Origin of the sequence: Synechococcus sp. RS9916, assembly GCF_000153825.1 — a bacterium.
In the GTDB taxonomy this organism is placed as follows: Bacteria; Cyanobacteriota; Cyanobacteriia; order PCC-6307; family Cyanobiaceae; genus Synechococcus_C.
On record NZ_DS022299.1, the window covers coordinates 567,232 to 791,246 of the forward strand.

General features: G+C 58.7%; 226 protein-coding genes, 2 tRNA genes and 1 other RNA gene (2 of these 229 only partly in view). 116 read left to right on the forward strand and 113 right to left on the reverse strand.

Translation table 11 applies throughout. The features are described 5' to 3' along the window. Window positions 1-145, forward strand: the 3' portion of a protein-coding gene (locus RS9916_RS03110; RefSeq protein WP_232199512.1) for a M15 family metallopeptidase. Its footprint begins 635 nt before the window's first position; the window shows 145 of its 780 coding nt (coding positions 636-780); its start codon lies beyond the left edge, outside the window; its stop codon occupies window positions 143-145. A 28-nt stretch (window positions 146-173) separates the two neighbouring features. On the opposite strand, the gene RS9916_RS03115 is transcribed toward RS9916_RS03110, so the two are convergent. Beyond that, entirely contained in the window at window positions 174-1,895 is a 1,722-nt protein-coding gene (locus tag RS9916_RS03115) for an NADPH-dependent assimilatory sulfite reductase hemoprotein subunit (RefSeq protein ID WP_038024103.1), read from the reverse strand. 139 nt (window positions 1,896-2,034) lie between these two features. Here RS9916_RS03115 and glyS point away from each other — a divergent pair, with 139 nt between their 5' ends. Further along, complete coding sequence (gene glyS, locus RS9916_RS03120) at window positions 2,035-4,194, forward strand: glycine--tRNA ligase subunit beta (RefSeq protein ID WP_007097774.1); 2,160 nt, start codon at window positions 2,035-2,037, stop codon at window positions 4,192-4,194. Window positions 4,195-4,251: 57 nt separating this feature from the next. Beyond that, entirely contained in the window at window positions 4,252-4,515 is a 264-nt protein-coding gene (locus RS9916_RS13735) for a hypothetical protein (RefSeq protein WP_007097775.1), read from the forward strand. On the opposite strand, the gene chlP is transcribed toward RS9916_RS13735, so the two are convergent. Continuing rightward, window positions 4,512-5,867, reverse strand: coding sequence for a geranylgeranyl reductase (gene chlP, locus RS9916_RS03125; protein ID WP_007097776.1), 1,356 nt, complete (start codon window positions 5,865-5,867; stop codon window positions 4,512-4,514). The two genes, RS9916_RS13735 and chlP, sit on opposite strands and share 4 nt — an antisense overlap. A 109-nt stretch (window positions 5,868-5,976) precedes the next feature. Here chlP and RS9916_RS03130 point away from each other — a divergent pair, with 109 nt between their 5' ends. The 9 genes from RS9916_RS03130 (at window position 5,977) to RS9916_RS03170 (ending at window position 15,644) form a co-directional block, all read left to right on the forward strand. Continuing rightward, window positions 5,977-6,720 carry a D-alanyl-D-alanine carboxypeptidase family protein gene (locus RS9916_RS03130; protein WP_038023163.1) on the forward strand — a complete coding sequence of 248 codons (744 nt, stop codon included), beginning with the start codon at window positions 5,977-5,979 and terminating at the stop codon, window positions 6,718-6,720. Then, window positions 6,717-9,284, forward strand: a complete 2,568-nt coding sequence (locus RS9916_RS03135) for a U32 family peptidase (RefSeq protein WP_007097778.1) — start codon at window positions 6,717-6,719, stop codon at window positions 9,282-9,284. Before RS9916_RS03130 ends, RS9916_RS03135 begins: the two co-directional genes overlap by 4 nt. A 77-nt stretch (window positions 9,285-9,361) precedes the next feature. Continuing rightward, window positions 9,362-11,164 carry a translational GTPase TypA gene (gene typA, locus RS9916_RS03140; RefSeq protein ID WP_007097779.1) on the forward strand — a complete coding sequence of 601 codons (1,803 nt, stop codon included), beginning with the start codon at window positions 9,362-9,364 and terminating at the stop codon, window positions 11,162-11,164. Then, window positions 11,161-11,541 carry a DUF309 domain-containing protein gene (locus tag RS9916_RS03145; RefSeq protein WP_007097780.1) on the forward strand — a complete coding sequence of 127 codons (381 nt, stop codon included), beginning with the start codon at window positions 11,161-11,163 and terminating at the stop codon, window positions 11,539-11,541. Before typA ends, RS9916_RS03145 begins: the two co-directional genes overlap by 4 nt. Then, a complete protein-coding gene (locus tag RS9916_RS03150) occupies window positions 11,538-12,095 on the forward strand; it encodes an LptA/OstA family protein (protein WP_007097781.1) in 558 nt (185 codons plus the stop codon). Before RS9916_RS03145 ends, RS9916_RS03150 begins: the two co-directional genes overlap by 4 nt. Further along, a complete protein-coding gene (lptB, locus tag RS9916_RS03155; RefSeq protein ID WP_007097782.1) occupies window positions 12,092-12,820 on the forward strand; it encodes an LPS export ABC transporter ATP-binding protein in 729 nt (242 codons plus the stop codon). Before RS9916_RS03150 ends, lptB begins: the two co-directional genes overlap by 4 nt. Next, window positions 12,817-13,986, forward strand: coding sequence for an LptF/LptG family permease (locus RS9916_RS03160; RefSeq protein ID WP_007097783.1), 1,170 nt, complete (start codon window positions 12,817-12,819; stop codon window positions 13,984-13,986). Before lptB ends, RS9916_RS03160 begins: the two co-directional genes overlap by 4 nt. 42 nt (window positions 13,987-14,028) lie before the next feature. After that, the gene (gene ccsB / locus RS9916_RS03165; RefSeq protein ID WP_038024106.1) at window positions 14,029-14,952 is read left to right on the forward strand and encodes a c-type cytochrome biogenesis protein CcsB; all 924 of its coding nucleotides are present in this window, start codon (window positions 14,029-14,031) and stop codon (window positions 14,950-14,952) included. Between the two features lie 326 nt (window positions 14,953-15,278). Continuing rightward, a complete protein-coding gene (locus tag RS9916_RS03170) occupies window positions 15,279-15,644 on the forward strand; it encodes an AbrB family transcriptional regulator (protein ID WP_007097786.1) in 366 nt (121 codons plus the stop codon). Window positions 15,645-15,715: 71 nt separating this feature from the next. Here the strand turns inward: RS9916_RS03170 and RS9916_RS03175 are convergent, their stop codons facing one another. The 3 genes from RS9916_RS03175 to RS9916_RS03190 all read right to left on the reverse strand — a co-directional run bounded on the left by RS9916_RS03175 (window position 15,716) and on the right by RS9916_RS03190 (window position 18,415). After that, window positions 15,716-15,946: a hypothetical protein gene (locus RS9916_RS03175; RefSeq protein WP_007097787.1), complete on the reverse strand. Its 231-nt coding sequence runs from the start codon at window positions 15,944-15,946 to the stop codon at window positions 15,716-15,718. A gap of 80 nt (window positions 15,947-16,026) precedes the next feature. Then, window positions 16,027-16,752 (reverse strand): hypothetical protein, encoded by a 726-nt coding sequence (locus RS9916_RS03180; protein WP_232199513.1) that lies wholly within the window; start codon window positions 16,750-16,752, stop codon window positions 16,027-16,029. A 1,135-nt stretch (window positions 16,753-17,887) separates the two neighbouring features. Next, window positions 17,888-18,415, reverse strand: coding sequence for a hypothetical protein (locus RS9916_RS03190; protein ID WP_007097789.1), 528 nt, complete (start codon window positions 18,413-18,415; stop codon window positions 17,888-17,890). Window positions 18,416-18,870: 455 nt separating this feature from the next. Between RS9916_RS03190 and RS9916_RS03195 the strand changes: the two genes are divergently transcribed. Next, window positions 18,871-19,161 carry a Nif11-like leader peptide family natural product precursor gene (locus tag RS9916_RS03195; protein ID WP_232199514.1) on the forward strand — a complete coding sequence of 97 codons (291 nt, stop codon included), beginning with the start codon at window positions 18,871-18,873 and terminating at the stop codon, window positions 19,159-19,161. Between the two features lie 1,012 nt (window positions 19,162-20,173). On the opposite strand, the gene rpe is transcribed toward RS9916_RS03195, so the two are convergent. Next, on the reverse strand, window positions 20,174-20,842 hold the full coding sequence (gene rpe, locus RS9916_RS03200; protein ID WP_007097793.1) for a ribulose-phosphate 3-epimerase: 669 nt from the start codon (window positions 20,840-20,842) through the stop codon (window positions 20,174-20,176). Window positions 20,843-21,011: 169 nt separating this feature from the next. On the opposite strand from rpe, the gene glpX reads away from it, so the two are divergent. The 7 genes from glpX (at window position 21,012) to RS9916_RS03235 (ending at window position 28,114) form a co-directional block, all read left to right on the forward strand. Further along, window positions 21,012-22,016, forward strand: coding sequence for a class II fructose-bisphosphatase (gene glpX / locus RS9916_RS03205; protein ID WP_007097794.1), 1,005 nt, complete (start codon window positions 21,012-21,014; stop codon window positions 22,014-22,016). A gap of 31 nt (window positions 22,017-22,047) precedes the next feature. Further along, window positions 22,048-23,358: a glutamyl-tRNA reductase gene (locus RS9916_RS03210; protein ID WP_007097795.1), complete on the forward strand. Its 1,311-nt coding sequence runs from the start codon at window positions 22,048-22,050 to the stop codon at window positions 23,356-23,358. Between the two features lie 135 nt (window positions 23,359-23,493). Further along, window positions 23,494-24,789, forward strand: a complete 1,296-nt coding sequence (locus RS9916_RS03215) for a glucose-1-phosphate adenylyltransferase (RefSeq protein WP_007097796.1) — start codon at window positions 23,494-23,496, stop codon at window positions 24,787-24,789. Between the two features lie 100 nt (window positions 24,790-24,889). Next, window positions 24,890-26,308, forward strand: coding sequence for an NADP-dependent phosphogluconate dehydrogenase (gene gndA / locus RS9916_RS03220; RefSeq protein WP_007097797.1), 1,419 nt, complete (start codon window positions 24,890-24,892; stop codon window positions 26,306-26,308). A gap of 9 nt (window positions 26,309-26,317) precedes the next feature. After that, a complete protein-coding gene (gene pgl / locus RS9916_RS03225; protein WP_007097798.1) occupies window positions 26,318-27,037 on the forward strand; it encodes a 6-phosphogluconolactonase in 720 nt (239 codons plus the stop codon). Window positions 27,038-27,105: 68 nt separating this feature from the next. Continuing rightward, entirely contained in the window at window positions 27,106-27,678 is a 573-nt protein-coding gene (locus RS9916_RS03230) for a CIA30 family protein (protein ID WP_038023171.1), read from the forward strand. A gap of 1 nt (window position 27,679) precedes the next feature. Continuing rightward, entirely contained in the window at window positions 27,680-28,114 is a 435-nt protein-coding gene (locus RS9916_RS03235) for a hypothetical protein (protein WP_007097801.1), read from the forward strand. 17 nt (window positions 28,115-28,131) lie between these two features. Here RS9916_RS03235 and ilvD read toward each other — a convergent pair whose 3' ends face one another. The 3 genes from ilvD to RS9916_RS03250 all read right to left on the reverse strand — a co-directional run bounded on the left by ilvD (window position 28,132) and on the right by RS9916_RS03250 (window position 30,807). Further along, the gene (gene ilvD, locus RS9916_RS03240) at window positions 28,132-29,805 is read right to left on the reverse strand and encodes a dihydroxy-acid dehydratase (RefSeq protein WP_007097802.1); all 1,674 of its coding nucleotides are present in this window, start codon (window positions 29,803-29,805) and stop codon (window positions 28,132-28,134) included. A 68-nt stretch (window positions 29,806-29,873) separates the two neighbouring features. Further along, window positions 29,874-30,161, reverse strand: a complete 288-nt coding sequence (locus tag RS9916_RS03245) for a hypothetical protein (protein WP_038023173.1) — start codon at window positions 30,159-30,161, stop codon at window positions 29,874-29,876. A gap of 19 nt (window positions 30,162-30,180) precedes the next feature. Further along, a complete protein-coding gene (locus RS9916_RS03250; protein WP_007097804.1) occupies window positions 30,181-30,807 on the reverse strand; it encodes a uracil phosphoribosyltransferase in 627 nt (208 codons plus the stop codon). Window positions 30,808-30,898: 91 nt separating this feature from the next. Here RS9916_RS03250 and RS9916_RS03255 point away from each other — a divergent pair, with 91 nt between their 5' ends. Next, window positions 30,899-31,447, forward strand: a complete 549-nt coding sequence (locus RS9916_RS03255; protein WP_038024108.1) for a pentapeptide repeat-containing protein — start codon at window positions 30,899-30,901, stop codon at window positions 31,445-31,447. Then, the gene (gene cobW, locus RS9916_RS03260) at window positions 31,447-32,508 is read left to right on the forward strand and encodes a cobalamin biosynthesis protein CobW (protein ID WP_007097806.1); all 1,062 of its coding nucleotides are present in this window, start codon (window positions 31,447-31,449) and stop codon (window positions 32,506-32,508) included. Before RS9916_RS03255 ends, cobW begins: the two co-directional genes overlap by 1 nt. Here the strand turns inward: cobW and RS9916_RS03265 are convergent. From RS9916_RS03265 to RS9916_RS03280, 4 genes are all read right to left on the reverse strand, one after another. Further along, window positions 32,486-33,847, reverse strand: coding sequence for an MFS transporter (locus RS9916_RS03265; protein ID WP_007097807.1), 1,362 nt, complete (start codon window positions 33,845-33,847; stop codon window positions 32,486-32,488). The genes cobW and RS9916_RS03265 overlap by 23 nt on opposite strands. A 1-nt stretch (window position 33,848) precedes the next feature. Beyond that, window positions 33,849-34,502, reverse strand: a complete 654-nt coding sequence (locus tag RS9916_RS03270) for a L,D-transpeptidase (protein WP_007097808.1) — start codon at window positions 34,500-34,502, stop codon at window positions 33,849-33,851. Between the two features lie 79 nt (window positions 34,503-34,581). Then, window positions 34,582-35,886: an MFS transporter gene (locus RS9916_RS03275; RefSeq protein ID WP_007097809.1), complete on the reverse strand. Its 1,305-nt coding sequence runs from the start codon at window positions 35,884-35,886 to the stop codon at window positions 34,582-34,584. Window positions 35,887-35,888: 2 nt separating this feature from the next. Continuing rightward, entirely contained in the window at window positions 35,889-36,473 is a 585-nt protein-coding gene (locus tag RS9916_RS03280) for an isoprenylcysteine carboxylmethyltransferase family protein (RefSeq protein ID WP_007097810.1), read from the reverse strand. A gap of 21 nt (window positions 36,474-36,494) precedes the next feature. Here RS9916_RS03280 and RS9916_RS03285 point away from each other — a divergent pair, with 21 nt between their 5' ends. Both RS9916_RS03285 and RS9916_RS03295 read left to right on the forward strand, forming a co-directional pair. Beyond that, window positions 36,495-37,202 carry an SDR family NAD(P)-dependent oxidoreductase gene (locus tag RS9916_RS03285; protein WP_007097811.1) on the forward strand — a complete coding sequence of 236 codons (708 nt, stop codon included), beginning with the start codon at window positions 36,495-36,497 and terminating at the stop codon, window positions 37,200-37,202. A gap of 572 nt (window positions 37,203-37,774) precedes the next feature. Beyond that, the gene (locus tag RS9916_RS03295) at window positions 37,775-38,047 is read left to right on the forward strand and encodes a hypothetical protein (RefSeq protein WP_007097814.1); all 273 of its coding nucleotides are present in this window, start codon (window positions 37,775-37,777) and stop codon (window positions 38,045-38,047) included. A gap of 152 nt (window positions 38,048-38,199) precedes the next feature. Here RS9916_RS03295 and RS9916_RS03300 read toward each other — a convergent pair whose 3' ends face one another. After that, a complete protein-coding gene (locus RS9916_RS03300; protein ID WP_156777460.1) occupies window positions 38,200-38,565 on the reverse strand; it encodes a hypothetical protein in 366 nt (121 codons plus the stop codon). Between the two features lie 92 nt (window positions 38,566-38,657). Between RS9916_RS03300 and purS the strand changes: the two genes are divergently transcribed. The 3 genes from purS to RS9916_RS03315 are packed head-to-tail and all read left to right on the forward strand — an operon-like array spanning window position 38,658 to window position 40,609. Beyond that, the gene (gene purS, locus RS9916_RS03305; RefSeq protein WP_038024114.1) at window positions 38,658-38,912 is read left to right on the forward strand and encodes a phosphoribosylformylglycinamidine synthase subunit PurS; all 255 of its coding nucleotides are present in this window, start codon (window positions 38,658-38,660) and stop codon (window positions 38,910-38,912) included. Beyond that, window positions 38,909-39,562 carry a phosphoribosylformylglycinamidine synthase subunit PurQ gene (gene purQ, locus RS9916_RS03310; protein WP_007097817.1) on the forward strand — a complete coding sequence of 218 codons (654 nt, stop codon included), beginning with the start codon at window positions 38,909-38,911 and terminating at the stop codon, window positions 39,560-39,562. Before purS ends, purQ begins: the two co-directional genes overlap by 4 nt. Before the next feature lie 39 nt (window positions 39,563-39,601). Then, a complete protein-coding gene (locus tag RS9916_RS03315; RefSeq protein ID WP_007097818.1) occupies window positions 39,602-40,609 on the forward strand; it encodes an LD-carboxypeptidase in 1,008 nt (335 codons plus the stop codon). Between the two features lie 130 nt (window positions 40,610-40,739). On the opposite strand, the gene fba is transcribed toward RS9916_RS03315, so the two are convergent. From fba to hisA, 18 genes are all read right to left on the reverse strand, one after another. Beyond that, complete coding sequence (fba, locus tag RS9916_RS03320; RefSeq protein WP_007097819.1) at window positions 40,740-41,813, reverse strand: class II fructose-bisphosphate aldolase; 1,074 nt, start codon at window positions 41,811-41,813, stop codon at window positions 40,740-40,742. Window positions 41,814-41,891: 78 nt separating this feature from the next. Further along, window positions 41,892-42,989, reverse strand: coding sequence for a Gfo/Idh/MocA family protein (locus RS9916_RS03325; RefSeq protein ID WP_007097820.1), 1,098 nt, complete (start codon window positions 42,987-42,989; stop codon window positions 41,892-41,894). A gap of 3 nt (window positions 42,990-42,992) precedes the next feature. Beyond that, window positions 42,993-43,397: a hypothetical protein gene (locus RS9916_RS03330; protein WP_007097821.1), complete on the reverse strand. Its 405-nt coding sequence runs from the start codon at window positions 43,395-43,397 to the stop codon at window positions 42,993-42,995. After that, window positions 43,397-44,275, reverse strand: coding sequence for an acetyl-CoA carboxylase, carboxyltransferase subunit beta (gene accD, locus RS9916_RS03335; RefSeq protein ID WP_007097822.1), 879 nt, complete (start codon window positions 44,273-44,275; stop codon window positions 43,397-43,399). Before accD ends, RS9916_RS03330 begins: the two co-directional genes overlap by 1 nt. 96 nt (window positions 44,276-44,371) lie before the next feature. Continuing rightward, the gene (locus tag RS9916_RS03340; protein ID WP_007097824.1) at window positions 44,372-45,178 is read right to left on the reverse strand and encodes an A24 family peptidase; all 807 of its coding nucleotides are present in this window, start codon (window positions 45,176-45,178) and stop codon (window positions 44,372-44,374) included. A gap of 345 nt (window positions 45,179-45,523) precedes the next feature. Then, window positions 45,524-46,426 (reverse strand): phosphoribulokinase, encoded by a 903-nt coding sequence (locus RS9916_RS03345; protein ID WP_007097826.1) that lies wholly within the window; start codon window positions 46,424-46,426, stop codon window positions 45,524-45,526. 82 nt (window positions 46,427-46,508) lie between these two features. Continuing rightward, window positions 46,509-47,588: a 3-isopropylmalate dehydrogenase gene (gene leuB, locus RS9916_RS03350; protein ID WP_007097827.1), complete on the reverse strand. Its 1,080-nt coding sequence runs from the start codon at window positions 47,586-47,588 to the stop codon at window positions 46,509-46,511. 34 nt (window positions 47,589-47,622) lie between these two features. Then, on the reverse strand, window positions 47,623-48,693 hold the full coding sequence (gene lpxD / locus RS9916_RS03355) for a UDP-3-O-(3-hydroxymyristoyl)glucosamine N-acyltransferase (RefSeq protein ID WP_007097828.1): 1,071 nt from the start codon (window positions 48,691-48,693) through the stop codon (window positions 47,623-47,625). Between the two features lie 3 nt (window positions 48,694-48,696). After that, window positions 48,697-49,821, reverse strand: a complete 1,125-nt coding sequence (gene proB, locus RS9916_RS03360) for a glutamate 5-kinase (RefSeq protein ID WP_007097829.1) — start codon at window positions 49,819-49,821, stop codon at window positions 48,697-48,699. Next, complete coding sequence (locus RS9916_RS03365; RefSeq protein ID WP_007097830.1) at window positions 49,818-50,327, reverse strand: YqeG family HAD IIIA-type phosphatase; 510 nt, start codon at window positions 50,325-50,327, stop codon at window positions 49,818-49,820. The genes proB and RS9916_RS03365 overlap by 4 nt, the downstream gene beginning before the upstream one ends. Next, the gene (locus tag RS9916_RS03370) at window positions 50,327-50,872 is read right to left on the reverse strand and encodes a DUF3727 domain-containing protein (RefSeq protein WP_007097831.1); all 546 of its coding nucleotides are present in this window, start codon (window positions 50,870-50,872) and stop codon (window positions 50,327-50,329) included. The genes RS9916_RS03365 and RS9916_RS03370 overlap by 1 nt, the downstream gene beginning before the upstream one ends. 25 nt (window positions 50,873-50,897) lie before the next feature. After that, window positions 50,898-51,371 (reverse strand): Holliday junction resolvase RuvX, encoded by a 474-nt coding sequence (gene ruvX, locus RS9916_RS03375; protein ID WP_007097832.1) that lies wholly within the window; start codon window positions 51,369-51,371, stop codon window positions 50,898-50,900. A 5-nt stretch (window positions 51,372-51,376) separates the two neighbouring features. Next, window positions 51,377-52,429 carry a hypothetical protein gene (locus RS9916_RS03380; protein WP_007097833.1) on the reverse strand — a complete coding sequence of 351 codons (1,053 nt, stop codon included), beginning with the start codon at window positions 52,427-52,429 and terminating at the stop codon, window positions 51,377-51,379. 47 nt (window positions 52,430-52,476) lie between these two features. Further along, entirely contained in the window at window positions 52,477-53,646 is a 1,170-nt protein-coding gene (locus RS9916_RS03385; RefSeq protein WP_007097834.1) for a hypothetical protein, read from the reverse strand. Between the two features lie 62 nt (window positions 53,647-53,708). Further along, complete coding sequence (locus tag RS9916_RS03390) at window positions 53,709-54,245, reverse strand: thylakoid membrane photosystem I accumulation factor (RefSeq protein ID WP_198003391.1); 537 nt, start codon at window positions 54,243-54,245, stop codon at window positions 53,709-53,711. A 32-nt stretch (window positions 54,246-54,277) separates the two neighbouring features. Next, complete coding sequence (locus tag RS9916_RS03395; RefSeq protein ID WP_156777461.1) at window positions 54,278-55,951, reverse strand: DUF3685 domain-containing protein; 1,674 nt, start codon at window positions 55,949-55,951, stop codon at window positions 54,278-54,280. Between the two features lie 71 nt (window positions 55,952-56,022). Continuing rightward, complete coding sequence (locus tag RS9916_RS03400) at window positions 56,023-56,388, reverse strand: Fur family transcriptional regulator (protein ID WP_232199613.1); 366 nt, start codon at window positions 56,386-56,388, stop codon at window positions 56,023-56,025. A 158-nt stretch (window positions 56,389-56,546) separates the two neighbouring features. Continuing rightward, on the reverse strand, window positions 56,547-57,311 hold the full coding sequence (gene hisA, locus RS9916_RS03405) for a 1-(5-phosphoribosyl)-5-[(5-phosphoribosylamino)methylideneamino]imidazole-4-carboxamide isomerase (RefSeq protein WP_007097838.1): 765 nt from the start codon (window positions 57,309-57,311) through the stop codon (window positions 56,547-56,549). An 82-nt stretch (window positions 57,312-57,393) separates the two neighbouring features. On the opposite strand from hisA, the gene RS9916_RS03410 reads away from it, so the two are divergent. Further along, the gene (locus RS9916_RS03410; protein ID WP_038024118.1) at window positions 57,394-58,317 is read left to right on the forward strand and encodes an NAD-dependent epimerase/dehydratase family protein; all 924 of its coding nucleotides are present in this window, start codon (window positions 57,394-57,396) and stop codon (window positions 58,315-58,317) included. Here the strand turns inward: RS9916_RS03410 and RS9916_RS03415 are convergent. Beyond that, window positions 58,283-58,831, reverse strand: coding sequence for a CDP-alcohol phosphatidyltransferase family protein (locus RS9916_RS03415; RefSeq protein WP_007097840.1), 549 nt, complete (start codon window positions 58,829-58,831; stop codon window positions 58,283-58,285). The genes RS9916_RS03410 and RS9916_RS03415 overlap by 35 nt on opposite strands. A gap of 30 nt (window positions 58,832-58,861) precedes the next feature. Here RS9916_RS03415 and RS9916_RS03420 point away from each other — a divergent pair, with 30 nt between their 5' ends. Together RS9916_RS03420 and RS9916_RS03425 are read left to right on the forward strand one after the other, a co-directional pair. Then, complete coding sequence (locus RS9916_RS03420; protein ID WP_038023180.1) at window positions 58,862-59,332, forward strand: CBS domain-containing protein; 471 nt, start codon at window positions 58,862-58,864, stop codon at window positions 59,330-59,332. A 14-nt stretch (window positions 59,333-59,346) separates the two neighbouring features. After that, entirely contained in the window at window positions 59,347-59,634 is a 288-nt protein-coding gene (locus RS9916_RS03425; RefSeq protein WP_050752294.1) for a hypothetical protein, read from the forward strand. Between the two features lie 3 nt (window positions 59,635-59,637). On the opposite strand, the gene RS9916_RS03430 is transcribed toward RS9916_RS03425, so the two are convergent. The 3 genes from RS9916_RS03430 to RS9916_RS03440 form a co-directional block, all read right to left on the reverse strand. Next, entirely contained in the window at window positions 59,638-61,152 is a 1,515-nt protein-coding gene (locus tag RS9916_RS03430; RefSeq protein ID WP_232199517.1) for a hypothetical protein, read from the reverse strand. Beyond that, entirely contained in the window at window positions 61,149-61,832 is a 684-nt protein-coding gene (pdeM, locus tag RS9916_RS03435; protein ID WP_007097844.1) for a ligase-associated DNA damage response endonuclease PdeM, read from the reverse strand. The genes RS9916_RS03430 and pdeM overlap by 4 nt, the downstream gene beginning before the upstream one ends. Before the next feature lie 303 nt (window positions 61,833-62,135). Further along, window positions 62,136-62,351 (reverse strand): CopG family transcriptional regulator, encoded by a 216-nt coding sequence (locus RS9916_RS03440; RefSeq protein ID WP_007097846.1) that lies wholly within the window; start codon window positions 62,349-62,351, stop codon window positions 62,136-62,138. A gap of 117 nt (window positions 62,352-62,468) precedes the next feature. Between RS9916_RS03440 and RS9916_RS03445 the strand changes: the two genes are divergently transcribed. Beyond that, entirely contained in the window at window positions 62,469-63,125 is a 657-nt protein-coding gene (locus tag RS9916_RS03445; RefSeq protein ID WP_007097847.1) for a PCC domain-containing protein, read from the forward strand. Continuing rightward, window positions 63,122-63,397: a DUF6737 family protein gene (locus RS9916_RS03450; RefSeq protein WP_007097848.1), complete on the forward strand. Its 276-nt coding sequence runs from the start codon at window positions 63,122-63,124 to the stop codon at window positions 63,395-63,397. Before RS9916_RS03445 ends, RS9916_RS03450 begins: the two co-directional genes overlap by 4 nt. A 29-nt stretch (window positions 63,398-63,426) precedes the next feature. On the opposite strand, the gene RS9916_RS03455 is transcribed toward RS9916_RS03450, so the two are convergent. From RS9916_RS03455 to RS9916_RS03470, 4 genes are all read right to left on the reverse strand, one after another. Next, window positions 63,427-63,624: a hypothetical protein gene (locus RS9916_RS03455; RefSeq protein WP_007097849.1), complete on the reverse strand. Its 198-nt coding sequence runs from the start codon at window positions 63,622-63,624 to the stop codon at window positions 63,427-63,429. A gap of 25 nt (window positions 63,625-63,649) precedes the next feature. Beyond that, window positions 63,650-64,447, reverse strand: coding sequence for an ABC transporter ATP-binding protein (locus RS9916_RS03460; RefSeq protein WP_038023188.1), 798 nt, complete (start codon window positions 64,445-64,447; stop codon window positions 63,650-63,652). Window positions 64,448-64,637: 190 nt separating this feature from the next. After that, complete coding sequence (locus RS9916_RS03465) at window positions 64,638-65,141, reverse strand: NUDIX domain-containing protein (protein ID WP_007097851.1); 504 nt, start codon at window positions 65,139-65,141, stop codon at window positions 64,638-64,640. After that, window positions 65,138-65,641: a DUF427 domain-containing protein gene (locus RS9916_RS03470; RefSeq protein WP_007097852.1), complete on the reverse strand. Its 504-nt coding sequence runs from the start codon at window positions 65,639-65,641 to the stop codon at window positions 65,138-65,140. The genes RS9916_RS03465 and RS9916_RS03470 overlap by 4 nt, the downstream gene beginning before the upstream one ends. A 28-nt stretch (window positions 65,642-65,669) precedes the next feature. Between RS9916_RS03470 and RS9916_RS03475 the strand changes: the two genes are divergently transcribed. From RS9916_RS03475 to RS9916_RS03490, 3 genes are all read left to right on the forward strand, one after another. After that, on the forward strand, window positions 65,670-66,371 hold the full coding sequence (locus RS9916_RS03475; RefSeq protein WP_007097853.1) for a triacylglycerol lipase: 702 nt from the start codon (window positions 65,670-65,672) through the stop codon (window positions 66,369-66,371). Window positions 66,372-66,388: 17 nt separating this feature from the next. After that, a complete protein-coding gene (locus RS9916_RS03480) occupies window positions 66,389-66,793 on the forward strand; it encodes a hypothetical protein (protein WP_038023191.1) in 405 nt (134 codons plus the stop codon). 292 nt (window positions 66,794-67,085) lie between these two features. Then, the gene (locus RS9916_RS03490; protein WP_007097856.1) at window positions 67,086-67,442 is read left to right on the forward strand and encodes a hypothetical protein; all 357 of its coding nucleotides are present in this window, start codon (window positions 67,086-67,088) and stop codon (window positions 67,440-67,442) included. An 89-nt stretch (window positions 67,443-67,531) separates the two neighbouring features. On the opposite strand, the gene RS9916_RS03495 is transcribed toward RS9916_RS03490, so the two are convergent. The 6 genes from RS9916_RS03495 to nadA all read right to left on the reverse strand — a co-directional run bounded on the left by RS9916_RS03495 (window position 67,532) and on the right by nadA (window position 74,884). Further along, a complete protein-coding gene (locus tag RS9916_RS03495; protein WP_156777462.1) occupies window positions 67,532-68,110 on the reverse strand; it encodes a DUF1543 domain-containing protein in 579 nt (192 codons plus the stop codon). Between the two features lie 251 nt (window positions 68,111-68,361). Further along, window positions 68,362-70,815, reverse strand: a complete 2,454-nt coding sequence (locus RS9916_RS03500) for a ligase-associated DNA damage response DEXH box helicase (RefSeq protein WP_007097858.1) — start codon at window positions 70,813-70,815, stop codon at window positions 68,362-68,364. Next, window positions 70,812-72,518, reverse strand: a complete 1,707-nt coding sequence (locus RS9916_RS03505) for an ATP-dependent DNA ligase (protein ID WP_007097859.1) — start codon at window positions 72,516-72,518, stop codon at window positions 70,812-70,814. Before RS9916_RS03505 ends, RS9916_RS03500 begins: the two co-directional genes overlap by 4 nt. 5 nt (window positions 72,519-72,523) lie before the next feature. Then, on the reverse strand, window positions 72,524-73,501 hold the full coding sequence (locus RS9916_RS03510) for a ligase-associated DNA damage response exonuclease (protein WP_007097860.1): 978 nt from the start codon (window positions 73,499-73,501) through the stop codon (window positions 72,524-72,526). A 12-nt stretch (window positions 73,502-73,513) separates the two neighbouring features. Beyond that, on the reverse strand, window positions 73,514-73,894 hold the full coding sequence (locus RS9916_RS03515; RefSeq protein WP_007097861.1) for a hypothetical protein: 381 nt from the start codon (window positions 73,892-73,894) through the stop codon (window positions 73,514-73,516). Window positions 73,895-73,912: 18 nt separating this feature from the next. Continuing rightward, the gene (gene nadA / locus RS9916_RS03520) at window positions 73,913-74,884 is read right to left on the reverse strand and encodes a quinolinate synthase NadA (protein WP_050752295.1); all 972 of its coding nucleotides are present in this window, start codon (window positions 74,882-74,884) and stop codon (window positions 73,913-73,915) included. Between the two features lie 38 nt (window positions 74,885-74,922). Between nadA and RS9916_RS03525 the strand changes: the two genes are divergently transcribed. The 3 genes from RS9916_RS03525 to RS9916_RS03535 all read left to right on the forward strand — a co-directional run bounded on the left by RS9916_RS03525 (window position 74,923) and on the right by RS9916_RS03535 (window position 77,936). Continuing rightward, complete coding sequence (locus RS9916_RS03525; RefSeq protein WP_007097863.1) at window positions 74,923-75,804, forward strand: TIGR04168 family protein; 882 nt, start codon at window positions 74,923-74,925, stop codon at window positions 75,802-75,804. Beyond that, entirely contained in the window at window positions 75,804-76,895 is a 1,092-nt protein-coding gene (locus RS9916_RS03530; RefSeq protein ID WP_007097864.1) for a hypothetical protein, read from the forward strand. Before RS9916_RS03525 ends, RS9916_RS03530 begins: the two co-directional genes overlap by 1 nt. A 297-nt stretch (window positions 76,896-77,192) precedes the next feature. Continuing rightward, the gene (locus tag RS9916_RS03535; protein ID WP_038024129.1) at window positions 77,193-77,936 is read left to right on the forward strand and encodes a glycoside hydrolase family 104 protein; all 744 of its coding nucleotides are present in this window, start codon (window positions 77,193-77,195) and stop codon (window positions 77,934-77,936) included. Window positions 77,937-77,938: 2 nt separating this feature from the next. On the opposite strand, the gene RS9916_RS03540 is transcribed toward RS9916_RS03535, so the two are convergent. Then, window positions 77,939-78,745 (reverse strand): TPM domain-containing protein, encoded by an 807-nt coding sequence (locus RS9916_RS03540; protein ID WP_038023196.1) that lies wholly within the window; start codon window positions 78,743-78,745, stop codon window positions 77,939-77,941. A 97-nt stretch (window positions 78,746-78,842) separates the two neighbouring features. On the opposite strand from RS9916_RS03540, the gene RS9916_RS03545 reads away from it, so the two are divergent. Further along, a complete protein-coding gene (locus RS9916_RS03545; RefSeq protein ID WP_232199519.1) occupies window positions 78,843-79,991 on the forward strand; it encodes a class I SAM-dependent methyltransferase in 1,149 nt (382 codons plus the stop codon). On the opposite strand, the gene aroB is transcribed toward RS9916_RS03545, so the two are convergent. Beyond that, a complete protein-coding gene (gene aroB / locus RS9916_RS03550) occupies window positions 79,984-81,078 on the reverse strand; it encodes a 3-dehydroquinate synthase (RefSeq protein ID WP_007097869.1) in 1,095 nt (364 codons plus the stop codon). The genes RS9916_RS03545 and aroB overlap by 8 nt on opposite strands. Window positions 81,079-81,176: 98 nt before the next feature. On the opposite strand from aroB, the gene RS9916_RS03555 reads away from it, so the two are divergent. The 3 genes from RS9916_RS03555 (at window position 81,177) to ssrS (ending at window position 83,471) form a co-directional block, all read left to right on the forward strand. Continuing rightward, a complete protein-coding gene (locus RS9916_RS03555; protein WP_007097870.1) occupies window positions 81,177-82,076 on the forward strand; it encodes a carbohydrate ABC transporter permease in 900 nt (299 codons plus the stop codon). A 25-nt stretch (window positions 82,077-82,101) separates the two neighbouring features. After that, on the forward strand, window positions 82,102-83,280 hold the full coding sequence (locus RS9916_RS03560) for a 5-(carboxyamino)imidazole ribonucleotide synthase (RefSeq protein ID WP_007097871.1): 1,179 nt from the start codon (window positions 82,102-82,104) through the stop codon (window positions 83,278-83,280). Window positions 83,281-83,287: 7 nt separating this feature from the next. Then, a non-coding RNA gene (gene ssrS / locus RS9916_RS13750) (6S RNA) lies at window positions 83,288-83,471 on the forward strand. 646 nt (window positions 83,472-84,117) lie between these two features. Here the strand turns inward: ssrS and RS9916_RS03565 are convergent. The 3 genes from RS9916_RS03565 to clpS all read right to left on the reverse strand — a co-directional run bounded on the left by RS9916_RS03565 (window position 84,118) and on the right by clpS (window position 85,759). Further along, window positions 84,118-84,426 carry a DUF2103 domain-containing protein gene (locus RS9916_RS03565; RefSeq protein ID WP_007097873.1) on the reverse strand — a complete coding sequence of 103 codons (309 nt, stop codon included), beginning with the start codon at window positions 84,424-84,426 and terminating at the stop codon, window positions 84,118-84,120. 306 nt (window positions 84,427-84,732) lie between these two features. Then, window positions 84,733-85,398: a TVP38/TMEM64 family protein gene (locus RS9916_RS03570; protein WP_050752296.1), complete on the reverse strand. Its 666-nt coding sequence runs from the start codon at window positions 85,396-85,398 to the stop codon at window positions 84,733-84,735. Window positions 85,399-85,462: 64 nt separating this feature from the next. Then, window positions 85,463-85,759: an ATP-dependent Clp protease adapter ClpS gene (gene clpS, locus RS9916_RS03575; protein WP_007097876.1), complete on the reverse strand. Its 297-nt coding sequence runs from the start codon at window positions 85,757-85,759 to the stop codon at window positions 85,463-85,465. A 69-nt stretch (window positions 85,760-85,828) separates the two neighbouring features. On the opposite strand from clpS, the gene petN reads away from it, so the two are divergent. Then, window positions 85,829-85,930, forward strand: a complete 102-nt coding sequence (gene petN, locus RS9916_RS03580; RefSeq protein WP_007097877.1) for a cytochrome b6-f complex subunit PetN — start codon at window positions 85,829-85,831, stop codon at window positions 85,928-85,930. A gap of 303 nt (window positions 85,931-86,233) precedes the next feature. Further along, the gene (locus RS9916_RS03585) at window positions 86,234-87,445 is read left to right on the forward strand and encodes a hypothetical protein (protein WP_232199520.1); all 1,212 of its coding nucleotides are present in this window, start codon (window positions 86,234-86,236) and stop codon (window positions 87,443-87,445) included. Here the strand turns inward: RS9916_RS03585 and psb29 are convergent. Continuing rightward, window positions 87,412-88,116: a photosystem II biogenesis protein Psp29 gene (gene psb29, locus RS9916_RS03590; RefSeq protein WP_007097879.1), complete on the reverse strand. Its 705-nt coding sequence runs from the start codon at window positions 88,114-88,116 to the stop codon at window positions 87,412-87,414. The two genes, RS9916_RS03585 and psb29, sit on opposite strands and share 34 nt — an antisense overlap. Before the next feature lie 83 nt (window positions 88,117-88,199). Between psb29 and clpP the strand changes: the two genes are divergently transcribed. Beyond that, window positions 88,200-88,790, forward strand: a complete 591-nt coding sequence (gene clpP, locus RS9916_RS03595) for an ATP-dependent Clp endopeptidase proteolytic subunit ClpP (RefSeq protein WP_007097880.1) — start codon at window positions 88,200-88,202, stop codon at window positions 88,788-88,790. Between the two features lie 136 nt (window positions 88,791-88,926). Here clpP and ftsH (RS9916_RS03600) read toward each other — a convergent pair whose 3' ends face one another. The 3 genes from ftsH (RS9916_RS03600) to pyk form a co-directional block, all read right to left on the reverse strand. Continuing rightward, window positions 88,927-90,843, reverse strand: coding sequence for an ATP-dependent zinc metalloprotease FtsH (gene ftsH, locus RS9916_RS03600; RefSeq protein ID WP_007097881.1), 1,917 nt, complete (start codon window positions 90,841-90,843; stop codon window positions 88,927-88,929). 83 nt (window positions 90,844-90,926) lie between these two features. Then, window positions 90,927-92,156, reverse strand: coding sequence for an ABC transporter permease (locus tag RS9916_RS03605; protein WP_007097882.1), 1,230 nt, complete (start codon window positions 92,154-92,156; stop codon window positions 90,927-90,929). 10 nt (window positions 92,157-92,166) lie between these two features. Then, complete coding sequence (gene pyk / locus RS9916_RS03610) at window positions 92,167-93,636, reverse strand: pyruvate kinase (RefSeq protein ID WP_007097883.1); 1,470 nt, start codon at window positions 93,634-93,636, stop codon at window positions 92,167-92,169. A gap of 86 nt (window positions 93,637-93,722) precedes the next feature. On the opposite strand from pyk, the gene RS9916_RS03615 reads away from it, so the two are divergent. Further along, complete coding sequence (locus tag RS9916_RS03615; RefSeq protein WP_007097884.1) at window positions 93,723-94,052, forward strand: nucleoside triphosphate pyrophosphohydrolase family protein; 330 nt, start codon at window positions 93,723-93,725, stop codon at window positions 94,050-94,052. A gap of 25 nt (window positions 94,053-94,077) precedes the next feature. Here RS9916_RS03615 and RS9916_RS03620 read toward each other — a convergent pair whose 3' ends face one another. From RS9916_RS03620 to ilvA, 3 genes are read right to left on the reverse strand one after another with little or no spacing between them, the layout of a single operon-like run. Beyond that, the gene (locus RS9916_RS03620; protein WP_007097886.1) at window positions 94,078-94,386 is read right to left on the reverse strand and encodes a YggT family protein; all 309 of its coding nucleotides are present in this window, start codon (window positions 94,384-94,386) and stop codon (window positions 94,078-94,080) included. 25 nt (window positions 94,387-94,411) lie between these two features. Further along, a complete protein-coding gene (gene scpB / locus RS9916_RS03625; protein ID WP_007097887.1) occupies window positions 94,412-94,966 on the reverse strand; it encodes an SMC-Scp complex subunit ScpB in 555 nt (184 codons plus the stop codon). Between the two features lie 44 nt (window positions 94,967-95,010). After that, window positions 95,011-96,558: a threonine ammonia-lyase, biosynthetic gene (gene ilvA, locus RS9916_RS03630; protein ID WP_007097888.1), complete on the reverse strand. Its 1,548-nt coding sequence runs from the start codon at window positions 96,556-96,558 to the stop codon at window positions 95,011-95,013. Window positions 96,559-96,626: 68 nt separating this feature from the next. On the opposite strand from ilvA, the gene dxs reads away from it, so the two are divergent. Continuing rightward, the gene (gene dxs / locus RS9916_RS03635) at window positions 96,627-98,561 is read left to right on the forward strand and encodes a 1-deoxy-D-xylulose-5-phosphate synthase (protein ID WP_007097889.1); all 1,935 of its coding nucleotides are present in this window, start codon (window positions 96,627-96,629) and stop codon (window positions 98,559-98,561) included. Between the two features lie 85 nt (window positions 98,562-98,646). Here the strand turns inward: dxs and psaK are convergent, their stop codons facing one another. From psaK to RS9916_RS03650, 3 genes are all read right to left on the reverse strand, one after another. Then, window positions 98,647-98,904, reverse strand: coding sequence for a photosystem I reaction center subunit PsaK (psaK, locus tag RS9916_RS03640; RefSeq protein ID WP_007097890.1), 258 nt, complete (start codon window positions 98,902-98,904; stop codon window positions 98,647-98,649). 64 nt (window positions 98,905-98,968) lie between these two features. Next, entirely contained in the window at window positions 98,969-99,298 is a 330-nt protein-coding gene (locus RS9916_RS03645; RefSeq protein ID WP_007097891.1) for a DUF3593 domain-containing protein, read from the reverse strand. Then, window positions 99,295-99,603 carry a DUF2499 domain-containing protein gene (locus tag RS9916_RS03650; protein ID WP_007097892.1) on the reverse strand — a complete coding sequence of 103 codons (309 nt, stop codon included), beginning with the start codon at window positions 99,601-99,603 and terminating at the stop codon, window positions 99,295-99,297. The genes RS9916_RS03645 and RS9916_RS03650 overlap by 4 nt, the downstream gene beginning before the upstream one ends. A gap of 27 nt (window positions 99,604-99,630) precedes the next feature. Here RS9916_RS03650 and csaB point away from each other — a divergent pair, with 27 nt between their 5' ends. Continuing rightward, on the forward strand, window positions 99,631-100,764 hold the full coding sequence (gene csaB, locus RS9916_RS03655; protein ID WP_007097893.1) for a polysaccharide pyruvyl transferase CsaB: 1,134 nt from the start codon (window positions 99,631-99,633) through the stop codon (window positions 100,762-100,764). Between the two features lie 11 nt (window positions 100,765-100,775). Here csaB and RS9916_RS03660 read toward each other — a convergent pair whose 3' ends face one another. The 12 genes from RS9916_RS03660 to RS9916_RS03715 all read right to left on the reverse strand — a co-directional run bounded on the left by RS9916_RS03660 (window position 100,776) and on the right by RS9916_RS03715 (window position 111,886). Beyond that, on the reverse strand, window positions 100,776-101,750 hold the full coding sequence (locus tag RS9916_RS03660; protein ID WP_007097894.1) for an ABC transporter ATP-binding protein: 975 nt from the start codon (window positions 101,748-101,750) through the stop codon (window positions 100,776-100,778). Beyond that, a complete protein-coding gene (locus RS9916_RS03665) occupies window positions 101,747-102,568 on the reverse strand; it encodes a carbohydrate ABC transporter permease (protein ID WP_038023206.1) in 822 nt (273 codons plus the stop codon). Before RS9916_RS03665 ends, RS9916_RS03660 begins: the two co-directional genes overlap by 4 nt. A 2-nt stretch (window positions 102,569-102,570) precedes the next feature. Beyond that, complete coding sequence (locus tag RS9916_RS03670) at window positions 102,571-103,431, reverse strand: carbohydrate ABC transporter permease (protein ID WP_007097896.1); 861 nt, start codon at window positions 103,429-103,431, stop codon at window positions 102,571-102,573. Next, a complete protein-coding gene (locus RS9916_RS03675; protein WP_007097897.1) occupies window positions 103,428-104,714 on the reverse strand; it encodes an ABC transporter substrate-binding protein in 1,287 nt (428 codons plus the stop codon). Before RS9916_RS03675 ends, RS9916_RS03670 begins: the two co-directional genes overlap by 4 nt. Beyond that, window positions 104,711-106,204, reverse strand: a complete 1,494-nt coding sequence (gene ggpS / locus RS9916_RS03680) for a glucosylglycerol-phosphate synthase (protein ID WP_007097898.1) — start codon at window positions 106,202-106,204, stop codon at window positions 104,711-104,713. The genes RS9916_RS03675 and ggpS overlap by 4 nt, the downstream gene beginning before the upstream one ends. 72 nt (window positions 106,205-106,276) lie before the next feature. Then, window positions 106,277-106,834 carry a peroxiredoxin gene (locus tag RS9916_RS03685; RefSeq protein ID WP_038023209.1) on the reverse strand — a complete coding sequence of 186 codons (558 nt, stop codon included), beginning with the start codon at window positions 106,832-106,834 and terminating at the stop codon, window positions 106,277-106,279. Window positions 106,835-106,879: 45 nt separating this feature from the next. Further along, the gene (rpmB, locus tag RS9916_RS03690; RefSeq protein ID WP_007097900.1) at window positions 106,880-107,116 is read right to left on the reverse strand and encodes a 50S ribosomal protein L28; all 237 of its coding nucleotides are present in this window, start codon (window positions 107,114-107,116) and stop codon (window positions 106,880-106,882) included. 61 nt (window positions 107,117-107,177) lie between these two features. Beyond that, window positions 107,178-109,088 (reverse strand): molecular chaperone HtpG, encoded by a 1,911-nt coding sequence (gene htpG / locus RS9916_RS03695; RefSeq protein ID WP_007097901.1) that lies wholly within the window; start codon window positions 109,086-109,088, stop codon window positions 107,178-107,180. A gap of 87 nt (window positions 109,089-109,175) precedes the next feature. Further along, complete coding sequence (locus RS9916_RS03700; protein WP_007097902.1) at window positions 109,176-109,400, reverse strand: ferredoxin family protein; 225 nt, start codon at window positions 109,398-109,400, stop codon at window positions 109,176-109,178. A gap of 24 nt (window positions 109,401-109,424) precedes the next feature. Then, window positions 109,425-110,603 carry an ATP phosphoribosyltransferase regulatory subunit gene (locus RS9916_RS03705; RefSeq protein WP_007097903.1) on the reverse strand — a complete coding sequence of 393 codons (1,179 nt, stop codon included), beginning with the start codon at window positions 110,601-110,603 and terminating at the stop codon, window positions 109,425-109,427. Window positions 110,604-110,624: 21 nt separating this feature from the next. After that, on the reverse strand, window positions 110,625-111,512 hold the full coding sequence (locus RS9916_RS03710; protein WP_038024135.1) for an inositol monophosphatase family protein: 888 nt from the start codon (window positions 111,510-111,512) through the stop codon (window positions 110,625-110,627). 5 nt (window positions 111,513-111,517) lie between these two features. Next, on the reverse strand, window positions 111,518-111,886 hold the full coding sequence (locus RS9916_RS03715; RefSeq protein ID WP_007097905.1) for a 2Fe-2S iron-sulfur cluster-binding protein: 369 nt from the start codon (window positions 111,884-111,886) through the stop codon (window positions 111,518-111,520). A 53-nt stretch (window positions 111,887-111,939) separates the two neighbouring features. Between RS9916_RS03715 and RS9916_RS03720 the strand changes: the two genes are divergently transcribed. Further along, window positions 111,940-112,026: transfer RNA gene (locus RS9916_RS03720), tRNA-Ser, on the forward strand. A 50-nt stretch (window positions 112,027-112,076) separates the two neighbouring features. On the opposite strand, the gene pstB is transcribed toward RS9916_RS03720, so the two are convergent. The 3 genes from pstB to pstC all read right to left on the reverse strand — a co-directional run bounded on the left by pstB (window position 112,077) and on the right by pstC (window position 114,821). Further along, the gene (pstB, locus tag RS9916_RS03725; protein WP_007097906.1) at window positions 112,077-112,844 is read right to left on the reverse strand and encodes a phosphate ABC transporter ATP-binding protein PstB; all 768 of its coding nucleotides are present in this window, start codon (window positions 112,842-112,844) and stop codon (window positions 112,077-112,079) included. A gap of 127 nt (window positions 112,845-112,971) precedes the next feature. Then, complete coding sequence (gene pstA / locus RS9916_RS03730; protein WP_007097907.1) at window positions 112,972-113,871, reverse strand: phosphate ABC transporter permease PstA; 900 nt, start codon at window positions 113,869-113,871, stop codon at window positions 112,972-112,974. After that, entirely contained in the window at window positions 113,871-114,821 is a 951-nt protein-coding gene (pstC, locus tag RS9916_RS03735; protein ID WP_007097908.1) for a phosphate ABC transporter permease subunit PstC, read from the reverse strand. Before pstC ends, pstA begins: the two co-directional genes overlap by 1 nt. A gap of 147 nt (window positions 114,822-114,968) precedes the next feature. Here pstC and dnaK point away from each other — a divergent pair, with 147 nt between their 5' ends. From dnaK to murQ, 4 genes are read left to right on the forward strand one after another with little or no spacing between them, the layout of a single operon-like run. Continuing rightward, on the forward strand, window positions 114,969-116,966 hold the full coding sequence (dnaK, locus tag RS9916_RS03740; protein ID WP_007097910.1) for a molecular chaperone DnaK: 1,998 nt from the start codon (window positions 114,969-114,971) through the stop codon (window positions 116,964-116,966). Further along, window positions 116,950-117,882: a DnaJ C-terminal domain-containing protein gene (locus tag RS9916_RS03745; protein WP_007097911.1), complete on the forward strand. Its 933-nt coding sequence runs from the start codon at window positions 116,950-116,952 to the stop codon at window positions 117,880-117,882. The genes dnaK and RS9916_RS03745 overlap by 17 nt, the downstream gene beginning before the upstream one ends. A gap of 44 nt (window positions 117,883-117,926) precedes the next feature. Continuing rightward, window positions 117,927-118,328: a DUF3110 domain-containing protein gene (locus RS9916_RS03750; RefSeq protein WP_007097912.1), complete on the forward strand. Its 402-nt coding sequence runs from the start codon at window positions 117,927-117,929 to the stop codon at window positions 118,326-118,328. Window positions 118,329-118,334: 6 nt separating this feature from the next. After that, window positions 118,335-119,294: an N-acetylmuramic acid 6-phosphate etherase gene (gene murQ / locus RS9916_RS03755; RefSeq protein WP_007097913.1), complete on the forward strand. Its 960-nt coding sequence runs from the start codon at window positions 118,335-118,337 to the stop codon at window positions 119,292-119,294. Here the strand turns inward: murQ and mtnP are convergent. Then, window positions 119,281-120,198 carry an S-methyl-5'-thioadenosine phosphorylase gene (gene mtnP / locus RS9916_RS03760; RefSeq protein ID WP_007097914.1) on the reverse strand — a complete coding sequence of 306 codons (918 nt, stop codon included), beginning with the start codon at window positions 120,196-120,198 and terminating at the stop codon, window positions 119,281-119,283. The two genes, murQ and mtnP, sit on opposite strands and share 14 nt — an antisense overlap. Window positions 120,199-120,276: 78 nt before the next feature. On the opposite strand from mtnP, the gene RS9916_RS03765 reads away from it, so the two are divergent. Beyond that, complete coding sequence (locus RS9916_RS03765; RefSeq protein WP_369791592.1) at window positions 120,277-120,702, forward strand: peptidylprolyl isomerase; 426 nt, start codon at window positions 120,277-120,279, stop codon at window positions 120,700-120,702. 14 nt (window positions 120,703-120,716) lie between these two features. On the opposite strand, the gene ribBA is transcribed toward RS9916_RS03765, so the two are convergent. Then, complete coding sequence (ribBA, locus tag RS9916_RS03770) at window positions 120,717-122,369, reverse strand: bifunctional 3,4-dihydroxy-2-butanone-4-phosphate synthase/GTP cyclohydrolase II (protein ID WP_369791601.1); 1,653 nt, start codon at window positions 122,367-122,369, stop codon at window positions 120,717-120,719. 122 nt (window positions 122,370-122,491) lie between these two features. On the opposite strand from ribBA, the gene argC reads away from it, so the two are divergent. Further along, window positions 122,492-123,598, forward strand: a complete 1,107-nt coding sequence (argC, locus tag RS9916_RS03775) for an N-acetyl-gamma-glutamyl-phosphate reductase (protein WP_007097917.1) — start codon at window positions 122,492-122,494, stop codon at window positions 123,596-123,598. Here the strand turns inward: argC and purN are convergent. Beyond that, a complete protein-coding gene (purN, locus tag RS9916_RS03780; RefSeq protein ID WP_038024137.1) occupies window positions 123,589-124,269 on the reverse strand; it encodes a phosphoribosylglycinamide formyltransferase in 681 nt (226 codons plus the stop codon). The genes argC and purN overlap by 10 nt on opposite strands. A gap of 7 nt (window positions 124,270-124,276) precedes the next feature. On the opposite strand from purN, the gene RS9916_RS03785 reads away from it, so the two are divergent. The 3 genes from RS9916_RS03785 to RS9916_RS03795 all read left to right on the forward strand — a co-directional run bounded on the left by RS9916_RS03785 (window position 124,277) and on the right by RS9916_RS03795 (window position 127,231). Beyond that, on the forward strand, window positions 124,277-124,621 hold the full coding sequence (locus RS9916_RS03785) for a hypothetical protein (protein WP_050752237.1): 345 nt from the start codon (window positions 124,277-124,279) through the stop codon (window positions 124,619-124,621). A 25-nt stretch (window positions 124,622-124,646) separates the two neighbouring features. Beyond that, window positions 124,647-126,329: a M61 family metallopeptidase gene (locus tag RS9916_RS03790; protein ID WP_007097920.1), complete on the forward strand. Its 1,683-nt coding sequence runs from the start codon at window positions 124,647-124,649 to the stop codon at window positions 126,327-126,329. A 77-nt stretch (window positions 126,330-126,406) separates the two neighbouring features. Further along, the gene (locus RS9916_RS03795) at window positions 126,407-127,231 is read left to right on the forward strand and encodes an N-acetylmuramoyl-L-alanine amidase (protein ID WP_007097921.1); all 825 of its coding nucleotides are present in this window, start codon (window positions 126,407-126,409) and stop codon (window positions 127,229-127,231) included. A 20-nt stretch (window positions 127,232-127,251) separates the two neighbouring features. Here RS9916_RS03795 and RS9916_RS03800 read toward each other — a convergent pair whose 3' ends face one another. Together RS9916_RS03800 and RS9916_RS03805 are read right to left on the reverse strand one after the other, a co-directional pair. Next, window positions 127,252-127,791, reverse strand: coding sequence for a pentapeptide repeat-containing protein (locus tag RS9916_RS03800; protein WP_007097922.1), 540 nt, complete (start codon window positions 127,789-127,791; stop codon window positions 127,252-127,254). 92 nt (window positions 127,792-127,883) lie between these two features. Further along, a complete protein-coding gene (locus RS9916_RS03805; protein WP_369791593.1) occupies window positions 127,884-128,708 on the reverse strand; it encodes a helicase DnaB in 825 nt (274 codons plus the stop codon). 89 nt (window positions 128,709-128,797) lie between these two features. On the opposite strand from RS9916_RS03805, the gene RS9916_RS03810 reads away from it, so the two are divergent. Further along, window positions 128,798-130,396, forward strand: a complete 1,599-nt coding sequence (locus tag RS9916_RS03810) for a glucose-6-phosphate isomerase (RefSeq protein WP_007097924.1) — start codon at window positions 128,798-128,800, stop codon at window positions 130,394-130,396. A gap of 22 nt (window positions 130,397-130,418) precedes the next feature. Here the strand turns inward: RS9916_RS03810 and leuS are convergent, their stop codons facing one another. Together leuS and RS9916_RS03820 are read right to left on the reverse strand one after the other, a co-directional pair. Further along, window positions 130,419-133,067: a leucine--tRNA ligase gene (gene leuS / locus RS9916_RS03815; protein ID WP_007097925.1), complete on the reverse strand. Its 2,649-nt coding sequence runs from the start codon at window positions 133,065-133,067 to the stop codon at window positions 130,419-130,421. Window positions 133,068-133,130: 63 nt separating this feature from the next. Next, window positions 133,131-133,352, reverse strand: coding sequence for a hypothetical protein (locus tag RS9916_RS03820; RefSeq protein ID WP_007097926.1), 222 nt, complete (start codon window positions 133,350-133,352; stop codon window positions 133,131-133,133). A 24-nt stretch (window positions 133,353-133,376) separates the two neighbouring features. Here RS9916_RS03820 and dapF point away from each other — a divergent pair, with 24 nt between their 5' ends. The 5 genes from dapF to dacB all read left to right on the forward strand — a co-directional run bounded on the left by dapF (window position 133,377) and on the right by dacB (window position 138,375). Beyond that, the gene (gene dapF, locus RS9916_RS03825) at window positions 133,377-134,495 is read left to right on the forward strand and encodes a diaminopimelate epimerase (RefSeq protein WP_007097927.1); all 1,119 of its coding nucleotides are present in this window, start codon (window positions 133,377-133,379) and stop codon (window positions 134,493-134,495) included. Next, window positions 134,488-135,681 carry a cysteine desulfurase family protein gene (locus tag RS9916_RS03830; protein ID WP_007097928.1) on the forward strand — a complete coding sequence of 398 codons (1,194 nt, stop codon included), beginning with the start codon at window positions 134,488-134,490 and terminating at the stop codon, window positions 135,679-135,681. Before dapF ends, RS9916_RS03830 begins: the two co-directional genes overlap by 8 nt. 67 nt (window positions 135,682-135,748) lie before the next feature. Beyond that, window positions 135,749-136,444 carry a DUF1995 family protein gene (locus RS9916_RS03835; protein ID WP_007097929.1) on the forward strand — a complete coding sequence of 232 codons (696 nt, stop codon included), beginning with the start codon at window positions 135,749-135,751 and terminating at the stop codon, window positions 136,442-136,444. Window positions 136,445-136,531: 87 nt separating this feature from the next. Continuing rightward, entirely contained in the window at window positions 136,532-137,047 is a 516-nt protein-coding gene (locus RS9916_RS03840) for a DUF4330 domain-containing protein (RefSeq protein WP_007097930.1), read from the forward strand. Next, window positions 137,047-138,375 (forward strand): D-alanyl-D-alanine carboxypeptidase/D-alanyl-D-alanine-endopeptidase, encoded by a 1,329-nt coding sequence (gene dacB, locus RS9916_RS03845; protein ID WP_007097931.1) that lies wholly within the window; start codon window positions 137,047-137,049, stop codon window positions 138,373-138,375. The genes RS9916_RS03840 and dacB overlap by 1 nt, the downstream gene beginning before the upstream one ends. On the opposite strand, the gene RS9916_RS03850 is transcribed toward dacB, so the two are convergent. Beyond that, window positions 138,350-139,297: a hypothetical protein gene (locus RS9916_RS03850; protein WP_007097932.1), complete on the reverse strand. Its 948-nt coding sequence runs from the start codon at window positions 139,295-139,297 to the stop codon at window positions 138,350-138,352. The genes dacB and RS9916_RS03850 overlap by 26 nt on opposite strands. 5 nt (window positions 139,298-139,302) lie before the next feature. Further along, a complete protein-coding gene (coaD, locus tag RS9916_RS03855) occupies window positions 139,303-139,791 on the reverse strand; it encodes a pantetheine-phosphate adenylyltransferase (RefSeq protein ID WP_007097933.1) in 489 nt (162 codons plus the stop codon). 73 nt (window positions 139,792-139,864) lie between these two features. Here coaD and RS9916_RS03860 point away from each other — a divergent pair, with 73 nt between their 5' ends. The 7 genes from RS9916_RS03860 to RS9916_RS03890 are packed head-to-tail and all read left to right on the forward strand — an operon-like array spanning window position 139,865 to window position 146,021. Next, window positions 139,865-140,347, forward strand: coding sequence for a flavin reductase family protein (locus tag RS9916_RS03860; protein WP_007097934.1), 483 nt, complete (start codon window positions 139,865-139,867; stop codon window positions 140,345-140,347). Between the two features lie 10 nt (window positions 140,348-140,357). Next, window positions 140,358-142,328 (forward strand): excinuclease ABC subunit UvrC, encoded by a 1,971-nt coding sequence (gene uvrC, locus RS9916_RS03865; protein ID WP_007097935.1) that lies wholly within the window; start codon window positions 140,358-140,360, stop codon window positions 142,326-142,328. 55 nt (window positions 142,329-142,383) lie between these two features. After that, on the forward strand, window positions 142,384-142,671 hold the full coding sequence (locus RS9916_RS03870) for a hypothetical protein (protein WP_007097936.1): 288 nt from the start codon (window positions 142,384-142,386) through the stop codon (window positions 142,669-142,671). Between the two features lie 19 nt (window positions 142,672-142,690). Further along, the gene (locus RS9916_RS03875; RefSeq protein ID WP_007097937.1) at window positions 142,691-144,178 is read left to right on the forward strand and encodes a cryptochrome/photolyase family protein; all 1,488 of its coding nucleotides are present in this window, start codon (window positions 142,691-142,693) and stop codon (window positions 144,176-144,178) included. 35 nt (window positions 144,179-144,213) lie between these two features. After that, window positions 144,214-144,786, forward strand: a complete 573-nt coding sequence (hemJ, locus tag RS9916_RS03880) for a protoporphyrinogen oxidase HemJ (RefSeq protein ID WP_007097938.1) — start codon at window positions 144,214-144,216, stop codon at window positions 144,784-144,786. Window positions 144,787-144,790: 4 nt separating this feature from the next. Next, window positions 144,791-145,447: a PHP domain-containing protein gene (locus tag RS9916_RS03885; RefSeq protein WP_038024144.1), complete on the forward strand. Its 657-nt coding sequence runs from the start codon at window positions 144,791-144,793 to the stop codon at window positions 145,445-145,447. Window positions 145,448-145,475: 28 nt separating this feature from the next. After that, entirely contained in the window at window positions 145,476-146,021 is a 546-nt protein-coding gene (locus RS9916_RS03890) for a hypothetical protein (protein ID WP_007097940.1), read from the forward strand. On the opposite strand, the gene cobN is transcribed toward RS9916_RS03890, so the two are convergent. Further along, window positions 146,011-149,784 carry a cobaltochelatase subunit CobN gene (cobN, locus tag RS9916_RS03895; protein ID WP_007097941.1) on the reverse strand — a complete coding sequence of 1,258 codons (3,774 nt, stop codon included), beginning with the start codon at window positions 149,782-149,784 and terminating at the stop codon, window positions 146,011-146,013. The two genes, RS9916_RS03890 and cobN, sit on opposite strands and share 11 nt — an antisense overlap. 66 nt (window positions 149,785-149,850) lie before the next feature. Between cobN and RS9916_RS03900 the strand changes: the two genes are divergently transcribed. The 3 genes from RS9916_RS03900 to RS9916_RS03910 are packed head-to-tail and all read left to right on the forward strand — an operon-like array spanning window position 149,851 to window position 154,744. Next, window positions 149,851-150,768 (forward strand): branched-chain amino acid transaminase, encoded by a 918-nt coding sequence (locus RS9916_RS03900; protein ID WP_007097943.1) that lies wholly within the window; start codon window positions 149,851-149,853, stop codon window positions 150,766-150,768. 37 nt (window positions 150,769-150,805) lie between these two features. Next, complete coding sequence (gene metH, locus RS9916_RS03905; protein WP_007097944.1) at window positions 150,806-154,414, forward strand: methionine synthase; 3,609 nt, start codon at window positions 150,806-150,808, stop codon at window positions 154,412-154,414. A gap of 57 nt (window positions 154,415-154,471) precedes the next feature. Further along, window positions 154,472-154,744: a DUF4090 family protein gene (locus RS9916_RS03910; protein ID WP_007097945.1), complete on the forward strand. Its 273-nt coding sequence runs from the start codon at window positions 154,472-154,474 to the stop codon at window positions 154,742-154,744. A gap of 70 nt (window positions 154,745-154,814) precedes the next feature. Here the strand turns inward: RS9916_RS03910 and RS9916_RS03915 are convergent, their stop codons facing one another. Next, window positions 154,815-155,045 carry a hypothetical protein gene (locus RS9916_RS03915; RefSeq protein ID WP_007097946.1) on the reverse strand — a complete coding sequence of 77 codons (231 nt, stop codon included), beginning with the start codon at window positions 155,043-155,045 and terminating at the stop codon, window positions 154,815-154,817. 111 nt (window positions 155,046-155,156) lie between these two features. On the opposite strand from RS9916_RS03915, the gene RS9916_RS03920 reads away from it, so the two are divergent. Continuing rightward, a complete protein-coding gene (locus RS9916_RS03920; protein WP_038023221.1) occupies window positions 155,157-155,552 on the forward strand; it encodes a DUF2237 family protein in 396 nt (131 codons plus the stop codon). Here the strand turns inward: RS9916_RS03920 and RS9916_RS03925 are convergent. Next, a complete protein-coding gene (locus RS9916_RS03925) occupies window positions 155,534-156,265 on the reverse strand; it encodes an SDR family NAD(P)-dependent oxidoreductase (protein WP_007097948.1) in 732 nt (243 codons plus the stop codon). The genes RS9916_RS03920 and RS9916_RS03925 overlap by 19 nt on opposite strands. A gap of 82 nt (window positions 156,266-156,347) precedes the next feature. On the opposite strand from RS9916_RS03925, the gene RS9916_RS03930 reads away from it, so the two are divergent. The 5 genes from RS9916_RS03930 (at window position 156,348) to RS9916_RS03955 (ending at window position 161,959) form a co-directional block, all read left to right on the forward strand. Beyond that, entirely contained in the window at window positions 156,348-157,313 is a 966-nt protein-coding gene (locus RS9916_RS03930) for a SpoIID/LytB domain-containing protein (protein ID WP_007097949.1), read from the forward strand. Next, window positions 157,303-158,190: an ATP adenylyltransferase gene (locus tag RS9916_RS03935; protein WP_007097950.1), complete on the forward strand. Its 888-nt coding sequence runs from the start codon at window positions 157,303-157,305 to the stop codon at window positions 158,188-158,190. Before RS9916_RS03930 ends, RS9916_RS03935 begins: the two co-directional genes overlap by 11 nt. Before the next feature lie 53 nt (window positions 158,191-158,243). Then, complete coding sequence (locus RS9916_RS03940) at window positions 158,244-158,906, forward strand: sigma-70 family RNA polymerase sigma factor (RefSeq protein ID WP_038023223.1); 663 nt, start codon at window positions 158,244-158,246, stop codon at window positions 158,904-158,906. A gap of 427 nt (window positions 158,907-159,333) precedes the next feature. Then, a complete protein-coding gene (locus tag RS9916_RS03950) occupies window positions 159,334-160,863 on the forward strand; it encodes a DUF3370 domain-containing protein (RefSeq protein WP_156777600.1) in 1,530 nt (509 codons plus the stop codon). 25 nt (window positions 160,864-160,888) lie between these two features. Next, the gene (locus RS9916_RS03955) at window positions 160,889-161,959 is read left to right on the forward strand and encodes a hypothetical protein (protein ID WP_007097954.1); all 1,071 of its coding nucleotides are present in this window, start codon (window positions 160,889-160,891) and stop codon (window positions 161,957-161,959) included. A gap of 896 nt (window positions 161,960-162,855) precedes the next feature. Here the strand turns inward: RS9916_RS03955 and RS9916_RS03960 are convergent. Next, entirely contained in the window at window positions 162,856-163,350 is a 495-nt protein-coding gene (locus RS9916_RS03960; protein ID WP_007097955.1) for an allophycocyanin subunit alpha-B, read from the reverse strand. A gap of 80 nt (window positions 163,351-163,430) precedes the next feature. Between RS9916_RS03960 and rlmD the strand changes: the two genes are divergently transcribed. Continuing rightward, window positions 163,431-164,807 (forward strand): 23S rRNA (uracil(1939)-C(5))-methyltransferase RlmD, encoded by a 1,377-nt coding sequence (gene rlmD, locus RS9916_RS03965; RefSeq protein ID WP_007097956.1) that lies wholly within the window; start codon window positions 163,431-163,433, stop codon window positions 164,805-164,807. Between the two features lie 4 nt (window positions 164,808-164,811). Here rlmD and pheT read toward each other — a convergent pair whose 3' ends face one another. Further along, window positions 164,812-167,283 carry a phenylalanine--tRNA ligase subunit beta gene (gene pheT / locus RS9916_RS03970; RefSeq protein WP_038023232.1) on the reverse strand — a complete coding sequence of 824 codons (2,472 nt, stop codon included), beginning with the start codon at window positions 167,281-167,283 and terminating at the stop codon, window positions 164,812-164,814. Window positions 167,284-167,424: 141 nt separating this feature from the next. Here pheT and rpmG point away from each other — a divergent pair, with 141 nt between their 5' ends. From rpmG to RS9916_RS03985, 3 genes are all read left to right on the forward strand, one after another. Then, complete coding sequence (gene rpmG / locus RS9916_RS03975) at window positions 167,425-167,619, forward strand: 50S ribosomal protein L33 (protein ID WP_006851071.1); 195 nt, start codon at window positions 167,425-167,427, stop codon at window positions 167,617-167,619. Between the two features lie 38 nt (window positions 167,620-167,657). Continuing rightward, window positions 167,658-167,879, forward strand: a complete 222-nt coding sequence (gene rpsR / locus RS9916_RS03980) for a 30S ribosomal protein S18 (RefSeq protein ID WP_007097958.1) — start codon at window positions 167,658-167,660, stop codon at window positions 167,877-167,879. A 399-nt stretch (window positions 167,880-168,278) separates the two neighbouring features. Next, window positions 168,279-169,913, forward strand: coding sequence for a ribonuclease catalytic domain-containing protein (locus RS9916_RS03985; RefSeq protein ID WP_232199522.1), 1,635 nt, complete (start codon window positions 168,279-168,281; stop codon window positions 169,911-169,913). Here RS9916_RS03985 and RS9916_RS03990 read toward each other — a convergent pair. Continuing rightward, a complete protein-coding gene (locus RS9916_RS03990) occupies window positions 169,894-171,708 on the reverse strand; it encodes an FAD-dependent oxidoreductase (protein ID WP_007097960.1) in 1,815 nt (604 codons plus the stop codon). The genes RS9916_RS03985 and RS9916_RS03990 overlap by 20 nt on opposite strands. A 127-nt stretch (window positions 171,709-171,835) precedes the next feature. On the opposite strand from RS9916_RS03990, the gene metG reads away from it, so the two are divergent. Further along, entirely contained in the window at window positions 171,836-173,380 is a 1,545-nt protein-coding gene (gene metG, locus RS9916_RS03995) for a methionine--tRNA ligase (RefSeq protein ID WP_007097961.1), read from the forward strand. 35 nt (window positions 173,381-173,415) lie between these two features. Next, a complete protein-coding gene (gene lptC, locus RS9916_RS04000) occupies window positions 173,416-174,570 on the forward strand; it encodes an LPS export ABC transporter periplasmic protein LptC (RefSeq protein ID WP_232199523.1) in 1,155 nt (384 codons plus the stop codon). On the opposite strand, the gene RS9916_RS04005 is transcribed toward lptC, so the two are convergent. Beyond that, window positions 174,506-175,201, reverse strand: a complete 696-nt coding sequence (locus RS9916_RS04005) for a cofactor assembly of complex C subunit B (RefSeq protein WP_007097963.1) — start codon at window positions 175,199-175,201, stop codon at window positions 174,506-174,508. The genes lptC and RS9916_RS04005 overlap by 65 nt on opposite strands. Window positions 175,202-175,263: 62 nt before the next feature. Here RS9916_RS04005 and RS9916_RS04010 point away from each other — a divergent pair, with 62 nt between their 5' ends. From RS9916_RS04010 to RS9916_RS04040, 7 genes are all read left to right on the forward strand, one after another. Further along, window positions 175,264-175,674: a tellurite resistance TerB family protein gene (locus tag RS9916_RS04010; RefSeq protein WP_007097964.1), complete on the forward strand. Its 411-nt coding sequence runs from the start codon at window positions 175,264-175,266 to the stop codon at window positions 175,672-175,674. Between the two features lie 41 nt (window positions 175,675-175,715). Further along, entirely contained in the window at window positions 175,716-176,378 is a 663-nt protein-coding gene (gene psb32, locus RS9916_RS04015) for a photosystem II repair protein Psb32 (protein WP_007097965.1), read from the forward strand. Window positions 176,379-176,395: 17 nt separating this feature from the next. Beyond that, complete coding sequence (gene pxcA, locus RS9916_RS04020) at window positions 176,396-177,544, forward strand: proton extrusion protein PcxA (RefSeq protein ID WP_038024149.1); 1,149 nt, start codon at window positions 176,396-176,398, stop codon at window positions 177,542-177,544. Next, window positions 177,534-178,073, forward strand: a complete 540-nt coding sequence (gene cobU / locus RS9916_RS04025) for a bifunctional adenosylcobinamide kinase/adenosylcobinamide-phosphate guanylyltransferase (RefSeq protein ID WP_007097967.1) — start codon at window positions 177,534-177,536, stop codon at window positions 178,071-178,073. The genes pxcA and cobU overlap by 11 nt, the downstream gene beginning before the upstream one ends. After that, window positions 178,070-178,546 carry a tRNA (cytidine(34)-2'-O)-methyltransferase gene (locus RS9916_RS04030; protein ID WP_007097968.1) on the forward strand — a complete coding sequence of 159 codons (477 nt, stop codon included), beginning with the start codon at window positions 178,070-178,072 and terminating at the stop codon, window positions 178,544-178,546. Before cobU ends, RS9916_RS04030 begins: the two co-directional genes overlap by 4 nt. Before the next feature lie 109 nt (window positions 178,547-178,655). Beyond that, window positions 178,656-179,672, forward strand: coding sequence for a peptidoglycan DD-metalloendopeptidase family protein (locus RS9916_RS04035; RefSeq protein ID WP_007097969.1), 1,017 nt, complete (start codon window positions 178,656-178,658; stop codon window positions 179,670-179,672). A gap of 35 nt (window positions 179,673-179,707) precedes the next feature. Beyond that, window positions 179,708-179,781 (forward strand) — tRNA-Met (locus RS9916_RS04040). 65 nt (window positions 179,782-179,846) lie between these two features. Here the strand turns inward: RS9916_RS04040 and RS9916_RS04045 are convergent. Then, window positions 179,847-180,140, reverse strand: a complete 294-nt coding sequence (locus RS9916_RS04045; protein WP_007097970.1) for a hypothetical protein — start codon at window positions 180,138-180,140, stop codon at window positions 179,847-179,849. Window positions 180,141-180,296: 156 nt separating this feature from the next. Here RS9916_RS04045 and RS9916_RS04050 point away from each other — a divergent pair, with 156 nt between their 5' ends. Further along, entirely contained in the window at window positions 180,297-180,899 is a 603-nt protein-coding gene (locus RS9916_RS04050; RefSeq protein ID WP_007097971.1) for a peroxiredoxin, read from the forward strand. A 62-nt stretch (window positions 180,900-180,961) separates the two neighbouring features. Here RS9916_RS04050 and RS9916_RS04055 read toward each other — a convergent pair whose 3' ends face one another. Both RS9916_RS04055 and ftsH (RS9916_RS04060) read right to left on the reverse strand, forming a co-directional pair. Next, window positions 180,962-183,739 carry a UPF0182 family protein gene (locus tag RS9916_RS04055; RefSeq protein ID WP_007097972.1) on the reverse strand — a complete coding sequence of 926 codons (2,778 nt, stop codon included), beginning with the start codon at window positions 183,737-183,739 and terminating at the stop codon, window positions 180,962-180,964. A gap of 47 nt (window positions 183,740-183,786) precedes the next feature. Beyond that, window positions 183,787-185,565, reverse strand: coding sequence for an ATP-dependent zinc metalloprotease FtsH (ftsH, locus tag RS9916_RS04060; RefSeq protein ID WP_198003393.1), 1,779 nt, complete (start codon window positions 185,563-185,565; stop codon window positions 183,787-183,789). A gap of 129 nt (window positions 185,566-185,694) precedes the next feature. Between ftsH (RS9916_RS04060) and rpmF the strand changes: the two genes are divergently transcribed. Next, window positions 185,695-185,868, forward strand: coding sequence for a 50S ribosomal protein L32 (gene rpmF / locus RS9916_RS04065; protein WP_007097974.1), 174 nt, complete (start codon window positions 185,695-185,697; stop codon window positions 185,866-185,868). Here the strand turns inward: rpmF and RS9916_RS04070 are convergent, their stop codons facing one another. From RS9916_RS04070 to RS9916_RS04080, 3 genes are read right to left on the reverse strand one after another with little or no spacing between them, the layout of a single operon-like run. After that, window positions 185,869-186,804: a hypothetical protein gene (locus RS9916_RS04070; protein WP_007097975.1), complete on the reverse strand. Its 936-nt coding sequence runs from the start codon at window positions 186,802-186,804 to the stop codon at window positions 185,869-185,871. Then, window positions 186,794-187,129, reverse strand: coding sequence for a DUF565 domain-containing protein (locus tag RS9916_RS04075; protein WP_007097976.1), 336 nt, complete (start codon window positions 187,127-187,129; stop codon window positions 186,794-186,796). The genes RS9916_RS04070 and RS9916_RS04075 overlap by 11 nt, the downstream gene beginning before the upstream one ends. Further along, entirely contained in the window at window positions 187,129-187,884 is a 756-nt protein-coding gene (locus tag RS9916_RS04080; RefSeq protein WP_007097977.1) for an HAD-IA family hydrolase, read from the reverse strand. Before RS9916_RS04080 ends, RS9916_RS04075 begins: the two co-directional genes overlap by 1 nt. 70 nt (window positions 187,885-187,954) lie before the next feature. Here RS9916_RS04080 and recJ point away from each other — a divergent pair, with 70 nt between their 5' ends. Together recJ and RS9916_RS04090 are read left to right on the forward strand one after the other, a co-directional pair. Further along, window positions 187,955-189,850 (forward strand): single-stranded-DNA-specific exonuclease RecJ, encoded by a 1,896-nt coding sequence (gene recJ / locus RS9916_RS04085; protein WP_007097978.1) that lies wholly within the window; start codon window positions 187,955-187,957, stop codon window positions 189,848-189,850. Further along, entirely contained in the window at window positions 189,847-191,211 is a 1,365-nt protein-coding gene (locus RS9916_RS04090) for a chloride channel protein (RefSeq protein WP_007097979.1), read from the forward strand. Before recJ ends, RS9916_RS04090 begins: the two co-directional genes overlap by 4 nt. On the opposite strand, the gene psb30 is transcribed toward RS9916_RS04090, so the two are convergent. Then, on the reverse strand, window positions 191,190-191,297 hold the full coding sequence (gene psb30 / locus RS9916_RS15380; RefSeq protein ID WP_006041509.1) for a photosystem II reaction center protein Ycf12/Psb30: 108 nt from the start codon (window positions 191,295-191,297) through the stop codon (window positions 191,190-191,192). The genes RS9916_RS04090 and psb30 overlap by 22 nt on opposite strands. Window positions 191,298-191,406: 109 nt before the next feature. Between psb30 and RS9916_RS04100 the strand changes: the two genes are divergently transcribed. The 11 genes from RS9916_RS04100 (at window position 191,407) to fmt (ending at window position 201,789) form a co-directional block, all read left to right on the forward strand. Next, the gene (locus RS9916_RS04100) at window positions 191,407-191,781 is read left to right on the forward strand and encodes a YkgJ family cysteine cluster protein (RefSeq protein WP_007097980.1); all 375 of its coding nucleotides are present in this window, start codon (window positions 191,407-191,409) and stop codon (window positions 191,779-191,781) included. Window positions 191,782-191,866: 85 nt separating this feature from the next. Next, window positions 191,867-192,148, forward strand: a complete 282-nt coding sequence (locus RS9916_RS04105) for a TMEM165/GDT1 family protein (protein WP_050752298.1) — start codon at window positions 191,867-191,869, stop codon at window positions 192,146-192,148. Window positions 192,149-192,160: 12 nt separating this feature from the next. Next, entirely contained in the window at window positions 192,161-192,469 is a 309-nt protein-coding gene (locus RS9916_RS04110) for a TMEM165/GDT1 family protein (protein WP_007097982.1), read from the forward strand. A gap of 129 nt (window positions 192,470-192,598) precedes the next feature. Beyond that, window positions 192,599-194,944: an RNB domain-containing ribonuclease gene (locus RS9916_RS04115; protein WP_007097983.1), complete on the forward strand. Its 2,346-nt coding sequence runs from the start codon at window positions 192,599-192,601 to the stop codon at window positions 194,942-194,944. A gap of 15 nt (window positions 194,945-194,959) precedes the next feature. Further along, the gene (locus RS9916_RS04120; protein WP_007097984.1) at window positions 194,960-195,598 is read left to right on the forward strand and encodes a flavin prenyltransferase UbiX; all 639 of its coding nucleotides are present in this window, start codon (window positions 194,960-194,962) and stop codon (window positions 195,596-195,598) included. Further along, entirely contained in the window at window positions 195,595-196,179 is a 585-nt protein-coding gene (locus RS9916_RS04125; RefSeq protein WP_007097985.1) for a hypothetical protein, read from the forward strand. The genes RS9916_RS04120 and RS9916_RS04125 overlap by 4 nt, the downstream gene beginning before the upstream one ends. 45 nt (window positions 196,180-196,224) lie before the next feature. Then, entirely contained in the window at window positions 196,225-196,644 is a 420-nt protein-coding gene (locus RS9916_RS04130; RefSeq protein ID WP_038024153.1) for a DUF2996 domain-containing protein, read from the forward strand. 68 nt (window positions 196,645-196,712) lie between these two features. Then, window positions 196,713-197,795, forward strand: coding sequence for a magnesium-protoporphyrin IX monomethyl ester (oxidative) cyclase (gene acsF / locus RS9916_RS04135; RefSeq protein ID WP_007097987.1), 1,083 nt, complete (start codon window positions 196,713-196,715; stop codon window positions 197,793-197,795). Window positions 197,796-197,869: 74 nt separating this feature from the next. After that, the gene (locus RS9916_RS04140; RefSeq protein ID WP_007097988.1) at window positions 197,870-199,333 is read left to right on the forward strand and encodes a TldD/PmbA family protein; all 1,464 of its coding nucleotides are present in this window, start codon (window positions 197,870-197,872) and stop codon (window positions 199,331-199,333) included. 2 nt (window positions 199,334-199,335) lie between these two features. Continuing rightward, window positions 199,336-200,724: a TldD/PmbA family protein gene (locus tag RS9916_RS04145; protein WP_007097989.1), complete on the forward strand. Its 1,389-nt coding sequence runs from the start codon at window positions 199,336-199,338 to the stop codon at window positions 200,722-200,724. A 21-nt stretch (window positions 200,725-200,745) separates the two neighbouring features. Then, window positions 200,746-201,789 (forward strand): methionyl-tRNA formyltransferase, encoded by a 1,044-nt coding sequence (gene fmt / locus RS9916_RS04150; protein WP_007097990.1) that lies wholly within the window; start codon window positions 200,746-200,748, stop codon window positions 201,787-201,789. On the opposite strand, the gene RS9916_RS04155 is transcribed toward fmt, so the two are convergent. The 6 genes from RS9916_RS04155 to RS9916_RS04180 form a co-directional block, all read right to left on the reverse strand. Next, on the reverse strand, window positions 201,775-202,608 hold the full coding sequence (locus tag RS9916_RS04155) for a J domain-containing protein (RefSeq protein WP_007097991.1): 834 nt from the start codon (window positions 202,606-202,608) through the stop codon (window positions 201,775-201,777). The genes fmt and RS9916_RS04155 overlap by 15 nt on opposite strands. A gap of 18 nt (window positions 202,609-202,626) precedes the next feature. After that, window positions 202,627-203,976: a DEAD/DEAH box helicase gene (locus RS9916_RS04160; protein WP_007097992.1), complete on the reverse strand. Its 1,350-nt coding sequence runs from the start codon at window positions 203,974-203,976 to the stop codon at window positions 202,627-202,629. Between the two features lie 55 nt (window positions 203,977-204,031). Continuing rightward, on the reverse strand, window positions 204,032-204,250 hold the full coding sequence (locus RS9916_RS14775) for a hypothetical protein (protein WP_038024155.1): 219 nt from the start codon (window positions 204,248-204,250) through the stop codon (window positions 204,032-204,034). Window positions 204,251-204,369: 119 nt separating this feature from the next. Next, window positions 204,370-204,903, reverse strand: coding sequence for a hypothetical protein (locus RS9916_RS04170; RefSeq protein ID WP_007097994.1), 534 nt, complete (start codon window positions 204,901-204,903; stop codon window positions 204,370-204,372). Continuing rightward, a complete protein-coding gene (locus tag RS9916_RS04175) occupies window positions 204,903-205,247 on the reverse strand; it encodes a DUF6464 family protein (protein ID WP_007097995.1) in 345 nt (114 codons plus the stop codon). Before RS9916_RS04175 ends, RS9916_RS04170 begins: the two co-directional genes overlap by 1 nt. A gap of 2 nt (window positions 205,248-205,249) precedes the next feature. Next, window positions 205,250-205,981, reverse strand: a complete 732-nt coding sequence (locus tag RS9916_RS04180) for a DUF475 domain-containing protein (protein ID WP_007097996.1) — start codon at window positions 205,979-205,981, stop codon at window positions 205,250-205,252. Between the two features lie 38 nt (window positions 205,982-206,019). Here RS9916_RS04180 and RS9916_RS04185 point away from each other — a divergent pair, with 38 nt between their 5' ends. Continuing rightward, entirely contained in the window at window positions 206,020-206,823 is an 804-nt protein-coding gene (locus RS9916_RS04185) for a hypothetical protein (RefSeq protein WP_007097997.1), read from the forward strand. Window positions 206,824-207,049: 226 nt separating this feature from the next. Here RS9916_RS04185 and RS9916_RS14085 read toward each other — a convergent pair whose 3' ends face one another. The 4 genes from RS9916_RS14085 to RS9916_RS04205 form a co-directional block, all read right to left on the reverse strand. Then, a complete protein-coding gene (locus tag RS9916_RS14085; RefSeq protein WP_369791602.1) occupies window positions 207,050-207,889 on the reverse strand; it encodes a calcium-binding protein in 840 nt (279 codons plus the stop codon). 778 nt (window positions 207,890-208,667) lie between these two features. Continuing rightward, window positions 208,668-208,874, reverse strand: a complete 207-nt coding sequence (locus tag RS9916_RS04195) for a hypothetical protein (RefSeq protein ID WP_007098001.1) — start codon at window positions 208,872-208,874, stop codon at window positions 208,668-208,670. Window positions 208,875-209,188: 314 nt separating this feature from the next. Then, window positions 209,189-209,539 (reverse strand): Nif11-like leader peptide family natural product precursor, encoded by a 351-nt coding sequence (locus RS9916_RS04200; protein WP_232199525.1) that lies wholly within the window; start codon window positions 209,537-209,539, stop codon window positions 209,189-209,191. A 577-nt stretch (window positions 209,540-210,116) separates the two neighbouring features. Continuing rightward, window positions 210,117-210,566 (reverse strand): hypothetical protein, encoded by a 450-nt coding sequence (locus tag RS9916_RS04205; protein ID WP_038023246.1) that lies wholly within the window; start codon window positions 210,564-210,566, stop codon window positions 210,117-210,119. A 970-nt stretch (window positions 210,567-211,536) separates the two neighbouring features. Here RS9916_RS04205 and mfd point away from each other — a divergent pair. Then, the gene (mfd, locus tag RS9916_RS04210) at window positions 211,537-215,076 is read left to right on the forward strand and encodes a transcription-repair coupling factor (protein WP_038024158.1); all 3,540 of its coding nucleotides are present in this window, start codon (window positions 211,537-211,539) and stop codon (window positions 215,074-215,076) included. Window positions 215,077-215,150: 74 nt separating this feature from the next. Further along, window positions 215,151-215,315, forward strand: coding sequence for a hypothetical protein (locus RS9916_RS14780; RefSeq protein WP_007098005.1), 165 nt, complete (start codon window positions 215,151-215,153; stop codon window positions 215,313-215,315). Window positions 215,316-215,398: 83 nt separating this feature from the next. On the opposite strand, the gene RS9916_RS04215 is transcribed toward RS9916_RS14780, so the two are convergent. From RS9916_RS04215 to RS9916_RS04230, 4 genes are read right to left on the reverse strand one after another with little or no spacing between them, the layout of a single operon-like run. Next, window positions 215,399-216,751, reverse strand: coding sequence for a S41 family peptidase (locus RS9916_RS04215; RefSeq protein ID WP_038023249.1), 1,353 nt, complete (start codon window positions 216,749-216,751; stop codon window positions 215,399-215,401). 37 nt (window positions 216,752-216,788) lie between these two features. Next, window positions 216,789-217,985 carry a (E)-4-hydroxy-3-methylbut-2-enyl-diphosphate synthase gene (gene ispG / locus RS9916_RS04220; protein WP_038024159.1) on the reverse strand — a complete coding sequence of 399 codons (1,197 nt, stop codon included), beginning with the start codon at window positions 217,983-217,985 and terminating at the stop codon, window positions 216,789-216,791. Between the two features lie 20 nt (window positions 217,986-218,005). Next, the gene (locus RS9916_RS04225; RefSeq protein ID WP_007098008.1) at window positions 218,006-218,611 is read right to left on the reverse strand and encodes a uracil-DNA glycosylase; all 606 of its coding nucleotides are present in this window, start codon (window positions 218,609-218,611) and stop codon (window positions 218,006-218,008) included. After that, a complete protein-coding gene (locus RS9916_RS04230; protein WP_007098009.1) occupies window positions 218,608-219,018 on the reverse strand; it encodes a hypothetical protein in 411 nt (136 codons plus the stop codon). Before RS9916_RS04230 ends, RS9916_RS04225 begins: the two co-directional genes overlap by 4 nt. Before the next feature lie 106 nt (window positions 219,019-219,124). Here RS9916_RS04230 and RS9916_RS04235 point away from each other — a divergent pair, with 106 nt between their 5' ends. The 5 genes in view from RS9916_RS04235 to RS9916_RS04255 are tightly spaced (at most 44 nt apart) and all read left to right on the forward strand, a layout consistent with a single transcriptional unit that may run on beyond the window. After that, the gene (locus tag RS9916_RS04235) at window positions 219,125-220,300 is read left to right on the forward strand and encodes a pyridoxal phosphate-dependent aminotransferase (protein ID WP_038024162.1); all 1,176 of its coding nucleotides are present in this window, start codon (window positions 219,125-219,127) and stop codon (window positions 220,298-220,300) included. A 44-nt stretch (window positions 220,301-220,344) separates the two neighbouring features. After that, entirely contained in the window at window positions 220,345-221,244 is a 900-nt protein-coding gene (locus RS9916_RS04240) for a putative selenate ABC transporter substrate-binding protein (protein WP_007098011.1), read from the forward strand. After that, on the forward strand, window positions 221,241-222,014 hold the full coding sequence (locus RS9916_RS04245; RefSeq protein WP_007098012.1) for a phosphonate ABC transporter ATP-binding protein: 774 nt from the start codon (window positions 221,241-221,243) through the stop codon (window positions 222,012-222,014). Before RS9916_RS04240 ends, RS9916_RS04245 begins: the two co-directional genes overlap by 4 nt. Beyond that, a complete protein-coding gene (locus tag RS9916_RS04250; protein ID WP_007098013.1) occupies window positions 222,011-223,558 on the forward strand; it encodes an ABC transporter permease in 1,548 nt (515 codons plus the stop codon). Before RS9916_RS04245 ends, RS9916_RS04250 begins: the two co-directional genes overlap by 4 nt. A 35-nt stretch (window positions 223,559-223,593) precedes the next feature. Then, window positions 223,594-224,015, forward strand: the 5' portion of a protein-coding gene (locus RS9916_RS04255) for a GDSL-type esterase/lipase family protein (RefSeq protein ID WP_007098014.1). It continues 256 nt past the right edge of the window; 422 of the gene's 678 nt are visible here — the first part of the coding sequence; the start codon lies at window positions 223,594-223,596; the stop codon falls past the right edge of the window.

Here is a 224,015-nt window from a genome sequence, read left to right on the forward strand (position 1 = left end):
CTCGTTGCTCGCCCGCGTATTGGAGTCACAAGGGTTCTGCCGCCATCCCCATGAGTGGTGGCATTTCAGCTTTGGCGATCAGCTTTGGGCCTGGCGAACTGGTTACGACCAGGCTCTTTATGGATGCTGTGATCCTGCGTGTTGAGTGCTTCTGGTCGCTTACTTCTGGTCGCTTAAACGTTGAGTAGTTCGGCGACAGCCTCATCACCGAGCTTGTGCACGTGATCGCCAAGGCTGCGTCGCCCACCCGCTTCTTTCCAGCTGACGAGCAGCGGTTCAAGCGTGGTTTCCAGCTGATCGAGAGGCATTTTTTGCAGGTATGGCTTGGCCAGTCGCTGCAAATTCCCGCTTCCTCCAAGCCAAAGCTGGTATTGCTCGACTCCACTGCCTACCAGGGCCAGTTCCGCCATGTAGGGGCGGGCACAACCATTGGGACAGCCCGTCATGCGAATCAGCACCGGCTTGGCGATCTCGAGGCGCTGCAGCTGGTGATCAAGGCGATCCAGCACTGCGGGAAGGATCCGCTCTGATTCCGTAATGGCGAGTCCGCAGGTTGGTAGTGCAGGGCAGGCGATCGCATGGCGGGCGAGTGGAGCAGGCATCTCGGGGGTTTCGACGCCCAGCTCCGCCAGGGCCGCACGGATGGACGCGCGTTGCGGTGTGCCGATGTTGCACAGCAGTAGATCCTGATTCGGCGTCAGCCGGATTTCCAGCTGATACGTCTCCACAATCTTCCTGAGCCCTGCTTTGAACTCCCCTTCCAGGCGACCGCACAGCAATGGAAGGCCCACAAACCACATCCCAGCGCGATGGCGGTGCCATCCGAGGTAGTCGTGGAGTTTGGCTTTGGGCTCGTTGCGCAGGGGTTTGAGATCCCCTTGGAAGTAAGTGCGGGTGAGTTCGTCGCGGAACCACTGAATTCCCTTGTCATGAAGCAGATACTTCATGCGGGCATGGCGCCGAAGCTTGCGGTCGCCATGGTCCCGTTGGAGGGCCAAAACGCTTTGAACCAGGTCGAGCACCTGATCGGCGGGCACGTATCCCAGAGGATCGGCAATGCGAGCAAAGGTTTCTTCCTTGTTGTGGGTGCGGCCCATTCCACCTCCCACATAGACGTTGCAACCGCGAAGTTCACCTGTGGTTTCGGTGAAGGCCACCAGACCGATGTCCTGGGTGAGGAGATCCACCGAGTTGTCGCCAGGCACGGTCACCGCCACCTTGAATTTGCGCGGCAGATAGGTGTCTCCATAGAGAGGTTCTGCCTCATCTCCAGAAAACACGCCGCCTTCCAATTGCCGGGAGCGGACTTTTTTGACCTTGCGGCTGGGCTTGATCCGGTAGCTGAGATCGCCATCGACCCAAAGATCCAGGTAGGACCCTTCAGCGGTTTCAGGGCTCAGAACATCGGCGATCTCATCCGCCAGCTGACGTGCCGCTGGATAGCCCCCTTTGTCGAACGGTGCGGCTGGAGCCATCACGTTGCGATTGATATCGCCGCAGGCGGCCAGGGTTGACCCCAGATTGCGAACGATCGTGCCGATCACCTCTTTCAGGTCGGCTTTCGGCACACCGTGCATCTGGAAAGCCTGCCGGGTGGTGGCCCGCAACGTGCCGTCGCCCAGTCGGTCGGCAAGCTCATCCATGGCCAGGTAAAGCCCGGTGGGAATCCTCCCCCCGGGGCTGCGCAGGCGCAGCATCATCTGCCAGGTCTTGTCCTTGCCTTTTTCTCGTTTATCGCGATCGTCCTGCTGGTAGCTGCCGTGAAACTTCAGCAACTGCAGTGCGTCTTCGCTGAAGTAAGGCAGCTCATTGGCGAGCTCATCCAGCAACGGCTGCTTGAGGTGGCCGCTGTCGAGCTTGCGTTGCTCCGCCTTGGGCAGTGGCTGCCCTGCCATCGCCAGTTTGCCGTTGCCGGCGCCTTTGGAGGTTGCTGCGGCGTCGACAGTCATCTGGCTCACTGGCGCATTGATCACAGTTCATCGAAGCTAGCGAAACGGCTTCCAATACAGTCAGACCCTTGTCGAGCCGACCGGTGTGGCCTCAACCTTCCTGCTCGAAATCGGTACAGAAGAGCTTCCTGCTGACTTTGCCCGTCTGGCACTCCCCCAGCTTCAGGAGCGGGTGCAGCGCGATCTTGCTGATCTGAGACTGGCCCATGGGGACGTGCGCGTGAGCAGCACCCCCCGTCGTTTAGCTGTGCAGGTCAAGGCTCTGGCGGAGGGCCAGGAGGATCTTTGTGAAGAGCGCAAGGGCCCTCCGGTGGCCCAGGCTTTCAAGGATGGCCAGCCCGGTCCCGCAGCGATCGGTTTCGCCAAACGTTGTGGTGTCGACCCCGCTGCGCTTGAGGTGCGTTCCACCCCCAAGGGTGACTGCGTGTTCGCCACCGTGCAGGTGAAGGGGCAGCCGGCTTTGTCACTGCTCCAAGACTGCATTCCCGCCTGGATCGATGCCCTTCAAGGCCGACGTTTCATGCGATGGGGCAATGGTGACCAGCGCTTCAGCCGCCCTGTTCGCTGGCTGGTGGCCCTGCTTGGAACCGAGATCGTGCCGGTGACCCTGCCGGCTAGTGAGCCTGTGGTGCATAGCGGCCGTTGTAGCCGAGGTCATCGTCTCCATCCAGGCGGCGTCGAGGTGGCCAGTGCCGATGATTACGACACGGCCCTAGCTGCGGTCGGCGTGCATGCCGATCGCCAGCAACGGGCGGCACTGATTCAGTCGAGCCTTCAGGAACGTGCTTCCTCCTTCGATGGCGCCCTGGACTGTCCGTCAGGTTTGTTTGAGGAGTTGGTCGATCTGGTCGAGGATCCCCGCATCATTCAAGGGGAGATTGCGGACCGCTATCTGGATCTGCCTCCCGAGGTGATCGTCACGGTGATGCAATCCCATCAGCGCTACGTCCCCCTCACCCGCTCCGGGGTGCAGCCGGATCCCCTCCGACTGGCCTCGCGCGATGTGCTTCGGCCTGAGTTCCTGTTGGTTGGGAACGGCCTTGCGTCCGCTGACGCTCAGATTCGTCGCGGCAACGAACGGGTTCTGAGTGCTCGCCTGGCCGATGCCGAGTTTTTCCTGAATGTCGATCGCAAGCAACCCAGTGCTGATCGGCGTGAGGCACTCTCCCGGGTCACCTTTGCCTCCGGGCTCGGCAGCCTGCTGGATCGAACCGAACGCATTGAGCTGCTTGCGGCGAGCTTGGTGACGGCGCTCCAACTGCCAGCGGCGACTGCGGACGCTGCCAAGCGGGCCGCCCATTTCTGCAAGAACGATCTGGTGAGCCAGATGGTGGGTGAATTTCCCGAGCTGCAGGGGCTGATGGGTGGCAAATACCTGCTTGAAGAGGGTGAAACCAGGGAGGTGGCTCAAGCCGTGGTTGAGCACTACTACCCCCGTGGTGCCGGCGATCATTTGCCACAGAGCGATGCGGGTGCTGTTGTGGCTCTCGCTGAGCGGCTCGAGCTGTTGCTAAGCATCTACGCCAAAGGGGAGCGCCCCACGGGTTCATCGGACCCTTACGCCCTGCGTCGTGCGGGTAACGGCATTCTCCAGATCCTCTGGGATCGGGGTTGGCGCTTGGATCTCTTTGCTCTGCTGCGTCAGTTCGCTGAGGTCTGGCAGCAACAGTTCCCTGATTTCAAGGTGGAGGCCCATTCCCTGGCTGCGGACCTCGTGCTTCTGTTGCGGCAGCGCATTCAATCTCAGCTGGAAGATGATGGCTATGAGGCCGATCTTGTTCAGGCTGTGGCCGGTGAGACTCTGAGCGATCAGCGGCTGTTGGCTGATCCTCTGGATGTGTTGGATCGCATCCGTTTGCTGGGCAGCCTCAGAGAGGGGCAACGCCTTGGTGCGCTGCAGGCCGTTGTGCAACGGGCAGCCCGTCTGGCGGAGAAGGGCGACCTGGAGGCCACGGTGCTTCAGGCTGATGCGGTGGTCGACCCGGGCAAATTCGCTTCACCCAGTGAGACTGCGATGCATGCTGCGGTGCTGCAACTGGAACCCCTTGCCGCTGCTAGGTCGTATCAACAGCTTGCTGATGCTTTGGTGGAGGCCACGCCTGCTTTGGAGGCCTTTTTCGACGGGCCAGACAGCGTGATGGTGATGGCCGATGACCTTGACTTGCGCCGCAATCGCCTCAATCTTCTGGGCGTGCTTCGCAATCAGGCGTCTGTCTTGGCCCGTTTTGATCTAATCCAGAACTAAAGCTGACAGGCCTTTGATCTCAGGCTATTGGGATGGGTGTAGCGACTTGAGGTGCCCATGGCCCACTCGAATGCTTCGTCCCCATCTTCCGCTGATCAGCCATCTCAAGCTCCTCAGCCCGTTGTCATCCGTCAGGGTGGCAACGGGTTTGCGCTGATCATTTCAGCTTTGATTGTTGCTGCAGCAGGGGTTTATGCGGTCAATCGATTGACGCAGGAGAAACAACAAAAAGCTCCGATGTCGGTGACACCGGAGCAAGTTCAACAGGGAATTGAAAAGCTGAAAGGAATCGCTGAAAGGACTCCGCTTCGGCCTAATTAGTTCACTCCTGCAGTTTCTTTGTCTTTGTCTTTCGCCTGGGCGCGGATCGCTTGGGCGGCCTCCTCGGCGAGGAAATCCCCATCGGAGCGTCCAACTGCAGAAGGCACAGGACCGTATTCAGACGGAGCCAGGGCTTCTCCACGCAGCAGGCTTCCCAAGGTGCGCAGGGTGAGCTTGATCTGCTGCCAGGGGTTCATCATCACCACCCGCTTGTACAGATAGCTGTCAAAGGTCAGCTTCTGCACATCCATGTCATCGCACATCTCCACGAAGGCCTCGCGGGCTGCATCGTTGCGATAGAAGATGCGCTGGAGGATGTCGAGGACGGCATAAGTGGCGCCGTATTTCTTGTCCCAGCGCTTGAGGTAGGTCGACTTGATCTCTTTCTCAGTGGGAATGCGCTGACCGTTGTTGGAGATTTCAACAATGGCCTCTGCGCACATCCGACCGCTCTTGGCGGCGAAATAGATGCCTTCGCCAGAGCTCTTAGTGACGTAACCAGCGGCATCTCCCACGAGTGCCATGCGACCAACGACCCTGCGGGGACGGGGATGCTCGGGGATCGGATGTGCTTCGACCTTGATCACCTCACCTTTGAAGAGGCGTTTGTTGGCGCGCTCACGGATACCTTTTTGCAGGCCTTTGATCAAGGACTGGTTCTGCTGCATCGTGCCGGTGCCGACAGCGACGTGGTCGTACTTGGGGAAAACCCAGGCGTAGAAGTCAGGGGACACATCAGTGCCCACATACATTTCGGCCAAGTCTTCGTAGTAGGTCATCTCCTCCGCGGGAAGCTTGATGCGCTCCTGGAAGGCAATCGCCACGTTGTAATCGCCAGCGTCCATGGCCTTAGCGACCCGGGAATTGGCACCGTCGGCGCCAATGATCAGATCGACTTCCAGGGACTTCTGTTCTCCGGTGGGACCGCCGCCGCTGTAATCGGCGTAATGGAGGATGTAAGGCCCCTGGCGGTTGCTGCCGGTGTCAATTTTCTGAACCAGACCATTCACCAGGGTGGTGCCGAGGTCTGCTGCGCGATTCCTGAGAAAGGCATCAAACACCTCACGGCGACACATGCCGATGTAGGCGTTGTCGTCGTAGCCGAGGGGATCAAGCTTGATGTCCACCTCACGATTGGAGGGGGAGATCATCTTCATGTTCCGCACTTTGCGGTCGATGATCTCGTCGGGCAGGTCGAATTCTTCGACCATGCACAACGGAATTGCACCACCACAGGGCTTGGCGTTGTCGAGCTTGCGCTCAAACAACCAGGTTTGAATGCCAGCTTTGGCAAGAATCTCGGCGGCGCAGGATCCACTCGGACCACCCCCGACGACGGCAACTCGCAGCATCTGAGCCCTAGTACTGGATCGTTGGCGCGACGCTATCACTGTTGGCATGCCGGGTGTGGGGCCCCCCTGGCGCCCCCCCTTACGATCGTCACAACACTGCAACATCGCTGTGGTACGTGCGGCCGCCCCCCGCCGCTCCAGTCGGGACGACATTCCGGTTGCGCGTCGTTCCCGGCCGCCTCAGCGAGTCCGTCGCAGCGGATCGGGATTGTTTTTGGCGTGTTGTTTTGTCTTCGGTGGCTCCCTCGCTGCCGTCCTGTTTGGTCCGTCGCTGGTATCCCGCTTCACCCCTTCTGTTTCAGGCGTTGAGGGCATTGCAGAGCGTCCCACCGAAGATGGCCGACTCTTGGGCCACTTCCCTTATCCAGAGGCCGATCAGAGCGCTCTGGTGGAGATTTCACCCGGTCTGATGCTGCAGGTTGACGCTGCGGAGGCCTTGCGTTCGATGCGGCGTGCCGCTGCAGCTGACGGAATCGATTTGCGCTTACTCAGCGGCTACCGCTCCCATTCCCTGCAAAAGGGAATTTTCTTTGATGTGAAATCGGCACGTAATCAGACCGCCAGCGAGCGGGCCAAGGTCAGTGCACCCCCGGGATACTCGGAACACAGCACCGGCCTGGCGGTCGACCTTGGTGATGGCGACGACCCCGGAACGAACCTGTCGCAATCGTTTGAATCCACACCCGCGTTTCGGTGGCTGCAAGACCATGCGGCCGCTTATCACTTCACTTTGTCCTTCCCGATCGGCAATATTCAAGGTGTGAGCTACGAGCCTTGGCATTGGCGTTTTGAAGGCTCGTCAGATGCCCTGCGCTTGTTTGAACCCGCCCGCCGTCTGGCCCAGACCCGTTGAGCGATTTCACCACTCCTGAATTGCTGGCTCCTGCTGGTGATTGGGCTGCTCTCAAGGCCGCCGTCGCCCAGGGTGCCGATGCGGTTTATTTCGGTGTTGAAGCGTTCAACGCCCGGCTTCGAGCCGAAAATTTTCAGCTTCAGGATCTCGGCGAGATCATGGATTGGTTGCACGCCCGGGGCGTACGCGGCTTTCTCACCTTCAACGTCCTGGTGTTCAGCGATGAACTCTCCAAGGCGGCTGAGTTGCTGGTCGCTGCCGATCAGGCATGCGTCGACGCTCTGATTGTTCAGGATTTGGGGCTCTGCCGTTTGGCGCAGCAGCTCGTTCCTGGATTGGCACTGCATGGGTCCACCCAGATGTCCATCACCAGTGCTGCTGGTGTTGCTCAGGCGGCTGACGCTGGCTGTGAGCGGGTGGTGCTGGCCCGTGAGTTGGCGCTGAAGGACCTGAGACGTCTGCAGAACCAGCTGCGCGACAGGCAGTTGGCCATGCCACTGGAAGTGTTTGTGCATGGGGCGTTGTGCGTGGCCTATTCCGGCCAGTGCCTCACCAGTGAGTCGCTCGGTCAACGCAGTGCCAACCGCGGTGAGTGCGCCCAGGCCTGCCGATTGCCTTACCAAATGGTTGTTGATGGTCAGGCGTTGGATCTTGATGATCAGCGTTATCTGCTTTCTCCTCAAGACCTCTCCGCCTGGATGCAGATTCCTGAGCTTGTGGAGCTCGGCATCGCCAGTTTCAAGATTGAAGGGCGGTTAAAGGACGCCACCTATGTCGCCGCTGCAACCCAGGCTTACCGCCAGCAACTGGATGGATTGGCTTCAGATCCAGCTGCGGTGCGTCGTCAACTGGAGATGGGGTTTTCCCGGGGGCTCTCCACGGGCTGGCTTGAGGGCATCAATCACCGACGTCTTGTGCATGGGCGTTGGAGCAAAAAGCGCGGGCCTGTGGTCGGCCAGCTGCAGCGATGGGATGACCAGGGTTGGTTGACCTTGAAGGTTCAGGAACCTCTGCAATGCGGCCAGGGTGTGGTGCTGGAGGCCCAGCCCCGCGTTGCTGCCGACCCCTTGGTTCCGCCGCCTGAGATTGGCGGTCGGATCATGCAGCTTGATGACCTTGGCCGTGGCCGCTGTCGCATTCGACTTGGTCCTGGGCGTATCAACTTGCGGGGGCTTCAATCCGGCGCTTCCGTTTGGCTGACGGGGGACCCTCAGTGGCAAACCACCTGGCAAAAGCAGGCCACCCGCAGCACCGACCCCCTTGCCCTGCCTCTCAGCTTGCGGGTGAAGGGTGTGCAGGGTGAGCCCCTGGCGCTGGATCTGGTGGATCCTGTTCCCGTTGATGTCCCCCCGCTCCGCCTTCACAGCTCTGTGGCCCTTCAGCAGGCCACGGGCCAGGGTTTAGATCGGGAGCGGCTTGAGGCGCAGTTGGGACGCCTCGGTGGCACTGGCTGGAGGCTGGGGTCGTTGGAGGTTGAGCTCGAGGAGCAGCTCTTTCTTCCTGTGGCGGAGCTCAATCGCATGCGTCGCACCCTCTTGGAGCAGATGCAGGTCTGTGGCCTAACGCCTGGCAGTGCTTTGCCAACCAAGCCCGCCCTGACACCCGAAACGGTTGCCACAGCCTTGCATCAGTGCCTCACTGCTGCCCGGGGAGCTGACCCTGAGGTGCCTGAGCCAGGGGCTCCAAAGTTGGTGGTGTTGGTGCGCAGCCTGCCCCAGCTTGAGGCCTTGATTGCCCTGGATCGTCCTGACTGGATTGCCGGAGTGGTGGCGGATCTCGAGCAGCCCAGTGAGCTCAAGCGGGCCGTGGCCCTCGGCCGTGGTCAGTGGCCTGAGGGGTTGCGCCTGGCGGGACCACGCATCACCCGCCCTGATGAGGCTTGGACTCTTGAACCGCTGGTCCGGGCTGAGCCCGATGGCTATCTGGTGCGGAATGCCGATCAGCTCGAGCGACTCACGCCTCTGGCGCCCTGCAGCGGAGATTTTTCCCTCAACACAGCCAACCCCCTCACCCTGGATTGGTATCGCCAGCGCTGGGGTCTGGATCGTCTCACGGCCAGCTACGACCTCAATCTCGACCAGTTGCTGGATTTGGCTTCAGGCACCAATCCCAATTGGCTTGAAGTCACCCTTCATCAGCACATGCCGTTATTCCACATGGAGCACTGCCTGTTCTGTGCATTCCTGTCTGATGGTCACGACCACACCGATTGCGGACGCCCCTGTGAGAAGCATGAGGTCCGTCTACGGGACCGCAGTGGTGTTGAGCATCCATTGACGGCCGACCTGGGCTGCCGCAACACTCTCTTCAACGGCCGTGCCCAGAGTGGCGTGGAGGCCCTTCCTGATCTTCTCCGCGCCGGACTCACCCGTTTCCGCCTCGAGCTCCTGGACGAAGATCCGGTCGCGACGCAGCGCCGGGTTCAGCTGTATGCCCAGGCGCTCGAAGGTTCGATTCCTTCGGCAGACGTCTGGCGGCGCGAGCAGATTGACCATCGACTCGGTGTGACGCGAGGCAGTCTTCGTTCTGTAGGTCCGGAGCGCACCAGCCGGATCCATTCCTGAGCTATCTCACGTTGAGATAGCCTTGGCAGCTACGCCCGCGGGCGTTCAACCTTCATTCACAGAACGTCACGGAGCCCATGACCGCCACCAACAAGGCGATCCGCAATATTGCGATCATCGCCCACGTCGACCACGGAAAAACCACTCTGGTCGATGCGTTGCTGGCCCAATCAGGCATCTTCCGCGACAACGAAGCGGTGCCCACCTGCGTGATGGACTCCAACGACTTGGAGCGTGAGCGCGGCATCACGATCCTGTCAAAGAACACTGCGGTTGATTACAACGACACCCGCATCAACATTGTTGATACCCCTGGCCACGCCGATTTCGGTGGCGAGGTGGAGCGTGTGCTGGGCATGGTGGATGGCTGTCTGCTGATCGTCGACGCCAACGAGGGCCCCATGCCCCAAACGCGCTTCGTGCTCAAGAAGGCGTTGGAGCAGGGCCTGCGTCCGATCGTTTTCGTCAACAAGATCGACCGTGCCCGCGTTGATCCTGAAACTGCCGTCGACAAGGTCCTCGATCTGTTCCTCGAGCTGGGTGCCGACGACGACCAGTGCGACTTCCCTTATCTCTTCGGAAGTGGTCTGGGTGGCTTCGCCAAGCCCGACATGAAGACCGAGAGCGACAACATGCGTCCGCTCTTCGATGCCATCCTGCGCCACGTTCCACCGCCGGTCGGGGACGCCGAGAAGCCCCTGCAGCTTCAGATCACCACCCTGGATTACTCCGATTTTCTTGGCAGGATCATCATTGGCCGTGTTCACAACGGCAAGATCCGTCAGGGCCAAAGCGCAGCGTTGATCAAGGACGACGGCAGTGTGAAGCGCGGTCGGATCAGCAAGCTGCTGGGCTTTGAAGGCCTGCAGCGCGTTGAGATCGAAGAGGCCGCCGCCGGCGACATGGTGGCCGTTGCCGGTTTCGATGACGTCAACATCGGCGAAACCATCGCTTGTCCCGATGAGCCCAAGGCATTGCCACTGATCAAGGTGGATGAGCCCACCCTGCAGATGACCTTCGTGGTCAACGATTCACCGTTCGCGGGTAAGGAAGGCAAATTCGTCACCAGCCGCCAGGTGCGCGATCGCCTCCAGCGCGAACTGCTCACCAACGTGGCGTTGCGGGTTGAAGACACCGATTCCCCCGACCGTTTTGCCGTCAGCGGCCGCGGTGAACTGCACCTTGGCATCCTGATCGAAACCATGCGCCGGGAGGGCTATGAGTTCCAGGTGTCTCAGCCTCAGGTGATTTTCCGCACCATCGATGGCACGCCTTGCGAGCCGGTGGAAACCCTGGTGATGGATGTTCCTGAAGCGGCTGTCGGCGCCTGCATCGAGAAACTCGGCACCCGCAAGGGCGAGATGCAAAACATGGAGACCAGCTCTGATGGCCGCACGCAGCTGGAGTTCATCGTTCCGTCCCGCGGTCTGATCGGCTTCCGCGGTGAGTTCATCCGCGCCACCCGTGGCGAGGGCATCATGAGCCATTCTTTCTTTGAATATCGCCCGATGCTGGGTGACTTCGAGACCCGCCGGAATGGTGTGTTGATTGCCTTTGAAGAAGGAACGGCCACGTTCTATGCCCTCAAGAACGCGGAAGACCGCGGTCAGTTCTTCATCTCGCCTGGCACCAAGGTGTACAAGGGCATGATCATCGGCGAGAACAACCGTCCTCAAGATCTCGAGATCAACGTCTGCAAGGCCAAGCAGCTCACCAACATGCGTTCTGCTGGCGCTGAGGAACTCGACACTCTGCAAGCACCGGTTCAGATGACCCTGGAGCGTGCCCTTGAGTACATCGGTCCCGATGAAATGCTGGAAGTGACGCCTGAATCGATTCGCCTGCGCAAGCTTCCCGCCAAGAAGATGGCCAAGCGTTGAACGCCGATCCATCCATTGATCCAATTCGGCTCGACGCCCGCTTTCAGCGTGGTGTCGAGCTTTTTAATGCTGCGTCTTGGTATGACGCGCATGACGTGCTCGAAGAGCTTTGGCATGAGACGGCTGATCCCGACCGGCGTGTACTGCAGGGACTGATTCAGGTGGCCGTCGCCCACGTTCATCTCGAGCGCGGCAACCGCAAGGGGGCCACCATTCTTCTGGGGGAAGGATTAGGTCGTTTGACTGGCAGGGCCTTACCGGATTTCGGTCTGGATCTGGATCAGCTGCGCTCTCGAGTCTCTGTGCGTCTGCAGGCGCTTCAGCAGGACGAAGATCCCGCTTGTTGTCCCGTCCCTGTGCTACTCGATCTCCCGTGAGCTCCTCGGTACATTGGCCCCAGTTGATCGCGGGATGGTCGTTGCCTGCCTTTGTGCACCCTTGGCTTCTTCGGAGCCTTCCCCGCCTAGGGCTCACGGCCCTGCTTTCGCTGCTTGCGATCGGCGTCTCTGATCGCAGTGTTGCTGCCCAGCCTCAAGATTCTGGTGTGCAGTCATCGGTTGCCGAGGCCAACGGGGCTGAAACACCAGGACCGACAGCGTCAGGCGGTCTGATCACGATTGAATCCGATACGCAAAGTGCCGACAATCTCACTGGAGTGGTGACTGCGGCCGGCAACGTCCGCATTGTCTATCCATCCCGCGGAATGGTGGCCACCGCCCGTCAAGTGCAATATTTCAGCCGTGAGGGTCGCCTTGTACTCAGCGGCGATGTGGATGTCACCCAGGAGGGTGGGAATGCACTCCGTGCTGAGCGGGTGATCTATCTGCTGGATCAGGAGCGCGCCGAAGCGGACCCCACGCCTGGTCAGCAGGTGTTCAGTCAGATGGTGATCGGCCCTGACCGCAAGGTTCCGACGCCTCTAGCGCCATGAGCCTCACCCTGGAACGGGTCGCCCTCACCCTTGGGGGACGTCCGCTGGTGAGGGATGTGTCCCTCATCCTTGAACCGGGCGAAGTGATCGGCTTGCTGGGTCCCAACGGTGCCGGCAAGACCACCACCTTCAACTTGGTCATCGGCCTTTTGCGTCCGGACACGGGGCAGGTGCTGATGGACGGCCATCCCGTCGCGGCCTTGTCCATGCCGGAGCGTGCTCGCCTCGGGATTGGCTATTTGCCTCAGGAACCGAGTGTGTTCCGCCAACTCTCGGTGCGTGAAAACCTGCAGCTCGTGTTGGCCCAAAGCGGTCTGGCCTCTGTGCAGGCCCGTGATCGCCTGCATCAGTTGATCGACGAATTTCACCTTCAGCCCTTTGTGGATCGCAAGGGCTACCAGCTTTCCGGTGGTGAGCGGCGTCGCACAGAAGTGGCGCGTGCCCTGGCTGTGGGGCTTGAAGGTCCGCGCTATCTCTTGCTGGATGAACCCTTCGCCGGGGTGGATCCCCTGGCGGTGGCCGATCTCCAGGCCTTGATTCATTCCCTGCGGGAACGCGGCATGGGAATCCTGATCACCGACCACAACGTGCGCGAAACCCTGGCCATCACTGACCGGGCTTACATCCTCACGGACGGAAGCATCCTGGCCTCCGGTCGATCTGATCAGGTGGCCCATGACCCTCTGGTGCGCCGTCACTATCTCGGGGAGGGCTTTCAACTGTGATTGACACGATTCAAGCCACGTTGTCCCGCTGGATTCGGCGGATCCCCCTGCTCGATCGCTGGCTGATCTCTGAACTGGTGGGTCCGCTGATCTTCGCGATTGCGGCCTTCACAGTGGTCTCCCTCTCGGTGGGGGTGATGTTTGAACTGGTGCGCAAGATCGTTGAATCAGGCCTGCCGGTGTTGATCGCTCTTCAGGTGCTGTTGCTGCGCCTGCCGAGCTTTCTGGTGATCTCATTCCCGATGGCCACGCTGATGGCCACGCTTCTGGCCTACAGCCGTTTGTCGGCGAACAGTGAGCTCACCGCCCTGCGCAGTGTCGGTGTCACCGCCCGGCGCATGATCGCTCCGGCTTTGGCTCTCTCCCTGGTGATGACCACGCTCACCTTTGTGTTCAACGATGTGATCGTGCCGAGGGCGAACCGCAATGCCGAGGTGACGCTTCAGCGGGCGTTGGGTAAGGCGATCGCCACAGAAAAGGGTGATGACATTGTCTATTCGCGCTTCGGACGTCTTGCTGGAGCCGATGAGGGGGACCGCACTCGTGGATTGGCGCAATTGTTCTATGCGCGTGAATTCCGCAAGGGGACGATGCAGGGCGTCACCCTGCTCGATTTCTCCCGGGTTGGTTTTACCCAAATGTTGGTGGCCGACGAAGCCAAGTGGAATGACAAAGAAGGCAAGTGGGAATTTCTCAACGGCCAGAGCGTCACGCTGACCCCTGAGGGAGGCACGATTACGGCGCAGTTTGATCGTTACCTCTATCCACTCAGTGCAGCGCCGGTGCGGATTGCCAAGCTGCCAAAAGATGCCAACAACATGACGGTGCTTGAGGCTGTTGAAGCCGAGCAGTTGCTCCGTGATGCAGGGGATCGCAAAGAAGCGCGTCGCCTGCGTGTTCGCATCCAGGAAAAATTCACCCTCCCGATGGCTTGCCTGGTGTTTGGTCTGATCGGCAGCAGCCTTGGTGCGAAGCCCAACAACCGCACCAGCCGCAGCCAGGGATTTGGTATCAGCGTGGTGCTGATTCTGGTGTACTACGTGCTGAGTTTTAGTTTCAGTTCGCTTGGGGTCAAAGGCACCCTCCCTCCACTGTTGGCGGCCTGGATGCCTGTTTTGATCTCCTTGGCTGGTGGCTGGACTTTGCTGCGCCAGGCCAGTCGCTGAGTGTTCCCTTCAGACTCTGTTCCATTGCTGACCATGTTTTCGATGCCGATTGCAGGTGACGATCCGGTGTTGCTCCTAGGGCTTTCGGCCTTTGCACTGTTACTGGTGGCTCTGCCCTGGGGCTTTTGGGCTTTGTCCAGCGGCAAAACCTCTTCGGGCGTGCGTGTTCTGATCGCCCTCGCCAACTTGGCTCTCACGGCTCAGCTGGTGTTGCGCTGGTGGCAGTCCGGCCATTTCCCGATCAGCAACCTCTACGAGTCCCTTTGTTTTCTGGCCTGGGCCTGCACCCTCACCCAGCTTTTGGTGGAGCGCAGCTGGCCGTCCCCGCTTGTGGCTGCAGCCGCCACACCCATGGGCCTGGGTTGTGTGGCTTTCGCCAGTTTTGCTCTTCCTGATCGCTTGCAAGAGGCATCCCCTCTTGTTCCAGCGCTTCGATCGAGCTGGTTGGTCATGCACGTCAGCGTGATCATGGTTAGCTATGCGGCCTTGCTGGTGGGCTCTCTGCTGTCGGTTGCTGTGCTGCTGACCGACCGTGAGAACGCTCTTGAGCTGCGCAGCAGCTCCATCGGCAGTGGCGGATTTCGCCGGGCTTCTTTGGAGGGCGGAACCGCAACGGCTGAGCTGGATTTGCAGTCGGTGGCCTTCAGTCGCACGGAACAACTCGACAACCTCAGCTATCGCACGATCACCGTGGGCTTCCTGTTGCTCACTGTGGGCATCATCAGCGGTGCAGTGTGGGCGAATGAAGCTTGGGGCAGCTGGTGGAGCTGGGACCCTAAGGAAACCTGGGCGCTGATCTGTTGGCTGGTGTATGCCGCTTATCTGCACACCCGCTTGAGCCGTGGCTGGCAGGGAAGAAAGCCGGCATTCGTGGCGGCATTGGGGTTGGTGGTGATTGTGGTTTGCTACATCGGCGTCAATCTGCTGGGCATTGGCTTGCACAGCTATGGCTGGTTCTTCGGATGACCGTTGAATCTGAGAGTCTCGCTTTTCAACCTTCAGATCGAGGCCCCTCAGGCTTGGTAATCCTTGGCTCGGATTGGCTGTGCCCTTCGTTCGCGAGAGGGTGATCGTTCTTGATCCAGATCTGAGGATCTGGCCCCACGAGGCCATCGCATTCATCTCTCAATGTTGCCTTGTCTCCCAGGCGATGGTTGATGCGCTCGGGTGATATGAGCCTTCTGTTCGATAAAGCCCTCCTGATTTCGAACGTTGCGTTACTGGAATTGGCTTTTGGGCATTGACCTGCGATAAGTACACCGCTATCAACAAAGTAATTCCTCTTTGATTCCATGCTGACCGGAAGCGAACTGCTCGCCAAAGTGAAGGATCTTGGCGATGTCTCCAAGACCGATCTTGCGACTGCCTGCGGCTATGTCTCGGAAAAGAAAGATGGTAGTCAGAGGGTGAATTTCACCGCTTTCTACGAAGCTCTGCTGAACGCCAAGGGCATCGACCTCGGAACGGGCAGTGCTGGTGTTGGTAAGGGGGGACGTAAACTCAGCTACATCGCCAAGGTTCAAGGCAACGGCAACCTTCTGATTGGCAAGGCTTACACCGCAATGCTCGATCTCCAGCCTGGTGACGAGTTCGACATCAAGCTTGGTCGCAAGCAAATCCGGTTGATCCCCGTTGGTGGCAGTGAAGAGGACGAGTGAGTTACACCATTGAATGGAAGGACCAAGGGGTGCCACCGAGCAGGCGCCCCTTTTTCTTGACTCGCCGTGTCTCAGTCAGGAGGAGGTGATATGTACGGATTGCCAATGCCCTCTGTCGGAGTCTCATCCATCGCGAAAGGGACTCCTCCCTTGTTGACGAATTTCCGTCCACTGTCATCCAATGGAATTTTCTTCTCTTCTTTGAAGTGGTGGTCGTTAGGCAAACCGGTTTCGTATCCGCCGCTGACCTCCTTCAATTCATCAAAGGAGAGCTCTTTGTCCTTGTCTGTCTCTCCAGCCATCGGGAACTCCAGGACTGCCTCAGTTCTAAGCGCTTTTCACGTCGGTAGGCCAGAGTCTTCAATCCGTTTCCACGGCTATGTCACCTGTTTATAAGCCCCCAGGCTCGTTGCACTTCGATCAGCGGCTGATCAGCAATGGTGAAGTAATCGATCGCCAATAAATCTTGCCGGCATGCGCGGCCCCTTTTCAGAGCATTAACAACCCTTTCACACATGCCAGGGGCCGAAATCTGATGAGGATGACTTCCGGTTACAACACTGTCGAATAGACCGCCTTCGTACATCGCCATCACGCCAAGGAACCATAGTGTTGCTCCAGTGACGGAGCTGCTGGCGGCGCCAAACGCTGCGTTTTCCACCTCGCCGATCATGTCGACGTCATAGTTGCCAAGCACGTGGAGCCAGTCGTGATGTGCGAGAGCCGCATTGGCACCACCGAGTTCTCCAGGCGTCGTAAAGCCATGGCGTTGATAGTGCTGCCACACCGCTGCGCCAAGCGTGTCGTCCGGGAGTTCCGCTAACGAGCGCCATTGGGCAGCGAGCTCCGGGTCGGGCTCCATGGTGAAGGTCCAGGATTGTGGGCCATGGGCCTTCAGTAGTTGATCAAAGCCTTTCTGGCGTTGATCCTCTTCTCCCATCCAAAACAGACGGTAAAAATCACTTTGCGCTTGTTGCCGCGCTTGTAATGCCACATCGCGCGCCAGCACCAAGGAACGATCGTGAACCTTGAGTTCGCTGGCCCAGTGCTCCACCGAGGCTTCCAATCGTGAAGGCACCGGATTCAGCATCATCTCCGCCAGCACCATCAGTTCGATCAGTTCCAGGCGCTGCAGTGGATCGGGAAAACTCTGTGCAGCCTCTTGAACGTTGATGCCATTGATGGCTTTGAAATCAATGTCAACGCCAATGAGCTCACGAAAAAGTAGCCCTAAGAATCGGGGCTGGAAGTCGGATCCCCAGGAATCACCAATGCGGCAAGCTCCCACTACAGCGGCCGCTACATCTGGAGCCTGAGTGATGGTGGTGTGGGCAAGAAACATGGGGTTTGGCCTCAAGGGGCAACCTGGGTAGGCCTCGCTGGGGCTTCCTCCTCTTTAGTCACCAAAGCACGAACTATTTCGCTGGTTACTAAAGCAATGGATTCGTTGCTGGCAACCGCAGGAGGGGGCAACAAAGCCTTTTTATTTTTCCCTCGGCCCAACATGAAGAACAGGACTACTTCAGGTCTAAACCCTATGTCGGATCTGATGGCCTAGCTTTATCCCTCCATTCTTTGAAACCTTGGGTGCGCCCTTCGTGGACCTCGTTTCGAATTTGTTGTTGAAGCGGAATAACTTTGATTGTTTCCCGGGGGGACATTGATGTCACGTCAAAGCGAAACAGGTCTTTCCACTACAAAAAGACGGACCAGTGACAGGATTGAAAACATCTTGGTCGTAACAGCAAGTGTGGGAGGAATCACGGCTCCTGCTCCCATAGTTGTGAAGCCGCATATCGCCAAGCGATCAAAGTGCTTAGGCCTGCTCCAAAGGTAAGAATGACTACCAAAGCTTGAGTTGTCGTCATTGAAAGGTTTTCAAGAGCCACTTTTCTAAGGCAGCGGAGCCCTCTGGCGCTCTTGTTACCAAATCAGGTGATTCAGAGCTCCGTTGCCGGCCAAAGTCAGTGGCAGAACCCTTGTGTTATTGATGCCACCATTCCCGGTCCATTGGCTGTAGTCACTTGGCTTGGTATCAGCAATCACTTGGGTTGTGGCTCCTGCTCGCTTTGGGTTGCTGAGATTTTGCTTCCCTGCACTCTTGGTATCCGAAGACTTGATGCATTTCACATGTTATATCATTTTGTTGATCAAGGCGCAGTCTTTTACTGCCTTTTGTTGTGAGCCATGCAGTTACGCTGTTGTGCTATGCAGGCAAGTACCTCATTGGTGGCTAAAATGAATCATTGCTCGATGGGTGAACGCCCGTCAACTTGAACCAGGACGCTTTCGTCCATAAACCTCACATCAAATGATTGATCTTGGTTTTCATACACTTCGCCTGGCGCTAGTCGAATCAAGTGGCACTGTATTTTGAGTTCAACCATTGCGATGTTGTTTCGATCATTTTGTTTGACAGCAACTTGTGAAATCTTGCCGGTGGGTAGTTCGCGGGCCACTCTCCACCGAAAAATTGAGGTATTACCTACGTGATCTGCCCATTGGTCAGACCCTTGGGGAGCCCTTGGTATTGGCTCAATTGACAATCCGAACTCATCGTCGTCTTGGTAAGTGGATATTCGTAACCATTGATTGTCCACATGTGCAAACAATGAAAGCAGCTGCAGCATTGGCACTGATTTGTGGTGCCAGATGAGGGCTTCGGGTGTTGAGGCTTCGTTTAGTGCCATTTCTATGGCTTGCCATTCCTCGACATTGGAATTCAGAAGCTGTTCAAAGTTAACGCGTTGAAAATGAGTCCATTCAGTCACGAATCTTGTGCGGTCTACTGGCTCAAGGTTACTCCTTTGTTTTTTGTTGTTGGCTTTGGTAGGTCATAAGTTACAGATGGGTTGATTCACATGGTTGGAAAGAGCCGTTTTGAATGATTAGCCGGGTTTGATGAAGCATCGATATTTCTCTGTTACTTCTCAGCTTTGTGGCGACATTCGTGCATTGGCATTGATCTCGTTATTCGCAAGTAGTTCGACATTGGTGAATTCCTTTATCTCTTCGATCTCAAGATCAAGTGTGGGGCGAATATTTCATCAAGCTCTTGCGTGATTTGATTGTTCCCGCAACTCGGTGCCTCTGTGTGGGGGGAGGCTCAGCCGCCAGCGCGTTGGCGAACACCACAGGAAACTCTCATCGCACTCTCTCCTTGAGATACAGCTGGCGTGAGGCCTCCAAAGCAATGCTGAATAGGTCCCAGGCAGTGCCAATCCCCATGGTCATGACAACACCTTTGGCAACAGTTGTTCATTTTGCATCTTCGGTGATGTCAGACGAGCAACTCAAAGCTTTTCTTGACAAGGCCCAAGTCGATGCACGCCTTCGGCAGAAGCTCCAATTAGCGAGCGATGCGGATGCTGTGATCGCACTTGCTGTCGAAGCGGGCTTTGCGACTTCACTTGAACAGCTCAACAGGCCTCATTCAGTCCGTACGGAGCTTCCAGATGACTTGCTGGAAGGTGTTGCTGCTGGTGTCTCACGCGATCGTTGGCAACCCGGGTTCTAGCGAGAGAGTGCACGCTAAGAAACGGCAGTGGATCCTTTCAGCAATCCCCTTTCTCTAATACCAGGGTTGACTGATGCGCGACTGGTTTGCTTCCTCTTGGCTAAGACAATGGCCTCACTGCTTCCATTGGGTTGCAGTGCCAAGCAGCTGTGAGATAGACCCATGAATGAAAGGATCCGGAGACCGCCCATGCGGGTGGTCTCTTTTATTGGAGCCTGTTTGCCAGTTGCGTAGGGCAGTCGGTCGACATCTTTCTTTCCTTGATTAGGAGTGATTCAGCAACCGCATTAGTTCCCACGCGCCGGCAATGATGGCTCCGTTCAGCAAAAGGAAGCCAACAACGACTTTGAATTGTTGATCCATGCGGAGATGCTGGCGAACCAGGCAGTCCAGCCGTGAGCTCAAATCTGCTGTGATGTGGAAGGTCTTACCTCAGGTTCAGGCCATGTGAACCCCCTCTCCGGAGCAAGGTTCTTTGGTCAGCTCGAAAGGTGGACCTTCCTATGACGATGACCATTGCCCCAGTGATGAGCGTGGGTATAAAGCGCTCGGCACAGACAAGAAGACCGCCCCCTAGGGGACGGTCGATGCCTAAGTAATCCCCATCACCCGGCCCTTGTCTGTGCCACCAAATGTGGAACATGTCCAAGAGGATACATGCGCCATCAGTTGCGTGGTGTAGGTAAAGATGCTCTTCAGGGTTGAGTGAACTTTTAGACCAAAGCTGTGACCAAATGTGGTTTAAGTGTGAAGACCCTGCATTTAGTGTTGGCCAGGTGTAGTTTGTGCTCCCCCATCACCCGGCCTGCCCTTGAGGCAGGCTTTTTTGTTGGTCAACACCATGGGTAGTGGTTTTCAGGCGTGTGTGCTGATTGCCTTGTTTTGATGCTCTGCTTCAACCAAACGTTCGTGCCGTCAAATATTCAATATCAATCTGGGCGCAGGCACAAAAAAACCACCCCCTGCAACAGGAGGTGGAAATTGGTTCAATATTGATGCGTGGGCCGAAGGATCAGCTGCGCTTGCTGTCGCGGATGCCCTGGATTGCAGCGGCATAGTCAGGCTGGTTGAACACGCCTGAACCGCTCACGATGGCGTTAGCACCGGCTTCGATCACTTTCCAGGCATTGGCGCCCTTGATGCCGCCGTCCACCTCGATCCAGGGGTCAAGCCCCTTTTCGTCGCACATACGGCGCAGATCACGAATCTTCTGCACCTGGTTCTCGATGAAGCTCTGGCCGCCGAAGCCAGGGTTCACGCTCATGATCAGCACCAGGTCGCACAGCTCAAGGCAGTACTCCAAGGTGTCAATGGGAGTGCTGGGATTCAGCACGGCACCAGCCATTTTCCCGAGGTCCTTGATCTGAGCCAGGTTGCGGTGCAGGTGGGGGCACGCTTCGACCTGAACGGAAATAATGTCGGCGCCGGCCTTGGCGAAGTCGGGGACGTATTTCTCGGGCTCAACGATCATCAGATGCACGTCGAGTGGCTTCTGCGTCACAGGACGCAGAGCTTCGACGATCAGAGGACCAATGGTGATGTTGGGCACGAAGCGGCCGTCCATCACGTCGACGTGAATCCAGTCAGCACCGGCCTGGTCCACCGCTTTAACCTCTTCTCCGAGTCGGGCGAAGTCGGCAGAGAGGATGGATGGAGAGATCACCAGTGGCTTGGTGCTCATGAATGGATCCGCGCGATTGCGGGGCGATTGTAGGAACCGCTGAAGTCGCTGATACAGTTAGCCGCGCTCTTGAGCTGGAAAGCCCTGCTGCATCGGGATCTTCGCCCGTCCCGTGCATCCGTCAGGACAGCTCTCCGTTCGTTGCACCCTTACCCACAGCCGCATTCCCGTGGATCAGACCCTCATTCAGGAAATTCTCGAGATCGTCGAGCAGGCCGCCATCGCTTCCGCTTCGCTCTCCGGCAAAGGCCTGAAAGATGAAGCGGATGCATTGGCTGTCGATGCCATGCGCAAGCGCATGAATCAAATTCAGATGCAGGGCCGCATCGTGATCGGTGAGGGGGAACGTGACGAAGCCCCCATGCTTTACATCGGAGAAGAGGTCGGCACTGGCACTGGCCCTGGCGTTGATTTCGCCGTTGACCCTTGCGAAGGCACCAACCTCTGCGCGTTCAACCAGCGCGGCTCCATGGCTGTCCTCGCCGCTTCCGACCGTGGTGGTCTGTTCAACGCCCCCGACTTCTACATGAAGAAGCTGGCTGCTCCTCCGGCCGCCAAGGGCAAGGTGGACATCCGCAAGTCGGCCACTGAGAACATCAAGATCCTCAGCGAGTGCCTGGGTCTTCCCGTCGACGAGCTGAACATCGTTGTGATGGACCGTGCTCGTCACAAGGATCTGATCGCTGAAATCCGTGCCACCGGTGCTCGCATCCAGCCCATCTCCGATGGTGATGTGCAGGCCGCCATCGCCTGCGGTTTCGCCGGCACCGGAACCCACTGCCTGATGGGCATCGGCGCCGCTCCTGAGGGTGTGATCTCCGCTGCGGCCATGCGTGCTCTTGGCGGCCACTTCCAAGGTCAGCTGGTCTACGACCCTGCCATTGCTCAGACCTCCGAATGGGCTGACATGACCAAAGAGGGCAACCTGGCGCGTCTTGCTGAGATGGGCATCGCCGATCCCGACAAGGTCTATGAAGCTGAGGAGCTGGCCTGCGGCGAGCATGTTTGTTTCGCTGGCAGCGGCATCACCGATGGCCTGCTCTTCAACGGCGTTAAGTTCGAAAAGGACTGCACCCGCACGAGCAGCCTGGTGATCAGCAACCTCGACAACACCTGCCGCTTCACCAACACCGTGCACATCAAGGACGGCGCCCAGAGCATCGCTCTGAGCTGATCGTTAATACCTGGTTGAGAGGAACGTCTCCATGCATATTGCCGTCGTCGGCCTCAGTCATCGCACGGCACCGGTTGAAGTCCGTGAAAAGCTCAGCATCCCTGAGCAATCCATGGAGACCTCTCTCCAGGCCCTCCGTGGCCATGAGCAGGTGCTAGAGGCTTCAATCCTCAGCACCTGTAATCGACTGGAGATCTACACGCTGGTGCGTCATCCCGATTTAGGGATTTCTGCCGTTCGTGATTTCCTCAGCGGTCACTCAGGTCTGGCAACAGATGATCTCTCGCCCCATCTGTTTGCTTTCCATCACCACGAGGCGGTTGATCACCTTCTGAAGGTTTCTGCCGGTCTCGACAGTCTTGTTCTTGGAGAGGGGCAAATCCTTTCCCAGGTCAAGAAGATGATGCGTATTGGGCAAGAGCACAAATCCATTGGTCCGATCCTCAACCGCTTGCTCACGCAGGCTGTGAGCACCGGCAAACGGGTGCGTTCGGAGACCAATCTGAGCACGGGTGCTGTTTCTGTCAGTTCAGCCGCAGTTGAATTGGCTCAATTGAAGCTGGGTCAGTCTCGCGGTCTCGATGAGCTGGTGTCACTGGAGTCTGAGCAGGTGGCGGTGGTTGGTGCCGGCAGGATGAGCCGATTGCTGCTTCAACATCTCCAGGCCAAAGGGTGTTCTGGCGTTGTGTTGCTGAATCGCACCCGTGAGCGGGCTCTCGGATTGGCTGCCGACTTCCCTGGACTTCCGGTGCAGTGCCGCACGCTTGAAGACCTCGATCATTGCCTGAGCACCTGCTCCTTGGTGTTCACGAGTACGGCCGCTGAAGATCCGATCATCGATGCAGCCCGTCTGAATCAACTCAATCGCCGTAGTTCTCTGCGTTTGATTGATATCGGTGTTCCGCGGAACATTGCTGCTGATGTGAAGGGGATATCCGGGGTTGAGGCCCATGATGTGGACGACCTTCAGGAAGTGGTCGCTCGCAATCAGGAAGCCCGCCAAAAGGTGGCACGCGAAGCGCAAGGGCTCCTCGACGAGGAGTCCAGACTGTTTCTGGAATGGTGGGACAGTCTTGAAGCGGTTCCGACCATCAACCGTCTACGGGCTTCTTTGGAGCAAATCCGCACAGAAGAGCTGCAGAAGGCGCTGAGCCGCATGGGCCCTGACTTTTCCGCTCGGGAACGCAAGGTCGTTGAAGCCCTCACCAAGGGCATGCTCAACAAAATCCTGCATACGCCAGTCACCCAGCTGCGGAGCCCCCAGCCCCGTCCGCAACGTCAAGAAGCACTCCGGGTCGTCGAGCGGGTGTTCCAGCTGGAAAGCGACTCCGCAGCCTCCTGAGATCGCTTCTCTTGCAAGCCTCTTGCCTTGTCTATCTCTGAGACTCGACGGTCTTGATTGATCTGGGGGCAAGCGTGGTTTTTCTGGCAAAAAGTCCGTTAGGTTTGCCCCCGTCTCCAGTCTGTAGGGACCGGCATGAAGCGCGTTCTGGCAATCATTCTTGGTGGAGGTGCGGGTACGCGCTTGTATCCACTCACCAAAATGAGGGCCAAGCCAGCTGTGCCTCTCGCTGGCAAATACCGCCTGATTGATATTCCGATTAGCAACTGCATCAACTCCAGCATCACCAAGATGTACGTGTTGACGCAGTTCAACAGCGCTTCTCTTAATCGTCACCTGTCTCAGACCTACGACCTGAGTGCGGGCTTTGGTCAAGGCTTTGTTGAAGTGCTGGCTGCGCAGCAGACTCCTGAGAGTCCTTCCTGGTTTGAAGGCACTGCTGATGCAGTCCGCAAATATCAGTGGCTTTTCCAGGAGTGGGATGTTGATGAGTACCTGATCCTTTCCGGTGACCAGCTTTACCGGATGGATTACAGCTTGTTTGTTGAGCACCACCGCAAATCAGGCGCCGATCTCACGGTCGCCGCGTTGCCTGTGGATCCTCAGCAGGCAGAGGCATTTGGTCTGATGCGCACCGATGAGCATGGAACAATCCAAGAGTTCCGTGAGAAACCCAAGGGTGATTCACTGAAAGAGATGGCGGTGGATACCTCCCGCTTTGGCCTGTCTCCCGAGTCAGCTCAGTCCAAGCCCTACCTGGCTTCGATGGGGATCTATGTGTTTAGCCGCAAGGCGCTTTTTGATCTTCTAAACGATCACCCCACTTACAAGGATTTCGGTAAAGAGGTGATCCCTGAGGCGCTCTCCAAGGGCATGAGCTTGAAGAGCTATGTCTTTGACGACTATTGGGAGGATATCGGAACGATTGGCGCTTTTTATGAGGCCAATCTGGCACTCACCCAGCAGCCCAAGCCTCCCTTCAGCTTCTACGACGAAGATTTCCCGATTTACACCCGTCCCCGTTATCTGCCGCCAAGCAAGGTTGGTGATTCTCAGATTATTGACTCCATCATTGGTGAGGGTTCAATTATCAAATCCTGCAGTGTGAATCACTGCGTGCTTGGGATTCGTAGTCGGATCGAAAACAGCGTTGTTGTGCAGGACTCCCTGGTGATGGGTTCCGACTTCTATGAATCCACGCAGGAGCGAGAGGAATTGCGTCGCAACGGCGGTATCCCTCTGGGTGTTGGTGAGGGCTCCACTGTTAAGCGAGCAATTCTCGATAAAAACACCAGGATCGGCCGCAACGTCACGATCATCAACAAGGACAACGTGGAGGAAGCCGACCGTCCAGAACTCGGTTTTTATATCCGCAATGGCATCGTTGTGGTCTGCAAGAACGCCACCATTCCTGATGGCATGGTGATCTAACCAAGGGGGCTGCGTCTCCTGTTTCTGACAGTCGGTGTTACCGGATGTCCTTTTTGGTTTGCGATGGTCACACTGAGGCCATCGCAAGCCTCCTCTGACGATGTCCAAGGCGCATTTCGGTCTGATCGGCCTCGGCGTGATGGGTGAAAATCTTGTGCTCAATGCTGAGCGCAACGGCTTTTCAAGCGTCGTCTACAACCGCACCTACGCCAAAACAGAAGAGTTCCTCGCTGGAGCCGGAGCAGGTAAAGACATTCAAGGGGCTACCGACCTTCAAGATTTCGTTAACAAGCTCCAGCATCCGCGCCGCATCTTGATGATGGTGAAGGCCGGTGCTCCTGTTGATGCGGTCATCCAGCAAATCTCCCCTTATCTGGAAAAAGGAGATCTGTTGATTGATGGCGGTAACTCTGAATACCACGACACTGAGCGGCGTGTTGCCGAGTTGGAAAGCAAGAGCTTTGGCTTCATCGGCATGGGGGTGTCGGGTGGGGCCAAAGGTGCTCTTGAAGGACCCAGCATGATGCCGGGTGGCACGAAGGCCTCCTACGACGCGATCGAAAGCTTGGTCACCAAAATGGCTGCCCAGGTGGAGGATGGTCCTTGTGTGACCTATATCGGCCCTGGTGGCTCAGGTCACTTCGTCAAGACCGTTCACAACGGCATTGAGTACGGCATCGAGCAGATCCTGGCTGAGGGTTACGACCTGATGAAACGGGTCGGTGGAATGAACGGTACGCAGATGGCCGACGTCTTCAAGCACTGGAACAGTACGGAGGAGTTGGCCTCCTATCTGGTGGAAATCACGGAAGTTTGTCTTCGCACGAAAGATCCTGAGACCGGTTCTGATTTGGTGGAACTCATCCAAGACAAAGCAGGTCAGAAAGGTACCGGGCTTTGGACCGTGGTCAGTGCGCTGCAGATGGGTGCGTCCGTTCCCACGATTTATGCCGCTCTAAATGGACGGGTGATGAGCTCGATGAAGGACCAACGCGTCAAGGCGGAGACCATCCTCAAGGGGCCAGCCATTGCACCTTTTGCGATGGGCACTCCTGCCGACGGTATGGGCCCGTTGATGGATGCCATGGTTCTGGCATGCATGGCCAGTTACGCCCAGGGTATGGAGCTGTTGCGGATCGCGTCTGCGGAGCACAATTACAACTTGCACATGCCGTCCATTGCCCAAATCTGGAAGGGGGGCTGCATCATTCGTGCGCGTCTGCTGAAGCGCATTCAGGACGCCTTTAATGCTGATCCACAGCTGCCGAATCTGTTGATCGATCCCTGGTTTGCTGACCAGGTCAACCGTCGTTTGCCTGGCCTTGCGCAGGTCGTCGCGGGTGCCGCTCAGGCCGGTATCCCTGTGCCCTGTCTCAGCAGCACGCTTGATTACATCAACAGCTATCGCACAAGTCGACTTCCCCAGAACCTGGTGCAAGCGATGCGGGACTGCTTTGGATCGCACACCTATGAGCGCATCGACAAGGACGGCATCTTCCACACCGAGTGGCTCGACTGAGGCGGATCAATGAGCACCTATCAGCTTGTGCGGGCCAAGGATTCTCAGGATCTGGCCCGCCGCGCAGCGGAAACCATTGCTACCACCATTGATCTCGCCTTGGATCAGCGTGATCGTGCCCAGATCGCCCTTTCGGGGGGGAGCACTCCCGCTCAGGCCTACTCCCTGTTGGGGCAGCAGCACCTGCCCTGGGATCGGGTTGATGTGCTCCTCGGTGATGAACGCTGGGTCGCTGCTGATGATTCCTCCAGCAATGCCCGCATGTTGCGTCACACCCTCTTCAGCGATGGATTGCCTGGAGCGCAAGCGTGCTTTCATCCGGTGCCGACAGTGGAGCTTGCCAGTGCTGAGGCCAGTGCTGAAGCTTTTTCTGACCTGGTGACACGGGTTTGCGCCGGATCACCTCCGGCGTTTGATCTCATGCTGCTGGGCCTTGGGGATGACGGACACACGGCTTCGCTGTTTCCTGGCACTGAAGCGCCGCTGGTTCAGGATCGCTGGACCACCATTGGTCGAGGCAAAGGGTTGGATCGCATCACCCTGACCGCTCCAGTGCTCTCCGCTGCTCGCCAGGTGGTGTTTCTGGTCAGTGGGGAAGGCAAACGTCAGGCCTTGCGTCGGTTGCTTGATCCGATGGAGTCCCCAGATCGCACGCCCGCCAAGTTGGTCCGTCCCAACACGCCGATTGTGGTTCTCACCGATGAGGCCGCCAGTCAGGGGCTTGCCTGAGTCGCAGTTCTGCGGTCCTCATCTTGTGCTGCCAGGCGGCAAGATGAGATGCGTTCTAGCTCTCAAGCGTGTCCTTTCCTCCCACACCGCCGCCGGAGTCGGTGCAGGTGGTTGCTTCTCCGGAGACCTTTCCGGACTGGACGAGCCTGAATGACACGATCATGGGTGGGCGTAGCCGTGCTGGTTGTCATCCCACGACCGCGGGCTTGGTTTTTGAGGGAGAGGTGGTGGCCGATGGAGGTGGTTTCGTCAGCTGCCGTTCGCCCAACTTCCGTCCTCCTCTCAATCTGAGTGGTTATCAGGGATTGCGTCTTCAGGTGGATGGAGGCGGTCGGACCCTGAAACTCGCGGTGGCCTGCAGCGATGGGGTTTTGGGGCTGACCGAATTGATCCCCGGTGGGTTGCGTTGGGTGGCCCCCATTCACACCCAAGCCGAAGGCACCACGGTGGTGGATGTTCGCTTTGCCGATCTTCGACCCGTGGTTCGGGCCAACCCCGTCACGCTGCCCGTTCGCTTCAATCCTGCTGCTGTGACCAGGCTGCAGCTGCTGTATTCCCGATTTGATGAGGGTGGTCAGGCGAATGCCGGCTTCAAGCCGGGCTCCATTCGGCTGGTGCTGCGATCGATTGAGGCCTTTTGAGATGCTCCCTGAGTTGCGTCCTGACCAAGACGATGCGTCCAATCCGGGGTTGTCTGGGCTGATTGCTGCTGCAGCTGATGTCTGCCGCAAGCCGTTGCGCCATGCCGTGGTGCTGTTGGACGCGGACCATCCTGATCAGCCGATTGGATTAGCGGACCTTTTGGACCGGGGTGATGACCTGAGGTTGCGGCTCGAGTGTCGTGATCAGGATGGGGTGCGCTGGGCTGATCAGGATCTGGAACTTGAGCTCTACCGCAGTGGTGATGATCTCAACCTGATGTTGGGCTGGTGGGATCAGCCCGACCGCCCCTTGTTGTGGCAAGGACAACACCCCGTGTGGATGGATGGCAACACAGGGAAGCGTTGTTCACCCCCGCAGGATGCTGCCCCGCTCGAAGCACTCACCCGTCGCTTGCGGGCGTTGCTTTGCGGCTAAGCCCGCGAGAGTGAGGGTTAGTCCGCGATGTCGGTGGTGGCGCCGCGGCTGGAACTTGAGACCAGGCGCGCATATTTGCCCAGGATCCCTGTGCGGTACTTCGGGGTCGCAGGCGCCCAGGCGTTACGGCGGCGTTCCAGTTCGGCTTCGTCGATGTTCAGTTGAATCAGCAGTTTGTTGGCGTCGACAGTGATGCTGTCGCCTTCATGCACTAGGCCGATGGTGCCACCGACGGCGGCTTCTGGCGCCACGTGGCCGATCACCAAGCCGTAGGAACCACCGGAGAAACGTCCGTCGGTAATCAGGGCCACTTTGTCGAGCAGGCCCTGTCCCACAATTGCGGATGTGGGGCTGAGCATTTCCCGCATGCCGGGACCACCCACCGGGCCTTCGTTGCGAACGACCACCACATCACCGGCCTTGACCTGGTTGTCGAGGATGGCGGCAAGGCAGGTTTCTTCGCTTTCGAACACCCGTGCCGGACCGGTGATCACCGGATTTTTCACACCGCTGATCTTTGCGACGGCACCTTCTGAGGCGAGGTTGCCTTTGAGGATGGCCAGGTGCCCCTTGGCGTACAAGGGATTGGACAGTGGGCGAATGACCTCCTGATCAGCAGGCGGAACCGAAGGCACATCAGCCAACAGTTCCTTCAGGCTTTTGCCTTCGATGGTGCGGCACTCGCCATGGAGTAGTCCTCCATCCAGAAGCAATTTCATCACCTGAGGAATGCCCCCAGCCTGATGAAGATCAACCGTGACAAAACGGCCACTGGGTTTGAGGTCACAGATCACCGGGACCCGCTGACGGATGCGCTCAAAATCGTCGATGCTCAGATCGACGCCGGCAGTGCGGGCAATGGCGAGCAGGTGGAGCACTGAATTGGTGGAGCCACCCACGGCCATAATCACGCTGATGGCGTTTTCAAACGCTTCCTTGGTGAGTAGATCAAGCGGGCGAATGTTGGCTTTGATGGCATCAACAAGCACCTCGGCTGAACGGGCTGCGCTATCAGCCTTCTCGGAGTCTTCCGCCGCCATGGTGGAGCTGTAGGGCAGGCTCAGACCGAGGGTTTCGATCGCAGCACTCATGGTGTTGGCGGTGAACATGCCGCCACAGCTGCCTGCACCGGGGCAGGCATTCTTTTCAATCGCCGTTAGCTGTTCTTCGTCAATCTTGCCGCTGGTGATCTGACCTACGGCCTCAAAGGCACTCACCACGGTGAGATCACAGCCGCCGAGTTTGCCGGGTTTGATGGTGCCGCCATAGACAAAAATGGACGGGATGTTCATGCGGGCCATCGCGAGCATGGCGCCGGGCATGTTTTTGTCGCAGCCACCGACAGCGAGCACCCCATCCATGCTCTGGCCATTGCAGGCCGTTTCGATCGCGTCAGCGATCACTTCCCTGCTCACCAGGGAGTACTTCATTCCTTCCGTGCCCATCGAAATGCCATCGCTGACGGTGATGGTTCCGAAGGTTTGGGGCATGCCGCCGGCCTGACGCGCTGACGCTTCAGCTCGCATCGCCAGATCGTTCAGCCCCACATTGCAGGGGGTGATGGTGCTGTAGCCGTTGGCGATGCCGATGATCGGCTTGCCGAAGTCGGCGTCACCAAAACCGACCGCACGCAACATGGCGCGGTTGGGGGAGCGGGAGATTCCCTGCGTGACGGCGTCGGAGCGGAGCATCGAAAGCAGCCGGCGGGCGGTGAGTGACGTTCCGCCAACCTACCGACGGGCGGGATTGCTCCCTGGGCTCAGTTTTTGGCGCCGAAATCCTCGAGCTGACGGCGCACATCCGCGATGGCTGCGTTGAGTTGCTCAACGCGTTGCTCCAGCTGCACCTCCTGGCCAAGGCGCTCGCTTGACTCCAAGGCTTCGCTTCCGTCTTGGATTCGCGGGGCGTAGAGCATCGACTGTTGGCGCTTGGTGCGTTGTCGACGCTCGGCTTCCGACAGCAGCCACCAGGCCAGGCCCGCAGCCCCCAGAACGGCGCCGCTGATCAGGGTGGCAAAGGTGCCGGAAGCGGATTCGCGCTGGGCCATGGTCAGCAAACTGATGCCATCAGGCTAGAGACTCTGGGCCCGTTCGGATCAGCATTCGTTCCACGGGCGCGCCGATCCCCGGGAGGACGCGACCTGCGTCATCGAGTGCTTCATCGATGCAGGCGGTGTGGAGGGTCAGATCGGGGATGGTTTCCCCCAACACTTTCAAGCCTGGGCTGGCGGCAACGGCTGTGATCACGCGCACGCGGCGCAGATCATCGACGCCTGCTGCGGCCAGGTCTTGCAGGGTTTTCAGCAGGCGCTGGCCATCGCTGACCTGATCGATGAACACCACAATTCCGGCCTGAGACTCGATCTTCTCGGGCACACCGCTCAGGCAGAGCTCAGCATTGGGAAGCACCTGACGGGCCCCTTGCCAGAGCGACAGGCCGCCGGGAAGCAAAGGAATCGCGAGCAGGGGCACTGAGCCCTCGATCACGCTTCCCTCGGTTTCCTGAAGCGGTGTTGTGACGGTTTCACGCCGGTGCGGGAGCCAATCCCGCACCGCTTCGTAGCTCAGCCAACGACCCAGTTCCTCCATGCCCGTGGCAAATAAAGCCGCGGGTGTGCCGGCGTGGCGCAGCACGGTGAGCCAGTGGGCAATCAGGGGATGTGGGGGAACCACCACCCTCAAGGTCTTGGCCATGCGCGTGGATCGGCGAACAACTGCCATAACGTGTCGGTCAAACTACGGCAGGTGCTCCGCTGCCCTGTCTGCTGCCCTGTTGGTGTTGCGCATGCCCGCTTTGTTCCGTCGTTCTGCAATGCGGCTGTTGAATCCCCGCGCGCTCTGCTCTGGCCTGCTCGCAACGCTGGTCTGCTGTGTGATCAGCGTCGCGCTGTTGCCGAGTTCGCCCGCTCAAGCGATTACGGCTCCCGAATTGCGGGGTCAGAAAGCTGTACAGGACATCAGCGCCGATATGCACGGCCGTGATTTGAAGGAAAAGGAGTTCCTGAAGGCGGATCTTCAAGGTGTCGATTTATCCGAGGCTGATCTGCGTGGAGCAGTGATCAATACCTCCCTTCTTCAGGGTTCCGACCTGCGCAGTGCTGACCTCGGCGATGTGGTGGCGTTTGCCAGCCGATTTGACGGAGCTGACCTGCGCGATGCTCGTTTTGTCAATGCGATGTTGATGCAGAGCCGCTTCACCGAAGCGAACATTGAAGGAGCCGATTTCACCAACGCCGTGATCGATCTTCCTCAGCTCAAGGCAATGTGTGCGCGTGCTGAAGGGGTTAACAGCGCCACTGGCATCAGCACCCGTGAAAGCCTGGGTTGTCGTTGATGGCCCGCCTTCCCGTCACGGTGATCACCGGTTTCCTTGGTGCCGGTAAGACCACCCTGCTTCGCCACCTTCTCAGCCAAAGCGGCCAGCGATTGGCTGTGATGGTCAACGAATTCGGCACCGTTGGTCTTGATGGTGACTTGATCCGCAGTTGTGGCTTCTGCCCTGAGGAGGATCTTGAAGGTCGCCTGGTTGAGCTCAACAACGGATGTTTGTGCTGCACCGTGCAGGACGATTTTCTGCCCACGATGCAGACCCTGCTCAAACGGGCCGACAGCCTCGACGGCATCGTGGTTGAGACCAGTGGTCTGGCCCTGCCGCGACCTCTGCTGCAGGCCTTGGAGTGGCCTGAAGTTCGTGCCCAGGTGGTGGTGAATGGTGTGATCACCGTGGTGGATGGTGAAGCCCTGGAGGGTGGCAGTCCTGTGGGCGATCCCGACGCCCTTGAACGTCAGCGGTTAGAGGACCCCAGCCTTGATCACATCGTCGCGATTGAAGAGCTGTTCGAAGATCAACTCCAGGCCGCTGACCAGGTGTTGATCAGCCGCGCTGATCGTCTTGACCCTGGCCAGCTTCAGTCGGTGCGTGATGGCCTGCTGAATCGGGTGCGCAGCGGCACGCCGCTGTTGCCCATTGAGCGGGGAGTCATTGATCCCGCCGTGGTGCTCGGCATGGTTCGACAGGCGTCTGCGGTAGAGGCGGAAGTTGACCACGATCACGATCACGATCACAGCCACGACCACGACCATCACGACCACACGCACGTGGATGCCGTGAGTGGCACGGTGCGTCTAGAGCAATCCATCACCCGCGCCGCTTTAGAGCAACTTTTGCCTGAATTCGCTGTGGCTCATGGCGTGGTGCGCCTGAAAGGGCGCGTGTGGTTGGCCGGCAAAACGTTGCCGCTGCAACTGCAGATGGTGGGCCCTCGTCTGGAAAGCTGGTTTGAAGCGGCACCGGATCACGCCTGGCAACCCAGCTCGGGCGCCGGGGTCGATCTCGTGGTGATTGGGTTCAATCCCCATGCTGCCGAACTGCTCAGTGCTCGCTTGCTGGCGTAAGTCGACGATCCCAGCCCTTCATCAACCAGAGGGCCGTCATCACCAGCAGAGCTGGAACAACCCCCATGCACAAACGAATCATCACCAGTGCGCTGTGGGGTTGTTGAGGCCCCAGAGCGGCCACGTAACCACTCCAGCTCAGGAGGAGACCGAGAGCAAACACTGAACAAGCACTGCCCAGTTTTTGGATTTGAACCATGAAGGCGGTGATCAATCCTGCTGGATGTCCTTGCTGGAGATCAACAGCATCCGGCAGAAACGCCCAGGGCAGCAGGTAGGCAGTCGAGGCCCCTAGTCCAAGCCCCAGCACGGCAGTGATCAGCAGGATCAAAGGCATGCGGTTGGCTGATGCCCAAGGGCTCAGATCGACATGAAGGCCAGGCAGCAACGTGGCCACCAGGCACAGGGTGATCCAGAGGCAGCCTCCGATCAACAGTGCTCTGAACCGGCTGCTGCGATCAGCCACCTGATTCCAGATCCACAGGCCCATCAGCGCCGCCAGTTGGAAGGGGATCAAGAGACCTGTGCTCCAGCTGTGGGGGAGGTGCATCGCATCCCTCAAATAGATGATGGCCACGGGCTGCATGAGCTGAAGGGCGCACCACAGCAGCAAATACAAGACCACCACCCTTAAAAAGAGGGGGTTGGGTAGCAGAGACCGCAATTGGGGGAGTAACCCTCTCTGATCGTGGCTTGGGCGGCGGCACTGCCGAGCAGCAGGAGCGAGACCCAAGGCACTGAGCGAGCTACCGGTGATCAGCACGACGCCTGCGAAGCAACCCAGACGCCAGTACCCCGAAGCGCCGTGGTGGGTGAGCATGGCTCCTGCCACCAGTCCGATCAAGCTCGCCAGCACAGAACCGGTGAAGCGTGCTGTGTTCAGTCGTGTCCGCAACGGGGTGTTGTTGGTCAGCTCTGTGGCCAGCGCTGCATAGGGCAAGTTCACCCCTGAATAGGTGGCTTGGAAAAGACTGGCCACCAGTACAAACCAACAAAAGCGCCAGGGATCTGCAAACGGGGGTACCCACCACATCAGGGCCATCGACAGCCCTAGGGGCACGGCACAGCCGAGTATCCAGGGAATGCGTGGACCGAGCCGGTGTTGGGTGTGGTCCCCAAGCCAACCGATCACTTGATCACTGATCACGTCCCAGATGCGCACCACCATCAGCACGGTGCCGGCCAGCCAGGCGGGAAGTCCGGCAACCGCTGTGTAAAACACAAAGAGGTAAAACCCCACCAGAGCTGCTGCCATGCCTGTGCCCGCATCGCCGATGCCGTAGGCCAGCAGGGTGCGTCTCCGCAAGCCCCCTGAGGCGTCAGCGATGTCGGCGTGCATGTCAGTTGGTCACCACCAGCTCACGAATTTTGGCCTTGTTCACTTGGCGCGCCAATTCGAGAAGATCGTTGCGCTTGATCAAGCCAATGCAGCCCAGCGTTCCGCTGTTGGCACCCAGTCCTGCGCTGGGGTCTTGGTGAATGCCCAGCACGCGTCGCCCCGTGGGGAAGGTGGGCTCGATGCCAATCCAGATGGGGCCAAGTTCGGGATAGGCCCCTGCGGCCAGTGGTTCCACTGGGCCAAGGATGTAGTGCCCTGCGGGTAGCGGAGCGCGGCTGCCGAGGCGGTCACGGTCAGCACTCTGGCGATTGGCCCTGCCGCTGACGGCATCGAACTGACGCACCGGCTGGCCTGGGATTTCCAGACGAAGACTCCAGATTGGATCGCCGGTGCTGGGCAAGCGGCGATGGGTCTTCTCCAGCACCAGAACCGACGTCCCCTCCTCCTGCAGCTTGGCGAGCAGCTCTGCCGGTGAGGCCCGGTGCTGTTGCGTGTCGCTGTGGCTTCGGGCGGCCACACTGCTGCGCGTTGTCTCGTTGGGCGTGGCCAAGCGGATGGCCAGAGCCTCGTTCAGGGTCAGGGCTTGGCCTGGGCTGGCGAACGACACTCCGGCGCTGATCAGGATCAGTAGGCGCGACAGACGGTCCGGCAGCATCGATCAGGCGAAAGGGGATGCCGAAACTACGGATTGTTTTTATCGCTCCCGAAAAGAAAAGCCAGTTTTCAGTCCGGACTTAGGTCTTTGCTGAGACGGGCGCGCCTTCTCCGGTCGTGCTGCCCTGCAGGGGGGCAAAGGCGGTTTCGCGCGTGAATCCCACGGCGGTCACCAGGGTGACCACCCCAGCACCCACTAAAAGCAAGGCGGGGCTTGTTGGATGGCCGCTGTGCATCACCAGCCAGGTGGCTGCCAGCGGAGTCAGTCCCCCGATCCAGCCTTCCGCAAGGTTGAACGCGAGTGCCAGGCCTGTGTTGCGAATCGCCTGCGGCATCAGTTCCACATTGGCTGCGTTTTTGGCTCCGGCCAGAATGGCGACGGCCATCACCAGCCCCAGCTCCCCTCGCCAGATCGTCGAGGGATCGTGGCTCTGCAGCAGATGGAGCACGGGCCAGGCTCCCAGCACAAGCCAGCCTGAGCCCAGGATGAACATCGGTTTTCGGCCGACTCGATCGCCGATCAGTGCCGAGATTGGGTAGAGGATCAACAGCAACCCCATCGCTTTGGTGTTGAGGTTGAGGGCGGTGGCTGACGCCAATTTGTCAATGCTCTCCAGGTCACTCACGACGTACACGAACAGCAGATAGAAGCTCACGCTGCTGGCAACATTCAGTAGAAGCACCCTTAGGAGTGCTGATCGATGCATCACCAGCTCTCTTAAGGGCTGATTGCTGGGTGGTTCGACCGATTGCATCGGGCGCAGATGGTTGCGCAGCAGCACCCCCACCAGGGCGATCACTGAACCCAAGGCAAAGGCGATCCGCCATCCCCAGGCGTGAAGCTGTTCCGGGCTCAATCCATGGGCCAGGCAATCGCCCAACGCCGAGGCGAGGAGCATGCCTGCAACCGATCCCCACAGTCCCCACATGGCCATCCAGCCGCGTTTGCGGGAAGGCGCCCGTTCGCAGAGATAAATGATCGACGTCGTGTATTCACCACCCGCTGAAAGTCCCTGCATGAGGCGCAAGATCACCAGCAGGATCGGCGCAAGGATGCCGACCTGGTTGTAGGTCGGCAGGGCCGCCATCAATGTGGTTGGGATCGCCATGGCCACCACGCTGATCAGCAGGGCGTGTTGACTTCCCATTCGGTCGCCAATGCGCCCGAGAACGACACCACCAAGCGGTCGAACGAGGAATCCGGCTGCAAACGTCGCGAAAGCCGCAAGCAGGGAAACACCGGGTTGTGCGTCTGGAAAAAACTCGTGGCCGATCGTGACCGCGAAGTAGCCATACAAGGAAAAGTCGTACCACTCCATCACGTTCCCGATCAGCCCTGCGCAGATCACACGGACCAAAGGCTTTTCGCTTGGCCAACGCACCATGGTCAGTCCCTCACGCGCCAGTTCAGGCCAGGAACCCCTGGCGCAAGTCCTGCGGTGTCGGCAAACACCTGGGCATAGGACGGATGCCTCTGCAGCAACCGGCGCTCTTCGCGGGTGGCCTTGCCCCGCAGCACGAAGGCCAAGGCCACCAGAAGGATTCCGTGCAGGGCGCTGAGCCGGATGAGCATCATGCCCGTCGTGCAGATCAACACGGCGAGATAGAGGGGGTGACGACAGAGTCGATAGGGCCCGTTGCTCACCAGATCGATTCCTGCTTTGGGTTCCGGCAGTGGAGACAAATTGACGCCGAGGGTGATCAACGCCTGGCTCGCAAGCAGCGCGCCTCCCCCCAGAAGAATCCATCCGAGCGTCAGACAGACCCAACGCAGCTGAAGCGGTGGCAGGACAGACCAGGCTGCCGGCCAGGCCGGCAGCAGGATGACGGCAAAGATCAACACCAGTTGGCCCATGAGCCACCACTCCCCTTGGGCGTTGTTGATCAGGCCACGCCAGCTCAGGTTCCACCCGCTGAAGGCGGCGCGGATGCGGCTGTTGTTTGCACCATCACCGGGTTGGGGTGTCTTCAATGGGCCAACACGCCAGGGGTCATGCGCACAATTCTGATCAGCGGAGCCTCGCGTGGCATCGGACGTGCGATTGCTGAACGCGCCTTGCGTGATGGCCACCGCCTGAGCCTGGGGGTGCGTAATCCAGATGGGCTCATCGGTACGGCTCTTGATCCAGCTGTGGCTGGCTCCGACAGGATCCAGCTGGTGCCTTACGACGCTGAGGATCCGGCGGCGGCAACCGCTTGGGTGCAACAAGCCTTGGAGCGTTTTGGTGGCATCGATTCCCTGATTCACAGCGCTGGGTTGTTGCTTCCGACGCCGCTTCTGTTTACGGACGCTCAATCACACGAGCCGGAACAGCTGATGCGGGTCAATCTGATGGGCCCCTGGTGGCTGACCCGTGCTGCCTGGTCATCGCTTATCGCCCATGGCGATGCCCGCATTCAGGTGTTGGTGTCGATGAGTGGTAAACGCAGCAAGGGGCGTTGGGCGGGTTACGCCAGCAGCAAGTTCGCGCTGATGGGCCTTTGTCAGACCATCCGCAATGAGGGTTGGGACCATGGCATTCGAATCACGGCCATCTGTCCTGGTTGGGTCAACACCGACATGGTCAGTGGCATCAACGCGGTGCCTCCAGAGCAGATGACGCAACCCGAGGATCTGGCGGCGTGGTCATCGCGCCTGCTGGAGTTGCCACGGTCTGCGGTGCCCTTTGAGTTTGCGTTGAGTTGCCTGCCTGAGGTGTAAGACCGAGCGAGCGACCCAGCCAGAGTCGCTTGGTCCGAGCACGATCGCGCCGAGCGAAGTTCCTTGTGATTCAAGCAAGTCTGAACGGAGCCTCATTGCAGTGCTGCTGCTGATTGCCCTCTGGTGTCCTGCACTGGTGGTGGCGTTGCAACGCACCGATGTGTCTTGATCTTTCCGGTTCATCCTGAATCGCTCAATACCGAGCATCAGATTCCGGCGTTTTCAATCGATGGGTGTACCAACTTGTGGTGTTGCTGCTGTCAATTTAAATGTGGTTGCAATTGTCTTTGCGATCAAAGACGCAGTGCGACCCACGTAATCTGCTGCCCGCCGCTGTTTGGAGGTTCATCGCTAGGGGTCTCGCTGATGGTGCCAATTGTGATCGACACCTGATCATCATTTGCTGTGCAGATAATCGAGAGCGATTCGTTGCGAGCGTCCCTCTCGAATTCCCAGGTGAAGTGATCAAGATCACAGCCATCGTTGACCCAGGTCAATGATTCGGGTGGTGATCGCGGCGATGGTGTGTGTGTCGGAGGGAGACCTCCGCTTTAACCCTCACACACAAAACCATGAATCAATCCATTGCTTGTATCGCCGCGATGCAAGATCAAGAGCTCGACTTTGACACGCTTCAGACCATCAGTGGTGGTGGTCGAGAAGCCAAAACCAAGGTAGGAAAATGGTTCGAAAAAACCTTTGGCAATGGTGATGGCACGCACACGCTCGGTGACTACGTCGATGATGTTGCAAAACTCGTGATCTTGATTGCCAAGAAAAAAAGCTCAGGCAACGTTCATCAACCACCTGGGGAAGACGATCCTGCTCCCGGTACCTGGTACTGATCCATTCTCTAGAAAAATGCCCCGCGAAGAGCGGGGCTTTGCTTGGCTTACTGAGCAGAATTGTTTTCAGGCTTCTGGATGTATCGCCAGGGTGATGCCTACGACCTGATCAACGCTTTCGCGTTCAATTCTTCTGTGGTGTAACCCAGGCCTCAGTCGAGGGGAAAGGCTCCTCGGGCGCAGATCGATCCCCAGCACAACACCTGGTTGCCCGCCCAGTTCGGTTCGACGCTGGTCCACGCAGCATGGGCTCCGGTTCGCATGCGCACATGACCGCTGCCGTCATGTTCAAAGCGAATGCGCTCGTTTCCCATCTGGATCCACCATTGGCTTCCGACCTTTTGAATCCCCATACGGCAGGGACTCCATGGGCCATTGGAACGGCTGCATTGCAGCTCGACCGCCTGTTCCGTGTCCCTTCGCGCCAGGGTTTGGTCGGCCCGAACGCTGGCCTGCTTACCAAGACACAGAATCACCAAAGCGATCAGCCAGGGCGCAGTCGACGGCGAACGAGACAAGGCAGCACCGGATCCCTGTCTTCAACGTGCAGTCGCTGGATCAGGGGCGGTGCCTCGGCCTGCCAAGATTTAACAATCCCTGCGAGGTGACCGTGCCGCGTTATCAAGCCCGCGTATTGGTGAATTTGCGCCCGTCCGTGCTCGATCCTGCTGGAGAGGCCACCCGGTCTGCGGCCTCCCGTCTTGGCGTGGATGGTGTCAGCAAGCTGCGGATTGGCAAAGCGGTGGAGCTGGAATTGGATGCCCCTGATGAACAGGAGGCCCGCCGTCGCCTGGAACTTCTCAGCGACAGGCTTCTGGCCAATCCTGTGATCGAGAACTGGACCCTGGAGCTTCAGCAGGCATGAGCGTCGGTGTTGTCGTTTTCCCCGGTTCCAACTGTGACCGGGATGTGCGCTGGGCCAGTGAGGGGTGCCTGGGGCAGCCGACCCGATATCTCTGGCACGAGGAGAGAGACCTCAGTGGCCTGGATGCTGTGGTGCTTCCCGGCGGTTTCAGCTATGGCGATTATCTGCGCTGTGGGGCCATTGCCCGCTTTGCCCCGGTGCTGGAATCCCTTGTGGAGTTCGCCGGTCGCGGCGGGCGCGTCCTCGGTATCTGCAATGGCTTTCAGGTGCTCACCGAACTGGGTTTGCTCCCCGGGGCCTTGACCCGCAATCGCAATCTTCACTTCATCTGTGAGGACGCCCAGTTAGAGGTTGCTTCAGGCCGCACGGCCTGGATGAAGGGGCATCAGTCTGGTGACCGGCTCACCCTGCCCATTGCCCATGGCGAAGGGCGTTACCAATGCAGTGATGAGACGCTCAAGCAGCTGCAAGACGACGATGCCATCGCTTTCCGCTACCTCAACAATCCGAATGGGTCGGTGGCCGATATCGCTGGCATCACCAACGCTGCTGGCAACGTGCTCGGCCTGATGCCTCACCCTGAGCGGGCCTGTGATTCCACAACGGGTGGCGTTGACGGTCGCACCTTGATGCAGGCGCTGTTGGCCTGAACCCCTCACAATGCGGTGACGTCGCGCTGAGCATCGGCTGTGGGGGAAGGGCTTCGCTTCGCACGCCTCGGTCGCCGCGACCTGTTGCGGGTTGGTCTTTCAGGGGCTGGTCTCGGGATTTTGGGACCAGCGATTGGGGCTTCTGGCCGTGCTGAGGCGCGGCCCTTGTCTGTGCTCCCTGCACCGAAGCCCTTGCGGCCCGGTGCCTGCCTTCGGGCGGTCAATCCAGGCACCTGGATGGATCCAGCCATTGACCTTCAGCGCCTGAGGCAACGTTGTGAGGCCCAGGGCTGGAAGCTCGAGGTTCCAGCGTCAGTTCTGGGGCAGTGGCGCTACTTCTCGGCCAAAGATCGTGAACGGGTGGCTGACCTGGAAGCAGCCTGGCGTGATCCCAAGGTGGATGCCGTGATCAGTCTTGGTGGTGGTTGGGGCGGTGCTCGTGTTCTGGAAGCGGGCTTTCGCTTCCCCCGCCGTGCCAAATGGGCATTGGGGTTTTCAGACAACAGCTCTCTTTTGCTGGCCCAGTGGGCTGCTGGTTTACCCGGTGCTCTGCACGGGTCGAGTGGTGGCGCCGAGGAGCAGTGGCAGCGCACCGTTGATCTGCTGACTGGATGCCCTGTGGCACCGCTCCAGGGGCGGGGAGTTCGCCCTGGTCAGAGTGAGGGCCCTCTTGTGGTGACCAACCTCACGGTGGCAACGCATCTGATTGCTACCCGCTGGATGCCTGATCTGCGTGGATCAATCCTCGTTTTCGAAGACGTTGGCGAGGCCCCTTACCGGGTGGATCGCATGCTGACCCACTGGCGTACAGCGGGTTTGCTTCAGGGATTGGCAGGCGTGGCTTGTGGGCGCTTCAGTTGGGCTGAGGATGACATCCTTCCCGGCGATTTCAGCATGGATGAAATCCTGGAGGAGCGACTGGGAGATCTGGGTATCCCCCTGGTGCTTGATCTGCCGGTGGGCCATGGGCGTCCGAATCTGGCGCTGCCGATCGGTGCGCAGGCCCGTCTCGACGGTCGCCGGGGGGTGCTCAGTGTGTTGTCTTGACCATCGCGCATGCACCCAGGCATCAGCTGCCAATGCTGAGTAGGGATCCACGTTGAACAGGCATCAACCCTGAGCAGACATAAAAAATGGGGGGCCGTAGCCCCCCATTCGCCGTATGGCAGAGCCTGAATCAGGCAGCCACTGCGGTTTTGGGATCCAGGGAACCCTTGGCATACAGACCGGCGTAGTAGTTGATGTCGCGCTGCTTGATCTTGCTGGCGTTGCCGGCGGCCCAGAACTGCTGGTAGCGGTCGAGGCAGACCTGCTTCATGTACTTACGAGCAGGCTTGTTGAAGTGGCGGGGATCGAAGTTGGCAGGATCCGCAGCGGCGGCTTCACGCACAGCAGCGGTGAAGGCCAGGCGGTTATCGGTGTCGATGTTCACCTTGCGGACACCGTTACGGATGCCTTCCTGGATCTCCTCGACGGGAACGCCGTAGGTCTCAGGAATCTGACCGCCGTACTTGTTGATCATCTCCAGCCACTCTTGGGGCACGGAGGAGGAACCGTGCATCACCAGGTGGGTGTTGGGGATGGCCTTGTGGATTTCAGCGATGCGGCTGATGGCCAGCACTTCACCGGTGGGCTTGCGGGTGAACTTGTAAGCGCCGTGGCTGGTGCCGATGGCAATCGCCAGGGCATCAACCTTGGTTTTGGCAACGAAGTCAGCAGCTTCGGCAGGATCGGTCAGCAGCTGGTCCTTGGACAGCTCGCCTTCGAAGCCGTGGCCATCTTCTGCTTCGCCCTTACCGGTCTCGAGGGAACCCAGGCAACCCAGCTCACCTTCGACGCTGACGCCGATGGCATGAGCCACGTCCACCACTTCCTTGGTGACAGCCACGTTGTACTCGTAGCTGGCAGGAGTCTTGGCGTCGGCTTCCAGGGAGCCGTCCATCATCACGGAGGTGAAACCGTTAGCAGCAGCGCCGTAGCAGGTGGAAGGGCTGTTGCCGTGGTCCTGGTGCATCACCACAGGGATGTCGGGATAGGTCTCGACAGCCGCCAGGATCAGGTGACGCAGGAAGCTTTCACCGGCGTAGGTGCGTGCACCACGGGAGGCCTGGAGGATCACGGGAGAGTCGGTCTCGTGAGCCGCCTCCATGATCGACTGGACCTGCTCAAGGTTGTTGACGTTGAACGCAGGGATGCCGTAGCCGTTTTCGGCGGCGTGGTCGAGCAGGAGCCGAAGCGGGACGAGCGCCATGGTGAAGATCCTCGGGGGGTAAACGTCGTGGAGACGGATGCGGGCGAATCTACCGGATTTGCCTCACCTCGATCACTCTCAGTGGCACCAGGAGCGATGTGAGGCCTGGGATTGGTCGCAAGCGGTCTGGCTCAGCAGGCCTTCACTCAGGCCAGGAACCATGGGTCGACCCGTGCGGATGCTGTCAGCCCACCACCCTTGAAGCCGTGCCACGGGTGCGATTCGACCATCGCTCCAAGTGGTGGGGAAGTTGAGGTCGGCATCCGGTTGGATCACCCTTGGACTGTCCCCGTCCTTGCTGAGGCAGAGACTGAACCCATGGACGTAGTCCTTCTGGTTGTCGCTTCCGAGGGTGAGGCTGCCTTCGGAGCCGTAGACCTCAATCCAGCAGCCCCGGCCGTTGCGGGCGACTGAGGCCAGGCTGATCTGGGCAGGAACCATGGTCTGCCCATCAGGGGCCTGAAGTTGGGCCTGAATGAGGGCTACATCCTCTGCATCAACAGAACGCATCTCGCCGCTGGGTGTGGGCCGTTGGCCAATGGCGGTGTGATGAAGGGCTCGCAGGTCGGTGCTGGGGCCGATCAGCCAATGGAGAGTGTCAAAAGCATGGGTTCCCAGTGCACCGATCACGCCTCCGCCTTGGGCTGCATCGGAGTACCAGCTCCAGGGGCGCTGCGCATTGGCACGACTGCTCATTAGCCAGTCGTATTTCACCAGCCACGGTGTGCCAATGGCACCCGCTTGAAGCAGTCGGGCGGCCTGCATGAACAGGGGAACGGCCCGGTATTCGAAATCCACGGCGACGCTGAGGCGCTTTTGCACGGCCAGCCTCTGAAGATCCGCGACCTGATCGGCATGGAGCGCGACCGGTTTCTCGAGCAACAGATGTTTTCCTGCTTCGAGAGCGCGTCGGGCTAGGTCATGTCTCGGCGCTGGAGGGGTGGTAACGATCACGGCGTCCACTGCAGGATCCGAGAGCACGGCATCCCATTCGGTGAAGCCCTTCAGCCCATGGCTCATGCAAGCCTGATCCAGTCGTTCCTGGCGTGGATGCCAAAGGGCGACGGGTTTGAGCCCAGGGTTGGCCTGGAGTGCTGGCAGGTGGACCGCCTCCCCGAACCCCAGGCCGGCGATGGCGACGCCGATGGGTGGTTGCTGGGAGGATTGAGAGTGCATGAGTCAGGCCAGATCAGCTCGGCAGACCGCATCGATCACACGTTCGATCAATCCGTCGCCGCCAGCAGGTTCCCACTGCGCGCCCCATCGCGGCAAACCATTCACCTGTTTGTCGCGGAACAGACGCTGATCACAATCGATCTGCATGACCACCAGGGTTCCGAGTGTGGCGACGTCTTCGTCTGTTTCGGTGGTGTAGCGGCTGAGAACGTTCACGAAGCCGTCGCGATCCCGGCGAAGGCTGCCTGCGTCCCACCATTGACGTCCTTCCGCGGTCGGTTCCACTTCCTGCCAGTCCACTGGCCCGGCGTAGACGACGCCTGCATCACGGTGCAAGTGGAGGGGCACCAGCAGCAGCAAGGGCAACACCAGAGACAGAAGCCACCTGCGCCAAGGCAAGGTGCGCATCAACCTGCCACTCCAACCGGTTGGCTGCCGTGCAGTCGCAGCAAAGTGGCGAGGGTGCTCTTGAGCTGGGTCCGGGGCACGATGGTGTCGACGAAACCTTTCTCTTGCAGGTATTCAGCTGTCTGGAAATCGTCAGGCAGTTTTTCGCGCAGGGTCTGTTCGATCACGCGGCGTCCGGCGAAGCCGATCAACGCCTTGGGTTCGGCCAGGATCAGATCCCCAAGCATGGCGAAGCTGGCAGTCACCCCTCCCGTGGTGGGGTGCGTCAACAGAGGCATATAAAGCAGTCCTTGTTCCCTGTGGCGTTCGAGGGCTCCGGAAATCTTGGCCATCTGCATCAAGCTGAGCATTCCTTCCTGCATGCGAGCACCGCCCGACGCGCAAACGATCAGCAGTGGCAGGCGCTCGTCGGTGGCTTTTTCCACCAGGCGGGTAATGCGCTCCCCCACCACGGATCCCATCGACCCTCCCATGAACCGAAAGTCCATCACCGCGAGGGCCATGGGGAGATCATTCACCCGGCATGTCCCCGTGATCACCGCATCTCTGAGACCTGTCTTGGCCTGGGTTTCCCGCAGCCGATCGGCATAGGCACGGCGATCCTTGAAACCAAGCGGATCGGTCGGTTCCAGCTCGCCATTGATGGCGGTGAAGCTGCCTGGATCAGCAATCAGGGCAATGCGCTCGGCGCTGTCGATCCTGTTGTGATGGCCGCAGTTACTGCAGACGTTGGCATTGGCAATTAAGTCCTTGCGGTAAACGACTTGGCCACATTCCGAGCATTTGCTCCACAGGCCATCTCCCTCATCCTGTTCTTGGGTGACCTTGCCGACCGACTGATCTTTGCGGCGATCAGCAAACCAGTCAAAGAGACTCATCCATTCCCCCCACGATTGGTGCACTGTAATCGCAGTGACGACAGCGGTTCAGGCCAGTCAGGGGAAGGGGTGAGCCCCCACTGATGTGTTGATCAATTACCCAAAGAGCGCAAGCCAGTGTTGCCACCACCAGTTGGGTCCCTGCAACCACACCAGCCAGATGCCGGTGGCGATGAAGGGGCCAAAGGGGAAGGGTTCCCGAGGACCGAGCCGCCCGCTAATTCGGGCGAGTGAGCCAATCACCGCCCCGCCCACAATGGCCAGGAGCATGGCGATCGCGACACCTTGCAAGCCCAGCCAGGCACCGCCCAGAGCTGCCAACTTGGCGTCTCCCAGTCCAAGTGCGGGTTGACCAAGGGCTTTTTCGGCTAAGGCACTGAGCCCCTCCAGCACCAGCAGTGCAGCGGATGCCCCCAACAGATGACTGAGCATCAGGGCGGCGCCACCGGTCATGAGGGTCGATGCGGCGATCAAGCTGGCCGTCAGGCCCGCGATCACTCCGGCGCGACAGAGCGGCTCTGGCAACCAGAGATGATCAAGATCGATCAACGTGAGCGGCAACAGCAGGCTCACCAGCAGCACACCGGCAATGAGGTTCAGCCCTGCGGATGTGGCCGGATTGAAGCCGTGGGCCCCTGCTGCAGTCCACCACAAACCTGCACTCAGCAACTCCACCAGGGGATAACGGATGGGAATCGACCAGCCGCAGTCTCGACAGCGACCGGTGAGTGCTATCCAGCCCAGGACAGGGATGTTGTCGTGCCAACGCACCCCATGGCCGCAGTTTGGACAGTGGCTTCCAGGCCACACGACCGACTCCTGTCTGGGCAGGCGCCAGACCACCACGTTGAGAAAACTTCCAATGCAGGCACCCGCGAGCAGGAGCAGGATCGACGTGCTCATGCCCGTCCTGGTCCGCGCCGAGTTGCTTTGCCACGAAGCAGCTGCGTGGAAAGAAAGTCTTCATCGGGTAGCAGGGTCGGCATCTCAAACACGACCCTGCCTTCTCCGCTTTTGGCACAGAGCACAACGCCAGTCGGTTCTGTTGAGCGTCCTGCCTCACTTAGGTAGCGAAAGTAGATCGCTCGTGCTCGAGCGATGAGCTCCTGACTGTTGACACGATCCCATCGTGGTGAGGGTGTTGAACTCACCGCCGCACCGGCGATTACAAACGATGGGGTGGAAATAGAAATGGGCCCACCTGATTGCTCAGATGGGCCCACGATAGATGTTGAAAGCAGATTTGAATCAGGCGAGCTTCTTCTTCTCTTCGATCATGCGGTGAATGATCGGGGTCAGGATCAGTTCCATGGCGAAGCCCATCTTGCCGCCGTTCACCACGATGGATGTGGGGCTGGACATGAAGGAATCGTGGATCATGTCGAGCAGATAAGTGAAGTCAATCCCCCATTTCTCACGGGCTCCCTTGCGGAAGTGAATGATCACGAAGCTTTCATCCGGAGTGGGGATGTTCCGGATCATGAATGGGTTCGAGGTGTCCACGGTGGGGACACGCTGGAAGTTGATGTCGGTCTGGCTGAATTGCGGGCAGATGTGATTGATGTAATCAGGCATCCGGCGCAGGATCGTGTCGACCGTGGCCTCGGCGGAGTAACCACGCTCGGCGTTGTCACGGGAGATCTTCTGGATCCACTCCAGGTTCACGATCGGCACCACACCCACCAGCAGGTCAGCGAGGCCGGCCACGTCATAGCCGCTGCCTTTCACACCGCCGTGTAGGCCTTCGTAGAACAGAAGATCGGTGCCGGAGGGGATGTCTTCCCAAGGGGTGAACTGGCCGGGCTCCAGGTTCACATTGAGGCGGCCGTTGTGGTGGGCAGCCTCTTCAGTGCTGTGCAGGTAATAACGCTTCTGTCCACCACCGGTTTCGCCATAGACGCGAAATAGCTCTTCGAGCTTGTCGAAGAGGTTGGCTTCAGGGCCGAAGTGGGAGAAGTTCTCCCCTTTGGCCAGAGCGTCGGCCATGGCCTGTTTCATGGCCATGCGCTCGAAGCGGTGGTAGCTGTCGCCTTCCACCACCGCAGGCGTGATGTTCTCGCGAGCGAAGATGTGCTCGAAAGCCCGTTTCACGGTGCTGGTGCCGGCTCCGGACGAACCAGTAACGGCGACAACGGGATGGCGCTTCGACATCGACGCAGGAGAACTGAACCCAGCGAGTTTGGCAGACGCCGGCCCGCCGCGCCTAATCCGGGGCCGGCGTTCTCAATGGTCGTTAGCGATCGAGGGCTTTGAGCAGGGCCTCACCCATGGCCTTGCAGCCCAGGGCGGTGCAGCCTTCGGCCATCAGATCACCGGTGCGGAACCCGTCTGCCAGCACCTGATCCACGGCGGCTTCCAAGGCGGATGCTGCTTGGGCTTCCTTCAGGCCAATGCGCAGCATCATCGCGGCTGAGAGCACCATGGCCATGGGATTGGCCTTGTCCTGCCCTGCAATGTCGGGGGCTGAGCCGTGCACCGGTTCAAACAGACCTGGCCCGTCGGATCCCAGAGATGCTGAGGGCAACATGCCGATGGAGCCAGTCAGCATCGCGGCCTCGTCGCTGAGAATATCCCCGAAGAGGTTGCCGGTGAGCAGCACGTCGAACTGACGCGGGGCCCGCACCAATTGCATGGCGGCATTGTCCACGTACATGTGGCTGACTTCAACACCGGCATAGTCCGGTGCCATCGCGTCAACCCGATCCCGCCACAGCTGGCTCACATCCAGCACATTGGCCTTGTCGACAGAACAGAGTTGACCACGGCGTTCTTTCGCTAGATCGAAGGCTACTCGGGCAATCCGATCCACCTCCGAGCTGGAGTAGGTCATGGTGTTGAATCCGCGCTCTTCGCCATCGGCCTCGACGCGCCCTTTGGGTTGGCCGAAGTAGATGCCCCCGGTGAGTTCACGGACCACCATGAGATCGACTCCCTCGATCACCTCCGGCCGCAGGGTGCTGGCATCGATCAGCGCCGGCACGATTTTTACTGGCCTCAGGTTGGCGAACAGCTCCATGCCGGCACGCAGTGCCAGTAGGCCACTCTCTGGACGTTTCTCGCGGGGCAGGCTGTCAAATCTGGGGCTGCCAATGGCTGCTAGCAAGACCGCATCAGCAGCACGGCAGGCAGCAAGTGTGCTGGCGGGCAAAGGTTCCCCAGTGGCATCGATGGCAGAACCACCGATGGGCTGGTCTTCAAAACTGAGGGTGAAGCCATGGCGTTCGCTGACCGCCTCCAGCAGCCGGCGGGCCACCGCGGTGATTTCCGGCCCGATGCCATCGCCGGGCAGCAGAACGACGCGATGCTGACGCATTGAACCTCAAAGGATGCGGGTGCAGCCTGCGAGGTTACTGAGGAGCATGGGGAGTGTCCTTGAGGGATGCAATCTCCTTCTTCAGCTCCCGGAGCTGCTTGGCCATCTCCGGCAACTTGGCGAAGGCAGCGGAGCAGCGCAGCCAAAGACGGTTGGAGATGGCGGGATAGCCGCTGACCACCTCTCCAGCAGCGATCTCCCCATGGATGCCGCTCTTCGAGCTGGCAATGGCACGGTCACCGATCTGCGCACGATTGGCGACGCCAACTTGGCCGGCAAGAATCACGCCATTGCCGAGTCGCGCTCCACCCGCGATGCCCACCTGGGAGGCCAAGGCACAGCCTCGACCGGTCTCCACCCCGTGGCCGATCTGCACGAGGTTGTCGATTTTCGTTCCTGCTCCAATGCGGGTCTCTCCCACAGAAGGACGGTCGATGGTGCTGCCGCACCCCACTTCCACCCCTTCTTCCAGCACCACAAGCCCGGTCTGGGGCATCTTTCTCCACCCTTTGGTAGTGGGAACAAAGCCAAATCCTTCAGAACCCACGACTGCGGTGGAGTGGATCACACAGCGGCGATGCAGGCGGCTGCCGGGATGTAAGACGGCGTTGGCGTGAACCACGCAATGGTCAGCGATCTCCACATCGCCGTAGATCACGACGCCGGGATAAATCACGCTGTGCGCCCCGATGCGGCTGCCATCGGCGATGCACACGTGGGCTCCGATCGAGACTCCAGCCCCCAGTTCAACGCGGTTACCGATCACCGCGCTGGGATGAATCGCGGCCACGGGCCGCGGGTCCGGATGCAGGTGTTCGAGGGTTTCGGCAAAGGCCAGGCGTGGATCACGCAGAACAGCCCAGGCCAGACCTCGTCGTTGCGCGAGCTCGCGTAAATCCGGTTGATCCGGGAGCAGCACGGCTCCCACTCCGCTGGCCTCCAGCTCACTGGTGAGGGCATTGCCTTTCTCCAGGAAGCTGATCTGGCCGGCATCCGCCTTTTCAAGGGACGCAGCACCGCTGAGTTCAGGATCCTCTCCGAGATCGTGGGCCTGCAGTCCGGCCTCTCCCTGTTGGAGGGCGGCGATCAACTGGCTGAAACGCATGGGTCAGAGCTGCTGCGGCCGGATCGTAGGCGTGGCCGTCATCACCAGCACATCCCTGTGCACCACCACTGGTGAGTTGGTCTTGTTGTCAGCGCTTTGATCAGTCGCTGCAGCAAGGGCGCGATCCAGGTCCTCACTGCTCATGGAGCTCAGGCCGCGTGCGAGTTCTTGACCATCAGGGTCCATCAGGGTCACCGGTTGGTTCGGGCCAAAGCTGCCTTCGATGGCCTGCACTCCAACAAGTAACAGTGAGGCTCCCCGCTCGCGCAGGGCCTGGCATGCGCCGGCGTCCAGGCGGAGATTGCCCATGGGTTCCAGAGCGTGCGCCAGCCAACTTTTGCGACTGCCAAGGGGTTCCGGGTGGGGGTGGAACACCGTTCCGCCCCGTCCGCCATCCAGCAGCTCTTCCAAGACGCCTGGCTGACGACCGTCGGCCAGATGCACCGTGATGCCGCTGGCCGTGGCGATTCTTGCGGCAGCCAATTTGGTGGTCATGCCACCGGTGCCCCAGCGTCCGCCATCTCCAGCGCCTTCCTCCAGTTCAGCCAGCTCGTCGGGATGGTGCACATCACTGATGGGTTTGGCTGTGGCATCCACCCGGGGATCGGCGGAATACAGCGAGTCAATATCGGTCAGCAGAATCAGCTCATCTGCCCCCACTGCTGCAGCCACAAGGGCTGACAGGGTGTCGTTGTCGCCGAATCTCAATTCGGCCGACGACACCGTGTCGTTCTCATTCACGATCGGAAGCACCTCCCAATCGAGCAGCTGGTGCAAGGTCGCTGATGCGCTGGTGTAGCTGCGGCGGTCGGCGATCTCGGAACGGGTCAGCAAGACCTGAGCTACAGCACGGCCATGGCGTGCCATGGCCTGGTCGTAGATGCCCATGAGATGCCCCTGCCCGATCGCTGCAGCGGCTTGAAGCCCAACCACTCCCTCCGGACGCCTCTCCCGTCCCAAACGCCGGCAGCCCAGACCAACCGCACCACTGCTCACCAGAACAGCTCGATCACCACGGTCAAGGCTCTCGGCCAGGGCGGTGGTCAGTTGATCGATCACGTCGGCGGTGGTCTGACCCTTCTGCCCCCTGAGCAGGCTGGTGCCCACCTTCACCACCCGCAGGGTCATTGCCGTTCAGCTCCCAACAGGCGGGCCACTTTCCGTTCAAAACGTTGCACCCGGTCATGGGGACATGGTGTGCCATCGGCCTTGAGGGGTCGCACCAGAACGGTGTAGAGACCCAGGCGATTTCCAGCCAGCACATCGGTGAACAGGCGGTCTCCCACGATCGCCAGCTCATCGGGTTGCACCTGCAGATCGCGCAGCACCTTGCGCAGTGCAGCGCGCCGAGGCTTCGCAGCACCGCTGGTGTAACTCACACCGAGTTGATCGGCCACGGCACCAATGCGATGGCGAGATGGGTTATTGCTAAACAGATGCAGGCGCAGGTGGCGTTGGGCCGACGTGGCCCATCCCATGACCGCATCCGGCAAGCGCACGTCATGGCCGGGTAGCAGGGTGCGATCCACATCCAGCAGTAACGCGGTGATGCCGCGATCGAGCAGATGCTCGAGCGGCAGTTGCACCACCGTCAGGCCAGGGTCCCAGTCAGGAAGAAGCCACTGACGCTGCATCACTCGGCCGGCTCTCGCTCTTCCAGTTCGGCTTCGATGCGCGGTTGGATGCGATCAAAATCCTCGCCCTCCACCAGAACGGCACCGGACTCTTCCATGCGAGCCACGACAAAGAAGGGGTCCAGAGGAATGTAGAGGCCGTAGTCCTGGTTGTCCGCCACAAAGCTCACCAGCAGTTCGTAGGTCTCGGAGTCATCGTCGTCTCCCTCCTCGTCTTCGAGGTCTTCCGGTTCTGGTTCATCCAGTTCACCACTCACAGTCAGGGTGACTGCGGAGCGAACGAGAGTGAGCTCATGCTCTTGGAGAACGACATCGGCGATGGACAAGATCTGCTCACTGTCGGCGATGGATTCGATTAATTCAGGGTCTCCTTCGTCTTGGAGGCGGAAGAGACACACCGGGGTGTCGACAGGTGTCAGCAGGGCGTAGTCCTTGCCATCCAGGGGAATCAGTTGTTCCAGAAAACAGAGCAGATCTCTGCCCGTGCTGTCCCTCACCAGGACGGTGGGCACTTCTCCGCTATTGCCGGGGCCGCTGGCGGTCATGAATGGGACGTCGGTCTTTTCAGGATCATGCCTTGTCGCAGCTCGCGCCATCGCCAGGGGCCGCAGGCTCGACCGGTACTGGTTCTGGTCCGTCCTGAAGCCATTGCTCCAGCAACAGGGCTGCAGCTTCGCTGTCGAGGCGCCCGCTGCGGTCCCCGTGCAGATTGCGGCTCTCGCCAGCAGCCCAACTGCTGCTGTGTTCATTCACCCAGGCCAGCGGTAACGCCAACGTCTGAGCGAGACGACGTCCGTAGCGTTCGCAGTGCTCAGCCTGCGCGGTGCGCTGTCCCTTGTCGTCCAGTGGCAGCCCCACCACAAGTGCATCCACTTGGCGTGTGGTGCACAGCGCTCGCAGGTGCTCCAAGTCTTGATCAAAACGACTGCGCCTGATGGCTGGTAACGGCCGAACACTGATGCCAAGGGGGTCACACCCAGCGAGGCCAATGCGTTTTCGCCCCACATCGAGGCTGAGGACGGAACGTGGTTTTGGGGTGCCCACGACCGTCAGCGCCTCCCCAGCACCGGCGTGGGCAGTGGAGGTTGCTGGGGCTGAAGCCGACCGAGCATCGATTCCAGCGGGCGTGTTGCCTGGAGCCTGCGGGCTTGGGCCTGACGGCGCCAGAGGCTGCGACCCAGCAGCAGTTCATCGTCGATGGAGTGCCAACCGAGCGAATTGATTTGAGCCGCCACGATGCTGTCTTCGCTGTTGCAGACGAGCGTGGCCTGGGTGCAGCGTTCTTGTAGTTGGTTCACGAGTGCCGGCAATCCAGCGTCGAGGCGCTGATCCCAGGCAGGGCCCCTCAAGAGTTCAAACACCTGCGCATCGTCCGAGCGCTGCTGGCGCACCAAGCCTGCGATGGCAACAGGGGAGCTCCGATCATTCGGCAGTTGGCCGGATGTGAGCAGGACGCCACTGCCTGCCCCCGCCTGGTCAAGGAGGTCAATCGGATGTCGATCGACAATTTGTCGTTGGTGGCTTGTGGTCGAAGCCTGATCGAGGGCCCAGAGCAGGGGAGCGCTCTGACGGTTGATGGGGACCCAGGAACAGCCCTGAGGCCAGGGGGTTGGCTGGAGGGTGGTGGTTGCAGGCTGAGGGCGCCAGCGCCGGAATGTGCGAATCGGTTGGAATCCCAGTTCCCGCAAGATGCCGATCTGCACGTTGTCGCTCGCACTGCAACGCACCACCCAGCTGCGTGAGCGGGCGTGCCCCCCCGTGAGGGCGAGTTTGAACAACGCACGGTTCAGATCCCCTTGGCTGTGTTTGCTCGGAGGGGAGAGGGTCTGCAGCTCCAAACGCCAACAGCTGGCCTGGCGGTTGTGGGGCCGTGACAGAAGGAGGGAGCGAAGATTCTGGTCCTCGCTGGCGACGAGTGCCAGAGGATGCCGGTTCAGCAGTAAACCAGGGATGAAGCTTTCAGCCTGGGCCAGCCAACCCCGCACCAACAAGGTCTGGAGCCTGGGCAGCAGCAAGGTCTGATCGGTGGCCTGAAGCCAAGACAAGTGGACCGCCTTCAGCGGCTCAACCTGCAGTGAGCTGCTGGCCGACTCCACCTCCATCTCCTCAGGCTGTCTTCACAATGTATCTCCCGAAATCTGTCAGTGCGTCAGGGATGGGGACGCACCAAGACCAAGGGAGTGCGCTCGTTGGCATTGCCTGCAGGATTTGGGCGCAGTGCCCGGTGCAACAGCGCTTCATCGCAGTCACGGCTGCTGGCCAGCACCTTGACGCGACCCAGGTCATTGACATCAACGATGGCCACGGCAACGCCCAGAGCATCGGCAGCCTCCTGACAGATCAGATCAGGATCGGCCGGTCCAAGAACAATCGTTTGGTCGTAGGGAGGGGTCGTGCCGGTGACGTCATCGATCAGGCGGGCCTGGGAACCGGCAAGCCGATAGAAACCGCCCGGGCTGCCAATGAGTTTCAGGCCAAGACCAAGGATCCAGGCCATCAGCACACGAGTGGGCCCGACCTGGTCGATCAAGGTTTGCAGTCCGCAGGCTGTGGCGAGGCTGCTGGTTGGATGGAACGCTCGGCAAAGCAAACGAGCCAGCCAGCCCGGTTCCACGGTGGCGGGATGGGCGTAACGCCCCTGAATCACCGCAACAGGTGTTTCTCCAATGGTGAGCACATCGCCTGGCTTCAGCAGCGCGCCGGCATAGGTGCGCAACACGTCAATCGTGGTGTCGAGGGGCCCCAGGAGATGGGTGCGGATCGGCAAGACAGCGCAGGCGTCTCCAGCCCTGAAGTTGGCTTCTCCAGGTGAGAGAACAGCGGGGCGCCTCAGGGGGACCACCACGCCTTGCCGGCGCTGAAGGCGACCAAATGGGCCGTAGTTGACCCAGTGCACATCAGCCCAGAGGGTGTCGACATCTTGAGCAACATTGACTCCGTTCTGGGAGTCGATGGCGATCTCCACCTTGACGCGCGTTGTCTTGCGGCCTTTGACGATGTATGCCGCCCAGTAGCCGTCCCGACGGGTCTCTTCATCGGGATGGTGAGCAATCAGTTTGGTTTGAGGACGCAGGCCACTGAGATCCTTTTGTCCAAGCAACACCGGGTCGACCTTGATCTCAGGCACAAACACCTCCATCCGTTGGTGAGGGTTGTGGATCTCGAGCCAGCCTTCAACTTTCAGCTGAATGCCATCGACATGGACAGACCAATCGCGGGCACTGAGTCGCAGAGGGGATGCCGGCCGCAGGCGGTGACGGGCTTCAAGCCAGAGCACTCCCAGACCCAGGAGGAGAAGGATCAGGAGCAGCACTGGCATGCGGTCGACGACCTTCGGCCGTAGGGATCAGCCGCGCAGCGTAAGCGGTTTCAGGCTCGGGATCAGCGGGTCTGGACTTCGGTGTTGAGCTCGTTGAAACTCAGGCTTGTGCTCACGCCCTCGGGAGCGGTGAGTCCTGTGGCCTTGCTGATCGCTTGATTGATCGCATCAAGGGGCACCTGACCGTCTTGATCCAGCAGCACGGATCCCTCGCCATTGAGCACCACCACCTGGGGAATCCGTCCGTGCCAGTAAGTCGCAGGATCTCCTGCACCCTCGGCTTTGCGGTTCTGGAGGGTGTCAGTGGTTAGGGGCATCAGGTCGACAGACCGTCCCCAAAGCCGTTGCAGTTCCGAAACCACCGGGGAGAAGGCTTTGCTGGTGCTGCTGTCATCGAGATAGAACACCAGGACGCTTGTGCGGCCGGCGGCCTGTGAATCTCCCAGGGTTGTGGCTGGTGGTACGAGAGAACCGTTACCTGCGTACAGGGCGTAGATATTTCCGTCGTAACTATCGCTTGTGAGGCTGGCCTGCACGGGAGCACCGATCAGGGTGATGGCGCACAACAGGCCCAGAAGCGAGCGAAGCAATCGGGCCATGGGGCGAAGCAGGAAAGGGCGCATTCTGCCCTTCAGCCCCTGTTGGTGGAGCCGCGTTGCCAACTTCGGCCCATGCCCTGGGCGATGCCGCGTCCGACAAGACCGATTGCTCTGCCGATCACCTGCGTCAACACGACAACCATCAGATCGCCGATGCGCTGAACCAAAGCTTGCATCTGTGGAGCAATCGCGTCACGCGCTTCAAGCAGCAGGGCCACCTGTTGTTGCCACCACCCCAAACGGCGGAGCTCTTCATCCCGGGGCTCGATCAACAGCAGAGGAGCAATGGATCCACCCCGGAGTTGGTAAAGCAATCGCTGGCTTTCATAGAGCTGCACAGGGCGCTTCACCCACAGCTGCCAACGGGACTGATTGTTTAGTTGGTTCCGAAGTCGTTCGAGGTCACGGGTGGGAAGTAGACGCTCATCAAGCAGATATCGGCGCAGTTCGGGCCAGTCGCCGCAGAGACCCAGCAGTTCAGCGCTGATCAGTTCGGCACTGCGCACCAGCCAGTTGCTGACAAGCGTTTCCAGCTGCAGCAGTGCTTTGGGATGGTCCGCTGGCAGCAGTTGGCCATTCACCAGAACGGGTTGATCACGCACGAGCGGCTCAAGCATCCGACGTGGATCCGGAAGGTCGTCGTCGTTTTGGGAGAGATCGCTGGCGTTGATCAAATGCTGGGCAACGGGCTGCAACTGGTCACCTCGGGGCAGGTGCACATAGCTCCCCGCCATGGCCTGAATGGCCTGACGTCGCAGCTCGGGTTGAAGGCTGTCCCATTGGGCATCGATGGGCAGATTGTTGGATGAATCGGAGGAGACGGAGGGCGCTCGCAGGCGGGCCATCACCTGATCCAGCTGTTGCAGGAGAGACAGGAGAAGATCGCGACGCCGTTCGGGTTGTAAACCCTCGATTGCGAGCAGGGAGCCAGTGCCGTTGCTCACTCCGGCGTCCACGGCCTGCGAAAGGCGCTCCTGAATGGATGACCACACCGCGATGGCATTGCGCTCGCGCACCGTGATCGCCATCCCATTGCCGTCGATGGTGAGATCTCCTGGCTGCGACACCGTTGTCTGACGCTGGCCAAGAGGCTGAACATCCGCCAGGCCGATCTGAAGTGGTCCCCAGAGCAACAGCAACAGGCTGCGGGCACTCTGCAATTCCCGTTGGCGACCTTCCAGCATCAGCCTGAGCAGAAGATTGTCCGGAGGTGGCACCAGCAGTGCATCAATCACCTGCAAATCGTTGGTGATCTGCTGGAGGCCACTGGTGAGCAGCCATTGGCCAAGCCCCATGGCGGGTTGGGGTGGTGGCGTGGAGGGATTGGCTTGGGCCAGACGAACCACGCGTCCGCCCTGCAGCAACGTCTCAATCGCCTCGCGCAGTGTGTTGAGATCTGGAGCTTGGAGCAGGCCTGGGATGTCCAGGCTGAGCAGATCAACGGCAGGGATCGCAACCGAAGCCGGCAAGAGCAGCAGCACAGGGGCTGGTTGCCAGTGCTCCTGAAGTCGGATCAATTCTTGGTGCAGCAGTGCGATCGATTCGGTCGAGTCAAGCGACCAGATCACCAGCTGTGGATGCCGGTTGAGCTCATCGGAGCGAAGTGCAATCGACCAAGAGGGCACTTCACTGGTGAGCTGAAGAGCCAGCGATTCACCAAGCAGATCGGGGGCAAGCAGGAGGATCTCGGCTTTCGCTGCGTTCACCGGACCGTCCAAACGTTCAACTCACGCCAAGGTAACGACCAAAACGGTCAGGCTCCAGTGCCTGAGTTGATTCAGTTCGCAGATCGACGTCCGTTCAGTTGCAGCGTGTACGACTCAATCCGAAAGCCTGTGCTCTCTTCGATCTGCTTCAACAATTGGGCCGGAAGTTCCACGTCGATGTCTTCGATCTCGCCGCTGTCAAGACAGGTGAGGTGGCTGTGCGGATCACTGCGGTAGCCATACAGCCGTCCATTGGCACGATCCAGGCATTCGATCACTCCAGCCGATTGGAGCGCTTCAAGGTTTTGGTAGACGGAGGTATGGCCGATCCGTCGACCTCTGGCGTTCAACTTCTCGAAGATGTCGCGGGCGCTCATGTGACTCGCTTCACTCCAGAGCAAATCGAGCACCATTCTTCGCTGGCGGCTCAGACGCATCCCCAGTTGCCGGCAGCGCTCAAAGGCGTCTTGCACGCCCTGGGCGATCAGGCCGGAGCCGGATGCTGGGGTTGGGCCGGAAACGCCAGACACAGCCGTAAGTGGAATGACTTCACTTTAGGTTCCCGGTTTAAGCGCCGTTCATCAAGAGCCGCTGATCAAGCGAGGTTGTTCGGGGTGGTGGGATCTTGCAGCCGACCATCACCGATGGCCTGAATGCCGTCCTTCAGGGTCACGCGACCGTCATAAAGGGCCCTGCCAACGATGACCCCGGTTACGCCGTGTGGTTCCAAAGCCAGGAGTGCGATGAGGTCGGCCATGCAACCCACGCCTCCTGAGGCAATGACCGGCACCGTGCTCGCATCGGCCATGCTGCGCAATGCAGCGAGATTGGGCCCGGCCAAGGTGCCATCCGTAGCGATGTCAGTACTGATGATGGCAGCAATCGCGGTGCTGCTCAGTTCACGGGCCAGAGCAGTGGCGTCCACATTGCTTTCTTCGATCCATCCCCGTGTTGCCACCTTGCCGTCCCGGGCATCGATCCCAACGATGATTCGGCCTGGATGGCGGCTGGCCAGTTCCTTGACCAGGTCAGGGTTTTCAATCGCTGCTGTGCCAAGGATGACCCGCTCGAGGCCACAGTCGAGGAGGGATTCAGCCCGTTCCACCGAACGCACACCACCGCCCAATTGCACCGGGATTGAAAGGGCTTCGGTGATCGCCTTCACGCTGGCGTCATTGACGGGATCCCCACTTTTGGCGCCGTCGAGATCCACCAGGTGCAGGCGGCTCGCTCCCTGCTCCTGCCAGCTCAGGGCTTGGGCGACAGGGTCATCGCTAAAGCGCGTGACTTGGTCGTAATCCCCTTGATGGAGACGTACGCAGGCTCCACCCAGCAGGTCAATGGCGGGGATGATCTCCATGCGTGAGGGCTTCAGTAAGGGCACCATCCTGCAATCCAGCGTCCCCGACTCACGCTTCAATGGCGCCAGTTCCGATGCCCTGATGAAGATCCTTGTGATGGGGGGGACCCGTTTTGTGGGGAAGCCTCTGGTGGCCTCCCTGCAGGAACAGGGCCATGCGCTCACCCTGTTCACCCGTGGTCGTCAACCAGCCCCAGCGGGGGTGGACCACGTGGTCGGTGATCGGGGTAATCCCAATGATCTGGAACAGCTCAGCGGCCACCACTTCGATGTGATCGTTGATAGCTCCGGTCGCACCCTGGCCGATAGCCAGGCCGTTCTGGCGATCACCGGAGCCCCCAGTCATCGCTTCCTTTATGTGAGCTCAGCGGGGGTTTATGCAGGGTCTGATCAGTGGCCCTTGGATGAGGATGCGGCCGTTGACCCGGCCAGCCGCCATGCGGGCAAAGCGGAAACGGAGGCCTGGTTGCTGAAGGAGGGCATCCCTTTCACCAGTTTCAGGCCGACTTACATCGTTGGTCCCGGCAACTACAACCCTGTTGAACGGTGGTTTTTCGATCGGGTTTTCCATGGCCTCCCGGTGCCGATGCCTGGGGATGGCAGCACGATCACCCAGTTGGGGCACGTGGATGACCTGGCCGATGCCATGGTGCGGGCACTCGCTGTAGATGCCGCTGCAAATCGCATCTACAACTGCTCGTCTCGCAAAGGGATCACCTTTGCTGGCGTGGTGAAGGCCGCTGCTCTGGCTTGCGGGAAAGACCCTGAGGCCGTCGATGTTCGCCACTTCGATCCCAGTGGGCTGGATCCCAAAGCCCGTAAGGCCTTCCCCTTGCGGTTGAGTCACTTCCTGACAGACGTGAGTCGCGCTGAACGGGAATTGGCCTGGTCCCCGCGTTATGACGCCATTACGGCGTTCAAGCACAACTTCGACCTTGACTACAGCAAGCGCCCTACGACGCCACCGGATCTCAGTGGTGATGCGGCGTTGATCGGGTCGGTTTGAGATAGCCAACGGCCGACTGAAGGGCCAGCACAAGGGATGGCCAGAACAGCCACCAACCCAGCTGCTGCAGGGACTTCACTGCATCAGCATGTCCCCATTGGTCGGGCCAGAGCAACAGCAGCAGACTCATAAATTGGAGGATTGTTTTTGCCTTCCCCCACTGGGAGGCGGGTGCTCCGTCTTGGGCATTCCTCCTCCAGCCTGAAATCAGAAGTTCGCGAGCCAGCAACAACCAGACAGCCCAGATGGGCAATGTCCCATTAGTGGCCAGCCAGAGCAGGGGCGCCACCAAGAGCAATTTGTCGGCGAGGGGATCGAGACGCGCGCCCCAGCTGCTGCCGCCTCCTGCCCGGCGGGCCATCCACCCATCGAGGGCATCGGTCAGACCTCCCCCTACAAGCAGGAACCAGGCCAATGCTTGCTGCTGGTGGATCAACGCAAGCACCAGGGGGAGGCCTGCGACGGCCCGGATCAGGGTGAGGCGATCAGCCCAGGTGCGCCAACGGGAGTTCAAGCTCAGAATGCGTGCACATGCATGCGTCCCATGGTGCTCCAGCAGACGGTCCGCGACGTCATGACCTCCCCTGTGCTCACGGTGACCCCTGAAACCGAGCTCCAGGACGCCGTCGCTTCATTGAGTCAGCACCACATCAGTGGTTTGGCTGTCGTGGATGGTGATGGCGCGCTGATCGGGGAGCTCACCGAACAACACCTGATGGTGAGGGAAAGCGGGGTCGATGCCGGGCCCTACGTGATGTTGCTCGACAGCGTCATCTACCTACGCAACCCCCTCAACTGGGACAAGCAGGTGCATCAGGTGCTCGGCACGACCGTGAAGGATCTAATGGTCCACGACAGCCATTCCTGCCCGGACAACCTGCCGTTACCGAAAGCCGCTGCCCTGCTCCATGAACGCAGCACGCAACGGTTGTATGTGGTCAATGAGCGTCAACAACCGGTGGGCGTGATCACTCGGGGTGATGTGGTGCGGGCCCTTGCTGCCCATGGGGCCTGAGCCTTCAGTTGGTGATGCGAGGTGCTCGTTTTCGGTGGTTGCTGTGTTCAGCGCTGCTGGTTGCCAGCGGTGCTCCAGCGGTCGTGCATGCGAATGACCGCCGTGAACTGTTGGAGCCCGACTTCCTCGACTTGGTGGATCAGGCCGGCCTGGTGTTGATCACTGGCCAAGGTGCCGTGGGAGTGGATGCGAAAGCACGGCGTCTTGGCCTTCAAGTTCCGGCCCTTGGCTACTGGTCACCCGAGGGCTTTTGTTTCAGCACACCAGCCCAGGGGGATTGCCACGCCATGTTTCGCCCCTGACGCCTAAGGAAGCGGTGGGGGGAGCACCGGAGGCGGTGGAGCGTCGTAGAAGAGTTCAGGCATCACTCCCCCTGCGTCTGAATCCGCAGTACCCCCAGTGCTGGCCTGGTCTCCATCCGCTTCCGACACCGGGTCGGGCATCACCAGGGGTGGTGGAAGATCCGGTGGCAGGGAGGGTCGAATCAACTCTCTGTTGTCGACGTTGGCTTCCGAGGGGGTAAGGGAGTCATTGCCTTGTGTAGTTGGCGCAAGGCTCTCGCGCAGCACCAGAGGGTCGGCAGTAATGGGCGGTTCGGGGAGGGGAGCGCGATCGGATGAACCGTTAGCCGAGGCATCTGGGGCGCGGTCGGGACGCTTTACAGGCCCCTTTTGTGGGGGCCAGATCATGCGGGCCACCGGTTCCACACCCTTTTCCATCACACGGTTGAGGCCCGCAAGCGAGCGGTCCATCAGGTGACCTGCCATCCACTGGCTGCAGTCGATTGGATTGGAACAGCTGTTGTTGAGGCGGAATTTCAGCCCCAGATTGGTCATCAGATTGCCCTCGAGTGCTGCTGGGCGTTCACTCAGGCGCAGGAGATAAGGAACATGCACAAAGCTGGTGGCTCCACCGCTGATCCAGTTGGCGTCTTCTTCTGTGAACCCTTTGACGCCTGGAATGATCAGGCGGCTCTTAGAAGCGTGATCGGGCATGTAGGCGCTGACTAAACCGCGTCGGCGTGCCAGTTCACGGGTTTGTTCAAGCGTGAGCCCGTCCTTGCTCATCAGCATCTCCATGCGGCCGTCTTGCCGCAGGCCAAAAAGCATCCGGATGCGGGGAAGGTAATAGCGGATGCGTTGCCCCATGCTGATGCTGTAGGCACCGGTGTAAGAGGGGGGTGGCTCTTCGAGGTCGTTGTAGACGCTGTGTAGACCTCCAATAAAGGTGTCGTAGGTCTTGGCCCTCTCGTCAGTCAGTTCCCCATAGCTGAAATCCACGCTGCCGTCGTGGCGGATCCCGATGAAGGCCCGTTGTCGCGATGCGGTGCGGTTGCGTCCTTTCCAAACGCGCTGGCCTAGCTTGAGATCCCCCAAAGGCACCGTGACTTCCTGGCCCCCGGGCTCGAGGTGGCGCTCATACATGGGCCCCGTGACGTAAGCCAGGGCAGCGGTGTCCTGAAAAGCGTCATTCTCTCGATCCCATCCCTCCAGCAAGCCGACCCTGACTTTGCGTGGATCGAAGTCGATGGCGTACACCTCGTCGTCCGGGAGATAGCGGAACGTTCCTCCGGCTTCCCCCAGATTGTCGTAGCTGACCTGAGCACCGGTGTCTCCGGGAAGCGGTGATCCGGGTGCAAGGGCCACAAGCCCAGCAAAAGTGAGCAACGGGAGGCCCAGCAGCACCCGTTTGCGTCGCAGAAGGGGGCGTTTGCGCCGCTTAGGACGTCGACCAGTTCGCCGTTTGGGTGGTTGCCCTTTGGTTGCAGTCGTGGCTGGACGACGTCGTCGCTGGGAAGAAGAAGGAAGGGTTCCTGTCATCGGGCGACCCTTGTGCGATGCGGAGTGGGAGTGGGGTCGAGCCAAGGAACGACGGCGTTATCCGCCACCAGCCATTTGCGGTAACGCTCGTCGCAGTGGTGGCCCCCCGTCAATTCCCCGAAAGCCGGAATCAGCAAACGCTGTTGATCCTTGGCATAGGCGAAGCAAGGCACCCTCATGCGATCGCATCCTTGGCGGATGCTGGCCACGGGATGGATATGACCGCACACATTCAGCAGCGACCCAGGCTCATGCCCTGCTGGTGTCTCCGGTTCGTGGCTGAGCCACAACGCCCCAAGCCTGCGGCTTGGGTGCTGGGGTAGCCCTTCGATCACGCTGGAACGGTCGTGGTTGCCGCCGATGAGAAGGATGGGACAGTCGCACAACTCCGGTAAGGCCCGCAGGGTGTCTCTCAGGGAATTGGTCAGCCCAAGTCGTCCGTGAATCAGGTCACCCAGCACGATTAAGCGTGTTGGCCTGAGCTTGTTGCAGAGGCTGAGCAGTGGGTTCAGCGTTCCCCGATCGCCATCACTGGGCAAAGCAATGCCATGGGCCTGAAACAGCTCCGCTTTGCCGAGATGCAAATCGGCCACCATCAACTCACGGCCCTTCGGGCGCCACAGAGCACGCTCCGGTAGAAAAATCAGTTCCTCGCCCCGCCAATGCCAGGTGTGATTCATCCCTGACATGGAGGCTGTGTAAGAAGACTGAGGAAACGCATGGGAACAGTTTGACGAGCATTGCCCGTTACGGCCAGCGTTCTCGTCGAAGAAATGCCAATGTGAGCCCGTTTCTTAAACCGAGACCATGACCCTGGCCCTTTTGATTGCTCTTGCCGGTTCGCTTGTGGCGATGGGACTGATTGTGCGCAGGCTCGAGCAGGGCTGACGGTGGGTTTGCGGCGTAGCGGCTTGTTGATCAGGGCTTAGACCCTGCATCCTGATCGTCCGCTGAACTTGACCAGGTTCTGCGCCGAAACTGACTCACTGCAGGCTGGTGTGTCGCCTTAAACCATCCTCGATCAAGAATGTGGCCAGGCTGCTGCAGCTGCGACCTTCCTGCAGGGCCTGTTGCTTCAAGCGTGCCATCACGCCACCAGGCAGGGTCACATTGAGACGCTCGGATTCAGCGGCTTCAGCCACCTGCGCCGCGGTGGGGGATGGTTGTTCGGTGTCGAGCCGCTCTTGAAGTTCGTGCAAGAGAGACCGAAGAATTGACACGTTTTCGTTCCTTTGGCGTTACTAAATCGTAACGGCAGTTCGGTTTGGTTGGCAAGTCTGGGCAGGCGGTAATCTGGCCCGAGTTTTGGGGTTCCGATGCGGTCTCTGGCGTTGAAGCTTGCTCCCGGCCAGGACCTGCGTCTCGCATTGGAAACCTTGGCCAAAACCCACAATGCATCGGGCTATGTGCTGGGCGTTGTCGGCAATCTGTCGAGGGCAGCTTTTCAGTGCCCTGGGCAGGATGAGCCGACGGTGCTGGAGGGTGATCTTGAAATCATCACCCTTCAGGGGCATTGTTCCCCGGATGGTGTTCACCTTCACCTCAGTCTTTCGGATGGTGCCTGCCAGGTTTGGGGCGGCCATCTCGAACCGGGCACCCTGGTCCTCAAAGGGGCTGATCTCTTAGTGGGCCTGCTTGATCAACCATTGCCGCAGGCACCCACCAGCCTGGAGCCGATTGAGCAGAAAGCTCCTGCTGCCGTTTCAGCAGTCACCGCTGTTTCACCTGCAACTCGCGTTGAAATCGCCGTTCTTCCAGGTTGCCCCTGGTGCACAAGAGCTCTTCGCATTCTCCGCAGCCTCGATATTGCGCACACCGTCGTGAATTGCGACAGCGATTCCACCTTCAAAGCGTTGTATGAACGCAGTGGGATGACCACCTTCCCCCAGGTGTTCATCGATGGCGGAGTGGTCGGCGGGTACGACGCGCTTGCTCAACTTCACGCTGAGGGCGCTCTCGCTCAGTTGCGGTGAGCACTCAGAACGAACTGCCGACCGTCGATGCTCCAAGGCAGGCTGATCTCTGGTCTCAGAAGCCCTGGTGGTGTCAGCCCTGGAGCATCGTGCTCACCGGTGTGCTCGTTTCTTTGGGAAGTTGGTTGATCCTGCACAAACTCTGGATCACGATTCCCGTGACCGTTGGAGTCTTGATGTGGTGGCTGCTGTTTTTGGTGCTCGCGCCCGCTGCTTACAGCCAAGCTGCCAATGCCGCCCAACCATCAGACGCTCAGCAGCTCCACCACTAACACTCTTGGCTGCAGCGCGAGTGGCCTGATCAGGCTTGCTTCTGCAGTCGCACCGTTTGCTTGGCGTCGATCAGCTCAGTTTCCAGCTGCTCGATCAAACGACTAACCAGCGTTTGAAATTCAGGCTGGCACCCACGGAATGCAGCCTTATGACGAATCGGTTCGTTGCGCGTGCGTAGATCAGTGAGCATCAGCTCGAGGGCGTCGATGCTGGCGTTGCTGTTCATGGCGGGGATCCACGGCCCTGCGAGGCTATGACAGGGGCATCACCTGGCGATAGCCGCCAGCGCTGATCACTTGCAAAGGGGTGTCGAACAGGGCACTGAGTTTTGGGCCTGTGAGGATCTGATCACTGGGGCCATCGTCGACCAAGGCCCCTTGTTTGAGGCAGACCACCCGGCTGATTTCCGGTATCAGGGTCTCCACTTGGTGCGTGATCACGACCAAGGTGGTGTCGTCGCGGCTGAGGCGGCGAAGGGCAGCAAGGAGTTCGTTCTTGGCTTTCAGATCAAGGGCATTGGTGGGTTCATCCAGCACCAGCACCTCGGGCTGATGGGCGAGGGCTCGTGCAATCAAAGCCCTGCGTCGCTGACCATCGGAAAGTTGTTTGAACGGGGTCTGAGCCAGTTCGCCCAGGTCGAGCGTGTCCAGCAGGCTGTCGACTCGGGTCTCTTGGGCATCGCTGGGCTGCTGATCCTTGCGCAGACCAACGGCACCAAAGAAGGCGGCCAGCACCAGATCACGCACCTGAACTCCTGCTGGGATGCGTTGTTCCAGCTCCGCCGAAACCAGGCCGATGCGTTGCCTCAGCTCCCACTGGCGCGGCAGCACAGAGCCGAAGAGACGGAGGTACGACTCTGGTTTCACCACTGGATGGATGCTGCGGTCAATCAGACGCACCAAGGTGCTTTTGCCCGATCCATTGGGCCCGAGGATGGCGGTGTGCTCCCCCAACCTCAGGCTGAGGGTGAGATGGTGAAAGACACAGCTGCTCTGAATCCAGGCCTCTACAGCCTGAAGTTCAAGCCAGGGGTGTCTGTGATCTGTCACTGAATTGTTCTCGATGTCTTCTGTCTGTTCGCAGTGTGGCTCTCGCTCTTGGCGTGCGGATCGTTCGTTAGCCGGCCGTTTGTTCTGCACCCGTTGTGGCGCTCCCCAGGGGGCTGCGTCAGGGCCGAGCAGGCGTGATCAACGGCGTCAAGGTCAACGCTGGCGTTGGCCCTGGTGGTGGTGGCTGGTGCTACTGCTCGCCGTGGTGTTGCTGATCCAATGGCTCTGATCGGTGTTGTCGCGTTTCTGGCTCGTGTGCTGCGATGAGAGTTTTGATCTCGTCGCGACGCTGAATCACGATCTCGAGGCATCCGGCCAAAGGCCTGGCCTGTCCGAGGCGCTGGCTTTGCACTTCTCCTGTGGCAATCGCATCGAGTGACGTGAGAGTGAGGTCTTGGCCTTCTTTGAGGTTTAGTGATTCCAAAGGCACAGGCAGTGGCCCGACAAACACATGCAGATGGCGTGTCGCGTTGGTGTGGCAGAACCAGGGATGAAGTGTGGTTGCCTCTAGTTCGATTTCTTCTTTGAGTTCTCGGCGTAAGCCCGCCTCGATGGATTCGCCGGGTTCCACATGGCCACCGAACAATCCCCAGCAACCCGGCGCAATGATCCCTTCGATGTCGTCACGCAATTGCAACAGCCATTTCCCCTGGCGATACAGCATTGCCACCGCCACTTCGACGGGTTCATTCATATCAATTCGGGATGATTGGGGTCTCCTTTAAACGGTCCGATTACCGATGAGGTGATCCATCCGCCATAAAAGCTGCCGGGTTGGGGACTGACCTCTTCACCGTCCAGCGAACAGTGATCAACCAAACCTGGGTAGAGGCTGATCCAGCCGGCAAGCAGTGCAAATGACGCTGTGGGTTTTGCGTAGCTCCATCCTGCGCGCGCCCTTAAATCAGAGCCATCCGATCGAGACAGTGACCAGTAACTTGCGACCCCCTTCCATTCACAGAAACTGGCCCGGCCTTCAGAAGGATGCAAGCTCCCGGCTTTGAAGGCCGTGGGTGGTAAGTAGATGGTGGGGGGGTGGTAGGTCTCGCAAACCCGCAGATAGTGATCGGTGGTTGCAATGCATTCACCGCCGATCGACACGGTTACTACACCCTCGACCAGCTCCACCAGAGGAGGTCGCGGGTAATCACAAACGCGTTCCGCTGGCATGGAGTGAGACGAGGCATTGGCCATGATGATGGCTAGGTCTGACGGGTTTTGGATGGCGACTGCTGCAGCGGGCCAACCGGTGGTGATCCTCGGTGGCTTCCTGATCACGGAGGAGGCCTATGCCGCCATGGCTGATTGGATTCGTGAGCATCAGGGCAGTGAAGCGCATGTCATTCCAGTGAGTCGATTCGACTGGATGCTCACCACCTGGGCCTTTGGTTGGCGCCGCGTGCTCGATCGTGTGCACACTCAGGTGCAGCAGCTGGCTGCTGCATCACCGACCAGGCGGGTCACCCTGATCGGACACAGCTCGGGCGGCGTGATGTTGAGGCTTTATCTGAGTGCTGACGCTTTCTCGGGTCGCTGTTACGGCGGAGCGCAGTTCTGTAATCGATTAATCACGCTTGGTAGTCCGCATCAGGCGCAACGCGCGACTCCGTTGCGCGCCATGGTCGACCGCTGCTATCCAGGTGCATTTTCTCCAGACGTTGACTACGTCGCTGTCGCCGGCAAGCTTGATCTCAAGTCCAGTATCGCCAGTGCGTTCAGTCAACGCAGTGCTGTTGGCAATTACAAGCGCATCGCTGGTCAAGGAAGCATCGATGGAGATGGTTTAGTCCCCGTTGATTCAGCCCTGTTGACAGGAGCTCAGCACCTCGTGCTGGATGACACGGCTCATGGCGGATTGTTTGGCAACCATTGGTATGGTTCGCCAGAGCGCGTCGCCCTGTGGGCAGATCAGATCAGCCGGTAGATCAGGAGGTTGGAAGGATGGGATTCAAAACTGTTATTGGCGCGAGTGTTGTCGTTGTTGGCTTCGGCACTCTTGGCCTAGGGGCTCTCTTCGTGAATCCACGGGTGTTCACCAATGAGGGGACCACGATGCTGTTGAGCTGCAACTTCAAGCAGATGTTTCTGATTCCTAGTGCAGAAATGGCCAATGAAACAGGGGTCAGTGCTGGGTTCTATACCCCTAAAAGCTTGACATCAAGTCTCTTGGCCAAGGCTATGGAAAACTACAAACAGGAGACAGCAGAAAATCCATTTGCAGCCTTTGGAGCTGGACTTTTAGCCATGATGACCCCTGTGCTCGAATCTGCAGTCGAAACCACGATTGAGGATGTCTGTGCTGGTCGTGATCCTTCGATTAACAAGATTTTGGATGCTGCGCAGTAGTTGTGCGTATTGTTCTGGTCACTGCTGATCAGTTAGGGTCAAGATTGTTGGCGGTTTGATGATGGAACTACTGCTCGTTCTCTTGATTCCTTCCGTTCTTCTGATCGGTGCCACACTGTGGCTATCCAGAGATCAAAGCCAGCTGAAGCAAAAACTGTTTTCCTTTGAGCTCAGTGGTCGGTCGTCGCAGATCTGGAATTTTGGTGTGATTCTGATTGCGACGGTCTCAATCATTGCCTTTTTCTCCAAGCGCTAACGCCAAGGCTGAATTGCGCGGTCTCGTGGTTTTTCAATGCTGGCATGGTTAGCGTTGGGAATTAGGATTGAAGAAGGAGTGCCTGCCTTGAATCGATTGTTTCGCAAGCGCTTCAAGAGTTGGCAGTTGGTTGGACTGCTTTTCGCTTGTCTTTTTTTGGTGTTTGCTGTTGTTCATCATCAGTACAGCGCTTACAAGAAGGGTTTTGCAGCCGGTGTGATGGCAGCCTCGTGCAAGCACTTTGATCACAGTTTTATTACGCATTCTGTATTTCTTTCCGATCTCACCAAGGCCAAGGCCATCATCAACAACGATGCAGAATGGACGAAGTTGATTCCTGGGCCTGACACACAATCGATGCCTGGTTTTGAGGATTGTGATGTGAGGCCTTGATGCATCTGAGATTGTTTGAGCCTCTGTTTCTCAAAGTCATCCGCCGTCGTAGTGTCTGCGAAGAGGTTGCCAAGGTTTGATCGTCGACATCAGATCGGTCGATAACCAAACCAATCCGGTTGGAAGCTGCAACAGGGTTGATCTGGAGCTGGTGTCAGCGTCACTTGCCATCCCTGAAGTTCGTCGATTGGCAGGCAATCATCAAGCCCCCCTACTTGGTCAATGGCGTGAAGATCGTCTTTGTGTTGCTGGATTGAGTTGGTGAGCCAACGCTTTCGAGCTCTGCTTTTGGCTGCCTGAGCATTGGGTGCCACCACACAACCGATCTGATGCAGTTCCAGTAAGGAGCTGGCGTCATACCCTCCCATATTCACGAACCAAAGCTTTTGAAGCGGTACTTGAACACCTTCAGAGGCAACGTCTGACGACTTGATCTGACTCAACTCCACGGCGTACCCGTCAACGCAGTCAATTCGTACGTAACTGTCGAGATGCAGCCCTTTTCGGTGACCAAACCACTGACGTTTGAGTTCGGGGATGGTGTCGTCAATGCAGCAGCCCACCACCCAGCGCACATCATGGATCTCCACATGGGTTTGGGGTGTGCGTCCCCCCAGTACTGCCAGATACAGGCCTGGGCGTTGGATTTGTGATCGAGCAGCCCCCATGGCCATGACGTGATGTCGAACGCGGACCGTAGCGTTGGTGAATGCAGTGTGAGCGTTGCTCTAGCGAAGGGCCCATCCACTACCGGGTCCGTACGGAGAGAGAGCCAAGCTGGCAGTTGGTGTGTCCGGCTTGCTGGGCTCAACTCCAGTCTCAACCTGGCTACTGCTACGGCGGTACCCGTAAGGCGAATCGTCGGTCGAGAAAGCGTTCGTGATCAGTGACGCCAACGCATCCTTGGGAAGAAAGAGGTTCACCCTTCACGTTTCAGTGCTTCAGCCTGCATTCTCTGAATCCGTTCCAGGACAGATTCATTGCTCATACGGTTGTTGAGCCGTTCCACCAGCAGGGGAAATGCCATCGGGCCTGGTCGGGGTGTGGGGCAATGGATCACTTCGCCGCGGGCCATCCGCTCCAAAGCTGTCTTCAGTCGTGGAAGCTCAAGTTGCTCATTGAGTACTTCATCTCGCGCCTGTTGAAGCAAGAGATTGTTGGGTTCATGGCGGCTGAACACCTCGAACAGGAGCGAGCCGCTGATTTGCAATTGACCCGTGCTCTTGTTTTGCCCAGGAAAACCTTGCACGAGTAGTCCCGCCACTTGCGCAACGCTGCGGAACCGACGTTTGCACAATTCCGAGAGATTGAGCGCCTGCTCGAGGTCTTGTTCCAGCTGATCGCTGCTGAGCAGGTCGTCAATATGGTCTTCGATCAGGTTGCTGAATGGATACTGGCGCGGGGCGAGCAGTTCAAACCCGTAGTCGTTCACCGAAACGGTGATCGTTCCCCGATCCAGCCGGGTGAGCCGCGTCGCGAATAGGAAGCCGAGACCTTCATGCACGAAGCGTCCTTCAAAGGGATACACATAGAGATGGCTGCCTTCACGCGTCTGACAGGTTTCGAGCAGGAGCTGATCGGCACGCGGAAGAGTGGAGAGGTCTTGTTGGCGTTCGAACAACGGTTCGAGAGCCTGCAGTTCCGGCGTATCCAGTTCGCCGCCACCAGCTCGTGCCACTTCCTCACGCAGGTGATGGGTGAGCAGATCGGAAAGTGCCATCTGTCCACCAGCCCAGGCCGGGACGGTGGTGCTCTTTCTGGTGGTGGATTTGACGTAGGCCGTCATGTCCCGCAGACGAACAAATTCCAGTTGCCGTCCGGCAAAAAAGAACACGTCTTTGGGTTTGAGTTGGCTGACGAAGTTTTCTTCAACGTGGCCCAGCACGGAACCCCGCACGAAGCGCACGCGGATCGCCGGGGCCGATGTGATTGTGCCGATGTTGAGGCGATGCAGGCGAGCAATCGCTGTTTCCTTCACCGCCAGACGGCCGTCGTCGCCTCGTTCCAGTTTCCGGTAGCGCTCGTAGGCACCCAGGCATTCGCCGCCTTGCTCTAGAAACTTGAGGCACCACTGCCACTGGTCGTCCTTCAGTTCGGAAAAACTGGCGGTCTGGCGCACAGCTTTGAGGGTCTTGTCGGGATCAAAGCCTGGGCCGCAGGCGAGCGTGGTGAGGTGCTGCAACAACACATCCAGCGGCATCAAAGGTGGGTGCCGTTCTTCCACCAGTCCGGCACTGAGGCCTCGGCGCACTGCACTGAGCTCCAGCAGTTCCAGGGCATTGGTGGGCATGAACAACACCTGGGAGGTGCCGCCAGGCAAGTGGGCTGAGCGACCGGCTCGCTGCAGCAGGCGAGCAAGGTTTTTGGGTGACCCGATCTGCACGACGCGCTCAACGGGCTGGAAATCCACCCCCAGATCCAGGGAACTGGTGCAGACCACCCAGCGCAGATCACCTGCTTTGACGTTCGCTTCGATCGCTTCGCGTTCCTGACGATCCAGGGCGCTGTGGTGCAAAGCCAGCAAGCCGTCCATCTCCGGACAGGCGTAGCGCAGGCACTGAAACCACCGCTCCGCCTGGTTGCGGGTGTTGGTGAATAGCAGGGTGCTGATGCCGGGCACCAGCTGTCCCACCAGATCTTCGTAACGCCGAAGACCGAGGTGTCCTCCCCAGGGAAACCCGTCGATGCTGTCGGGAAGGATGCTGGTTACCTCAAGGGACCGGGGTGCCGCCCCGGTGATGATCACCGGCTTGCCGCCAACGCCCAGGGCATGACGGGCTGCAGCATCCAAATTGCCGATCGTGGCGCTGATCGCCCAGGTCTGTAGTGCCGGATTGGTCATCCGCAACCAACTCAGCGCCAACTCCGTTTGTGTGCCCCGTTTGCTGCCGATCAGCTCATGCCACTCATCCAGGATCACCGTGTCGAGCTGGGAAAACAGCCGCTCGGCATGGCGACCAGCCAGCAGCACGCACAGCGATTCGGGTGTAGTGATCAAGATCTGAGGCGGTGACTTGACCTGTTTGTTGCGATCGCCGGTGGAGGTGTCACCGTTGCGGATGCCCACCCGCATTGGCCAGCCCATGGCCTCAATCGGCTCCTTCAGGGCGAGCGCTAAGTCGCGGCTCAGGGCCCGCAGCGGCGTGATGTACAGCAGTTTCACCCCTGAGCTGGCCGTGTTGTCCGCCAACATCCGGGCGATCGGTGCCATCACCGCGGCATAGGTTTTCCCTGATCCAGTGGGCACTTGGATCAATCCCGATGCCCCTTCCAGGTGGGCTTTCCAAGCCTGTTGTTGGAAGTCCTGGGGCGTCCAGCCTTTGCTGAGGAACCAGGCTTCGATCGGCTTCAACAGAGTTTCGGATCGCGTCATCCGCCAGGCTCCTGCCTCTGTCGCAACAGCTCTTGGGCGCTGCTGAGGCTGTCAGCACTCTCGGCTGTGCGGTCGTTTCTCCAGCGCAGGATGCGCGGAAAACGCACCGCCAGCCCACATTTGTGGCGTTTGGAGGGTTGGATCCCCTCAAACCCGATTTCAAACACCAACTCCGGTTCCACCACTCGGGTGGGCCCAAAGCGCTCCCGCGTGTGGCGGCGAATCCAGCGATCCAACGTGAGGATCTCGTCGTCGTTGAGGCCTGAGTAGGCCTTCGCGAAGGTCACCAATTGATGGTCGCTGGGATTGTCGGCGCTGCGGTCCCAAAGAGCAAAGGTGTAATCGGTGAACAGATTGGCGCGCCGGCCCGTGCCTGCCTGGGCGTAGATCAGCACCGCATCGAGGGTCATCGGCTCGAGCTTGTGTTTCCACCAGTGCCCGCGCTTGCGCCCTGCGAGGTAAGGCGACTGCAACTGTTTGAGCATGAGCCCTTCAGCCCCACCCTCACCGGCCCGTTGGCGCAGTCTGTCGAGATCGTCCCAGTGCTTCAGCGCTTCTCCCTGGCTTTGCCGGAGTCGCCAAGCCTCTGGTCCCTGGATGGATTGGCATTGGATTTGGAGTGCGTTCAGACGTTCCTTGAGGGGTTGGTCACGGAGATCTGTGCCGGCGTTTTCCAGCAAGTCGTAGGCCACGAACTGCACCGGGCACTCTTGCTGCAACTTCGCCCCCACCCGTTTGCGGCCCAGTCGTCGTTGCAGGCTGGAGAAGGGCATGGGTCTGCTCTCCTGTTGCTGCCAACAGATCACTTCTCCGTCCAGCACCGTGTTGAACGGCAGGGTTTCTGCCATTGCCACCAGCTCCGGAACACTGGTGTTGATCAGTTCCTCTCCGCGGCTCCAGAGGAAGACTCCTTCCTCACGTCTGATCAGTTGCCCGCGAATGCCATCCCATTTCCATTCAATCCACCAACTTTCCGGTGCGGTTGCGCTGACTGTGTCGTGTTGCAGAGGGCTGGCCAGAAAAAAGGGATAGGGCACCGCTCCACGATTGGTGCGTGTCTGATCCTGCGCGGCGCTGAGCTGTTCAAACCATGTGGCGGTAGGCGTGACAGGCCCCATCAGGCGTTCCAGCACGGTGGTTTCCTCCAGCGCAAAGGCGGAGGCAACGGCCTTCACCACCAGTCCCCGGGCCACACCAATGCGGAAGCCGCCGGTGAGCAATTTGTTGAGCAGAAAGTGGCGGTTCTCTGGCACGGCAGACCACAGGGCCGTCATCGCTTGCTGCTGCTGCTCTTGTTCACAACTGGCGATGGCAGGGAGAAGCGACTCCATCCACCAATGGAGTGGTGGCCTTTCCGGAATGCGTTGCAGGAGCGGGGCCAGATCCGGCTCGTCGAGCGACGGTGGTGTTGAGAGCTGCTCCTGTAGTTGGGGCCAGAGCAGGGCCACGGTTTCTGCAGAATCGCCCACATGGCTGTGGCAATCCTCAAACAGCCAGTCGGGAAGTGAGGTGCTGGCCTGAAGGATCTCGCGCAGCCGCCGCCCCGTGATCAGCCGTTTGCGCCGTTCTCCCAACAGCAAGGTGAGAGACCAACTGCCATCTTCAGGAGCGACTTCAGCGAGATAGGAGCGCAGAAGTTCAACCTTTCGCTTTGATCCACTGCTGCCATCAAGGGCATCGATGAGTTGGGCAAACCGTTCCACAACACTCAGCCGAGTGCGGCTAAGGGCGCTGCCTGAATCCCTTCCACTTCCATGAGGTAGCGCGCCAGCACATCGTTCTGGCCGTGGGTGACGTACACCTGCTTGGCACGACTGTCCTTCACCGTGCGGATCAGACCTTGCCAGTCGGCATGATCGCTGAGCACGAATCCCCGTTCGTAGCCCTTGCGCCGTCGGGCACCGCGCACGGCCATCCAGCCGGAGGCAAAGGCTGTTTGAGGTGAGGGAAAGCGACGCATCCAACTCGAGCGATGGGCGGATGGTGGCGCAAGCACCAGGCGTCCTGCGAGTGATTCTTTCCTGGGAATGTCACTCACGGGCCGGCTGGGCACCATCGGGATCGCCGCATCCCGGTAGTGGCGCGTGACGGTCTCCACGGCTCCGTGCAACAGCACTTCTTCGTCAACGCCGATCGCTGCCAGTTCGGCCAGGATCCGTTGGGCTTTGCCAAAGGCATAACAAAACAGCAGTGAGGGCCGGCTTCGATCGCCCTGCCACCAGTCCTGAATGTTGCGGGCCAGCGTGGCCCCATCACTCCAGCGATAGATCGGCAGCGCAAAGGTTGCCTCGGTGATCAACACATCGCATGGCACCGATTCAAAGGGGGCACAACTGGGATCGGAGCAGCGCTTGTAATCACCGGTGACTACCCAGACCTCACCCTTCACCTCCAGTCGGATCTGTGCACTGCCCAGCACGTGTCCCGCACTGTGAAAGGACACTTGGGCATCACCGATGGATTGTTGCTCGCCGTAGTTGAGGGTGCACAGGTTGATCGTTTGCCCCAGCCTCTGGCGCAGGATTCCTTCACTGGCTGAAGTAGACCAATATTCATCGCACCCTGGCCGGGCATGGTCGGCATGGGCATGGGTGATCAGTGCCCGCTGCACCGGACGATGGGGATCAATCCACGCCTTGGCGGCCGGGCAATACAACCCTTCAGCGGTGTTGACGAGCACAGTCATGCAGGGGGTGACTTAGAGCTCCTTCGCGGTGCTCAGCACCTTGTTGCCATCTGCAGTGGTTCCTTTGCAGGTCACGCCGATGTTTTTGACCATCACGGTCTCGCCGCCATAGAGACCGTATTGCTTGGTGTTCTCGTAGCCCCAAGCACCCTCTTTGCTGCTCCGATCCCAGACGTACACCTCACAGCGGGTGCCGTTGATCGAAAACGCCTCGCCGCCTTCAGCCTTGATGAATTGGGCAATTTGCGGTTTGCGATCCTTCACCTCCAAACCGACCCTGGCGAGTGCGTTGTAGAGGTCGTCCATGGTCAAAGTTTGTGTTTTGGCTGGCGTGCAGCCCATCACCCCTGCACAACAGAAGGCTGTGATGCAAGTGGCGACGCGTTTGCGCATGGGTATCAATCGTTTCGGTTAGCGGCTCATCGCGAGCATGGCTTCGATCGGCTTGAGAGCCCGTTGGCGCATGGTTTCATCCATCTCGATGGCTGGTGCTCCAGTGGACAGGCAGTGCCACAGCTTTTCCAGCGTGTTCAGGCGCATGTAGGGGCAGGCGTTGCAGCTGCAGCCATCAGTGCCAGGCACATCGAGAAACTCCTTGTGGGGCAAGCGCCGTTGCATCTGGTGAATGATGCCGGGCTCCGTGAGCACGATGAAAGTGTTGGAGTTGCTGGTCTCGGCATAGTTCAACAGCTTGCTGGTGGAGCCGATGAAGTCGGCCAAATCCAGCAGCGGTTGGATGCACTCCGGATGGGCGATGACTTCAGCATCTGGGTGTTTCAGCTGCAGCTTGAGCAGTGCTTCTTCGCTGAAGGTTTCATGCACGATGCAGCGCCCTGGCCAGAGGGTCAGTTCCCGTCCGCTTTGATCCTGGACCCAGCGACCCAGATTGCGATCGGGTGCAAACAGAATTGGTCGGTCGGCCGGTAATTGGCGCACGAGATCCACGGCGTTACTGCTGGTGCAGATCAGATCGCTTTGGGCCTTCACCGCCGCACTGCAATTGATGTAACTCACCACGAAGTGGTCGGGATGCTCAGCTCGGAAAGCGGCAAACGCATCAGCAGGGCAGTCATCTGCCAAGGAGCAGCCGGCCTCCAGATCTGGCAGCAGAACAGTTTTCTGAGGGCTGAGGATCTTGGCGGTCTCGGCCATGAAGTGCACGCCGCAGAACACGATCACGTCCGCATCGGTGTTAGCGGCTTTGCGCGACAACTCCAGCGAATCACCGATGAAATCGGCAATGTCCTGGACTTCGGGCTCCTGGTAGTAATGCGCCAGGATCACAGCATTTTTTTTCCGGCGCAGGGCGTCAATCGCCGCAGGGAGTTCAGCAGGCGTCGGGGCAGCAGACAGGGCCGTCGATGGGGTGAAATCAACGGTCATCTGGACCATCTGCGGCAGGATGGGCCACAGCCTAGGCATTGCCCCTGACACTCTCGAGTTCCCGGCTTCGGCTTGCCATCGCAGGGGATCTGCACGGTGACTGGTGTGATGACGATGCGGCCCTGCTGAAACGGCTCGCTCCCGATGCCGTGTTGTTCGTGGGGGATCTCAGTGATGGTGATCTGCGCCTCACCAAGGCCATCACTCGTTTGCCTTACCCGGTCGCGGTGATTCTTGGCAATCACGATCGCGGCAAAGACCAAAGCGGTGGCGTGTTTCAGCGTCAACTCGACTTACTGGGTGATCTCCATTGCGGCTGGCGACAGCGCCAATGGTCATCACCTCCACTTGGTGTGGTGGGCTGCAGGCCAGGGTCGGCTGGAGGCGGGTTTCACCTCTCCAAAGCGGTGCAGGCTGTGGTGGGGCCGATTACGGTCGAACAATCAGCGGCGCGAATTGTGGAGGCCAGCGCAGCTGTGCCTGATGACTGGCCCCTGGTGTTGTTGGCCCATTCCGGCCCCACAGGTTTGGGCTCCGATGCTGCAGACCCTTGCGGGCGTGACTGGAAGCAACCTGCTTGCGATTGGGGTGATGCAGATCTGGCGCTTGCGCTCACGCAAATGGCGCAGCAGCGTCGGCCCCAGCTTGTGGTGTTCGGGCACATGCATCACCGTCTTAAGGGGCGTCAAGGAGAACGACGCACTTACGTGCGAGACCGACAGGGCACTGTGTTTCTCAATGCAGCGTGCGTGCCGCGCCGCGGCCTCGATTCGGAAGGGCGCACGCTCTGCCATTGGTCATGGGTGGAATTCGACCAGGGTGAACTGGTGCATGTGAGTCATCGCTGGTTTCTGCCTGACGGGTCCGTGGCCTACGCCGAAACCTTTCTTGATTCCGTTCCTGCAGCGACCAACCGCTGATGCTGGTTTATCTCGCCCTTAGCAGTCATGGCTTCGGCCATGCAGCCCGTCAGGCTGCGGTGCTGTCGGCTTTGCATGCGCTGCATCCCCAATGGCGGCTTGTGGTGAGCTCTGCGGTGGATCCGGCATTCCTGAACCTGGTCTTTCATGGGATGCCCGTGGAACAGCGCCCTGTCCGCTGGGACGTGGGCATGGTTCAAAGCGATGCCCTCAGCTGTAACCAGGCGGCTACCTTGTCCGCCCTCGATCAGTTGGAGCGGAGTCTTCCGGGAAGCCTGGATCAGGAGGTCGCCTGGATCGAGGCTCAAGGCCTACCCGTCGTGGTGTTGGGGGATATTCCCCCCGCGATTGCCCGCATGGCACATCGTCTTGACGCTCCTTTGGTGTGGATGGGCAATTTCGGATGGGACGACATCTATCGCGATCAGGGGGAGGCTTTTGCTAAGTGGGTTGATCAGGCCCGTTGCGCTTACAGCACCGGTGATCTGCTGTTGCGCATGCCCTTTCACCTGTTAATGGCGTGGGGGATTCCGGAGCAACCGGTGGGTTTAGTCGCTGCACGCCCTCGCCCTTTGCCAAGACCTTTGAAGGAGCATCTGCTCCAGGAGGAGCACGAACTTGTGCTGGTGGGATTCGGTGGCCTGGGGGTGTCGATTGCACCGCAGTGTTTTGCCCAATGGCCTGAGCATCATTTTTTGTTGCCAACGCCTCCGAATCCAGCCGTGAGCAACGCGCTTGCAGCTGTGGACAACCTCACGCTGTTGCCGGAGGGGGTCCGACCCTTGGATGTGATGCCCTACTGCCAACGGTTGCTGGGTAAGCCTGGTTTCAGCACGTTTGCGGAGGCCCTCAGCACGGGCACGGGCCTCCACGTGGTTGAGCGCGCTGGCTTCTCAGAGGCTGCGGCCTTGATGACGGGACTGTGCAGCCATGGCTTTCACCGCTTGATCAGCCGATCAGGTTTTGATCAGGGGGCCTGGGAACTGGATCTCCCCTTAATCCCACCCCTCGCTGACCCCTTACCGCTCGATGGTGCGCAAGCCGCTGCTTTGCAGATTTCGCATTTGGTCAGGATGCGATTGGGTGTCTGATCCCACAGCGATAAGTAGATCTGATTAAAGATCAAGTCGTTGTGCTCAATCGCCAGGGATGCCACGGGTGATTGGGATGAGCAGCACAATCCCGCGCATCTGCAGGGTTTTCACCTGAGTGGACAGAAGTCCAGCTGGCACTGAAATTCTGTTGACGGGGGCATCGCTTCGGGAAAGTTCACCCGTGCACGCCCATGGGTTGTTGTACTCATTAGGCTTTTGCCGATTGTCGAACTCCATCCGCTTCTGGATTTCGACCGGTGCCTCTTCGGCGCCATTGCTCCTCGAATGCATTTCATGACTGTTCTTGCTCCGACCGCCTGTCGTTTCTTTGCAGCGGCCACCGCAAGCGCAATCACACTTCTCCCTTCTCTTCCTGTTCAGGCTGCCAGGGTCTCTCTCGCACCTGGCACGACCGCCCGTTCGCTGTCTGTGCAGCTTGAGGGTGAGTCTCCCGTCATCGGTTTGCCTTACGTGATCACCCCTGAGCGTCGGGCCCTTCTGAATACGATTCGCTTCGCTGAGGGCACCTGGAAGGGTGGCCTTGATCTGGGTTACCGCGTCATGTTCGGCGGTGGGTTGATGGCCTCGCTTGATCGTCATCCCGACCGGGTGATCTACTCCTCCCGTTACGCCAGCGCAGCGGCTGGGGCTTATCAGTTCATGCCTTTCACCTGGAAGATGGTGCAGCGCAGTATTGGCGTGCGGGGTTTCGGACCTGAAGCTCAGGACCAAGGGGCGATTTATTTGATCCAGCGCCGCAAAGCTCTGCCTTTGGCTGACTCTGGTGCCATGACGCCCCAACTTTCAGCCTTGTTGGCCCCTGAGTGGGCATCGTTCCCCACCTTGCGGGGTGTGAGCTACTACGGGCAGCCGGTCAAGCGCTTTGACCGTTTGCGCAGTTTTTACAACGTTTCATTGGCGCAGCTGCGTCAGGTGCGTGATCAACGCCGCCAACAATTGGCTGAAGAAGCTGCTCCCAGTGACGACTCACCAAAGGGGCCTGTGTGCAAGCCCCCGACCATTCTTTGCGGATTCTGAGCTCAGTCCTGGTTCGACTCCTCTAATTTTCGGCCGACCGTCGCTTGGGCGATGAGGTAGGCGGCAACCCCTGCGCCAAGGAAACCAAGGCCGTTGCGCAGTAGAGGCAGCAGCTCGTTGGTCCTCGTCACCACTGGGGCAACGCCAAAGACACCAAACAGCATCACCCACAGCGGTGAGAGCAGCAGCAGCCACGACCAGGCGATCAAGTCACCCTTTTGACGTGGATAGGCTGCAAAGCCAGCAATCAATCCACCCAAGATCGAGGTGCTGAGCGTCCAAAGCCACTGCTCCATCGGCAATCCAGGCACCACCTGACAACCGCCGCGATCGAGGCAGACTTCGACTGCATCGAGAGCTGCATAGATCGCTCCGTCTTCACCGTTGTCGCGCACATAGAACTGGTTGCCGTAGCGGGTTTGAAGTTCCACCCACCAGGTCCGGGGCATTAAGGCGAAAAAGGCATCGCCAACGTTGAAATTGAGCAGATTGCCCCCGCGGGGGTCAGCGATCAACAGCAAGCTGCGCTCGTCAAGACCCCAGAAGTCCTTCACTGCTAAGCCGGGGGTGCGCTCGTACTGCGTCAAGACGCGCAGTTTCCACCCGGTGCGGTCTTCAAAACCCGAAAGTTGGGTCTCTAGTTCGGAGCGTTGACGCTCGCTCAGCGCTTTGGCCAGGTCAATCACCGGCGTGGGGTGATCGGGTAGAAGCTCGGGGTTATCAAGCGCCCAGGCTGGTCGCCCGGCCACCAACAGCACTACCAGGGACAGCATCGCCAGAACGGATTTCAATCCTCGGTGTGCTCCCATAGCCCAAGTGCAGACATCGGCATTCTCTCGAATGGATCGCCTTGGTGCGCCTTGTCCGGCCTGGATGGTCACGCGCTTTGAAGCCGAGGGCGGGCGGATGTCCTTTCGCCGCTTCATGGAACTGGCCCTCCATGATCCCGTTGATGGGGCCTACGGCAGTGGCCGTCTTCGGGTTGGCACCAAGGGTGATTTCGTCACGTCCCCATCAATGGGATCGGATTTCGCCGCCCTTCTTGCCACGCAGTTGGCGGAGTGGCTTGACCAGATTCATGCCGAAGCGCCTGCGAGTCCCTTGAGCCTGGTGGAGGTTGGGCCGGGTGAAGGGGACCTGGCTGCTGATGTTTGGGCCGAACTCCATCGACTCAATCCCGCTTGGATTGGCCAGCTCGAACTGGTGCTGGTGGAACGCAATCCTGGGATGGAGAGCCGGCAGCGAGAACGTTTGGCCGCATCGGCACCGGGCCAGGTCCGCTGGACCACCTTGGACAAGCTGGCTGCTGATCCAATTCGCGGGGTCCTCGTCGCTCACGAATTGCTGGATGCCTTTCCGGTGGAGCGATTGATTTGGCGTGATGGGGCGATGCGCCAAATGGGTGTGGTGCTGACGTCTGATGACGCCGGTCAAAAAGTGCTGCATTGGGATGATCAGATGCTCCCTGATTCGATTCAGCAGCAGCTCGACTGGGCTGATAGGCACTGTGGTATCTCCGTGCCGCCAGCTCAGGTTCCAGAGGGCTGGACGACCGAATGGCACGGCGAGGTAGCGCCTTGGCTGGAACAAGTGGCCAAGGCCGTCGCGTCTGGAGTGATGCTGATCGTTGATTACGCCCACGATGCGGAGCGTTACTACAGCGCTCGGCGATTTGCAGGCACCCTCTTGGCCTATCACCAGCAGCAAGCAAGTGATGAGCTTCTCGCTGACGCGGGATGCAGGGATCTCACGGCCCATCTCTGCATCGATACGCTCTTGGCACAGGCCCGAGATCAAGGCTGGACGGTGCTCGGACAGTGCCGGCAAGGAGAAGCTCTGCTGGCTCTAGGTCTCGGGGAACGGCTTCACAATCTTCAGCGGCTTCCGGCGACGGAGCTCCCCCAGGCGCTGCAACGCCGAGAGGCGTTGTTGCGCTTGGTTGATCCAGCAGGTTTGGGTGAATTTCGCTGGATTGCTCTGTCTCGATTCCCCGATGAGCCGAGGGAAAGCGAACTGATCAGCCGATGCCTTGAGGCCCCGAAAGGGTTCAGCTGAGCGCCGCCAGACAGGCTTTCACCTCGTCGGTGTTCACATCCGAGCGAATGCTGACGGCCCCAATGGCGTCTGGAACCACAAAACGAACGGTGCCGTCCTGTACTTTCTTATCCCCTTGAAGGGTCTCGAGCACTGCTGAAGGGTCCAGCGGTGGCCAGACGGTGGGCAATCCACATTTCTGAATCAGTCGGCGTTGGCGGTTCGCCTGGTCTCGGCTCCAGTGACCCCGTTGCACTGCCAGTTCCCCCACCGCCACCATCCCAATGGCGACGGCTTCGCCATGCAGCCAGGTGCCATATCCGGTGAGGTTCTCGACCACGTGTCCAAACGTGTGTCCGTAATTGAGGATGGCCCGCTGCCCTCCTTCCCGTTCATCGGCCGCCACCACGTTGGCCTTGGCTTGGGCTGAACGCTCGAGGATCGTCTGCAGAACGCCATCCGGCAAAGCTGACGCCTCACTCAACCCATCGCAGCTCTCAAGCAGATCAAACAGGCCCGGATCGCCAATCACCCCGTACTTGATCACCTCGGCCATCCCGGCGCGAAATTCGCGATCCGGAAGTGTGTTCAACGTGTCGGGATCGATCAGGACCAGTTTGGGTTGGTGGAAAGCACCGATCAGGTTTTTGCCGCCTGGGTGGTTGACCCCTGTTTTGCCGCCGATGGCGGCGTCCACCATGGCGAGAAGGGTGGTCGGGACCTGCACCACGGCGATCCCCCGCAACCAGGTGGCCGCAGCGAAGCCGGTCATGTCACCGACCACGCCACCACCGAGGGCGACCATCAGTGACCCTCGCTCGAGCCGCAGGCGATGGGCTGCGTCGTGGATCTGGCTGACTGTGCCCAGGTGCTTTTGGTCTTCGCCGGCCTCGATCACCAGGGAGTCGGCTTCAAAGCCACTGCTGCGCAGACTCTCCAGCACGGTGGCGCCATAAGGTCCGGCCACATCCGCATTGCTGACGACCAGAACCTTGCGGGGTGCGCTGATCCCGCTGTTCAACATTTCCTGTCCGAGGTTCTGCAAGCCCCCGCTGCCGATCACGACGTCGTAAGGGTTTGACGCGAGCTTGACGGTGATCCGTTGCATCGGGCGATGGGCAACGCCAGGCGGCGTTCAGGATGTGGATCCACTCTGCCGCCCAGATGGTCGGATCCGCCTAATCTCCGCGCAGCGGGCAAACGGGCATGGCCCAACAGGCGGATCAAGGTCGATCGCGGCAGACCATCACAGCCTGGGCGTTTCTGGCCCCGGCGTTAATTCTTCTCAGCCTGTCGGTGTTGGTGCCAGCGTTGATGGCTCTGGTGATGACCTTCACTCAGACGGGTCTTGATGTCTCCGAACCGCTTCGTTTTGTAGGGCTTGCCAATCTGCAACGCCTGAGCATGGATCCGATGTTTTATCGGGTGCTGACGACCACGCTGCTTTATCTGGTGGGAATCGTTCCCCCGATTGTGCTCGGATCCCTTGCGTTGGCTGTGTTGGTGAACCGTGCCCTTCCTGGGATGCATTGGCTCCGTGCTGGGTTTTACACCCCGGTGCTGGTTTCGATCGTCGTGGCCGCGATCGCTTTTCGCTGGCTTTACGCCGAGAACGGGTTGATCAATGGCTGGCTTGTGGCATTGCTGGGTGACGCTTTCGCGCCGATCGGGTTTCTGACCAATCCGTTGTTGGCGCTTCCTTCGGTGATGTTGGTGACTCTCTGGAAGGGGCTTGGCTACTACATGGTCATCTTCCTTGCGGGGCTGCAGGGGATTCCGCAGGAGCTCTACGAGGCCGCTGAACTGGATGGCAGTGAGGGTTGGCGGAAGCATCTCGATATCACGCTTCCCCTGCTTCGTCCCTATATCACCCTGGTTTCGGTGATTTCAGCAATTGCCGCCACGAAGGTGTTTGAGGAGGTGTATCTGATGACCCAAGGTGGACCAGCGGATTCCACCCGCACCCTTGTTTATTACGTCTATGACCAAGCTTTTGCAGAGCTGGAGATCAGCTATGCCTGCACCGTTGGTCTGGCACTCTTCCTTTTGGTGATGATCCTCACCGTGTTCCGTCTGCTGTTTGCCGGCGAGAGAGGATTGATCTGATCTCCTTCTGTTCTGCCCCTTGCCCATGACCAGCCCCACCGCTGAGAACGGCAGCCCACGCATTGGAGTGGTGGGTGGCGGTCAGCTGGCCCGGATGTTGGTGGAAGCTGCACGCGAGCGGGGTCTGGCAGTGATTGTTCAGAGTGCGTCGTCCTCGGACCCCGCAGCCCAACTGGCCGATGAGCTGGTGCAAGCGGACCCTGTCGATGCTCAGGCCACGCAGGCGTTTCTCGGACGGTGTGGTGGGATCACCTTTGAAAATGAGTGGGTCAACATCGATGCGCTGTCGGCGCTGGAACGCAAAGGGGCACCCTTTCGCCCATCACTTTCCAGCCTCCAGCCCCTGGTCAACAAGCTGCATCAGCGTCTTTTGCTGGATGAGCTGTCCATTCCAAGCCCGGCTTGGGTGGAGCTGAAAGAGATTGATCCTGGAACCCCGGCCTTACCCAAGGGATGGTCATTTCCGGTGATGGCCAAGGCTGCGACCGGTGGATATGACGGCAAAGGCACGCAGGTGGTCCGTTCCGTTGATGGTTTGGCCGAGCTGCTTCGCTCGGTGGATCCTGAGAATTGGCTGCTTGAGGCCTGGGTGGACTACGAGAAGGAGCTGGCGCTCGTGGTGAGCCGCGACCAGTCCGGAAGGGTACGGGCCATGCCCCTCGTGGAGACCCAGCAATCGGATCAGGTGTGCGATTGGGTCCTGGCTCCGGCAGCAGTGGAGCAATTGGTGGAAGCCACCGCTTACAACGTTGCGGCTTCCTTGCTCACCAAGCTCGATTACGTGGGGGTTCTCGCGATCGAAATGTTTTATGGATCCAAAGGCCTGTTGGTGAACGAAATCGCACCGCGCACCCATAATTCCGGCCATTTTTCGATTGAGGCCTGCAAAAGCAGTCAGTTTGATCAGCAGCTCTGCATCGCAGCTGGTTTGCAGGTGCCCGATCCGGAGCTGAAGGTGCCCGGTGCTCTCATGGTGAATCTGCTTGGCTTAGCGGTTGACCAGGCAGCACCGCTTGAGCAGCGATTGGCAGCCCTCCAGGCCGATCCTTCCCTGCACTTGCACTGGTATGGCAAGCAGGGTGAGAGTGAGGGGCGAAAGCTGGGTCATGTCACGGTGCTGCTGTCAGCCACTGATGCAGAGACTCGAAGAAACGAGGCGATGGAAGCCTTGAACAAGGTGCGCTCGATCTGGCCCCTGCCCTAAAATTTGGGTCGGACTGCTGTGTTGGTGACGGCCTTTTCTAGTGCTCTGATCTGACTCTCTATCGACTTGGGGCGACTGCCGTGTCGGTGCCGTAAACCGGCCTTGTAGCCGGAAACGAATCCCCACTTTTGTTACCCCTTCTGGTTCTTCCAGGTCGATCACTGGGGCTCGCACGGCATGGTGGTCCCCCACCTTCGAAAGACGTTTTGCTTCCTTGAGCAAGCGTCGATGTCTTGATTGCTGAGCCATTAGTCACTGGATGCCTTGTCGCCATGGGTGTGGGGCGATTGCTGCCACTGAGCGATGAAGCAGGCAATCTCAGTGGAAAGCAAACAACCTCAAGGGCAAGGCGACGGACTGCCAAATGGCAGATAAACCTGTGACCAAGATCACAGCCATGGTTGTGCCAGGTCACAGATTCGGGTGCTCGTCACAGCGATGGTGTGGGGACAGAACATCAATCCACACTTCGAATGAATCCGATGACATTCTCACGTGCAATCGCAACGGCTTCTTTGGCTGCACCTTTGATGTTTGCTGCAATGCCCGGTAGGGCCATGAATCAGTGGCTGACTGTGGGGACGAACACGAGTGGCAATACTTACTATGTGAGACCACTTGAGTTTTCTGGTCGTTATCGGAGGTTTTTAGGAACAGCCTCCCATGTCGATTCAGTCTTCAAGCAAGTTGCAGATTGCACGCGTTGGCGAGTGCGTCCTCTCAGTAGCCAGTTTTGGCAAGTTGTGAAACCCGGAAGTATCGGTGAAGTCGAGATCAAGATGATCTGTCAGTGATCCCTATGGCGCTGTGTTATTTCGCTCTTTAGTTTGGCTTCGCTCAAGCTTTGAGTGCGCGCTTTTGTGCGGTAGCCAACGGTTTGCAGGCCTCAATCCGTTGTTCCAATTCTTCGGCAGCAAGGCTGGTCACCACAAAAACCTCCTGCACGGTCGATCCTCGACGCGCCATTAGCTTGAACCCTCCGCGCATTGGCGTTGACAGGCGCAGCTTCAGACCTGGAGAGCGCCCTCTAACCCTTGCGATCACACCCGGGGTAATGGTCTGAATGGCCTCATCCCTAGCAAGGCTTTTAAGCCATGGGATCAATCCCTCCACATAGGTGCTGTGGGTAATGACCAGGCGTCCCAAAGTGGTGGTTGGATCTTCAGTTGGCTGAACCTAGCGACTGTGGCTACGACACAGTGAGAGGCTCATGGCCGGTGATGCTCAAATCCGTAGACACACTCCGAGCATTGGTGGCTGAGCCCTTGCATCAACGTTGTGGCCCAGAGGCATGTGTGCTCACTACCGAGTTGCACGGTCCAGAGGTGCGTGGCTTGGCATTCTCTCCAGGCAGGGTGTTGCGTTACGTCCTCAACAGGGAGACGAAATGCTTGCGGCTGTCGGTCTGGCTTTGTTTAACCAGCTCAAGCCGCGTCCCTGCTGCATGAGGTTCTAATCCGTTGTCGCTTCTTGGGAGCGTTTTTTCATGAGCCCCGTGAAGACCGCGAGGCCAAACATGGCGAGAAGGGCAAGGCCGAGGGGTAAGCCTGCGCTTTTGGACCCATCCACACCATTGGCGGCTTCAGCGCCAACCGTTACGAGGATGGAATCACTCACTAAAACGCTGATCAACAGAGCCGGAGCAAACACCCTCCAACGGGTTCGGCTGATGCCAATGGCGTAACTCAAAAAGTCGAAGAGTCCGGTCATCAATAGCCCGGTCATCAGGAAGAAGTTCCCTTCCAGCTGATTTTTGCTGAAGCCATCGATGCGCTCCATCGCTCGCTTTCCCACCAGTCGGCTCACCGGTCCGCGGCCCCAGGTGCGTGCGATCAGGAAAGCACTGCTGCAGAACAGCAGATCAGATAAGACGATGGTGAGGTAGCCGGTTTTAAAGCCGAGCAGGGAGCCCGCGAGCAGGGAGTAGATCGAGCTCGGTAGGGCCGGAAGGATGATGCTGACCCCGCGCAACAGGAAAATTCCCAGTGGCGCCCAGAACCCCATGCCTTCAACCGCCGTTCTCAGTGGTTCGATGCCGTAGCGCTGAAGTGCAACGACAGCAAGGACGAAAAGGGCAAGGATCGCAGCGATCTTCAACCCCTTTTTTAAAGCCGGCACCAAAGCTTGAGCGGGTTGGTGGAGTGTAAAGCGAGTGATTCGGCGTCAGCTTGACTCTGACCGTTTAGCAGCGTTCGATCGGGGCCATGGTGAGCCCTTCGCCGGTGAGTTGTTGGTGGTAGAGCTCCGCTTGCTCGAGAGGGCCGCACCAGACCTCAGCAGAGCCTTGGCCATCCACCTGATGGGCAAGGTCCCAAGCCCGTTCTGTCCCCATGCCGGGAATGATTTTGCAGAGACAGTCGACCACGTGTTGGAAGGTGTTGACGTCGTCGTTCAACACGATCACCCGCGCTTCCGGGTACCCCTGGGTAGTGCGTGATCGCTCTAAAAGGGTGGATTGGGCTCCAGAAGACCCTGTCATGAGAATCAACAGTTCTGGCGATATGGCTTAAGAGCCTAGTTAAACTGCTGCCACTTGCTTAACGCCCCCATGCTGTTCACCTTCGCCTGGGCTTCCCTGGCCGCCATGTTCAGCTTCTCGATCGCCATGGTCGTTTGGGGTCGCAACGGCGACGGCACCCTCAACTTCTGAGGTCTTGACTGAGGCACTGCAAACGCCAGCCCTAAACCAGGGGCTGGCAATTGTTGCTGCATCACTGCTGGTTTTCGTCAGTGGTGCAGTGATTTATCTCTCGACAATCGAATGGCGAGACCGTCGTCGTCGCAAGGGATCAGGAAAGAGTTAAGTCGCAGGGTCTTGAGACCCTGGCGATTGTCCCCGACGACATCCGTTGGTTTAACGGCCCTTTTTGTCTGTTCTCTCGCTGGCTTGGTTGCGAGTCAACAGTCGATTGGCAATCCTCGCCAGATCGGCTTGGCCAAGCTTGCTGCTGGGATGCCCCTGGTTCAGGCCTTCCAGGGCGATCCCTCCCAGGCTCCACCTCAGTTGTGGAACCGCCGACTCGGTATCAATCCAGCGTCTTCACTGTGGAAGCGTCTTGGACGTGCGCTTTGGTGGCAAGCGTGGAGTGGCGATGGTCAGGCGTACCTTGTGATTCCCGCATGGCTTTGGTCTGATCAGCCTCCTTCGGGTGTGTCCGCAAGGCGACTGGATGGCCTTGTCGTGATCAGTGCTGATGCCTTGAATCAGCAACAACTGCAGCAGCAGCTGGCCTCGGCATCGGGTGCGCGTTCCACCGCTCCTCTTCAGGCTGCCTGCATTCGCAAACTTGACAGCTCGCCCGCTGTGTATTGGCAACCGGAAGCGCTTGCTCGCTTGAGTGGCGCCTTGTCACCTCTGCTTCAGCAAGCGCGATACGGCTGTCTTTCCCTGCGATTGCACAATGAGTCGCTGCAATGGCAAGGTTGGGCTGGACGTCGATCCTTCGCAGGCGCACCGTCCAATCTGGCGTTGATGGAAAGCTTCGCGATGCCAGAGCTCTCCTCATCCAAAGACCCTTCGCCCCTGCTCAGTGTTCAAGGCCAGCAACTTGGCTTGCTGTTCAATGCTCTTGCTTCGCGAGAGATTATTCGTGAGCCTCTCGAGCAGTATTACGGCTTCGCTCAGCCTGAACGCGAGCAGATCCTGAAGGCTCCCTTTCACCTGCGTCTGGTGCCTCAGGCTGAGGGCGCTTACCAAGCAGGTTTGCAGCTGCAGATCTCGCTCCCCCACAAGTCGCAGGCGATGCAACGCAGCCTGAAGGTGCTGAGTGGACGTCTTCGTGATCAGGGGCTTCGTGTTTCCAAGCCGTCAGCGACCAGCTGGATTGATCCCCAGGGCACGAGCCGTCAGGTCGTTGGCGGATGGCTCTGGATCGCCCCTAAGACGGATGAATCGGTGCTCAGTGTTGGTCTTGGGCTTTCACCTGCCGCAACAGTCTTCACTGGCCCAAAAGCAAATCCAAACAAGGATCTAACGCTCTCCCTGAGCGTCAATCCTCGTGATTTGGCGGAACGCGGATTGCTCAGCGGCACTTGGCCAAGGGTGGTGAGACAAACCCCCCGCCTACAGCTGACGCTGAAGTCCATGGGGGGCGTGTCATCGTCCGCTACGGACTGGATGGAGCTCAGGGGTCAGCTGGCGCTTGCAGCTGCGGGGGAATCCTGATCAGTCGCTGCTTCGTTCTGGCGCTCACGCTTGCGGCGCTCTGCGGCAAGGGTTTCTTCCATCAGCTCAACGGCCTGAGCCATGCGTTCAAGATTGCCTGTGTAGATACCAAGGTCTTTTTCGACCCGCTCTTTGGTCAGGCCAAGCGGCTCACTCAGTTCATGGGCCAGCTTGGCGAGTTCCGAGGGATCCGAGCCATCGTCACCTTGGGCTTTGGCCAGCAGCGTCAGCAGGCCAACGGCCATCAAACGTGAGTAATGGAAATTGGCATGATCCGCCCGCTTGAGCACCTTGGTGATCGCTGCTGGAGCGCCTTCGCCTTTGTTGCGCAACCATTGCTGCACATCCTCGAAGGAGTGGCCCTGCACCGCATGTTCACTGTCAAGGGCGAGTTGCTTGAGGGCAGCAGGGTCAAAACCGTTGCAGCTGCAGATGGCTGCGAATAGGGAATCGAGATGGGCTTCCGGTCGGTAGCCGCGGGTGAAGGCGTCGAACACCTGACGCAGCCCCACTGCAAACAAAGCGTCGACCTTGAACTGCTTCTGATGACTGAGCAGGTGCAGCTCCACCAGAAGCTCATCGGCTGTACGGCGATACAGCGATGGAATCACGTGGGGGAAAGCGCTGTGGAAGGCGCGCTTGCTGTCAGCAATGGTCAGATGCTCACCCAAGTGGCTACACCAAAAAGATATGGATTAGACCTTAGCGCCGCTGAAGCCGCCGTTAGGATTGCTTGACCCAAGAATGGTGCAGCATGATCCCGATCGTGATCGAAGAATCAGGCCGGGGTGAAAGGGCCTTTGATATTTATTCCCGCCTGCTGCGCGAGCGGATCGTGTTCCTGGGGGAGCCCGTCACCAGCGAATCTGCGAACAGGATCGTGGCTCAGCTGTTGTTTCTCGAGGCAGAGGATCCTGAAAAGGATATCTACCTCTACATCAACTCCCCAGGTGGCTCGGTGTACGACGGTCTTGGCATCTTCGACACCATGCAGCACATCAAGCCAGATGTGCACACAGTTTGCGTCGGACTTGCCGCCAGCATGGGTGCCTTTCTGCTTTGTGCCGGCGCGAAAGGCAAGCGCAGCAGCCTTCGACATTCACGCATCATGATCCACCAGCCTCTTGGTGGGGCCAGCGGTCAGGCCAGCGATATTCGTATCCAAGCCGATGAAATCCTCTTCTTGAAGGACAAACTCAACCGTGAGCTGGCTGAACGCAGTGGCCAGCCCCTTGAGAAGATGCAGGTGGATACCGATCGCGATTTCTTTATGTCACCCGATGAGGCGGTGACCTACGGACTGATTGACACGGTGATCGATCGCAGACCTGTTCATTCCGTTTAATTCCTCTTGGTCTAATCAGATGTCTTGACCCCGCTACGGCGGGGTTTTTTATGGCCTGCAATCTTGTCAGGCACAAAAAAAGACCTGCCCATTCAAGGCAGGTCTACATCATTGATTTGAAGCCCTAGAGAAATGCTCAGGAATTGAGCACAGGGACGGTACGTTCCTTATCGGGAATCGTGGCGAACTCAGAAACCAGGGCTCTGAATTCATCGCCATCCATGGTTTCAATTTCGATCAAACGTTCCACTAGGTGGTCCATGGCTTCACGGTGTTGCGCAACAAGCTCAACGGTTTCCGTGTAGCAGCGTTTCACCATTTCCCGCACCTGTTCATCAATCTGTTTGGCGATTGAGTCAGACACATCACTGCGCTGCATCAAATCACGGCCCAGGAAGACTTCCTGACTACCACCTTCAAGCGCCACAGGTCCAAGATCAGACATGCCGAATCGGGTCACCATCTGACGGGCCATTGAGGCCACCTGCTGGATGTCACCACCGGCACCAGTGGTGACTTCCTCATAACCAAACACCACGTCTTCAGCTGCACGTCCACCCAGAGCACCCATGATTCGGGCCTTGAGCTGGGCTCTGGAGACCAGCATTTGCTCCTCATCGGGTGAGAACCAGGTCAGACCCTGGGCCTGACCGCGAGGAATCAAGGTCACTTTCTGGACGGGATCGTGCGCTTTGACAAGAGTTCCCACCAGGGCATGACCAACTTCGTGATAAGCGATCAGGCGCTTGCTTCGGCCATCTGTCAGTGGCTGACCCTCCATGCCAGCGATGATCCGATCGACAGCATCATCGATCTCACTCAACCCGATCGTTTCCTTTCGGCGCCGAGCCGTGAGAATTGCAGCCTCATTGAGAAGGTTGGCCAGGTCTGCACCGGTGAATCCAGGGGTTCGGCGCGCAATGCTCTCCAGGGTCAGGTCCTGGTCAAGCTTTTTGTTGCGTGCATGCACCTCGAGGATGGAGAGGCGACCTTTGATATCTGGAGCATCAACAGTCACCTGACGATCGAATCGACCAGGGCGCATCAGAGCCGAGTCGAGAACGTCAGGACGGTTGGTGGCAGCCAAAATAATGATGCCGCTGTTCCCCTCAAAGCCGTCCATCTCGGTGAGCAGCTGGTTCAGAGTCTGCTCACGCTCATCGTTGCCGCCGCCAATACCGGCACCGCGCTGACGACCCACTGCGTCGATCTCATCGATGAAGATCAGACAAGGGCTGTTTTCTTTGGCGCGTTTGAACAAATCGCGCACCCTGCTGGCACCAACACCAACAAACATCTCCACAAATTCCGAACCGGAGAGGGAGAAGAAGGGAACACCTGCTTCACCAGCGATGGCCTTGGCAAGAAGCGTTTTGCCCGTTCCGGGAGGGCCAACCAACAACACACCTTTGGGGATCTTCGCTCCCACAGAGGTGAAACGCTCTGGCTGCTTCAGGAAGGTAACCACTTCCTGCAGATCTTGCTTCGCTTCTGAAACGCCAGCCACATCATCGAATTTGACTCCGGTGTCAGCTTCCATCGCAAAACGGGCTTTGGTTTTGCCGAACTGCATCGCTTGGCCAGGGCCACCAGGCATGCCGCTTCCGCGACGAGCCAGGAAAATCAGTGAACCGATCAGCAGCAGCGGGAAGAGCAGATTCCCGAGCAGACCCAACGCAGGTGGTGCGCTACGCGGGGGGTGAATATCAAAGCTGATGCCCTCTTGCTTGAGGGTGTTGATTAACTCGGGAGCCAATCCAGGCAGATCAACGCGAAGGCGCTGAACACGGTTGTCAATCTCGGGATCAACAGCTTCCACAACGGCATTGCGACCGCCGTCATAGATGTCCACAGCTGTAATCCGGCCTGCTTCCACGTAATCCAGGAAACGGCCATAGCTCATGCGGCCGACGGCAGCATTCTTAGGAGCGACGGTTGGACCACTCGGATTAAGGCTCTGAAGCCCTCCATTGCCGATCAATTGCCAACCCAGAAGCAACGCGACGCCGATGGGTAGGACCCAGAGCGCGATTTGTCGCCAGCGTTGATTCATGGAATCCCTGAAAGTTAATCGACTTTAAGAGTTGCGAACACCCAAACGCCGGTTCTGGGGACAGATCCGCTAAGAGGATTGGATTAAAGGCTTCGTAAAGCCACGATCGGATCCAGTTGGGCCGCCCTCCGGGCAGGCACCACACCAAAGAAGAGGCCGATGGATCCCGAGAGCGTCACCGTGATCAACACGACGCCTCCCCCGATGGTGGCCGGCAAGGGGGTGAGGGCCGCTACCGCTGCCACCGTGCCGAGCCCAGCTGCAGTGCCGACAATCCCGCCCAGTGTTGCCAGCACGAGGGACTCCACCAGAAATTGGCTGAGCACGTCTGAGCTGCGGGCGCCGAGAGCTTTGCGCAGACCGATTTCTTCGGTTCGCTCGCTGACCGACACCAACATGATGTTCATGATCCCAATACCACCAACCAGCAGAGAGACCCCCCCGATGGCCGCAAGCATCAGGGTCAAACCACCGGTGATGGTGCCAACAATGGTGAGTGCATCTTTCTGGGAACGCACAGCGAAGTCGTCATCACGAAGGATGCGATGCCGTTGACGCAGCAAATTGGTGATCTGAAATTTGGCGGGCCCAGTACTGGCCTCGTTCTTTGCTTCAACGCTGATGAAGCTCAGGCTGACGCCGTAGGTGGCATCTCGGCCTGTCAAGCGACTCACCATGGTGGAGAGCGGGATGTAAGCGTTTTCGTCTTGGTTGTTGCCGAACACCGCACCCTTGGGTGCCATCACCCCAATCACGTTGAAGCTTTGGTCCTTGATGCGCAGGTTTTGACCAATCGCCTGCCCTGTTGGGAACAGCTTGTCGCGTAGGTCGGGTCCGATCACCACCACGGAGCGCGCGGCCCGTTCGTCTTGCTCACTGATGAATCGGCCCCGGGCCACTTCAAAGCTGCGAACGGGAAGAAACGCTGGTGTGACCCCGTTGACAGAACTGCTGGAGCTGCGGGATCCAGCCTGGACGACCGCACTGGTGCTGATCTGTGGAGCGACCCGCTTAACGCTGGGCACCTGCTCTGCAATGGCTTCGGCATCTTCCAGCACCAACGTCTTGGGGAAGGCAACACCGCGTCGACGGGTGTCGTTATTGCCCGGAACAACAAACAGAACGTTGGCTCCGAGGTTGCTGAGTTGATCCTCTGCCAGGTTTTGGGCACCGCGACCAACACCCACAAGGGTGATGACCGATGCGTTGCCGATCACGATGCCCAGCATCGTCAACAAGCTGCGCAATCGATTGGCCCTCAGGGTGTTGAGAGCCATGCCCACGGTTTCAGTGAGCGGCAACTTGCTGGCCATAGCCGGAGAGTTAGATGGTGGCGTTGTGGTGAGTGCTGTCGAGCAGTCCGTCGCTACCAACGATTCCCACTTTGACCAGATCGGTGGAGCCAGAGACTTCAGGCTGGGTGCCTGCTGTTTGGACCACCAGATCGCCTTGCTTCAACCAGCCCCGCTCACGACAGATGTTGGTTGCTGTCGCGAATGTGGATGAGGTGCGCTCCTGTGGTTCGGTCACCAATGGAGTGACTCCCCAGACCAATTGGAGTTTGCATGCCACCCATGGTTCGCTGGTGATCGCAAGAATCGGAGCAGCTGGACGGAACTTGCTCACGTTATGAGCTGTGGCACCAGTTTTGGTGAGTGGCAAGATCGCAGCCGCATTCAGCTGGCTTGCAATCGTGCTCACTGCGCTGCTGATGGCGTTGGGGATGGTGCATGGCAGATGGCTGTCGATGCGGCGCTGGGGGTAATCCTTCTCAATGCGGCGCGCGATGGTGGCCATGGTTTCCACGGCCTCCACAGGGAAATCACCCACGGCTGTCTCGTTGGACAACATCACAGCGTCCGTGCCATCAAGGATGGCGTTGGCCACGTCGCTGACTTCGGCTCGCGTGGGTCGTGGGCTTGAAGCCATCGAATCGAGCATCTGAGTGGCCGTGATGATCGGAATGCCAAGGCTGTTGGCCTTCTGGATCAACTCTTTCTGGAGAAGGGGGACCTCCTCGGCGGGCATCTCAACGCCCAGATCGCCCCTGGCCACCATCACGCCATCACAGAGCGGGAGAATGGCATCGATCTGATCAATGGCTTCGAATTTCTCGATCTTGGCCACCACCGGAGTGGTGTGGCCGTGCTGGCGGATCAGACCTCGAATCTCCTCCATGTCGGAAGGATTACGCACAAAGCTCAGGGCCACCCAGTCCACCCCTTGACCAAGACCGAAGGCCAGGTCTGTTTTGTCCTTCTCAGTGAGGGCGCGAACAGATAGTTGTACGTCCGGGAAGTTGACGCCCTTGTTGTTGGAGAGGACTCCGCCGACGGTGACCGTGCAGTGGAGGTTCTGTTCTGCCTTGTCGACCCGCTCGACCTTCATCTCGACCCGGCCGTCATCGAGAAGGATGCGGCTGCCAGCAGTGACTTCGTCAGCCAGCTTGTCGTAGGTGACCGTGGCGATCTCCTGATTGCAGCTGACGGGACGGGATGTGAGCGTGAAGGGATCACCGTTGGCGAGGGTGATCGGCCCATCGGCGAAGCGGCCGAGACGGATTTTTGGCCCCTGAAGATCCTGAAGGATGCCGATGTGAACTCCCATCTCAGCCGAGACTCGGCGGATGGTGGCGATGCGGGCTGCATGCTCGCTGTGATCGCCGTGGGAAAAATTCAGGCGGAAGGTGGTGGCACCAGCTTCGATCAACTGCCTGAGCCGTTCAGGGCTTTCGGTTGCTGGGCCGATGGTGGCCACGATCTTGGTACGACGGGAAAGATCGATTTGCGCCATCCACCGGGCCGATAACAAAAGGGAATCTACCCTCCAGTCAGATCGAGAAGCTCTCGATCCAAGAGGCCCCTATTGCAGCCATCAGGATGGATCTCAACAGCTATCAACACGGGGCCCGCGCCACGGCCCGTTACCCGGATGTCGGTTCAAATCCGATTTACCCGACCCTCGGGCTGACCGGAGAGGCTGGAGAGGTGGCAGACAAGGTCAAAAAAGTGTTGCGCGACCAGGGGGGTGTCTTTGACCCTGAGGTGCGCGCGTCTCTCAAACTCGAACTTGGTGACGTTCTTTGGTATGTCGCCCAACTTTCGAGTGAGCTGGGCCTGACGTTGGAGGAAGTGGCGGCTGCCAACCTCGAGAAGCTGGCCAGCCGAGCAGCGCGAGGACGGATCAGTGGCAGTGGTGATAAGCGCTGAGTTGTATCCGTGCCTGATCGGTGGATCAGCCGTAAATCGCTGGGTTGAGAAGGGCCATCTGGGCATTGCCAAGGGCCCACTGCAGAACGTTCAGGGCAATGAAGGCGAGAAGGGCAGATAAATCAAGGCCGCCAAGGGGGGGGATGATTCCGCGGAAGGCATTCAAGTAGGGATCAGTGATCGACATCAGTGTGCTGACCACGGGATTGCCTTGATCCAGGTTGGGGAACCAGCTCAAAAGCACCCGAATCAGCAGGACGTAGAAATAGATCTCCAGGGCGCTTGAGATCACGCCGAGGAGATTGACGATGTAACCGACCACTTCAGTCGACATGGTGCTTCCTTCAGACCGTTGAACTCTATGCAGCTTCGAAGGCTGCGTCGTTGGACACTGAGTCAGTCGTGCTGTCGGCCCCTGGCTCCGTTCCCTCGGGACCATTGGTGGGCAGCACAGAGAAGGTGCGATGGAATTTCTCGGTCAGGCTGAGCCAATACGAGCGACCTTCGCTTTGCCGTTTCCGCTCGATGAAGTTCTGGGTCATCAGCTCTTTGATGTGGTCATAGGCCCCGGATCCCCTGAGCTCCACGAGCTCTGATTGGAGGATGCGCTTTTTCAGGGCGATGGTTGCCAGCGTGCGCAATGCAGCGGTTGAAAGATTGACAGGCAGCAGGTCCCGCACCAGTTCGCCGAGACCGGCACGCAGCTGGAGGCTGTAGTTGCCATTGCCGGCAACAATTTCCAGGGCTGTATCCCGTTGGGCGTAGCCAGCTTCCAAAGCCAGCATGGCCTGTTCAACCTTCTGCTCGCTGGTCTCGGCCAATCTGGCCAGCTCTTTCAAGCTGACCGGGGTCCCCTTGAGATACAGGATCGCTTCAAGCCTTGCTGGAAGTGAGATCGCATTGGGTTCTGCCATCACCCTCCTGCAGGCATCGCTTCAAGGTATCGCCTGTTGGGCCCTCAGCCAGGGTTGGATTGACCCAAAAAAAGGCGATAGGCGGGATTCCCGGTTTCCTCCCAACTGGGATAGCCCACATCGCGCAGGAAAGTGTTCCAGTTCTCAAGGTCTGCGTTTTTGACCAAAACGCCCACCACAATTCGACCGACATCGGCTCCATGGTTGCGGTAGTGGAAGATGCTGATGGTCCATTCAGGCCTGAGAGCTGTGACAAAGGTCATCAAGGCTCCAGGCCGTTCCGGAAACTCGAAGCGGTAGAGCAGCTCGAGGCAGTCGTTGTCCTGCTGGCACTGAGCGGAAGCCGGCAGTCGTCCTCCGACCATGTGCCGGAGGTGAACCTTGGCGAGTTCATCGTCACTGAGGTCCTGGCAGGAAAAACCGTTGTCATGTAGGTGCCCAATCAGCTGCCGCCGGTCGTCGTGGTCCTGCACCTGAACGCCCATGAAAATCTGTGCCTGGGGCCCGTCACTCATCCGGTAGCTGAATTCCGTCAGGCTCCGCCGGTCGAGGCATTCACACAATTTGCGCAGACTTCCCGCCTGTTCTGGGATTTGAACGGCGAGCATCGCTTCCCGTTCTTCACCCAGCTCCGCCCGTTCTGCCACGAAGCGCAGACGATCGAAATTCATGTTGGCCCCGCAGGCCACAGCAACCAGGGTCTTGTTGCGGAGATTCCTGCGCGCCACATCCGCCTTCAGCCCGGCGATTGCGAGGGCGCCTGCCGGCTCAAGGATCGAGCGTGTGTCCTCAAAGACGTCCTTAATCGCTGCACAGATCTCATCGGTGCCCACCGTGACCATTGCATCCACGTAGCGCTGCGCCAGGGCAAAGGTGTTCTCTCCCACTTGGCGCACGGCCACCCCATCGGCAAATAAACCGACTTGGGGCAGGCGGATTCGTTCGCCGGCTTCCAGCGACAAGGTCATGGCAGCCGCGTCATGCGGTTCGACGCCGATCACCTGCACATCGGGCCACAGGCTTTTCACATAAGCGGCAATTCCGCCGATCAATCCACCGCCGCCGACGGCCACATAGATCGCGTCAGGGGGCTGTGGAATCTGACGGAGGATTTCCATCCCGATCGTCCCCTGACCGGCGATCACCTCAGGGTCGTCAAAGGGATGGATGAAGCACAGGCCATCGCTTTCACTGCGCCGCATGGCCTCGGCGTAGGCCTCGTCGTAGGTCTCTCCATGCAGCACCACTTCAGCTCCGCGGCCACGCACGGCCTGGACCTTCACATCTGGGGTGGTGATCGGCATCACGATCACAGCGCGGCATTGGAGCTGCTGGGCGCTGAGGGCAACACCCTGGGCATGATTGCCGGCGCTCGATGCGATCACGCCTCGTTCCAGCTCCTCAGTGCTGAGCTGTGCCATGCGGTTGTAAGCACCGCGCAATTTGAAGGAGAAGACCGGCTGGAGGTCTTCGCGCTTGAACCAAACGCTGTTGTCCAGCCTCCTGCTGAGACTGACCGCTGGCTCGAGCGGTGTCTCCCGAGCGACGTCGTAGACCCGTGCGCGCAGAATCCGAGGCAGGTAGTGATCCATCAGATCAGTCTGGCTCGCCGCTGTCGCACAAGGCCCCGTAGATTGCCCTGATCGGCCGGCGGACGGGAATGCATCTGAGCGAGTTGACCCACCCCAATCAGCTGCATGGGCTGTCGGTGCCGGAGCTCGAGCAGATTGCTGCTCAGATTCGTGAGCGTCACCTCGAGGTGGTGTCCAACAGCGGTGGGCATCTGGGCCCAGGTCTGGGTGTCGTTGAGCTCACCCTGGCTCTTTATCAAACTCTGGATCTTGACCAAGATCGGGTGATTTGGGATGTGGGGCATCAGGCGTATCCCCACAAGCTGATCACGGGGCGTTACGGCGATTTCCACACCCTGCGTCAGCAGGGTGGTGTTGCCGGTTATTTGAAGCGCTGTGAGAGCGACTTCGACCATTTCGGTGCCGGTCACGCCAGCACCTCGATTTCCGCTGCTCTGGGTATGGCGATCGCCCGTGACCGTCGCGGTGAATCGTTCAAATGCGTCGCCGTGATTGGTGATGGCGCCCTGACGGGTGGGATGGCTTTGGAAGCCATCAATCACGCAGGTCATCTCCCCAACACGCCCTTGTTGGTCGTTCTCAACGACAACGACATGTCGATCTCCCCCCCGGTGGGAGCTCTGTCGACCTACCTCAACCGCATGCGCCTGAGTCCGCCCATGCAATTCCTCTCCGGGAGTGTTGAGGAGAGCGTCAAACATTTGCCCTTCATGGGCGGTGAGCTGCCTCCTGAACTCAACCGGCTGAAAGACAGCATGCGCCGACTGGCGGTCCCCAAGGTGGGTGCTGTGTTTGAAGAGCTCGGATTCACTTATATGGGTCCGATTGACGGGCACGACATCGCTGAGATGACGCGCACGTTCCAAGCTGCGCACCGTGTTGGGGGCCCGGTGATGGTCCACGTGGTCACCACCAAGGGCAAGGGTTATCCCTATGCCGAAGCCGACCAGGTTGGCTATCACGCGCAATCAGCCTTTGATTTGGCCACCGGTAAGGCTCGACCCAGCAAAACACCAAAGCCGCCCAGTTACAGCAAGGTGTTTGGCCAGACGCTGGTCAAGCTCTGCGAGCAGGACTCCACCGTGATCGGTATTACGGCTGCCATGGCCACTGGCACTGGTCTTGACCTGCTCCAAAAAGCCATTCCTTCGCAGTACGTCGATGTCGGCATTGCGGAGCAGCACGCCGTCACCTTGGCGGGGGGAATGGCTTGTGAGGGGCTCAAGCCCGTCGTGGCCATCTACAGCACGTTCCTGCAGCGTGCTTACGACCAACTGATTCACGACATCGGCATCCAGAATCTGCCGGTCACATTCGTTCTGGACCGAGCCGGGATTGTTGGTGCTGATGGCCCCACGCACCAGGGCCAGTACGACATCAGCTATTTCCGTGCCATTCCCAATTTCACGGTGATGGCTCCCAAAGATGAGTCAGAACTCCAGCGGATGATGGTGACCTGTCTGCAACACAACGGCCCGACAGCCCTCCGCATTCCCCGCGGTCCTGGCGAGGGTGTGCCCTTGATGGAAGAAGGTTGGGAGCCCTTGACGATCGGTTGCGGGGAAACCCTCCGCCAAGGCGATGATTTGCTGATCGTGGCCTACGGCTCCATGGTTAGTCGCGCCATGGCCACGGCTGACCTCCTCAGCCAAAAGGGTGTGCAAGCCACTGTGGTCAATGCCCGTTTCCTGCGTCCACTGGATCAAGCCTTGATTCATCCTTTGGCACGCCGCATCGAGAAGGTCGTGACCATGGAAGAGGGTGCTCTTGCTGGTGGGTTTGGAGCTGCTGTGCTGGAGTCGTTCAATGACCACGATGTGCTGGTTCCCTTGCTAAGGCTTGGAATCCCAGACCAGCTAGTGGATCACGCCACTCCTCAGCAGAGTTTCGAAGTGCTTGGCCTCACCCCAGAGCAGATGCTGGTTCGGATCAGTGAACGTTTTGGCTTCGATCGCGTTCACGACACGTTGAACCAGCCCTCTCAGACCCTGATTCAGAGCTGATGCAAAAAAAGACCAACCTAAGGTTGGTCTTCTTGCGATTGGATTTGTACCTGAAGGGACCTAGTCGGTCCCTCCACGATTGGTTTCAGAGCAAGCCGCGAGCAGCGAGGCCCTGGATGGTTCCGATACCGATGACATGACCCAGGCTGGTGGTGCCGAGAAGGGCTGCGTGGCCCATGCCGCCGAAGAAGGTGGCGTTAGGGAGTTTGGCGCCCTCGTTGGGGAACTTGATGGTCGCCTTGCCGATGCCAATGGCGATGACATTGCACACGATCATCACCAGTGCCACTTTGGGAGACCAGCTGAAGGAGGCGGGAGCGATGGCCAGAAGCGGGGTGAACATGCAAACCCTGAAGAGACACCTCATCTTCAGGTTTAAGGAAGCATCGATCCAATCCTCGTAAAGGTTATTCACCCGGAGGAGAAGAACGCTGCACGCCAGCACGTTGGATTAATCCAGCCACAATCAAGGCATTGCTGAGGGTCAGAAAAGCTTCTGCACCGCCATGCAGGGGATCAACGCCCACAAGTTCGCTGTCAAAAACACGCAGAGCGACGATGGCAGCAACGATCGTCACCGCAACAAATAAAAGTGTGAGACGGAAGCCAAGCAGCGTCAGGGGATGCAAGTTTTTGGCCTTGGCAGCCCAAAACAAAAAGACCAGATAGGGAAGGAGTGAGAGCGCGAACAGGGGCGAGGGGTCAATGGTCGCCAGCTGCTGAATCCAGCTCATCATCCTTGCGACTCCGCTGATTCATTCCGTACAAGCACCCACGCCGCAGCCGCAAGACAGACATTGCCCAATGCGGTGCAACCCGCCTGCAACACCACCAAACCTCGCAATTGTTCGCTGTTGTCGAACAGATGCCATGTGCAGGCCGCCATGGCACTGATCAGAGCAGGAGTCATGGCCAAGGCCAACCAACGCAGACCGTTCTGCTGTTGCCGTTGTGCCTGAAGGCCCAGCAGAAGGATGGCCACGATCCACTCCAGAACGGATGCGACATGGATCCACCATGTGCCGAGCGACAGCGCGTGCATCGAAACGGGAAGCTGGTTGGAGCCTAGGTGTTGCAACCGCTGGATAATGACTCTGCCAAGACAGGCTCAATGGCGTTGATCGAGACGGCCAGGACGCGCAACGTGCTCGTCTGCGGCTATTACGGAGAGCACAACCTTGGTGATGACGCTCTGCTGGAGGTCCTGCTGACCCAGCTGCCTTCCGATTGGAAGGCGTTGGTCACCGCCCATGACGGGCTCGCTGTCAATGCGTCGCACCCTGAAGTGCAGACGGTTCAGCGCCGGTCGTTGACGACGACGATCAAAGCGCTGATGCGGTCCCAAGCCCTTGTCTTGGGAGGCGGCAGCCTGCTGCAGGACAGCACCAGTTTCAAGAGCCTGATCTATTACCTCATCCTCATTGCTCTGGCCCGTTTCAACGGCAAACCCGTTGTCCTCTGGGGGCAAGGTCTGGGTCCGCTTCGTCGACGATTGAGCCGTTCCTTGGTCCGTTTGATCCTCCCCTGGGTCCAGGCGATTGGCTGGCGGGATCCGGAGTCGCAGGCCTTGGCCGATCGTTGGAGGATTCGGGTTCCTGCCCTGATGGCGGCGGATCCTGTTTGGAGTTATCCAGGATCGATCTGGAAGGGAGCTGATTGCTCAAGCAACGAGCGCATGGGGCTGGTGCTGTGTTGGCGACCCACCGATCTGTTGGATGTCGCTGGATGGTCTGCGCTGTTGCATGGGGTGGAAGCTCTGTCGGCCGAGCACGGGCTTCCAGTGACCTGGCTGGCCTTCCATCAGCACCAGGATCAACAGCTCCCCCAGTTGCTTCAGTCCGATGGATTGATGAGCGCTGCCCTTGCCGAGCGATCGCAATTCGTAATGGCGACCTCCTTACCACAGGTGATGGATGTGTTCTCCCGAGCCCAGTTGGTGCTGCCCATGCGTCTGCACGCCTTGATCTTGGCGCAGCTAGCCGGTGCACCTTGTTTTGCGCTCAGTTATGACCCGAAGGTGCGTGCTGCAGCTGCCATGGCTGGGGTGGATTGCGCTGAGTTGGATGATTTGCCCAGTCGCAGCTTTCTCCTTGAGCGCTGGTCAGGTCAGATGATGCAACCTCCTAACTCTCAGATGATTCAGTCGATCAAAGATGATGCGGCCCGCCATGGAGCCATGTTGCACTCAGCCTTAATGACCTGAATCTGCCGTGCTCAATCTGGGAGTCGTTGACCAGAATCGGCACTGAAGCGATGTTCGTCACTGCTGGACCACCCCACCTGAATGGATTCAGGGATCTCCTGCTCAGCACTGGTGAGCAAGCGCAGGAGACCCAGTGGAGATTGCAATTGCCAGATTTGACTGGACCCCAGCCATTCCCGATGCATCAGCTGACAGGGCACTCCACCAGTTTGTAAGCGCAGTGCCTCAGGCCGCACTGCCTTGACCACTCCCTGTTCGGGGGGAAGCACGTTGATCTGAGGTCGTCCAATGAACATGGCGACAAACAAGGAGCCTGGGGTGTCATAGAGCTCCCGAGGTGCGGCGATCTGTTCCAGCCGACCCTCACGCAACACAGCGATCCGATCGGCCATGGCCATCGCTTCATGTTGATCATGGGTCACGTAGATCACAGGCTTGCGATCGTTGAGCACCAGTCGGCGTAATTCCGGTCGAAGTTCTTCGCGCAGCTGAGCATCGAGGTTGCTCATCGGCTCATCGAGCAAATACAGATGGGGATCACGCAGGAGTGCTCGTGCCAGGGCCACCCGTTGACGTTGCCCACCAGACAGCTGGCTGGGGCGTTGGTTTGCGCGTTCCTCCAGCTGCACCACATGCAGCATCTGACGTACCCGTTGTTGTCGTTCCTGGGCTGGGATCCCCCGCACTTTCAGCCCCAGTTCCAGGTTGGCTGACACGCTCAAGTGCGGGAACAGGGCATAGCTCTGGAACACCATTCCCACCTTGCGCTCCAAGGCTGGAGTGGCCGTGACGTCTTGATCGTTGATATGAATCGAACCTTCATCCGGTTGGTCAAGTCCGGCAATCAGTCGCAGCGTGGTGCTTTTGCCACAACCACTGGGGCCCACCAGCGCGAGGCATTCCCCGTCGTTGACGCACAGATCAAGGTGACGAAGAATCCAGCGGTTGCCAGCCTTTCGGCCCAGTTGGTTCAGAGAGAGGCTCATCCTTTGACAGCTCCATTGGTGAGCCCCGAAACGATCGATCGTTGAAAGATCAGCACAAGGGCGATGAGGGGGATGGACCCCAGAACCGTTGCAGCGGCATAGGCCCCGTAGGGCACCGAGTAGATCGATGATCCAGCAATGCGCGCCATGGCGACCGGCAGGGTGAGCCGGTCTGCATCGCTGATCCAGGTCAAAGCGATTGGATACTCGTTCCAGGAAAATAGAAACACAAGAATCGCCGTGCTCGTGGTGGCCGGTGCAATCAGGGGGATCAACACCCAGCGCAGGCGTTGCCACAACCCCAGGCCTTCCAGGCGAGCCGCATCTTCAAGATCGACCGGTAGATCCTGAAATGCTGCTGATAGCAACAGAATCGCCAAGGGCTGTGACAAGGCTGCGTAGGGAATGGTTAGTGCGAAGAGCTGATTGCCGAGATGGAGCGTGCGTGCAACTTCCAGCAAGGCCAGGAAGAGGAGCACATAGGGAAATAGGGCAGCAGCAATCAAGAGACTCTTAGCAATCGCAGTGATTCGATTGCGCATCCGGGTGAGGGCATAGGCCGCTGGAGTGGCAATGACGAGGGTGAGTACGGTGCTGCAGGCACCAACCACCAGGCTGTTGACCAGATATCTCCAGAAGGGTGGATTTCCGGAGAGCACAGCCCGGTAGTGCGCCAACGTCCAGCGTTGATCAAGAGCCGCCAATGGAGTCACCAGCGCCTGATCGGTGCTGAATGAGGTGTACAGCTGCCAGAGCAGTGGTCCAAGTGACCAAGCAAGCAACAACAGAATCCAGAACCGACGGATGGTTGTTTCCATGGTCAAGCTCCCCACCGCCAACGCTGCAGCCTTGTGAGCAGCCACCAGCTCCCTCCACAAAGAAGCAACAACAGCAGAAAACTTCCCAACATCACTGTGGCGCTATAGCCAAAGTCGAGAAACCGCATCGCGTTTAGATAGGCGTAGAGAGCGAGGCTCTCAGTGCTGCTGGCTGGTCCCCCTCCAGTCATCACCTGAATGAGATCAAAGACACCGAAGGCCTGTGCCAAACGAAAGAGCAGGGCTAGGGCGATGTAGGGGCGTAGAAGGGGCAAGGTGATCCGCAGAAAACAGGTGCGGCTGTTTGCCCCCTCGAGACGCAGTGCCTCATAGAGATCATCAGGAATGGTTTGCAGGCCAGCCAGAAGAATGAGCGCTGCGAACGGCGTGGTTTTCCAGACGTCACCGACAACGGTGGCCATCCAAGTGATCGCAGGGTTCGCGAGGATATTCAGGTCAGGAAATCCCATCAGTGCTGCTCCCTGGTTCAGTGGGCCATAGGGGGTGTTGAAGATCCATCGCCACCCCAAGGCCATCACGGTTGTTGGCAATGCCCAGGGGATCAACACCATGGCGCGAACAGCCCCCCGCCCTCGCCAGCGTTGATCAAGCAATAGGGCAATCCCTAAGGCGAGGATCAGCTCAGCCCCAACAGAGACACCCGCGAAACGCAGGGTCTGGGCTGCGTCCTGCCAGAAGCGTTCGTCACTGGCCAGTCGCCACCAGTTGGCTCCTTGATTGGGCACCGGAAGCAAACCCGTCAGCACCGAATCGGCGTGGCCGCTGAGCCAGCCGTAGTGAAGCAGCGGCCCAACAAACACGAAGGCCAACAGAAAAGCTGCAGGGAGGAGTAAGGCAATCATTCGTTCAGATCTCCTGCTGATCGCATGATTGTTTTGGTGGTGAACGTGGCGTTCTCCATCCCCTGTTTGGCATCCACTTCTCCCGTCAACACAGCACTGAGATTGCGTTGAAGCACATCGCTCAGCTGGGCGTAAAGGGGGGTTTCTGGCCTCGATTTGGTGTGGTCAAGAGCTTCGGCGAGTTCCGGAAGCGTGGGATTGATGCTCACCAGCTCTGGGTCGTGGAACAAGGCCTCAATGGTTGGCGTGTAGCCGTTCTCGAGGAACAACTGTTTTTGAGCCTTCTCTGAGGTGAGGAAACGAATCGCGTCAGCGGCTGCATCACGATGGGCACTTCCCTTCAGTAGAGCCAAACCCCAACTCCCAAGGGTGGCTGTGGACAGGGAGGGATCCTTGGCCACCATGGTGGTCACACCAACCTTGCCTTTCACCTGGCTGTCGCTCTTTTGCAACTCGGCCCATGCGTAGGGCCAGTTGCGCATGAAAGCGGCATCTCCAACTTTGAAACTCTGGAGTGCTTCTGGCTCGGCGAAATTGGTCACGGCCTGTGGGCTAATGCCTTTGGAGATCAGCTGGCGCAACCAAGCTGCGGCCTCAATCCCTGCCGGCTGATCCAGACCAACCAGGCCATTGCTCGGGTTGAGCCAGGTCCCACCGAAGCCATCAATCAGCTCGAGAAAGACGCAACTGAGCCCCTCGTACTGACGTCCCTCCCACACATATCCCCAAGGCACCCGTTTCTCTGCTTGCAGCTTTTGGCTGATCGCCTCGAGCTGCTGTGGCGTTTGGGGCGGCTGATCCATGAGATCGGTCCGCCAGTAGAGCAACCCCATGCTCGCCACAAAGGGCCAGCGATACAGCGTGCCGTTGTAGGCATTCCCTTCCCTTGATCCGGGTGCCAGCGCCTCAATCTCGTTGTCTGAAAACCATGAACTGAGGGGTTCAAGCCAGCCTGCAGCAGCGTATTTGGGAAGCCAGGTCAGATCCATGAGCAGAGCATCAAAGGGAGCGTCTCCCAACAACAGGCTGCTGATGGCCAGGTCCGAAATTGCTTCGGTTTCCAGGGGACCTCGAATCACCTCCAAATGCACCTTGCCGCGTTGCTCGGCATTGAATTGTTCAACAAGTGGCTTGCTTGCATCCGCAAATGGAGCAGGCATCAGGATATTGACCTGTTCAACCTGTTGAGCCTGGGCCCAGATCCAGCCGAGTGGAAGAACCAAGAGGGCCAGCACCCCTGCAATCAGCAGTGGTGGAATCCGACTGAACCGGCGGAATCTCATGCCAGGAAGGAATCAAGAGATCCCATTTGCTCTTCAGCCCAGTCCTGAACAGTGAAGGATTCCACGGCTGTGGTCATGGTGCGCATCCTGCGTTTCTGCTCGTTTTCTGGCATGGAGAGTGCAAGTTCGATGGCTTCGTCCATGCGCCGATGGGAATAAGGGTTGGTGAGAACCGCACCATCGAGCACAACAGAAGCACCCGTGAATTCAGACAACACAAGAACACCCGATTTGTCTTTGCGTGCTGCGGCATATTCCTTCGCCACAAGATTCAGTCCATCCCGTAAGGGAGTGATCCAGCACACGTCGGCATGGGTGAACCATGCCACCATTTCTTCATAGGGAATACGCCGGGTTGAAAAACGCACTGGTACCCAATCCATCTTGCTGAATCGGCCGTTGATACGGCCAGCCATTTCTTCAATGGAACGCTGCGTGTCTTCGTAGATTTTCATCCCATTGGCGGCTGACACACAGGCCAGCATCAATACGACTTCGCCGTGCAGGTCTGCGCGACGCTCCAGCAAACGTTCAAACGCCAAAAGCAGTTCTTCATTGCCCTTGGTGTAATCCACTCGGCTGGCTGAAAGGATTAACTTTCGCCCCTTTCGGGTGTCTTCCTCGATCCGTTCACCGAGGGCCTGGATTTCTGGGTCAGAAACCAAATCCTGAATCACATCAGGCGAGGTTCCTACTGGAGAGGACAGCAGCTGAATCGTGCGCCCTTCATAGGTGAGCCAAGGCGTCTCCGATGGCTCGGTGAGTGCAGAACCGGTGGATAGAAAGCGTGCATTCACACCACGCTTTGGGCCTTTCTTGGCGCCAAGAAGGCAATTGGCAGCTCTTGCAAAATTTTCCGTGTAGCGGGGAATATGAAAACCAACGAGGTCACAGCACAACAGACTTTCGAGGATCTCTCGTCTCCAGGGGAGGATGGCAAACACATCATTCCCTGGAAATGGGGTGTGATGGAAGAATGCGATCTTTAGGTCGGGGCGTTCCGCACGGATGTATCCGGGTGCCAGCCAAAGGTTGTAGTCATGAACCCAAACAGTGGCGGCCTTGGCGGCTTCGCGACAAGCTGCTTCGGCAAAACGGCGATTGACTTCCTCGAAAATGCCCCAATCGGCATTGTTGACGTCGAAATAGTTGGGAAATGTATGGAGGATTGGCCAGATCGATTCTTTCGATGTGACGTGATAGAAGCTTGAAATCTGATAGTGCTCTAAAGGAATCCGGCGGAGCGTGAAGGGCGCTGGTTCCTCCATGGCAATTCGTTCATCGCCGCTGGTGTCATTTTCTTCAACCTGTCGCCAGGCAATCCATGTGCCATTCAGATGGCTTCTGAACAGATTGCGTAGGGTAGGAATTATTCCATTAGGGCTTTTCTGATCCCCCCACGAACGGTTGCCCTGCTCGTCAATAATTTCGTCAAAAGGAGTGCGGTGATAAAGAAGAATGAATGAGCTTTTACCTTCTTCTTTCGTCATTAAATATGGAGTGGCGCCCTTGATGGCGCTAAGTCGTAGCCTCTCTACCCTCCCCCGATCGGGCGGGCTTTGTCAAATCGATGCTTCGCTCTGCAACTGCTTCAGTCGGTTCATCACCTCTTGGGCATGACCTGTGGGCCTGACACCGGTCCACTGCTCACGGATGACCCCAGATGGGTCAATCAAAAAGGTATGGCGCATTGAGTAAGGGGCCATCCAGGAGCCATAGGCTTTACTGACTGTTCCGTCCGGGTCAGACAACAGCAAATAGTCGAGTGCCTCGGAGCTGCAGAAGGACGCATGATCTTCGACACCATCGGCACTCACGCCGACGATGGATGCATTGTTCTGTTCAAAGTCTTGGTTGAGGCTCTGAAATCCATGGGCCTCAATGGTGCAGCCAGACGTGAAATCGCGAGGATAGAAATAGAGGACGAGCCAGCGCCCCGCAAAGTCTTCCAAACTCCAACCCTTGATTTCATCCTCCGTGCGTCGTGTGCCCTCGAGGTTGAAGCTTGGAGCAGGTTCATTCAGAGCGGGCGCTGGGCCTCCCAACGCCTTTGCGCTCTTAGGAAGACAAAAAAAGACTCCGAGCCCAAGGGACCGAAGCAGCAAATCACGTCGGTTCATGGGATTCGGAGTGGGCGTTAAAGACGGCTGAAAGCCGGAACACAATCAGAACTTGCTGAGATCAACCCCGAGGGAACGAGCGTAGGCACCAAGACCCTTCTTTTGGATGGTCTTGAGCGCACGAGTGGTGACGCGCAGCTTCACCCAGCGGTTGCCCTCTGCCCACCAGAGACGTCGTTGCTGCAGGTTGGCCTGCTGCAGTTTCTTGGTGCGGATATGGGAGTGGCTCACGGCCATGCCGTTGTTAGCCCGTGTACCGGTGAGCTGACACACCCGAGACATGATGACGTTCCTGTAGAGCAGTGGCGTTAAGCCAAGGGATTATCTTATCAAAGAGGGATCCTCAGATCCCTCTCTCCATCAGTGCTGCCAACAGTTTGGTGGACCGTGTCTGAAAACCAGCTAATTCATTGGGTTCCAGACCGCCGACCGATAGTCGTGCCATGTCATACAAATGGCGTGCCAGGTTCCCCGCGAGCTGTTGGCTCGGCGATGCAGCACTGGCATCGCTTCCCACCAGAACGCTGACCGCGTTCAACTTCAGCAACCCCTCCACCAGAGGATGACGACGATTCACCAGCAGCACGTGGTGATCTGGGAGTCCTGGGAAACGTTGCTCCATCAGGGCACCGATGTCGTTGATGCGGCGCATCTGTTCTGGCAGAAGGATCAGCGCTGCAGGTGCCTCATCACCACCCTTGAGTGCCTGAACCTGGATCGTGACCTTGTCGTTGGCGAGGGCGTCCTTGATCAGAGTTCGCAGGCTCTCACTTTGCGTCTCGCCATCCTGGTCACTGAACTCAGGTTTGTCGTCGCGGAGGCTGTCATCCAGCTCTGCATCGACTCTTTGGAATTTGAGTTCATCGTGTTTGGTCTCCAGCCAGGGAATGAATTGGCTATCGATCACGGTTTCAGCCAACAGAACTTCTGCTCCTTGGCCGGTCCAGAGGCTTAAGGCGCCAGCCTGGGCAATCTCATCGCTGCAGTAGAGAACGCGATTGGCCTGATCGCTTCCCTGACGATTCCGGTAAGAGGCGAGTGTCGTGTAGGCCTTTTCGCCAGCGGCGATTGGTTCCTCGCCAGGCTGATCACTTGCGTCTGCCGTGGTGCCGAACAGCACCAATTCGCTGACCTGATCAGCAAATTTTTCGTCCTCCATCGCACCGATTTTCACAAACGGAGCCAGAGCATCCCAGGCTTCGGCGTAGGTCTTCGGATCGTCTTGCTTCAGGCTGCGCAGGCGATCGGCCACCTTCTTGGCGACGAAATTGCCAATGGAACGCACGCGTCTGTCGGTTTGCAGTGCGCTGCGGCTCACATTCAGCGGAATATCTGGTGAATCAATCACCCCGCGCAGTGGAAGCAGGTAGCGGGGAACGATTTCTTTAATCGAGTCGCTGACGTAGACCTGATTGCAGTAGAGACGGATCTCACCTTTCTCCCAATCGGCACGTCCGGACGCTTTTGGGAAAAAGAGAATGCCTTGCAGGGTATAGGGGTAGTCGGTGTTGAGATGCACCCAAAGCAGTGGGTCTCCCTGGAAGGGATACAGGTAGTGATACAGGTCGATGTAATCCTGATCGCTGAGTTCTCTTGCAGACTGACGCCAGGGAGCAACTTTTTTATTGACAGTCTCTCCCTCCAGCTCCACGCTGACGGGCATGAAATCGCAATACTGCGTGATCAGGTTCCGCAGCCGTGCGGGTTCGAGATATTCCAGTTCCTCCTCCATCAGATGGAGGATCACATCGGTGCCGGCTTCGTCGCGCTGGCTCCCTTCCAAGCTGAAATTGGGTGACCCATCACAGCGCCACTTCACAGCCTCACTGTCAGGTCTTGCTGATCGACTGACCAGTTCAACTTCGCGGGCAACCATGAAGCTGGAGTAGAAGCCAAGGCCAAAATGGCCAATGATGGCGTCCTCTTCCTGTTTGTATTTTTCCAGGAAATCTTCGGCACTCGAGAAGGCCACCTGATTGATATAGCGCTTCACTTCATCGGCGGTCATGCCGATGCCGTTATCACTGATGGTGATCGTTTTCTGCTCACGATCGATGCGTATGGCGACCTTTCCTTCTTCCCCTTCGCTGCAGTCGCCGGCCATCGCCGCCATGCGCCGCTTGCTGATGGCATCGGCTGCGTTACTAACCAATTCCCGAAGAAAAACCTCGTGGCCTGAATAGACGGCCTTCTTGATGATCGGGAAAATATTTTCGGTATGAATCTGGATCTGACCTTGTTCCAGAACGGTCATGGTGAGGCAGCGAACATGGCGACCCTAGGGAGGTGAAGCGGAAGGCTCAAGCCCTCCGCTGGTGGGGTCTCCGTACTGCCTTGAGTGTCAGGGAGTGCGCTGGAGGTCCGGACGCTCTTCAGCAAGGATTGCTCCCTCCACCGGGCAGACCTGGAGGCAGATCCCGCAGTCGATGCAGGTGTCGAAATCAATCCAAAAGAACTCAGTGCCCTTTTTGTTGCGACCCTTTCCGGGTTGAATACAAGCCACAGGGCAAGCATCGAGGCAATCGGCGATGCCTTCGCAGACATCGGTCACGAACGTGTGGGCCATGGGGCGATTTAAGCAAGCTGGATCTTAGTCAGCCACCCAGACCAAGCTGATGCACTGATGGCTCTCCACTAGGGCTTCTGCTGCTTGCTGTCCTGAAACAGGATCGAGCTCGACAACAGCAGTGATGCCTTGTTGATGCAGTTCCTGCTGGCGCCTTAAAGCTGCTTCGAGGCTGGCTCCCGACCCATAGGCCACCAACACCCGTTCTGCATTGGTTTTCATCGGTTGATGCGCTGAGGGGAGATCTCGAATGTCGTCGAGACAGAAGCTGAAGCCGAGCCCTGCTGCCGCTGGTCCCACGGCACCAAAGCGTTTCAACACGCGGTCATAACGACCACCGCGTGCGATCACCACCGGCGCAGAGGTGCCTTGACACACCAACTGGAACACCAAGCCGTCGTAGAGCTCGAAGTGAGGTTGGAAGCTGGGATCCAGCTGAAGCGTGACACCCAACCGCGACGCGAGGGGTTCGAGATGGGTCAAGAGACGTTCAAGTTGACTCAATACCGGTTGAGGGCCAAACAACCGACGTTGCTGTTCGAGCACCTGCTCGGGGGTGCCCCGTAAATCCATCTGCTGCTGCAGCCTCTGGCTCTGCTCTGAGGGAAGAGGCAGTTGTTCGAGCTGTAAACGATCAAACGACACAAGTGCTTCCTTGACCTGATCGCGCAGGTTTTTGTCGATTGGAGCGAGCATCAGCTCCATCAGAGCCGCATGCCCCACCAGCAAACGTGCTCCATGACCCGGCTGGAGCTCAAGAGCCTCCAGGGAGGCCATCAGCAGGGAGAGCAATTCCAACTCGCCATTCACCTGTCCGCTGCCAAACAACTCCACCCCGCTGTGCAGCTGTTCCTCAATCCGTTGGCCGCCCTCGTCACTGAGCCGACTTTCAAACACGGTGCCGGTCGACCACAAACGCAGAGGGCGAGGGCGCTCCGCGAGTCGGGTCGTGGCTGCTCTGGCAATCGAGGCCGTCAGTTCTGGGCGCAGCCCCAGGGGTTCATCGGCCACCAGGCGCACGATGTCTGCGCTGTTAATCCCCCCTCCGGCTTTGAGGGTCTCCATCCGCTCCACCTGGGGAGGAGAGACTTCCTCGTAGCCCCAACAGCGATACACCTCCGCAAGGCGTTCCCGCAGAGCTTTGTTGTGCTCGACCTGCTGGGGGTTGAGATCACGTGCGCCCGAGGCTGGTTGCAGGGCCATCCCAGTGGAAGCGAAGCTGACTCAGGATCCCATGTGCCGGAGCTCGGGTTCCCCGAAGCAGGCGCCTTCAAGTGGAGAAATCTTCGCGAGCTCTCGAGAGATCTGCTGGTGCAGAGCTTGGTTCGCGGCCAGAACTTTTCCTGATCTGATTTGAAAATTGCTGCCGTCATAGGCGGTCACGATGCCTCCGGCCTGTTGGACAAGAGCCACACCAGCGGCGAGGTCCCAGGGGGACAGACCCCGCTCCCAGTAGCCATCCAGTAAGCCTGCCGCCACAAAAGCCAGGTCCACGGCCGCTGCACCACCACGACGAACACCGTGGGTCCGATGGGTCATCCAACAGAACTCGGCGTAGTTGTTGTCCAGTCGGGTGTGGCGGTCATAGGCGAAGCCTGTGACCAGCAAGGAGTCTTGGAGTTGATCACACCGCGACACCGCAATCGGGTCGTCGTTGCAGAAGGCGCCAACACCGGGACAGCAGTGATACAGCTGCTTCAGATAAGGAACAGAGATCGCTCCAAGCAAGGGGCGACCGTTCCAACACAAGCCGATCGACGTCGCAAAAAACGGATAGCCGTGGGCGAAGTTGGTGGTTCCATCCAAGGGATCCACCATCCACTGCAGGCCCACCTCGGGCCCGATGCTCCCGGATTCCTCGGCAAGAATGCCGATGGATGGCGTCTGATCCCGAAGAAGGCTGAGCACAGCCTGTTCCGCCCCTTCATCGGCTTCGGTGACGAGATCACCTTGGCGTCCCTTGCTGCGGATGTTGGTGAGATGGCCGTAATGGTCCATCAGCACGGCGGCGCCAGAGTCCGCAGCAGCCCGGGCTGTGGCATGCAGCTGGGCCAGAGCCTCGGGGTTGAGACCCGCTGCAGAAGCAACCGCATCAGTCGCGGGGGCAGGCATCGATGTCATTCCTCATCAAGGGGCAGACCGGCAGTCACTTGGCCCTTGCCAAAGTGTCGTCCGAACTGCAGTTCGTACACCTCGTCTTCATCTTGGGTCTCGGCTTCCAGTTCCGCCGTTGCCCGGGCCACACACAACAGTCCATACCCCTTGTCGCGCAGCTCACGGGACAATCCCATGGCTTCCCGCTGATCGAGCTCCCCATGAAGGACCCGCACAGCACAGGCGGTGCAACAGCCATTGCGGCAAGAGAACGGAAGCGGATCTCCCTGCAGTTCGAAGCTGCGCAGGATGTACTCCCCCTCGGGCACGTCATGGGTGATCGTGCGCTGCTCCTGACGCCAGTGAATGGTCACCCGATGGGTGCGTGGCATGGACGAAATCGCTCGTGTGCCCTGCTACATTCGCATTGCCCCAATCAGCCGCTGGAGAGGTGGCCGAGTGGTCGAAGGCGCAGCACTGGAAATGCTGTATAGGGGCAACTCTATCGAGGGTTCGAATCCCTCCCTCTCCGCTTCATTACCGGCCCTAGGGCCGGTTTTTTTATGCCTAAAACACCGAGGTTCAGCCGAAACGGCCGGAGACGTAATCGTTGGTGGCTTGCTGGGTTGGTGCGTTGAAAATCTTGTCTGTTTGATTGAATTCCACCAGATAGCCAACTTTCCCGGAGCCACCCTCTTGAGCCTCGGCATTGAAAAATGCGGTCATGTCGCTGACACGCACGGCCTGCTGCATGTTGTGGGTCACGATCACAATCGTGAACGTTTTCTTCAGTTCATGCATGGTTTCTTCGATCTTCAATGTTGAGATCGGATCGAGTGCGGAACACGGTTCATCCATCAGGATCACTTCCGGTTGAATCGCTATCGTGCGAGCAATGCACAGGCGTTGTTGCTGACCTCCTGAGAGTGAGCAACCGCTCTCTTTAAGCTTGTCTTTGCATTCATCCCAGACGGCTGCCTGGCGGAGAGACCGCTCCACCAGCTCATCCATGTCGCCGATGTAGCCGTTGATCCTGGCTCCAAAGGCAATGTTCTCGTAGATGCTTTTGGGGAAAGGATTGGGTTGCTGAAACACCATTCCAATCCGACGGCGCACTTCCACCGGATCGACCGTTGGGTGATACAGATCGGCACCATCAAAAAGCACCCGCCCAGTCAGGCTGCACCCCTCAATTAAGTCATTCATGCGGTTCAAAGACCGCAGCACAGTCGACTTGCCGCATCCCGACGGGCCGATAAATGCAGTGACTTTCCCTCTGGGGATTTCGCAGTAAACGTTGCGAACCGCTTCATAGCCCCCGTAACTGATCGAGACGTTCTCAAGCGACATGCAAGTGTCTTGAGAGGAGGTTTGAGTATTGAGAGAAGCAGTGACCGTCATGGAGGGAAGCTGTGGGGCGTTTAAAGGTTGAAGAAGCTGTTGATGGACGACTGAGGAAAACTCTTCGCTCGGGGGGTTAACGGGAGGTCAATTGGTTGATCCACCGTGCCATGAGGTTGAGAAGGAGGATGAACACCACAAGCACAAAGGAAGCGGCCCAGGCCAGTTCGTTCTGCACGTCGTAAGGCATGGTGGCGAATTTGTAGATCAACACCGATAAGGTGCCGATCGGATTGAAGATCCCATCGGCCCACCAGGGCGAATACAGCGCCGTGAAGATCAAAGGAGCTGTTTCGCCTGCAGCGCGAGCAATGGACAGCACGATGCCTGTTGCGATGGACCGCGAAGCCGAAGGCAAGGTGATTCTCACAATCGTGACGAACCGGGATGCCCCTACGCCCAGAGCCCCTCGGCGTAGGTCATCGGAGACCAGCTTCAGGCCCTCATCGGTGGTTTTGATCACTGTGGGAAGCATCAGCACAGCCAAAGCAATGCCGCCGGCCATAGCGCTGTAGGCGTTGCCGAACAGCACCCGTGTCGAAACGATGGAGCTATAGATAAATACACCGGCAATGATGGAAGGCACTCCCGAGAGCACATTGGTGCCAAAACGGATGAATTGAGCAAACCAACCACCTCGGGAATATTCAGCTAAAAACACGCCTCCACCGATGCCAATCGGGATGGCAACAAGACTCGCAATCAAGGTGACGATTAACGACCCCTGAATGGCGTTGCCGATGCCGCCATAGTCGAGACCCGGTGCGGGCTGCTCGAGAAAGAAAAGGTCAAAGCTCAGTTTGCTTGCTCCTTTGTAGAGCACGTAACCGAGCACAAGCACCAGAGGCAGAACGGCGATGAGAGCAAAAAGTCCCGCCAGGGTTGTCAGGATGGAACCCGTGATATTCCGTGGATGGCTTTTTTTGAGGGCTAGATCGGGTATTGGCCTGAATCCCTCTCGGATTGTTGAAGTCATCAGTATTTAAGACTCAGTCGTTTAACAATCAATTGGGCCAGAATGTTCACCACCAGCGTCAGGATGATCAACACGAAAGCGGCATACATCAAAGAAGAAACCTGGCTGCCATCAGCTTCACCAAACTGATTGGCAAGCATGGCTGCAATGGTGTTACCGGGAGCCAGCAACGACCAGCTGAAATTGTTGGAATTTCCGATAATCATCGTCACGGCCATGGTTTCTCCCATGGCACGTCCGAGGGCCAACATCACGCCGCCGACGATGCCGGAAATGGCCGCGGGCAAGATCACTTGAAGGATTGCCGTCCAGCGGGTGCTGCCAACCCCGTAGGCAGCCTGGCGTAGACGAATCGGAACCTGATTGAGGGAATCCCTAGAAATCGCGGTGATGATGGGCAGGATCATCACCACCAGCACGAGGATGGCGGGGGTCATGCCTGGTCCCTGAGGAACGGTGTTGAACAGGGGGATGAACCCGAAAGCGTCATGCAGCCATGTGAGGAGCGGACGTAAGACAGGTTCAAGCACGAAAATGGCCCAAAGGCCCAGAACAACTGACGGAATCGCGGCCAACAGCTCCACCATCAAGCCAATCAGTTCGCGAGCTCTCTTGGGGATAAAACTTTCGGTGATGAAAATTGCCGTGCCCACCCCTAATGGAACAGCGATGGCCAGAGAGACCAAGGAGGTGACGATCGTTCCGTAGATGGCTGTGAACGCGCCGTATTCGTCGTCAACGGGGTTCCAGCTGGATGTGACCAGGAATCTCCATCCGTAGAGCTTCATGGACTCCAGCGAACCGGAGAACACAATGATCAGGATGGCGAACAAGACGATGGCCACCGTCGAGGCCATCAGCACTGCTGCTTGGTTGAAGCCTGTATCCACGAGCTTTTCCGAGGGCGGCCGATGCCTCAGTCGGTACATCTCCCTGATGTCTGTGGGCATGCGAGCGCAGCTCTGACCTTCAAAAACTACGTGTAGAGGGTGTTGGAGTTCACTAAGAGGGTGTTAACGGCAGGGGAAATCCGACCCCGATCTGCCCTTGGGGCTTTGGGTTTGGGCCGGTAGCGTGGGAGTTCCCTAGTGATGGCCATGGGGCGGATCGTCGGAATCGACCTGGGAACAACCAATTCCGTCGTGGCTGTCTTGGAGGCCGGCAGGCCGCAGGTGATTGCCAATGCGGAAGGCACGCGCACGACGCCATCGGTGGTGGGTTACACCAAAGAATCAGAGCTCCTGGTGGGCCAGGCCGCCCGTCGGCAGCTGGTGTTGAACCCGCGCAATACCTATTCGAACCTCAAACGCTTTGTTGGGCGCAGCTGGGACGAGCTTGACGATTCCAGTCTCACCGTTCCTTACACCGTTCGAGCGAACTCTCAGAACAACGTGCGGGTGGCCTGCCCGGTCACCGAACGGGAGTACGCCCCTGAGGAGCTTGTGGCCAGCATCCTGCGCAAGCTGGTGGATGACGCCTCCACCTATCTCGGCGAACCCGTCGAGGCCGCCGTGATCACGGTGCCGGCCTATTTCAATGATGCCCAGCGCCAAGCCACCCGTGATGCGGGTCGATTGGCGGGCATTCAGGTTGAGCGCATTCTCAATGAACCGACGGCCGCTGCCCTTGCTTATGGCTTCGACCGCAGTGCGGTGAAGCGCGTGCTGGTGTTTGACCTTGGCGGCGGCACCTTTGACGTTTCCCTGCTTCGGGTCGCCAACGGCGTGTTCGATGTCAAATCCACGAATGGGGATACCCAGCTCGGAGGGAATGACTTTGATCAACGCATTGTCGACTGGTTGGCAGAGGCATTTCTGGAGCAGAACGGCATCGATCTGCGTCGTGATCGTCAGGCGCTTCAGCGCTTGACCGAAGCTGCCGAAAAGGCCAAGCAGGAACTCTCCGGTGTGGCCAGTACGCCCATTTCTCTTCCCTTCATTGCCACGGGCAGTGACGGTCCGCTCCACATTGAAACCACCCTGGAACGGTCCACCTTTGAAGGGCTGTGTCCGGATCTGCTGGATCGGCTTCTGGTGCCCGTGCAGATGGCGCTGAGGGACTCAGGGTGGGCCGCTGAAGATATCGACGATGTGGTGTTGGTCGGTGGCAGTACGCGCATGCCGATGGTGCAACAGCTGGTGCGCACCCTGATTCCCCATGACCCTTGTCAGTCGGTGAATCCCGATGAGGTGGTGGCGATTGGAGCTGCCGTGCAGGCCGGGATCCTGACCGGTGAGCTTCGCGATCTGATGCTCAACGACGTCACGCCTCTTTCACTGGGCTTGGAAACCGTGGGGGGCCTGATGAAAGTGCTGATCCCACGCAACACCCCGATCCCGGTGCGGCAGTCCGATGTTTTCAGCACCTCGGAATCCAACCAGTCCTCCGTTGAGATCCATATCTGGCAGGGGGAGCGTCAGATGGCGGCTGACAACAAATCCCTTGGTCGGTTTCGCCTCTCAGGAATCCCTCCTGCGCCTCGCGGGGTTCCTCAGATTCAAGTGGCGTTCGATATCGACGCCAATGGCATCCTCCAGGTCAGTGCCACAGATCGCACCACGGGTCGTAAACAGTCGGTGACCATTCAGGGTGGTTCCAACCTCAACGAAGACGAGTTGCAGGCTCTGCTGGCAGAGGCGGAGGCCAGGGCTGATGAGGATCGCCGCACTCGAGCCGCCATTGAGCGACGCAATCGTGCCCTCACCCTGGTCTCCCAGGCTGAGCGAAGACTTCGTGATGCAGCACTCGAGCTTGGTCCGTACGGCGCTGAACGACAGCAGCGTGCCGTTGAAATGGCGATGCGTGATCTTCAGGATCTGCTGGAACAGGATGACCTGCAGGAGCTGGAGCTCGGGGTCAGCGCTCTCCAGGAGGCTCTGTTCGGTCTCAACCGACGTCTCTCCGCTGAACGCCGTTCTGAGGCCAGCCCCCTTCAGGGCATTCGCAACACTCTCGGTTCTCTGAAGGACGAATTGTTTGCCGATGATGACTGGGATGACGACCCATGGGCGGCGCCCAGTTCCCGACCTCCTGCAAGCCGCTACGGCGGATCACGGCAAGGGCTAGATCCCTGGGACGATGACTTCTACCGCTGAGCCCAACTACTGGTCGCTGCTTGGCCTGGATCCCGACAGCGACGCTGAAGCACTGAAGCGCGCCTTCCGCCGGGAGGCGCGTCGCTGGCACCCCGATCTCAACGGCAACGATCGCCAAGCGGAGGAACGGTTCAAATTGGTCAATGAGGCCTACGCGGTGCTCAGTGACCCGAAGCGTCGTCGCGTCTGGGAAGGCCGGGAGCAACCAGGCACCACCAACGTTGATCCTTTCGCCAGCGGTTTCCCTTCTTTCGAGGATTATCTCGATGTGGTGCTTGGGGACGGGCCTCGTCGTCGTCCCCGTGCGGAATCGCCGGAGTCGATCGACGCCCACGATCCAGGCTTTGAAACAGACGATGCCCCTGGCTCACGCTGGCCCGCCACAGCGGCTCCACCCCCTCCACCGCCAGTCCAGGCGGCCCAAAGTCTGGAGACTGACGTCTTGTTGACACCAGATCAGGCCCTGCACGGCACGGCGGTGGAGCTTGAGTTGTCGGATGGAACTGTTGTTGAGGTGCAAACACCCCCGCTTGCCGGTGACGGATGGAGACTGCGGTTGGCAGGCGTCACGCCTGGCGGAGGGGACCATTTCCTCCAGTTGAAGGTTCAGACGGATGAAGGCCTTCGCATTGATGGATTGCGCGTTCTCTACCGGCTTGAGCTCTTGCCGGCTGATGCCGCTCTTGGTTGTGCTGTGGATGTTCCGACCCTGATGGGCCCCGTCACGCTCCAAGTTCCTCCAGGGTCATCCAGTGGTCGTTTGCTGCGACTGCGTGGTCGTGGGCTGGAAGCGGATGATCGCCGTGGCGATCAGCTTGTGGAGATTGTGGTGGTGATTCCTGCCGCGTTGAGTGATGCCGAGCGGGCTCTGTATCGCCGGCTTCAAGAACTAGCGCTTGAGTCCTCAGAGAGCTGAACCCCCGGCTTCAGTGACAAACTGGGCCTGCGACTTAGGCACGGATGCTGGTTCACGTTCTTCTCTACGACGCCGGACAAGACAGTGAAGGCATTCACTCCCTTGAGCTCTCCGGCTCCACCGTGGTGCTGATGTTCGAGAACCCTGACGACGCGGAGCGCTATGCGGGTTTACTGGAGGCGCAAGACTTCCCAGTTCCTTCGATCGAGGCGCTGGACCGAGAGGAAATCGAGATTTTCTGCCGGCAGGCGGGCTACGAAGCGCGGTTGGTGGAGTCAGGATTTGTGCCCAAGACCGACGAAGAACGTTTGTTGTTAGCCCCCCCTTCCGCCAACAGGGATGTGACCAATTGGCATGAGGAGTCTGAAAGCAGTGCGACCCCTGACGTTCCCGACTCCAATGAACAGCTGGATGCGATTCGCCGCCAGCTTGAAGGACTGCTCTGACCGGCCATGAGCAGATCGTTGTCCCCCAAGCCAGTGGTTGACGCGTCAGACGATCGCGGTCACTTGCTCACCGAGCAGTCCAACCCCCGCAGTCGTCAACTCGACACCCTGCCCGTCGCTGATCTTGTCGATTTATTCATCAGCGAAGACGTCAAACCGCAACAGGCTGTGGCAGCAGCGTCGGAGTCCATTGCCCAGGCCGTTGAAGGAATTGCCATCCGCCTTGCTGCCGGTGGACGTTTGTTCTATGTCGGTGCCGGTACATCGGGGCGGCTCGGCGTACTGGATGCTGCGGAATGTCCTCCGACCTTCTGCAGTCCTCCTGAGCTGGTGCAAGGGGTTTTGGCTGGAGGGGCACCTGCCTTGTTGCGCAGTTCCGAAGGGCTGGAAGACCTCCGAGACGCAGGGGCCGATGAGTTGCGGAGTCGTGGTCTGTGCGAGGGGGACTGCGTGGTGGGCATCGCGGCTGGAGGGACAACGCCTTTCGTGCACGGAGCCTTGGATTACGCCCTCAGCACTGGAGCCTTGGCCATTGCCATGGCGTGTGTGCCTGCCGATCAGGCAGCCATGCCATGCACGATCGATATCCGCCTGCTCACGGGTCCTGAATTGCTCACCGGCTCCACGCGGCTGAAAGCGGGAACGGCCACAAAGATGGCCCTCAACGTGATCTCCACCTCCGTGATGGTGCGTCTCGGCAAGGTCTACGGAAACCGGATGGTGGATGTGGCTGCCACCAACAGCAAACTGGTGGACCGTTCCCTACGGATCCTGCGTGACCTCGCTGATGTCCCCCGGGAGCAGGGGATGGACTTGCTGCGTCAATCGGAGGGGTCGGTGAAGTTGGCCCTGCTCATGGCAGCCGCTGATCTCGATGCAGAACAGGCCAGGACGGTGCTCAATGAGCACCATCAACAGTTGCGTCCTGCCCTAGCCCACTGCGGAGCCGCCCTCAGGACGGCTTGAATTCACCCCAGTAAGGGCTGGTGAACAGGTCGAGGGCCTCGCGAGTTTCTCCTGGCACGGCTTCAGGTCGCGTCATCAGCGCATCGGCAAGGGCGTTGTGGGCGCTTGATTGCGGGCGCTTCTCGGTGAACGCTTCCATCACCCCTTGAAGAATCGGACCGGTGGCCGTGGCATTGGCCTGAAGGTTGGCAATCACCATGTCCACGCTCACGGCATCGTGGTCGGTGTGCCAGCAGTCGTAATCCGTGACCATGCTCAGAGAGGCATAGGCGATCTCCGCCTCACGGGCCAGCCGTGCTTCGGTGTGGTTGGTCATTCCAATCACGTCACACCCCCAGCTGCGGTAAAGCTCACTCTCGGCGCGGGTTGAGAAGGCGGGGCCCTCCATGCAGAGGTAGGTCCCACCACGATGAAGCGTCTGACCCTTCGGCATGGCCCGTTCTGCAGCATCCGCCAGCAGCGAGCTGAGGTGGGAACAGAAGGGATCGGCCAGGCTCACATGGGCAACGCAACCCTTGCCGAAGAAGCTCGCGGGCCGTTGCATCGTGCGGTCGATGAACTGTTCAGGCACCACCATGTCTCTCGGTTTGAGGTGCTCCTGAAGGGAGCCGACGGCGGAGACCGAGATCAGCCAGCGCACTCCAAGGGAGCGCATGGCCCAGAGATTGGCGCGGTAAGGAACTTCGCTGGGGAGCAGGTGATGGTGCCGGCCGTGACGCGCCAGAAACACCACATCAACACCGTGCAGGCGTCCGATGCGAAACGCATCGGAGGGAGTTCCAAATGGCGTCTTGACCTCGACCTCCGTCACATCGGTGAGCCCTTCGATGGCGTAGAGGCCACTGCCACCAATCACGCCAACGCGGGCCTGCTGCAGCTTGTCCTGATTGGCGTCGTTGGGCATGGCGTCGACGGAAGGTCAGACCATCCTGCATCTGCGTAGCATGGTGGTTTGATTGGCAGCGCTTTGACGACTGTTCTGATGGAGACCGACGCCGGTCAGATCCGGCTCGAGATGTTCGAAACCGACGCTCCGAACACCGTGGCAAACTTCGTCAAGCTGGCCAAAGAGGGCTTCTACGACGGCCTGGCGTTCCACCGTGTGATTCCTGGCTTCATGGCACAGGGCGGTTGCCCCAATTCCCGTGAAGGCGCCCGTGGCATGGCGGGAACCGGTGGCCCTGGCTACACGATCAACTGCGAGATCAACAGCCGGAAGCACGCTCCTGGTGTGCTGTCGATGGCCCATGCCGGCAAGAACACCGGCGGAAGCCAGTTTTTCATCGTGCATGAAGCCCAGCCTCACCTTGATGGCGTTCACACCGTGTTCGGTCAGACCGGTGACATGGATGTGGTGCTGGCCCTGAAAAACGGCTCACGCATCAACAAGGTGACGGTTCAGGACTGACCCTGAGTCACCGATTAGCTCCATTGCACAAGGGTCGGTTCTTGCAACCGGCCCTGTACTCCAATCAGCCCCGTCCTTAATTGATCCAAAGGCTCCTCAACCCGCTCCAGGGTTTGTGAGGGGTGATTGAGTTGATCCACCGACGCAGCCGAGTAAAACCCCAGCCGTCGCGTTTCAGGCCAAGACGCCATCACCTCGAGCAGCGACTGCAGTCGGGTCGCAAACGAGGCTCCAGCCTGATTGTCCAGCGCGTTGTCGATCTGCCAGGCCACTTGGGGGCGTTCCCACAGGGCGAGAAGCCGGGGAGACGACGTTGGGGTGAGCACGAGGTTCAGGCTCTGGGCGTCCTGTTCACAGCGGGCCCGAATTTGGGGCAAGAGATCCAAGTCACCGTCCCAGCTCACCACGGTTGTGCTGATGGAGGGGTGTCCTCCACGGTTCGAGGGGGAGTTGCCTGCTTCTGCGGAGGCTTCCCCTGCCTGAAACAGGTGGCCCAATTTGTCCCGTTTGGCAGCCAGGTAATCGGCGTTGTGGTCGCCGGGATGAATGATCAGGGGCACGCGATCCACGACTTCCAATCCATACCCGCCAAGACCAGCAATTTTGCGTGGGTTGTTGGTGAGCAGCCGTAGGCGGTGAATCCCGAGATCGCTGAGGATCTGAGCGCCAACGCCGTAATTGCGTAAATCAGCAGGGAAACCGAGCTTCTCGTTGGCTTCGACGGTGTCGAGGCCTCCGTCTTGAAGGCTGTAGGCCTTGAGTTTGTTGATCAGACCAATGCCACGGCCCTCTTGGCGGAGATACACCACAACCCCCTCGCCTTCCGCCTCGATCTGGCGCAAGGCGGCTTCGAGCTGGGGTCGACAGTCACAGCGCAGGGAACCGAAAGCATCACCTGTGAGGCATTCCGAATGCATGCGCACCAACACTGGCTCGCTCAGCTGGGCTGGGTCACCTTTGACGATGGCCACATGCTCGCTGCCGTCTAACGCGTTGCGATAACCAATCGCTTTGAAATCGCCGAAGGCGCTGGGCAATGAAGCGTGAGCTTGACGCACCACAAACCGTTCGTTGTCGAGTCGGTAGCGGATCAGGTCAGCAATGCTGATCAGGCGGAGATTCCATTGATCGGCGTAGTCCCGCAATTGCGGAAGACGGGCCATGGAACCGTCTTGGTTCTGGATCTCACAGATCACACCGGCAGGAATCAGACCAGACAGTGCTGAGAGATCAATCGCAGCTTCGGTGTGACCCGCTCTTTTCAGGACACCACCTTGTCGGGCTCGCAGCGGAAAAATGTGCCCAGGTCGGCGCAAATCAGACGGACGGGCATCCGCTTGCAAAGCGACCTGAATGGTGCGGGAACGATCTTCGGCGGAAATTCCGGTTGAGACGCCATGTTCGGGTCCGGCGTCGATGCTCACCGTGAAGGCGGTTTGATTGGCATCCGTGTTGCGATCCACCATCAGAGGCAGATCGAGAGCGTCGAGCTGCTTCCCCTCCATGGCCAGACAGATCAAGCCCCGGGCGTGGGTGGCCATGAAGTTGATCTGATCGGGGGTGGCGTATTGAGCCGCGCAGATCAGATCCCCTTCATTCTCGCGACTTTCGTCGTCCACAACGACAACGCATTCGCCGTTGCGGATGGCGGCGAGGGCGTCGGGAATCGAATCGAAGCGAATGTTGGAGGTCGTGTCAGCGGCGGAAGGCGTGCTCAGGGGTCTTCAGAGGCCAACGTTCTGCATTCATTATCGACATCGGTACGATCAGCCCAAGCTTTTAAGCACGCATGCAGTCCACCCCAACGGCTCAGGCTCCGATTTCCACCGCTGGGCTGGTCGGACGCGTCGCTGTGGTGGGTGCGTCCGGGTATGGGGGCCTACAGACCCTGAGGCTGCTGCAACGGCATCCACAATTCGCCATCACCTTTCTGGGTGGTGAGCGCAGTGCCGGCAAGCATTGGAGCGAAATCTGTTCGTTCCTGCCCCTTCTGGATGATCCCGTTGTTGAAACTCCGGATCCAGCACGCATCGCTGAGACGGCTGACTTTGCTGTGCTGAGCCTCCCCAACGGACTTGCCAGTGATTTGGTCCCTGACCTGCTTGAACGGGGAGTTCGGGTGGTGGATCTGTCGGCTGACTACCGCTATCGCTCCCTCGAGGAGTGGTCTCAGGTGTATGTGCAAGAGGCCCAAAAGCATCAGCGAACTGACGTCCAGCTCTGTCAGGACGCCGTTTATGGATTGCCCGAATGGTTTGGTCCAGAGATCGCCCAAGCCCGTTTGGTGGCCGCTCCGGGCTGTTTCCCCACCACCAGCCTGCTGCCCCTACTGCCCTTTCTGAAGCAAGGCCTGATCGAAACCGATGGCTTGATTATTGATGCCAAAACTGGCACCTCGGGTGGAGGCAGGGCCGCGAAGGAGCATCTTCTATTGGCTGAAGCGTCGGAATCGATCACGCCGTATGGCGTTGTGGGCCACCGTCACACGTCGGAAATTGAACAGATCGCCAGTGCTGTAGCCGCATGTCCGATTCAGCTGCAGTTCACGCCCCACTTGGTGCCGATGGTGCGAGGTCTGCTCTCAACGGTGTATGCCCGTCTGCGGGATCCCGGTCTTACCGCCGACGACTGCACCACAGTGCTTGAGGCGGTCTACCGCCACCACCCCTGTGTGCGTGTGCTCCCCGTCGGCACTTATCCGGCGACGAAGTGGGCAAAGCACACGAATCAGGCTTTGCTGTCCGTGCAGGTCGACAGTCGCACAGGCCGATTGGTGTTGATGAGCGCCGTCGACAATCTGATGAAAGGTCAGGCCGGCCAGGGTGTGCAGTGCCTCAACCTGATGGCTGGTTTGCCCGCCACGACAGGACTACCCCTGGAGCCTTTCTATCCCTGAGCCTTCCAATCACGTCCTTTGAGGGCAACGGCCCAAGGCAGGATTCGATGTTCCTGTCGATGGATTCGCTCCGACAAGGACTGGTGATCGTCGTTGTCCATCACCGGGACTGCCGCCTGAGCGATGACAGGTCCGGTGTCGACCTCTGCAGTGACGATATGGGCCGTACAGCCAGTGAGGCGAACGCCCGCCTTCAACGCCTGGCCGACGGCGTCCAAACCTCGAAAGCTGGGAAGTAAGGACGGATGAATGTTGATCAGTCGGCCCTGATAGGCCCCAATCAGCACTGGGGTCACGATGCGCATCCACCCGGCCATCACCACACCCTCCACTTGCGCTGCTTCAAATGTGCTCACTAGGGCGCTGTCGAGATCTTCTCGATTGGTGTACTGGCGATGGTCATGAACGATGCAATCCACACCAAGCCGTTCCGCTCTCAGCTGGGCTCCGCAACCCGGATTGTTCACCACCAGCACCTCGATGGTTGCGTCAAGATGCTGCTGGGTGGCGGCGAACAGGGCTTCAAAGTTGCTGCCGCTGCCCGATGCCATCACGCCCAACCGCAGTGGCGTGGTGTAACGAGGCCAGTCACCCTGCGCCGGTGTCACCAGAGCATCAAGATCTTGACCAACCATGGGTTTCCTGTGGCTAGTGTTCGACAAAGCGGGCATTCCGACCATGTCCCATCTGTCCATCCTGCCCACTGCCCTGACTGATCTCGAGCGGCTTGCTTCGGTTTTGCTGTCTGAGGGCTATGCGATCGAGCATCACGGGATGCTCTCCGGTTTTGGAGGGGAGTCCCATCATTTTGACCTCAAGGCCACAAGCCCCTGTGGCGTCCACTTCGCCTGGAGACGTTCCCAGCAATCGAGCTCCCTCGAGTTGTTGGCCGATGTTGAGCGTCAAGGTGCTGCAGAGACCTATCAACCCAGGCTGCAGCGAATTGTCCGTCTCTACGCGCTGGCCAAGGCCCTAGACACCGTGTCCACAACGTCCTCTCTTCAGGGTGTTATCACCGTTTGATGTGAAGGGTCAACACGACGTTCACTTGCGGTTGGATCTGCTCGATCCCGCCTCACAGACCATTGGGGTGGAAATGGTCTGGACTCCTGAAACGCTTCGTCAGGTCTTTCAGATGCCGGTGTGGACCCCAGGGTCTTACACCGTCCGAGATCCATCGCAGCATCTTTATGGATTAACCCTCCAGCAGGGAGAGTCACCCTTGTCCCCCAGGAGGTTGAGTCCTTCGCGCTGGGGCATTCAATTGTCGAGCTTGGAACCACTGCGGTTGCGCTATCAACTTGCAGCCCGCCAGCTCACAGTACGGACCAATTTTCTGGATCCTGAATTTGCTTCGTTGTGCCTATCGGCGGTGGCGATGCAGGTTGATGGCAAGCGATGGAGCCCCCATCACCTGGAACTGAAGCTGCCCGAGGGTTGGCAAGGTTTTGTGCCTTTGCCAGAAACGACCAATGGCTATTGCAGTCGAGACTTTGATCACCTGGTCGACAGCCCAGTCCACGCAGGTCCTCTTGAGCTCATCCCCTTCCAGGTGCGTGGATATCAGCACAGCTTGCTTCTGATTGGTTCGGCGCCTATGGGTTGGCCCGATTCATTGGCTGAGGATGTCGAAGCCGTGTGCACGGCGGCGGCTTCGCTGATGGACGACACTCCACCAGCGGAGGACTGCTATCAGCTGGTGATTCAGTTGCTCGACAACGGCTACGGAGGTCTCGAGCATGACCATGGTGCAGTGCTTCAGTTTGCCTGGCCGAAGCTGGCCACGGCTGATGGCTATCACCAGCTTCTGCAACTCGTGGGCCATGAATATCTTCATCAGTGGAATGTGCGCAGACTGCGGCCCAAGGAGTACGTGCCCTACGACCATGGCTTGCCAGTGGTCAGTGATGGCCTCTGGTTTGCTGAAGGCGTCACGAGCTACTTCGATCTGGCCCTTCCCCTATTGGCAGGTCGTTCAGACCGAACGATGCTTCTGAAGGATTTGGGCAAAGATCTCGCCCATGTCTTGCTGAATCCAGGGCGCAAGGTTCAAAGCTTGGCTGACAGTTCGCGCGAGGCCTGGGTGCGCCTCTACAAATCCACACCTGCAGCAGCAGACACACAGATCAGTTATTACAGGCTCGGCACAGCACTGGCCTTTTGTCTGGATGTGGAGCTCAGGTTGGTGAACTCTTCACTCGCTCAGGTGCTTCGTAATCTTTGGGCGAGGTTTGGTCGTTGTGGACGGGGGTATGGCCGTGCTGATGTTCAGTCAGCTCTTAGGAAGTACAGCCCCGCCTTGGCAGATCGCTTGCCCGATTGGTTGGACCAGTGTGATTCCCTTCCGATCGAGCGTTGTGTTGAATTGATTGGTCTTGAGTTTGTGCCCATCAATGATCAGACGACCTGGTCGGGCCTGAACCTGGATCAAACTCCCTCAGGCATTGTGTTGAAACGGGTCAGGCATGGCAGTCCTGGCCATGACGCTGGACTGGTGGCAGGAGATGAAATCGTCGCTGTTCGTCAGCATCGGTTGCAGTGTTTGGAGCAGTGGCCCCTGCTGTTGAAAGGAGTCGATCCAATCAGCATTCATTACGCCAGACGGGGACGTTTGGAAGAAACCCGGTTGATTCCGACACCCCATGGGGTCAAAGACATGTCATTGGAGTGGAACCCCCAAGCCTCCCAGTCGATGCGGGCACTCCGTGACCAATGGTTCAAGATTCGCTAATCAGCCAAATCCGTCGCCTGAAGGCTTTGTGTCTAAGAAAGCCTGGCGTCGTCGCGATTGGGTGTTGCGGTCTTGCGGTGAGTTTCAGCAGCGCGATTCTGATTCGTTGGACGCAAGCTGCTCGCCCCCAGCTCGAGCCGGAATCCACTCTGCTGGCTTTGCTCAATGAGGTCTCCAGCGATAGCCCCAAGTTGGTGGATGATCCGCTGAAATCCCCTCGACCAGCTGTGCCACGGGCGGAGAGCTGGCAATCACCATTGGCGAAGCAATGCAAGGATTTGGATCAGCGCGTCCGTCGACGCCTTGAAGCGATTCGCAAGCGGCTGGAGCAGGATCGTGAGGAGATCAGTATTGATGCAAGCAACTATGGGAAGCGGTATCGCTTGGATCCATGGAAGCAACCCATTGATCCCAAGCCTCGATTGGTTGTACTGCATGAAACCTCAAATACTCTTTCTTCAGCCATCAACACGTTCAAGACTTACCACCCCAATGACAATGATCAGGTGAGTTATCACACCCTGATTGGTCGTTCTGGTGAGGTGGTTGATGTGGTGGATCCATTCATGCGTGCCTATGGGGCTGGATATTCAGCTTTCCTTGGTGAGTGGGCGGTGACTAATCCTGAATTCATGGGCTCTGTCAACAACTTTGCTCTTCATCTGAGCCTCGAGACCCCAGCTGATGGCTACATCGGTGGACGCACCCATAGTGGTTACACCTCCGAGCAATATGACGCTCTTGCCGTTGTTCTGGACGAATGGATGAGCCAATTTGGCATTCCCCCGGAAGCCATAACTACCCATGAACATGTGGATCTTGGTGGGGAACGAGGGGATCCAAGAAGTTTTGACTGGGGCGAACTTCAGGTGCGACTCGCAGCACTCAAGCGTCTCTGTTGATCCGTAGTGGCAACAAGCTCTCACTTGAATCGACAACTGTTTCGGACAATCGTGCCATTGGGGAGAATTGTGTTGTCCATGCAGATGCCGTAGGGTTGATCTTTCATTACTTCGCGATAGAAGATCTCGTCGACTTTTGCGCCGCGAAGATCAGCGTCCTCAAGGGTATGAATAAATCCAACATAGGTGCCCCTGAGATCAGCGCCGCGAAGATCTGCTTGGGTAAACCAAACGTCGTAGAGGATGGCGCCACGTAAATCAGCATTTCGGAAATTGGATGATCGTGTGAAAAACGTATGACTGAGGTCGCTATTGCGTAGATCTGCCCCTTCAAAGTTTGTGGTTAGCATGTACATGTTGCTTAGATTGGCATCGCGAAGATCTGCATTCGAGAAGTCTGAATCGATAAATCGCTTGTCGCCCATAGTCTTGGAACTGAAATCAATGCCACGCAGATTGCAGCCTGGGCAGCGCATCGGTAGTTCAGGGGTGTCAGCTTGCACCGCCATTGGCATGGCGCACAGCAGGACTTGGCTGGCCAGTTGAATGAGGAGCTTCATCTGTTTCCGCGGGTTGCGTATTGAGAGTTCAAGAAATGATGGGACCGTTTCTGGTGGTCTTGGGCAGTGGCCCAGTATCGGTTGGGGAAGGTCTAAACGAAGTGCGGATTTGGTTTGCGCGTGGAGGAATAAATGAGCGCATGCAATGCCGGATCTTGCATGTAACGAAGAATCCGGGCTGGATAATCCAGTTTGCCGTTGTGGAGATAAGCCAAGGTCGCGATCGCCTTCGCGTCTCGATAGGAGGCACTTGCGGAGAGCATCCGGGTCTCCGGTAGATCGAGTGCGCGTTTCAGGCGGTGAAGCTTTCCAGCCAGCAGAGAGACGTTTTGCTCTGGATCGAGGAGCAGGTTCCGGGCTGCTGCAATTTCCTCGTCTGTGGGTTGGTTCGGGAGCAGCCCCTGGTGAATCAACTCACTGATGCCCAGTTGCGCTGGCCCGTGGGTCGAAACCAATCCGGAGTGGGCGACGAAAGGGAGCCCTTCTCCAGGTTTCGAGTGTTGGATTTCGTCGTAGAGGATGCCCGTGAGCAGCATCGGATTGAGGTGGTGGGCCGCTGATTCGCGCAGAATCACTGGTTTCAGCTCAGCCAGCTGGGTCAGGGTCCTGGCACGTAAGGGTTCGAATTGGTCTACCCCGTGGGTGAAAAGCTGGGCGATTGGCGTCTGGGGACCATGGACGCCAAAGCGACGTTGCAAGTTCTGGAGTTCTTCAGCCGAGAAGTCTGTTGGATTCGCCCGTTCCGGAACAGTGAACCCCGGGTTCCCTTCGTTGGCAATTTGTGCGTCGATAATTCGCCCGATGGGCACAGGAGTAAACAGGAAACGTGCCAGTCCCACACTGGCGAACGCCAAAGTGCAAGCCGCGATTACCCGAGGTTTGCAAGCAGAGGGGAACACGCGACCTTTTGTGGCCATGGGCAGACGCTAGCTGTGCTGTCGCAGAAATTGGGCAGCATTGAAAATCGAGGATAGCTTCAGGCAGTGAGCGGCCTCGATGACCAGCGATGAGCTTCCCGGACTTCTGCGCGAACGATCCACAGGTTCAGTGGCAGCGCTTCTGTGAGCTGCTCTGGTTCCACGATGGCCTTGGAATGTGGCTGGATATCAGCCGCATGCACGTCAATCAGGCTGACCTTGACGAGCTGAAACCACGGTTTGATCAAGCCTTTAAGGCGATGGCAGCCCTTGAAGGTGGAGCCATTGCCAACGGCGATGAGCAACGCCAGGTGGGCCATTACTGGCTACGCCATCCCCAGCTGGCTCCTGACCCTGAGGTGCAGGCGCACATTGCGACCGAAGTTGATCAGATTGAAGCCTTTGGTCGGTCGATTGTTCGTGGTGAGATCAAGGCACCGAACGGCCAGGCCTTCACGGATGTGCTGTGGATTGGTATCGGCGGCAGTGGCTTAGGCCCTCTGCTGATGATCCGGGCTTTACAAGAGGAAGGTGCGGGGCTTCCCTTTCATTTCTTCGACAACGTTGATCCCAATGGGATGAGTCGTGTCCTCGCCGGTCTCGGTGACGCGCTTCCGACCACGTTGGTGATCACCGTGAGTAAGTCCGGTGGTACCCCAGAGCCCCATTTGGGCATGGAACAGGCTCGTCATCGTGTGGAAGCCAGTGGTGGCAGCTGGGCTGGTCAAGCCGTGGCCATCACGATGGCCAACAGCAAACTTGATCAAAAGGCGAGCCAGGAAGGATGGCTCCAGCGCTTCGACATGTTCGATTGGGTCGGTGGGCGCACCAGCATCACCAGCGCTGTGGGCCTGGTGCCAGGCGCGTTAATCGGTGCGGATATTCGCGAGTTTCTGGATGGCGCGGCTCAGATGGATGCCGCGACCCGACTCGACGATCTGGAACGCAACCCCGCTGCCCTGATGGCTGCCTCCTGGTTCGTCGCCGGGGAGGGTTGTGGAAAGCGCGACATGGTTGTGTTGCCCTATCGCGACCGACTTGAGGTGTTTAGCCGTTATCTCCAACAGTTGGTGATGGAGTCCCTTGGCAAGCGTTTGGATCGGGCCGGCAATGTTGTTCATCAGGGAATTGCCGTTTATGGCAACAAAGGCTCCACAGATCAACACGCTTATGTCCAGCAGCTACGCGATGGCGTCGATAACTTCTTCGTCACGTTCATCGAAGCACTGAAAGACAGTCAGGACATTCCCGATATCAATGGGGAACGTCCCGGTGATTTTCTGGATGGTTTTTTACAAGGAACCCGTTCGGCTCTCACCGAGGGTGGTCGTCAAAGCATCAGCATCAGCATGCGTCAGTTCGATGCTCGTCGTCTTGGCGCTTTGATTGCTCTGTTTGAACGTGCCGTCGGCCTTTATGGAGAGCTCGTCAACATCAATGCCTATCACCAACCCGGTGTTGAGGCTGGCAAGAAAGCTGCTGCAGCGATTCTGAACCTCCAAGGTCAGGTCGAAGCGGTCTTGGCTGATGGACAGTCGCGATCCGTGAGTGAAGTCCACGCGGCCATTGGTGAGGGTTCCGTTGAAGCGGTCTTCTGGATCCTGCGTCACCTCACTGGCAACGAGCGTGGCTACAGCGCACAGGGCAGCTGGGATGCGCCAGCAACACTGCGGTTCAGCAAATCCTGAAGCGAATTCGTCAACCTGGTGTTCAAGGCACCAGGTTGACGAGCTTCCCGGGCACCACGATCACCCGTCGGGGGGACTGACCCTCGAGCCACTTCTTGGCTACATCACTGGCTAGAGCAAGCTCTTCCAACCTTGCTTTGTCCGCGTCCGCAGGAACTTGAAGGCTCCCGCGCACTTTCCCCTTCACTTGGATGACCAGCTCGATCGTGTCTTTGACCAAGGCTGCTGGGTCATGGATCGGCCATGGCTGCTGATGCACGCTTTGGCTTCCCTTGAGACGATGCCAAAACTCTTCGGCCAAGTGCGGCGCGAATGGAGCCAGCAGCCGGATCAGCACCGATAGTGCTTCCTGTCGGACAGCAGGGGTCACGGTCTCGAGGGCACCGCTGAGGGCGTTCGACAGTTTCATCAATTCGGAGATGGCCGTGTTGAACTGAAAATCTCCGCTGAGATCTTCTCCGATTTCGGCGATGGCCGTGTGAACGGCTCGGCGCACCTCTTGTTCAGCTTCGCTGAGTTCCGCAGGAAGCGTGAGTGCTCCATCGCCACTAAGGCAGACCGGTTGGTCAGCGTTGGTGGCAGCAGACTCCACCAATCGCCAAAGCCGCTGGAGAAAGCGGAACTGTCCCTCCACATCCGCGTCATCCCATTCCAGGTCCTTTTCAGGAGGTGCCTTGAACAGGATGAACATGCGTGCCGTGTCGGCTCCGTAGCGATCGATCACAGCGGCCGGATCAACGCCGTTGTACTTCGATTTCGACATTTTCTCGAACAGCACCTCCAGCTCTCCGCCGTCGTCGGGATCGCGTGGGTCGCCTTCATCGCTGACACGGTCCGGTGCGACGTAGCGACCTGTGCGGGGATTGCGATAGGTCACGGCCTGCACCATGCCTTGCGTGAGCAGTCGTTCGAACGGCTCGTCGATGGTCAGGAGCCCGCGATCACGGAGAGCCTTCGTGAAGAAACGGGCATACAGCAGGTGCAAAATGGCGTGCTCGATGCCTCCGACGTATTGCTTGACGGGCAACCAGCGGGCGATCGCTTCGGGTGTGAAAGGTGCGTCGGTGTTGCCGGGATCAGCGAAGCGCAGGAAATACCAGGACGAACACATGAAGGTGTCCATGGTGTCGGTTTCGCGGCGGGCTGGCTTACCGCAGCTGGGGCAAGGCACGGAAACCCACGAGTCCAACTGGGCGAGTGGGGATCCGCCTTTGCCTGACAAGTCAGCGTCCTTGGGGAGCCTGACCGGTAGCTCCTCACGCGGGACGGGTACGGCCCCACAACTATCGCAATGGATGATTGGAATCGGGCACCCCCAGTAGCGCTGCCGCGAAATCAACCAGTCACGCAAGCGAAACTGCACTTTGGGTTGAGCCCAGCCTTCGTCACGTCCTTTGGCAGTAATGGCTTCTTTCGCCTCTTCCGAGGCCATGCCGTCGAAGTCCCCCGAATGAATCAAAACCCCTGGCTCAGTCCAGGCCTCGCCATCATTCAGGTGCTCATCAGCACCTGGCACCTGAATCACCACCCGCACGGGTAGCTCATGGCGGCGGGCAAAAAGGAAATCGCGTTCGTCGTGAGCAGGCACACCCATCACGGCGCCGGTGCCGTAGTCAGCGAGCACGTAATCAGCAATCCAGACAGGAAGCTTCTCTCCGTTCACTGGATTGGTCACTTCAGCGCCAATCGGTAGTCCGCGCTTGGGTTGATCCTCAGCAGTGCGTTCGTCCGAGCTGAGGGTGCTCATCAGGTCGCGAAATGCTGTGACGGCATCGCGATGGTCTGCACTGGTGATCGCGTTGACAAGAGGATGTTCTGGTGCCAGTACGACGTAACTGGCACCAAACAGGGTGTCGGGTCGCGTGGTGAAGACCGTGATGGTCTTGTCGGCACCAACAGCGGCTGCTGCATCGCCCGTCAGCGAGAACTGAATTTCAGCGCCCTTTGAGCGGCCAATCCAATTGGCCTGCATGGTGCGCACTCGCTCTGGCCAACCCTTCAGCTGATCAAGGTCATCCAGCAAAGCATCGGCATAGTCGGTGATTTTGAGAAACCACTGACGCAGAAGACGTTTCTCGACGACAGCACCGGAGCGCCAGGATTTCCCATCAGCATCCACTTGCTCGTTGGCCAGAACGGTTTGATCAATTGGATCCCAGTTGACCTGGGCCTCCTTTTGATAAGCGAGGCCTCCTTGTTGCAATTCCAGGAACAACCACTGCGTCCATCGGTAGTAGTCGTCGTGGCACGTGGCCTGCTCTCGGGTCCAGTCGATCGATAACCCCAGGCGACCGAGCTGATCCCTCATCTGACCGATGTTGTGATCGGTCCAGACGCCAGGGTCGATGCCGCGTTCGATGGCCGCATTTTCTGCAGGGAGTCCGAAGGCGTCCCACCCCATGGGATGCAGCACTGCATCGCCACGCATCCGCTGCACCCGTGCAATCACGTCAGTGATGACGTAGTTGCGGACATGCCCCATGTGCAGGCTCCCCGAGGGGTAGGGGAACATCGACAACGCGTAAAAGGGAGGACGGGGATCGTCTGCAGCCGGAGTGCTGTCGAGGTCGATGTCCTTCCAATGGGACTGCCATCGCTGCTCTGTATCGAGCGGGTCGTAGCGGCGCTGGCCGTTGCTGGATTCAGGCTGGGAGGACGACGCGGCAGTCACGGGCGAAATACACCTGGCTGAGATCGTGCCACAGCCCATTCACGCAACCTTGTGGGTCAACGTTCAGCCGAGAGGACGGATCACCAAAATCTGCCGACGGTTGATCAAGACCAGTTCACTGGCATCCGTGCGACGTAGCGCAAGAAAGTCTGGGTCTTGCCATTGCAAAACACCCTCCTGAACTGTTCCGTTGGGCAATTCCAGCCTGAGTAGACGCTGTTCACGGGTCCAGGCCTGCAGCTGTCGCACACCCGGCAGACTGGGGTCGAAACTGGTGTCATCCATCGCTTCGGCGCAGACAGGGAACCCATGCTGCAGTTCAGCAAATATCAGGGCCTCGGCAATGACTTCGTCTTGATCGAAGGCCGAGATGGTCGTTTAGATGCCTCCATCACCTCTCCAGATCCCCAATGGGTGAGGCGGATTTGTGATCGCCGCTTTGGCGTCGGCGGTGATGGAATCATCCTGGCCCTTCCTCCGGAGGGACCTGGGGAACTGCGCATGCGCATCTTCAATGCTGATGGCAGCGAAGCGGAGATGTGCGGCAACGGCATTCGCTGCCTTGCCCGGTTTCTGGCAGATAGTGATGGCGATGCTCCAGGCCGCTCCTGGAGTATCGAAACGCCCGCCGGTTTGATCATCCCCGTCCTGCAGGAGGACGGCCAGATCAAGGTCGACATGGGAGCACCGATGCTGGCACCAGACACTGTTCCCACCACCTTGGCTGTGGGCGAGCAGGGCCTTCCCCAAGGTGAATTGACGATCAACGGGGATCTGCTCAAGGTTGCTGCCGTGGGGATGGGGAACCCTCACGTGGTGGTTCCTGTCCCCGACCTGGCATCCATTCCTTTTGATGCATGGGGAGCGGCTTTGGAAGTGGATCCGAGCTTCCCTGCCAAAACCAATGTGCATTTCCTCCAGGTCAAGGGAAGTGATGCGCTGGACATTCGGGTCTGGGAACGGGGTGCAGGGCCAACACTGGCTTGTGGAACGGGCGCTTGCGCCACCTTGGTCGCTGCGCACCTGCTGGGTCTGTCTGAGGCCACTGCAGAGGTCATGCTCCCCGGCGGCCCGCTGCAAATCAGCTGGCCTGATCGTGGAGGATCGGTGTTCATGACCGGCCCTGCCGAAGCCGTTTTTGACGGGGTTGTTGTGCCGGAGCTTGTGCCTTTCCCCATCGGCCAGCCCAGCAAGCCGCCCGCCGCTCCACAACCAGCGCAAAAGACATCAGCAGGATCTGCCACTTTTGATTGCTCACGCGATTGTCAAGACGGTTGCCGGCAACCGGATAACTGTCTGCGCGCTGAAGCGCAGCAACAAGTGCAGTCACTTCTCGATTCCATGTCCCTCGACGCGATGATCAATCTGGCAACCGACTCTCTTGAAGAGCGCACACGCTCCAGGATCGATCAGAACCTCGGTGGCTGAGCCACGCACCTCGATTTATCTCGATAGCTGCGCCACAGCTCCTCCACGGAGCGGTGTTGTCGATGAAATCGTTCGCGCTCACGCAACAGCATGGGGCAACCCATCCAGCCTTCATCAGCCGGGGTTGGATGCTGCAGACCTGCTGGAACGCTCACGCCTGCGTGTTGCTTCTGCGTTGAATGCCAACCCCGATGACGTGATCGTCACGTCAGGAGCGACCGAATCTGTTCACCTGGCCCTTGGTGGGATGGCCTTGAGCCGTCCCCCAGGCCGGGTGGTGATTTCCGCGGTGGAACATCCGGCGGTCACAGCTGCAGCACAACAATTGAAGGCGCAGGGCTGGGAGCTACAGACCTGGCCAGTGGATGGCCTCGGACGCATTCGACTCGACTGCCTGGAGTCACTCCTGGCTCCACCAACAGTGCTCGTCTCGTTGATCTGGGGCCAAAGCGAAGTGGGCACCCTGCAGCCCATCCACACAGTGGGACTGGCTTGCCAGCAACGGGGGATTCCATTCCATGTGGATGCAACCCAAGTTCTCAGTCAGGGGTGTCCTGACTGGGCCAAGCTGCCGGTTGACCTGCTGAGTGCTTCCAGCCACAAATTCGGGGGTCCAAAAGGGGTCGGGCTGCTGCTGGCACGGTCTGCTCTCCGCCGGCGCCTCGGTCCTCTTCTCGGCGGCGGCGGTCAGGAACAGGGCCTGCGAGCGGGAACGCAGCCCGTTCCGTTAGTTGCCGGTATGGCTGCAGCCCTGGAGCAATCGCCGCGCTGGACTCCCGCAGATTGGAGCAAGGAGACCCAAGATCCGTTGCCAGCCATCGCTGTCTTGAGGGATCAGTGGATGGAAGGTTTGCTAGAGGATCCCAGGCTTCAGCTCACCGGAGATCCGCGCTGGCGATTACCCCATCACATTTCAGTCTTGGTCAGTGACCACAATGGCCAGCCCCTTTCGGGTCGAGCTCTTGTGCGCGAATTAGCCCGACGTGGAATCGCCGTCAGCAGTGGCAGTGCCTGTTCGTCTGGGAAAGACACAGGCAGTCCTGTGCTGGCAGCCATGCAAGTGGCGCCAAGCCTGCAACGTTCAGGATTGCGACTGAGCTTGGGATCCTGGGTGTCTCCGCAGCATTTCCCGCCATTGAGGGAAGCCCTCGATCAGGCTCTTGCTGCTGTCTCCGAAGCGTCCTGAGCTCAGCGGCCAAGGTGCGCTGAGAGATCGTTGACCGCGTTACCCTCCACCCACTGAACGATGTCCTGTGAGCGTCACCCTCCCTGCGGATCTGAAGACGGCTGAGGCAGATGCACTCCAGGCATTGCTGCACGCTCTCAAGCACGAAGAAGGCCGGCGTTGGACGGTGACCTGGAGGTTCGAAGGGCTTCGTCTTCTGCCGGTGGTCATTCGCTTCGTCCAAGGACTACGCGATGCAGGCCTTGACCCGGTTGTGGCCTGGCCTGATGCAGGCGCAGCCGCCTTAGCTCAGCGGGATGCTCCTGAGTTGGCTGATGCCTGCTGCTCCTTGATGGACCTCAAGCGAGGGAAGTTTTCGGACTCAGCCACGCGTCTTCTGTTGGCAGTCGCTCCTCAACCGAGTGACTACGAGGAGTTTGAGAGCGTCGCAGAGTCCTGGAGCGGACCGGTGGCCATGCTGAACGGCAGGCTTGAGGATGCTGCAGTCGGGATTGGAAACGTGGCCAGAACCCGACGACGTGGCTTTGTCGCCACCTGGAAAACGGCCTATTGGCTCGAGCCCCTTGCCGAGGGAGCGCTTCAGCGTCATTGCCCCCAGCCCTGGTGGTTGTTCCGTCGTGATGCCGACGGGCATCGAGCCGTCAGCAGTTTTGAGGCCAGGCCGGAACCTGAAGCGATTGAAGAGGCTCTGTACGGAGAGGGCGCTGAACTCAAACGACAGGTGGGTGCGATGGATCGATTCATTAATGATCTGCGCGGCTGATCATCCCTTGCTTCTCAAAACGGTTTGAACCAGCAGGTTGATCCAGCTGGAATCACTCCTTAAATTGGCATTCAAATTCGGTATCCCATGGCTGGCGCGAACAGGTTCAAGGCGGTCTCTTGGATGGATGCCCTCGCCGGAGCCGTTGCTCTCGTTGCACTTGCCGGCGTGGTCTGGAGCCCGAAGCTCAGCAACACCGTGGCCCGGGCGACGGGCAGCGTCAAACCCGTACTGGTCAGTGTGGATGTGCGCAGATTGTCGACGGCCAACAGGTCGAAGTTGATCGCTGATGCACTGGACCATGGCAAGACGAGCATCGTCATCCGCAACCAACCAGCTGGTTCAGTTCGCTTGGTGGAGATTCAAGACATTTCCAGCAAGTTGACGACGGTGTTGCCGGACGGACGTGTGGTTCAGGCTGTCGATCCCAATCGCGAGCTCCAAGGGATTCTTGAAGCCCGGTTCGTGCTCAAGGGCGAAGCGACGGTGTCGGGGTCTGGCGTGGTAATGGCTGGCACGAACCTGAAGATTGGTTCCCCGGTCGAATTGGAAGGTCCTCGCTACCGCGTCAACGGCACCGTGAGCGGAGTTGAGGTGGAGTGATGAAACCCAACGCTCTCAGCCCACCGTTGGTTGCTTTGATCATCGCTGGTTTGGCGGCGCCCTCATGGGCGCAAGCACGCAAAACCAAGCTGCAGGAGGCCCTTGCTGAAGGGGTTGAACCAGCGGTTTCTGTTCCGTTGCTGACGCCACCACCACCGGCGAGCAACCGGGCTTTACCCACCCTTCAACTGGGCAGGGTTTGTGCTCCTTTGCAAGCATCCTTGCTTCGGTCTCTGGGTCGGTCGAAAGCCGCCTGGAGTGTGAGCGTTGTCGATCCCAATGGGGCTCTGATTGGAGACGTCAATGGTGGTCTGCCTCGGGTGCCCGCCTCCAACCAAAAACTGATCACCACAGCGTTCGCACTGGATCGCCTCGGTCCGGATTTTCGTCTCAAGACCAAGTTGCTGCGTCGTCCTGACGGGACGATGGAGATCACCGGTGAAGGTGACCCTGATCTTGGCTTGGTGGGCGTTCAGCGCTTCGCGATGGCTGCGCTTGGCCAAGGTGGAGCCCGGGCCGCGAAAGGTGGTCAGGTGCAACTGCTGTTGCGAGAAGAGCCTCAACAGCGCTGGTGGCCCCGTGACTGGCACCCTGCCGATCGCGTCGAGGCCTATGGCGCTCCCATCACGCGGCTTGCTCTAACCAGCAATGCTCTCGGCAGGGCGATTCGCAATCCAGCGGCCCGTTTTCAGACGCTGCTCCAACGCGAGATCGAGCGCCAGGGGGGCAACGTTCGGATGGGTGTAAAGCCACCTTTGGTCTCCCAGACCGGTGCCGATACAGGCGTTGTTGTTCTGCATGAGGAGAGCTCTGCCCCCATGCATGCCTTGCTGAGCCTTGCGAATACGGAAAGCCACAACTTCACGGCTGAGGTTCTGCTACGTGAGGCAGCAGACCAATGGAATCTGAGCCAGGCATCTGTCTCCGCCATGCAGTGGATGCGCGCTCAGAATCTTCCGACTGCCGGCTTGCGGGTTGCTGATGGTAGTGGCCTGTCGAGGGGAAATCGGGTCACCAGTCGGACCCTCGCGGCTCTGCTGTTGCGCATGAACCAGCACCCCTTAAGTGCTTACTACAGGTCGTCCATGGCGATCGCCGGTCAAAGGGGCACATTGCGGAACTATTTCCGCGGCAGCAATTTGGAGGGTCGCTTTCACGGCAAAACAGGCACTCTTACGGGCGTGCGATCCGTTTCCGGAATCCTTCAGACCAAAGATGGTCTCCGTTTTGTGAGCATGATTTCCAACGGAGCACCCGCTCCGAATGCAACGATCGGGCAGGTGCTTCGCTCAGTCCAACAGCTCAGCCCGTGCCCTTCATCGACCTGAGACGGGACGCCGCCCGCCGTGCCCGAGAGATCGGCACCGCCTCCGAACCACCGCGCTCACTGGATTGAAGCCTTGTGGTCTGGGTGTCGCTGGGGCGGATGGTCTGAATTTTGACCAATTCCTGGCGACCGGAAAGAACGACTTGGGCCATTTCCTTGAGGCGGGTCTCCAGCTCGCCAAGGGTTTGTTCGGCGTACCGATTCGCACCATCTTGAACAGCGACTGCCTCCTGACGGGTGCGCTGGATCAGGCTTTCACATTGCTGCTGGGTTTGCTGGCGATAGTGAAGAGCGTCTTGATGCAGACGTTCCGCTTCGGATTGTGCTTCTTGCTGCAGCCGGACGCCTTCCTGACGGACCTGCTCGAGTTCCTGCAGGGCCTGTTGGCGGTTGCGTTCGTGTTGTTCACCGAGCTGACGCTTCAGCTCAATCGCTTCCTGATCAAGCTGTTGTCGGCGTTGAAGCGCTTCCTGTTCCAGTTGCTGGCGCCGGGTGGCGTATTGCTGCTCGAGCTGAGACAGCTTGGTCTGCATCTCATTGTCCATCTGGGCAGCCTGCTGACGGGTGCCTTGGAGCAGCTGTTCACATTGCTGACGCGCTTGTTCGCGCAGTTCATTCACCTGCCGTTCAGCTTCCTGGCGAATGGCCGCAGCATTCACCAGTTGTTCCCGCTGCTGTTGCGCCTTCTGAACGATCTCCTCAGCTTGCTTTTGCGCTGTCGCAATGAATTCATCACGCTTCTGCAGGAGTTGATCGGCTTGTCCGACCTGAGCAGGAAGGGTGTCACGAACGGCATCGAGCAGCTCAACGGCATCCTGTTCGTTGACCAGGCGGCCACCACTGAAAGGAATGCGGCTGCCCTCGAGCAGGATCTCCTCCAGCTGGTCGAGCTGGTCGAGAACAGGAAACCGTATCTCGCTCATCGCTTCTACGCTTGGAAAGGCAAATTAAAGAGCCTCGCGAGGTCCTGCGCCACCACCTCAGGGACCATGTGGCTGACTGGCCCCCCAAATCGGGCAACCTCTTTCACGACTGAGCTGCTTAAAAAGCTGTGGTGAGCTGACGTTGCCAGGAAGACAGTTTCAAATTCTTTAGACAGCGATCGATTGGTGTGGGCGATCTGGAGCTCGTATTCGAAGTCGCTCATCGCCCGCAGCCCCCGAAGAATCAGGTTGGCCTGCTGCTCTCGTGCGCACTGCACGGTCAGGCCGTCAAAACTGATCACCTCCACCCCTTGGATGTGAGCAGTCGCAGTGCGGATCTGCTCAAGCCTTTGCTCCAGGGGGAAGGCTGGGGTTTTGCCTGGGTTCTGCAACACCGCCACCACCACCTCACCAAAAAGCTGGCAACCGCGTTCAATCAGGTCGAGATGGCCCAGGGTGAGAGGGTCAAAGCTGCCGGGGTAAAGAGCGCGCATCGCTCGTTCTGCACTGATCGGATCCTATGAAGCGTTGGCTGATTAGATTTCCGCCACTGCACTCCCGCCGACCATGACCCTGGATGCCGACGCCAAGAAGGTTCTGCTGCGCAAGATCCCCCATGGTCTGTTCATTTGCGGGGTGCGTGAAGCTGACCAGATCAACGGTTTCACCGCAAGCTGGGTGACCCAGGGGTCCTTTGACCCACCGCTGGTGGTGATGGCGGTCCGCAGTGACAGCACCAGCCACGGGATGATCGAACGCACTGGTCTGTTCTCACTCAACGTGTTGCGCGCCGATCAGAAGGATCTTGCTGCCGTGTTCTTCAAGCCACAGTCCGGCGTAGGCGGTCGTTTCGAAGCGGCTCCCTACGACGAAGGTCCTCTGGGTCTTCCTCTGCTCAAGGATGCGATTGGTGGCGTCGAATGCAAAGTGGTGGGTTGCATCGCCCATGGCGACCACAGCGTCTTCGTTGGGGAGGTGCAATCGGCAAACCTGATTCAGGACGGTGATGCCCTGAACTTGGCCTCCACCGGCTGGAACTACGGAGGTTGACGCACCTTTGGTGCCCCATTCCGAAGCCCAACCCTTACTGACGCAGCCGGACCGTCTCGAACGACGGCTGAAGGAGATTCCTTCAGAACCCGGCTGCTACCTGATGCGTGATCGCGAAGATCGCATCCTTTATGTAGGTAAATCCAAGGCTCTGCGCAGTCGCGTGCGCAGCTATTTCCGCAGTCGCCACGAGCTTTCTCCACGCATTCGCCTGATGACCCGTCAGGTGTGCGAGATCGAATTCATCGTCACTGACAGTGAAGCGGAAGCATTGGTTCTTGAGTCGAATCTGATCAAGAACCATCAGCCCCACTTCAACGTGCTGTTGAAGGACGACAAGAAATATCCCTACCTGTGCATCACCTGGAGTGAGGCTTACCCCCGCATTTTTATTACCCGACGGCGGCGTTTCCGAAGTCCGCTCGACCGTTTTTACGGGCCTTATGTCGATGTAGGCCTTTTGCGCCGCACGCTGTTTTTGGTCAAGCGGGTCTTTCCTCTGCGGCAGCGACCCAGGCCGCTTTACGCGGACCGTACCTGCCTCAACCATGCCATTGGCCGATGTCCTGGGGTCTGCCAGGAAAAGATCAGCTCTGAGGACTATCACCGCACCTTGCGCAAGGTGGCCATGGTGTTCCAGGGCCGAAGTGATGAGTTGCAGGTCCTGCTCAATGAACAGATGGAGCGCTATGCGGAGCGTCTTGATTTCGAGTCAGCGGCGCGCGTGAGGGATCAGCTCCAGGGATTGGATCAACTGACCGCCGATCAGAAAATGAGTCTTCCCGATTCGTCCGTGAGCCGCGATGTCTTGGCTCTGGCCTGTGATGACAAGGTTGCTGCGGTTCAGCTGTTTCAAATGCGCGCCGGGAAATTGGTTGGGCGCTTGGGATTCACCGCCGATGCGCACGGACTGAACCCTGGACAGATCCTTCAACGGGTGATTGAAGAGCACTACAGCCAGGTGGATGCCGTTGAGGTGCCGCCAAAGTTGCTGGTTCAGCATCCACTGCCGCAACAGCCATTGATGGAGGAATGGCTTGGGGAGCAGCGTGAACGGCGGGTGGTGATCGAGTGTCCGCAACGCCGCCAGAAGGCGGACCTGATTGAACTGGTGCAGCGCAATGCGGAGTTTGAACTCCTGCGAGCCCAGCAGGGTCAGGAACAGCAAGCCCTCGCCACGGAAGATCTCGCGCAGTTATTGGAGCTTCCTCGGCCTCCACGGCGAATCGAGGGATACGACATCAGTCATATCCAGGGAAGTGACGCGGTGGCATCACAGGTGGTGTTCATCGATGGGTTACCGGCTAAACAGCACTACCGCAAATACAAGATCCGCAGCGCCAGCATCCAAGCGGGCCACAGCGACGATTTCATGGCGATGGCGGAGATCATGCGAAGGCGCTTCCGGCGCTGGGCCCGGGTGAAGGCGGAAGGGGCTGATCTGGGAGCATTGCGGCACAAAGGCGGCAGTGCTCTTCAGACCGATGGTCTCAACGACTGGCCTGATGTGGTCATGATCGACGGTGGGAAGGGACAGCTCTCGGCCGTGATGGAGGCACTACGCGAGCTCAATCTTCACGAGGATCTGAACGTCTGTTCACTCGCCAAGCAACGGGAAGAAATCTTTCTGCCTGGTGAGAGTCAACCGGTTGACAGTGAACCCGACCAACTGGGAGTTGCCTTGCTCCGTCGTCTGCGCGACGAAGCCCATCGTTTTGCGGTCAGCTTCCATCGTCAGCAGCGTGGTGAGAGGATGAAACGCTCGCGACTTTCCGACATTCCTGGGCTGGGTCCTAAACGGATCAGAGATCTGCTGGCCCACTTCAATTCCATCGATGCAATTCAGTTGGCATCGGTGGATCAGCTCTCTGTCGCTCCCGGCGTCGGTCCCTCGCTGGCGCAGCAGATCAGGGACTACTTTCACCCTGATGAGTCTGAGGCTCCTGCGCTTGCATCCACGTCTGATCCTGAGCTCGGTTAACAGGCTTCAACGACGGGGACAGCGCCGCTGGTGGTTTGACCAGCGCTGGACGCGAGTGGCACTGCTGCTGATTCCCTGCCTTCTGGCGCTAGTGATCGGACCGAAGACTGCTTTCGCCTCACCAGGCCTGTGTACCGGCCCGGTGTGTGCTGATGCCATCACCCGCAGCGCGAAGAATCACTGGCAGCTTGTTTTACGCCTTGAGGATCAACAGGGCCATCGCGAAAAAGTGGTGATGGATTGCCGCGCCAATGTGCTTAGCCCTCAAGCGGGCCTTGTGGACCGGGGGTATGCCCGGGCTCTCGGCTTGCGCCTCTGCCGTTATGTCTCTGATGCCGCCTAATCCGAACGTTTCCTGAGCGATGGACCTCACACTGATCTATCCCAATCAGCTGTTTGCTGAGCATCCATCACTCCAACCCGGCAGACCTGTGGTGCTGCTGGAAGATCCTCTCCTGTTTGGAACCGACCCCACTTGGCCCGGTCGGATTCATCGTCAGCGGGCGCTCCTGCATCGTCTGTCGATGCAGACCTACGCCGAACGTCTGAAAGGACAGGGCTTTGAGGTTGCGATCCAGCATCACAACCAGGCAGCCGACACATCCGAGCACATCACTTTCCTCTGGCAGCAGGGCTATCGCGTCTTTCATCTGGTCAATCCCCTCGACGATCTGCTCGAGCGTCGGCTGAGAAGCACGCTGACTGAACTGGGAGGACAGATCGTTCTAAGCAACACCCCGATGTTGCTGACCCCTCCTGAGCTGCTGGAGAGCCATTTCGGTTCTGGCCGAAAGCCATTCATGGCGCGCTTCTACGAGATGCAACGCAAGCGAATGGGTGTGTTATTGACACCCGAAGGAGGCCCTATTGGTGGTCAGTGGAGTTTCGATGCTGATAATCGCAAGAAATTACCCAAAGGGATTGCCGTTCCTCAGGAACCGACCTGCACTCCTTTCGTCGATCACGCCACCACCTTGGCCCAACTGGAGACGGAGGCACTGCCACTGATCGGTGTGAGCAAGGACTGCTTGTACCCGATTGATCATCAGGGGGCTCAGGATTGGTTGGATCGATTTCTTGAAGAGCGTTTCGAGCACTTTGGCGACTATGAAGATGCCATCAGCCGCCACCACAGAGTGATGTGGCATGGCGTTCTGACGCCGATGCTCAATATCGGTCTGCTGACCCCTGAACAGGTCCTCCGTCGCGCTCTGGAGGCCGGAGAGTCTCGCTCGATCCCCCTCAATTCATTGGAAGGGTTTGTTCGACAGATCATCGGCTGGCGTGAATTCATGGCGTCGATGTATCAACGCCATGGACGCCAGATGCGAACCACCAATTTTTGGGGTTTTAACAATCAGCCACTTCCTGAGGCTTTTTACACGGGAACAACCGGACTGCCTCCGATTGATGATGCGATTCACCATGCCTTGGAGACAGGCTGGTGTCATCACATTGAGCGTCTGATGTTGATAGGCAATGTGATGCTGCTTTGCAGATTCCATCCAGATCGCGTTTACCAATGGTTTATGGATCTCTTTGTGGATGCTTATGACTGGGTGATGGTGCCAAATGTCTATGGCATGAGTCAATTCGCTGATGGAGGGTTGTTCACCACAAAGCCGTATCTCTCAGGGTCGAACTATGTGCGCAAGATGTCGGATTACCCCAAAGGGGATTGGTGCGATATCTGGGATGGCTTGTTCTGGAGTTTCATCCACCAGCACCAGGATTTCTTCCGGAGCCAGTACAGACTGGCCATGATGGCGCGCAATCTGGATCGAATGGCGCCTGACAAGCTCCTGGCCCATCAACAACGGGCATCACAGTTTCTTGACGGCTTGAACTGAGTGGTCCCTAAGGTCGAGGCGTTCATCAATCCACCATGACCCTGCCACCTGAGGCTTACCTGTGGTTCAAGACACTCCACATCGTGGGGGTCGTGGTCTGGTTCGCGGGCCTCTTTTACCTGGTGCGTCTGTTCATCTATCACGTGGAGGCTGAAGAGCTTGCACCTGAGCTCCAGGCACCTTTCAAACAGCAGTACGCCTTGATGGAACGAAGGCTGGCCAACATCATCACCACCCCGGGAATGGTGGTGGCTGTGTCGATGGCTGCCGGCTTACTTGTGACTCAGCCCAGCTGGCTGCAGCAGGGCTGGATGCACGCCAAATTGGCTTTCGTCGCAGCATTGCTGGCTTACCACTGGTTCTGCTACAGGCTGATGGGTCAGCTTCAGCGGGGTGACTGTCAGTGGAACGGGCGACAGTTGAGAGCCTTGAACGAGCTGCCCACCTTGTTGCTGGTGATTGTGGTGATGCTGGTTGTCTTCAAGAATCAGTTCCCGACGGGAGCCGCCACCTGGTTCATGGTTGCGCTGGTGGTGTTCATGGCCGCTTCAATTCAGTTTTATGCACGCTGGAGACGGTTACGCCAAGAAGCCTCCACGAGTGCCTGAGTCCATGGCTGATCGCTCCCATCCACTCTGCGCAGTCCTTAACCAGGTCACTGTCGAGAGTTGCCCTGGTGGTTTGAACTTTCACTGCCACACCCAGTGCAGTGATGGAAGCCTGGAGCCTTTAGCCCTTGCGCAGCAAGCTCAGCAGCTAGGGCTGGAGCACCTGGCCGTCACCGACCACCACAGCACAGCCGCCTATCTCAGGATTCAGGATTATTTCAGTGCTCAGGGTGAGCAAGGCTCCGCAGTACCCACGCTTTGGACCGGCATGGAAATTAGCTGTCTGCTGAAGGGGTGCCTGGTTCATGTGCTGGCCCTTGGCTTTGATCATGGTCATCGCGCCCTGCACCTCTACAACCAAGGTGATGCCGCTGTGGGAGAGCCACTGCGTGCCGATGCTGTGGTGCGAGCGATTCATGCCGCCGGAGGTCTTGCAGTGCTGGCCCATCCGGCCCGCTATCGGCTTGGGCATGAGGTGTTGATCGAGGAGGCTGCTGCGATTGGGATTGATGGTGGGGAAGCCTGGTACGACTACGACATGCAGCCCGTTTGGAGCCCCACACCTGTTGTCTGTGATTCCATCGATTTGCAATTAAAAAATCTTGGCCTTTTACGTACGTGTGGAACCGATACCCACGGTCTTGACCTCAAAGGCCGCTAAGTTCGCTTAAGAACCTGACATCCCAGGCATGGGCTTCCTCGATCGTCTGCTGAAATCGGGCTCCAATGGAGGCGGCAACGCCTTCAATCGGAAGCCTGAACCCGCCAAGAAGGAAGAAGCCTTCTTCCTCGATAGCGACGCATCGTCTTCTCTTGGTGACCGTGATTACATGCGGGAAACCAAGACCATCCGCAGAACCTTCCCTGGCACTGCAGACAACCCCGGCGGCAAGGAACTGGTCACCGAGGTCACGGCCATGGATTTCAAGGTTGAGACCCAATCAGACGGTCTAGGCGGAGTCACCGCACAGCAACAGACCACCTCGTTGACTGGTGGTGTGCCGAAGCCGGTGAAGAAAACCTTCGCAGAGGCGATCACGAAGCAAGAGCTTCAGCAGCGCATGAAGGGAAGTGCGCTCAGTACCAATGCACCCGCCGCTGCAGATGCGGCCCCAGCGGCTCGCAAGGCTCAACTCAAGGCGTCACCTACGACCAGTGGTTCCTCTCAGACGTCGTCATCGACGCCTGGTTCCATCGATCCCTTCCGGGACATGGTGCGCAATCTCAACAAGTGATCGCCTGATCGGGTCCGTTCTCCACGGTGGTTTCCGCCTGGAGAACGAGCTCCTTGAGTTGGTTGAGGCGCTCTTCAGTCGCTGAAGACCACAGACCACGATTCGCAGCTTCCAAGAAACGCTCGCTCATATCCCGCAGCGCCCAAGGGTTGTTCTGCATCAGAAAACTGCGATTGGTTTCGCAGTTCAACCATTGGTCCTGGAGTGCGGTGTAGCACCAATCAGGGACCACTCCACTGGCTGCGTCATAGGCAAACAGATAGTCGAGGCTCGCGGCCATTTCAAACGCTCCTTTGTAGCCGTGCTGTTGCATTCCGTTGATCCAGCGGGGATTCAGCAGACGGCTGCGCATCACCTTGTCGATCTCCTTCTTCACCGGGTGGATCCTGAGGCGCTCGCGTCTGGAATGGTCGGCAAACCAGAGGTTGGGGCTTGATCGTTTCAAGCGCGTCACCGCGGCGGCAAGGCCGCCATGGAACTGGTAATAGTCATCGGAATCCAACAGGTCGTGTTCCCTGTTGTCCTGGTTGTGGAGCACCATCTGAACGGTTCTGAGGCTGCGCTCAAGGGCCCCACGGTCTTGTTTGGGATTTCCTGCTCCGTCGTAACTCCACTGGCTCCACTCCAGGAAGGCCTCGCCCAAATCGTCACGGTCCTCCCATTGCCCTGAGTCGATCAAGGCTTGAAGCCCTGCGCCATAGGCCCCGGGTGCTGAACCAAAGATGCGTGCTTGATCACCCTGCTCACGTGTCAGTGCGGCGAGAGGGTTCATCGCGTCGTCTTCGTGCAATCCAGCCACCAAGGTCTGGGCCCGATGCACCCATGTGATCAGTTGCGGAAACGCATCGCGGAACAAACCCGACATGCGCAGCGTGACATCGACTCTCGGACGGCCCAACAAAGACAGGGGGATCACCTCCAGGTCGACCATGCGTCGCGTCGGTCCATCCCACACGGGACGGACACCCAGCAACGCCAGCAACTGGGCGATGTCTTCACCGCCGTTGCGCATGGTTGCCGTTCCCCAGACCGATAAGGCCAAATGTTGGAGCGGTTCGCCCTCCTCCAGCAGATAGAGATCCAGAAGACGTTCCGCACTCCGTCGGCCGAGATCCCAGGCCGCCTCAGTTGGCAGACCTCTCAGGTCCACGGAATAGAAGTTCCGGCCAGTGGGCAGCACATCCGGTCGACCGCGGGTGGGCGCCCCGGAGGGTCCACTGGCCAGTCTCCGGCCGTCCATCGCGCGCAGGAGGGCCCGTTGTTCTTGTTCAGCACACGCATGAAGACGCGGGATCAAGTTGTCGCGCAGTTGGAGGAACACTGGATCGTTGCCTGCATTCATCCAGTCCTGGATCGCGGGATGCAGCTTCGGCTCAGCGGCGGTCTCTGCCTCGTCGATCAGGATGCGGATCACCTCCATGGCCTGTTGGTCCAACCAGGCAACGGCATCAGCCACACGCCTTGGTTTCGTCTGGGTAAAGCCACGAAGACGCTCTTGGTCGACATCCGACAACAGCTGACCGTCTTCATCGCCCCACGGGTCCACCTGCAGCTTCAGCAAATTGGCAAGCCGCTGTGTCATTCCCTCCAGTTCAGCTGAAGGCGCACGGCTGATCGCCAACAGAAGCTCGACAAAGGTCTCTGGCTCCGGTGCAGTGCCAAGCCGATGCAGGCCGGTGCGTATCTGGGCTTCTTTCAGTTCGCAGAGATAGGTCTCCACCTGATCGAGGCAATCACTCCAAATCGGTTCATCAAAAAGCGACTGATCAGGTGATGGGGACGTGAAACCCTCCGGTAATCCTGGCCAGTTGATGTCCTGGAGCAGCGCCAACAATTGCGCGTTGAGTTCACCACTGCGCTCTGATGCGAGTTGGTTGGCTTCGACGTACTCGTCAAGCAGCCCCTCAAGGGTTTCAAGCGATCCGTGGCTGCCTGCCCGTCCCAGGGGTGGTGTGAGGTGATCAAGGATCACCGCCTGTCCACGCCGTTTGGCCTGGGAGCCTTCACCCGGGTCATTGACGATGAAGGGGTAGAGATGAGGCACCGGGCCAAGTGCCAGACCTGGTGCACACCCACTGCTGAGTCCCACGGATTTGCCAGGAAGCCATTCCGCACTGCCATGTTTTCCGAGATGGACCAGTAGTTGGGTGCCGTGGATTTGGCGCATCCAGAGGTACTGGGCGAGGTACCGATGGGGGGGAGGCAGATCCGGTGAGTGCAGGTCGCTCAGTTGATCAGGGTCGTAGCCACGGCTCGGTTGAATCAACACCGCCACATGACCGAATTCGATGCCGTGAATTGGGAAGCCCTCGGCGTCGAGGTCGATGGCATGGGCTGGGTCGCCCCAACGGGCTTCAATCGCAGCGCGAGCGTCTTCGGGCACTGTGCTCCACCACTCCAGGTAGATCGCTAGCGGCAGATGGGTCAGAGGCCGTAGGTGATGACTTTCTGGATCATTGGTTCGCGTCGAAAGCAGGCGCTTGATCAGCGTTGTCGGGTCGTTCGGGAGATGCTCATCACCAAGGTCATACCCCGCGTCATTCATCCAGCGCAGAACGTTCAACAAACTGGCGGGTGTGTCGAGGCCAACGCCATTGGCAATCCGGCCATTGCGCACGGGGTAATTCGCGAGCACCAACCCGATTCGACGCTGGGCGATAGGGGTCTGCTGAAGATCGACCCAGGCCCGTCCGTGTTCGGCGATCCAGGCCAACCCCTCACGATTAGGAATAGTGCTGGGCACCGCCGTTGCCAAACTGGGATGGGCTTGACCGACCTCACGGAATCCACCAATGCGGGTGGTGATTCGACCATCCAGTTCCGGCAGCACAACCTGGAGAGAGAGATCCAATGGATCGAGTCCGCGGCTCGATGACTGCCAATGGGAAAGGGGTCTGCTGCTGCTCAGCAGTTGCAGCACAGGCCGGTCGAGCTGATCCCAAAGAGGGGCGCCGAACCCAGCCTGCTCGAACTGAACGGAAGCAAATGACGTGGCTGTGATCACCACGGCCACATCCTGCTGACGGAAGTGGGCCAGCACCCCTTCCTGCACGATCGGGTCCCGCAGGCTGCTGACCCAAAGCGCTCTGGGGGAGAGACCGGCCAGTCTGAGCTCTCGCAGCAGCGCAACGGCCATGGCCTGATCTCCCGATTGGGACAAGGCGCGATACAGCACGACACCAACGCGGGCGCCTTCATCAGGTTGCCAATCCCAGGGCGAAGGATCGGCCATGGCGTGGCAAGTCAAGCTCACCGGATCCGGGGGCGCCCCTTCAAGGACGTCCGCAAGGCCATCCAGCACGGTGGTCATGTTGTCTGTACCGCCTTCGCGAAGGAGCAGAGCCAGGCGATCGCTCAGGGCTTGAGGCACTGACCCCATCCCATGCAGGGCCTCGTCCTGATCTGATGTTCCCGCCAAAACGATCAATTGGCGCCCAGGGATGCCTTGCTGCCACTGCTGGAGTTGATCGAATCCATAAGACCAGTGGCCTCGTCCACCCAGGAGCCGAACAACGATCAGCCGGCACGCATGCCCCGTCGTGCTCAGGTAGTGGTCGATCTGGGCGGGATGGCTGAGAGAGGCAAGAGGTAGGGCACGGATTCGGTCATGCCAGTGCTGCAGCTCCTCCTGCTCAAGACAGCTGGCCAAGGTGGTGAGGTCAGTGGCTGCACTTGTCAACAGCAGCACCGGCGCGGAGGGTTGCTCGACGAGCGTGAAGGCGTCCCCGAAATCACCGCCAGGCAGGCTGCTGAGTCTGTGCATTCATCCATTCTCTGCGGCAGACCCGTAGGCGTGGGTGAGAAGATTTGGCCATCGGCCGCTTCAGCCATGCATCAGTTCCTGCCCTTCGCCTGGTTTGAAGGCCGGTGTGTGCCTTTTGAAGAGGCCAAAGTCTCGGTGGCAACGCACGCGCTCCACTACGGGACAGGCGCCTTCGGAGGCATGCGGGCCATTCCTGACCCCAACAAGCCAGGCGGCATGCTCCTCTTCCGTGCCGAGCGCCATGCCCGTCGGCTCAGCCAGAGCGCCAAATTGCTGCTGGCAGACCTGAGTGAAGCCACGGTGATGGAAGCTCTCACGGCCATGCTCAAGGCCAATCAACCCAAGACCCCGATCTACCTCCGGCCTTTCGTGTACACGAGCGATCTTGGGATCGCCCCACGCCTGCACAACATTGAGACCGATTTCCTGATTTATGGCCTGGAGCTGGGGGATTACCTCTCGCCAGAAGGGGTCAGCTGCCGGATCAGCAGCTGGACCCGTCAGGAGGATCGCTCGCTGCCGCTGCGGGGCAAGATCAGTGGGGCCTACATCACCAGCTCCCTAGCCAAAACGGAAGCCGTCAGCAGTGGCTTTGATGAAGCCCTGCTCATGAACAGTCGAGGCAAGGTCAGCGAAGCCAGCGGGATGAATCTGTTCCTCGTCCGCAACGGTCAGCTGATCACCCCGGGGGTTGATCAAGACATCCTTGAAGGCATCACCCGAGCCAGCGTGATCGAACTCGCCAAAGCCATGGGTATTGAGGTGATCGAACGGCCTGTGGACAAAACCGAGTTGTTCATTGCCGATGAGGTGTTTCTCACCGGCACTGCTGCCAAGATCAGCCCGATCCGCCAGCTGGAGTCCACGGTTCTGTCAGACAAGCGCCCGATGATGGAGGCTCTTCGAACCAAGCTGGTGGCCATCACCGAGGGCCGGGATCCCGACTACGCCCACTGGGTGACCCGTATTGAGCTGAACGACTGATTCGGCTCTTTAGGATGGGGCGGTGAACGGACCCCAGATGCAAGCAGGAACGATTGCGCAGACCACGTCCCGCTTTCTGGACCGTCTTCACTCTCCTGAACGTCCGGTGCTCGTGTTTGACGGAGCCACCGGTACATCGCTCCAGCAGCTGAATCTGACCGCCGCTGATTTTGGTGGCGAGGAACTCGAAGGCTGCAACGAAAATCTGGTGGTCACCCGTCCGGATGCGGTGCAGAGCGTGCACCGTCTCTTCTTGGATGCAGGGTGCGATGTCATTGAGACCGACACGTTCGGTGCGGCGAGTGTTGTGCTCGCTGAGTACGGGCTCGAAGACCAGGCCTTTGAACTCAATCGTCGTGCTGCCGAGTTGGCCCGGGAAGTGGCTGATGAGTACAGCACCGATGCCAAACCCCGTTTTGTCGCCGGCTCAATGGGGCCCACAACCAAATTGCCCACCCTGGGCCACATCGACTTCGACACCCTCAAGCAGGCGTATTGCGAGCAGGCTGAGGGCCTTCTGGTGGGTGGCGTCGACCTGTTCATCATCGAAACCTGTCAGGACGTCCTCCAGATCAAGGCAGCTCTTCAGGGGGTGATGGATGCCTTCGAAAAGCGAGGCGAGCGCAGGCCGTTGATGGTTTCGGTGACCATGGAAACCACCGGCACCATGCTGGTGGGGTCCGACATCGCTGCTGTCGTGGCGATTCTCGAGCCCTTCCCGATCGACATTCTGGGGCTCAACTGCGCCACCGGCCCCGAACAAATGAAAGAGCACATCCGTTACTTGTCGGAATGCTCCCCATTTGTCGTCAGTTGCATCCCCAATGCAGGTCTTCCGGAAAACGTGGGCGGGGTCGCCCATTACCGGCTGCAACCGCTTGAGCTCAAGATGCAGCTCATGCATTTTGTTGAGGATCTAGGCGTTCAGGTGATCGGTGGATGCTGCGGCACCACTCCGGCCCACATCAAGGCCCTTGCTGAGCTCTCCGAAGAGCTGACTCCCGCCGTGCGGCCCACGCGTCTTCAACACCATGAGCGTCCTGTTCTCAAATATGAGCCGTCGGCTTCGTCGATCTACGGGGCCACGAGCTACCACCAAGACAACTCATTTCTGATCATTGGCGAACGTCTCAACGCCAGTGGTTCGAAAAAGGTTCGTGAGCTCCTCAATGAGGAGGACTGGGATGGCCTTGTCGCTGTCGCCCGTGGTCAGGTCAAGGAAAATGCCCACGTTCTTGACGTGAACGTCGACTATGTCGGCCGCGATGGAGAAAGTGATATGCGTGAGTTGGTCTCACGTGTTGTGACCAACATCAATCTGCCTTTGATGCTCGACTCCACCGAGTGGCAGAAAATGGAGGCTGGCCTCAAGGTTGCTGGCGGTAAGTGCATCTTGAATTCCACCAACTTTGAAGATGGCGATGAACGCTTTTTCAAAGTTCTGGAACTGGCCAAACGCTACGGCGCAGGCGTTGTGGTGGGCACCATCGACGAGGATGGCATGGCGCGCACTGCTGAGAAAAAAGTAGCGATTGCCAAGCGTGCCTACCGGGCTGCTGTTGAGTATGGAATCCCAGCCCGTGAGATTTTTTACGATCCCCTAGCTCTGCCGATCTCGACAGGCATTGAAGAGGATCGCAGAAATGGCCTCGAAACAATTGAAGCCATCCGCCAGATCCGTGAAGACCTGCCGGGCGTGCACGTCGTTCTAGGTGTCTCCAATGTGAGTTTCGGCCTATCCCCGGCTGCAAGGATCACCCTCAACTCGGTGTTCCTGCATGACTGCTGTGAAGCCGGCATGGATGCGGCAATCGTGTCGCCGGCCAAGATTCTTCCGCTGATCAAGATCAGCGAGGAGCATCAAACGGTCTGCCGCGATCTGATTAACGACAACCGTCGCTTTGATGGAGACGTCTGTGTCTATGACCCGCTGACGGAACTCACCAGCCTCTTTGAAGGCGTGAGTGCGAAGGATGCACGTGCATCAGGTCCATCCCTCAGCGACCTGCCCGTGGAGGAGCGTCTCAAGCAGCACATCATCGATGGTGAGCGAATTGGCTTAGAGGATGCACTTGCGCTGGGTCTTGAGAGCTACAAACCACTAGAAATCGTCAACACCTTTTTGCTGGATGGCATGAAGGTGGTCGGTGAATTGTTCGGCTCCGGACAGATGCAACTGCCTTTTGTGTTGCAGTCAGCCGAAACCATGAAAGCTGCAGTGGCTTACCTCGAGCCCTACATGGAAAAAAGTGATGGTGAACGGTCTGCAAAAGCAAAGTTTCTCATCGCGACTGTGAAAGGCGATGTGCATGACATTGGCAAAAATCTTGTTGACATCATCCTCACCAACAATGGCTATGAGGTAATCAATCTTGGTATCAAGCAAGATGTTGGCGCCATCATTGAGGCCCAGTTGAAGCATCAGGCGGATTGCATTGCCATGAGTGGACTGCTTGTGAAATCAACGGCCTTTATGAAGGACAACCTTCAGGCCTTTAACGAGGCTGGCATTACCGTTCCAGTTGTGCTTGGAGGTGCGGCACTCACACCTCGATTCGTCAACAAGGATTGCAGTGAGGTCTACAACGGCAAGGTGATCTATGGACGCGATGCCTTTACTGACCTCCGATTTATGGATGCCTATGTCAATGCCAATGCTGAAAACAGTTGGGATGATCAACAAGGGTTTCTCAACGGCACGCCCGAGGGATTGACCCTTGGTGGTGACACAGAGGCAGACAGCGATGCCAATCCTGAAACCTCATCTATGTCCAGTGATGCTCCTGTTCAGGCCGCAGCACCGGTCACCACCGAACGATCGGAAGCTGTACCGGCCGAGGCTCCCATCACAGCGCCGTTCCTCGGGTCTTGCCTGCTTGATTCCAGTCAGATTCCACTGGAAGAGGTCATCGCCTACCTCGACCGACAGGCACTATTTGCGGGTCAATGGCAGATGCGCAAAAGCAAAGAGCAATCCCGTGAGGCCTATGAACAGGAACTGGCTGACAAAGCGGAACCCGTTCTTCAGGCTTGGTTGACCAGGATTCGCAACGAAGGATTGCTGCAGCCAGCCGTGGCTTATGGCTATTTCCCGTGCGGGCGGCGCGACAATAGCGTTGAGGTCTTTGAGCCCACTGGAGACGGTCGTTTGGGACGCTTCACCCTGCCCCGTCAACGGGGTGGGAATCGCTACTGCATCGCCGACTTCTTCAACGACGTTGTTGACGATGGACCAAGTGACGTTCTGCCGATGCAAGCCGTAACCATGGGTGAGGTCGCCAGTCAGTTCAGTCAGTCTCTGTTTGCAGCTGACGCCTACAGCGATTATCTCTATTTCCATGGTCTTGCCGTCCAGATGGCTGAAGCACTGGCGGAGTGGACCCATGCACGCATCCGTCGCGAATGCGGCTTCTCAGACCCTGATGGGATGCCTCTGCGCGATGTTCTGGCCCAGCGTTACCAAGGCAGTCGTTATTCCTTTGGCTATCCCGCCTGCCCCAATGTGGGGGACTCCAGAGATCAGCTGATTTGGTTGGGTGCTGATCGCATTGGCTTAACGATGGATGAGTCAGAGCAATTGCATCCTGAGCAGAGCACCACAGCATTGGTCGCTCTTCACAGCAAGGCGCGCTACTTCAGCGCCTGAACCCCGCTCAGAGCGGAACGGTCACCCGCAGACTGGTGACTGTTCTGCACTGACGCCATGGATCTCAGCGGACCCGACGCCATCGACAAAGCCATCGCCGCAGGGATCGACCTGGATGGCTCCCCCCTGCCCGAAGCAATGCTCGGGCTTTACAACGACGTGATGGACAAGGAAGGACAACGCAAGCGCAGCGGAGTGCGCAAGTCGATGCGCAATCGCGTGGTCCGCACGGGTGCGAAGCACTTCGACCAGGAGACCCTGAATCAACGGCTCATTGAAGCGGGCTGGGATGGCCTCAAGGAGAAGGAGATCGCTTTCTTCTACGGATGAGGGCAGAAGCCTTTCAAACAGCAGCTGAGAGCCCTCTCAAAGGACGACGGGGCTCTCTGTCCATCCAGGCTCACTCCTGGCAGAGCTTTTGCATGGTGTCGATGACCTCTTGCTGGAATTCCTCGAGGGCGCTGGACTCGCTCAGATCAATGCCTTCACCGGCTGCGTTCTGAGCCAAATCCTGGAAATGAAAGGCACCCTCGCCATTGGCCAAAAATTCGATGGCCGATGATTCGCCGCTTTCGCGAAAGGCATCGCACAGCGCCAGGAAGGCGGCGTCTTCAGTGAACTCCCAATCCATCGAGGAGGCATGACTGATCGACCTTTAACGCCTCGCCCCCGGGATCCGTCAACCACCTTGTCGCGCAATGTGCCATTAATCCGGCAGAATCCAGGCATTGTTCTGCCGTCGATGAGCGTGCAAAACCCTTCCGGCGCTGAGGTTCTCAACGTTTTGGGCCAGCCTTTGGACAGTTGTAGTTGTGAACCGATGACAGGTTGGTTCCGCGACGGCACCTGCCGAACTGATCAAAGCGATTTAGGACGTCACAGTGTGTGTTGCGTGATGACCGAAGGATTTCTGAGTTACAGCAAGGCTCAGGGAAACGACCTGTCCACCCCCGTACCCGCCTTTGGCTTTCCCGGTCTGAAGCCTGGGGATCACTGGTGCGTCTGTGCACCGCGCTGGAAACAGGCCCATGAGGATGGGATGGCCCCACCGGTCTGTCTTGAATCGACAGAACAGAGCACGCTTGAGGTGATCCCTCTGAAGGTGCTGCAGCCCATGGCCTACCAGGGGATGGGCTGACCGTCCCAGGCCAGGAAGGAACCGCTCTGGTCGGGGCCTTGGTTCATCAGCACCTCGAGCAGATGCCCTGCAGCCCGTTCAGGGCTGAACAAGGATTCCGGTCGGACAAACGACTGAAAAGGCTTCGACAAGGCCGTATCCGTCGTCCCTGGATGAAGCAACAACACTGTCGCCTGGGGGAAGCGTCGAGCCCACTCCAAGCTCAATGTTTTCAAGTACATGTTCTGGGCTGCTTTTGCGCCGCGATAGGCGTACCAACCTCCACTGCGGTTGTCGGTGATGCTTCCAACCCGAGCACTGAGGCTGGCGTAATGAAAGGGACGTGACCGTTCCAAGCACGGCTCGATTGCTTTGGCGAGCAGCAATGGTGCGGCGGCATTGACCGCGAAGCAAGCGTTGAGGGCATGCAGATCCACCTGCTGGAGCCGTTTTTCCGGCGTAATCGCAGGGGCATCACCGTCGGCACGGTGCAGCAGGCCTGTGGCATTGATCACCAACCGCAGGGGTAGGGAATCAGCGATCAGCTTCTGCTGAAACGCCTCGAGGCTGGGGGGAGATTCGAGATCGACCGACCAATCGATACCCGCGGCCAATTCACGGCCACACAGCGTCACCTCCAGCTGGGGGTGGTTCATCCGAAGGCTCGACGCCAGTGCTCGGCCGATGCCTCCGGCCCCCACCACCAACGCCCGTCCCGACCAAGGCATGCTCATGGCCAGACCATTGCAGCAACGCTCCGCATGCTGATGAAGCCAAGAAGGGCCAGGATAGTTCTCTGATTTGAAGCTCCTTGTGATGTTGTCCGGGCGCTCGCCATGGACTCTGCTGATGGCCCTCGGCTGTCTCAGCCTCGCCATTCCTTTGGCAGTGCGCTTAGGGGGTGCATTGCCTTGGGATGGGTCAACCTCCCCAGCCAAGGGGGGCGACAGACTGTTGGAGGCGCTGCTGGAGAGCGATCAGCCTGTCAGCGCTTCAAGCCTCCAAGGATCGGCCAGCCGAAGCAACGACAACGGCTCTGATCGCGATCCAAGCGGCCGGCCTAACTCATCAAGAGTGGAATCGACCTCAGGGCCGATTGCCACACCTCAGGTCCGGGTGGCGCTCCTGCGCCAGATTCCTCTCCGAAGCTTGGAAACCCAAGGGAACGGTCATTGCCAAGACCGACAGGGCAAGACCTACACAGCCATCAACATCCAGGGCTGGACAGGATCGCCATTGAGGTGTCGGAGCATTGGCGCTGGGGCCATCGTCGTTAACGGACTCGCCTACCAAGGGACGATCGAACTGGTGCGTTCAGGTGATGAATGGCTTCCTGTCAATCACCTCGACTTGGAAACGTACGTCGCATCCGTGGTGGGTGCGGAAATGCCAAGCCATTGGAGTCGGGAAGCGCTGAAAGCGCAGGCGGTCGCTGCCCGTTCCTACGCGCTCGTCCATTTGGTGCGACCCGCCACCAGCCTTTATCACCTCGGCGACACCACACGTTGGCAGGTGTATGGGGGCGAAACCAGCACGGCGCCTAGCACATTGGCTGCCGCACGTGCCACAAAAGGCCAGGTCCTCAGTTTTAGGGGTGGTCTGGTGGAGAGCCTCTATGCGGCCACGGAATCGATCAGCGCTGAAGCCCATGGCCATCTCGGCGCCAGCATGAGCCAAACAGGAGCCCATGCCTTGGCACAGCAGGGGCACTCCTACACGCAAATTCTGGATCGGTACTACAAAGGAGCTGAGCTGGCGCGGATCACAGCCAATGGTCCTTGAGTGTTACGAGCAAGAGGCACTGGCGCGCAGTGCATCAGCTCTGCAGCTGGGTGCCCTTCACCCTTTGAAAACCACCCGATGTAATCTCCCGGATCCCAATAGCTCGTCGCAGTTCGAGCTCAGGGCATTGGAGTCCGATCTGCCGAAGCATCTGCGGCCATCAGGTCCTAAACCCAATCCGTTTCTTCCCTGGGATCCCCGACTGGAAGTGGCTCAGGTTGGACCTGACCACGCACTGATTCTCAACAAATACCCCGTCCAGCTTGGTCACATGCTGCTGGTCACACGCCAATGGGCGGCTCAGGGTGACTGGCTTCAAGCTGAAGACTTTCAAGCACTTGCCACAGTCGATCAGCGAACCAGCGGACTTTGGTTTTTCAACAGTGGTCCGGATGCTGGGGCGAGCCAACCCCATCGCCACATCCAATTGCTTCCGCGCAGCGACGTTGCATCGATCTGTCCGCGCGAACCATGGTTTTTGGAACGCTTGGCCGCCATGGAAAGCTCCCAACGCGACCACTCTCGCCTTGAGAAAGCGGTCTGTGTTCATGAACGTGACATCAAAGAGCCGGATCAAGCCGGACATCTGATGGCTCTGTATCGGCAGATGAGCCAAGAGCTGGGTCTGGGAGATCCTTCACACGACCAGAAGCCCCTAGCTGCCTACAACCTGTTGTTGACCCGTCGATGGATTGCGCTCGTGCGACGGCTGCGGGATGGGTGCCATGGCTTCAGCATCAATGCGCTGGGTTTTGCTGGCTATCTGTTGACCACACAGGTCTCTGATCAGCACTGGCTTAACACCCATGGCCCCGAGCAATTGCTGGAGAGCGTGATCGAGCCATTCCGTGATTTCTCTGTTGCTGCGAACGGCTGAGGCGTGAATGGCTGAGGAAGACCTCTTCATGCCACCTCAGGCGACAAGGACTCATGCAAAGGCTCACAACAGCTCGAAATCGTCGCGTCAGAGCTTCACTGGAATTGGTGACACCGATTGCCTTGCACTACGCACGGATCGCCAGACAAGACAAGGATGATCTGATTCAAGTGGGGCGGCTCGGACTGATCAAGGCTGCAGGCCTCTACCAAAACGCTTTTCAGGTTCCCTTCAGTGCTTTTGCCAGGCCCCACATCCGTGGGGCGATCCTTCACTACCTCCGCGACAGCGTTGGTTTAGTGCGTCTGCCTCGACGCGTTCAAGAGCGTGCTCAGAGGTTGCTCAAGCAGCAGGGCCAAACCGCACAGTTCCTTCAACACCAGGTCAGCCCCTCAGACCTGCAGCTTGTCGAGGACTACCGCCAACGTGGCGGATGGCAACCGCTGAGCGAAAGCGAACGACAAACCATCCCCACAATCGATGGCTGGACAGCCAGCGAGATCGCAGTCGAGGAACGAGACCAAGCGATAAGGAGGTATTGGCAACGCCTGCCGGTCATGGAACAACGCTGTGTTCAAGCCGTCGTTCTGGAAGGGCAGAGTTTGCGGGTCACCGCTCAGTCGCTGGGGACCAGCGCGATGACCGTGCAACGAAGGGTGAAAACGGCCTTAAGCATCCTGTCCAGACAATGCAGGAACGAGGGACTCCTGACCTGAAGGCCCTCAGTCCGAGCTGGTGTCGCGCGCAATCTGGCCTTCAAGGGTGCTGATCGAAGCATTGATCGCAGCCAGCTGGCGTTCCAAGCCGTCTCGCCAAAAGCGGAGCATCTCAAGCTTTCGCGACTGGTGATGCTTGCGCCAGTCAGAACTTGAGGCGCTGCTACAGAGAAATGGAGGGAGCATGGACGTACAAGAACCCACTCAATACTGGCGAATGGGGACGCGCTCCGCGCCATCAGTTGGCAGTCATCTGGAACGTGTTTAAGTTTGAGGGCTGCGCAGTTTGTTCCGAGGAACAGGTCCCGCAATTCGGATCAAGGAGTCTCCCGTGTCTCGTTCAATCCCATTCCTGGTCTTGCTCGGCATCTCGGTCGCGACGATTGAGACTGTGGAGTTGAAGCCTGCTGCAGCCTATGTACCGCTAATGGCGGGGCAACGAGCCAGGCCATTGAACGGAACATTCAATAATGTTCCGGTGCTGCATTCCAATCAGCCTGAGATTGTGAAGGGTGCCGGAATCCTGGTGAACACACAACCAGGCAGTGCGATTGCCAGCGAAAATAACCAGCCCCTGCGCAATGCAGCATTCACCTTTAACGGTGAATTTGGCCTGCACATGCACCATAAGTATTATCCCAGTGATGCCAGTCGCCTTGGGGGTTCACGGCAGAGAGGATTGATGACGATTGCCGCAATCGCCATCAATCCTGGAAATCAACCTGTCACCTTGAAATTCAAGCGTGGCTCGGTGAAAAACAGCTTTGAAGCGCCTTATCATCCCAATAAATTGATGGGCGTGAAGCCCCTTGGCAGGCGTCCCTGGAACACTGGACCCGGAGATGCAACAGCGGTTCAGATGTTGCGAGGTGAATTGGATCGTCGTCTGCCCGACCAGGTGGTGATTCCTCCTCGTAGTCGCAAAGTTGTTGTAAGCACGGTTTTACCAGCCCGGGGGATCGCCAATGGCTTGCTGCGCGGCAGCAGTAATGGAAAATTCCAGATGGCTGTTGTTGCAGCAGAGGAAACACAAAACGAACAGGATTTAATTGCAGTCCTTGACCAGGGAAAATTGGCTCCCGGCCGTATTTATCTGAATCGTCTTCGCGAAATCGAAACTGGGAAGGTATTTTCACGGGTTGCTGGTGTAGCCCTTGGTGATCACTACAAGGCTTCAATTCAGCACGATCTCAACCAGGGGCCTCTGCATGTCCCACTAACGAGCACGCATAAACATCACTTCGGCACGCGCGAGATTCAAATCAATCCGTTGAGCACGCGGATGATTGATTCCGCCGTCAACAACGTCGGCACGTATGGGGTTCGCTACGACCTCGATCTGAATCTCTCCGGTCTCGGACCGCACGAACTGGTGTTCAGCCATCCGGTCGCTTCAGGTCGATCGTCCTTCACGGCGTTTCGTGGATCAATCCGCATTGAAACGGATGAGGGCTTCCGTGAGGTGCATGTTGGCCTGCGATCAGGCCAGAGCCTGCCCATCAGCGATTTGCGACTCAAGCCTGGTCAGAACAACCGCGTCAGAGTGAGCCTGGTCTATCCAGCCGATGCAACGCCCGGACATCTCTTGAGCGTCGTGCCTGTGCAGCAACTTGCCATGCTGCAACGCCGGCAGGAGATGCAGGCTGCTGCTGAACGTGCACTGGCCGCCTCCAAACAGCGAAACGTCACACCCACGACGCCCCCACCGTCTCCGATTAGCCCTGCTGCGACGCAGCCAGCCGTGATTAAGCCGAGCATCAAACGAATTCCTGCTCAACCACAGCAGCCTGTCGCCCAACCAACTGTGAGGCCAATGCTGGCTACACCACGTCGTGGTGCCAGTGCGATGCCGCCGGCCATGATCATGCCCGGACGCATTAATGCCACGTTGGAGCAGCGTTATCGCGAAGCAATTCGGGTCCAACAGGAGTGGCTTCAGCGCATGCAGGGCCGATAGGCTTGGCCCGCAAGAGTAGGTAGACGTGGCAGCGTCAGAGTCCAAGGATCGGCGAAGAATCAGTGTCGAACTTCCCGAATCACTGGTCACACGCCTGGACGCTCTCAAGGATGAATGGGGGCTAAGGGCCCGTGGCGACTGCCTGACCCGTCTGCTGGAAGAGATCTTCAAGAGCGATGAGGGGTTGGAGGATGATCATTCCCTTGCTGATACGCAGCAGGATCCGATTGAGGATGCCGATGCGCCTGGTGGGATTGGTGGTACTGCAGAGCAAGACCAAGAGCAACAGTCGCGTTTCAACGAAGACCGGGCCCTGGTGCTGATCGGTCGACGAGACCTGGATCTTGCCAACGAACCCGATTTCGCTGATCCACCTCAGCCGAGGGTTAAACCGATCAGCTCCAATCAAGGCGGCATCGATCTCCCGGGCTTTGTGCGTAAACGCACCAACGAAATCCGCGACAGCCTCCGCCAACCGGCTGAACCCGACCTCACCGTTGATGCGCCTTTGCTGCCTGCCGTTGACAGTCAAATCCTTCGCGAGAGTGCAGACGCCACATCCGAGCATTGGTTGAATCTCTACGGAAAGCCTGCCGGTGACACGGTGCTCGAGGCGGCGATGACTTGGCTTGGCCGGGACATTTGGCCCCATGCTGATGGCACTGAAGGGCGCACGTTCACCTGGTCCCAAACACGACGGATTTTTGAACACATCAGTCCTGGATGGCTCGAATCAACCCCACGCTTCGATCAGGTCATTGTTGTCGCGGGGGTGCTGGAGGATCCTTTTGCATCGTCGGAGTTGGTCCACCGCATTCCCACCTTGATTCGTCGGTTTGTGAATCGGTTTAAGCGCAGCCGCAAGGTGACCTCGTTCCAGACCCTTGAATCCACCATGACCGTGCATGGCGCGTTGAAATTACTCCACCTTCCAACGACTGCAGGCGCTTCCCTGACGCTGAAGGCGATCCGTGAGGCCTACAAGCAACAAGCACTCGAAACCCATCCCGATGCGGGTGGTTCGACCGAGGAAATGCGCCGGCTCAACGAGGCCTACCAAATGCTGCGGGAGCTCTATCGCCAGAAAACTGCATAACCCACTTGTCTCTAATGAGACACTTAACGAGTCCCGTAGCAAGTCTCAAAAGCGTCTGTTGCGCTCCATCGCGCCCTGCTTCAAGCGCGCCATCCCAATAGAAGGCGGAGAGTTGGGAGTGACTCCCTCCTCAACCGCCGAGGGCTTGCCTTTCCCTTGTCTTGGATGAGACGCATATCTAGTCTCATGAGTAGCCACATACGAGACACCAAAGGGAGAGTCTTGCTAAATCACCTCTGCCCCCTAAGGCGCTGAATTGAGGCGTGGTCAACGATTGCCTCAAAATCACTTTTTTTGCTATTTCTATTTGCACCGCTGTTGTTAGGGCAGTCCAGCCTGAGTCTTGATCGCAATTGCCGCCGATGCGACCTAGCCCCATCCGCAAGCCTTAAAAGGCATGTCCATCAAGCAGCTTGTCCATGTCCACCATCTGGCTCGTCCAGGCAAAAGTATTGGAATGACTGATTTTTAGGAACCCGCGTACCTGCTGTAGACACAGATACGCAGGCTGAATCTCAAAGGTTTTTGCCTTTCCGGCTTTCAGTCGATCGATCCAGCCCTGGCCTGGAACCCGAGCTCGAGGTGCCGAGAGCGAATGCGAAACCTGTGCGCAGCTGACTCAAGTTGGTCTCTTTCCTGGTCTTGCAAAAAGTCTTACCCAAGACCTGCGAGCACTGATAGGCACTCGAAGCCGCATTCATCAGCCAAGAAAACGGAGTCCTAAGGCTGGCCCAACGCAGGCCTTCATTGAATCAGAAGGGAATCTCACAAGTCGCGGATAAGACAGGTTGCAAGTCTTATCATGCGTCACTAATGAAATTCGTGAATTGGACAATCGATATCGCGCCGGATAAAGCCGGTGCTTTGCACCGCTCGGTAAACCTTGCTGAAAGAGATCAGGTTGAGGTCTGCATGCCCTGAATCAAGAAGTCGAAATAAGGTGCGGCCAACGTTTGTTGGTCATCAGAAAGCAGACCTAAGGAGGCTTCGCGCATTGACTTCATGGCTTCAACCATGCCGGGCATCGGAACGCCGAGGCTGTTGTACATCTCACGGGCACCGACAAGACCGATGTTTTGAATCATCTCGGTGCTACCGGCGAGGACGCCGTAGGTCACGAGGCGGAGGTACCAGCTGTAATCACGCAAGCACTGAGCACGTTGCTTCTGACCATATGCATTCCCGCCAGGCGCCACATATTCAGGTTTACGACTGAAGAGCTGCTTCGCAGACTCATCAACAATCTTCTTCTCGTTATCTGTCAGAACGCGAACGATTGAGAGACGAATGCCGCCTTGGTCGAGGTAATCAACCATGGAGCGCAATTCACCGCTTGTGGGGTAGCGGAGATCGTCATCGGCTTGAAGAATCAGATCACGAACGACGCTCATGACGGCTGGCATGCTGAGGTGACTTTAGTGCGCTCAAGCCCTGAAACCGCTCGAGGCGGCTTGGGTGTAACGCCTTTGCAATGGCCAACGTCCCCTCTGATCCCGCTCCAGGCTTGATGATCACCGTGACCGGTGAAGATCTCGACCTCCGGGGAAACGGGATCGGCCGCTGGCAGACATGGGTGATTTCCGTGCCCGGTCTCCTACCCGGCGAAGTGGCTCGAGTCCAACTCCAACAGCGCAAACGATCCCTCTGGATTGCTCGCAAGACCGAGTCACTACTCCCGGCCACCGATTCCCGAAAACCACCTTGCATCCTGGCCAAGGATTGCGGTGGCTGCACGCTTCAGCACTTGGCCGACGCCAGTCAGACCGCATGGAAGCAGCAGCAGCTGCAGAAAGCGCTGTCACGCATCGGAGGAATCGAGGCACCGGTGGGCGCACTGCTCAAGAGTGATGCCAAGCCTCTGGGGTACCGCAACAGGGCATTGATCCCTCTGCATCGCGATGCTGAAGGGAAACTCCGGATGGGCTACTACCGGCGAGGCTCCCACCGCATCGTCAACCTCAACCACTGCCCGGTTCTCGACCCCCGCCTCGATGCCCTACTGGAACCGATCAAGCACGATCTTCAGGCCTCTGAATGGCCTGCTGATGCAGATCTGCACAGCGGCGAAGGATTGCGTCATCTCGGCCTTCGTCTCGGGGCCCGAACCGGAGAAGTCCTGATCACACTGGTCAGCAGCACCGCTGATTTGCCTGGTTTGCATGCGCTAGCGAAGCAGTGGTGTGAACGCTGGTCAGAGGTGCGTGGCGTGACCCTGAACCTGCAGCCCCAACGCAACAACCGCGTTCTTGGCGATGACACGCAGTTGCTTTCAGGTGAAGGGCAAATTGAAGAGCGATTTGCTGATGTGTCGTTAATGCTCGGCACCACGACCTTCTTCCAGATCAACACCCTTCAGGCTGAAGCCGCCGTCAAACACCTGAGCCAATGGCTGTTGGATCGTGCTGGAACCACAACGGTGATTGATGCTTACTGCGGTATCGGCACCATTGCCCTTCCATTAGCGGCACAGGGACATCAGGTGTTGGGGCTTGAACTCCACAAGGCATCAGTGGATCAGGGGCGCCTAAACGCAGCACGCAACCGTCTTGAGCAGGTTCGCTTCAAGGCAGGAGATGTCAAAGCCCTGTTGGCTGATGCGTTACCAAGCCATGAGGCCCTCGTGGTGGATCCACCACGCAAGGGGCTTGATGCGGATGTGGTTGATCAGATACTCGAATGCCCTCCCCGATGGATGGCCTACCTCAGCTGTGACCCAGCCACCTTGTCTCGCGATCTGAAACGGTTGTGCGTGCCTCAAGGCCCCTATGAGGTTGAGGGCATCCATCCCGTGGATTTCTTCCCTCAAACCACTCATTTGGAGAGCCTTGTGCTGATGAAACGCAGCTGACTGATCAGCTGCGCAATTCGGCCTTGAACTGCTTCGCCAATGCTTGCCGCACTTTCTCGTGCACCGGCTGCAACTGGTCATCGGTGAGCGTGCTGTCCTTCCCGCGGTAACGAATGCGGAAGGCTTGGCTGCACTGATCGTCTGCAAGCTGGCCACCTTCGAAGCGATCAATCAATTCAACGCTTTCAAGCAATGGTTTGCCCGCTTTTCGGATGGCCTGGAGCAAATCAGCACTGCGTTGCGTGCGCGGGACGACAACAGCCAGGTCCCGTTCCATTGCTGGCACCGTGGCGAATGGTTTGAACGCTGGTGTCCAGCGGTTGGTGCGTGTTGCAGCGTCCAACAGTCGTTGAAGATCCAGGTCGAACAGATAGGTCTCATCAGGAAGATCAAACTGCTCTGCGAGCAAGGGATGCAGTTGCCCGAAACATCCAAGTGGTCTCCCCTCCAGCACCAATTCAGCACTGCGCCCCGGATGTAGACGGCCATCAGTGTTGAGCGGGCGATCAAGCACTTCCAGCTTCAGCGCCTTGAAGATGCGGGTCAGTGCACCACGTGCTGCGTAGTAATCCGGGAGCGAAGGTTTACCACTTGTGGTCCAACGTTCGAGCCGGCGTTCACCGCAGATCACTCCAGACAACTGAGCGGATTGGGTGATGGCTTCACCATCCAGAGCGAACACATTGCCGATCTCAAACAACCAGCAACCGTTCTGAGACGCCTGAAGATTGCGTTGACAGACGCGCAAATGCTCTTCCCACAGGCTCGCTCGGAGGTGGCTTGTTTCGGCCAGCAGGGGATTGCTGATGGCAATGCGCGCTTCCGGCTGTTCCGCTCCGACGGGATTGGCCTCAGGTTCTGCAGACGTCAATGACAAGCTCGTGACTTCCTGCAGTCCGGCACCACAGAAGAGATTGCGAAGCTGACGCTCAGCCCGTTGACTCGCGGAAAGCTGGCCTGGCTCTAAGGGGTCTGGAAGATGGGATTCAAAGCGGTCGAAACCGATCAAACGGGCGACCTCCTCGATCAGATCCACTTCTCGGGTCAGATCGCAGCTGCGGGAGGGTGGCACCGTCACCGACCAGCCATCCTCTGTGGCGGTCAAGTCACAACCAAGAGCGGTCAGGCAGCGTCCAATTTCGGCATCGTCAAGGTCCTCAGGACCTGCATCGGTGCTCAGCGGCCCAAGCAATTGATGCAACGCCGAACGACGGAGCGCAATGGCTGCAGGTGCCTCGAACGGTTTGGCACACACGAAGGTCTGATCAGCTGTACCGCCCAGATGCTCAGTAATCAGTGCGATGGCCCGCTGCGCGGACAGCAGGGTGATCTCGCGGGGCAGACCTTTTTCGTATCGGGTGCTGGCTTCAGTGCGAGAACCGGCACTGCGGCTGGTGTTGCGCACCGCAGTTGGGCTGAACAAGGCTGATTCCAGCCACACGCGCTTGGTGGATGTCGTCACTCCACTGGCTTCACTGCCCATCACGCCAGACAAGGCGATGGGCAGATCACGGCAGGTCACAAGCTGCGCCCGTGAATCGAGGGTGAGTTCACGGCCATCAAGGGCTTGGAAGGTTTCACCGTCTTTGGCGTTCCGCAGACCGAAATCCTTGGCTGTCACGTCCCCGCCGCAGAGCTGATCGAGCACATCAGCATCGAAAGCATGGAGAGGTTGCCCCTGCTCCAGCATCACCAGATTGGTCAGATCCACCACGGTGTTGACGCTGTTCATGCCGGCGCGATCGAGACGGCGTTGCAACCAAATCGGCGATGGCTTGCTGCTATCGACATCTCTGATTTCGGTGATTCCGTAAACACCACCCGACTTCATGCGATCAGCACTGGCTGGATCCGTTGTCAGTTCGGCGGTGACCGCTGGAGGAGTGAGCAAAGGCAGCTGCAACGCTGCTCCGGTCAGAGCGGACACTTCTCTGGCGATGCCCGTCATCGACAGTCCGTCCGGTCGATTGGCGGTGATCGCCAGCTCCAGCACGGTGTCATCGAGCCCAAGGGCTGGTGCTGCAGGAGTTCCGGGAGCAGGGACGCTGTCGAGCAGGTCTTCGAGGATGGCAATGCCATCCACATCGGTGGACTGGCCCAGCTCTGCCAGGGAACAGATCATCCCTTCACTGGCCACCCCGCGCAGCTGACCGGCCTTGATCGTCAGGCCGACTGCTGGCAAGACAGCACCAACCATGGCCACAGGCACATGAATCCCTGCGCGCACATTGCTGGCACCGCAAACGATCTGGAGTGCTTCCCCAGCACCCACATCGACCTTGCAAACGCTGAGCTTGTCGGCGTCAGGGTGCTTGTCGCGCTCGAGCACATGCCCCACCACGACGCCTTGGGCCAGACGACTCAGATCATCAATCTCCTCAACCTCAAAGCCGGCCATTGAGAGCCGTTCTGCGAGTTGATCAGCGGGCTCATTCACTTGAACGAGATCCTGTAGCCAGGAGAGGGAAACCCGCATGAAATCGAGGCTGGAAGCTGGAAATCTTACGAAGCCTCCATCCACCATGTCCGCAACACAAAAATGCGAGGGGGAGGGGCACATCGATCTGTAAGATCGTTAGCTGTCACTTCGCTACGCAACTGCGGCGCAACGTCCTTTATGGCCAAGAACAAGGGCGTCCGGATCGTGATCACTCTCGAGTGCACCGAATGCCGGTCCAATCCCGCCAAGCGCTCTCCCGGTGTGTCCCGTTACACCACCGAGAAGAATCGCCGGAACACCACCGAACGGCTGGAGATCAAGAAGTTCTGTCCTCACTGCAACAAGTCGACTCTCCATAAGGAGATCAAGTGACCTTGCAGGTCCACACCTCTTCCCAGTCGTTCTGAATTATGTCCAGCTCTTTCTTCAAGAAGCGTCTTTCGCCGATCAAACCTGGCGATCCCATCGATTACAAGGATGTGGATCTGCTCAAGAAGTTCATCACCGAACGCGGCAAGATCCTTCCCCGTCGTCTCACAGGCCTTACCGCCAAGCAGCAGCGAGACCTCACCAATGCGGTGAAGCGTGCACGCATCGTTGCCATGCTTCCCTTCGTTAATCCCGAGGGCTGATCCCTGGCTGACGCGTTTCATCCCGGCGATCTTGTCGGTCTGCTTGAAGCGCGTGAGCCTCAGCTCGCAGTCATCGAATCCATCAACGGAGGCAAGATTCGCCTTCGGGTTGGATTCCATGCCAAACAACAGCTGACGTCGAAGCGTCACCTCGAGCTCATCACCCCCCTGGCTTCCGGCGAAACACCGCCTCAGAAGCTGGGGGTTTTTCCTTGGCTGATCACGCCCGAAACGCTTAATTCCGCTCGTCCCACACGTCGCGAATGGGGCGCAGCCTGGGTCTTGCTCTTAGAAGCAGATGAGACCCTTGAGCTATCGGCTTTTGTTGAATTGGTGTGCGGGGCTGCCGGACCCCAGGAGAGCGCTGCCTGTTGGTTGGCCTTGCATCAACCTCAATGGATGTACCGCTTTCGCCAAGGAGCAGTGCAAGCGCGCAGCCAGCAAGATCTCAAACGCCTACGTCAAGACCAATGGCGTCAGGCTCTGGAATCCAAACGACGTGAAGAGCTGCAGCGTTGGCTGCAGCAAGACTCCGTGACTTCCATCGATCGCTTGGATCCACAGGTAAGCCTTTGGATTGAACAGCTTCAGGCTCTGGCTGCTGGAGCCATTCCCCTTCGGGACATCGATGAGGGCTGTCGCTGCGTACTGAAGGAACTCAAACTCGATCTCGATCCCACTGAACTCCACCGCACCTTGGTGACAAACGGCGCTGCTGATCCCCATCAACTTCCTGCGATGCAGGGGAGTCGCTGGTCGAGCGGCTTCTCGACCGAGCAGTTGCAGGAGGCAGAAAACCTGCTGAATGCAAGCCAATCCTCGCAACCTGGTGATGAGAGACGCATCGATCTTTGCCATCTTCATTGCGTCACCATCGATGACAGTGAGACCCGCGACATTGATGACGCGCTCTCGTTAGAGCGCAAACCAGACGGATCGAAGCGCATCTGGATCCACATTGCCGACCCAGGCCGATTGATCCAGCCAGGCTCGACTTTGGATCAAGAAGCCGCCGCCCGGGGCAGCAGTCTTTATCTCGCTCGCGGGAATCAGCCGATGTTTCCTGACGTGCTCTCAACGGGCCCTTTCAGTCTCCGGGCGGGTCACAAGAGTGCGGCCTGGAGCACCTGGGTTGAGCTGAATGAGGAGGGTGCAATCGCTGCATACGGGATCACCCGCAGTTGGGTCAAGCCGCTCTACAAACTCAGCTATGACGATGCGGACGAATTGATCGATCTGGCCCCGCCGGAGGAAGCTGATCTCGCCGATCTCGATCAATTGCTTCGGCGCCGCAAGCTGTGGCGTGAACGCAACGGAGCCCTTCTGATGGATCTTCCCGAGGGGCGAATCCGTTGCCGCGACGGTGATCTAAGTCTGGAGATCACCGAGCCTTCCGTATCGCGACTGATGGTGGCAGAGGCCATGATCCTCACTGGCGCGGTCACCGCCCAATACGGCGTGGATCATGGCTTGCCGCTGCCCTACCGCAGCCAGCTACCAGCGGACCTGCCCTCCCCTGCACAGTTGAGTGAACTGCCGGATGGTGCCGTTCGCTTTGCCGCAATCAAACGTTGCCTCAGCCGCGGACTGATGGGAACCAAGCCAGCGTCCCATTTCAGTCTCGGGCTACCTGCCTATGTGCAGGCCACGTCCCCCATCCGCCGCTACTGCGATCTGATCGTGCAGCGTCAGATTCAGGCGCACCAAGCCGGAAGCCCCCAACTCAGTGAAGAGGAGCTTCAGGAGCTTGTTGGCAGCGTTGATCTCGCCACTCGGGAAGGCATTGGCATCAGCCGCGAAGACCAACGCCATTGGCAGCAGGTCTGGTTTGAGCACCATCGTGATCAGCAGTGGCAGGCTGACTTCCTGCGCTGGCTGCGCCCCCAGGATCGCCTTGGCTTGATTCGCATCGACGCCTTGGCCCTCGACCTCGCTGCTGAATGCCCGCCGGGCAGTGAGCCGGGTGATCAACTTCAGTTGCACGTGCTTGAGGTGGATCCGATTCGCGATCAACTCAGACTGCAAGCCCACTGACGCGCAACCAGGGGCCCCAAGGATTTGCCGTGGCAATCAGTTCCATGTTTTGACTGCACTCCAATTGACGCATCCACCGGTGCACAACCGGCTCGAGCGTGATCAAGGGCCAGATTTGGCCGTTGGAGCAGTGAAGAGCGATCGTGTCATCGCGATCAACTTCAACTCTCCCAGTCCAGGTCTGAGCCAGAGGACTATGGCCACATGGGGGGACTGCGACAGAAGTCGAATCCTTGATCTCTAAATCCGATTCCACAAGGGCGAGGGGGCGGTCGAGAGAGTCAAGCTGTCGCTGGCGCCACTGCGGATGATGCCAAGGCGTGTTCCAAAGCGGTGCGACCGCCGAGGGTGCGCGACTATCGCCGATCAAGGCTTCCTGAAGTTCACGCACCGGCAACACAGCAGGGGAACATCCACGCTGTACAGACAGGGCAGCTGCCAAGCCCGAGGCCTGGCCGACATTCATGACCAGGGGTTGAAGCCTGGTGGCACCGTTGGCCATATGGCTGGTGCTGATCGCTTTATCAGCCGCCAACAAGTTGCTGATGCTTTCACTCACCAACGCGTCGTAAGGAACGCAGAAGGGTGTCCCGGTCCAGCGACCACCCCAGCGGCAGCTCTTAGGCGCTAGAGGCCAGTCGTCATCGGGGTAGTGGTGATCATTGGCATAGTTGCCAACCGCGATCGATTGCAACGCCCCCGATGGCGACAAAGGCAAGGGCGCAACAGCCTGTCCCTCATGGATCGGCAGCAGGTCCTGCTCGATCACCGTGGTGAGGCCAACCATCCGTCGACCTTCCCTCCAGTAGGGCATGGCCGCCAGCCAAGCAGCAGGGCTGCCCGACTCGGGCGCAAACGCATGACCGAGCGTCAGCCAGCCATCACTGGCGTCATGCATGGCCTCAGCAAAGCGCAGGCTGTGCTCTTGCATTTCAACAGCCAGCTCTGACTCCTTGCTGGGATCGTCAGCGAAGCCCCGCTCCAGCCCCCAGTGCCAGTCATTGCCGTGCAAAGGCCAGTTGAGCATCACCAAGCCACCAGGAAGACGCCCGTAGGTGAGGGTGCGCTCGAGACCAAAAGCGTCAGTGGCCCGCTCAAAAAGACCCGGTAACTGGGGCTTGCTTGAGGGATCAAGCTCACGCACCTGACCGGCCTGCAGTTGATCGCTCTGCAGCTGCCCCATCACAACCCAGGTGGGTGACTGCACCGGGTGTGCACGGAAAAAGGGCTCGTTGTCGAGTCGTTGTTGGAGGGGGGCACTGGGTTCACCCCAATGCTCCTGTGATTCCCATCCGAAGCGAAAAGCCGCATTGGCCATGGGCAAAAGATCGCCGCGATCACTGCCATCGATGACCACCTGGCAGCTCACGCGTCGCTGTTCGGCTGCCACCGCAATGCGCAACGCCGTGATCTGCGATCCGTCACGGTCCACCGCCAACAGACGACAGTCGGGCCACCAAAGCAGCTTCGACTCGGCACGCACCCACCGTTGCAGGATCGCCTCAGCGCTGCTGGGGCGATAGCCAAAACAACTCACCCAGTTGTGATCGAGACCGCTGGGTTCGGTCTGTTCCAATTCTCTGAGAAACGCTCCCCAGAGACCGGTCTGCCATGGAGAGAGTTCGTTGCCATCGGGGCAACACACCCCTGCTGCACTCACCATCCCCCCGAGCCAGGTGCCTGGTGTGAGCAGAAGGGTTCGAGCGCCTGAACGGGACGCCTGGATGGCAGCAGCCACCCCTCCGGTGCCTCCACCCCAGACCACCACATCCGTGTTCTCCACGTTGCCGTTCACGAACCAAGCCCGTCCCGAGTGGAGATTCGCAGCTGGATCGGATCTCAGCAAGGGAGCGCCCTAGGATCCAGCCCCATCAGCCCGCACCACAGAGTGCAGGGCATTGCACGGAGCAGACGTCGGAGAGATGACCTACAGCCTCACGACCCCTCTCTATTACGTCAACGACAAACCCCATCTCGGCAGCACCTACACCACGCTGGCTTGTGATGCTCTGGCCCGCTTTCAACGGCTGGAGGGCAATGACGTGGTGTTCATCACCGGGGTTGATGAACATGGTCAAAAGATTCAGCGCACCGCTGCAGACCGTGGCGTCACACCGCAGGAGCATTGCGACGCCATCACGAAGCGCTACATCTCGCTCTGGTCGGACTGGGGAATCAGCAACGATCGCTTCGTTCGCACCACAGAAGAGCGCCACCTGCCATTAGTCGAGGCATTTTTCAAACGATGTGAAGCCAACGGCGACATTCGCATTGGCCGGCAAACCGGTTGGTACTGCGTTGGCTGTGAGGAATTCAAGGATGAGCCTCCTGAAGCGAAGGACCCCTACTGCCCTATTCACCAGAAAGCCCTGGAATGGCGTGATGAGGAGAACCTGTTTTTCTGCCTCTCCAATTTCCAGGACAAGATTGAACAGCTGATCAGCCAGCCTGATTTCATTGCTCCAGCGAATCGGCGCAAGGAAATCCAGAACTTTGTTGCTGGGGGCTTGAGGGATTTCTCGATCTCACGCGTCAACGTGTCATGGGGACTGCCAGTTCCTGGCCATCCAGGCCACACCTTCTATGTCTGGTTTGACGCACTGCTCGGCTATCTAACAGCGTTGCTCGATGACGGCGGCACGGTTGATCTTGATCGCCTCGCCAGCGTCGGCTGGCCCGCTCAGATGCATGTCATCGGCAAAGACATCCTGCGTTTCCATGCGGTGTATTGGCCGGCGATGCTGATGTCGGCTGGACTGCCGGTTCCAGCGCGCGTCTTTGGCCATGGATTTCTGACCCGAGAAGGCCAGAAGATGGGTAAATCGTTAGGCAACGTGCTCGATCCCGAGTTGCTGCTCGAGCGCTGTGGAACTGATGCGGTGCGTTGGTACTTGCTCCGCGACATCCAGTTCGGCGACGACGGCGACTTCCAGCAACAGCGTTTCAGTGATCTGGTCAACAACGATCTGGCCAATACGATCGGCAACCTGCTCAACCGCACGGCCTCGATGGCGCGCAAGTGGTTTGGAGATGCCGTTCCTCAGGCAGGAACGGCCATTGCGACAGATCATCCCTTGCGTCAACACGCCGAAGCAGCCATCGGCCAGGTGCGTGATGCGATGCCAGACATGGCCTTCCAACGGGCTTCAGAAGCCGTCTTGCAGCTGGCCATTCAGGCCAACGGCTACCTCAATGAACGAGCCCCTTGGAGCCTGATGAAACAGCCAGGTCAGGAAGACGCTGTTGGTTCCGATCTCTATGCAGTGCTCGAATGTTGCCGGATTGTGGGATTACTGCTCAATCCACTGGTGCCGGATCTGAGTGAGCGGATCCTCAATCAACTCGGCCAGCACACGATGCCAGAGCAATGGCATGACGCGTTGATCTGGGGGAAACTTCCCAGTGAACAGCCTCTGCCTAAGCCCAATCCGGTGATGCAACGTCTCGAACTGGAGTCACCGCTTTGACCAGGCCACGGCTTCGCCGGCCAGTGACAGCCAGCGTGATCGCTGCTCTCATCCTTGGGGGGTGTGCTTCGGTTGACGAATCAACGTCCACGGAGGCGCCACCCTTTGTGTTTCGTTCCCTGGAGCTTCGCCAGAAACGACCGAATGGAGAAAAAGACTGGGATCTAACCAGCCCTGAAGCGCGTTATGAATTCAGCCGTCGTCTCGTAAGAGCGAGTCGCCCGGAAGGCCTTCTTTATCGCAACAATCTGCCGGCCTACCGAATCCGTGCCGACAGAGCCACGGTGATCAACGACGGTCAATTGGTCCTCTTGGAAGGCGACGTTCAGTTGCAGCAGTTGCAAGGCCAGAAGGTCTTGATCAAAGGTGACCGACTGCGCTGGACTCCTCCCCAGGCCCTGTTGGTGATGGAACAGCGCCCTGAAGCGATTGACCGCCTGACCAGAATTCAAAGTAAGCGGGCACAGCTTCAACAGCGCACCGAGGACCTCACCCTGCTTGGAAACGTTCAGCTGGAACGTTGGAATCAGGCTCCAGTGCGTCAGCAGGGCAGCAAGGCGGACTCCGTGGTGCGTGCTCGCCAGACGCAATGGAACCTTGGCTCCGGTTCTCTCGAGTCCCAGGGACCCGTGCTAGGCCAGCGCCGCGGTTCAGGCCATCAAACCCTTCAGCAATTGCATGCCGAACGATTGAGCGGAAACACAGTCAAGGGTTTCCTTGATTTGATCGGCCCCGTCAAGGTTCTGGCTCCAGACCGTGATGGCCGACTTGATGCCACCACCACCCGATGGTTGTTTGCTGAAGATGCGTTGTTGAATGACCAACCATTCGAGGCATCCATGAAGGATTCACGCCTTTCGGGTCGTGGGTTCCGGATTGCCATGGGCCAGACAACGGTGAACGTGCTCAGTGGATGTGAGCTCAAGCAACCTGGAGACCAACTCCAGGCCTCACGCTGCACCTGGAACTGGACCACCAATCAGGTTGAGGCCCAGGGGAACGTGGAGCTTCAACGCAAGGCCAATCAGCAGATCACCCGTAGCGATCGACTGGTTGGATCTGTGGGGCGCAATGGCACCGTTGTGTTCTCTTCACCGGGTGGGTCGGTCCAATCCCAACTGAAGATCAACGACAACCTGAAGCGTCCTTCAACGCAGGAGAAGGACCGTTCGTCTCCAGTGTCGTTCTGAGTCGTTCACACCAACCGGTAAACCAACGTTCATCCGAGCGGCTGAAGCAACGCTCCGTCCAACCTCCAAGCACCACCCAGCCCCGGTCCCCCAGCGGTTGCACCATGACGGACGGTAGACCTGGAAGGACCGGATCGAATTCGGTGCGGCCCGGATAGAGAGCCGTTTTGACCAGGGAAACCAACTGCCCTTGCCGTTGAGCCCGCTCACAGATCGGGCCTGGGGTGAAGGTTTCTCCGTTAGCGCCGTCCTGGTCGGCGATCAATAAGGTTTCTGGCACCAGACCACGCCGCAGCAGAACGTGTCCATCCCAAGCCACAAGGATTGTGGCGGCAGAGGTGGCTGTCAGCAGAAGATGACTTCCCCAAGCCAGTTCCGTACGACAGAGCTCACTGAGCTCAGGGAGAAGTTTGAGACTCTGCTCACCGGGAAGCTCCACGGCTTTTGGGGCCAAGGGTTGGGCCCGCGTCCACAGCACGGCGACGAGCATCAACCCCACAGCAGCCATTCCGGCCAACACTTCCGCCCGTTGAAGGGTTGGATCAATGGCGACAGCCGTGAACACGTTGCCTGCGGCGAGCAAAAGCAGCAACACCCCGACCGACAGACTGACGCGTGCTCCAAAAGGCATTGAGCAAAGGGCTGGCAGATCGAATCACTCTTGCTCAAATGGGGGTCGTAGCACCAGTTGCCATGGACACCGCAGAAGCGTTTGCCGCCATTGCCCTTGGTGCTGTCGCCTGCGACGGCGTTTTGGGCCGAGAAGAAGCCCATGCCTTACGTCGGCACCTGGAGTACCGCCTCCCCTATCGCGACCGAAGCGATGAACAGATGGGGGACTTGTTTGATCGCCTGCTCACCGTGCTCCGTCAGGACGGAGGACTGCCGCGATTAATCGACCAGGCTTTGCCCGTATTGAACCCAGAACAACTCGAAACCTCCCTCGCTCTGGCTGCCCAATTGGTGCATGCAGACCGAGTGGTTGATGACGAGGAACACGCCTTCCTGGCCATGCTCTGTGAACGGATGCCCCAGGGGAAGGAGCGCTGCGAGGCGATTGTTTCGGCAATCGTGGCTTTAAACCGCGACAGCCTCGCCTGCTAAAGGCAGACTGCTGTCACCGACTGCCACGAATGATGCTTCGGATGCGTTCTCTTTATGCCGGCTTGCTGGCCACTTGCCTCAGTTTTCTGTTGCTCGTACCAGCCTGCTTCGCTGTCGCTCCAGTCGATTTCCCGACTGAAGTACCTGTGGAGAGTGTGATCGATTCGGCCGACGTGCTGAGTCGCGCCAGTCGTTCTGACATCACAACCGGTCTTGAACAGTTCAAGCAAGAACGCGTGGACGCCCGTCTTGTCACCGTCCGCCGTCTGGATTACGGCTTGAGCCTCAATCAGTTCGGTGAGCAACTGATCGAGCGTTGGTCGACCCAGCAACAGGATCTTCCCCTGTTGCTGCTGCTGATTGAGTCCCAGAACAAGCAAGCAGCCGTCGTTGCTGATCCCCTGCTTCTCGATCGTCTTCCCGATGAATTGCTGAAAAGCACCGGTCGCACCACCATGAGTCAACCCCTGCGGGAGGGTGATCGCTATCGCCAAGCCAGTCTCGATGGCATCACGCGTTTGGACGTGGTGTTGAACGGTGGCGCCGATCCCGGCCCTCCAGTTGAGGTGGAGCGCACCACGCTTCCGACCAACATCCCCACTGTCGAAGAAACCCGTGAGAGCAACGCGTTCACCTGGGTTGTCGTTCTGCTGGTTGTTGGCACCATCGTGCCTATGGCCACCTGGTGGGTCTTCTCCCGCTGATCCGCACGAACCCCTTCATGGCACTCCGCAACTGGATCACCACCCTGGGGCAAGCCAATGCCCGCGACGTGAACAGCGATCTCGATCGTGGTTATGAGGCTGCCCTTCTGATTCAGAGCCTTGAGCTGGAGTACTACGGCGATCGCCCCATCCGTCAGGATCTGCAGCTTTCGGTCCCGAGTTCTGTGCAGGCCACCATCCTGCGCAAATTCAGAGCCGCCCTCAGTGTCTGTCGCAGCAGCCTCGACAAGCTCGAACCGATTCGTGGTCAGTTCGACACCCAGGAGTTGCGTCAGGTCCAGTTGATCGAAGCGGTGGTCAATCGCTATTCCCCCCGTCGCACTGCATCTGCTCCGACCATGAGTCGGGAACCAGACCCGCTTCCCCGGTCTCTTCTTGGTGTAGTTGACAGTGTTCGGCGTCAACTTGATCCCACGGCAGAAGCCACTTTGGTGGCCGGTTTCCGTCGCCGCCGTGACTCGACCTTGATTTCACTCAAGGTCTTGCTCCTGCTGATCCTTGTGCCGCTCCTCATTCAGCAGACCAGTCGCACCTACCTGATCAGCCCCATGGTTGATCGATTCGCTCCTGACCTTCCCTTTCTGAGCTATCCAAAACCTCAGCTCGAAGAAGAAGCGGTGGAGAAACTGAGGGTCTACAAAGCTGAAATTGAATTTGATGCGTTGTTGAAGGGGAAGGCCATCCCCAGCCAGGAGGAGCTGCAGCAGGCCCTCGCCACAAAAGCAGAAGAATTGAAAGAGGAGGCGGATGCTGCCAGCACCCACGCCATCAAGAACGTCCTCTCTGACCTTGCAGCCCTGATCGCCTTCGTTGTGGTCTGTTTCTCTTGCCGCGAAGAATTACGGGTTCTGCGCGGGTTCTTTGATGAGGCTGTTTATGGGCTGAGTGACTCAGCCAAAGCGTTTGCCATCATTTTGTTCACGGATATCTTCGTCGGTTTCCACAGCCCAGAGGGTTGGACCGTCTTGCTCGATGGCATCGCCAATCACTTCGGCTTTCCGGCTCGTGAGAATTTCATCCTTCTGTTCATCGCCACATTCCCTGTGATCCTGGCGACGGTCTTTAAGTACTGGATTTTCCGCTATCTGAACCGCGTCAGTCCTTCCTCTGTGGCAACCCTGCGCGGCATGAACGGTGGAGGTTGAGCAAGGCCTCGTGCTGGTGAGCGGCCCAAGCCGCAGTGGCAAAAGTCGTTGGGCAGAAACGCTCCTGGACCATCAAGACGCTGTCACCTACGTGGCGACCGCTGCGCGCAGGGAGCACGATTCTTCTTGGCAGGAACGCTTGCGTCTCCATCGTGAGCGGCGGCCAGCGCACTGGAGCCTGGTGGAGGCCGAGGCCAACTTGCCTGCTCTGATTACAGACATCGATCCAAATCATCATCTGTTGATCGACGCCCTTGGTGGCTATGTGGCGTGGTGTTTGGAGCTAGACCACGAGCAGTGGCAGAACGCTTGTCAACAGTTGATCAAAAGCCTCACCATGCGCCAACGAGCCGCTGTTGTCGTCATCGAGGAAACAGGCTGGGGTGTCGTGCCACCCACCGCCATTGGGGGGCTCTTTCGCGATCGATTGGGTTCGCTTGCCCAGGCCCTGGAGCAGCACAGCCAGCGAAGTTGGCTCGTGGTCCAGGGCCGAGCTCTTGATCTGCATGCCCTTGGGATACCGGTATGACCTTGCCTGAATCGCCATTGCGCATCGCGCTGTTCGAGCCGCGCATTCCACCCAATACAGGAAACATTGCACGCAGCTGTGCAGCTTTTCAATTGCCTTTGTCGTTAATTGAGCCGTTGGGATTCAGCATTGATGATCGAGCAGTCAAACGTGCTGGATTGGATTACTGGCCCCATGTCGACTTGGCGACTCACCCAGATTTTGAGCACTTCCTTGCTGAACTGCCCGTCCCTCATCGCCTGATCGGTTGCAGCCGGCATCAAGGCCAATCCCTGAGCACATTTCAGTTCCAGCCTGGAGACGTGCTGCTCTTCGGACGGGAAGACACCGGGTTACCCAACCCCGTTCGCGAGCGCTGTGATGCGATCTGCACGATTCCAATGCGTGGCCATGAGAACGTGCGCAGCTTGAATCTCTCTGTGTCCTGTGCGCTGGTGAGTTTCCAAGCGGGTCTCCAACTGGGTTTGTGGTAATCGACAACCTGGGCCAAGCCCCCTTGCGCACGGGTGTTCGGGCCGCTACTTTCGGCCAGTCTCTGGGTCGTGGCGGCTTCTCCGGAGATGTTGTTCTTCTCTCGCTGAGATGAAGCCCCTCCTCACACTGGCACTCACCTCTGCGATTCCCGTTCTGGGGCTTGCAGCCATCGGTAGTCAGCCTGGCATCGCTGATGGCCGTCACAACACGGGCGCCCAAGATTTCCTGCTCGCTTCTGCTCCACCTCCTGTCGCCACCGAATCCAAACGGCAGTGGATTCGCGTCAATCAAGACGTTCGTTTGAGCGCGCTGGCCGACGATCTCAACCTGGCCGTCGAGACACTCACCAAGCTCAATGAGCTGCCATCAGACGCTTCCATCAAGAAAGGCGCTTGGGTTGTCCTTCCCGAGCTTGACGATCTGAAGCTTGCACTGTCCACATTCCTTGATCGGAAAAAGATCAGCGATACGGCACCACTCGTGCCGCCACCTTCGCTTGGTCAGGTTATCAAAATCACTAGCAGCGACTCGCTCACATCGATTGCGAAGCGCCATGGCCTCAGCCTGACCGACATTCGCCGCTTGAATCCCGGTGTCAACCTGGCGCGACTGGTGATTGGCTCAGAGCTCAAGGTGGCCAATGCCTCGACTCGTGCTCTGCTTGCCATTCGGCCTGGTGTTTCCGGTGGTGCGAGCTGGCCCAGTCGTCCCCAGTTCCCTGGTGGAACGCAGCAAGACCAGGCACAATCCTTCCTTTGGCCTGCCAAAGGCGTCTTCACGTCTGGTTACGGGTGGCGTTGGGGACGCATGCACAAAGGCATTGATATTGCCAACAACGTCGGCACCCCGATTCTGGCCGCTAAGGACGGTGTTGTTGTCTACTCCGGTTGGAGCAGTGGATATGGCTATCTCGTTGAGATGAGTCACGGCGATGGCACGTCCACCCGCTATGCCCACAACAGTCGCTTGCTCGTGCGCAAAGGGCAGCTGGTCCCTCAAGGACAGACCATTTCGCTGATGGGAAGTACCGGTCGCAGCACTGGTCCTCATCTGCACTTCGAAATCCGTAAGCCAGGTGGTGCAGCAGTCGATCCGATGAGCCTTCTTTCCAGTCGCCGCGCCTGATTGCTGACAGGCGATCGTTTAAACTTTCGAAGTCCGACAGGGTAGCTCAGCTGGTTAGAGCGGCGGATTCATAACCCGCAGGTCGGGAGTTCAAGTCTCCCCCTTGTCATTAAAAAAGCCCGCCTGAAATAGGCGGGCTTTTTATTGCAAATGGTTCACGAATTACAGGTCACGTCAACGCATTTCAATGGCGTTCAGGCGATCCCGGAAAGAGCGAGGAGTATCAGCTTGACGTTCAGGAAGGAGGCTGTCTCCTGTGTGGTTTTCAAGGGCATTGGGCCGGCGCTGAGCCCGCACGGGCTGCCCTCGCATGGGCTTGGCTTGGAGTTGAAGAACTTTGGTTTGCGGGTCACGCTGGAGCGGCTGAGCCTTGAGCTCGCTACGCACCTGATTCAGAAGACGGAAATGGCCAGTGCTACTGAACTTCCTGAGTAGAGCCTGATCCCAGGCCATTGAACGATTGATCATGAGCCCATTTTACGGCCAGACTTAAAGCAAGCTCGATACACCCCAACAATTCAGGCCAAGAACGACCGTGATAAATTGAGAAAGGCAACTGGTAGTCGATTCGACTTCGCGTAAGAATTCGGATCGCTGTCAGGGCTGAACCATCGCTCTTCCATCATGACCGCCACCGGCGCTCTGCGCGTGGGTCAACAGGCCCCCGATTTCACCGCCACCGCAGTGGTTGACCAGGAATTCAAAGAGGTCACCCTGTCGCAGTATCGCGGCAAGTACGTGGTGCTGTTCTTCTACCCCCTCGACTTCACCTTCGTGTGCCCCACGGAGATCACTGCATTCAGCGACCGCTATGCAGACTTCTCCAGCAAGAACACTGAAGTGCTGGGCGTTTCTGTGGACAGCCAGTTCAGCCACTTGGCTTGGATTCAAACTCCCCGCAACCAGGGTGGCCTTGGCGACATCGCCTATCCCCTGGTCGCTGACCTGAAGAAGGAAATCGCTAGCGCATACAACGTCCTCGATGAGGATGCTGGCGTGGCACTGCGTGGCCTGTTCATCATTGACCCTGATGGTGTGATCATGCACTCCACCATCAACAACCTGCCCGTGGGTCGCAACGTCGACGAGACGCTCCGCGTCCTCCAGGCCTTCCAGTACGTGCAGTCTCACCCCGATGAGGTCTGCCCCGCAAACTGGACTCCCGGCGAGAAGACCATGAAGCCCGACCCCGTCGGCAGCAAGGAGTTCTTCGCCGCAGTCAACTGAGGCTGAGGATCAGACTCATTCAAAACAGCCGCCCGTCGGGGCGGTTTTTTGATGCTTCGGCGTCAGGAGCCTTTTCCATCCAACAAAGCTTGAATGGCATCGAGAAGGGTGCTCTCCATCGCAACACGGCTGCCGTCACTGACTACGACGCGCTTCAACGCGGGGAGTCCCCCCTGTTCAGCCTTGAGGTAGACAGGCTCCACGTACAGAAGAGCATCACCCACAGGAAGAACCAACAAGTTCCCCTGAACCACCTCAGATCCAGCACGATCCCAGAGACCAAATTCGCGGCTGATTTCAGGATCCTGATTGATCAGAGCCTGAATCTGTTCTGGCCCATAAATCGGAAGATCCGACGGGAAACGGAGCAAGACCAGTTCGCCGTAATGATCTCCATCACTACGAGCCGCCAACCAACCCGAGAGATTGGGACGCGCCAATGGGGTTAACGGTTGTAGGAGAAGAAATTCAGACTCCGATGCAGACGTCAGTTGAGCCGTCACGTGGTAGGGAGCCACAGGGATCTGACGCTTGCCATACAGCTCCATCGGCACTTGCCAGACATCGTCGCCGCTGTAAAAAATACGCGGGTCAGTCACGTGATAGCGAAGCAATTGCTGCACCTGAAGTTCAAACAGATGGGTTGGAACCATCAGATGGCGTTGAAGTTCAGCCGGCATTGCGTCGAGCTCTTGAAATAATTCAGGGAACACAGCCATCCATCCCTGAACAATCGGATCCTCCGGTTCGCTGACATACAAATGCACACTGCCGTTGTAGGCATCAACAACGGCTTTGACAGCATTGCGCACATAGCGAAGGGAGCTGCCGTCGGGCAGTTCAGCGGCATAGGGATAGGTCTTGGATGTGGTGTAAGCATCAACAACCCAATACTGATGTTGGCTGGAGGTAAATCCTTGGGTTCCAGCTGAAATCGGCACCGAGACCAGATAAGGATCACCCTCGTACGACAGGAAAGGGGCCAGCGCCCTCAAGCGCTGTCTCACCTCCCGTCGCACAAGCAGCTTGGAGCCTGGTGTCAAGGCTCCGGTATTGAGTAAACGGGGCTCTTTGAGATAGACGGCAGCTGCCAACCGTTGAAGAGGATTGGCCAATGGGACGCCAGCCGATCCGCGATAGTGGTTGTATTGATTTTCATCCCCTTCGGGATAATCCAGCTCTTCAATCGTTGTCGGTGCTACGGCATAGGGCGAAGGCAAGCTGCCGAAATAAAGAGCGGCACGACCAATTGGCACCCTTTCTTTCACATCGTTTTTGCTGATACCCAGGGACTGATTCCCTTCGATGCGTGTGGCCTGCCCCAGGTCACTAATGAAATAATCCGGTAATCCGTCTTGGGCATGGGTATTTACAGGGCTGAGCGTGAAGCCGTATCCATGGGTAAAGACGAAATGTCGGTTCAACCAGGTGCGCGATCGATCCGGTAGAGCTGCCTGATCCAATTCACGGGCACTGATCATCACCTGTTGTCGCTGTTCATCAGACTCAGTGAGCTGATAGCGATCAACCGCTGCATTGGAAAAGCGGTAATACAACCTGAGTTGCTGGAGTTGCCTGTTGGTCGCCAGTAATGGTTGGCTATCCCAGAGGCGCACATTGCTCAGTGTGCTCGCAGCCGCAGTGAGGTCCTCTTGGCTCAGACGGGGAGCCGGTGTGGTTGAACGGGTACTGATGTCATCCAGCTGAAAAGCGTGTCGGGTGGAAGCAATCGCCCGTGTGATGTAGGGCGTCTCCAGCACCAACTCCCGAGGACGAATCAGCAACCAATCCCAAAGCGGCGTCAGGATCAGTTCCATCAACAGACAGGCCAGGGCGATGGAGATGGCCAGTCGGCGGCCACGTCGACGTGAAGTCGGCCAAGGGATGGGGAAGACCAGCACGGCTAGGGCCAAGAGGGCGAAGGCGCCTCCCTGACGCAACGGCAACACCCAATGCACATCAAGCCAGCCTGCGCCAGCCACAACGCCGTCTTGGGTCCACATCAACTGGTGCCTGGACAGCCAGACCAAACCAGCGAACAAGCTGAGGATCCCTGCCAGTAGAGGGCGAAGACCCCGTCGTTCAGCGGTGTTCAGAGCCTGAACGGACCAATCCGACAAGGCTGTTGATGCGGTCATCCGGCGCAACAAGGCTGATCCCAAGACCAGCAACAACTGCGCGAGCAACAACTCAAGGACCAGGGCAATGGCTGAAAAGCGCCCAAGCCCAAAACTGACATCAGCACCAAGAAGGGGATCGCGGAGACCGCTGGACGGAATCGCCAGAGCCAGAATCCAGAGTCCCCATGCACGTGCCGCCGAGAAGCCAAGGCAGAGGCTGCTCATCAGCAGCAATGGGGCATCTTGGCGACGAAGTGCAAGGGTTGTCACCAGGCTGGAGAGACCCAGAAGAGCCATCACCCAGGGCAAGGTCTCACCTGGAAAGGGTTGGTCCCACCAGTGGCCCAACGCGAAGGGATTGGCCCAAGCAATCCAAGTGACCCGAAGGATGGATGCGAGCACGGTGATCACCAGCGTTGTCACCGCCAAAAGGCTCAGCCCATAACGCCAACCCTTGAGCCTTTGAGATGGATGAGGATGCTCCTGTATGAGCAGATCTGCGCCAACCAGCGGATCAGCCAGTCGCAACCAACGACGTCGCCAAAGCCAGAGACCTGTGCTGAAGAGCAGAGAACACATCCCCGCTGCCACAGCAAAGACCCAGCGCTTGAGCAAGACGGATTGCAGGGAAAACTGGGCAAACCAGTGCCACTCCACCTGAATCCGCAGACACAGCACGATCAGCAATGCTGTGCCTAGGCCAGCAATCCACCAGCCCAATCGACCTTGACCGGTCGCTCGTGATGATGAGCGCGCCGGTTTGGTACTCAAGGCAGAGCTCCTTCCTGCACCGACATCGGCAGCTCTTCGTTGGCCAGACCAGCGAGTGCAAGAAAGCGCTCGGTGTGGAGCGTTTCTTCGGCGATCAATGCCTCGACCAGCCGGTCCATGGTTTCGCGGCGGGACTCAAGCAAACCAATCGCCTCGCTGAGGGCCTGTTTTGCAAGATTGCGGATTTGGGCATCGATGGCACGTCCGGTGCTTTCGGCGTAAGTGGGCCTGGTGTGCACAAGATCACGCCCAAGAAACACCTCATTGCCACCCCCTTCCAGGGCAACCGGTCCCAGGCTGGAGAAACCAAATCGAGTCACCATCTCGCGTGCGAGCTGACTGACCATCTGCAGATCGCCACTCGCCCCCTGCGTCACTTCAGAGGGCCCAAACACCACCAACTCAGCCGCCCTGCCACCCAACGCAACAACCAAGCGTGCCTTGAGAGCAGCACGGGTGAGCAACCCGGAATCGATCACCTCATCATCCGGCCAGAACCGCGTAAACCCTCCAACACCTCCGGATCGAGGCAGCAGGGTCACCTTGTCGACCTTTCCTGCACCAGGCGTAAGAGCAGCAACGAGTGCATGCCCAATCTCGTGGTAGGCAATCAGTCGCTTTTTGGCATTGTCTTGAAGCGGTGCTGCCGTCAAGCCCATGGTGATGCGCTCTAAGGCTCTCTCGATCTGACCATCACCAATGGCCAAAGCGTTATCCCGGGCCGTAAGGATCGCTGCTTCATTGAGCAGGTTGGCCAGATCTGCACCAGAAAAACCCGGTGTCCGTTTGGCCCAATCGCTCAAATCAACATCTTCTGCAAGAGGTCGTGTCCGGCCATGCACAGCCAGAATCGCTTCGCGACCGCGTCGATCAGGGAGATCGACATGGATCCTGCGATCAAAACGGCCTGGTCGCATCAGCGCCGTATCCAGTACATCGGCACGGTTCGTTGCGGCAAGCAGGATCACACCTGAGTTGTCAGCGAAACCATCCATTTCGGTGAGCAACTGATTGAGGGTTTGTTCACGCTCGTCATTGCCCCCTCCAATGCCGGCGCCACGTTGACGACCAACAGCATCGATTTCGTCAATGAACACAATGCAGGGTGATTTTTCCTTGGCCTGGCGGAACAAATCACGCACCCGTGAAGCTCCGACGCCAACAAAGAGTTCCACAAACTCCGAGGCGGCCATCGAAAAGAACGGGACGCCAGCTTCGCCGGCGATGGCTTTGGCTAACAGCGTCTTGCCAGTGCCGGGAGGGCCAATCAATAGCACTCCCCTGGGAATCTTGGCTCCGAGGCGGATGAAGCTCTCGGGCTCCTTCAAGAAGGTGACCACTTCCTGCAGTTCATCCTTCGCTTCTGTGATCCCAGCAACATCCTCAAACCGGACCACCACATCGTCTTCAGATTTGACCCGTGGCTGACTGCGGCTGAAACCCATGGCCCGGTTCGCAACCTGAGCAGAACGTCGCAGGAGAAACGACAGACCAATGACGATGACCAGAACCAAGCCGAGGTTGCCGGCTAATCCGGCAAGAGCCTGCTCGCCGCGAATGTCCTTGACAGTGAGGGGGACACCAGCACTCTCAGCAGTGCGAAGGACCTGTTGGTCATTCGCAAGGATGGAAACAGTTGCTTTGCGGCCGTCGGCGTAACGCACCAGCACTTCGCGCCTCTGTGGGATCAAAGTCAGATCTTTGACCTCACCACCTTTGATTTGGCGCAGTAATTCGCTGTAAATAGGAGGCTGATCCGGCCTCAACCGTGCCAAGGGGTCAGGGTTCTGAGCTGGTGTCGCGTTGCCTGAACTCACAACAGTTCGTCGATGATTGAAGCCTAGCGATTTGACGAGAGGACTCTCGACAGTGGAAGATCACTGTTTGGCAGAAATCCGCCGGCAATGGCTGTACCTAAGAAGAAAACCTCCAAGAGCAAGCGCAATCAGCGTCATGCCGTGTGGAAGGCCAAGGCAGCGACCGCCGCGCAACGCGCCATGTCCATCGGCAAGTCTGTGCTGAGTGGCCGCGCTCAGGGCTTTGTCTACCCCGTTGCTGAAGAAGACGGCGAAAGCTGATCAGCGCCAGCGGAGCTCACGAACGACGCGATCGAGCGTGAGCTCCACCACAACATCAGCACGATCAATCGTCTGCAGTGCTTTCTGAGGGATCGCTGTTTCGATCATGCGCACAAATCCTCGAAGCGAGTCATCCGACAGCCGTGCACCCGTGCGCTGATGCATGGCATCTTCTTGTTGCTGTTTCCACAACCTGCTCGCCTCAACAGCAGGTGCTTGGAGCTGCCAAAGGGAACTGAGCTTGTCCCAAACCGGTTGATACCGATCCAATTGCTGGAGCATGCGTGATCTGTACTGCCGTTCAGCAGGCGTGAGTGGGGGGTCAAGAGAGGCGTCGTTGTTGGCCTCAACGCCTAGAAACCATCCCTCCAGTAACACCACAGCGGCTGTGTGTTCCCGCCAGCCCGCACGATCGCCTCGGCCCTGGCGAAGTGATTTGTTGAACTGCGGAGCATGCAGTGTTCCGCTCTCGAGCCAGTGGTCAAGGGCCTCTTCCATCAGCTTCAGATCGTGACTACCCGGTAAGGCACGGGGCACTGACCAAGGATTTCCCGCCATTGCCGCCTCCATCTCGGCAGCGGGCCAGTAGAAGTCATCGATCGACACCACAGACACCGGAATCTCAAGCTGGGCACCGGCCTCTTCAATCCAGTGAGCAAGGCTTGACTTGCCACAACCGGGAAGTCCATTCAGCCCGAACAACAATCGCTGGTTGCTACGGGCTGCCTTCTCAAGCGCCGTTAACAACGGAAACCCCACTCCCCAGATCCATCGGGGATCAACAGCAAATGGCCAGGCGTGGGTCGCCAAGTGGAGCCCACCTCTGGACTCCCACTGCGCAACCCAATCACGGGGACTCCATCCCATCCCCAACAACCACCCGTCCAATCCAGGCAGAGCGGATGGATCAAAGAGAACGCTTTGGTCAGGAGCCAAGTTTGTAAGCCTCCAGAACCACGGCGTAGACCACACCGATGCGCAGATTGTCGAGCAAAACCCAGCCCAGAGGCCAAGGGGCAGATTGCACGCGTGTCCGCATGCGGACGACGACTTCAATCAGCAGCACCAACACCAACACCACGACGGGACGCTGGCCGATTTTTTCCAGGTAGTAAGTGGTGAGATTGCTGCCCAGGAAAAACCCCAGCAGCAGGGATAGCGCCCCGAGACTGCGACGTTTCCAAGGGCCATCCACAACAGGTTGAACCTGATCACCCAGCTGTCGCTGAAGGCGTTCATAGCGGGTGCGCTGCAGCACCATCAGCCGGACGTCTCCAAAAGCAACTGGAGGTACTCCAGCGTGATCAATCCATCCACACAAGGGGGCCCTGACGTTTGCGTCAGGGGTTGATGGTGCTCACCCAGGTGATCGACCACCGCAGCAGCCCGATGAATCACCTTCGGAAGTTGTTGATCCCAGAGTGATGGCGTGACCAGGCAGGGCATCGAAGCATGAACGGCAGCCGTCAACCCAGCCGCTGAGTCTTCAACCGCCAAACACCGATTGGCAGCAGCACCACTGCTGTTCACCGCATGGAGATAGGGGTCGGGGTGGGGTTTATGCCGCTGCACATCATTGGCGCTGATGGAGCCCTCAAAAGGGTTCGCAGCTCCGGGGAACAGGCCCTCCATCAAGGCCTCGACGGAGGCCCGACCGCTGCTGGTCACGATCCATTGGCGAACGCCCGCGGCTCTTAATTCATTGAGAAGCCTTGCCACTCCGGGACGCAAGCAAACAGCTCCGCTGCGGATGCGGGCCAAGTAGTGGCTTTGCTTCACCTGCTTGAGCTGTTCGAGAGCTTCAGGATTGAGTGGATGGCCTTGTTGCTCAGCGAAGAAAGCCATGCGTTGGCCGCCTCCAGGAATGGCCAGCAACTGTTGGTAGAGGGTCCGATTCCAGTGCCAGGGAAGGCCCAATTCCTCAAAGGCCTGATTAAAAGCTGGTCGATGGCCCTCCATCTCAGTATCGGCCAGCGTTCCGTCCACATCCCAGAACACGGCCTGCAAGCGGGGCATCAACGCTGTTGCGAAGTCATGGTTTTGATTGAACCAGACTCCACAATGCAACGACCCAAGAGCAGCGTTTGTGTCAACCGCCGCCCAGCCTCAGCTCTGGCAATTGCCGTTGGCCACCGATGCCACGCCGTTGCAGACGCTCCCGCTGCCTCTGCCGCTACGCGCTGTGTTGATGCGCCGCGGCATCAACGATCTTGATCAGGCCAAGCAATGGCTGACCCCGTCGGCCTTACCACCTGCCGATCAGCACTTTCCAGGACTTCAACCGGCTGTCACCCGATTAATCGCAGCGTGCCAATCGGGCGAGACGCTGGCGATCTGCGGTGATTACGACGCCGATGGGATGACCAGTACAGCTCTGCTGATCCGAGCGCTGCAACCCCTTGGTGCCCGTCCGGTCGCCGCCATTCCCAGTCGCATGGATGACGGCTACGGCCTGAATGTGCGCATGGTCGAAGAGCTGCATCAGCAAGGGGTGCGCTTACTGGTCACAGTCGACAACGGGGTCGCAGCAGAAGCGGCCCTGGCGCGGGCCAAGGATCTGGACGTGCAGGTGATCATCACGGATCACCACACCATTCCGGATCCTCCGCCCCAGGCGCTTGCCCTGCTTCACCCCGCCACCACGCCTGTCGATTCCCCTTACCGGGGCCTGGCAGGTGTTGGACTTGCCTATGTGTTGGCACGATCGTTGGCCGAAGCGCTGGAGAAGCCCGAGGCGATCTCCAGTGCTCGCGATCTGTTCTGCATCGGCACGATTGCTGACATGGCACCGCTGACTGGAGCGAATCGGGCATGGCTTCGTGAAGGCCTTGATCACTTACACCGCACCCGTTGTGCTGGTTTGAGGGCCCTGCAACAACTGAGCGGTCTGGAGGATCGAGCACTGCGTGCTGATGATGTCGGATTTCAGATCGCTCCCAGGATCAATGCCGTCGGTCGACTGGGAGAACCCTCGTTGGTGGTGGATCTGCTCACCGAAAACGACACCGATACCGCAGTTGAGCTGGCCCGGAAGTGTGATGGGCTCAACCGTCAGCGGCGTGAGCTCTGCGACGCCATCGAAGCGGAAGCCGTCGCCTTGGTGGAATCCAACGCCAAGTCGATCGCACCCTTTCTTCTCCTGGCACAAGGCCACTGGCACCACGGGGTGATTGGAATCGTGGCTGCTCGTTTGATGGAGCGTTACCAGCGACCGGCTGCTCTCCTCGCTGCCGACGGAGAGGGAATGATGCGCGCATCTGTCAGAGCCCCGGAAGGGTTCGCCGTGGATCAGGCCTTGCAAGCCTGCGCCGACCACCTCGATCGTTTTGGTGGTCACCCTGCTGCTGGGGGATTCACTGTGAAGGCGGAACGGGTCGCGGCGTTGCACGCTCAGCTCAATGGCATTGCTGAGCACTGGATGGAGTCGCGTTTGAAGGGCCGCGTTGTGAAGCCCGAAGCGCTGCTTCGCTTTGAGCAGATTGACCGCTCCCTGTGGACCTCGCTCAGAACGCTGGAGCCCTTCGGCATCGGCAACCCCGCTCCCCTGTTCTGGGCGCGCAACTGTGATGTGCTCGAACAACGAATGCTGCGCGGTGGGCACTTGAAACTGCGCCTGCGCCAAGGAGCCACCCTCCTCGATGCCATCGCCTGGCGTTGGCGCGAGAACGCAACCATTCCGGATCAGATTGATCTGGCCTTCCGGCTGTCAATGAACCGTTGGCAAGGGGAGGAGCGCCTCCAGCTCGAAATCGTGGCCTTGCGTGCGCATCACAGCACCATGCTTCTCCAACGGGGGCAGCAGACCTACAGCTGTGAGCAACGCGACGGGACGCAGATCACCCTCACCAACCCTGATGGCGCACAGCTGATTGTGCAAACCGGGGATGACGGGCTGCTTCAGTGCGACGACAGCAGAGCATCCCACCCCTACGTTGCAAGCCTGATCGAAGAGGCCGCCATCGGTCTCGGCATGCAGCCATGAGGTCTGACCCGCGGCACCACGAGCATCTGTTCCCTGGACTGGTGGACCGACGGGCTTCGACCGTCAAAGCCCTGGCCCGTCATTTCATCGGGTTGGTGGTGGTGGGCATTGCCATTGGCCTGGCGTGTTGGCCTTTGAACGTGGTCGATCGTCTGCAGTCGTTGCTGTTTGCGCGGTTGCCGACAACGGCCTCAGCATGGTCATGGCCAGGGGTTGGCATCGCACTGCTGCCAGTGGTGGTGATGCCGACACTGCTGATGCTGCAACGCGGCCCCTGGCGCGCCGGGGCTGGGTCCGGCATTCCTTCCACCATGAATGCGCTTGAGGATCCCGGCCTGATGCCCAGCGCCATGGCGACGCCAGGCACCGTGCAACGGGGGATTCTCTGGTCGATTGCCACTGCCGCGATGTTCCCCCTTGGGCGTGAAGGGCCCGTGGTTCAAGTGGGTGCAGCTGTGGCACGCGCGATCCATCGACGCTGGGGCCAATGGCTTCCAAGCCTGAATGAAAGGCAGATGGTCGCCATCGGGGGTGGTGCGGGACTAGCCGGTGGGTTCAACACCCCCCTGCTCGGAGCGGTGTTCATGTTGGAGGAACTCAGCACCGATTACGCCATCACAACCATCTGGCCTGCTCTGGTGATCAGTGTGGCGGCCGCCGGCTTCAGCAACCTCGGCGGCCAGCCCATTTTCGGCCTGGGAGTGATCAACGTGATGACACCGGAACCGGATCAACTGTTGATGGCTCTGCCGATCGGCGTGGCCGGCGGGATCGTCGGTGGCTTGTTCAGCCGGGGATTGGTCTGGGCCACTGGCCGAATCTCCCCAATGGTGCAGCGCTATCCAATCCGCACTGGCCTGTGTCTTGGTGGCGGGCTATGTCTCTTGGCCCTCACAACCTGGGGCACCAGCACCGGAGACGGTGAATCGTTGTTAAGGCAGCTCATCCAAGAGGGCATGCCCAATGGCAATCCTGATGGGGGCTCATTGTTTATCGGTCTGAGCAGTCTTTGGATCACTGCAGGGAGGGTAATCGGTCCGATGCTGGCTCTCGCACCAGGAGTGCCTGGAGGTCTTATCGACCCGTCCCTCACCTTCGGAGGCTTGCTCGGCTACACCATCTGCGCGGTGCTCGGGTTCAGTCAACACCTAGGGATTGCCCTAGGACTCGCCGCCGGGCTCTCAGGGGCCACGCAACTTCCCCTGGTTTCGATCGTGTTTGCGTGGCGACTGACAGGCGACCAGCAACTGTTCGCTGGTGTGGTTTTGGCCGCTGTGATTGCTGCATACACGGGCCGGCTGATTGCACGCCAGCCCGTTTATCACGCACTCAGCCTGCTTCAGAGAGCGCCGCGACGATAGAAAAGGATGAAGATCACGGCTGGGCCAGCAAGGGTGATCAGGGCGAGAGCCCCAAAGTTTGCGATCAGATGAAAATCGATACCCATGGGGAAAGAACGGCAATCCGTGGCAATGATCTCATCAAGCTAGAGAACACGCCAGTGGATTCAGCCCCACATCCCCTGCCACTGTGATGGCTTGTCACAGCTTTCAGCCATGGCACACGGCACACCGACCTGGACCTGCATCCATCACTGCGGAGCCTGTTGCCGATTGGCGCCGGAAGAACGGCAGGAAGCGTTAGACGCCCTCACTGAAGAGCAGAGAGAGACCTATCTCGGCATGGTCGGTGAAGACGGCTGGTGCAAGCACTACGACAGTGGTGGACGTCGCTGCCGGATCTACGCGGAGCGCCCGGACTTCTGCCGGGTCAGCAGCCTCGCTGATCTCTTTGATGTGCCGGCCGAGGACACCGATGCCTTTGCCATTGCTTGCTGCAATCAACAGATTCGTTCGCTCTATGGCGGTCGAAGCAGTGAGATGCGTAGGTTTACGCGTGCTGTGAACCGAACCGTCAAAGGGAATGCCTGAGGTCGAGACCACCAACAGAGCATCCCTGTCGCCAGACACCGTTGCGTCAAAAGAGCAAAGCCAGGGGCTTGGTTTCACAGCCGTGATGCTGAGCACCTTCACAACGGTGTTTGTTGCTGAGCTCGGGGATAAAACCCAACTGGCAACGCTGTTGCTGTCGGCTCAATCCGGCCAACCCTTGCTGGTGTTCATCGGGGCAGCCTTTGCCCTGATCTGCTCGAGCCTGGTGGGGGTGCTTGTGGGCCAATGGCTGTCCAAGATCCTGCCGCCCGAACGCTTGGAGCAAATGGCAGGAGTGCTGATGGTCGGATTAGGGCTTTGGCTGGGATTTCAGGCCCTGCAGTCGCTGATCCAACACTCGATTTGATCTCTCGGATCCATGGATTTCCCCCTGTTGCTGTCCACCTTTCTGACGGTGTTCCTCGCAGAGCTTGGCGACAAAACCCAGCTGGCCACCGTCGCAATCAGCGGCACCTCTAACCGACCGCTGGCGGTCTTTATCGGTTCATCCAGTGCCTTGGTGTTGGCCAGCCTGATCGGTGCCATCGCCGGTGGATCAATGGCCAACGTCGTCCCCGCTGAGGTGCTTCAACTGATTGCCTCGGTGGGTTTTCTGGTGATCGGTCTACGTCTGCTTTGGCCGATGCTGAAAGGAATGCAAGAACCCCTTGGTTCTGAGCAGGACTGACTGCTGACGGGCCCTTAGAGTCGTGGTTCGCCAGGGATCCTGCCCTCCATTCCCTGAACGTCGGTTCAGGGCAGTGGTCATTGGTGATCACCACCCCCGGTCCTGTAGGCCGGCCAGCCCAAAGCAACGATGAAGTTCTCGGTCGCCGATCTCCTCGACCATCTGCCAGTTTCCGGTTCACTCGAAACGGCGAAGCTTGAAAAGATCCTCCGGCTCAGCAACCGCGCTGAAAAAGAGGGCCTCAGCTTGGCGCTGCAAAGCCTGAACAAGCTGGGATTGCTTCAGTTGGGCGACGACGGCGCTGTCTGCCGTGGAGACGACAGCGACTTGATCGAAGGGCGACTGCGTTGCAGCAGCAAAGGCTTTTGCTTCGCCATCCGCGAAGACGGCGGCGAAGACATCTATATCCGCGACCATCAGCTCAATCACGCCTGGAATGGCGATCGTGTGCTGGTCCGCATCACGCGCGACGGAGGCCGAAGACGGTCACCCGAAGGTGGCGTTCAATGCATCTTGGAGCGCAACACCACCAGTCTTCTCGCTCAGATCGACCGTCAGGAGGAGCGTCTGCTGGCGTTGCCCCTCGACGACCGCGTCTTGGCAACCATTGAGTTGCCGGATGCTGATGCCAGCCATCTGAGCGATGGCACAAATCCCTCGGTGGTCGAGGTTGCCGTTGACCGTTTCCCCGTCGCCCAATTCGCAGCCCGCGGTCATGTGGCGCGTCCCCTACCGCTGGATGCAGGGCCGGATGGAGACAGGGAACTTCTACTGACCAAAGCCCATCTGCATCAGCGTCCCGCGGCCCCTCGAGCGACCGCAAAAGCCCCTTCCACCAAGAAACGGCACGACCTCACAGCCCAACCAGCCCTGTTGCTCCAGAGCTGGTCGGGAGCACAAGCTCCATGCCTTCCAGCAGTGCACGTCGAACCCCACGACGGTGGCTGCAGATTATGGATTCATGCCCCAACTGTGGCCGAGCGCCTCAACGGAGGCAGCAGCATCGACCAGTGGTTACAGGAGCAAGGAGAAGCGCTCTGCCTGGGTGACACCTGGCAACCACTTCTCAGCAACAACCTCACGCAAGCATCCAAATTCAGTCCAGGCACCACCCAGGAGGCGATTTCACTGCGCGTTGATGTTGATGCCGATGGTCATCTGGGCGAGTGGCAATTTCAGCTCAGCACCGTGCGGCCCGTTGCCTCAGTGACCAGCGAGGCGATGGCGGCTCTCGCCGCTCGCAAACCCAAGGCGCGTACGGTTCCCGCAGCGTTGAAGCCTCTCAAGGATCATCTAGGCCAACTGGAAACTCTCCTGTTCTGTGCCCGCAGTTTGAACAAGGGATTCCAGCAGGACGGAGCCATTGAACTGGATTTACCGAATCCGCAGGTCGAGCCGCTTGGCGATCTGCGCTATTCGCGCCCGGATGCCTGTCTTCATCAATGGTTAGCCCCGTTACGGGAAGACGACCCCAACGCCATTCTCGCAGTGCTGATCCGCGCGGCAGACCGTTGTTGGGCGATGCATGCTGCAGACCTCAAATTGCCCGCCCTGGTTCTTGAGTCTCCCGAAGCCGATGGCTCAACGCTGACGGATGTGGCCAAGACGGCCATTGGCCTGGATCTCCCGCTCGAACTGGATGAAGACGGCACCCCATCCCCTTCCGATCTGGCCAAAGCCTTCAAGGACAGCCCGCTGCGACGGATGCTGGAGCTTCAGATGCGCCAAGCGTTCAGCGATCCGATGGTGCGTTTGAAAGGTCTGGCACCAAACCAACGAACGGACAACGACGACACGACGTCTGATCAGGCTGACGAGGCCACGACGCAGGTCAGTGAGAAAGCCCTGGCTGGCACGGGTGGAGCCCCTTGGTGCTGCCCAACCCTTCACGCCACGGATCTGATCAATCAACAAGTGCTCAGCACGCTTCTCAACGATGGCAAGGACCGTCCCACCGTTCGCCACAAGGAAAAGGTCACTCTGGGGCTGCGCGGTGTGGGTGGATCGATCACGTGGCCTCTCATCACCGCCTCGCAGGAGCAAAAGCTGTTCGACAACCTCAAGGAACGGCAGATCCTGCGGCTGAATAACCGCCGTCGCCAAGTCGCCGAGCTGGAGAAAGATCTCGTGGCTATGGCACAAGCTCGCAGTGCTGAACCGATGGTTGGTGAGGAGCACCCTGGTCGGATCAGTGGTGTCCAGAGTTACGGATTCTTTGTTGAACTCCCTCCAGCGATGGTGGAGGGAATGGTGCATGTCAGCTCCCTCAACGACGACTGGTATGAATACCGATCCCGTCAAAACCGTCTGGTCGGTCGACGCAATCGACGTGTTTATCAAATTGGTGATGAGGTGACTGTGCGCGTGGTCAAGGTGGACGTTTTACGCAACCAGATCGATCTCGACATCGTGACCACGGAGATTCAGAAAGACGACGATCATTCGAATCTTCCCGTTGCTGTTAGCGACGCCTGAAGAGAGGAGTCATCCTTGTCGAACCCCATCAACAACGACGTGGACTCACTCCCGTACGTGCTTGCGGTGAGTGGAGCTTCAGCCCAACAACTGGCAGAACGCTCACTACAGCTGCTTCTTGAGAACGATCGTCATGTGCACCTGATTCTCAGCCGCGGGGCCCACGAGGTGTGGTCTGCGGAATTGGAGGTGCATGTTCCTGTCGAACCGGAGGCCCAGGCCCGTTTCTGGCGTGATCGCCTTAAGTGCAGCAAAGGAACCCTGGAATGCCATCGCTGGAACGATCAAGCGGCCAGCATTGCCAGTGGCAGTGTTCGCACGCGCGGGATGGTCATCGTCCCCTGCAGCATGGGCACCGTCGGGCGCATTGCCGCCGGTGTGGCCACCGACTTGGTTGAGCGTTGCGCCGATGTTCATCTCAAAGAAGGGCGCCCCTTGGTACTGGCACCCCGGGAAATGCCATGGAATCTGATTCATTTGCGCAATCTCACCTCACTGGCTGAAGCCGGCGCCAGGATTGCTCCGCCGATTCCAGCCTGGTACACCCAACCCAAGACGCTTGATGACATGGTCGATTTCCTGGTGGTTCGACTCTTCGACGGACTCGGTGAGTCTCTGAAGCCGATTCAGCGATGGCGGGACACTGACGCATGACCCGTCTGCAGAAACTTCTGCTGTTGCCCTGCCTGAGTCCTTTGGCTGTCGCCCTGGTCGTTGGCGGTTTGAATCTGCGGCAACCGACGGCTCTGCGCCTGCTGACGTGGCGCTCGGGCAATTTGCCGATGGGAGCGTGGATCGCACTGGCCGCTGCCGGCTCTGCCCTGTTCACAGCAGGGGCGTCTCTGACAGCAGGAGCCACCGCCACTCCCTTACGCCGTCAAGTCCATCGCCCGATTGGGTGGGAGAGTGACGCGGAGCCAGCCTGGCGACCAAGATCCGAGGATTGGCCCAGGGATGCAGACCATTCAGAGGCGACACCGTCCACAAACCCGACGATGGTGTGGCCTGAACGCGATGTGCGCGACCCAGCTCCCACCGTGTCCGTCCCTTTCAAAGTGGTTAGACGGGGATCAAGACCCTTCAGTACGGCTTCAGCACGCGGTGACTCCAGCGTCAGCAGTGCGTCCTCGAGCAACAGCAGCACCGAGGAGGAGACGAATCCTCAAACAGCTTCCACGCCAACCACGGGCTTAAGCACCGACGACTGGGATCAACCCTTGCCTGGAGGCTGGTGATCCTTGCCCAGAGCTGATTACAGTTCCGCCAGTGAAGGAAATCTGGTGAGCGAAACTCCAGCTAAAGCCACCCCAACTCCTGCTGAAAAACCGGCAAAGCCTCCCAAGCCGGAAGACAAGCCTTTTGATGCCTTCATTCAGGAGGATCTTCTGCCAGCTGTCCGCAAGGGCATCGTCGATCGCGGCATTACGCCCTCGGTGTTGGATCTTCGCCAAGGGGAGCGCCCCGTTGTCGGCGGCAGCTGCTGGATGCTGTACGGCGAACTGCCTCCGGGTCGGCGCTTCTGGCTCTGTTTCTCCGAACCATCCATCGGCGCTGACAAGACCATCGCCCTGGCTGACCCAGGGACCGACGCCAGCCTGTTGGAGTCGTTTCTGATCGATGAGAAACGCATGAGCCTGGCGCTCCTTCAGTCGCGGCTGTTGCAACGTCTCAATGGTCAGAAATGGCTGGGAGGCAACTGACGCTTAACACGACCACCCGGCCTCTGCCGCAAGGCGCCTACATTGGTCACCACTGAAGATCAGATCCGATGGTGCCCCCCACCGCCGTCAGCGAAGCCGCAGCACCGGGTTCCGCCGTTGCCGTCAAGGACCCGGTGAAGGACACGATCCTGACGCCGCGCTTTTACACCACCGACTTCGATGCGATGGCGGCGATGGACCTCCGTCCGAACGAGGCCGAGCTTGAAGCCATCTGTGAAGAGTTCCGCAAGGACTACAACCGTCACCACTTCGTTCGCAACGAGGAATTTGAAGGTGCCGCCGACAAGCTCGATCCCAAGACTCGCGAAGTCTTCGTCGAGTTCTTGGAGCAGAGCTGCACCTCTGAATTCTCCGGGTTCCTTCTTTACAAGGAATTGAGCCGCCGGATCAAAACCAAGAACCCCCTTCTGGCCGAGTGTTTTGCTCACATGGCCCGTGATGAAGCCCGCCATGCAGGCTTCCTCAACAAGTCGATGAGCGACTTTGGGCTGCAGTTGGATCTCGGTTTTCTAACGGCCAACAAGAAGTACACCTTCTTCAAACCGAAGTTCATCTTCTACGCCACCTATCTGTCCGAAAAGATCGGCTACTGGCGTTATATCGCCATCTTCCGCCACCTCGAAAAAAATCCTGACAGCAAGATCTTCCCGATCTTCAATTTCTTCGAGAACTGGTGTCAGGACGAAAATCGTCATGGCGACTTCTTTGACGCCCTGATGAAGGCGCAGCCCGACACTGTGCGTGGATTCAGGGCTCGTCTTTGGTGCCGCTTCTTCCTTCTGGCCGTCTTCGCCACCATGTACGTGCGTGATGTCGCCCGTAAAGAGTTCTATGAAGCCCTTGGTCTCGACGCCCGCGAATACGACCGCATGGTGATCGACAAGACCAACGAAACATCGGCACGGGTCTTCCCTGTTGTCCTCGACGTCAAGAACCCCAAATTCTGGGACGGCCTCGAGAACCTGGTGAACAACAACGCAGCCCTCGCTGCTGCTGACGCCAGCGGAGCTCCTGCTCCTGTGAAGCTGATCCGCAAGCTTCCCCATTTCGCAGCCAATGCGCTGCAAATGGCGTCCCTGTTCTTCATGGCCCCTGTGCGCAGCGAGAACTACCAACCGGCGGTGCGCTGATCGCTGCACCGACGCATTCATCAATGCCCGGCGAAGGCCGGGCATTTTTGTGTTCAGTTCTCCATAATCGAAGCTTGTCGCAAGCGGACGGTTTGGTCGCATCCCATCCAGCGGAACGCCATGACCTTGGGCTTGATCCCGGTCAGACGCAATGGAAATCACGGCTGGAAGCCCTGTTGGGAGAAGGGGCTCGGGCTGGGGCCGACCTGGTGGAGGTGTTTCTGGAACGCACCGATCACATCGGTGTTTTGGCTGAACAGGACACGATCACCAGTGTCAGCCCTGCCTTTGGCATGGGTGCTGGCATCCGCGTGTTCAAAGGCCACCGTGATGGCTTTGTCAGCACCAATGATTTGAGCGATGCCGGCCTGCTGCTGGCCCTCGATCAGGCTCTGGCCATGCTCAGTCTTGAACGCAACGCTGCGGCATCACTCAAGGCGTTCGAGGGATTGAAGCCCTTACGGGATTTCGCGATCGATAAACATCAGTGGTTGTCCCAGTCGCCTGATCTGGCCACCAGCACCGCATTGCTGCTCCAGGGCACCAATCTTCTGGAACGCCACGGCAAACACCTTGATGTGCGCCGTGGCTCCTACTCCAGAGACTGGCAGGAGGTGCTTGTCGCTGCAAGTGATGGAACCTTCGGGCACGACATTCGTTTGCACCAATCCAGCGGTCTGAGCGTGCTCGCTGCCGACGGTGAACATCGCGCCAGCATCGGCCGCCGTTACGGAACGACGGATCGCCCCGATGATCTGCGCAACTGGGATGTCGAGTCCAGCGCCATCGAGGTCTGCAGCAGTGCAGCCAAGATGCTCTACGCCGACTACGTCGATGGTGGGCAGATGCCCGTGGTCCTGGCCAACCGCTTCGGCGGGGTGATTTTCCACGAAGCCTGCGGACACTTGCTGGAAACCACTCAGGTGGAACGCGGGACCACCCCTTTCGCCGACCAGGTTGGTGAAGCGATTGCACACTCAGCAGTCACCGCCATCGATGAAGGGTTAAGTGCCGGAGCCTTCGGTTCGATCTCCATGGATGACGAGGGCATGGAATCAGAGCGCACCGTTTTGATTGAAAACGGCGTTCTCAAGCGATTCCTCAGCGATCGAGCAGGAGAAATGCGCACGGGTCATGCACGCACTGGAAGCGGCCGTCGTCAGAGCCACGGCTTCGCTGCGGCCAGCAGGATGCGCAACACCTACATCGCCGCTGGTCCCCACAAGCCGGAGGACCTGATCAGTTCGATCGACAAGGGCCTTTACTGCAAATCCATGGGGGGCGGAAGCGTCGGCGCCACTGGTCAGTTCAATTTCTCCGTGGAGGAGGGTTACTTGATTGAAAACGGACAGCTCGGCCAACCCGTGAAAGGCGCCACCTTGATCGGTGAAGCCAAAGAAGTGATGCCCCGCATTTCCATGTGCGCCGATGATCTCGACCTGGCCGCTGGGTACTGCGGATCCGTGAGCGGCAGCATCTTCGTCACCGTGGGGCAGCCCCACATCAAGGTTGATTCCATCACTGTCGGAGGCCGCTGAACATGACCACCACACCCTCGACTGCAGCATCTACGCCCCTCAACGTGCATGCGTTGCGCGATCAACTTCATGCGCTGGCCAAGCGCGACGGCATCCAGCGTTGGGATCTGGGAGCCAGTTGCAGCACCAATGCTTCGGTGCAGGTGGATCGAGGCGAAGCCAAACAGATGAAGGCATCGCAGCGCAGTTCCATCACGGTGCGCGTCTGGAATGAGGCAGGCCTTGTTGGCATCACAAGCACCTCGGATCTGTCCCAGTCAGGCCTCGAAAAAGCACTGACGGGAGCGAAAGAAGCCAGTCGTTTTGGCAATGCTGATGACGTACCCGGCTTCTCCCCTCTGGCGACAGCACCGATCCCTGAGCTGGACCGGCCCCTTCAACCTGCCCAGGGGATTCAGACCCTGCTTACGCGCCTCAAAGCTGCCGAGCATGATCTGCTGGCCCATCACAAGGCCATCGAAACGGTCCCTTACAACGGATTGAGTGAGGGCAGCAGTGAGCGCATCTACCTGAACAGCGACGGCGCCCTGCGCCAGATGCAACGCACCCAAGCCAGCCTCTACCTCTATGCCCGTGCCGAAGAAGCAGGGCGCAAGCCGCGCAGTGGTGGCGCTGTTCGCGTGGCCCTCGGCAGTCAGGGACTGGATGTTCAGGGATGTGTTGAAGAGGCAGCCCAGCGCACCATCAGCCATCTCAACTACCAAGCGATTGACACCGGTCGCTATCTGATCTGCTTCACCCCTGAGGCCTTTCTCGACCTGCTTGGTGCATTCAGCAGCCTGGTGAACGCCCGCGCGGTACTCGATGGGGTCAGCCTCAGTCAGGTCGAATCCCTCGGCACCTCAGTGGCCGTTCCGTTCTTCTCCCTGCACGACAACGGTCTGCATCCCGGTCACGTCGGCGCCGCACCCTTTGATGGAGAGGGGACACCGACACAACGTCTGTGCCTGATTCACAACGGCCGGTTGGAGAGCTTCCTGCATTCGGAAGCCACAGCCCGCCGTTTCGGCGTGGCCCCCACGGGTCATGCGGGCCTTGGCGCCAAGGTGTCGGTTGGTCCTGACTGGTTTGAAGTGGGCACCAGTGAGGGAACCAGCAGTGGAACCACCCATCTGCACCATGCCACCACAACAGAACCTTTCGTGCTGATCGAAAGCCTCAATGCCCTCCATGCCGGGGTGAAGGCCAGCCAGGGGTCGTTCTCGCTTCCATTTGATGGCTGGCTGGTGCGCGGAGGTGAACGCATCTCGGTGGAATCAGCCACCGTTGCGGGTGATATCCGCGAGGTTCTCAATGGCATCGTGCATCTTGAAGCCGATGCCAAGGTGACGCACCAGGGCGTCTGCCCCCATGTCTGGGTGGATGGACTGGCCATCACCGGTGAGGCCTGAGCTCAAGCGCAAGATCCTGCTGTGAAGATCCTTTATTGGGGCACCCCTGCCTATGCGGTGCCCACCCTTCAGGCCCTTCATCAGGCTGGTCACGCCATCGTTGGCGTTGTGACGCAGCCCGATCGCCGACGGGGACGGGGGAAACAACTGGTGCCCTCGCCCGTGAAAACAGCGGCCCTCGAGCTGGGCATCCCTGTGTTCACCCCCGAACGGATTCGCAAGGAGCCTGACTGCCAAGCCGAGCTGGCACGATTGGGCGCTGATTGTTCGGTGGTGGTGGCTTTTGGCCAAATTCTCCCCAAAGACGTGCTGGAACAACCGCCTCTTGGTTGCTGGAACGGCCACGGTTCCTTGCTGCCTCGTTGGCGAGGAGCGGGCCCAATCCAGTGGTCCTTGATGGAAGGAGACGAGGCAACGGGGGTTGGGGTGATGGCCATGGAGGAAGGGCTGGACACCGGTCCTGTGTTGCTGGAAGAAGCCCTGCCGATCGGGGTGCGTGAAAACGCGGAATCCCTGGCGTCACGGCTCAGTCAATTGACGGCTGAGCTGATGGTCAAAGCCATGCCGCTGATCGAAGCCGCGGGTCCCGGTCCGGAGCATGAGCGCCTTGCCCGTCTGAACGTCCGCCCACAAACCGAGCCCAGCAGTTACGCCCGCATGTTGGCCAAAGAGGATTTCCAGATCAACTGGAACCGCTCAGCTCTGGCCATTCATCGGCAGGTGATGGGGCTCTATCCCGGTGCCACCACGCACTGGAAAGGCAAACGTCTCAAAGTGATGGTCACTGAACCATTGATCAAGCGTCTCTCCGACCACTTGAGTTCAGAAGCAGCGGCTCTGGCGGAGCAATGGGGTCTCTCGGCTGGCGAAACGCCAGACCCCTCCATTCATCCAGGCCAGGTGCTTGCCGTTGTGCCGGATCAGGGCTTGGTGGTGGCCTCCCAAGGCTGTCCACTTCTGGTGAAGGAAGCCCAATTGGAGGGCAAATCCCGGAGTCAAGGGGCACAACTGCTCCAGCAGTTGCAGGCCTGCGAAGGGGATCGCCTTGGCCTAAGCGATCAATAGTTGATAGGCGTCATTGACACGACGGAATGCATCGGCGGATCCCCCCATGTCGGGGTGGTGCTGCTTCACAAGACGGCGGTGGGCCTGCTTGATCCGATCGCGGCTGGCGCCCCAGCTCAACTCAAGAGCGGCATAGGCCGCCACGCGGCGAGGATCAGCACCACGTGGAGCGCCAACGTTGTGATGGTGGTCTGACGAAGCCTGTTCAGACGACTGATCATCAGCCCGACGATCCGTACGGCGCTGATCACTGCGCGTGCGCCGTCCACCCTGGCGCCGGGCCAGTCGTTGGCGAAGCTCGGCGACCACACGCGCTGGGTCTTCATCAAGCCATTCATTGGTGCGCACCCCATACAAAGCGAAGGCCGCCAAAACGGCCCAATGTTTCTTGGTTGTCGGGGTACCAATTGCATCGAACAAGTCACGTCCCAACCCCGGCAACAACCGATCAAGACGCTGCTGAAGGGTGAGATTGGCGTGGAAACTTTGGCGGTTGAGCTGATCCACCAACTCCACTAATCCCTTCTGGCGCAGCACGGACCAGCCAGGTTGGCCCGCTAGAAGCTCACCCCAGTTCTCCACCTGCCGGGCATTGACGCGAGCCGGTTCGGGTTCGCCTTGCGAGCCCTGCCAGCCCCAAGCCTGGCCACGGAAGGGCTGAGGATCTCGGCGCGCACTGCGTTCAAGCCGCTCCAGCTGTAAACGGAGGTGGCGCACTTCCCTGCGCAAGGCTTCATTTTCCGCCAGCAGCGTCTCAACATTGCTGGTGACCTCGCGGGCACGGGGCTCCGATGACCAGCGTCGTGGATCAAAGCCCATGCGCAGTTCAGTGAACGATCAGCGTTGAGGGGGGCGCCCGGAGCGCTTGGGACGACCGGATGCAGAGCGCGAGGATCCACCCCTTGACCCGCCACCACCACGATTACGTTCGTGATGATTACGGGTCGGCCCTCCCCCACGGGGAGAGCGTCGCCCACGGCCTCCACTGAGATCGAGGGGTGGAGCGTCAAGAACAGTGGGTTCAAAACCGGGAACCAGCACCTTCTCAAGCGATTCACGGGTGGTGCGTTCAATTGCTTTGAGCAGCAGTGCCTCCTCTGCTGCAACGAGGGAGATCGCATGGCCACATTCACCGGCACGACCGGTGCGGCCGATGCGATGCACATAGTCCTCCGCCACGTTGGGTAAATCCAGATTCACCACATGGGGTAGCTGCTGGATATCGATCCCGCGGGCGGCGATGTCGGTCGCCACCAACACGCGCACCGATCCATCCTTGAAGCCCTGAAGGGCACGGGTGCGTGCACCTTGGCTTTTGTTGCCGTGGATCGCAGCAGCGACAAGTCCTTCGTTGGTGAGCTTCTCCGCCACACGGTTGGCGCCATGTTTGGTTCTTGAGAACACCAGCACCTGCTGCCAGTCGTTCGAGCGGATCAGATGACTGAGCAGATCCGGTTTCCGCTTCATGTCACAGGGGTGCACCACCTGCTGAACCGTGCGTGCCGTCTGATTGGGCGGTGTGATCTGAATCTGAAGCGGATCATTGAGCAACCCGGTGGCCAACTTCCGGATGGATGGACTGAACGTGGCCGAGAAGAGAAGGTTTTGACGCCGCTCGGGGAGCCGCGACAACACGCGACGGATGTCGTGAATGAATCCCATGTCGAGCATGCGATCCGCTTCATCCAAAACGAGAAATTCGACCCGCTCGAAGCGAACTGCTCCCTGCTGATGCAGGTCTAGCAGGCGTCCGGGAGTCGCCACCAGCAAGTCAACTCCCTGTTGCAAGCGCTGGATCTGGGGATTGATCTTCACGCCACCAAACACCACCTCACTGCGCAAGCGCAAATGACGGCTGTAGTCCCGCGCATTGTCGAGCACCTGGGCCGCCAGCTCACGGGTCGGTGTCAACACAAGTGCTCTGATCTGCCCGCGACCTGGCCGGGCCCCATGGCTGAGCGTTTCCAGCATGGGCAGGGTGAATCCCGCCGTTTTGCCGGTGCCGGTCTGGGCCGCTGCCATCAGATCTCTACCGCTAAGAACGGCCGGGATGGCTTGTTCCTGAATGGGAGATGGGGTGCTGTAGCCCTTCTCCCGCAGTGCCTGAAGCAGAGGGGCGCTCAAGCCCAGGTCGTCGAACGTTGCTTTGGCAGTTAGGGCAGAAGAAGCAGAAGCGGTGATGGTCATCAAGCGATGACCGTTAACCCTAGGAGCTGGAGCGACCAGCTTGGATTGGGACTCTTCAGTGGCAACCGTAGAGGTGGTGCGCTTGCTGCCAGACCTCGTCAAGATCCTGATCAGAAAGCACGAGCGCCTGGGGATGCATCTGGGTCAACCAGGCACGGCGTTGGCCCCGTTGCTGCTGAGAAAAGAATTGGTCTTCCGCAGCCAGAACCCGAAATTTGAGAAACTCCAGCAGGATCGCTCGAGATCGCAGCCGCTGAGAGTCGCTGATCTCCATCAGGTCAGGACAGAGACGGTGCAGCACAGACCAGCGTTGCCGCGGTAGCAATCACGGTCCAACGAACGACTTGAGCCATCGTGATGACGAGAGTGTGTGGGTAGTTTTACCTAATAGCTTCAGGAGTGGAAGTCGTGAAGGCCACACCCGTCTGATTCAGGCACATCACCGCGATGCAACCTCAGACGCGAGGGATCGACTCCGAGTTCCACAACTCCGCCTGCAGGAAACGCATCGATCCAAGGAGCCAACACTTCAAGAACCGATGACGGCTGCCAATGCCTGGCTTTGGTTTCGGGATGGGGGTAGTAAACCAACGCAGGCCAGCTGCGCCGTTGCTCCAGATCGCGAAGGTGAACCGACCAGAAGGAGAAGGTTTCCGGTGGATGGAGGTCTGTCCAGCACAAATTGGGAAAGTGATAGTCGGGTTGCTGCAGTGACCACCAAGCCGGTGCAACGGATAGGTTCAAGGTTCCGAGCCAGTAGGCACTGAGGTCCAAACCCAGAGCTGCAAAGAATGGGGCTTGCATCGCCAAGGTGCCCTGTGGATAAGGCGACGCGCTGCGCTGAGGATCGCTATTGGCAATACCAGAGGCCACACCATGGCCGTTCACGCGCTGACAGCGGTGCCAGCACCAAGGATCCAACTCCATCAACCCTGGCGAAGTTCGTAGTGGGTGCATTGCTCGCATGGGCCATCCGGGAGCACGGCACACCGCAGCAGGGGGCTTAAGGCATTGAAGCGGCAGCTTGGATCACCAATCACCCATCCATGGCGATAGCGGTTCGCATCGGCAGGCTGCTGTTGTTGCTTGACCAGCAACACCACAGAGGCGAGCTGGTAGCGACCGGAACGGAGGGAGTAACGATGACGCCGTTGCAGCACGAAATAACTGGCCGAGCCAAGCTCGAGCCAACGCCCGGGATGGGGCGTGTCTGCAAGGTCAATGCGATCAAGCAGTCGCTCGCTACCCGACTGACGTAACTCAACAAGCATGGTCAGGCGGGTTCAGAAGCTGGAGGAATACGGGTGGAAAAGCCCCAAACCAGGAGTGCAATCACGCTGCTCAGCATTACCCATTCGGGAACATGAAGGGTGTTCAACAGCAAGGTGATCAACAGCTTGAAACCCACCAAACCAACCGCCACATAACCGGCGGTCTCAAGCCGAGGGAAAATTTCCAACCAACGAACGAACAGGCCTGATGTAAAACGCAGGGCGATCACGCCAATTAAGGCGCCTGTCACCACCAGAATCAGTTGGTCGCTGATCGCAACCGCCGTCGCCACGCTGTCGACGGAAAAGGCCAGATCCGTTAGCGCCAAGGCCAATACCGTGCGGAGCAGTGATCCAGCAGACGCCGATTCAGGGGTGCCGTCAGCGTCAATGTCATCACCGGAAGCGGCAGTTTTGGAGCGCAGATGGCCGATGAACAACCACACCAGGTAGGCACCTGCGATCAGTTGAATCGGCTTAAAAGCCAAAATCCACTGCGCCATCAGGATCAAAGCAGTCCTGAGCGCGAAGGCCAGACCAATGCCCAGGTTGAGAGCCTGACGCTCTCGCAATGGGTCTCGTTGATCACGCGCGATTGCCGCAAGGGCAATGGCGTTGTCAGCCGAAAGGATCAGCTCAAGTGCGACCAGCACGGGAAGCAAAGGCAAAAGCTCACCCCAGCGGTCGACGCCATCCAGAAGGGGAGTAAGGGATGGAAGTGCTGCTGAATCCATGGGCAGCAGCCTAGAAATAGTCAGCTCATCGCAGCGGAATGCGCACCCAGGCTCAGCTGTGCCACATCGACGCCAATCGCTGTGTGGTGCTGGTAACCGCCTATGGCGAGACGGATGTGATGGGTAGTGCTCTTGGCGAGGGGGCGACAGCAGAGCAAGCGGAAGACCGTGCTCTGCAGCGACTGAACGATCGTTTCAGCAATGCCTCCGACGGTCCAGTTCGCCTCTCCAAGGCAGAACCAGTCAAACGACTGCCAGCGAACGCACCAGAACTACCACCAGATGAGGCCCCCACACCTGAACCGTTAGAAACCCCGGAAACACCAAAACCGCAGGGAGCACCATCGACACCGGCCCCTCCAAAGGCGACCAACGATGCGATGCAAGCGGAGCTGATGATGCCATCGACCAGCGCAGAGTCATCACCTCCCAGTGAGGCCCCTACAGATCCAGAGGATTGGAGCGATGAGCTAGCGGCGGTGGACCTGGAGCTCCAACGCATCGGTTGGGACCGAGAGCAGGAACGCAGTTACTTGGAACGCGCCTTTGGCCATGGCAGTCGCCACAAGCTCACGCGCTATAGCGACTTAATCGCTTACATCAAGCGACTGAAAGCTCTGGAGCCAGGAACGTCGGTCGAAGCCGCTCCAGTGCCATTGCGCCGCGCCGATCTGATCACCCAAGGCGATCAGATGCTGCAAACGTTGCAGTGGTCTGGCGAGCAAGCCCGTAGCTTTCTCCAACAAGAGCTCGGAGCGACAAGCAGACAATCCTTAAGCGATGAACAATTGCTGACGTTCAACATGTTGCTTGAAAACCAGTTGGTCAATACGCCCGCCTAATAGGGCTTCGGGCTCGCTGTCCAAAACATGCAGGCGTTCCAGCAGATGGCGCATCCCTCAGCTGAGGGATTGCATCACAGGCAAGAAAAATCCCCGCTCTTGGCGGGGCAGAAATTTGATGTGTTGTGGTGGGGGGTGGTGATCAGTCCACGATTGCTGCCCAGACATTCCCATCTGGGTTTCTACGGGTTTCGCCAGTAGGCATCTGGTTCCGCGACTTTGTTGATCAGAGCAGAAAATTGTCCCTTCCAAGCTGCAATTGGTCTGCTGAGGTATTTAAAACCAGAGCCATTTTGTCATTACCGTCCCATATCCAAGCACCATCATTACCATCAGACAGTCTGAGATCGACGTCAACGCCAAGGCTAATCATGTCCTCCCCATCGCTGAAATCCACAATTGTGTCGTAACCGTCGCCTTTCGATAGAACAAATAAATCAGCACCTCTACCGCCGCGAACCCGGTCCGCTCCGGTACCTCCTTGCAGCAAATCACTGCCCCAACCCCCACTTAAATCATCATCGCCTTGGCCGCCATACAGCTGGTCATCGCCAGTCCATCCAATGAGTTCATCAACGCCATCACCTCCATCGAGGATGTCTTCCCCCCAGCCGCCAAAGAGGAGGTCATCACCATCGCCGCCATGGAGTTCGTTATTGCCAATTATTCCCCAAAGCCTGTCATTACCAGCACCGCCATCCAAATTGTCATTACCAGCTCCGCCATTTAAGACATCGTCACCGACTCCACCGTGTAAAACATCGTCATCGTCATCGTCTCCGCCTTTTAAGTAGTCATTGCCGGAGCCACCCTCAAGCGTGTCGTTACCAGACCCGCCTTCAAGCCTGTCATTACCAGACTGGCCTTCAAGCGTGTCATTGCCAGAACCGCCGTTTAGATAGTCATTACCTGAATTCCCGTAAAGATTGTCGTTTCCTGCTTTGCCATAAATCCGGTCGTCTCCTGAGTATCCACGAATGGTGTTATGAGAGTCGTCCCGTAAATACGGTCGTCGAAGTTCATGCCAATGCCAAAGACACGGATGGGGCGAACGCGGCGAGTCAATGCCATGAGATCAGTAGCGGTTGAGGGTCTCCCCTCGCGATGTACTCACCATCTCCCGATTCACCAGCTGATGTGATGACCTCGCTTACGACGATCTGTGATCTTGCCCATAAGTGAGTACAAGCATTAAAAAACCCCGCTCATGGCGGGGTCTGCTGGTCAGATGGCATCAATACCAACGGTTTGAACCGGGGCCGACATCAGGCTCAGAGATAAAGCGGTGAAGAGTCGGGGGCTTGAGCCGAGATGTACCAACATCAGGCTCAGAAATGTAGCCATGGAGTTTTGGACGCTGTTGACGGTAGTCAAATTTGAACCTACCAAACTTCCAGCCTCCGCTGATTGTTTGCAGTTGATCAAGTGTGAGTTTGTTTTTGCTCATTGGTTTGAGTGATGTGGTGGAGGAGTGATCCTCCGATACACACACCATCTATCAAATCCACATTTGATCCAGTGATGTCAACCAAAGGTGGCTGTGACCTTGAGCACAAAAGCCTCAATCGAACAGCAAATGTTTGCAGTGAAATGAGCCAATCCGCCTATTCACTCATGAATTCAGCTGAACACCTATGCCAAAACAAAGGGGTCCATTGGATGAGACGGCTACAGCTTCAGCCTTGGAGAATGCACATGCTCCAAGCCATCCCATTGAGAGGGGTGGCTTTTTATTGGCTGTCGATCCATCCAACAAATGGCGACATCAGGGATTGAAGGACTTAGCAGGTAACGCTGAATCACATTGCCCTTTGGTGTTTGGGAACGTCCTTGCGGAGGGCTGATCAGCCTGCAACCTGAAGCGCCAGCTCCAGAACACCAAGGCCGAACAAGAAGGTGCCCGCCAGCAGACCCAACTCTTTCTTTGAACTAGCCACAGTCAAAGCACCAGTCGCAACAACAATCGCCCCCAGAATTCTAAAGGAAATCGGAAGGAAGGATATGTCGGCAGGTAACGACCCCTGTAAAGCTGCGTGAAGTGGTGTCGCCATGCACAAATTCTCCCATGACGAGTAATTGCCTTATAAGAACTTCATGACGAAGCGTTTAGGGCTCTTCTTGGTCCAGTGCCAGTGGATCCCCTTGAGAGCCACATAAAGATGAGGCATTTGAACAGCACGTATTGAAGGAGGATGTCAATACTCAGTTGCACTGCCTGAGTTCATCTGATCCGATGCTTACCCGGACGTGATCAAATAAAGCTGGTTGATGATTCAGAGACCATTGCCAGGGGTCGCGTCTACACACCAGCAATGTGCTGATTCGAACTGTGGCAGAGACAGCTCGAATGCCTTCATCCTGATCACTAGCATCCAGAAGGACATTGGGTGAAAACAGACTGGCAAGGACTGCCAGAATGTCCACCACCACTCAGTTTTTCAAACTCTGAATCTGAAAGTTCGAGCGAAGCATTGGTGAGTTCAGCAGGAGAAATCTGAAACCCAGCCTCAATTGAGATCGCAAGAACTGAATCCATATCAACAGCAGCTTTGAGCCTCCCCTGTAGAACACTGTTACCTTTAACCTCTTCCAAGAACGCATTCAGTTGCTCTTCTGACATCGACAGATTTGTTTCTTTTGAAGTCATAGCAATGCTAAGCAACGGAGACTGCAAACCATCAAAAACACCACCATCTGACCAGCCTGAGTGGATCACTCATGGTTCTTCGATGTCGGCGACACGACAGAGCCCACTAGCGGGAGCACGACCTCACCTGATGGGGGGGGGGATTTGCGGCATCATCTATCCCCCAACTGGGTTGTCATGGCCTGAAGTTCCAAATCCCACTTTTGTTGCTAAGCAGACACCACATCAATCACCAGCAATACACCAGAAAAGCGAGGAGCTCTCACCAGGCTGACCAACGCCCCTTCACCATTGCGCTGGGGAAGGTGACTGCAACGACATCACAACCGATGCAAGCCCCTCTCACACTTCAATCAACTCTGGCATTTGTTGGCGGCATCGCTGGCGGAGCACTCGTCACGTTCGGATCAGCTGTGGCAGTGAACAGCCTTCTTCTCATAACAAGCCCAATGAACGCAAAGGCATGCGTTATGACGATTCCAGCTGAAGGTGCCAGGAGTTCAAGCCTGCCGCGTCAATCTCCTGGATGTGGAATCCAAGCATTCTGATGAATGACCTGGAGTGGCAAACCTAAAACAGATCACACCACGCTGAAGTGACTCCAATGCGATCAACACTGGAGTCACCCTGCCGTTGTGATTAGAAATCAGAATTTGTTCGCGCGCATCCAGCCAACCGCACCCGATTGTGCATTTGCAGATGCCGTTTGTGTGGCTTGATTATGAATCACGCGGACTTTGTACCAAAGCCCCTTTTGGCCTGAAAGTGTGCGGGTCACACCCTGCACAAAAATGACTGAAGACCCACTGGCAACCAATCCACGGTGCACATTCGGACAACCGGAGTTGATCGAAGCAACTGTTGCTGGTGTTTGAGCACCGCAATCGCGAAGGAAACCCGCTGCACGCGTCGTTTGGTGCAAATGGGGTTCATCGCACGCATAGGCAGGGCCCAGAGCAGTGGCAGCGAGGCAACCGATCGCACCAAACAGAACGCCTTTTTTCAGAGCAACCCTTGCAGTGTTCACGATGCGGTCACGACGGGTCTCACGGACAACGTTCCGTTCTTGGTGCACGAGGTTCTTGGGAGCAAGCATTGGTTTTGGGCGTTGCGATAGGGATAGCAGAGGTCTCCCTCTGGCTCACACACCATCGCCGTGATCGGCACTCACACCAGTGAGCTCGCTCAACTGTGGCTGTGATCTTGGTCACAGGCGAACGCAATCAAGTTGTTCTGCTCGGTGAACGAGCACTGCATCCCTCAGTCGAGGGATGATGAGTCAGGCCCACATCCCTCAACTGAGGGAAAGAGCTTGATTCTGAGAACTTGTACTCAGGTCCTTTTCCCAGAGGTGGACCTAGACCGTGATCACGACCCGGGGGCGACACCAGCCGTCAGGTCTCCGGTGAGGCCAGGAAGCGACACTCCTCACCATCACGGTCATCTCCTCTGGTTGTAGGTGTCAGAGGCGATGGCCCCTGAGCTGCTCAAATCAAAGCTGAGTCCCCCAAAAGGCCGACCAGCGGTCTTCCAGGGTTCACTTCAGCGTTGCCGATCGGATGGGCTGGATAGGCTCGACAACATCCAGGCGCCGAGCGTGCACACTGCAGCTCCAAAAGCGAGAAAAGCGACGAGTTTGGTTTCCATAGCGGGCAGCGACCGTGGTCAACCGATGGATCTCAGCGCACTCTGGCGCGGAAGAGGCGCCCCTGCGGTTCCTGAGTCAGGAAGAGGCGACCGGGGCTTGGGTGGTTGAGGAACGAACAAAGCTGGAATTGACAGCGCAATCAACGCGGTGCCAACTGACAACAGAACGAAAAAAGGAATCGGGCGCACCAGGGGCTGACGTTCCAGCACCGTTCCGCAGCGGGAACAAATCGGCGTGGCTCCTTTAGGAGGCCGGAGCACGATCGCAGGTCCACAACAGCAATCAGGACAGCGAAAACGAGGCATCACGCCATAGCGGTCATCCGATCGTAGGGGCGCTACTTGCACAAGCCATCCGCTGCATCAACACGTCGATGCAGTCGCTTGCGAAGATCACAAGTCATGTCACTGAGTTGTCCATGCCCCTGAGCTCCCTGGTGCGCCTGCTGCAGACGTCGGCGTTGACGGGTGAATTGCTCGAGCGCAGCCAACGATCAGAGCGACTGCTGTTGCGTGGAGCCAATCGAGCAGCAAGGGCACTCGTGACCACAGCCCTCGCGCGTCGGGCCGATCAGTCGCTGCTCGTGGTGGTGCCGACACTTGAGGAAGCAGGCCGTTGGACGGCTTTGCTTGAGCTGATGGGCTGGCGATCAGCCCAGCTGTATCCCACCAGTGAAGGGTCCCCCTACGAACCCTTTGATCCCACCACCGAAATCACCTGGGGACAGCTTCAGGTCTTGAGTGAACTTCAGGACAAAGGCAGCGAAGGACTCGCAATCGTCGCCACTGAACGCTGTCTGCAGCCCCATCTGCCACCTCCGCAGGCACTGGCCAGTCGCTGCCGCACCTTGCGAAAAGGAGACAGCCTCGACCTTGAGGAGCTGGCCATCAATCTCAGTCAACTGGGGTATGAGCGCGTCTCCACCATCGACCAGGAAGGCACCTGGAGTCGGCGGGGTGACATCGTCGACATTTTTCCGGTTAGCAGCGAACTCCCCGTTCGCTTGGAATTCTTCGGTGATGAACTCGACAAGCTGCGCGAGTTCGACCCGGCGAGCCAGCGCTCTTTGGACCCGGTGGAGCATCTGAGGCTGACCCCGACAGGGTTCAGCCCCCTGATCGCCGAGCAACTGCGCGACAGCATGCCGGAAGGGCTTGACCAGCTTCTCTCAGAGGAGCAACTGGGTGCTCTTCTCGACGGTCAGACCCCCGAAGGAATGCGCCGTTTGATGGGTTTGGCCTGGGAGCAACCGGCTTCACTCCTCGATTACTTGCCGAATCACTGCAGTGTGGTGATCGATGAGCGGCGCCACGGGCAGGCCCACGGCCAGCAATGGCTGGACCATGCCGAGGAGCATCACAGTGAACTGGCTCTGAAGGTGCCCCCGCTGCACCGCTCCATTGCAGAGGCGATGGAACAAGCCGAGGCATTTTCCGGTTTTGATCTGGCGGAACTGCTGGAAGACGACAATCACAGCAACGGGTTTGACTTGTCCAGTCGCCCCGTAGCTGCCTACCCCAATCAGTTCGGAAAACTGGGGGAACTGATCAAGGGATACCAGCGGGAACGTCAGGCGGTCTGGTTGGTTTCCGCGCAGCCGAGCCGAGCAGTCGCCTTGTTGGAAGAGCACGACTGCATCAGCCGCTTCGTGCCGAATGCCGCCGACCACCAAGCGATTGATCGACTGATTGAACAAGGCACGCCGGTTGCCTTGAAGAGCAAGGGCACCGCTGAACTGGAGGGTCTCCAGTTACCAGCGTGGCGCGTGGTGCTGGTGACCGATCGGGAGTTTTTCGGGCAGCAGAACCTCACCAGCACCGGCTACGTCCGTCGGCGACGTAAGGCCGCTAGCCGGACCGTGGACCCCAACAAGATGCAGCCCGGGGACTTCGTGGTGCATCGCAATCACGGGATCGGGCGCTTTCAGAAGCTGGAGAAACTGGCCATCAGCGGTGAAGTGCGCGATTACCTCGTCGTGCAATACGCCGATGGCATCCTGCGGGTGGCCGCTGACCAGCTCGGAAGCCTGGGTCGCTATCGCGCCAATAGCGACAGCCCACCGCAGCTCAGCAAGATGGGTGGCTCCGCTTGGGTCAAGGCCAAGGAGCGGGCCAGCAAAGCGGTGCGCAAGGTCGCCCTGGATCTGGTCAAGCTCTACGCAGAACGTCACCAGGCTCCTGGTTTTGCCTTCCCCATCGACGGACCCTGGCAGACAGAACTCGAGGACTCCTTTCCCTACGAACCAACGCCGGATCAACTCAAAGCGACGGCAGAGGTGAAACGCGATATGGAGAAGTCGCAACCGATGGACCGGCTGGTCTGCGGAGATGTGGGCTTCGGTAAGACCGAAGTGGCCATTCGGGCGATCTTTAAAGCAATCACCGCCGGGAAACAGGTGGCGATGCTGGCACCGACAACAGTGTTGGCTCAGCAGCACTGGCGCACCTTGTCAGAACGCTTCGCTCCCTACCCGATCAAGGTGGCCCTTCTCAACCGATTCCGCACAGCAGGGGAGCGCAAAACAATCCTTGAAGGGCTGAAGAAAGGCACGATTGATGCGGTGGTCGGGACCCACCAGTTGCTGAGTAAAAGCACAGCCTTCGACAAACTCGGCTTGTTGGTTGTTGACGAAGAACAGCGCTTCGGTGTGAACCAAAAAGAAAAGATCAAAGCGCTACGCAAAGACGTCGACGTCTTGACCCTCTCGGCCACACCGATTCCGCGAACGCTCTACATGAGCCTTTCTGGAGTGCGCGAGATGAGCCTGATCACCACCCCACCGCCCTTGCGTCGACCGATCAAAACGCACTTGGCTGCCTTGGATGAGGAGGCCGTGCGCAGTGCCATTCGTCAAGAGCTGGATCGCGGCGGCCAGGTGTTTTACGTGGTGCCACGTGTGCAGGGCATTGAGGAGGTGGCCGGCAAATTGCGCGAGATGTTGCCCGGCTTGAAATTGCTGGTGGCCCATGGCCAGATGGCCGAGGGCGAATTGGAAAGCGCGATGGTTGCTTTCAACGGCGGGGAAGCCGACGTGATGCTGTGCACCACGATCGTGGAGAGCGGCCTCGACATCCCCCGTGTCAACACGATCCTGATCGAAGACGCCCATCGCTTTGGTCTGGCACAGCTCTACCAGTTACGCGGCCGGGTGGGGCGCAGTGGCATTCAGGCCCATGCCTGGTTGTTCTATCCAGGCGATGCGTCTCTCAGTGATGCCGCGCGGCAACGACTGCGTGCGATCCAGGAATTTGCCCAACTGGGCAGTGGTTATCAGCTGGCCATGCGCGACATGGAGATCCGCGGCGTTGGCAACCTGCTCGGTGTGGAGCAAAGCGGCCAAATGGAAGCCATCGGCTTCGATCTCTACATGGAAATGCTGCAGGAGTCCCTGGCCGAGATCCAGGGACAAGACATTCCAGCGGTCGATGACACCCAGGTGGACCTTCAGGTCACCGCCTTCATTCCGGCCGATTGGATCACCGATGCCGACGAAAAGATGGGGGCATACCGCTCGGCTGGCGAGTGTCAGAGCGCCGAAGCGCTGGTGGAACTGGCAGCTGATTGGGCAGATCGCTTCGGAGCACTGCCTGGCCCTGTGCAGTCGCTGCTGCAGTTGATGGAGCTGAAGTTGCTGGCAAAACGCTGTGGCTTCGCCCGGATTCGGCCCGAGAAACCGAACATTGCTCTAGAGACACCGATGGAAGAGCCGGCATTCCGTTTGCTGCGGCAGGGATTACCCCAACACCTGCATGGCCGCTTGGTCTATCAGGGCGGGAGCGGGAGCACGGCGAAGGTGCTGGCCCGCGGCCTCGGCGTGTTGCCGATGGACAAACAGCTGGAGGAATTGAAAACCTGGCTGTCTCAGATGGCCGCTCAAATCCCTGGGGGCGATGGTCTCACCGACGCGCAGCGTGCGGATCAAGACAAGCAGCGCAACGACGCCGTTCTCAGCGTTTAACACCGCAAAGATGAGAACAAATCGCCACAGTGCGCAATTCTTCGTTACAGTGTCCTCAGTTAGGGAGTTGGGCCTTGGGTGAGTTCATCGATCCGATTGCTTCCTCAGGGTCGTTCAGCCTGTTCAGCAGCCTGATCGGCGCCGCTGCTCTTGGGGTTTATGCCATCTGGCAGAACGACACTGAGAACGACGACGACGATTCCACCCCTGGTGGTGGCTTGATGCAACCGGTTGCCTGAAGCGTCAGTTTTTTCAAGTCTCAGCCCAGGTTTAGTCCTGGGCTTTTTTAATGCGGTCGCGTCAGCGAATGCTTCCTGAACGCTCAGCCTGCCGGTTGAAGAGCGCTCTGAAGATTGGCGCCACCTGGCTTGTAGGTCTGGGTTTGGTTCGCAGCTTTGATCGCCCGCAACAGCGTGGTTTCTGCAGTGCGGTATTGGCTGTCTTTCTTGGTACCAAGATCCTCAAGCTGCAGCGATTCAATCTCCTTTTCGCTCATGGCCACAGCCACATCCGGCTTGATGCCGTTCTTGTGGATATCGACGCCGTTGGGGGTCAAATATTTAGCGATGGTGACCGTCAAACCGGATCCATCGGAAAGACCGCGCACGGATTGCACCAACCCTTTGCCAAAGGTTTTTTGGCCAACGAGCTGGGCACGTTTGTTGTCTTGCAGAGCACCAGAAAGAATTTCGCTGGCGCTGGCTGACCCTTCATTCACCAGCACCACCACGGGACGCTGGGTCAGAGCAGAGCCGGTTGCCCGACGCACATCCTGAATGCCGGTTCGCGTCTTCGTGCTGACAATGGTGCCTTCATCCAGCCACTGACGGGCAATGTCAACACTGGCCTCAAGCAGGCCGCCAGGATTGCTGCGCAGGTCGAGCACATAGCCATTCGCACCTTCTGCTTCGAATTTGCGAATCGCCGCCCGCATATCTTTGGCGGCATTGGCGTTGAATTGCTTTAAGCGGATGTAGCCAATCTTTTCTCCACCAGCTGTGGTGTTGAGCTGGCTTTCAACAGCATGGATCTCGATGCGGGCACGCACGAGGGGGACGGACACAACCGCTCCCTTCCGGCGCAGGCCGAGAACCACTTCTGTCCCTTCTTTACCGCGGATCAATTTGACGGCGTCTTCGGTGGTCATGCCCTTGGTGGACTTGCCATCGATGGAGACGATCACGTCTTTGGGCTGAACCCCCGCGCGGGATGCAGGAGTGCCTTCAATCGGTGAAACAACAACGATTTCTTTGGAGTCCTTATCCAGGGAGATCTGGATCCCAACCCCCATCAGTTCACCGGAGGTCTGGATCTGCATGTCCTTGAACTCTTTCGGATCAAGGAAACGCGTGTAGGGATCATCCAGACTGGCGAGCATCCCTCGAATCGCTTCATACGATTCTTCACTGCCGGCATAGGCCTTGGTGAGCAGATTGCGACGCAGGGTTCTCCACTGTTGTGGATCGTATTTTCCGGTGGAATCGAGATAGTCGCGGTAGACAATCTGCCAAACCTGATCAATCACCTCCTTGGGGCTATCGGTGATTGATGGTGATCCAGCCGAAGGCAGGCCTAAGCCCGGAGAGGAGAGCGCAACGGCCGCCGCCAATCCTCCGGCGCCAAGCACGACCAACCAAGAGGAACGACTCGATCGATTGGGCTGGGAAGCGGACATGAAGACAGCTCAGGCCTGATTATTCAGCCTAACCAGCTCAAGCGGGTTCCACCCAGCGCCCGTCATCCTTGATCAATTGAATCAGCGCTTCCACACCCTCTTGTTCAGGCACCTTGCGGATCTCATCGCGACCGCGATAGAGGGAGATCACACCGGGAGTCTTGCCGACGTAACCGTAGTCAGCATCTGCCATCTCGCCGGGGCCATTGACGATGCAACCCATCACCGCGATGTCTAAACCGGTGAGATGAGCGGTGGCATTTCTCACCTGATTGAGCACCTCCTCGAGATTAAACAAAGTGCGACCGCAGCTCGGGCAGGCCACGTATTCGACCATCGTTTTGCGAAGACCCAGAGCCTGAAGGATTGAGAAGCACACAGGAATTTCTTTTTCTGGTGCTTCTGTCAGCGACACCCGAATCGTGTCGCCAAGCCCCTCCGCCAAGAGGGTGGCAATGCCCGCCGTGCTTTTGACGCGGCCGTAGTCGCCATCACCCGCCTCAGTCACGCCAAGGTGCAGGGGGTAGTTGAACCCTTCCGCGTCCAAGGTGTCAGCCATCAGGCGGTAGGCCGCAAGCATCACGGGAGCGCGCGAAGCTTTCATCGAAATCACGATGTTGTGGAAGTCAAGCTCGTCGCAGATGCGCACAAATTCCATGGCCGACTCCACCATCCCTTTCGGGGTGTCGCCGTGGGTGAACAGCATTCGCTCAGCCAAGGAACCGTGATTGACGCCGATCCGCAACGCCTTGTTTTCAGCTTTCAGCAGTTCCACAAGGGGGCGGAAGTCATCTTTGATGCGCTGACCAATCGCATCGAACTCGCTCTGGGAAAACTCCTGCCTGGACGGGTCGGGTTTATCGAAAACGAATAACCCGGGATTGATGCGCACCTTGTCGACATGCTTCGCCACTTCCAGAGCGATGCGGATGCCGTTGTGGTGAACGTCGGCCACCAAAGGAACGTTGCACCCTTGCGCTCGCAGGGCAGCGCGAATTTCACCCATGGCCTTGGCGTGAGCCATGGAGGGTGTGGTGACACGAACGATTTCGCAGCCGGCATCGGCCAGCCGACGGATGCCAGCAACGGCTGCATCGATATCGAGAGTGTCCTCATTGATCATCGACTGCACCGCCACGGGATGGGCACTGCCAATGGGAACGTCTCCAACCATCACCGTGCGGGTCACACGGCGATGGATCTGGGTGTCGTAGCGACGGGAGTCGGCGTTGATGGCAGTCACTGAAGTGGCGGTCAAGGCTTGGGCGCGCCGGATGCGGGCTCACCCTGGCATAACCGATCCCGCACCTGACAAAGATCCTCCAGAGTCAAGGACACTGGCTTGCCCGGATCACGGGATGGATTCCTCAGCAAATAAGAGGGATGAAAGATGGGCAGCCAAGAGCGTTGATCCTGTTCAATCCACACGCCGCGTAGGGAACGCATCGCCTGTTTCAATCCGAGCATTGCTGAAACGGCTGTGGCTCCGACCAGAATCACAACGGTCGGATCCACGATCGCGATCTGTTCCTCAATCCAGGGCCGACAGGCGCTGAGCTCCTTGGCGGAAGGCTTGCGGTTGTCGGGGGGGCGGCACTTCACCACATTGGTAATGAACAAATCACGGTCAGGACTGAGCCCGGCCTGCACGAGCAGCTGATCCAAAAGCTGGCCGGAACGGCCAACAAAGGGAAGGCCCTGGGCGTCCTCACTGGCACCGGGAGCCTCACCAATCAGCATCACTTGCGCATTGGGGTTCCCCCGACTAACCACCACCTGTTGACGTTGGGTTGAGAGCGAGCAACGACAACAACCACCACAGGCCTCGAGCCATTGCCGGGTGAAGGACTTGCTGGTCATGCGTTGCGCTTCGAGGTCATCAAGAGCAGAAAGGCATTGCGCTCGGGATCCACCATCCAGCATTCAGCGCCGAACGATTCCAGCCGCGCAGGCTCCTGCACGGCTGCACCCTGCTGTTGTGCCTGATCGCACCAGCGTTCAAGCGCCGCGAGGAGATCCCGATCCGTTGTTTGCGCCAGACAGGGAGACCAAGCACGACCCTTCGGCGGCAGTTCCCGTGTTGATGAGGGGCGGTAAAACTGCAGCGAAGGCATCCCCTGAGGGGACACCAACCAATGGCTGGCTGAAAGACCGGCACGGGGAGCCTCACCCAACAGACCGGCGTAAAAAGCAGCAAGCTCATGCGGATGGGCACTGGGAATCACCCAGCTGAGCGTCACCTCATTCGGCACAACAACGTCGCTCAACACGTCCTCAGCGTCCCCACAATCCTGACGTGTTGAAGGTGGCCTGGGACACCAGATCAGGCAGGATGGTGTGGTCTTGGGCACCCGGTGGAGGGGTGCTGCGCTGATGCTCCGCCCGTCCCTGCTCTCCAACCGGGCCATCGCCCTCCAACCATCGCTCACGCTGGCGATCAGCGCCCGTGCGGCTGCCATGAAGCAGGCCGGGCGCGACATCTGCAGCATGTCGGCTGGAGAGCCCGATTTCGGCACGCCTGAGTTCATCGTTGAGGCCGCGATCAAAGCCCTCCGTGATGGAGTCACCCGCTATGGCCCTGCAGCTGGGGACCCTCAGCTGCGCGAGGCTATTGCCAACAAGCTGACACGGGACAACGGCATCCCCTCCACAGCCGCCAACGTACTGGTGACCAATGGGGGTAAACAGGCGATCTTCAACTTGTTCCAGGTGGTGCTCAACCCTGGTGATGAGGTACTGATCCCCTCCCCGTTCTGGCTCAGCTATCCAGAGATGGCGCGGCTTGCGGGTGCCGAACCCGTGACCGTGCCCGCATCAGCGGAGACAGGATTCCGGCTGGATCTTGAGGCCCTGGAAGCCGCGATCACCCCGCGCACTCGCCTCCTGGTGATCAACACGCCTGGCAACCCAACGGGGCGGGTCAGCGACCGAGACGAGCTCCTGGCACTGGCTGACATGGTCCGGCGTCATCCCCAGCTGCTGGTGATGAGCGATGAGATCTACGAATACCTGCTGGATGAGGGAGTCGAGCACCACAGCTTCGCTGCAGTGGCGCCAGATCTCGCAGAGCGCACGTTTGTGGTGAATGGATTTGCCAAGGGGTGGGCCATGACCGGTTGGCGCCTGGGGTACCTCGCTGGCGACTCCGCGGTCATCAAGGCAGCATCCGCCCTGCAGAGCCAAAGCACCAGCAACGTGTGCAGCTTTGCCCAACGCGGAGCCCTCGCTGCATTAATGGAGTCCAAGGACTGCGTCCGATCGATGGCGACCAGTTACAACAGCCGTCGCAGCCAGTTGGTGACAGGACTGCAAGCCATTGATGGGCTCACGCTGGTAAAGCCCAAAGGCGCCTTCTACGCCTTTCCGAAATTGCCGGAGCATGTCGAAGGCTCGATGCAATTCTGCGAAGTTGCCCTGGAGCAGGAAGGTTTAGCCCTGGTGCCTGGTCTGGCCTTTGGGGATGACCGCTGCATTCGTCTGTCTTGTGCCGTGTCGCGTGAGACGATCGATGATGCTCTTTCGCGCCTTGGGCGGCTGCTTAGCGCCTGAAATGAGAGAGCGCACTGTTCATCTCATCCCATTTGCCAGCACCCATGCCAGCTCGAGAACGCCGGGCCGTCGCCTTCAGTCTTGCCCTGTTCGGAATTCTGTCGTCGACGGCCCTTCCGAGTTGGGCAGCTGAAACGCTCCGCATTGGCGCCATCCCGGATCAGAACCCCGAGAAACTGAACCGGTTGTATGGCCTTCTCGCCAAGCAACTCAGCCAAAAGCTCAACGTTCCCGTTCGCTACATCCCAGTCAGCAACTATCCAGCCTCTGTCAGTGCGTTCCGTACTGGAGGTCTCGATCTGGTTTGGTTCGGTGGACTCACGGGCGTGCAGGCCAGGCTCCAAACCCCTGGAGCGGTCGTGCTTGCCCAACGCGATATCGACGCCAAGTTCCGCAGCGTTTTCATCGCCAACACCAAGAGTGGCCTGCAACCAATCAGCAACATCCAGGGTCTTAAAAGCCTGCAGGGCAAGCGCTTCAGCTTCGGGTCCGAGAGCTCCACATCTGGCCGCTTGATGCCCCAGCATTTCCTCCAGCAGGCGGGGTTGAAACCCAGTCAATTTGCAGGGGGCAAAGCTGGATTCAGCGGCAGCCACGACGCAACGATTGCCGTGGTTCAGAGCGGTTCCTATGAGGTTGGCGCCCTGAATGAACAGGTTTGGAATAGCAACCTCAAGAACGGCAAAGTCGACCCGACCAAGGTGAAGGTGATCTGGCGAACCCCCACCTATGTGGACTACCACTGGGTGGCGCGTCCAGGTCTCGACAAGCGCTTCGGCAAAGGCTTCACCACCAAGTTGCAACAAGCCCTTCTCGGAATCCAACCCTCAGGAAACGGCAAAACGGTTCTCGAACTCTTCGGCGCTGAGAAGTTCATTCCAGCCTCAGCCTCGCAGTATCGAGCAATCGAAACCGTGGGCCGTCAACTCGGCAAAATCCGGTGACGGCAGTGCTGGAGCTTCGCGACGTCAGCCTTCGAGGTCGCGACACAGCACGCCTGGATCACGTCTCCCTCTCCCTTCAAGCGGGGGAGACCGTGGCCCTTCTTGGCCCCAGTGGAGCCGGCAAAAGCAGTCTTCTTTCAATCGCCAACGGCAGCTTGAAACCTGATGCCGGTGGCGTGTACTGGCGGGGGACAGAGCTGCACTTGCGACCTCGACAAGAGCGTCGCCAGATCGGAACCCTCTGGCAGGACTTACGTCTTGTGGAGGAACTGAACGTGGCCCAAAACGTCAACAGCGGAGCCCTCGGGCGGCGCTCGTTGCTCTGGGCCCTCACCAACCTGCTCCTGCCGCTGGAGCGAGAGGCCTGCGGGCGTTGTCTGAAACAGGCAGGGCTGCAGCCCGACCTGCTCGATCGGCCGGTCACGTCCCTCTCCGGGGGACAGCGCCAACGCGTGGCCTTGGCCAGGTTGTTTCGCCAACGCCCGGGTCTGGTTTTAGCGGATGAACCGCTGTCCAGCCTCGACCCCGCGCTGGTTGAGGATCTGCTGACAACCCTGCTGCGCCAAAGCCCCCTGGATGATCACGACGTGCTTCCGAGCACCACAGTGATCTGTCTGCATCGACCCGACCTGATCCAACGTTTTAATCGCGTGATTGGCCTGAAACAGGGTCGTATGGTTCTCGATGCCCCTGCCAAAGCCATTACTGACCGCGAGCTCAAGGATCTGTACGGGCCTGCAATCAACACTGCCAAGGGGGCGCAAGCATGAACCGGTGGCGGCTGAGCCCTCCGTTGCTGTGTCTTTTGCCCGGGCTTGCTCTCCTGCCGGTCTTGGTGGTGGTTCTCCAAGGAATCCATGGCGGCGGACTCGAGACCTGGGGTGAGTTTTTGTGGGCGGCATGGCATCCCAGTGGCGATCCGCTGTTGCTTGCATCCCTCTGGAATGGACTTCAGGTGACTGTTGCCACAGCCCTGGCGGGCTGGGGTCTGAGCACCCTGATTGGCCTGATTCTCGGGATCCTCAGCAGTGATGTGGTGTGGTCGAGCACACAGCTGCCGATCCAGCCCGCTCCCCTGCTGCGCAGCGTGCTGGCCATCCCCAGATCAATTCATGAACTGCTGTGGGGATTGCTGTTGTTGCAGGTGGTGGGACTGCACCCATGGGTCGCAGTCGCCGCCATCACGATCCCCTACGGAGCCTTGGTGGCCAGGGTGTTTCGCGATCAGATCGACAGCATCGATCGTCGCGCTCTGTCCGCGATGTTGCAGACAGGAGCAACAGCACCCTCAGCCCTGCTTACCAGCCTCGCGCCGCCTTTGCAGGCGGTGCTGTTGAGCTACGGGGGTTACCGCCTTGAATGCGCCTTGCGCAGCGCCACCCTGCTGGGGGTTTTCGGATTAGGAGGGATCGGCACCGAACTGAAACTGACCCTCCAGTCGCTGCAGTTTCAGGAATTTTGGAGCGGTCTCTGGCTGTTGATCCTGCTCAGCGTTCTGTTGGAACAAGGCCTGGGACTCTGGCGAAGAACGCAGCGACAACACCCGAACCAATGGAGCAGCGTCAGCCTGCTGGTGATCGCAATGATCGCTGCGTGGGGTGGCGGATTGGGTCTCCAAGCGCTTGTGCCTGACACAGGCATGCCCCTGCAATGGATGCTGCCTCCACTGCCAGGGCTGGCGGATCTTCAGGCTGCCGCCCTCGAATTGCCGTGGCTGGAGATGGTGGAACAGACGTTGAGGCTCACGTTCATGGCCGCTGGCGTCGCCATCGCCATCCCACCGCTCTGCCTCTTGCTCCTGCCGGGGATGCTGGCAAAACGTGTGTTGCTCTGCCTTTGGGCCCTACAGCGCGTGCTGCCAGCCCCACTGACCCTGCTGATGTTGCTCCTCGCAACGCTGCCCACCCTCTCTCTGGCAGCCCTTGCCCTTGGTCTCCAGAACGCAGGGGTGATGGGTCGATTGTTGGTGGAAGGCCTTGATCAACAAACGGACGACCGGGAAACAGCCCTGGCAGCAACAGGGGCGGGGCGCCGTCAGGCCTGGCTGCTGGGGCAGCTCAGCCCGCAAAGCCATTCCTATCTCGCCTATGGGGCCTACCGAGCTGATGTGATCCTTCGGGAGACGGTGGTGGTTGGCTTGGTGGGGGGCACCGGGCTGGGCTGGATGCTGATCGAATCCCTGAGCTCCTTTTACTGGGCCGCAGTGGTTCTGTTGATTGCATGCTTTGCGCTGCTCACCCTTGCCGGCGAACATCTCAGCGATCGTTGCCGGCAAGGCTGGTTGCAGCAATCCAACGGAACGGCGTCGCCATAAGCCTGCAAAGCTGAGGGGGATCAACACCTTCAGGGATGCCATCAGCACCACGCCAACTGACCGTGATCGGCGATAGCGGGGTCTATGGGTGGGGTGATCGCGAGGGCGGAGGCTGGTGCGAACGCTTACGGCGCAGCTGGATGCAAACCCCGGAAGCCCCCGTGGTCTACCCACTGGGGGTGCGCGGAGATGGCCTGGAAAATGTGGCCCAGCGATGGGAGCAAGAATGGAAGACCCGCGGTGAACTGCGACGCCAAACACCGGGAGGACTGCTGTTGTCGGTTGGGCTCAACGACAGCGCCAAGGTCGGACGCCGTGATGGTCGCCCTCTCCTCAGCGCTGATGCCTATCGCTTCGGGGTGGAGCAATTAATCAGGGCCATGGCGCCTCAAACTCAGGTGATGGTGCTGGGCCTGACGCCTGTCGACGAACACCCGATGCCTTTCGCTGACTGTCT

What these genes read in the sequence shown, in the direction of transcription:
- RS9916_RS03115 (WP_038024103.1), bottom strand. Translation starts at nt 1,895, where the DNA reads ATGGCAGGGCAGCCACTGCCCAAGGCGGAGCAACGCAAGCTCGACAGC.
- RS9916_RS13735 (WP_007097775.1), top strand. Translation starts at nt 4,252, where the DNA reads ATGGCCCACTCGAATGCTTCGTCCCCATCTTCCGCTGATCAGCCATCT.
- chlP (WP_007097776.1), bottom strand. Translation starts at nt 5,867, where the DNA reads ATGCTGCGAGTTGCCGTCGTCGGGGGTGGTCCGAGTGGATCCTGCGCC.
- typA (WP_007097779.1), top strand. Translation starts at nt 9,362, where the DNA reads ATGACCGCCACCAACAAGGCGATCCGCAATATTGCGATCATCGCCCAC.
- lptB (WP_007097782.1), top strand. Translation starts at nt 12,092, where the DNA reads ATGAGCCTCACCCTGGAACGGGTCGCCCTCACCCTTGGGGGACGTCCG.
- ccsB (WP_038024106.1), top strand. Translation starts at nt 14,029, where the DNA reads ATGCCGATTGCAGGTGACGATCCGGTGTTGCTCCTAGGGCTTTCGGCC.
- RS9916_RS03170 (WP_007097786.1), top strand. Translation starts at nt 15,279, where the DNA reads ATGCTGACCGGAAGCGAACTGCTCGCCAAAGTGAAGGATCTTGGCGAT.
- RS9916_RS03175 (WP_007097787.1), bottom strand. Translation starts at nt 15,946, where the DNA reads ATGGCTGGAGAGACAGACAAGGACAAAGAGCTCTCCTTTGATGAATTG.
- RS9916_RS03180 (WP_232199513.1), bottom strand. Translation starts at nt 16,752, where the DNA reads ATGGTGCTGGCGGAGATGATGCTGAATCCGGTGCCTTCACGATTGGAA.
- RS9916_RS03195 (WP_232199514.1), top strand. Translation starts at nt 18,871, where the DNA reads ATGGTCATGACAACACCTTTGGCAACAGTTGTTCATTTTGCATCTTCG.
- rpe (WP_007097793.1), bottom strand. Translation starts at nt 20,842, where the DNA reads ATGAGCACCAAGCCACTGGTGATCTCTCCATCCATCCTCTCTGCCGAC.
- RS9916_RS03210 (WP_007097795.1), top strand. Translation starts at nt 22,048, where the DNA reads ATGCATATTGCCGTCGTCGGCCTCAGTCATCGCACGGCACCGGTTGAA.
- RS9916_RS03215 (WP_007097796.1), top strand. Translation starts at nt 23,494, where the DNA reads ATGAAGCGCGTTCTGGCAATCATTCTTGGTGGAGGTGCGGGTACGCGC.
- gndA (WP_007097797.1), top strand. Translation starts at nt 24,890, where the DNA reads ATGTCCAAGGCGCATTTCGGTCTGATCGGCCTCGGCGTGATGGGTGAA.
- pgl (WP_007097798.1), top strand. Translation starts at nt 26,318, where the DNA reads ATGAGCACCTATCAGCTTGTGCGGGCCAAGGATTCTCAGGATCTGGCC.
- RS9916_RS03235 (WP_007097801.1), top strand. Translation starts at nt 27,680, where the DNA reads ATGCTCCCTGAGTTGCGTCCTGACCAAGACGATGCGTCCAATCCGGGG.
- ilvD (WP_007097802.1), bottom strand. Translation starts at nt 29,805, where the DNA reads ATGCTCCGCTCCGACGCCGTCACGCAGGGAATCTCCCGCTCCCCCAAC.
- RS9916_RS03245 (WP_038023173.1), bottom strand. Translation starts at nt 30,161, where the DNA reads ATGGCCCAGCGCGAATCCGCTTCCGGCACCTTTGCCACCCTGATCAGC.
- RS9916_RS03250 (WP_007097804.1), bottom strand. Translation starts at nt 30,807, where the DNA reads ATGGCCAAGACCTTGAGGGTGGTGGTTCCCCCACATCCCCTGATTGCC.
- RS9916_RS03255 (WP_038024108.1), top strand. Translation starts at nt 30,899, where the DNA reads ATGCCCGCTTTGTTCCGTCGTTCTGCAATGCGGCTGTTGAATCCCCGC.
- cobW (WP_007097806.1), top strand. Translation starts at nt 31,447, where the DNA reads ATGGCCCGCCTTCCCGTCACGGTGATCACCGGTTTCCTTGGTGCCGGT.
- RS9916_RS03265 (WP_007097807.1), bottom strand. Translation starts at nt 33,847, where the DNA reads ATGCACGCCGACATCGCTGACGCCTCAGGGGGCTTGCGGAGACGCACC.
- RS9916_RS03270 (WP_007097808.1), bottom strand. Translation starts at nt 34,502, where the DNA reads ATGCTGCCGGACCGTCTGTCGCGCCTACTGATCCTGATCAGCGCCGGA.
- RS9916_RS03275 (WP_007097809.1), bottom strand. Translation starts at nt 35,886, where the DNA reads ATGGTGCGTTGGCCAAGCGAAAAGCCTTTGGTCCGTGTGATCTGCGCA.
- RS9916_RS03285 (WP_007097811.1), top strand. Translation starts at nt 36,495, where the DNA reads ATGCGCACAATTCTGATCAGCGGAGCCTCGCGTGGCATCGGACGTGCG.
- RS9916_RS03295 (WP_007097814.1), top strand. Translation starts at nt 37,775, where the DNA reads ATGAATCAATCCATTGCTTGTATCGCCGCGATGCAAGATCAAGAGCTC.
- purQ (WP_007097817.1), top strand. Translation starts at nt 38,909, where the DNA reads ATGAGCGTCGGTGTTGTCGTTTTCCCCGGTTCCAACTGTGACCGGGAT.
- fba (WP_007097819.1), bottom strand. Translation starts at nt 41,813, where the DNA reads ATGGCGCTCGTCCCGCTTCGGCTCCTGCTCGACCACGCCGCCGAAAAC.
- RS9916_RS03325 (WP_007097820.1), bottom strand. Translation starts at nt 42,989, where the DNA reads ATGCACTCTCAATCCTCCCAGCAACCACCCATCGGCGTCGCCATCGCC.
- RS9916_RS03330 (WP_007097821.1), bottom strand. Translation starts at nt 43,397, where the DNA reads ATGCGCACCTTGCCTTGGCGCAGGTGGCTTCTGTCTCTGGTGTTGCCC.
- accD (WP_007097822.1), bottom strand. Translation starts at nt 44,275, where the DNA reads ATGAGTCTCTTTGACTGGTTTGCTGATCGCCGCAAAGATCAGTCGGTC.
- RS9916_RS03340 (WP_007097824.1), bottom strand. Translation starts at nt 45,178, where the DNA reads ATGAGCACGTCGATCCTGCTCCTGCTCGCGGGTGCCTGCATTGGAAGT.
- RS9916_RS03345 (WP_007097826.1), bottom strand. Translation starts at nt 46,426, where the DNA reads ATGTCGAAGCGCCATCCCGTTGTCGCCGTTACTGGTTCGTCCGGAGCC.
- leuB (WP_007097827.1), bottom strand. Translation starts at nt 47,588, where the DNA reads ATGCGTCAGCATCGCGTCGTTCTGCTGCCCGGCGATGGCATCGGGCCG.
- lpxD (WP_007097828.1), bottom strand. Translation starts at nt 48,693, where the DNA reads ATGCGTTTCAGCCAGTTGATCGCCGCCCTCCAACAGGGAGAGGCCGGA.
- proB (WP_007097829.1), bottom strand. Translation starts at nt 49,821, where the DNA reads ATGACCCTGCGGGTGGTGAAGGTGGGCACCAGCCTGCTCAGGGGGCAG.
- RS9916_RS03365 (WP_007097830.1), bottom strand. Translation starts at nt 50,327, where the DNA reads ATGCAGCGTCAGTGGCTTCTTCCTGACTGGGACCCTGGCCTGACGGTG.
- RS9916_RS03370 (WP_007097831.1), bottom strand. Translation starts at nt 50,872, where the DNA reads ATGACCGCCAGCGGCCCCGGCAATAGCGGAGAAGTGCCCACCGTCCTG.
- RS9916_RS03380 (WP_007097833.1), bottom strand. Translation starts at nt 52,429, where the DNA reads ATGGAGGTGGAGTCGGCCAGCAGCTCACTGCAGGTTGAGCCGCTGAAG.
- RS9916_RS03385 (WP_007097834.1), bottom strand. Translation starts at nt 53,646, where the DNA reads ATGCCAGTGCTGCTCCTGATCCTTCTCCTCCTGGGTCTGGGAGTGCTC.
- RS9916_RS03390 (WP_198003391.1), bottom strand. Translation starts at nt 54,245, where the DNA reads ATGGCCCGATTGCTTCGCTCGCTTCTGGGCCTGTTGTGCGCCATCACC.
- RS9916_RS03400 (WP_232199613.1), bottom strand. Translation starts at nt 56,388, where the DNA reads ATGCGTCTGAGCCGCCAGCGAAGAATGGTGCTCGATTTGCTCTGGAGT.
- hisA (WP_007097838.1), bottom strand. Translation starts at nt 57,311, where the DNA reads ATGGAGATCATCCCCGCCATTGACCTGCTGGGTGGAGCCTGCGTACGT.
- RS9916_RS03410 (WP_038024118.1), top strand. Translation starts at nt 57,394, where the DNA reads ATGAAGATCCTTGTGATGGGGGGGACCCGTTTTGTGGGGAAGCCTCTG.
- RS9916_RS03420 (WP_038023180.1), top strand. Translation starts at nt 58,862, where the DNA reads ATGGTGCTCCAGCAGACGGTCCGCGACGTCATGACCTCCCCTGTGCTC.
- RS9916_RS03425 (WP_050752294.1), top strand. Translation starts at nt 59,347, where the DNA reads ATGCGAGGTGCTCGTTTTCGGTGGTTGCTGTGTTCAGCGCTGCTGGTT.
- RS9916_RS03430 (WP_232199517.1), bottom strand. Translation starts at nt 61,152, where the DNA reads ATGACAGGAACCCTTCCTTCTTCTTCCCAGCGACGACGTCGTCCAGCC.
- pdeM (WP_007097844.1), bottom strand. Translation starts at nt 61,832, where the DNA reads ATGAATCACACCTGGCATTGGCGGGGCGAGGAACTGATTTTTCTACCG.
- RS9916_RS03445 (WP_007097847.1), top strand. Translation starts at nt 62,469, where the DNA reads ATGCGGTCTCTGGCGTTGAAGCTTGCTCCCGGCCAGGACCTGCGTCTC.
- RS9916_RS03455 (WP_007097849.1), bottom strand. Translation starts at nt 63,624, where the DNA reads ATGAACAGCAACGCCAGCATCGACGCCCTCGAGCTGATGCTCACTGAT.
- RS9916_RS03465 (WP_007097851.1), bottom strand. Translation starts at nt 65,141, where the DNA reads ATGAATGAACCCGTCGAAGTGGCGGTGGCAATGCTGTATCGCCAGGGG.
- RS9916_RS03470 (WP_007097852.1), bottom strand. Translation starts at nt 65,641, where the DNA reads ATGGCCAATGCCTCGTCTCACTCCATGCCAGCGGAACGCGTTTGTGAT.
- RS9916_RS03475 (WP_007097853.1), top strand. Translation starts at nt 65,670, where the DNA reads ATGGCGACTGCTGCAGCGGGCCAACCGGTGGTGATCCTCGGTGGCTTC.
- RS9916_RS03480 (WP_038023191.1), top strand. Translation starts at nt 66,389, where the DNA reads ATGGGATTCAAAACTGTTATTGGCGCGAGTGTTGTCGTTGTTGGCTTC.
- RS9916_RS03490 (WP_007097856.1), top strand. Translation starts at nt 67,086, where the DNA reads ATGCTGGCATGGTTAGCGTTGGGAATTAGGATTGAAGAAGGAGTGCCT.
- RS9916_RS03495 (WP_156777462.1), bottom strand. Translation starts at nt 68,110, where the DNA reads ATGGGGGCTGCTCGATCACAAATCCAACGCCCAGGCCTGTATCTGGCA.
- RS9916_RS03500 (WP_007097858.1), bottom strand. Translation starts at nt 70,815, where the DNA reads ATGACGCGATCCGAAACTCTGTTGAAGCCGATCGAAGCCTGGTTCCTC.
- RS9916_RS03510 (WP_007097860.1), bottom strand. Translation starts at nt 73,501, where the DNA reads ATGACTGTGCTCGTCAACACCGCTGAAGGGTTGTATTGCCCGGCCGCC.
- RS9916_RS03515 (WP_007097861.1), bottom strand. Translation starts at nt 73,894, where the DNA reads ATGCGCAAACGCGTCGCCACTTGCATCACAGCCTTCTGTTGTGCAGGG.
- nadA (WP_050752295.1), bottom strand. Translation starts at nt 74,884, where the DNA reads ATGACCGTTGATTTCACCCCATCGACGGCCCTGTCTGCTGCCCCGACG.
- RS9916_RS03530 (WP_007097864.1), top strand. Translation starts at nt 75,804, where the DNA reads ATGCTGGTTTATCTCGCCCTTAGCAGTCATGGCTTCGGCCATGCAGCC.
- RS9916_RS03535 (WP_038024129.1), top strand. Translation starts at nt 77,193, where the DNA reads ATGACTGTTCTTGCTCCGACCGCCTGTCGTTTCTTTGCAGCGGCCACC.
- RS9916_RS03540 (WP_038023196.1), bottom strand. Translation starts at nt 78,745, where the DNA reads ATGGGAGCACACCGAGGATTGAAATCCGTTCTGGCGATGCTGTCCCTG.
- RS9916_RS03545 (WP_232199519.1), top strand. Translation starts at nt 78,843, where the DNA reads ATGTCCTTTCGCCGCTTCATGGAACTGGCCCTCCATGATCCCGTTGAT.
- aroB (WP_007097869.1), bottom strand. Translation starts at nt 81,078, where the DNA reads ATGCAACGGATCACCGTCAAGCTCGCGTCAAACCCTTACGACGTCGTG.
- RS9916_RS03555 (WP_007097870.1), top strand. Translation starts at nt 81,177, where the DNA reads ATGGCCCAACAGGCGGATCAAGGTCGATCGCGGCAGACCATCACAGCC.
- RS9916_RS03560 (WP_007097871.1), top strand. Translation starts at nt 82,102, where the DNA reads ATGACCAGCCCCACCGCTGAGAACGGCAGCCCACGCATTGGAGTGGTG.
- clpS (WP_007097876.1), bottom strand. Translation starts at nt 85,759, where the DNA reads ATGACAGGGTCTTCTGGAGCCCAATCCACCCTTTTAGAGCGATCACGC.
- petN (WP_007097877.1), top strand. Translation starts at nt 85,829, where the DNA reads ATGCTGTTCACCTTCGCCTGGGCTTCCCTGGCCGCCATGTTCAGCTTC.
- RS9916_RS03585 (WP_232199520.1), top strand. Translation starts at nt 86,234, where the DNA reads ATGCCCCTGGTTCAGGCCTTCCAGGGCGATCCCTCCCAGGCTCCACCT.
- clpP (WP_007097880.1), top strand. Translation starts at nt 88,200, where the DNA reads ATGATCCCGATCGTGATCGAAGAATCAGGCCGGGGTGAAAGGGCCTTT.
- ftsH (WP_007097881.1), bottom strand. Translation starts at nt 90,843, where the DNA reads ATGAATCAACGCTGGCGACAAATCGCGCTCTGGGTCCTACCCATCGGC.
- RS9916_RS03605 (WP_007097882.1), bottom strand. Translation starts at nt 92,156, where the DNA reads ATGGCCAGCAAGTTGCCGCTCACTGAAACCGTGGGCATGGCTCTCAAC.
- pyk (WP_007097883.1), bottom strand. Translation starts at nt 93,636, where the DNA reads ATGGCGCAAATCGATCTTTCCCGTCGTACCAAGATCGTGGCCACCATC.
- RS9916_RS03615 (WP_007097884.1), top strand. Translation starts at nt 93,723, where the DNA reads ATGGATCTCAACAGCTATCAACACGGGGCCCGCGCCACGGCCCGTTAC.
- RS9916_RS03620 (WP_007097886.1), bottom strand. Translation starts at nt 94,386, where the DNA reads ATGTCGACTGAAGTGGTCGGTTACATCGTCAATCTCCTCGGCGTGATC.
- scpB (WP_007097887.1), bottom strand. Translation starts at nt 94,966, where the DNA reads ATGGCAGAACCCAATGCGATCTCACTTCCAGCAAGGCTTGAAGCGATC.
- ilvA (WP_007097888.1), bottom strand. Translation starts at nt 96,558, where the DNA reads ATGGATCACTACCTGCCTCGGATTCTGCGCGCACGGGTCTACGACGTC.
- dxs (WP_007097889.1), top strand. Translation starts at nt 96,627, where the DNA reads ATGCATCTGAGCGAGTTGACCCACCCCAATCAGCTGCATGGGCTGTCG.
- psaK (WP_007097890.1), bottom strand. Translation starts at nt 98,904, where the DNA reads ATGTTCACCCCGCTTCTGGCCATCGCTCCCGCCTCCTTCAGCTGGTCT.
- RS9916_RS03645 (WP_007097891.1), bottom strand. Translation starts at nt 99,298, where the DNA reads ATGATGAGCTGGATTCAGCAGCTGGCGACCATTGACCCCTCGCCCCTG.
- RS9916_RS03650 (WP_007097892.1), bottom strand. Translation starts at nt 99,603, where the DNA reads ATGCACGCGCTGTCGCTCGGCACATGGTGGATCCATGTCGCATCCGTT.
- RS9916_RS03660 (WP_007097894.1), bottom strand. Translation starts at nt 101,750, where the DNA reads ATGAGCCTCTCTCTGAACCAACTGGGCCGAAAGGCTGGCAACCGCTGG.
- RS9916_RS03665 (WP_038023206.1), bottom strand. Translation starts at nt 102,568, where the DNA reads ATGGAAACAACCATCCGTCGGTTCTGGATTCTGTTGTTGCTTGCTTGG.
- RS9916_RS03670 (WP_007097896.1), bottom strand. Translation starts at nt 103,431, where the DNA reads ATGATTGCCTTACTCCTCCCTGCAGCTTTTCTGTTGGCCTTCGTGTTT.
- RS9916_RS03675 (WP_007097897.1), bottom strand. Translation starts at nt 104,714, where the DNA reads ATGAGATTCCGCCGGTTCAGTCGGATTCCACCACTGCTGATTGCAGGG.
- ggpS (WP_007097898.1), bottom strand. Translation starts at nt 106,204, where the DNA reads ATGACGAAAGAAGAAGGTAAAAGCTCATTCATTCTTCTTTATCACCGC.
- RS9916_RS03685 (WP_038023209.1), bottom strand. Translation starts at nt 106,834, where the DNA reads ATGAACCGACGTGATTTGCTGCTTCGGTCCCTTGGGCTCGGAGTCTTT.
- rpmB (WP_007097900.1), bottom strand. Translation starts at nt 107,116, where the DNA reads ATGTCTCGGGTGTGTCAGCTCACCGGTACACGGGCTAACAACGGCATG.
- htpG (WP_007097901.1), bottom strand. Translation starts at nt 109,088, where the DNA reads ATGACCGTTCTGGAACAAGGTCAGATCCAGATTCATACCGAAAATATT.
- RS9916_RS03700 (WP_007097902.1), bottom strand. Translation starts at nt 109,400, where the DNA reads ATGGCCCACACGTTCGTGACCGATGTCTGCGAAGGCATCGCCGATTGC.
- RS9916_RS03705 (WP_007097903.1), bottom strand. Translation starts at nt 110,603, where the DNA reads ATGGCCCTGCAACCAGCCTCGGGCGCACGTGATCTCAACCCCCAGCAG.
- RS9916_RS03710 (WP_038024135.1), bottom strand. Translation starts at nt 111,512, where the DNA reads ATGCCTGCCCCCGCGACTGATGCGGTTGCTTCTGCAGCGGGTCTCAAC.
- RS9916_RS03715 (WP_007097905.1), bottom strand. Translation starts at nt 111,886, where the DNA reads ATGCCACGCACCCATCGGGTGACCATTCACTGGCGTCAGGAGCAGCGC.
- pstB (WP_007097906.1), bottom strand. Translation starts at nt 112,844, where the DNA reads ATGTCGCTTGAGAACGTCTCGATCAGTTACGGGGGCTATGAAGCGGTT.
- pstA (WP_007097907.1), bottom strand. Translation starts at nt 113,871, where the DNA reads ATGACTTCAACAATCCGAGAGGGATTCAGGCCAATACCCGATCTAGCC.
- pstC (WP_007097908.1), bottom strand. Translation starts at nt 114,821, where the DNA reads ATGCCCACAGACATCAGGGAGATGTACCGACTGAGGCATCGGCCGCCC.
- dnaK (WP_007097910.1), top strand. Translation starts at nt 114,969, where the DNA reads ATGGGGCGGATCGTCGGAATCGACCTGGGAACAACCAATTCCGTCGTG.
- RS9916_RS03745 (WP_007097911.1), top strand. Translation starts at nt 116,950, where the DNA reads ATGACTTCTACCGCTGAGCCCAACTACTGGTCGCTGCTTGGCCTGGAT.
- RS9916_RS03750 (WP_007097912.1), top strand. Translation starts at nt 117,927, where the DNA reads ATGCTGGTTCACGTTCTTCTCTACGACGCCGGACAAGACAGTGAAGGC.
- murQ (WP_007097913.1), top strand. Translation starts at nt 118,335, where the DNA reads ATGAGCAGATCGTTGTCCCCCAAGCCAGTGGTTGACGCGTCAGACGAT.
- mtnP (WP_007097914.1), bottom strand. Translation starts at nt 120,198, where the DNA reads ATGCCCAACGACGCCAATCAGGACAAGCTGCAGCAGGCCCGCGTTGGC.
- RS9916_RS03765 (WP_369791592.1), top strand. Translation starts at nt 120,277, where the DNA reads ATGGAGACCGACGCCGGTCAGATCCGGCTCGAGATGTTCGAAACCGAC.
- argC (WP_007097917.1), top strand. Translation starts at nt 122,492, where the DNA reads ATGCAGTCCACCCCAACGGCTCAGGCTCCGATTTCCACCGCTGGGCTG.
- purN (WP_038024137.1), bottom strand. Translation starts at nt 124,269, where the DNA reads ATGCCCGCTTTGTCGAACACTAGCCACAGGAAACCCATGGTTGGTCAA.
- RS9916_RS03785 (WP_050752237.1), top strand. Translation starts at nt 124,277, where the DNA reads ATGTCCCATCTGTCCATCCTGCCCACTGCCCTGACTGATCTCGAGCGG.
- RS9916_RS03800 (WP_007097922.1), bottom strand. Translation starts at nt 127,791, where the DNA reads ATGAAGCTCCTCATTCAACTGGCCAGCCAAGTCCTGCTGTGCGCCATG.
- RS9916_RS03805 (WP_369791593.1), bottom strand. Translation starts at nt 128,708, where the DNA reads ATGGCCACAAAAGGTCGCGTGTTCCCCTCTGCTTGCAAACCTCGGGTA.
- RS9916_RS03810 (WP_007097924.1), top strand. Translation starts at nt 128,798, where the DNA reads ATGAGCTTCCCGGACTTCTGCGCGAACGATCCACAGGTTCAGTGGCAG.
- RS9916_RS03820 (WP_007097926.1), bottom strand. Translation starts at nt 133,352, where the DNA reads ATGGATGACACCAGTTTCGACCCCAGTCTGCCGGGTGTGCGACAGCTG.
- dapF (WP_007097927.1), top strand. Translation starts at nt 133,377, where the DNA reads ATGCTGCAGTTCAGCAAATATCAGGGCCTCGGCAATGACTTCGTCTTG.
- RS9916_RS03840 (WP_007097930.1), top strand. Translation starts at nt 136,532, where the DNA reads ATGGCTGGCGCGAACAGGTTCAAGGCGGTCTCTTGGATGGATGCCCTC.
- dacB (WP_007097931.1), top strand. Translation starts at nt 137,047, where the DNA reads ATGAAACCCAACGCTCTCAGCCCACCGTTGGTTGCTTTGATCATCGCT.
- RS9916_RS03850 (WP_007097932.1), bottom strand. Translation starts at nt 139,297, where the DNA reads ATGAGCGAGATACGGTTTCCTGTTCTCGACCAGCTCGACCAGCTGGAG.
- coaD (WP_007097933.1), bottom strand. Translation starts at nt 139,791, where the DNA reads ATGCGCGCTCTTTACCCCGGCAGCTTTGACCCTCTCACCCTGGGCCAT.
- RS9916_RS03860 (WP_007097934.1), top strand. Translation starts at nt 139,865, where the DNA reads ATGACCCTGGATGCCGACGCCAAGAAGGTTCTGCTGCGCAAGATCCCC.
- RS9916_RS03875 (WP_007097937.1), top strand. Translation starts at nt 142,691, where the DNA reads ATGGACCTCACACTGATCTATCCCAATCAGCTGTTTGCTGAGCATCCA.
- hemJ (WP_007097938.1), top strand. Translation starts at nt 144,214, where the DNA reads ATGACCCTGCCACCTGAGGCTTACCTGTGGTTCAAGACACTCCACATC.
- RS9916_RS03885 (WP_038024144.1), top strand. Translation starts at nt 144,791, where the DNA reads ATGGCTGATCGCTCCCATCCACTCTGCGCAGTCCTTAACCAGGTCACT.
- RS9916_RS03890 (WP_007097940.1), top strand. Translation starts at nt 145,476, where the DNA reads ATGGGCTTCCTCGATCGTCTGCTGAAATCGGGCTCCAATGGAGGCGGC.
- cobN (WP_007097941.1), bottom strand. Translation starts at nt 149,784, where the DNA reads ATGCACAGACTCAGCAGCCTGCCTGGCGGTGATTTCGGGGACGCCTTC.
- RS9916_RS03900 (WP_007097943.1), top strand. Translation starts at nt 149,851, where the DNA reads ATGCATCAGTTCCTGCCCTTCGCCTGGTTTGAAGGCCGGTGTGTGCCT.
- metH (WP_007097944.1), top strand. Translation starts at nt 150,806, where the DNA reads ATGCAAGCAGGAACGATTGCGCAGACCACGTCCCGCTTTCTGGACCGT.
- RS9916_RS03910 (WP_007097945.1), top strand. Translation starts at nt 154,472, where the DNA reads ATGGATCTCAGCGGACCCGACGCCATCGACAAAGCCATCGCCGCAGGG.
- RS9916_RS03915 (WP_007097946.1), bottom strand. Translation starts at nt 155,045, where the DNA reads ATGGATTGGGAGTTCACTGAAGACGCCGCCTTCCTGGCGCTGTGCGAT.
- RS9916_RS03920 (WP_038023221.1), top strand. Translation starts at nt 155,157, where the DNA reads ATGAGCGTGCAAAACCCTTCCGGCGCTGAGGTTCTCAACGTTTTGGGC.
- RS9916_RS03925 (WP_007097948.1), bottom strand. Translation starts at nt 156,265, where the DNA reads ATGAGCATGCCTTGGTCGGGACGGGCGTTGGTGGTGGGGGCCGGAGGC.
- RS9916_RS03930 (WP_007097949.1), top strand. Translation starts at nt 156,348, where the DNA reads ATGTTGTCCGGGCGCTCGCCATGGACTCTGCTGATGGCCCTCGGCTGT.
- RS9916_RS03935 (WP_007097950.1), top strand. Translation starts at nt 157,303, where the DNA reads ATGGTCCTTGAGTGTTACGAGCAAGAGGCACTGGCGCGCAGTGCATCA.
- RS9916_RS03940 (WP_038023223.1), top strand. Translation starts at nt 158,244, where the DNA reads ATGCAAAGGCTCACAACAGCTCGAAATCGTCGCGTCAGAGCTTCACTG.
- RS9916_RS03950 (WP_156777600.1), top strand. Translation starts at nt 159,334, where the DNA reads ATGGCGGGGCAACGAGCCAGGCCATTGAACGGAACATTCAATAATGTT.
- RS9916_RS03960 (WP_007097955.1), bottom strand. Translation starts at nt 163,350, where the DNA reads ATGAGCGTCGTTCGTGATCTGATTCTTCAAGCCGATGACGATCTCCGC.
- rlmD (WP_007097956.1), top strand. Translation starts at nt 163,431, where the DNA reads ATGGCCAACGTCCCCTCTGATCCCGCTCCAGGCTTGATGATCACCGTG.
- pheT (WP_038023232.1), bottom strand. Translation starts at nt 167,283, where the DNA reads ATGCGGGTTTCCCTCTCCTGGCTACAGGATCTCGTTCAAGTGAATGAG.
- rpmG (WP_006851071.1), top strand. Translation starts at nt 167,425, where the DNA reads ATGGCCAAGAACAAGGGCGTCCGGATCGTGATCACTCTCGAGTGCACC.
- rpsR (WP_007097958.1), top strand. Translation starts at nt 167,658, where the DNA reads ATGTCCAGCTCTTTCTTCAAGAAGCGTCTTTCGCCGATCAAACCTGGC.
- RS9916_RS03985 (WP_232199522.1), top strand. Translation starts at nt 168,279, where the DNA reads ATGTACCGCTTTCGCCAAGGAGCAGTGCAAGCGCGCAGCCAGCAAGAT.
- metG (WP_007097961.1), top strand. Translation starts at nt 171,836, where the DNA reads ATGACCTACAGCCTCACGACCCCTCTCTATTACGTCAACGACAAACCC.
- RS9916_RS04005 (WP_007097963.1), bottom strand. Translation starts at nt 175,201, where the DNA reads ATGCCTTTTGGAGCACGCGTCAGTCTGTCGGTCGGGGTGTTGCTGCTT.
- RS9916_RS04010 (WP_007097964.1), top strand. Translation starts at nt 175,264, where the DNA reads ATGGACACCGCAGAAGCGTTTGCCGCCATTGCCCTTGGTGCTGTCGCC.
- psb32 (WP_007097965.1), top strand. Translation starts at nt 175,716, where the DNA reads ATGCGTTCTCTTTATGCCGGCTTGCTGGCCACTTGCCTCAGTTTTCTG.
- pxcA (WP_038024149.1), top strand. Translation starts at nt 176,396, where the DNA reads ATGGCACTCCGCAACTGGATCACCACCCTGGGGCAAGCCAATGCCCGC.
- RS9916_RS04030 (WP_007097968.1), top strand. Translation starts at nt 178,070, where the DNA reads ATGACCTTGCCTGAATCGCCATTGCGCATCGCGCTGTTCGAGCCGCGC.
- RS9916_RS04035 (WP_007097969.1), top strand. Translation starts at nt 178,656, where the DNA reads ATGAAGCCCCTCCTCACACTGGCACTCACCTCTGCGATTCCCGTTCTG.
- RS9916_RS04045 (WP_007097970.1), bottom strand. Translation starts at nt 180,140, where the DNA reads ATGATCAATCGTTCAATGGCCTGGGATCAGGCTCTACTCAGGAAGTTC.
- RS9916_RS04050 (WP_007097971.1), top strand. Translation starts at nt 180,297, where the DNA reads ATGACCGCCACCGGCGCTCTGCGCGTGGGTCAACAGGCCCCCGATTTC.
- rpmF (WP_007097974.1), top strand. Translation starts at nt 185,695, where the DNA reads ATGGCTGTACCTAAGAAGAAAACCTCCAAGAGCAAGCGCAATCAGCGT.
- RS9916_RS04075 (WP_007097976.1), bottom strand. Translation starts at nt 187,129, where the DNA reads ATGGTGCTGCAGCGCACCCGCTATGAACGCCTTCAGCGACAGCTGGGT.
- RS9916_RS04080 (WP_007097977.1), bottom strand. Translation starts at nt 187,884, where the DNA reads ATGCCCCGCTTGCAGGCCGTGTTCTGGGATGTGGACGGAACGCTGGCC.
- RS9916_RS04090 (WP_007097979.1), top strand. Translation starts at nt 189,847, where the DNA reads ATGAGGTCTGACCCGCGGCACCACGAGCATCTGTTCCCTGGACTGGTG.
- psb30 (WP_006041509.1), bottom strand. Translation starts at nt 191,297, where the DNA reads ATGGGTATCGATTTTCATCTGATCGCAAACTTTGGGGCTCTCGCCCTG.
- RS9916_RS04100 (WP_007097980.1), top strand. Translation starts at nt 191,407, where the DNA reads ATGGCACACGGCACACCGACCTGGACCTGCATCCATCACTGCGGAGCC.
- RS9916_RS04105 (WP_050752298.1), top strand. Translation starts at nt 191,867, where the DNA reads ATGCTGAGCACCTTCACAACGGTGTTTGTTGCTGAGCTCGGGGATAAA.
- RS9916_RS04110 (WP_007097982.1), top strand. Translation starts at nt 192,161, where the DNA reads ATGGATTTCCCCCTGTTGCTGTCCACCTTTCTGACGGTGTTCCTCGCA.
- RS9916_RS04115 (WP_007097983.1), top strand. Translation starts at nt 192,599, where the DNA reads ATGAAGTTCTCGGTCGCCGATCTCCTCGACCATCTGCCAGTTTCCGGT.
- RS9916_RS04125 (WP_007097985.1), top strand. Translation starts at nt 195,595, where the DNA reads ATGACCCGTCTGCAGAAACTTCTGCTGTTGCCCTGCCTGAGTCCTTTG.
- acsF (WP_007097987.1), top strand. Translation starts at nt 196,713, where the DNA reads ATGGTGCCCCCCACCGCCGTCAGCGAAGCCGCAGCACCGGGTTCCGCC.
- RS9916_RS04145 (WP_007097989.1), top strand. Translation starts at nt 199,336, where the DNA reads ATGACCACCACACCCTCGACTGCAGCATCTACGCCCCTCAACGTGCAT.
- RS9916_RS04155 (WP_007097991.1), bottom strand. Translation starts at nt 202,608, where the DNA reads ATGGGCTTTGATCCACGACGCTGGTCATCGGAGCCCCGTGCCCGCGAG.
- RS9916_RS04160 (WP_007097992.1), bottom strand. Translation starts at nt 203,976, where the DNA reads ATGACCATCACCGCTTCTGCTTCTTCTGCCCTAACTGCCAAAGCAACG.
- RS9916_RS14775 (WP_038024155.1), bottom strand. Translation starts at nt 204,250, where the DNA reads ATGGAGATCAGCGACTCTCAGCGGCTGCGATCTCGAGCGATCCTGCTG.
- RS9916_RS04170 (WP_007097994.1), bottom strand. Translation starts at nt 204,903, where the DNA reads ATGGAGTTGGATCCTTGGTGCTGGCACCGCTGTCAGCGCGTGAACGGC.
- RS9916_RS04175 (WP_007097995.1), bottom strand. Translation starts at nt 205,247, where the DNA reads ATGCTTGTTGAGTTACGTCAGTCGGGTAGCGAGCGACTGCTTGATCGC.
- RS9916_RS04180 (WP_007097996.1), bottom strand. Translation starts at nt 205,981, where the DNA reads ATGGATTCAGCAGCACTTCCATCCCTTACTCCCCTTCTGGATGGCGTC.
- RS9916_RS04185 (WP_007097997.1), top strand. Translation starts at nt 206,020, where the DNA reads ATGCGCACCCAGGCTCAGCTGTGCCACATCGACGCCAATCGCTGTGTG.
- RS9916_RS04195 (WP_007098001.1), bottom strand. Translation starts at nt 208,874, where the DNA reads ATGGCGACACCACTTCACGCAGCTTTACAGGGGTCGTTACCTGCCGAC.
- RS9916_RS04205 (WP_038023246.1), bottom strand. Translation starts at nt 210,566, where the DNA reads ATGCTTGCTCCCAAGAACCTCGTGCACCAAGAACGGAACGTTGTCCGT.
- mfd (WP_038024158.1), top strand. Translation starts at nt 211,537, where the DNA reads ATGCCCCTGAGCTCCCTGGTGCGCCTGCTGCAGACGTCGGCGTTGACG.
- RS9916_RS04215 (WP_038023249.1), bottom strand. Translation starts at nt 216,751, where the DNA reads ATGTCCGCTTCCCAGCCCAATCGATCGAGTCGTTCCTCTTGGTTGGTC.
- RS9916_RS04225 (WP_007098008.1), bottom strand. Translation starts at nt 218,611, where the DNA reads ATGACCAGCAAGTCCTTCACCCGGCAATGGCTCGAGGCCTGTGGTGGT.
- RS9916_RS04235 (WP_038024162.1), top strand. Translation starts at nt 219,125, where the DNA reads ATGCTCCGCCCGTCCCTGCTCTCCAACCGGGCCATCGCCCTCCAACCA.
- RS9916_RS04240 (WP_007098011.1), top strand. Translation starts at nt 220,345, where the DNA reads ATGCCAGCTCGAGAACGCCGGGCCGTCGCCTTCAGTCTTGCCCTGTTC.
- RS9916_RS04250 (WP_007098013.1), top strand. Translation starts at nt 222,011, where the DNA reads ATGAACCGGTGGCGGCTGAGCCCTCCGTTGCTGTGTCTTTTGCCCGGG.